Below are 227806 nucleotides of genomic sequence, written 5' to 3'. Positions count from 1 at the left end.
CATTGGCCGAGATCAGGAAGGTCTTGGAATCGACGGCGGTCTTCAGCGACGCCAGCAGCACGTTCGACCAGATGTAGCCGACGATGAAGTCGACCTTGTCGGACTGCACCAGCTTCTCGGTCTTCTGCTTGCCGACATCCGGCTTCTGCTGGTCGTCCTCGTAGATCACCTCGACTGGCTTGCCGTCAATCTTGCGGCCGAGATGGTCGAGCGCGAGCTCGAAGGAATTGCGCATGTCGTTGCCGATCACAGCGGTCGGACCACTGAAGGTCGAGACGAAGCCGATCTTGATGCTGTCAGCCGCCGTCGCGGGCTGCGCCAGCGCCACAGCCATGGCGCCTGCCAGCCAAAATGCCGTTTTCATATTCACTCCCCTCCTCAACCAAAGATCCCACGAGGCTCGATCACGAGGGCCCGGGGGTCACGCTTTGCGCGCGTCGTTCTGTGACGTATTTTGTGCGCGATATCGCAAGTCTGCAGCAAGCATGAACCGACGGCGCTGACTTAGAACCTTCGGCGCATACCCCAGCACCTTGCATCATAATTCGTCTAAATCGACCATGGCAAGAAATATAATGCCGGTTGCGTGGGCAACGATTGTCGCAGGCACCGGCCTTCCGCAACGACCCACGCCCGCACTGCAGCAGGCTTTAACGATCCGGTAAAGCACCCGGAAACCACAGGCCGGCAAGCGCCTGCGGGCTTCATGGTCCGGAAAGCATCCCTGGCCGACGCTGCCGCCAAAGGGGTGCGTCACATGCTGAATTACATCTTCGGCTTCAATGCCCGGATGGGCCGACTGGCTTTCTTCTTCTGCACCTTCGTGGTGGGCCTCGGCTTCATGATGCTGGTCTACGGCGTCACCGGCAACGCACCGGCGAGCGGCAGTATGGACGTGCTGCTGGCGCAGGCATCGAGCAACTCCGTGCTGGTCATTGCCTTCTACGGCATGCTCGTCATCTGCTTCATGCTGCAATCGATGCGGGTGCGCGACATGGGCTGGGATCCGGTCTGCGTGATGGCGGCATGGATCGCCCTCCTTGTGCTCGACAGGGCGATTGCCGGACGATTTCCCGAATATGCGCTGACCTATCAGCACACCGAAACGGTGGTCGGCGCCGCCGTCAATGGCGCAATGAACATCGTCCTGCTGGTCTGGCGGAGCGGCGGCTATTACGAAGAAGCCCCGCCATCGCCGCGCGAGACCGGCGGCGATGGCCCGTTCGAAAGACGCAGTACGCCGGCCGCAGGCGGCAGCCGCGTCGCGCGGATCGCCAACGGCGAGTTCGGCGGAAAGACGCGGTAGCAGCTGTCGTCCCTGCGAAAGCAGGGACCCATAACCACCGTCCTGCGTTGTCGAAGCGAGCTGTGGCCCCAGCATCGCACACCAATTGCCATTCGTGGTTATGGGTCCCGGATCGCGCGGAGCCTGTCATCGGGCGGCGCTTCGCGCCCACCCGTTGGCTTGTCCGGGACGGCGCGGAGTTTGTGGCGCGATCACTGAGCCAAAGGCTGGGGCGAAAGCCGATCACCCCTTGTCCACCGCCCATTCGGCGCCGTCGATCGCATAGGACGCGTGGCGGAAATCCCTGATCGTCGCGACCTTGTCGGCCGACCAGTCGAGCAGCATGAACGATCGCGGCGGCGCGCCCTGTGCGTTCGGATCGAACACCAAGATCGCGGGGAGTCCCTCGACCTGTCCGGTCACCAGGTGCCAGTCGTCGATCTTCGAATAATTGCCGAAGTAGCGCGACACCTCGGCCTTGCCGTTCAGCCGCGTGCGGTTGACGAGCTCGAGCCTGATGTCATCGGCGATCATGGCGCGGATGGCGTCGAAGTCGCGGGCGTTGAAATGGCTGACATAGGCGTTGAGCCTGACGCGATCGGCCGGCGACAGGCCGGGCCGCGGCGCGTCGTCCGGCTCGGCGGCAAACTCGCGCAGCTGCGTGCGTCCACGGTGCAGCGCGGCTTTCACCGCGGGCAGGCTGAAATCCATGATGCCGCAGATCTCCTGCAGGGAGCAGCCGAGCACATCCATCAGGATCACGCTGGAACGCTGCGCCACCGGCAGGCGCATGAAGGTGCGCAGGCTGGTCGCGGCGATCTCGCGGCGGCCGACGTCATCAAGCTCTCCGGCCATCATGTCCACCTCCTCCGGCGCGTGGAGCGCTTCCTGGCGGTTGCGCCGCCTGAGGAAATCGAGCGCGGTGTTGTGCGCGATCCGGAACAGCCAGGCTTGCGGATTCTGGATCGGCGCGGCGGACCCGAAGGCTTCCACCGCCTTGATCAGCGCGTCCTGCAGCACATCCTCGCCGTCGATGACAGATCCGACCATTCGGGCGCAGTAGCGATGCAGCCTTGGCCGCATCGCCGCCAACAGCGCGTCGACGTCGGTCGCGGCCGGCGCTTGGTGTGGTGACGTCATGATGGCTCCGCCAGATCGGTGCACTGCCCGCCGGTTCACGGCTCATCCAGCATACGATAATTCCCGACAATCACCGCACTGCGAACCAGCGGCGGCTCGGCGCAACGATCGCGGATGCCGTCCTGGAACGCCTGGAACGCGGCCAGTTTCGGGATCGGGCTCGAACCGTCCTCGGCCGTGGTCTCGACCATGTGGATGAAGGTATCGTCCTCCAGCCGCAGGGTCAGATAGCGCACGCCGTCGGGCCTCGCCGCCTTCAGCTCAGCGAACACGGCCGACACCAGCGCGGCATTCTTCTCCGCCATCTCCGGCTTCGCCTTGTACCTGATCAGGGTCCGTCTCATCGCAGCCTCCTTGGCCTGGTTCTGCGGCCTGAACCGGCCGCCTCAGACCCAAGGACGTTTGCGAACCGCCAAAGGATGCGGTCCGGCAAAAATAAACTTCGGCCGCATCCTTTGCCTGTTCCGGTTCGTCCTTGCCGGCGAAGCGCGCCGCAATCTCGCGGCGCGGCAACGGAGAACGACCATGCAGACCCCTCGAGAGCGCGCCGAACAGCGCTGGGTGCTCGGCCTCACCGCGCTGGCATCCTTCATGATGGCGCTCGACGCCATGATCATGACCACGGCCTTCGCCACCATCCGCGCCGATTTCGGAAGCGCCGTGGAGACGCTGCAGTGGACCGTCAACGCCTTCAACCTGACCTTCGCGGTGCTGCTTCTGACCGGCGCGGCGCTCGGCGACCGGTTCGGGCGGCGCAGGATGTTCGCGGCCGGGATCGGCCTGTTCGTCGTGGCGTCGGCGGCCTGCGCGCTGGCCGGCAACGCCGCGGCCCTGATCGCCGCGCGCGCCCTGCAGGGCGCGGGCGCGGCGCTGGTGATGCCGCTGGCGATGGCGATCCTGAGCGGCGCGTTCGGCCGGGAGGAGCGCGCCCGCGCGCTCGGCATTTTCAGCGGCATCACCGGATGCGCGTTGATCATCGGTCCCGCGGTCGGCGGCTTCATCACCGAACATCTCGGCTGGCGCTGGATTTTCTGGATCAACTTGCCGGTCGGCCTGGTCGCGATCGCCCTCGTGATCGCCCGCCTGCGCGAAAGCTTCGGGCCGCCAGCACCGCTCGACATTGCCGGCCTCACGCTGGTCGCGCTCGCGGCGCTGGCGCTGGTCTGGGGCCTGCTGCGCGGCAACGGCGTCGGCTGGGCCAGCGCGGAAGTGACGGGCGCGCTGATCGCCGGCGTCGCGCTGGCCGTGACGTTCGTGCTGTGGGAGCTGCGCGCCATCAGCCCGATGGTGCCGATGCGGTTGTTCGCGGCGAGGCCGTTTGCATCGGGCATGGCCGCAAGCGTGCTGTTCTACGCCGCGATGTATGGCGTGCTGTTCCTGCTGCCGCAGTTCCTGCAGATCGCGCTCGGCTTCGACGCCTTCGGCGCCGGGCTGCGTTTGCTTCCGTGGACGGCGACGCTGTTCGTCACCGCGCCGATCGCCGGCGCCGCGGTCAACCGGTTCGGCGAGCGCACACTGGTCGTCACCGGCCTGCTGATGCAGGCGATCGGGCTCGGATGGATCAGCGAGATCGTGAGCCCCGCAGTGCCCTATTCGGCGCTGGTCGCGCCGCTGGTGCTTGCCGGCGTCGGCGTGTCGATGGCAATGCCGGCCGCGCAGAACGCGGTGCTGGGTGCGGTCGCCGTCAGCGAGATGGGCAAGGCGTCGGGCGTCTTCAACATGGGCCGCTTCCTCGGCGGCATGTTCGGTATCGCGGCGCTGGTAGCGAGCTTCTCCGCCAATGGCGCAGCCGATTCATCCGGTCATTTCACAAGTGGATTCGCGTCGGCGATGAGCCTTGCCGCAACGCTGTCATTCGCCGGCGCGGTCGCGGGACTGTTCCTGCCGATGCGGCGGCGGGCCGTGGCCGCGGCCGCGCCGCAGGATGCGTGAAGCTTGCGGCGATTGGGTTTTGCTATCGGGCGATCGGGCATTTCGTGTTGGAATGGGGCTGCGAATGAATACATAATCAAACGACGAAGCCGTTCGAAACCGGGAGCGACATCAGATGACGCAAGCGCCGGCCAAACCTCATCGCGTGGTGATCGTCGGCGCCGGCTTCGGCGGCCTGGAAGCCGCTTTCGGTCTCAGAGGGGCGCCGGTCGAGATCACGCTGATCGACCGTCGCAACCACCATCTGTTCCAGCCGCTGCTCTATCAGGTCGCGACTGCTTCGCTTGCCACCAGCGAGATCGCCTGGCCGATCCGATATCTCTTGCGCGACCGGCCCGAGGTGACGACGCTGTTCGCCAATGTCTGCGGCGTCGATGCCGCGGCGAAGCAGGTGCAACTCGACGACGGCGGCGGCATTCCCTACGACACGCTGGTCCTCGCCACCGGCGCCCGCCACGCCTATTTCGGCCACGACGAATGGGAGCCGTTCGCGCCGGGCCTCAAGACGCTGGAGGACGCCACGACGCTGCGGCGGCGCATCCTGGTCGCCTTCGAGCGCGCCGAGCGCGAGACCGATCCGGACAAGCGCGCGGCGCTGCTGACCTTCGTCATCATCGGCGCCGGCCCGACCGGCGTCGAGATGGCCGGCACCATCGCCGACCTCGCCAAGGACACGCTGCCGCAAGACTTCCGTCACATCGACACGCGCAAGGCGCGCGTGGTGCTGATCGAGGCCGGCCCGCGCGTGCTGGCCGGCTTCCCCGACGATCTCTCGGCCTATGCGCAAGCGTCGCTGGAAAGGCTCGGCGTCGAGGTGATGCTGGGCGAGCCGGTCACCGAATGCTCGGCCGACGGCGTCGTGTTCGGCGGCAAGAGGCTGGAGGCGCGCACCATCGTCTGGGCCGCCGGCGTGCGCGCCTCGCGCGCCGCCGAATGGCTGAACGCGCCGGCCGATCGCGCCCATCGGCTGCAGGTCGAGCCGGATCTGACCGTGCCGGGCCATCCCGATGTCTTCGCCGTCGGCGACACCGTCACGATCAAGGACCCCGACGGCAATCCGGTGCCCGGCATCGCGCCGGCCGCCAAGCAGGAGGGGCGCTATGTCGCCGCACTGATCAAGGCCCGGCTCGACGGCAAGACACTGCCGCCGTTCCGCTACAAGCATGCCGGCAGCCTCGCCCAGATCGGCAAGAAGAAGGCGGTGATCGATTTCGGCTGGCTCAAGCTGCGCGGCTCTCTGGCATGGTGGATTTGGGGCCTCGCCCACATCTACTTCCTGATCGGCGTGCGGCATCGGATTGCGGTGGCGATGAACTGGCTCTGGATCCACACCCGCGACCAGCGCGCCGCACGGCTGATCACGCAAGGCAGCAGCAAGGTCGCGCAGTAGGTACTCGGCACTACGCTAACCTGTTATCCGTCATCCCCGCGCAAAGGCTCCGCCTTTGTCGCTGGAGGAGCGCGGCACGCGCGTCTCGAAGGATCGACGGCCCCGCTAGTGGCCGTACATCCTTCGAGGCTCGCCCAGCGCCGCAATTGCGCCGCAAGGCTCGCACCTCAGGATGACGGATAACAAGCTGTCTTAGCCTCTCAGCGCTGTACGCATTCTCACCCCATCACCTGATGCGGCGAGCGGCCGAAGGCGGCCTTGAAGGCTCGGCTGAAATGCGAGACGTCGCTGAAGCCGAAGCTCAGCGCGACATCGGTGACATGGCTGAAGCGCCGTTCGGCCAGCGCCTGATAGGCGCCGGCAAGGCGCTGCTGCCACAGCCAGCGGATCGGCGTCGTGCCTTCGCGCGCGAACAGGCGATTGAGCGTGCGCGGCGCCATGTTCTGCGCGGTGGCGATCGCATCGAGATCGAGCCCGGGATCGTCGAGATTGGCCAGCATGTAGGCCTTGACCCGCGCCAGCCTTTCGTCGCCGCGCTGGAGCCCGTCGTCCGTCAGCTCGGTCTGCAGCGTCGTTGCGAAAATATCGAGCGCCGCCGCGCCAAGCCGTATCGCCGCAGGTCCGGCCGCGTCATCGAGCCGCGTCAGCCGGCGGATCAGCGATCCCGCCAGCGCTCCCACTTTCGACGCGTTGCCGACCCGCCGCGCCGTCAGGCGCTGCGCATCCGGCAGGCGTGCGAGCAGCAGCGGCCGCGGGATCGACACCATGATCGCGCGCGCGCTCGGGGCGAATTCGAGCGTGAACGGCTGCGCCTGGTCATGCAGCATCAGATCGCCCCGGCGCATGCGCACGTCGCGGCCGCCCTGGGCGAAGCTGACCTCGCCGCGCAGCGTGAGCCACAGCATGAAATAGTCGCGCGGATCCCTGCGGACGTCGCTCGCGCTGCGCATCACCCGGATGCGGTCGGCGGCCGGCGTCGACGACCAGATGTCGTTGATGGCAAGCGGGCCGAGATGGCGAATCGAGATCGACGCCTGGAACGCCTCGTCGGCGACGCGGCGGCATTCGGTCAGCGAGAATTCGCGGCAGGTGACGTGATGCCAGCGGTCGAAACTGTCACCCGGCGCGACAAGCGTTTGCGCGACGATTGTGTGATCTGGGGTCTGCATCGGACCTTGCTCCCGCCCAACCCGGCAGCGGGACATTCTGCGTCCAGCCCTCCCTTCTGGCAAGCAGAGACCAGCGACTGGCCGGCGTAGCCAAGAACGATCGCGGGAACCGGCGTAGAAATTGTCTCTCACCAGGAGGAGACACCACATGGGCTACCAATGCGAAATCATCGATCCGGCGCGAACCGTCATGATCGTCGTCGACATGCAGAACGATTTCGTGGCCGAGGGCGCCAAGCTGCGTTCGGCGCAGGCCGCCGCCATGGTGCCGCGGCTGGCGCAGACCCTGAAGGCCTGCCGGGACAAGGGCATCCGCGTCATCTACACCGCGCATGTGCATCGCCGCGACGGCAGCGACATGGGACTCTATGACGATCTCTATTCGCCGATCGCCGACCGGTCGTCGCTGGTCGACGGCACCGAGGGCGTCGAGATCTTCAACGACCTCGCCCCCGCCCCCGGCGAGCACGTCATCAAGAAGCACCGCTACAGCGCGTTCTTCGCCACCGATCTCGATCTCATCCTGCGTGAATGGGGCATCACCACGGTGATCATTTCGGGGACCACGACCGAGAACTGCTGCCACGCCACCGCGCGCGACGCCATGTTCCACAATTGCAAGGTGGTCTTCCTGTCGGACGCGACCGGCACGTTCGACTATCCCGATGTCGGCCAGGGCGCGCTGTCCGCCGACGAAGTACACCGCGCCACGCTGACGATCCTCGCATTCTCAACGGCACATGTGATGACGGCGGCCGAGATGCTGGCGCGGGTGAAGGTGGCGGGTTCGAAGGCGGCGTAGGTTCTCCTCCCTCTCCCCGTTCTTACGGGGTCGAGACGAGCGAAGCTCGCTCTTAGAGGGTCGTGGTGAGGGGCTGCGTCCACGAGCGCAATTCGCGGAGGGTCCCCCTCACCCGCCGCGCTCCGGCGCGCAAGTGCGCTGCCGAGCGCGTCGGCCTCTCCCCGCAAGCGGGGCGAGGCTAACTGAGACCGCGGCAGCAACCTCACTTCACCAGTGAGCAGCCGCCATCGGCCAGCGGGCGGAACGCCTGGTCGGCCGGGATGGTCGCGATCAACTTGTAGTAGTCGTAGGGGTACTTCGACTCCTCGGGCTTCTTCACCTCGAACAGATACATCGGGTGGATGACGCGGCCGTCCTGGCGGATCGTGGTGTCGCCGAACAGTTTGTCCTTGCCCTTGAAGGTCTTCATCTGCGGCACCACCGCCTTGGCGTCGTCGCTGCCGGTGGCGGCAACCGCGTTGAGGTAGGCGAGCGTCGAGGCATAGACGCCGGCCTGGTTGCCGCTCGGCATCTTGCCGTTCATACCGGGACGGGCGGCGAAGCGCTTTGCGAACGCGCGGGTGTCGTCGTTCATGTCCCAGTAGAAGGCTTCCAGCAGCTGCAGGCCCTGCGCGACCTTCAGGCCCATGCCGTGGATGTCGTTCACGAACAGCAGGAACGCCACCATGGTCTGGCCGCCCTGCTGGATGCCGAACTCGGCCGCCTGCTTCACCGCATTGATGGTGTCGCCGCCGGCATTGGCGAGCCCGATCACTTTTGCTTTCGAGCTCTGCGCCTGCAGCAGGAACGACGCGAAGTCCGACGTGCCGAGCGGATGCTTGCTCGAGCCCAAAACCTTGCCGCCGTGCTTCTCGATGTAGTTCGTCGCCTCGGCCTCAATGCCTTTGCCGAGCGCATAATCGACGGTCACGAAATACCAGTCCTTGCCGCCGCGCTGCATCATCGCGGCCGCGGTGGTGTTGCCGGTTGCCCAGGCGTCGTTGACCCATTGAATGGTGTTCGGCGAGCAGGCCTTGCCGGTGAGATCGGAGCTTGCGGTCGACGACGCCAGGAACGTCATCCGGCTATCGCGCAGGATGGTGTTGATGGCGAGCCCGACCGCCGAGTTCGGCACGTCGACGATGGCATCGACGCCTTCGACATCGAGCCATTTGCGCGCGATCGCAGAGCCCACATCGGCCTTGTTCTGGTGATCGGCATAGACGATCTCGACCTTGATGCCCTTGCCGCCGCCGCCAAAATCTTCCGCGGCCATGCGCGCGGCTTCCACCGAACCCATGCCGTTGGTGTCCTGGAAGATGCCCGAAATGTCGTTGAGCACGCCGACGCGGACCACGTCGCCGGAAATCTCCGCCCGTGCGCTGCCCGCGGCACAGGCCAATGCCAGCGCAAGTCCAATCCTAAATCGCCCAACCCCGAAGCCCCTCATAGTCTCCTCCCTTGCCTCGCTCCTCAGCCAGCTCCGATGTCTCGTCAGGCCGGCGTGATCTCGACCGGCAGGCTGCTGAGCCCGCGCAGCGTGTTGTTGAAAAGGCACTTCGGCTCGCCGGTGATGTCGATCCTGGCGACACGACGCGCCAGCGCCGCCATCATCACCTCGCCTTCGAGACGGGCGACGAGCTGGCCGACACACATATGGATGCCCGAACCGTAGCCGACGTGGCCCGACGTACGACGGGTGATGTCGTAGCTGTCGGGCTGCTCCCAGCGGCGCGGATCACGATTGGCCGCAGCCAGGAACATCAGCACCTTCTCGCCTTCAGGAATGCTGGCCCCACCGAGCCCGACGTCGCGCGTCGTGGTGCGGAAGAAAGTCTGGACCGGACTTTCGAACCGCACGGCTTCCTCGAAGGCGTTGCGCGCCAGCGTCGGATCGGCGCGTAGTTTCTGGAATTGGTCGGGGAAGCGGGCGAGGCAGTAGACGGCGGCGCCGATGCCGTTGACGGTGGTGTCGAGACCGGCCGACAGCAACGAGCGCACCAGCAGCGGCGCTTCGGTCGCGGTAATGGCGCCGGTATCGACATGGGCGTGAATGCAGGCGCCGATGCCGCCCGGGGTGAGATTGTCGCGCTGGCATTGCTCGGCAACATAGGCCTGATGCGGCGCCGAGCGCTCGATCGCCTCCTTGCGGAGCTCGTTCGGCGGGCCGAAGGCATTGAACACCAGACTGGCGTAGGGCAGCAGATGCTCGCGGCCCTCCGGCCTCAGGCCGAGCGCATCCGGGAAGATCGACAACGGATAGGCTTCCGCAAGGTCCGTGATCGCGTCGAACCTGCGCTTCTCCAGCAGCGCGTCGAGACGGGCCTCCGCGGCGGCGGCAAATTGCCCGCGAAGCTGCTTCATCACGGTCGCCGACAACACCGTGCTCAGCACGGCGCGGGTCCGGGTATGGGCGGGCGGGTCGGCCTCCAGGATCAGGCTCGCCGGCCGCCACGGCTTCTCCTTGGAAAAGTCGCTGAGGCCGACGCCGCGGCTGGAGCAGAAGGTCGCGGGGTCGTTCAGCACCGCATGGACCTCGGCGTAGCGCGCCACGCCATAGACATTCCACTTGTCGAGATAGACCACCGGCCCGGCCTCGCGCAGCCGCTCATGGGTCGGGAATGGATCGGCGAAGAACTCGAGCGCGAACGGATCGACGTCGAGATGCGGGACGGACGCAGCTTCTGTTGCAGTCATCGGGACCTCCCGAGGTTTGATCTTGTCAACACGGGCCGCATATCTATTGCTCCCGGACAGTTTCGCAGCGATGATTTGAGAGATGAGCAGCCAGCCCCTCCCCCGAAAGCCCCGCCGGCCGAGACCGGCCGATCCCGCAGACGCCAGTGACGGCCCGCTGCTGGACCTTGATCGCTATGTGCCGGCGTTCATCACCTTCATCGGCAACAAGCTGTCGAACAGCGCCACCGCGTTTTACCAGAAGAATTTCGGCGTCAACGTCACCGAGTGGCGGATTATCTCGCAACTGGCGATCGAGCCGGGGATTCCCGCCTCCCGGATCTGCCAGGTGATCGGCTTCGACAAGGGGCCGGTCAGCCGCAACCTCGCGGCATTGCAGAAGCGCGGCCTGCTGACCATCCGTACCGCACCCGATGACGGCCGTACCCATTCGATCACGCTGACCGCGCGCGGCCGCGCCGTCCACGACAAGGTCATCGTCGCGGCGCTGGAGCGCGAGCGGCGGCTGCTGGCGTGCCTGAAAAAGGACGAGCGCGAGGTGCTGATCGAGCTGCTGCGCCGGCTGCACGAGAATCTCGGCGCCGTCACCGGGCAAAGCACGACCTGACGGCGCGGCGGGACCACGGGCGGCGCGCTGCGCCCCCACGGTCTTCGCCCGATTGTCCATGCGTGCCGTTGGCGCCGTGCTGCGCAACATTCTCCTCCCAAACGCGTGGCCGTTGACCGGCCCTGTCCCTATGGGTCCGGAAACTCGCACAGCTTAGTTGCTCTGGCAACTAAAAAGGCAACCGCGTGCAGCGCGGCAAGTGGAAGCAGCGGGGACCTGGCGGGTTGGACGGCTGAAACTTGGATGATCCGTGCCACAAACGCGGTGTCGTCCCGGCCTCCGAGCCGGGACCCATAACCGCAAATGCTGATTATCGCATGTCCGCGGAACAACGAACTTTGTTCACAATATCGGCCGCGGAGTATGGGTCCCCTGCTCCCGTGCGCAATTGCGCACTAGGCAGGGACGACGGCAGTCTACGCGGCGCGCTGCTGGCGCGTCAGATGCACAAATCGCCTCACACGCCCCCGCAGGCAATCGCCTCACCCGACCCGTCGTCCTCCAATACCGCCACTGCTGCGGCGCGGCGCGTCAGCACGGCGCGCTGGTTGATGTAGCCCTTGTCGGTGATCTCCCCGCCGTCGACCGAGGCAGGCTCGGCCAGCAGCAGCGCGCGGGCGGCATGACCGGAGGAATGGCCCCCTTGCGCCTTGAGCCGTGCCAGCCCCTGCCCGATCGCGGAACGGACCGCCGGATGGCCGATCACCTCCCGCGCATCGGCGCTCTCGGGCAGTCCTGCCAGCGAACGGCAGGCGGCGAGGTTCGGGAACACCAGGAAGCGCACCTCGTCGCGGCCATGGCCGGTGACGACGATGTCCTGCGCGAGCGGCGCCAGCGCGGTGATGCCGGCGACGCGCAACGTGCCGACGCTGACCCAGGTGCCGGAATTGAGCTTGAAATCCTCCGCCACGCGGCCGTCGAAGAACAGGCCGAGATCGGGCCGTGCGGGGTCGGCGAAGGTGACGGCGTCGCCGATCTTGTAAAAACCCTCGGCATCGAAGGCCTCAGCGGTCAGCTCGGGCGCCTTCCAGTAGCCCGGCGTGACGTTGGGCCCGCGCACGCGCACCTCCAGCTTGTCGCCCGACGGCACCAGCTTGAGCTCGGTGCCGGGGATCGGCACGCCGATATTGCCGGAGCGTTTGGCCAGGAAGTGGCAATCGGTCGCCAGCGGCGAGGTCTCGGTCGAGCCCCAGGCCGACACCATCGGCAGCCGGCGACCGACCGTCCGCAGCGACAAGTCCTCCAGCGCGTCCCACAGATTCTGCGGCAGCGCCGCGCCGGCATAGAAGGCGAATTTGGTGTCCTCGAAGAATTTTCTGCGCAGTTCCTCGTCGGTGCGCAGCGCCGCGATCAGCATGTCGAAGCCGCGCGGCACGTTGAAATAGACCGTCGGCACCACGCTGCGCAGGTTGGCCAGCGAGGTCGCGAACAGCCCGGGCGCCGGCTTGCCGCCGTCGATATAGAGCGTGCCGCCGTTGCGCAGCACCAGATTGAAATTGTGGTTGGCGCCGAAGGTGTGGCTCCAGGGCAGCCAGTCCAGGATCACCAGATCATCGCGCGACTGCTCCAGGAACGTCCAGGTCTGCGCCTTGGCCTGCTGGCTCGAGGTCAGCATGCGCTGGGTGTTGATCACGGCCTTCGGCGTCCCTGTCGAGCCCGAGGTGAACAGGAATTTTGCGATCGTGTCCGCCGTCACCGCCGCGAACGCCTTCGCGACCCCGGGCGCTTCCGGCGTGGCAGCGACGGTACGGAACGGTAATGCGTCGGCATCGTCGGGATTGCCGCTGACGATGGTTGCGCGATGCAGCGGCTTGATTGCGGCAAGCGCCGCCGCGAACGGCCTTGTGCTCGTGACGTAGATCGCGCCGGGGTCGAGAAGGCTGATCATGCTCTTCAGCTTGTCGAAATCCCGGGACATCAGCGAATAGGCCGGCGAGATCGCGGCCGAGGGCACGCCGACATGCTGCGCGGCGAGCGCGAACAACGCATGATCGATGCCGTTGTCGGAGAGGATGACGAGCGGACGTTCCGTGCTCAGCCCTTGCGCTAGCACCCACGATGCGGCCCGCCGCACGACGCCGAGCGCGTCGCGATAGCTGACGGTGCTCCAGGGCGCCTCGGCGTTGGCGCGCTCGCCGAGAAAGATGCGATCCGGCGCCTGCCGCGCCCAATGCTCCAGCCAGTCGCCGACACAGCGGGCGCCCTGCTTCAGCGGCGTGGTGGAGCGGACCAGGATGCTGCCGTCGTTGCGGCTGACCGCAACGATCGCGGGCGTCGCGAACAGGCTGCCCGGATTGTCTCCGCCGGCGGCGGCCATCGTCATGGTTTCCTCCTCGCCCAAGTCTTGTCACCCAAGTCTTGTCACCCGTGTCTTATCGAGATCGCGCTGCAACATGGTGCGGCGCCGCGGTCCCGGCCGGGCTCTTTAGCCATAATGTTGCGGACATCAATTGTTGTCGTCAACAACAATCTTTCCATCCCGCCTTGGGCGCGCTAGCCTGGGCTCATGGCAGGCCAGCAAAAGACATCGCGCAAGGCGGCAGGAACGGTAGCAGCAATCCGCCGCCCCCGGTCGCACAGAGCAAGTGGCGGGGCGCCCGGCGGCGAGGCCGGCGACGACATCGGCCTCGACGCGCTGGTCGGTCACGCCGGCTATGCGGTGCGGCGCTTCCAGCTCTGGATCTTTCAGGACTTCATCAAGACGCTGGCGGCGGTCGATATCCGTCCAACCCAGTATTCGGTGATGACCGTGATCGGGGCCAATCCGGGCCTCAGCCAGATGGCGGTGGCAAAACGGCTCGGGATCGAGCGCGCGCGGCTGGTGCATCTGCTCGACAGCCTGGAAGACCGCGACTTCGTCAGCCGCGTCCCCTCCGCGACCGACCGCCGCTCCCACGCGCTGCATCTGACCGCGCGCGGCAAGACCGCGCTGGCGCAGTTCAAGCGGCTCGCCGCCGAGCATGAGCGGCATGTCGCCGAGAAGATCGGCAAGGAAAATCGCAAACAGCTGCTGCAGATCCTCGCCTGTTTCACCTGACCTCGCGACGAGATTTCGGCTTGACCGGATTTGCCTTTAAATTGGGCAGATACTCTCTCATAGCGGCCTGCGTCCCTTCCCGACGAGTATTTCAAGCAACTGATATTGTGCAATAATCCGTCTCGCGACGGACGCGGGTGAATTGTACACAATGGCACATTGCTTGCTTCGGTCAGGCTGCGATTCCCTTGCGGATGGCGTCCGACGCCTTCCCGCACACGAGATGAGGCCAAGCACGTGACTGAAACTGTCGCCGCGATCGTCGCCGCGCACCGCGCCGGGACCATGACGCCGACCCAAACCGTGGCGCGCAGCTACCAGCGCATCCGCGAGCACAACGATCCCGCCATCTTCATCAGCCTGCGCGACGAGAAGGATGCGCTTGCCGAGGCCGGGCGGCTCGCCGATCCGACGTTGCCGCTTTACGGCGTGCCGGTCGCGGTGAAGGACAATATCGATGTCACGGGCCTGCCGACCACCGCCGCCTGCCCGGCGTTCTCGTATCTGCCTGAGCAGGATTCCACCGTGGTCGCGAAACTGCGCGCGGCCGGCGCCGTCATCATCGGCAAGACCAATCTCGACCAGTTCGCCACCGGCCTGGTCGGCGTGCGCTCGCCCTACGGCATTCCCAGGAACCCGGTGCGCGGCGATCTGGTGCCGGGCGGATCGAGCTCGGGCTCCGCCGTCGCGGTATCCGCAGGCCTGGTGCCGCTGTCGCTTGGCACCGACACCGCGGGCAGCGGCCGCGTCCCGGCGATGCTCAACAACATCGTCGGGCTCAAGCCGAGCCTCGGGCTGATCTCGACCACCGGCGTCGTGCCGGCCTGCCGCACGCTCGACTGCGTCTCGATCTTCTCGCTCACCGTCGACGACGCGCTGGCCGCGCTCGCCGTGATGTCCGGGCCGGATGACGCCGATCCGTACTCGCGCGACCGGCCGCTGGCCCCGCTGGCGAGCTTTCCGGCCAAACTGAAGCTCGGCATTCCCCAAAGCGGCCAGCTGAAATTCTTCGGCGATCATGAGGCCGAGAAGGCCTATGGCAAGGCGTGCAAGCGCTGGCAGGCGCTCGGCGCCGATCTCGTCGAGTTCGACCTCGCGCCGTTCTACGAGACCGCGCGGCTGCTCTATGAGGGACCGTGGGTTGCGGAGCGCTATCTCGTGATCCGCGACCTGCTCGCGTCGTCGCCCGAGGCGGTCCATCCGGTGACGCGCGAGATCACCGTCGGCGGATCGCGTCCGACTGCCGCCGATACTTTTTCTGCGCTGTACCGCCTCGAGGCGCTGCGCCGCATTGCAGAGCGCAGCCTTGCGCAACTCGATGCCATCGTGTTGCCGACCGCCCCGACCGTCTATTCCACCGCTGACGTGCTCGCCAATCCGATCGAGCTGAACTCGCGGCTCGGCACCTACACCAATTTCGTCAACCTGCTCGACATGTGCGGCCTGGCGCTGCCGGCAGCGATGCGGCCCGACGGCGCGCCGTTCGGCATCACGCTGCTGGCGCCCGCCGGGCGCGACGCCCAGCTTGCCGGCATCGGCCGTATCTTCCATGCCGACACCGAACTTACCCTCGGCGCCAATTCACTTCCGCAGCCGCCGCTCACCGCCACACCGACGCAGGCCGGCTCCGACGACATCACCATCGCGGTGGTCGGCGCACACCTCTCCGGCATGGCACTGAACCACGAGTTCACGACGCTCGATGCGCACCTGCTGGAAGAGGCGGTCACCGCACCGGACTACAGGCTCTACGCACTCGACACCACGCCGCCGAAGCCCGGCATGCTGCGCATCGAGGCCGGTGCCGGCGCATCGATCAAGCTCGAACTGTGGGCGATGTCACCGGCAGCATTCGGAAAGTTCGTCGCCGCGATCCCGCCGCCGCTGTCGATCGGCACGATCAGGCTCGCCGACGGCCGGCAGGCCAAGGGCTTCATCGTCGAGCCGGCCGCGATCCAGGGCGCGACCGATATTTCTGCCTATGGCGGCTGGCGGGCGTTCATGGCGGAGAGGGCGAAAGCCTAGCCGTTCCGGCGGCGCACTCCCTCGCCCCGCTCTCTCGCAGGGGTGTCCGGGGAAATTCAGGCATAGCGGAGCTCCATCTGGTCAGGTGAGATGGTTGATTTCCGACGGCTGGGGTTGATGGGCGGAGGTTTGTCGATGGCAGCGAGGGATCGACGCGTGAGCAGGAGCTGGCCGACGAGTTCGGCGAACCTGAGCGGGAGCATTTTGATGCAGTTGGTGTGAGCGGCGATGCGCAGCAGCAGGTAGGCAATCATCGCAGCGAGCACCTGAAGGCGGATCGCGTTGTCGTTGGCGCCGAGGAACTTGCGAATATCGAGATGCTGCTTGATCCAGCGGAACAGCAGCTCGATTTGCCATCGGCTCTTGTAGAGGGCGGCGATCTCGACGGCGCTACGGGCAAGGTCGTTGGTCAGGAGTGTGATCTTGCCGCCTTTCTCGCGTCTGATCTTGATGCGGCGGAGCGGGATTGGAAGGCGCGAATCGCCCTTGCTGGTGAGCTTCACCTCGTCATCGGCAAGGATTTCGAAGCCATCCCCGTTACGCTTGCGGATGGCGCGATGCCTGAGCGAGCGAAGACGGATGCTCGTCTTCGCCCGGGTAACGAAGAAAGCCTTGCTATCATTGATCTTCTGCCACCAGTCGAAACGGCAATAGCCCTTGTCAAACACATAGGTGGTGGCGGGCTGGATTGGGGTCTGTCGGCCGATCTCGATGTCATTGACGTTCGCGGCCGTCATCTCGACGCAGGTCGGGACATCGCTCCTTGGGTCGTAGACGACATGCAGCTTCATGCCGCGGATGCGGCCGTTCCACGTCGCCCAACTGCAGACCTTGCCGAGCGGGATCGGACTGGCGTCGATCAGACGCACCATCTCCATGCCTTCACTCCGCAGCTGGCGACGCGCCATCGCCGACAGCGCCGCAAAGGTTTGCGCGAAAATGCCGATCGGACGGCGGGCATTGGCATCGGACAACGTCGAGCGCGACAGCTTGCCGGTTCCCAAGTGATAGTGATGCTGCGAATTGGCGTTGAAGCCAGTCACCACCCCGCGCAGACTGCTGTTGCCGCTAAGCTGGGCATAGATCAGCGCCACCAGATGATCCCAGCTCCTGAACGACTTGTCGTAGGCATCCCCGTCCAGACGATCCACAACCGTCTGAAACTGCCGTCGATTGATCGGTTCAAGCAGCCTTCCAAAAATGCTACCGCGATATCGCATGCTCGGCCCTCTGTGTCTCGACAACCAGAAAAGACCGATTTGCCTCGGTCCTGCCGAGCATGCACCGCGACACAGTGAATCATTCCCCGGACACCCCTGCGCTCTCTCGGGGGAGAGCTAAGGAGAAGCTACACCGACACCGCGTAGGTCTCGTACTCCCCGCGCACCTGCTCGATATGGGCGCGCATCGCCGCGGCGGCGCCTGTCTTGTCGCCGCGCATGATGGCGACGACGACGCGGTCGTGCTCGGCGTGGGATTTTGCCAGACGGCCGAGGTTGCGGAACTGGGCGCGGCGGAACGGCTGCACGCGCACCCGCGTCGCCAAGGTGATCTCGGCGATGTAGGCGTTCTGCGAGCCTGCATAGATCGCGTTGTGGAAGCGCTCATTGACCTCATGGAAGCGCTCGGGATTGCCGGTGTAGCTCAGCACCCGCAACTCCTCGTGGATCGCTTCCAGCGCGTGGCGCTCCGCCGCCGTCATCCGCTCGGCGGCGAGGCCGGCACAGATCGCCTCCAGCTCGGCCATCGCCTCGAACATGCCGGTGAGCCGTTCAAGCGAGGGCCGCGCCACCACGGCGCCGCGATGCGCTCGGGCATCGATCAGGCCGCTGGCGGCAAGCTGCCGCAGCGCTTCGCGCACCGGGGTGCGCGAGACGTTGAAGCGCCGCGCAAGGTCGGTTTCATCGAGCCCGGCCCCCGGCGGCAGCGTGCCACGCACGATCTCGTCGGCGAGTTGCAGCCGCAGCTCTTCGGCACGGGTGACCTTGTCGACCAGCGACGACGGCCGATCGATGCGGCGCACCGTCATCTCGGATTCTGCGCCCTGCGGCAGATCTTCCAGGCTCATCCTCAAGCGCCCTTCAAGCACCTTTGGGTTCGTCGATGACGCTGACATGGGCGGCGACGATTCTCCAGCCCTCGGGGAAGCGAATCCACGTCTGCATCTGCCGCCCCACTCTACCCGGCGCGCTGTCCCGGTAGAACAGCGTCGAGGCGATCGCGGTGTCGCGGCCATAGGTCGTGATCACGGTCCGCTCGATCTTGCGCATCAGCCCGACCGGCGAGCGTCCTGCGCGAAACGCCATGATCTCGGCATAGCCATAGAGGTTCTCGCCAATGCCGTAACGCAGCGTCCGGCGGTCGTCGCGGAACAGCTCGTCGAGCACCGCAACATCGTTCGAGACCAGCGCTTTCTCATATCGCTGGAACTGCGCGGTGACCTCGGCGACGACGTCGGGAATATCGATATCCATGTTAGATCCCTCTCGGCGCCGGCGCGGCCGCAACGCCCATCTGTTCCAGCGCGTAGGCGACCCGCAGTGCGACGTCCTCGCGCCAGGGCGCCGCGATGATCTGCACGCCGATCGGCATCGGTTCAAGCGGTACCGGCACGGCGACCACCGGCAGGCCGATGAAGGAGATCGGCTGGGTGTGGATACCGATATTGGCGCGCACCGGAAGCTCGACGCCGTCGAGCGTGAAATTGGCCTGGCCGATCTTCGGCGCGGTGCACGGCGTCGCCGGCGCCAGGATCACGTCGACCGACTGGAACAGCTCCAGCACCCTGGCGCGATACCAGCGGCGGAATTTCTGCGCCTTGTCGACATAGACCGCCGGGATCATCGCGCCCGCAATGAGACGGTCGCGCACCGCCGGATCGAAATCGTTGGGACGCTTGCGCAGGTGATCGAGATGCAGCGCGGCACCCTCGGTCGTGGTGATGATGTAGGCCGCGGCACGGGCGCGCGCCGCTTCGGGAAGCTCCACGGTCCGCGTGGCACCGAGCGCCTTCGCGACGCGCGCGACCGCCTCTGCCGCCTCCGGAAACAGGTTCTGCTGGAAATAGCCGCCGGCGATCGCAACCCGCAGCCCGCCAATATCATTGGCAAGCAACGGCACGGTCGGCTCGACCGACTGCACGATGCAGGCCGGATCATCGGCGTCAGGTCCCTGCATGGCGTCATAGGCGAGCGCGAGATCCTTCACGCTGCGCGCCAGCGGGCCGAGATGATCGAGGCTGGCGACGAACGGATAGGACCGCGCGCGCGACAGCCTGCCGTAGGTCGGCTTCAAGCCGAACGTGCCGCAGAACGACGACGGCACGCGGATCGAGCCGTTGGTATCGGAGCCGAGCGCTATCGGCACCAGCGCGCCGCCGACGGCGCTGCCGGAGCCGCCGGAGGAGCCGCCGGTCATCCGCGCCGGATCATGCGGATTGCGCGACGGGCCGTCATGCACGTTCTCGCCGGTGAAGTCGTAGGCGTATTCGCCCATGTTGAGCGCGCCGACCAGCACCGCACCGGCCGCTTCCATCCGCTCGATCAGCGTCGCGTCGCGCGGCGACGCCGGCAGGTCGCGGTTGATCTTCGAGCCGGCGCGGGTCGGAAGACCCTGCACATCGAACAGGTTCTTCACCGCGAAGGGCACGCCGGCGAGCGGGCCGACCGGCTGACCGGCCGCGATCGCGGCATCGACCGCGCTGGCCCTGGCACGCGCGCGATCGGCGGTGACGTCGGTGAAGGCATTGAGGACCTTGTCATGCGCCGCGATCCGCGCGAGCGCAGCCTCGGTCGCCGAAAGAGCCGTGATCTTGCGGCTCGATACGGCCTGCGCGATCTCGGCGGCCGACATGGAAGCGGGAGTTTCGGACATCGCGATCTCAGGTCGAATAGACGGCGGCCGACACGACGTCGTCCGGCAGCGGGAAGTCATCGACCAGCCGCGCCAGCCGCAGCGAGACGTCGAGATTGGCGCGCACCGCGGGACGCCAGGCGTCCTCCAGCGGCAACGCCATCGCGCGGGCGACGGCGTTCATATAGTCGTCGAGATGATCGGTCATTTCGCTCCCAATAACGATTTTGCGCATGATCTCCGCGCAAACGCATTCTGCGTTTGTCGCGAGGAAAACCGGTCCCCACTTTTCCGGATCATGCGTCAAGACACCGGCAGCGGCGGATGCGGGATCGCCGTCAGCAGCTCCCTTGTATAGGCATCCTGCGGATTGCCCAAGACGTGTTCGGATGTGCCCTGCTCCACGATGCGACCGGCGCGCATCACGATGACGCGATCACACAGCAGGCGCACGACGTTGAGGTCGTGCGACACGAACAAATAGCTCATGCCCATCGACTGCTTGAGGTCCTGCAGCAAATTGAGCACCACCGCCTGCACCGAAACATCAAGTGCCGCGGTCGGCTCGTCGAGGATGACGAGCTTCGGGTGCAGCGCGATGGCACGCGCGATGCCGACGCGGGCCTTCTGGCCGCCGGAGAGCTGGTGCGGGAAGCGGTCCAACAGATTGACCGGCAGGCCGACCAGCAGCGCGAGCTCCTCACAGCGGGCGCGGAGCGCGTCGCGCCCGCTGATGTCACCCAGCTGCATGATCGGATCCGCGATGGCGCGCGCCGCGGTGAAGCGCGGATTGAGGCTGTCGGTCGGATCCTGAAACACCATCTGGATCTGGCTGCGCCGCGGCAGACGCGCGAAGGACTGCGGCGCGATGCCGCCGATGTCCTCGCCATCGAACATGATGCGGCCGGAGGTCTGGTCCAGCAGCCGCATCACCATCATCGACGTCGTCGACTTGCCGCAGCCGGATTCGCCGACCAGCCCGACGCTCTCGCCATCGTCGATCGAGAAGCTGATGCCGTCGACCGCACGGAAGGTCTCCTCCTCGACCGGCGGCTTGCGCCCGAACAGCTTTGCCAGCATCCCGCCCGCGCCCTGGCGCGGGTATTCCTTGACGAGCTTTTCGACTGATAGGAGAGGCTCCATCCGCCCCCTCTCCCCGTTCTTTACGGGGAGAGGGTTGGGGTGAGGGGCCGCATCCGCAGGCACGGCCCGTGGAGGGTCCCCCTCACCCGCCACGCTCTGGCGCGCGAGTGCGCTGCCGAGCGTGTCGGCCTCTCCCCGCACGCGGGGAGAGGCAAGCGAATCCTCCTCCGGCAACAGATTCCGAAGCGACACCCCGAGCCGCGGCGTCGCGCGCATCAGCTTCCGTGTGTAGGCATGCCGGGGCGCGGCGAAGATGTCGGCCGAGACAGCGGTCTCGACCACGCGGCCCTTCTCCATCACCACGACGCGGTCGCAATAGGCGGCGGCGAGGCCGAGATCATGCGTGATCAGGATCGTCGACATCGCCCGGCGCCGGGTCAGCTCGACGATCAGGTCCATCACTGCCTTCTGGGTGGTGACGTCGAGCCCGGTGGTCGGCTCGTCGGCGATCAGAAGCTGCGGATTGCAGGCCAGCGCCAGCGCGATGACGACGCGCTGGCACATGCCGCCGGACAGCTCGAACGGATAGGCATGATAGCGCTCGCGTGCGCGCGCGATCTTGACCTGCTCCAGCGCCTCGATCGCCTTCTCGCCGCGATCAGTGACCTGCGCCTGCTGCACATGCTGGCGCAGCACGTCCTCGATCTGGTGCCCGACCTTGCGGATCGGATTGAGCGCCGCGCGCGGATTCTGGAAGATCATCGAGACTTCGCGGCCGCGCAGATCGCGCATCTGGCTCTCCGAGGCCGACTTGACGTCGATGCCGGAGAACATCACCGAGCCCTCGGCGATCCGGCCGGCGCGATCGAGGATGCGCATCACGGCATAGGAGGTTACCGACTTGCCGGAGCCGGACTCGCCGACGATGCCGACAGTCTCACCCTTGCCGACCGATATGTTGACGTGCTGCACCGCCTTGACGATGCCGCGGCGGGTGGTGAACTCGACCGTGAGGTCGCTGACGTCGAGCAGCGGCTGGGCGGTCATGCGCACCTCTCCTCACAGGGTGCGTCATCCAAAAATCCGCAAAACAACCCCATGCAAAGCAGCAAAGCGGTAGCATGACACCGCATCGGGATCATCATCACGTCCTCCGCTGCGGATCGACGATGTCGCGCAGGCCGTCGCCGAGCAGGTTGAAGCAGAACACCGCGATCATCAGCGCCAGGCCCGGGAACAGCGCGATCCACCACTCGCCCGACACCATGAAGCCTGCGCCCTCGGCGACCATGATGCCCCACTCCGCGGTCGGCGGCCGGACGCCGAGCCCGATGAAGGACAGGCCCGCGGCGTTGAGGATCGCATAGCCCATGGTCAGCGACATCTGCACGATCATGATCGGCATGATGTTGGGCAGGATGTGCCCGAGCAGAATGCGGTACTCGCCGTTGCCGGAGAGCCGCGCCGCCTGCACGAAGCCGGCATTGCGGCGCACATTGGCCTCGGCGCGTGCGACACGGGCATAGAGCGGGAAGTTCACGATCGCGGTGGCGATGATGATGTTCTGCACGGTGTTGCCGAGCGCCGCGACGATGCCCATCGCCAGCACGAACAGCGGAAACGCCATGATGGTGTCGGCGATGCGGCCGACGATGCGGTCGGTCCAGCCGCCGAAATAGCCGGCGGCGATGCCGGCCAGCCCGCCCATCAGGAACACCAGCACGACGGAGGCGACCGCGATGAAGGTGTCGAGCCGCGTCGCGACGATGACGCGGCTGAAGATGTCGCGGCCGAGCTGATCGGTGCCGAACCAGTGCGCGGCCGACGGCGGCTTCAATGCAGCCGCGGTGTCGGAGGCGAGCGGGTCGTACGGCACCACGTAGGGCCCGAACAGCGCGGCAAACAGGATCAGGACCAGCAGCGCGAAGGCAAAGCCGGTGACCTTGTTTTCGCTCAAGACGTAGCGGGTCTGCTCAAAAGCAGCGGCAAGCCCCGACGTGCGGGCGGGTCCTGCGGGTTCGACGGTTGGAGCTACGGTGCTCATGCTCTAGCCCTCCAGCCTGACGCGGGGATCGATCACGCCGTAGAGGATGTCGATCACCAGATTGAGCAGCACGTACATGACCGCCATGGTCAGCACGAAGCCCTGCACCGGCGCGAAGTCGGATGCGATCAGCGCCTCGACCGCGTAGGAGCCGATGCCGGGCCAGGCGAACACCTTTTCCACCAGCACATTGGCGCCCAACAGGAACGAGAACACCATGCTGAGCGTGGTGATGACCGGCAGCATCGCGTTGCGGAAGGCGTAAGTGACGATCACCTTGCCGGGCGACAAGCCGCTGGCGCGCGCGGTACGGACGAAGTCGGACGCCAGCACCGCCAGCATCGAGGCGCGCGTCATCCGCGCGATCGGCGCCAGCGAGAAGATCGCGAGCGTCACCGCCGGCAGGATCAATTGGCTGAGCGCAGAACGAAACGCCTCGAAGTCCCGCGCGATCAGCGTGTCGATGAGATAGAAGCCCGTGACCGTCGGCGGCGCGCTAGCGAACACGTCGAGCCGGCCGAGCGGCGCCGGCGACCAGCCGAGCCGGAAATAGAACAGATAGACCAGCACGAGCCCGGTGAAGAACACCGGCAGAGACACGCCGGCCGTGGTGGTGACGCGGCAGAGATGGTCGATCCAGGAGCCCGGCCGCGTCGCCGCCAGCACGCCGAGCGGGATCGCGATCACGATGGAGACGACAAGGCCGAGCAAGGTAAGCTCGGCCGACGCCGGCAGACGGTTGCGCAGCTCGGCCGCCACCGGCTGGCCGGTGGTGAGCGACGTGCCGAGATCGCCACGGGCGAGATCGTTGGTGTAGCGGACGAACTGCTCGATCAGCGGCTTGTCGAAGCCGAGCTTCTTCCGGATCTGGTCGACCGCCTCCTTGGTGGCCGCGGGGCCAGCAAAATACGCCGCGGGATCGCCCGGCAGCGCGCGCGTCAAAAGGAACGTCACGATCACGACCCCGATCAGCGACGGGATCGCGAACAGCAGCCGCTTGCCGATCATCGCAAGCATGAGCGCCTCACCCCTTCGCCATCGCGCGATAATCGAGGCGGCGGTGGAACCAGTATTGGTAGCCCGTCACGTTCTTCTGCATCGCGACGTTGACGAAGGGCTGATAGAGCGGGATGCGCGGGATGTCGGCGAAGGCGAGATCGACGAAACCCTTGACGTCGGCGTCGTAGGCCGCGGTGTCACCATTCGCGGCGGCAATGCGTGCGCCGTCGATGAGCTTGTCCATCTCGGGCGATTTGTAGCTCATCGTGTTGAAGATCGAATTGTTGCCGTGGTAGCACCAGTAGAAGAAGTACTCGGGGTAATCGAGCCAGCCCGAGAACACGTTGGTGAACAGCGGCATTTCCTTCTTGGTGAGCTCGGTGCGCCAATTGGCGCCGGGCACCTTGTTGATCGTGGTCTTGATGCCGAGCTGCGCCAGACTCTCCTGCACCAGCACGCAAAGCGGCTCGTTGACACCTGCGAAATTCAGGTCGAACGAGATCGTGGTCTCGAAACCGTTGGCGTAGCCGGCCTCCGCGAGCAGCGCCTTGGCCTTCTCCATGTCGGTGAAATACTTGGTCGGCTGCGGCCAGGCGACCTCGGTCGGCTTGTCCTTGGCCGCGCCGAACATCGGGTTGGCGAGACCGAACAGCACCGCATCCATGATCTTCTGATACGGCATCGCGTAGGCCATCGCCTGCCGCACCTTGGGATTGTCGAACGGCGGCTTGGTCACGTTCATGCCGATATACTGGATGCCGTTGGAGAACGGCAGCGACACCACGTTGAGCTTGCCGTTCGCCTTCATCTCCTGGAAATCCTTGAACGGCAGCTCGTAGGAGATGTCGGCGTCACCGCGCTCGAGCAGCGCACGGCGGTTGCCGGCCTGCGGCACCATGCGCCAGATCACGCGCTTGATCTTCGGCAACGGGCCGCAGACCCACTCGTCGTTGCGCTCCATGACGACTTCGGTGCCGGCGGTCCACTTGGTCACCTTGTAGGCGCCGGAGCCCGCGGTCTGCTGCTTGGTGAATTCGAGGCCCCACGGATCCTTCTCGCTGGCGTTCTTCTTCACGAGCTCGGAATTGACGACGCAGGGCACGATCACAGCGAGGTCGGGGATCGTCAGCTTGTCCTTCTTCAGGAAGTCGACGCGCACCGTATAATCATCGACGACCACGAACTGCTCGGGCTTGGTCAGCGAGCCCGCGCTCATCTGGAAGGTCGGAAAGCCGCCGACAGAGACGGCACGATCGAGCGACCATTTGACGTCCTTCGCCGTGACAGGCGTGCCGTCATGGAATTTGGCGTTCTTGCGCAGCTTGAAAGTGACCGACATGTCGCCGATCTTGAAGTCCTCGGCGAGCTCGGGCTTGAACTTGTCGCGGTCGTAATAAGGCACGCCGCCCGGACCGCTCTTCATCTCGTGGCTGATCAGCCGGTCGTAGCAATTCCACGACACCTCGTAGCCCGGCACGTTGGTGCCGACGCCGTGGATATCGAGATTGTTGGGGCCGCCTTCGGAGACGATCAGCAGCGTCTCGGAGCGCACATCGGCTTTGGCCGACGACCAGATCGCGGGCGCGGTCGGCGCCAAGGCGCCCGCTGCCAGTCCGGACACCGATTTGAGGAAGTCGCGACGCTTCATGTGATGCTCCAACGCCTTGGGAAACGGCCCTGGAACTCAGATCGCAAGGATTGTGCCAACCCTTAACGAAATCTTATGTCCTGCTAATGCCTTGCCGGAGCGAGGTAAAACGTCGGCCGGTATCCCGGTCGGGCAAAATCTCAGATCGCCAATTGCATACAAAGACAGGCCGTATGCTCAATAGATGAGCATGAAACGGCTTCTGCTTGCTTTGTGGCCGGCAATAGAGGCCGCGCGCTGAAGCGCGCTAATCCGGCCAGATCAGCTCCTGCAATTGCACGAAGTCGTCGACCCGGTCCGGCCAGCCGTCGATGCAGATGTGCCGGAGCGGATCGCTGGCAGAGTGCAGCATCAAGAGCGCCATCAGCCGCCGCTTCAGGGGGAACGTCACCTCAGTGCGCGAGATGCCGAAGCCGTCGAACAGGTTGCGCACCCGGCGCGGATGCCCGGCGGCCATGAAGGCGCTGGGACCGAGCAGGTCATACTCGCCCCACCCCGTCCGGACGTCGCCGAAGTCGAACAGGCCGGCGACGTGCCAGCCGTCGGCCCGGCGCCCGAGCAGAAAGTTCTCCGGAATGTATTCGCCGGTCAGGATCACCGGCGGCGCGTTCATCGGGATCAACTCAGTGGCGTCACGCAGGAGATCGTTGAGCGAGGTGAGCAATTTCGCCGGCAAGCCGAGCCGCTGGTGCCGCGCCCGGCACTGCGCGATCTGCCCGCGCATGAAGGCCTCCCAGCGCGGCTCGATCGCGCGCAGGCTGCCGGGCGGCACGCGCTGCACCTCGGCGATCACGGCCCCGATCTCGGCGAGCACGCGCTCGCGCTCGGCTTCCGACAGCGATGGCCACACCTCCGAGCCGACGGTGCCGGACAGGCGGGTGATGACGAGATAGGGCCAGCCGTCACGCTCGCCCTGCACGACAAGATCGGGAATCGGAATGCCGAGCCGTCCGCGCAACTCGGCAAGCGCGCCGCGCTCGGACACGAATTGCGGGCGCAGAAACGGCGGGAAGAGTTTGAGGATCAGGCCATCGTCCAGCCCGACAACCAGATTAGTGCCGGTCGAGAACACATGCGGCGCGACGCACGACAGCCCGTGGCCATCAGCAATATCGCGCGCGACCGGCAACCAGCGCGACGTGTCGCTGCGCCAGGCGCGGTAGCTGTCGTAGTTGGTGAGGAGTGGAAGGGATATCATTTCAAGGAATCTCGTAGCCCAATCTATCCTCGTCACCCCGCGCAAGGCTTGTTCAACTGTCGTCCCTGCCTGGTGCGCAATTGCGCACGGGAGCAGGGACCCATACTCCGCGGCGGATGTTGTGAAAGGGACCCGTCGTTGCAGTGGCGCGCAACTAAGAGCTTCGGTGGTTATGGGTCCCTGCTTTCGCAGGGACGACACTGAATCTGTTGCGCAGTCACGGAGTCTTGTAGCCCGGATGAAGCGCAGCGCAATCCTGGATTCTGTGCCGCCTGAAAGACCGGCCCCGGATTTCGCTTCGCTTCATCCGGGCTACACAGCCGTCTTCTCCTTCCCCCTGAAAGGGGGAAGGTCGGGATGGGGGTCTGCCACAGGCGATGGTGTTTGCGGTGAGAGAAGATCCCCACCCGCTTTGCTCTAGCGAGCAAAGCGACCTCCCCCTTTTCAAGGGGAGGTAAGACAACGCATAACCCCTCACCGGTCCGGATTGGCGCGCTCGAACTGGCGCAAGAGGCGGTTGCCGCGCTCGACGGCGTTGTCCATCGCGGCTTGCGCCGATCGCTTGCCGGCGAACACCTGCTCGAGCTCCTCCTCGATCACGTCGCGGATCAGGACGAACGAGCCGAGGCGGATGCCCTTCGAATTGTCGGTCGGCGGCTTCAGCGTCACCTCCTCGATCGAGATCGAGGCGCCGGGATTGCGATCGTAGAAACCCTGCGCGCGAGTCAGATCGAATGCGGCGCGGGTGATCGGCAGGTAGCCCGTGTTCTGGTGCCAGGTGGCCTGCACCTCCGGCCGCGACAGATAGGCGAAGAACTTCGCCACGCCGGCATATTCGGCGCGCGGCCGGTCGCGCAGCACCCACAGCGTCGCGCCGCCGATGATCGAGTTCTGCGGCGCGCCCTGCACGTCTGGTTCGTACGGCATCATGCCGTAGCCGACCTCGAATTTGGAATTGGCCTTGATGTCGGCGCGCGTGCCCGACGAGCCGATGAAGATGCCGCACTCCCCTTTCTGGAAGCGCGGCTCGGCCGCCTGCCCGCGGCCGCTGTAGTCGAAGGTCTTGTCGGCCTGCCACTGCGCGAGCTGCGCGATGTGGCGAACCACCAGCGGATTGTTGAAGATCAGCTGGGCGTCGAGCCCGGAAAACCCGTTGGCCTTGGTCGCGATCGGCAGATTGTGGAAGGCGGAGAAATTCTCGACATTGATCCAGGACGGCCACGACGTGGTTAGGCCGCACATCGCGCCCGCCGCGCGCAGCCGCTTGGCCGCGACGCCGAGCTCCGGCCAGGTCCTCGGCGGCACACTCGGATCGAGCCCGGCGGACCGGAACATATCCTTGTTGTAGTAGAGGATCGGCGTCGAGGCATTGAACGGGAACGACAGCATGTTGCCGTCGACATCGGCATAGTAGCCGGCCACCGCGGGCAGATAGGCCGACGGCGCGAACGCCTCGGACTGATCGCGCATCAGCTCGAACACCGGATAAATCGCGCCGCGGGCCGCCATCATGGTTGCGGTCGCGATCTCGTTGACCTGAACGATCGCCGGCTGGCTGCGCGATCGGAAGGCGAAGATCGCCGCGGTGACGGTCTCGGTATAGTTGCCCTTGTAGGCGGGCACGATCCGGTAGTCGGATTGCGAGGCGTTGAAATCGGCGGCAAGCTTCTCGAGCTGCTTGCCGAGCTCGCCCGACATCGCGTGCCACCACATGATCTCGGTGGCCGCCCGCGCCGGCGACACAAGCAGAAGAGCCGCGACGACGAGGTACAGGAGCTTCAAAGCGAACTTCACGACGAGCCGTTCCCGGATGCCAACACGCCCTCATAAGGCGCTACAACCGCAGATTCAACCGACACCGCAGGTTGCACCGCGGATTTAACGTTTGGCCGATGGCGAACCAGCGCCATTCTGCTAAAAATGCGTTGAACCTTTTCTTCCCGCCCAGGACACAATTCACAAGGGGAATAGTAGCCTGTGTACCGCCGCGCCGGCCTTTCGCGGATAACGATGCTTGCCGTCGCGCTGTCATGGGCAGCGGTCCCGGCGAGCGCTTTCGCGCGCGAATTCCGGACCGCCGATACCCAGAATGAGGACTATCCGACCGCCCAGGCGCTGAATTACATGGACCGCCTGATCGCTGAACGCACCGCCGGCCGGCACCGCATCGTGGTCTTCCATTCCCGCCAGCTCGGTGAGGAGAAGGAGACGCTGGAGCAGACCCGGGCCGGCGCCATCGATTTGAACCGGACCAATGTCGCGCTGATCGGGACAATGGTGCCGTCGGCCAACGTGCTGGCAATGCCGTTCCTGTTTCGATCGCCCGAACACCTGCAAACCGTGCTGGATGGACCGATCGGCAGCGAGATCCTGAACAGTCTCGGGGATCACGGCTTCGTCGGGCTGGCCTTCTACGATTCCGGCGCCCGCTCGATCTATAACAGCGTGCGCCCGGTGCGTTCGCTCGACGACCTCAAGGGACTGCGGGTGCGCGTGCAGCAATCCGAACGGATGTCGGACATGGTGCGCGCGCTCGGCGCCCAGCCGGTCCAGATGCCCTACGGCCAGGTGCTGACCGGATTCGCCACCGGGCTGATCGACGGCGCCGAGAACAACTGGGCGTCCTTCGTCACCACCGGTCACTACAAATATGCCGGCTACTACACGCTGACCCGGCACACTTTCAGTCCGGACGTGCTGCTGATGTCGCAAAAGGCCTGGGCCAGCCTTTCGCCGGAGGAGCAGACGATCTTCCGCGAGGCCGCGCAACGCTCCAGCGCCTACATGCGCGAGAGATGGCGCGAGCTCGAGGAGCGTTCGCGCAAGCAGGCGGAGCTGGCCGGCGTCAAGATCGTGACCGACATCGACCGCAAGCCGTTCGAAGCCGCAATGGCCGGCATCTACGCCAGGGCCGAGCGCGATCCTGCGATATCAGCGCTGATCGAACGCATCCGCAACATGGAGTAACCGGATCTTGGACGCACCAGAGCAGGACGGGACTGTGAGACGGCGGGCGGCCTTCGGGCCGCAGGGCCGTTTCCGCATCGTCCAGTTGCTGCGTGCGGTCCCGATCCGCTGGCGCATCCTTTCGATCGCCCTGCTCAACTCGGCGGTCGTGATCGTGCTGGCGGTGCTGATCTGGAACGGCGCGAAGGTGCTCGGCTCGGCCTGGGAGGATGTCCGCCAGGTGCGGGAATCCGACAAGATCCTGGCCAAGCTCGAAAGCGAGACCAGCCGTCTGCAGAACCTGATCCATCGCTACATCAATCAGCCGAGCCCGGACCTGTTCGCGGAAATCCTGCTGCTCCGCGAGGCCGTGCTCGGCACGCTGACCAACCGGGCCTCGACCGACCCGATGCTGTCAGGCTCGGTCGAGCAGCTGGAGCGGGTCACCAGCCGTTTCCTCGACGGCTTCGGCGAACTGCGCACCGTGCAGACCAGGATCGCCAAGACCTATGACGAGCAGGTGCTGTCGCCGACCAAGGACATGGCCGGGCTCTATTCGATCATCGAGGGCGCGACCGGCCATCGCGATGCGCTGATCTGGCCCGCGCTCGGCAAGTCGCGCGAGGCGTTCACCTCGCTGCTGGTCGCCGCCAACGCCTACTACCTCTCGCTTGCCTCCTCGTCGGCCGAGGAAGCCCGCCGCAACATCGATACGATCGAGCGGACGATTCCGGTCATGACCGATCTGGCCGAGAACGATCTGCAGCGCATGGCGCTGGCGCGGCTCAAGGTCAAGACCGCCGAGCTGCGCGACGGGCTCGGCAAGCTCAGCGAGCAGCTCACCAACCGCACCGATCTGCTGCGCAACTCGATCGACGCCAGCCAGGCCGATGCGATCGGCGCGATCGACGATCTCTCGGTGAAGATGCGCCAGCGCGAGCAGAAGGCGCAGGAGACGTTCGACAAGACGCTGACCTCGATCTCGCGCCGGGTGCTGTCGATTGCCGTGATCTTCCTCGGCGTCATCATGTCGGCCGGCGTCATGATCGCGCTGTCGATCCGGCTGCCGCTGGCGCAGATCATGGCCGCGATGCGCACCATCACCTCGGGTGACCTCGACCGGCCGGTGCAGGGCACGTCGGCCAAGGACGAGGTCGGCGCCATGGCGCGCGCGGTCGAAGTGTTCCGCGAAAACGCGATCGCCAAGCGCAAGACCGAGGACGAGCTGCGCACCGCCAAGGAGGAGGCCGAAAGCGCGCTGCTCGAGCTCAATACCGCGCAGCAGAACCTGATCGATGCCGAACGTCTCGCCGCGCTCGGCGGCCTCGTTGCCGGCGTCGCCCACGAGGTCAACAACCCGATCGGCATCAGCCTGACGGTGGCCTCGAGCTTTGCCCGCCGCAGCGAGATGTTCGAGAACGATTTGAAGACCGAGCCGCTGCGCCGCTCCAGGCTCGACGAGTTCGTCCGCGCCTCGCGTGACGCATCGCAGCAACTGGTCTCGAACCTGACGCGCGCCGGCGAGCTGATCCAGTCGTTCAAGCAGGTTGCCGTCGACCGCTCGCATGCCGAACGCCGCCAGTTCGCCTTGAGCGAATCCACCGACCAGATCGTGGCGAGCCTGCGGCCGGTGCTGAAGAAGGCCGCGATCGCGCTCTCGGTCGATGTGCCCGAGGGGCTCTTGATCGACGGCTATCCCGGCGCCTATGGGCAGATCTTAACCAATCTTTTCCTCAACGCCGTCAATCATGCCTTCGCCGATGGCCGCTCCGGCACCATCACCATCTCGGCGCGCGGGCGCGGCGCTGACGATGTGGAGATCATCTTCGCAGACGACGGGGCGGGCATGACGCCGGACGTGCAGCGGCAGGCGTTCGACCCGTTCTTTACGACGCGCCGCAACGAAGGTGGTACGGGCCTTGGCCTCCACATCGTCTATAACCTCGTCACCCAGCAGCTCGGTGGACGCATGATGCTGGAGTCAAGGGTAGGACAAGGCACCACTTTTCGCATTATCATGCCCAGGATCGCCAAGGGGGCTGCCAAGGGCGAGCCCACGATCGCTGACGCAGCAGCCGACGGAACCAGTCAATGGCCGAACAGGACGATGTCCTCCAACTGATCGACGATACCGAGAGCCCCCAGGAGGACTCGTCGGCCCGCAAATGGAAGATCGCCGTTATCGACGACGATCACGCCGTCCATGAAGGCACCCGCTTCGCGCTGAGCGACTACAACCTGAACGGTTCGACGCTGGAGATCCTCTCGGCCTACTCTGCGGCCGAAGGCCGCACGCTGATGCGGGACAACCCCGACATCGCAGCCGTGCTGCTCGACGTCATCATGGAGACCGACGTCGCCGGCCTCGAGCTCGTCGAGTTCATCCGCAACGAGATCAAGAACGAGACCGTGCGCATCATCCTGCGCACCGGCCAGCCCGGCCAGGCGCCGGAACGGCGCGTCATCGTGCAATACGACATCAACGACTACAAGGCGAAAACCGAGCTCACCGCCGACAAGCTGTTCACGTCGCTGACCGCCGCGCTGCGCAGCTACCAGCAGCTCGAGCGCATGGTGCAGACGCGGCGCGGGCTCGAGATCATCATCGACGCGGCCTCGACGCTGTACGACTTCAAGTCGATGCAGCGGCTGGCCGAGGGCGTGCTGACCCAGCTCGCCTCGCTGCTCAACGTCGACTGCGCCGGCATTCTGGTGCTGCGCGACGACGGCAATTCGGCGGCGGCCGATTTCTCGGTGCTGGCCTGCTCGGGCTGCTACAGCCGCTTCATCGGCACCACCTCGTCAAAGGCGCTCGATCCGGACCTGCGGCACATGGTGGAGGAAGCATTCCAGCGCCGCAAGAACGAGTTCGCCGACCACCGCAGCGTGCTCTATTCGCGCACCGGCAGCGGCCGCGAGGTCGTGGTGCTGCTGCAGGCCGAGCGCCAGCTCTCCGACACCGACCGTGCGCTGGTCGAGATCTTCTCGAGCCGGCTGTCGATCGCGTTCGACAATGTGATCCTCTACCAGCAGCTGCACGAGGCCAACACCCAGCTCGAGGACCGCGTTGCGCAGCGCACCCGCGCGCTGATGCAGGCCAACCGGCGGCTCTCGGCGCAATGGCTGCGGCTGCAGCGCGCCAACGGCTTCAAGAACGAAATCCTCGGCACCGTCGCTCACGATCTGAAGAACCCGCTCGGCGTCATCCTCGGCCGCACCGAGATGCTGACCGAGCTGATCGGCGCCGGCTCGCCGAAGGAAAACGTCACATCGCAGGTCGAGCACATCCGCGACGCGACCAAGCGGCTGACCTCGATGGTCGACCATCTGATCTCGGACGCGATGGCCGATGCCTTCGACATCACCATCCGCCGCGAGCCGGTCGACGTCGCGGCCCTGGTCAACGAGGTCACCGAGGCCAATCTGCCCTCGGCGGTCAACAAGCAGCAGAGCATCTCGGTCTCGGGGCCGCAGCAATTCGTCACGATGTGCGACGCCGACCGCATCCGCGAGGCGATCGACAACCTCGTCAGCAACGCCATCAAGTACTCGCCGATCGGCGGCAAGATCACGGTCACGGTCAGCCATGAGGGCGACGACACCGTGATCCGGATCGCCGACCAGGGCCCCGGCCTCAGCCCGGAGGATCTCGGCCGGCTGTTCGGCCGGTTCCAGCGGCTGTCGGCCAAGCCGACCGCGGGCGAGAGTTCGACCGGGCTCGGCCTTTCCATCGTCAAGCGCATCATCGACATGCATGGCGGCCATGTGACCGCGCAGAGCCCGGGCCCCGGACAGGGGTCGACCTTTACGGTTACACTGCCGGCGACAGAGACATCATGAGCCAGAACCCGCATATCTTCATCGTGGACGATGAGGCACCGGCCCGCGAAATGGTCGGCGATTACCTCAAGATGCACGGCTTCGGCGTGACGCTGTGCGATGGCGGCAAGAGCCTGCGCAAGGAGATCGAGGGCTGCACGCCCGATCTCGTGGTGCTGGACCTCAACATGCCCGAGGAAGACGGGCTGTCGATCATTCGCGACCTCAAGAGCAAGATCAACGTCCCCGTCATCATGCTGACAGCTACTGCCAGCCCGATCGACCGGGTGGTCGGGCTGGAGCTCGGCGCGGACGACTACGTGGCCAAGCCCTGCGAATTGCGCGAGCTGATGGCGCGCATCCGCTCGGTGCTGCGGCGGAGCGGGCCGGCGAAAGCGGCCGCGCCGGAACCGGCGAGCGCGAAGGCCGAAAAGGAGCAGCTGGTTCGGTTCGGCACCAAATGGCTCGATCTCGAGGCCCAGGCGCTGCGCGACGACGAGGGCAACGAGCATCCGTTGACGGCGTCCGAATTCGGCCTGCTGAAGGTGTTCGCGGCCAACCCGAAGCGGGTGCTGTCGCGCGAGCGGCTGCTGGAACTCGCCAATGCGCGCGACGCGGAGGCCTTCGACCGCGCCGTCGACCTGCGCATCATGCGCATCCGCCGCAAGATCGAATTCGACCCGACCAAGCCGTCGGTGATCCGCACCATCCGCGGCGGCGGCTACCTGTTCTCGCCGACCGGCGACAAGGCTTAGCGCTGCGAAAGCCGTCCCGCCTCTCAATGTCGTCCTGGCGAAAGCCAGGACCCATAACCACGACTGCCCGGGTTGGGTAGGCTGGACCCACAGCGGGCTCAAACAACGATCATTTGGGGGTATGGGTCCTGGCTTTCGCCAGGACGACAAATCGTTGTGCGGCACCGGCGGATTCAGCGACACAAAGGCTGTCAATCCGCGCAAAAATCCCTAAGTTTCGGCCATGCCGAAAACAGCCTCCAAAGCCCCCGCCAAGCCCGCATCGAAGACCGCCGCCAAGCCCGTTGCCGCCAAGGCCACGGCGAAGGGCGACCATGTCTTCCTGGTCGACGGTTCGTCCTACATCTTCCGCGCCTACCACGCGCTGCCGCCGCTGAACCGCAAATCCGACGGGCTGCAGGTCAATGCCGTGCTCGGCTTCTGCAACATGCTGTGGAAGCTGTTGCGCGACATGCCCGAGGACAACCGGCCGACGCATCTGGCGATCGTGTTCGACAAGTCGGAGATCACGTTCCGCAACAAGCTCTATCCCGACTATAAGGCGCACCGGCCGCCGGCGCCCGACGATTTGATTCCGCAATTCGCGCTGATCCGCGAGGCGGTGCGCGCCTTCGAACTGCCCTGCCTCGAGCAGGTCGGCTTCGAGGCCGACGATCTGATCGCGACCTATGCGCGGCTCGCCAGCGAGCGCGGCGCGACCACGACGATCGTGTCATCGGACAAGGATCTGATGCAGCTCGTCAACGACAAGGTCGTGATGTACGACACGATGAAGGATCGCCGCATCGGCCGCGACGAGGTGATCGAGAAATTCGGCGTGCCGCCGGAGAAGGTGGTCGAGGTGCAGGCGCTGGCCGGCGATTCCACCGACAACGTGCCCGGCGTGCCCGGCATCGGCATCAAGACCGCCGCGCAGCTGATCATCGAATATGGCGATCTCGATCAGCTACTGTTCCGCGCCGGCGAGATCAAGCAGCCGAAGCGGCGCGAGGCGCTGCTCGAGAATGCCGAGAAGGCGCGCATCTCGCGCCAGCTGGTGCTGCTCGACGACAAGGTCGAGCTCGAAGTGCCGCTCGACGACCTCGCCGTGAACGAGCCCGACTCGCGCCGGCTGATCGCCTTCCTCAAGGCGATGGAGTTCACCACCCTCACCCGGCGCGTCGCCGACTACGCGCAGATCGACCCGGCCAATGTCGATGCCGATCCCGGCAACAAGAGCGGCGCGAGCGTGTTCTCGCCATTGCCGCCATCGGATGTGACGCCTGTGCCCGGAGACGATCCGACATCGGCCGCGGCGCCGCTGCCGAAAGCCAAGCCGACCGGTGCGCGCGACGACAAGAATTCGAACCGCAAGGGCACGCCGGCAGCGCTGGCCGAGGCCCGCGGCGAGGCGATCCGGAAAATTGGCTTCGACCGCAAGGCGTATCAGGCAATCGGCAGCCTCGATCAGCTCCACGCCTTCATCGCCCGCGTGCCCGACACCGGCTATGTCGCGATCGAGGCGATGTCGGAATCGATCGACCCGATGCAGGGCGAGCTCGCGGGCCTTGCGCTGGCGCTGGCGCCAAATGATGCGTGTTACGTCCCGCTCGGCCACCGGCAGGCCGGCGGCGGCGCGGGCCTGTTCGATGCCGGCCTCGCACCGGGCCAGATCAAGACCGCCGAGGCGCTGGCGGCGCTGAGGCCGCTGCTGGAGTCCGTTGGAATCCAGAAGGTCGGCTTTGACGTCAAGTTCACCTCGGTGACGCTGGCGCAGCACGGAATCACCCTGCGCAACATCGACGATGCGCAGCTCATGAGCTACGCGCTCGATGCCGGCCGCGGCTCGCATGCGCTGGAGGCGCTCGCCGAGCGCTGGTTCGGCCACGCCGTCGTCAATTACGGCGGCCTCGTCGGCAGCGGCAAGGGCAAGCTGACCTTCGATCAGGTCACGATCGACAAGGCCAGCGAATATGCGGCCGAAAGTGCCGACGTGATCCTGCGGCTGTGGCGGGTGCTGAAGCCGCGTCTCGTCGCCGAGCGGATGACGACGGTGTACGAGACGCTGGAGCGGCCGCTGGTCTCGGTGCTGGCGCGGATGGAGCGCCGCGGCATCTCGATCGATCGCCAGGTGCTGTCGCGGCTGTCGGGCGATTTCGCCCAGACCGCTGCGCGCGTCGAGGCCGAGATCCAGGAGATCGCCGGCGAGCCGGTCAATGTCGGCAGCCCGAAGCAGATCGGCGACATCATCTTCGGCAAGATGGGATTGCCCGGCGGCAGCAAGACCAAGACCGGCGCGTGGTCGACCACCGCGCAGGTGCTCGACGAGCTCGCCGAGCAAGGCCACGAATTCCCGAAGAAGATCCTGGAGTGGCGCCAGGTCTCGAAGCTGAAATCGACCTACACCGACGCGCTGCCGACCTATGTCAATCCGCAGACCCATCGCGTCCACACCACCTACGCGCTGGCCGCGACCACCACGGGCCGGCTGTCGTCGAACGAGCCGAACCTGCAGAACATCCCTGTTCGTACCGAGGACGGCCGCAAGATCCGCCGCGCGTTCATCGCGACGCCGGGCCACAAGCTGGTGTCGGCCGACTATTCCCAGATCGAGTTGCGGCTGCTCGCCGAGATCGCCGACGTGCCGGTGCTGCGCCAGGCCTTCCGCGACGGGCTCGACATTCACGCCATGACCGCATCCGAAATGTTCGGCGTGCCGATCAAGGACATGCCGAGCGAGGTGCGCCGCCGTGCCAAGGCGATCAACTTCGGCATCATCTACGGCATCTCGGCGTTCGGCCTCGCCAACCAGCTCGGCATCGCGCGCGAGGAGGCCTCGGCCTACATCAAGAAATACTTCGAGCGCTTCCCGGGCATCCGCGCCTATATGGACGAGACCAAGGACTTCTGCCGCCGCAACGGCTATGTGACGACACTGTTCGGGCGCAAGTGCTACTACCCCGACATCAAGGCCTCCAACGCCTCGGTGCGCGCCTTCAACGAACGCGCCGCGATCAATGCGCGTTTGCAGGGCACCGCGGCCGACATCATCCGCCGCGCCATGATCCGCGTCGAGGACGCGCTCACCGAGAAAAAACTCTCGGCGCAGATGCTGCTCCAGGTGCATGACGAACTGATCTTCGAGGTGCCCGACGACGAGGTCGCGGCGACGCTGCCGGTGGTGCAGAAGGTGATGCAGGACGCGCCTTTCCCTGCGGTGATCCTGTCGCTGCCGCTGCAGGTCGACGCCCGCGCCGCGAACAATTGGGACGAGGCGCATTAGAATCCGCCTCGCCCCGCTTGCGGGGAGAGGTCGGATCGCTCTTGCGATCCGGGTGAGGGGGGACAGGTCTCACCTCGGTCCTTGCACGTTGAGAGAACCCCTCACCCCAACCCTCTCAGAGCGAGCTTCGCTCGTCTCGACCCCGCATCCGCCTTCGCCCGAAGGCGGGCTTCGGCGGACAAGAGAGCGGGGCGAGGGAGCGCACCACCGCCCCGCCACATTGCTCCGAGAGCAATTCCGCGATGGCCGCGCGGCGGACGGCACGCTAGAAGCGTGCGCATCCCTCGCGAGACCCGTCATGCCCCACACATCCGCTTTGCTCGGCTTTGCGCTCATCTGCCTTGGCATGGTGCTGACGCCGGGGCCGAACATGATCTACCTGATCTCGCGTTCGATCACGCAGGGGCCGGCGGCCGGCATCGTCTCGCTCGGCGGCGTGGCGCTCGGCTTCGTGTTCTACATGCTGTGCGCGGCGTTCGGCATCACCGCACTGCTGTTTGCGATTCCCTACGCCTATGACGCGCTGCGCTTTGCCGGCGCGGGCTATTTGCTGTGGCTGGCATGGCAGGCCGTGAGGCCCGGCGGCCGCTCGCCGTTCCAGGTCAAGGCGCTGAAGGTCGACGGCCCGCGCAAGCTGTTCGCGATGGGCTTCGTCACCAATCTGCTCAACCCGAAGATCGCGATGCTCTATCTGGCGCTGCTGCCGCAGTTCATCGATCCCGCCGGCGGCAGCGTGCTGACGCAGTCGCTCGCGCTCGGCTCGATCCAGATCGTGATCAGCGTCAGCGTCAACGCGATGATCGCGCTCGCCGCCGGTTCGATCGCGGTGTTCCTCGGCACCCGCCCGACCTGGCTCCTGGTGCAGCGCTGGCTGATGGGCACGGTGCTCGCAGGGCTGGCGATGAAGATGGCGCTCGAGGCGCGGCGGGCCTAGCTTTCTTCACCTCGCCCCGCTCTTGCGGGGAGAGGTCGGCGCGTAGCGCCGGGTGAGGGGCGCATCCGCAAATTCAATTCCCACCGTTATCGGGGAGATAGCCCCTCACCCCACCCCTCTCCCCGCAAGGGCGGGGCGAGGGAGAAGATCAATCCAGCTTCGCCTCCATTCCCCGCTTCGTCGCCGGGCGAGCCATCAGCGTCTCGTACCAGCGCTTGACGTTGGGGAAGTCTGATAGCTCGACCTTGTGGCGCGGATGGCGCCAGGCCCAGCCGAGGATGGCGAAATCGGCGACCGAGAGATCGCCGGCGACGAATTCGCGCCCCTGAAGCCGGCGGTCGAGCACGCCGTAGAGCCGCCGCGTCTCGGCCATGTAGCGCTTCAGGCCGTAGGCGCGGTCCTGCTCGTTCTCCAGCGCGATGAAATGGTGTACCTGGCCCGGCATCGGGCCGAAGCCGCCCATCTGCCACATCAGCCACTCATAGACCGGGATCCGCTCGGAGAGCGGCTTCGGCAGGAACTTGCCGGTCTTCTCGCCGAGATAGAGCAGGATCGCGCCGGACTCGAAAATGCTGACCGGCTTGCCGCCCGGCCCATCCGGATCGACGATCGCCGGGATCTTGTTGTTCGGGCTGATCGCGAGGAAGGCGGGCGCCATCTGCTCGCCCTTGCTGATGTTCACCGGGATCACCTGGTAGGGCAGCCCCATTTCCTCCAGCGCCACGGAGATCTTGCGGCCGTTGGGAGTGTTCCAGGTGTGCAGCTCGATGGTCATTTCCGCTTCCCGTGCAAGTGTTTGGGCAAGTGTTTGGCCGAGTGTTTGGCGCCTGCTTACGGGGAACGGAACGGCCGCACAACCGCGCTTTCCGGAAAGCACGCCCGCGGAAATCGCGGCTTGGGCACTGTTGACGGCCCGATTTCCACGCTGGAATGTGCCGGTAAGCGTGGATAGATTGCCGCCCGCCTCAAACCCTCAAGGGAAAAAGTCTTTGTCCAAATCAGCCTCCCGCGCCCGCCTCGCCGAGATCATCCGCAAGCGCTCGTTCGGCCGCGGCGAGATCACGCTGGCGTCGGGCCGCAAGAGCGACTTCTATTTCAACCTGAAGCCGACGATGCTCGATCCCGAGGGCGCGGCGCTGCTCGCCGAGCTCACCTATGAAGCGCTGAAGGACGACAAGCTTGATTTCGTCGGCGGGCTCGAGATGGGCGCGGTGCCGCTCGCCGGCGCCATCGCGCAACTGTCCTGGCTGAAGGGCCACCCGATCGCGGCGTTCTTCGTGCGCAAGAAGCCGAAGGAGCACGGCGCGAAGCTGTCCGTCGAAGGGCTGGCGAAGGGCGAGAGCCTTGCGGGCAAGCGCATCGTCATCGTCGAGGACGTCACCACGACGGGCGGCTCGGCGCTGAAGGCGGTGGAAGCCGTGCGCGAGGCCGGCGGCGAGATCGCCCTGGTCTTCACCATGGTCGACCGCGAGGAAGGCGCCACCGAGACGTTCGCCGAAGCCGGGCTCCAATTCCGCGCGCTGTACAAGGCGGGCGAGTTCCTCAAGGACTGACGGTCTCTCTTCTCCCTCGCCCCGTTCTTACCGGGGCCTCTCTCCGCGCTTGCAATTGTCGAGAGACCTGTACCCCCTCACCCGGATCGCATCTTACGATGCGACATAGCCGAAGCCTTGCTTCGGCGTTCTTGAGGACGGCCGCCGAAGGCGGCCTATGCCTCTCCCCGCAAGCGGGGCGAGGTAAGCGAGATTCGCTTTCCTGTGACGCAGTCACGCTCAATCAATCGCTCGTTTACCATCACGCCTTAAGGTGAAGCCGCCGGGGCAGCTTGTCGCCGCGGCGTGGCGCGTCGGGTGGAGTTGGCGTTGCGTACAGAGTTGAGTGATCGGCGCATGCGGCGCCGCGTGATGCTTGCCGCCGCGGCCTTTGCGGGTTCCATCCTGGTGGTGCCCGCGCCTGTGTCGGCCGAAGGGCTGTTCGACTTCTTCTTCGGCGGTTCCCAGAAGCAGCAGAGCCGGCAGGCGCCGCCGCAAGCCAATTTCTTCGCCGACCCGTTCGGCCTCAACCAGCAGGCTGAACGGCAGCCGTCCGCCCCCATCTCGGCGCCGCGCGTGGCCGGCTCCGGACCGGCGTATTGCGTGCGCAGCTGCGACGGCAAATATTTTCCGCTGACGATGCGCGGCAACGCCACGCCGGCGCAGCTTTGCCAGGCCTTCTGTCCGGCCAGCGCGACCAAGGTCTATTACGGCAGCCATATCGACAGCGCCGCATCGACCGCCGGCGAACGCTACGCCGACAGCGAGAACGCCTTCGCCTATCGCAAGGCGTTGCGCGCCGACTGCACCTGCAACGGCCGCGACCCGGCAGGGCTCGCGCCGGTCGACCTCGCGCTCGATGCCTCGCTGCGCGCCGGCGACGTGATCGCGACCACCGACGGCCTCGTCGCCTATACCGGCATCCGTGTCGGCAACGAGCAGTCGTTCGACTTCACGCCGGTTGCCTCCTATCCCGGACTGACTTCGGCGGTCCGCGCGCGGCTCGGCGAAATGAAGGTCGCCCCCGTCAGCGCCGAGATCGCCGGCGACGCGCCGCTGCCGGAAACCAGAAGCGATGTCGCGCCGTCGCCGCCGTCGTCTGTTGCGCCGAAAGGCAACGCCGCAAAGCCCGCCAAGCGGGCCGAAGCGAACTGACGGGCGTAAGCCCGTCATTGCGGGATGGTGCGTAAGCACCAGACCCGGAATCTCGAGATTCCGGGTTCGATGCGTCGCATCGCCCCGGAATGACATCGCGACAACTATCAGCGCGCCACGATCACGCCGATCACGTTCGGCGCGGCCATGTATTTCTCCTCGATCGCGGCCCGCGCGGCCGCGCGGTTCTCCGGATTGAGGATGCCGCGCTTCTCGGCGAGGATCATCCAGCAATAGCCCCACCAGTCCGTCAGCATGCCGTGGTCGTCGACGAGATCATAACCCTGCTCGCCGGCGAAGATCCGCGCATGCGCTTCATCGAGCGTGTCGAGCCAGGCGTGATCCTCGTCCGAGAACAGCTCGTCGCTGAAATCATCCGTGGTGTAGCCCCAGATCGACATGCAGACCGCGTTGAACTCGCGATCGAGCTGGTCGTCGTCGATCGGCTGGCGGCGCGAGGCCCGGTGCAGCCGCGACAGCGACCGCGCGAAATCGGCAATCCGGGTCAGGGCGAATTGATCGAAGGCGATGGTGGACATGTAGTCCTCGCAGAGACTGAAAGACCATAGATATTGTGTCGGCGCAGGCACCGAATCACAATGATATATCAAAGACTTGCTAAAGTGTTCTTAATTCGTTCTGATGCTATCAGTAGACGTCGCCCCGGCGAAGGCCGGGGCCCATAACCACCGCTATCGGACATCTCACGTGATCGGTGCCCCGAAATGAATGCCGCAGTCTATTACGTCTACATTCTCGCGAGCCGCCGCCATGGGACACTCTACGTCGGCGTCAGCAACGATCTTTGCAATCGGCTTACGCTTCACCGCTCTGGACACGGCTCACAGTTCGTCAAGAAATACGGCGTCACGCGACTGGTTTACGTGGAGGTCTACGCCACACCGCAGGAAGCGATCGCACGGGAAAAAGCGCTGAAGGAATGGCGCCGCGACTGGAAGATTCGCCTGATCGAGAAAGACAATCCGGAGTGGGGCGACCTGTCCCATCTTCTCTGACGGCTGTGGTTATGGGCCCCGGCCTTCGCCGGGGCGACGAATTGCGGTGACTGCCCTCGCCTCATGAAAAAGCTGACACAGCGCCCCCAAAAGCAATTCGGGCCGCTGACCAGGTCAGCGGCCCGTTGAAAATGGCTTCGGAATGAAATGCGTCGGAGCTGAAAAACGTGCCCGCCCCACGAGCGACAGCTGTGTTTGTAAAGGCTCCGTTAAGGCTTGGAAATCCGTATCACCACGGTGTTTCGGATCGCGCGTGAAAGCGCGTTGAGCGGCCGCTCAATTCGCTGCCGAGAGCAGCTTGTCGCCGCAGGCATTCGCGTAGAACTTGCCGCCGCATTGCCGCTTGATGGCGGCGCAGCGCGCGGCGGGCGATGCGTTCTGCGCCGCGCTGAAGCCGCAACTCAGGCCGTCGGCGCTGCGGGCCGGTCTGCCCGCGGCATCGGCTGCGCTGGTCGCCGTGATGCACACCACGAGCAACGCCGCGGCCGCGATTTCGATCAAGAGTCTCATCACGCATCCTCCGGTCAATTGTCGCGAAATCCCGGCTTCTGCAGCGCCATCGTAGCACCCATGACGGCTGGTCCGGAAGGTTCCCGAAGCGGCCCGGTGCTTGCATAAAATCACGGCAGCGCTGTGTATGGCATCGTCCCTGACGGTTTCGATTGCCATGCAAGGCGGGTATCATTGCGCTGGAGCGTGATCGGAAGGCCGCGGAACCGGGATTTCCGGGGGAACCATGCTCCACCAATGAGATGGGGTCATGATGCCGGTCATCGCATCATGTTCCGGTTTGAACGGCAGGGATTGGGCGCGTTGCAGGAACAGACAAACTACCCGGCATTGAACCAGCCGATCGACGAGCTGGCGCTGACCGAGATCAAGAGCGCGATCCTGGCCAAGCTCCGGCTTGCGATCGGCAAGGACGCCACCGTTGCGACCAGACGCGACTGGTACAAGGCCGCGGCGCTGACGCTGCGCGACCGCATCGTGCACCACTGGCTGACGGCCGAGAAGCAGAGCTACGACGCCGGCGCCAAGCGCGTCTATTATCTCTCGCTCGAGTTCCTGATCGGGCGCCTGTTCACCGACGCGCTCAACAATATGGGACTACTGCCGCTGTTCGAGGCGGCGCTCGGCGACCTCGGCGTCGATCTCTCGGACCTGCGCAAATGCGAGCCGGATGCGGCGCTCGGCAATGGCGGCCTCGGGCGGCTTGCGGCCTGCTTCATGGAGAGCATGGCGACGCTGGCGATCCCCGCGACCGGCTACGGCATCCGCTACGATTTCGGCCTGTTCCGCCAGATCATGAACCATGGCTGGCAGCAGGAATATCCCGATGAATGGCTCGCCTTCGGCAACCCCTGGGAATTCCAGCGGCCGGAGGTGGTCTACAACGTTCACTTCGGCGGCCACGTCGAGCACATCGACGAGCGCGGCCGCGACCGCGCCACCTGGCATCCGGCGGAAACCGTCGAGGCCATGGCCTATGACACGCCGATCGTCGGCTGGCGCGGCCAGCACGTCAACGCGCTTCGCCTGTGGTCGGCGCATGCACCCGATCCGCTCGAGCTCGACGTCTTCAACACCGGCGACTACGTCTCGGCCAGCGCCGAGCAGGCGCGCGCGGAAGCAATCTGCAAATTCCTCTATCCGAACGACGAGAGCGCGGCAGGCCGCGAGCTCCGGCTGCGCCAGGAATATTTCTTCGTCTCGGCCTCGTTGCAGGATCTCGTCAAGCGGCATCTCGCCTCCGACGGCGGCCTGCGCAACCTTGCGCAGAAGGCGGCCGTGCAGCTCAACGATACCCATCCGAGCCTTGCGGTCACCGAGTTGATGCGCATCCTGGTCGACCTGCACAATTTCCGCTGGGACGAGGCCTGGAAGATCACGGTCGCGACCCTGTCCTACACCAACCACACGCTGCTGCCGGAGGCGCTCGAGACCTGGCCGGTCGAATTGTTCGAGCGGCTGCTGCCGCGGCATCTCGAGATCATCTACCGCATCAATGTGGCCCATCTCGCGCTCGCCGAGGAACGCTTCCCCGGCGACATCGAATATCGCGCCTCGGTCTCGCTGATCGACGAGCGCAGCGGCCGCCGCGTGCGGATGGGCCAGCTCGCCTTCGTCGGCTCGCACCGCATCAACGGCGTCTCCGCGATGCATTCCGACCTGATGAAGGAGACCGTGTTCCACGACCTGCATCATCTCTATCCGTCACGCATCACCAACAAGACCAACGGCATCACCTTCCGCCGCTGGCTGATGCTGGCCAACCCGCGGCTGACCGCGCTGCTGCGCGAAACCTGCGGCGAGGCCGTGCTCGACGACTTCTCGCTGCTCGAGCGCCTCGAGACCCATTCGAGCGACCTGGAATTCCAGAAGCGCTTCCGCGACGTCAAGCATCACAACAAGCTGGCGCTGGCGCGGTTGATCCGCGAGCGCAACGGCATCCAGGTCGATCCCTCGGCGCTGTTCGACGTGCAGATCAAGCGCATCCACGAATACAAGCGGCAGCTGCTCAACATCCTGGAGACGATCGCGCTGTATCACGCGATGAAGGACGATCCGCGGCGCGACTGGGTGCCGCGCGTGAAAATCTTCGCCGGCAAGGCGGCGGCGAGCTACCGCTACGCCAAGCTGATCATCAAGCTGATCAACGACGTCGCCGAAATCGTCAACAACGACGCTTCGCTCGGCGGCAGGCTGAAGGTCGCCTTTCTCGCCGACTACAATGTCAGCCTCGCCGAGGTGATCATTCCGGCCGCCGATCTCTCCGAGCAGATCTCGACCGCCGGCATGGAGGCGTCCGGCACCGGCAACATGAAGCTCGCGCTGAACGGCGCACTGACGATCGGCACGCTCGACGGCGCCAATATCGAGATCCGCGACAATGTCGGCGAGGAGAACATCGCGATCTTCGGCCTCGAGGCCGGCGACGTCATGGTCCGCCGCAAGCAGGGATTGGATGCCAGCGACGCGATCCGCAAATCGCCACGGCTGGAGCGCGCGATCCGCGCCATCGAGAGCGGCGAGTTCTCGCCCGGCGATCCCGCACGCTTCGCCTCGATCGGGCACGCGTTGCGCTACCTCGATCACTACATGGTCTCGGCCGATTTCGATTCCTATTACGACGCGCAGCGCGGCATCGACGCCCGCTGGATGGTAGCGCCGGCCTGGACCCGCGCCTCGATCCTCAATGTGGCGCGCATGGCCTGGTTCTCCTCCGACCGCACCATCCGCGAATATGCCGAGGACATCTGGCACGTGCCGATGCATCCGGGTGCCTCGCCGCAGCTCGGCAACCAGCGCGAGGCGAAGGGATAATCCCGGGACGCGGAAATCGATTACGCCCGACGTCATTGAAATCAGCGCAATGCTCGCGATATTGCATGACGAACGTCATTGCTCGTCATTGCGTATGGCGATACGGAAGCGCCAGTCGATATTGAAAGACCTGCATGCTCACCAAGACCCCGCACCTTTTCGATGAAGCCACCGCCGTGACCGCCGGCGACAGCCGCTGGCAGGGACGGACCAGTCCCGATTACTGGGCGTTCGTCGGCCCGTTCGGCGGCTGCACGGCCGCGACCATCCTGCGCGCGCTGATGCAGCATCCGCAGCGCGCGGGCGATCCGCTGGCGCTGACGGTCAACTACTGCGCGCCGGTCGCCGAGGGCGCGTTCGATCTCGATGTCCGCCTGGTCAAGGCCAACCGCTCGAGCCAGCACTGGTCGGTCGACATGACGCAGGGCGGCGGCGAGGTCGCGACACTGGCGACCGCCGTGTTCGCCGAGCGCCGCCCGTCCTGGTCGCACCAGCCGGCCGGGTTTCCGGGCGCCGTGCCGTTCGACGAGCTGCGGTCCTTTCCGAAACTCAAGATGACCTGGGCCAACCAGTACGATTTCCGTTTCGCCGAGGGCGAGCCGAAGTTCGCCGGCGGCGGCGGCGCGAAACAGCCGTCGAGCCCGTATTCAAAGCTCTGGATCGCCGACCGTGTGCCGCGCAAGCTCGATGCGCTGTCGCTGATGTCGATGTCGGACGCGTTCTTCGGCCGCGTCTTCCACGCAAGGCACGAACTGGTGCCGTTCGGCACCGTGTCGCTGACGACCTATTTCCACGCCGACGCGGCCGACCTGGATGCGGAGGATACCACCCGCGTGCTCGCCACCGCCGACGCCAAGAGCTTCCACAAGAGCTACGGCGACCAGCACGGCGAATTGTGGTCGCCGTCCGGCCGGCTGCTCGCGACCACGACGCAGATCGCTTATTTCAAGGCGTAGCCAAATATCCACATTGGTCTGTTACGACCGCATTGCCTATTTCAAGGGTTGAGGGAACATTGGCACGTCGCTTCTGTTCCACACCTTTGGGAGCACTGCTGCATGTCCGAAGCCGACACGTCAAAGCCCTCGCGCATCGCCCTGCTTGGCGTTCCCATCGAGATCGGTGCATCGCAGGCCGGCCCGCTGATGGGACCGGATGCGCTGCGCACCGCGGGCATCGCACGCCTGCTCGAGCAGCTCGACTTCCAGGTCGATGATCACGGCAACCTTGCGATCCCCGCCGTCGTCGCCGACGGCCCGGTGCCGGCCAACACCAGGTTCTACGATGAAGTGAAGACCTGGACCCGCGCGCTCTCCGAACGCGCCTATTGGCTGGCGCATTCCGGCGCGATCCCGATCTTCATGGGCGGCGATCATTCATTGTCGATGGGGTCGATCAACGGCGTCGCGCGCTACTGGCAGGAAAAGGGCCGGCCGCTGTTTGCGTTGTGGGTCGACGCGCATGCTGACTACAACACGCCGGCCACCACCATCACCGGCAACATGCACGGCATGTCGGCCGCGTTCCTGTGCGGCGAGCCCGGTCTCGACGATCTGCTCGGCGGACTGCCGCGCGCCTCGATCCCGCCTGATCAGCTCGACCTGATCGGCACGCGCTCGGTCGATCCGCTGGAGCGCAAGCTGCTGCGGCAGCGTAATGTGTCGATCGCGGACATGCGCCAGATCGACGAGTTCGGCGTCGCCGTGCTCACGCGCCGCGTCATCGAACGCGTCAGGGCGAAGAACGGCGTGCTGCATGTCTCGTTCGATGTCGACTTCCTCGATCCGACGGTGGCGCCCGGCGTCGGCACCACGGTGCCCGGCGGCGCGACCTATCGGGAAGCCCATCTCATCATGGAGCTGCTGCACGATTCCGGGCTGGTGCGCTCGCTCGACATCGTTGAGCTCAATCCCTTCCTCGACCAGCGCGGCCGCACCGCGCGTGTCGCGGTCGAATTGATCGGCAGCCTGTTCGGCCTGCAGATCACCGACCGGCAGACGCCGAGCAACGCGGTGCTGCCGGAGATGGGGGAGTAGTGGAGCGTGCTCTACTCTAACCCGTCATCCTGAGAGCCTGACTGAAAAATGGGTGAGTGATCTCAGTGGGGTGTGATTCCATCGGATTTGCAAAGATTCGAGGGAGAGCACGATGCCCTGGACCAAGATCACTCGGGAGCAATATCGGCGGGACGATCTGCGTTATGCAAGCGATATGACCGATGCGGAGTGGGCGGTGATCAGACGCCTGTTGCCGCGAGCGAACCGGCGCGGCCGGCCGCGTAAGACGGAGCTGCGTCGTGTGATCGAAGCGATCCTCTATATCGTTTCGACCGGCTGCCAGTGGCGGGCGTTGCCGCAGGAGTTCCCGCCCTATTCGACGGTGCAGGGCTATTTTTATAGATGGCGGGATACAGGCCGGTGGCAGAGGATTGTCAGCGTGCTTGTCCGACGGGCGCGAAAAAAGCTTGGACGGACACCGAAGCCGACGGCAGCCGTGATCGACAGTCAAAGTGCGCCGACCACGCAAGCTGGCGGACCGCGCGGCTACGATGCAGGCAAGCGCATCTACGGCCGCAAGCGGCATATCGTGACGGATACCAATGGCCTCCTCCTCGGGGTTCATGTTCATCCGGCCAACGTTCAGGACTGCCATGGCGCCGTACCGCTGCTGAAGAACGTGCGGATGAACTTCCCCCGGCTGCGCCACGTCTTTGCCGACCGGATCTACCGCGGAAATCAACTCCTCGACGCGCTCTCAGACTGCGGTCCATGGACTGTCGAGATCGTCGAGCGGCCTCAAGGCGTCAAAGGCTTCCAGCTTCTGCCGAGGCGGTGGGTGGTTGAACGCACATTCGCTTGGTTCGGCAGATGCCGCCGCCTCGCCAAGGACTTCGAGGCGACGGTGGCAACCGAAGCTGCCTGGCTGCTGATTGCACACATCAGGCTCCTGACCCGCAGACTCGCGGCTGCAGCTAAGGTTGGGTGATTTATGAGTCAGACTCTGAGGAGCGCGAAGCGCGTCTCGAAGGATGGACGGCCGCAGGCGGGCCGTCGACCCTTCGAGACGTGCGCGCTGCGCGCTCCTCAGGGTGACGGAATTAGCAGGCGCGCGCGCTCGCCAGGCATCAAAACAAAAAGGCGGCCACGCGGGCCGCCTTTTCAAATCGCGTATCGCTTGCGCGGCTTACTCCGCCGCCAGCTTCACTTCCGGTGCGGCGGCGCGGACTTCGGCGTCGACCTGCGCTTCGAACTTGGCGAAGTTCTTCTGGAACATGCCGACCAGCGCACGCGCGGTCTTGTCGAACTCGACCTTGTCGGCCCAGGTCTTGATCGGATCGAGGATGTGCGGCTCGACGCCCGGCAGCGAGGTCGGCACCGCGAAGCCGAAATACTTGTCGGTGCGGAAGTCGGCGTTGCGGAGCGAGCCGTTCAGCGCCGCGGTGAGCAGCGCGCGGGTCACCTTGATCGGCATGCGGCGGCCGGTGCCGTACTTGCCGCCGGTCCAGCCGGTGTTAACCAGCCAGCAATCGACATTGTGCTTGGCGATCAGCTCGCGCAGCATGTTGCCGTAGACCGACGGATCGCGCGGCAGGAACGGCGAACCGAAGCAGGTGGAGAATTCCGGCTGCGGCTCGTTGCCGAGGCCGCGCTCGGTGCCGGCGACCTTCGCGGTGTAGCCGGACAGGAAGTGATACATCGCCTGCGCGGGCGTCAGCTTGGCGATCGGCGGCATCACGCCGAAGGCGTCGGCGGCGAGCATCACAACGTTCTTCGGATGCGGCGCGCAGCCGGTGCGCGAAGCGTTCGGGATGAAATCGAGCGGATAGGCCGAGCGGGTGTTCTCGGTCTTCGAGCCGTCGTCGAAATCGGGCACGCGATCATTGGCGCCGAGCACGACGTTTTCCAGCACCGCGCCGAAGCGCTTGCTGGCGGCGTAGATTTCCGGCTCGGCTTCGCCGGACAGCTTGATGCACTTGGCGTAGCAGCCGCCTTCGAAATTGAAGACGCCGTCCTCGCTCCAGCCATGCTCGTCATCGCCGATCAGCGTGCGCTTGGGATCGGCCGAGAGCGTGGTCTTGCCGGTGCCGGACAGGCCGAAGAAGATCGCGGTGTCGCCGTCGGCGCCGACATTGGCCGAGCAGTGCATCGGCATCACGCCCTTCTCGGGCAGGTAATAGTTCAGCGTGGTGAACACGCTCTTCTTCATCTCGCCGGCATATTGCGAGCCGCCGATCAGGACGATCTTGCGGGCGAAATCGATCGCGACGACGTTCTCCGACTTGCAGCCGTGACGCTTCGGATCGGCGCGGAAGCTCGGCAGGTCGATGATCGTCAGTTCGGGCACGAAGCTCGCGAGCTCCGACGCCTCGGGACGAATGAGCAGCGTGCGGATGAACAGCGAGTGCCAGGCAAGCTCGGTGAAGACGCGGGTCTTGATGCGATGCTTCGGATCGGCGCCGCCATAGAGATCTTGCGCGAACAGCGTCATGCCTTCGGCATGCTTGAGGAAGTCGGCATGGAGCGTGGCGAACTGCTCCGAGGTGATCGACTGGTTGCCGGCCCACCACATGTTCTTGTCGGTGAGATCGTCGCGGACCGTGAACTTGTCCTTCGGACTGCGCCCGGTGAACACACCGGTGTCCGCGCAAAGCGCGCCATCGGCCGACAGCACCGCTTCGCCGCTACGCAGCGAATGCTCGTAAAGCTGAGGTGCGCCATAATTCCAATGCACGCCCTTGAGATTTTTTAAGCCGAATTTGTCGGCGCCGAAGGCACCGTTATGTACGCCCGTCTCTTGCACGAAGAACCTCCTCGAACCCGCGTATCCTTGTTCGCGCGAATGTCGCAATCGCGCCCCGCCGCGGTGACCGTGATCAGAATATAGCCTCTCGGCTTCGGTCCGGCGACCTAATAGTGGGGATCGCCAAGCTTGCCAAGCCAATCGAACGGCTTTTGGCTGATTCCAAGGCAGGCCCATCATCTGGCGCAAATACCGCAGCGCGAAACCCTTTCGTCTTGCTTTCGTTTTCTCGTTGTTCTGCCGGCAGTCGGGCGACGTTTCGTCGCCTTTCCCGCCGCGCACGGAGCTTTGCGATGCACAAAAAGTGCCAGCCGGCGGGCGGCGCGTTCGCCGATCGAGGCGAACGGCGCGGAGAATGCCGGGTATGCATTTCGCGCTGAGGGTGTGTCGTTGAGATGAGCCGCCGCGCGTTGATGCGGCGCTGCAGAGCCGAGCATGACCACCATCGTGTTGCACGCGGCACCACCTGATCGGCATTGAGCTGCAAGTGAGAAGCTGCTGATGAGCAGTTTCGCTTGCGCTCAACACGCCTTCGTCGAAGCCCGATTGGTTCAACGCTCAACTGCGGTGAACGTTCCGCAACGGCGGCGAGGCGATCGCTGCCCCTGGCGATCGATGATAACGCAATCAGCGCGTCATCGGTCGACATCGCGATCCGGATGATTTTCCGATGCAGCAGCGCCAGATATTCTTGCACGCGGATCGAGCCAACAAGGCGATGACGAGACACGCCGGCGCGAAATGATCGCGCTGTCAAACCTTACGCAAGCAGGAAGCGACGCGCGGCTGAAGGACACTTCGCCTCGGCGATCGCGCAATCGCGCCGCCGCAGCCATGCGACACCATGCCTCGCCACGGCCGCAGCGCCGCCGTGCGGACAGGTCTTTCTCCTATCCTTGCTATCCGTTGGCGCGCGCCTCGCCGGCGAGCCGCACCAGCATCTTGCGCAGCTCGGTGCCGGTGGTGACGCGCTCAGGGAAATCCAGCCGCAGCGTGTCGCGGCCGGCCTGCATGTCCATGCCATCCGGATCACAGCCGGTGCAGAGCCATTCGGCACTTTCCGCACCGAGCAGCCGCGTCGCGTAAAGATTCATGGCCTCGCGGTGATCCTCGTTCATATGCGCCACCGCGCCGGGCTCGGCTTCCAGTAGCGCTTCGGCACCCCCGAGATCGGTCAGGAATTGCGCGGGTTTGAGGTCCACGATGCGGCCGAACCCGGCGACCAGATGGGCACCGCTTGGCTTGATCCGGAAAAACGAAAAATCCTTAAACTCCACAAAGGCTTCCGCTGACGGGTGGGCGCCGAGATAGCGCCGGCGGACGAGCTCCCGCCCGGCCTCCACAACCTCCTCCGCCTGACCGGCCAGCATGATCCGGGCGCCCTCCAGCGGATCGCCCTCGGCGCGCTCGTCCAGCATCAGCGACACCCGGCTGTCGGCCAGGATGTTCTTGGTATGCAGCGCCAGTCGGGAAATCAGCAGGATCGGCGAGCCGTCGGGATGGCTGGCCAGATTGACCAGCGAGCAATAGGGATCGCCGGTGCCGGCCATCAACGTGGCGAGGGCGCCCTGGCGACTGCGGCGGAGCAGCGAGCGGGCAAGGTGGGCAGGATCGAAGTCGGCGGTCGGTTGCATGGGCCTATCGGGTCATTTTATGGGCGAATCGGGTGGGTTCCCTATGAAAAAAGGGCCTTTTCTCATGGTCTAAGGGTGCTATATGGGGACCCATCGCGTGGGTCGCAGAAGCGGATTTTTGCGGAACTCGGTCACACTTCAGCCCAGCTTGCATTGCTCGTTGACCGCGTTCGAAGCCCAATTCTACGGCGCGTCGCCAGAGTGCCCGCCGTCTAAGCCACTCTCATTGTGAAAGCAGCACATGCCCACAATCGCCCTGGTCGACGACGACCGCAACATTCTCACTTCGGTTTCGATCGCGCTCGAAGCCGAAGGCTATCGCATCATGACCTACACGGACGGTGCGTCGGCGCTGGATGGGTTTCGCACGTCGCCGCCCGATCTCGCGATCCTCGATATCAAGATGCCGCGCATGGACGGCATGGAAACGCTGCGCCGGCTGCGCCAGAAGTCCGACCTGCCGGTGATCTTCCTCACCTCGAAGGATGAGGAGATCGACGAATTGTTCGGCCTGAAAATGGGCGCCGACGATTTCATCCGCAAGCCGTTCTCGCAGCGCCTGCTGGTCGAACGGGTCAAGGCCGTACTCCGCCGCGGTCAGCCGAAGGATCCGACCGCCGCGCCGAAGGAGCCGGACGCCCGCGCGCTGGACCGCGGCCTGCTGCGGATGGATCCGGAGCGTCACACCTGCACCTGGAAGAACGAGCCGGTGACCCTCACCGTGACCGAATTCCTGATCCTGCAGGCGCTCGCCACCCGCCCCGGCGTCGTGAAGAGCCGCAATGCGCTGATGGACGCGGCCTATGACGACCAGGTCTATGTCGACGACCGCACCATCGACAGCCACATCAAGCGGCTGCGCAAGAAATTCAAGGTGGTCGACGACGACTTCGAGATGATCGAGACGCTGTACGGCGTCGGCTATCGCTTCAAGGAAGCCTGATCTGCGCTTCCCGGGCGGCTTGTTAACTGACAGGCTCCGCACGGCTGGGGTAAGCTCGGGCGAACGATTGCTTCGCGGGACGACATCCATACCAACCGGCAGCTTTGCCAGTGCTTGATCGAACGCAGCTCGAGCAAGGCCTGAATACCGAGGACGCGTCACAGCTCCTCGATCAGGACGCCGTTGCCGAAGACGTCGCGCAGGACAAGGGCTGGCGCCGTCCGCTCGGCTGGCTGCGCCGCGCCGGTCAGTTCTTCTTCGCGCTGTCGTTCTCGAGCCTGACGCGCCGCATCGTCTCGCTCAACCTTGCCGGCCTCGTCGCGCTGGTCGCCAGCATCCTCTATCTCTCGCAATTCCGTGCCGGCCTGATCGAGGCCCGCACCCAGAGCCTCCTTGTCTATGCCGAGATCATCTCGGAGGCGATCGCGGCCTCGGCCACCGTCGAAGGCAATACCGTCACGATCGATCCCGATCGCCTGCTCGACCTCAAGCCCGGCGAAAGTTATGGCCAGCCGGATGAATCGGCGGATTTCCCGATCAATCCCGAGCGGGTCGCGCCGGTCCTGCGCCGCCTGATCGCGCCGACCAAGACGCGGGCCCGCATCTTCGACCGCGACGGCGGCCTGATCCTCGACAGCCGCAATCTGTTCGCACGCGGCGACGTGCTGCGCATGGAGCTGCCGCCGCCGTCGGAGAAGCCGTCGCTCTATGAGAAGACCAAGGCGACAATCAAGACCTGGCTCAACCGCGGAGACCTGCCGATCTATCGCGAGCTCGGTCCCGAAGGCGGCAAGGGTTATTCCGAAGTCGCGCAATCGCTCGAGGGCATGAAGGGCAGCGCCGTGCGCGTCACCGAGCGCGGCGCGATCATCGTGTCGGTCGCCGTCCCGGTGCAGCATTTCCGCGCCGTGCGCGGCGCGTTGATGCTGACCACCCAGGGCGACGACATCGACCAGCTGGTGATGTCCGAGCGCCTCGCCATCCTCAAGATCGGCGGCGTCGCCTCTGCCGTCATGATCATGCTGTCGCTGCTGCTGGCGAGCACGATCGCGGGCCCGGTGCGACGGCTCGCCGACGGCGCCGAGCGCGTCCGCCACCGCATCCAGACCCGCGTCGAGATTCCCGACTTCACCGGGCGCCGCGACGAGATCGGCCACCTCTCCGGCGCGCTGCGCGACATGACCAACGCGCTGTACAGCCGCATCGAGGCGATCGAGATGTTCGCCGCCGACGTCGCCCATGAGCTGAAGAACCCGCTGACCTCGCTGCGCTCCGCGGTCGAGACGCTGCCTTTGGCGCGCAACGACAACAGCCGCGCGCGGCTGCTCGCCGTGATCGAGCATGACGTCAGGCGGCTCGACCGCCTGATCTCCGACATCTCCGATGCCAGCCGGCTCGATGCCGAATTGCAGCGCCAGGACATGGCGCCGGTCGATCTGCGGCGGCTGCTGACGACGCTGACCGGCGTCGCCAACGAGACCAGGCTCGGCCACGACGTCGCCGTCGAAGCCCGCTTCGAGGGCCGCGGTCCGACCGATACGCTCTCTGTGCCCGGCCATGATTCACGGCTCGGCCAGGTGATCTCGAACCTGCTGTCGAACGCGCAATCATTCTCCAAGCCGGGCGACAAGGTGCGCATCGTCTGCCGCCGCAGCCGCGGTGAGGTCGAGATCGTGGTCGACGATGACGGGCCCGGCATCGGCGAAGACGCGCTGGAGCGGATCTTCGAGCGCTTCTACACCGACCGGCCGCACCAGGGGTTTGGCCAGAACTCCGGCCTTGGGCTTTCGATCTCCAAGCAGATCATCGAAGCACATGGCGGACGCATCTGGGCCGAGAACCGCATTGGCGCTGCGGACGCAGACGGCAAACCCACCATCGCCGGCGCACGCTTCGTGGTCAGGCTGCCGACACTATGAGCGACAATTCAAGCGTGCACGCATCCGCCGTTCTGGTCGGCGAGCGTGCGGTGCTGATCCGCGGCCCATCGGGCGCCGGCAAGTCGCGTCTCGCCTTCGACCTGATTCTCGCCGGGCGCACCGGAGCGCTTCCGCCGGCCATTTTGGTGGGGGATGACCGTGTCCATCTCGACACAGCCGGCGAACAATTGTGGGTTCGTCCGGTCCAGCAATTGGCTGGCCTGATCGAGATCCGAGGCCTCGGAATCCGCCATTGTCCGTTCGCAAGTGAAGCCGTGGTCGGCTTGATCGTCGACCTCGCCGCTAACGACGCCGAGCGGCTGCCGCCACCGGATGCGCTCATGGTTCGCCTTAATGGTGTTTTGTTACCGCGAATTCCCGTCGGCACTGGCTTCCAACCCCTGCCGCTGGTTGTCGCTGCGCTGACGACAACCTGAAAGTTCATGTTCCCGTAACCTTGCGGCCAATTGTGGGAAGGGAATTGGTAACCATATCACATCCACTATCGCGTCGGATTTTGCCGGCGCAGCCTCCCCTCTACCGCCAGGAACCGGGAGACTAGCCAAGATGCCCTCTTGCGCAGGGCCTCTGGATGGTCAAAGTGGCGCGTTCGTGCGGTGCACCAAAGGGCGCCCGCGAGGAGTTTCCGATGATTGGTCTAGTGCTGGTGACCCATGGGCGCCTTGCCGACGAGTTCAGAGCGGCGCTCGAACACGTCATGGGTCCGCAGAAACAAATTGAAGCGATTACGATCGGGGCCGAGGACGATTCCGATCTCTGTCGAAGCGACATCATCGAGGCGGTGAACCGCGTCGATAGCGGCGACGGCGTTGCGATCCTCACCGACATGTTTGGCGGCACACCGTCCAACCTTGCGATCTCCTGCATGAGCCGCCCGAAGGTGGAAGTGCTCGCAGGCATCAACCTTCCCATGCTGGTCAAGCTTGCCAAGGTTCGCGAGGAGCGTTCGCTGCCCGACGCGATCGCGATGGCCCAGGAAGCCGGCCGCAAATACGTCACCATCGCCAGCCGCGTTCTCGCAGGCAAATGAGCGACGAGGCCCCGGGCGGAAATCAGGTCGGCCCGGGCGTGCCAGCGGGCGCCATTTCCCGTGAACTCCTGATCGTCAACAAGCGCGGCCTGCATGCGCGGGCATCGGCCAAGTTCGTCCAGCTGGTCGAGCGCTTCAACGCCGAGATCTGGGTCACCCGCGGCACCGAGACCGTCGGCGGCACCTCGATCATGGGCTTGATGATGCTCGCCGCCGGGCCCGGCACCACGGTCGTGGTCTCGGCAAAGGGCGACGAAGCGCAGCAGGCGCTCGACGCCATCGCCGAACTCGTCGCCAGCAAGTTCAACGAGGAAGGCACGTAAGGCAGTCACCTCTCACCTCGCCCCGCTTGCGGGGAGAGGTCGGATCGCATCGAACGATGCGATCCGGGTGAGGGGGTACAGGTCTATCGATAGATCGCCATCGCGGCGAGAGCCCCTCACCCCAACCCTCTCCCCGCAAGCGCGGGGCGAGGGAGCGACAGCTACTTCGCCGGCGGCACCAGATAGACCTTCCAGACCGTCGACGGACCGGGATGGCCGTTGAAGAAGCGCATGGTGGTCATCACCAGCGGCTCGGCATCCTTGGCGTGCTCCGCCATCCACGCCTCGCAGGGCTTCAGGAACACCGGATCGGTAGTGTCGCAGACGCCGATGAAGCCGAGACGCTTGGCTTCGTCGAGCGACGTCAGCCCCGACGACCAGGCTTCGCCCGGCACCAGCGAGGCCGGATGATCCGGACTGTAGAACGTCATCGGCTCGCCGATATCGGAGCGCGCGACGACCACGGCCCAGCGCGAATGGAATCTGTCCTGCCAGGTCTGGGTGAGTTCGCGCGCGAGCTCGGAGCGCGCAGCGTAGGTCGAGCCGCCGATATGGTTGGACGCGATCTCCTGCGTCGCGATGCTGGGGGCGGCGATCAGCGTGGCGACCGTGGCCACGAACCAGATCGCGGTGATCGAGAACAGCGCCATGCGCGGGAAGCGAAGCGAGGGGATCGCGACCAGCGCCAGCGGCACCAGGAAGAACAGCGGGATGCCCCAATCGGTCTTGATATAGACGGTGAACGCCAGCGCGCCGAGCGGCGGTCCGATCGCGACGATCAGCTGGATGATCCAGACGTTGAGCGCCTGCGGAAGATTGACGGCCGGATTGGGTCCGCGCGACCAGATCCGCGCCAGCACGTCCGACGGCCGCCACGGCACCGAGCCCAGCAGCAGCGCCACGAGGCCCAGCACGACGGGAATCGCGAGCAAGCCGACATTGTGCACGACATAGCCGATCACGAGCTGGACGTTGAGTGCGCGGCTCGACAGCGCATAGACGTCACCTGCATAGGTGAACGGCACGAAGTCCACCTCCTCCAGCCACACCAGATGCGGGATCATCGCCACAGCCATCGTGCCGATCGCAACCCATGGTGCCGGCGAGCGCAGGAATTGCGTCCGTTGCGGATGGATCAGCGCGGCCAGCCCGACGGCGCCGATCATCGTCACCACCCAGTACTTGGTCATCAGCGCCAGCATGCCGGCAAAGCCGAGCCAGAGACCCGATTTGAAGCTGCGCTTCTCGAACGCGTTCAGATAGGCCAGCACCAGCAGCGGCAGCGGCACCAGCTGCGCGAGATCGGCGTTGTATTTGAAGCCCTTGAAATTGAAGATCGGGTAGAGCGCGAGCATCACCACCATGAAGAACGCGCGACGGCGATCGACGACGCGCAGCGCGATCAGCCAGCACACCACCAGCGCGAAGCTGACCGTCGTCATCGCAAGCGCATAGGTCGACCAGTTGGTGACGGGAAAAATCCTGAACCAGACCCCGGCGATCCAGCCCGACAGCGGCGGGTGCTTGCCATAGCCAAGCAGGAAGCGCTGGCCCCAGGCATAGGCTTCCGCAACATCCATATGGATGTCCTGTGCGGCCTTGAGCTTGACCAGGATCAGCGTCCACAGCACCGCATGAACCAGCGCGAAGCCGATCACGAACCACAGGCTGGTCCTCGGATCGGTGGCGCGCGAGGCGATCCAGGCGGCGATCCGCCGGATCGTCAGCTTGCGGTTGGTGCGCCGGGCGGCGGGGAGCGTGGAGGCGGTCGACATGGCCTGTGCCTGAGGCATGCCCCGGAAAAGTGGAAAGCGGTTTCCCGGAAGGATCATGCCCGAATGGAAGCGGAAGCGCGATGAGTGCTCATCCGCATTTCAGCGCGCTTTAGCGCGTTTTTGTGGCCAGTGAAATCAGCTTGGCGTGAGAACGCCTCCAGCCAGCGGATTCACTTTCGGGGAAATCCGGCCGGTGCTCGAAATGCATGGTATCGTAGTGACGCCGCTTGCCGCCCCGGATGAATCCGTGGCGCTCGAAGATGCCGACGATCTCCCGCCGCATCCAGTTGTTGCAGGGCATGGTCTTGCCCTTGCCGGCCCACGGCCAGTCATCCAAAACTTTCAGGTTGAGGTCGATGGCGGCGGCGTAGCCGTGCATGCTCATCCGCCCGTGTCGGCAACGCGAAAGACGATTTTCGGGCCGCCGGACCTGGCAGGAACATGCCCGGAAATCGGTCACGGCAACCCTGCCGGAAACGCCGCCGTGATTCGCCGTCACACCGCTGCAAAATACCGCAATTTGGTTGCCCGCGCGGGGGTGCGGATGCTATCCCGCGCCCATGACAACTGCCCCGATTTCGAACATCCGCAACTTCTCCATCGTCGCCCATATCGACCATGGCAAATCGACCCTTGCTGACCGCCTGATCCAGATGACCGGCGGCCTGTCGGATCGTGAAATGGCGGGCAAGGAGCAGGTGCTCGATTCGATGGATATCGAGCGCGAGCGCGGCATCACCATCAAGGCGCAGACCGTCCGGCTGAACTACCGCGCCAAGGACGGCAAGGATTACATCTTCAACCTGATGGACACGCCCGGCCATGTCGACTTCGCCTACGAGGTCTCGCGGTCGCTGGCGGCCTGCGAGGGTTCCCTGCTCGTGGTCGACGCCAGCCAGGGCGTCGAGGCGCAGACGCTCGCCAATGTCTATCAGGCGCTCGACAACAATCACGAGATCGTGCCGGTCCTGAACAAGGTCGACCTGCCGGCAGCCGAGCCCGAGAAGGTCAAGCAGCAGATCGAGGACGTGATCGGTATCGATGCGTCCGACGCGGTGATGATCTCGGCCAAGACCGGCGTCGGCGTGCCTGACGTGCTGGAAGCGATCGTCACCCGCCTGCCGCCGCCGAAGGGCGACCGCGACGCGACCCTGAAGGCGTTGCTGGTCGACAGCTGGTACGACGTCTATCTCGGCGTGGTCGTCTTGATCCGCGTCGTCGACGGCGTGATGAAGAAGGGGAGCCGCATCCGCATGATGGGCACCGGCGCGGCCTACGATATCGAACGCGTCGGCTTCTTCACGCCGAAGATGGAGCAGGTCGAGGAGCTCGGCCCCGGCGAGATCGGCTTCATCACCGCGGCGATCAAGGAAGTTGCCGACACCCGCGTCGGCGACACCATCACCGATGACAAGAAGCCGATCAGCGAGATGCTGCCGGGCTTCAAGCCGGCGATTCCGGTCGTGTTCTGCGGCCTGTTCCCGGTCGATGCCAACGACTTCGAAACGCTCCGCGCGGCGATGGGCAAGCTGCGGCTCAACGACGCAAGCTTCTCCTACGAGATGGAAACCTCCGCCGCGCTCGGCTTCGGCTTCCGCTGCGGTTTCCTCGGCCTGCTGCATCTGGAAATCATCCAGGAGCGGCTGTCGCGCGAATTCGACCTCAATCTGATCGCGACCGCGCCGAGCGTGATCTACAAGATGAAGCTGACCGACGGCACCGAGCTCGAGATCCACAACCCGGTCGACATGCCCGACGTGGTCAAGATCGCCGAGATCGAGGAGCCGTGGATCGAGGCGACGATCCTCACGCCCGACGAATATCTCGGCAGCGTCTTGAAGCTGTGCCAGGACCGCCGCGGCTCGCAGAAGGAGCTCACTTATGTCGGCTCCCGCGCGATGGTGAAATACGACCTGCCGCTCAACGAAGTGGTGTTCGACTTCTACGATCGCCTGAAGTCGGTCTCCAAGGGCTACGCCTCGTTCGACTATCATCTGACCGACTACAAGCCGGCCGATCTGGTCAAGATGCAGATCCTGGTCAACGCCGAGCCGGTCGACGCGCTGTCGATGCTGGTGCATCGCACCCGCGCCGAGGGCCGCGGCCGCGCCATGGTCGAGAAGATGAAGGAGCTGATTCCACCGCACATGTTCCAGATCCCGATCCAGGCGGCGATCGGCGGCAAGGTGATCGCGCGCGAAACCGTCCGCGCGCTGCGCAAGGACGTCACCGCGAAATGCTACGGCGGCGACATCACGCGCAAGCGCAAGCTTCTGGAGAAGCAGAAGGAAGGCAAGAAGAAGATGCGGCAGTTCGGCAAGGTCGACATACCGCAGGAAGCCTTCATCGCCGCACTCAAGGTGGACAGCTGAGGCGGCGCCGCCGGCGCGTCTGTTGCGCAATCTTGTCCCAGCAACAAAACGCACCATGATTTGAATCGCCACTGCATCGCGCTCCGACTAGACTGCGATCATGTTGCGCATCCTTTCCTTCTCGATCGTCATCCTCGCACTGCTGCAGCCGGACCTGAGCTCGGCCGCCTCCTCGAAGAAGCGGCACGGCAGCACGCGCTGGCATGGCTATGGCTTCCTGCCCGGCTACCGGCAGCCGCCGAACCAAACCATTCCGGTGCTCGGCCCGCGCGGCGCCGCCCGCGGCTACCCGGACTATTCGCCGCAATATTGGTATGGCGGGGATTGGTACTATTTCGGCCGTCCCGGATTTTACCGCGGCCGCTACAATGGCGGCAGTTTTGGCCCGTGCTGGACCTGGACGCCGATCGGACGCGCCTGGCAGTGCGGCTAGAGCGTTTTCGAGCGAAGTGGCTCCCGGTTCGCGTGAAGAAAACGCGTCTAAGCAAGAATCTAGAGCCCCGTTCCGATTCTATCGGAACGGAAAAGGCTCTAGCCGCACCTCGCTGCGACATCTTGCGCATGCAACGCACAATCCGCTGATCCCGGAATGAGAGGCATGTTGCCCGTCATGTTGCCCCTGGACCTCAGATAGGCCAGCATCCTCCCTGCGCGCACCACAACAAACAACAGCGCCGGGGAAACGCATGAGCAAGGCCGCTCGGTTGGATTATGGCTGGGTCGTCGTCGGCGCGGGCGCGCTGATGACCTGCGTCGGCTTCGGCACAATGCTGTCGCTCGCGGTGTTCCTGCAGCCGATCTCGGATGCGATGGGCTGGTCGCGCGCCGGCGTCTCGGCGGCGGCGACGCTGGATTTCCTCTGCATGGGTTTTGCGGCGTTCGCCTGGGGCGCGCTGTCCGACCGCTTCGGTACCCGCATCGTGGTGCTGGCGGGCAGCCTGTTGCTCGGGCTTGGCCTCGTGACGGCAAGCCAGGCGCAGAGCCTGTGGCAATTCCAGCTCTGCTTCGGCGTGCTGATCGGGATCGCCGCCGGCAGCTTCTATGCGCCGATGATGGCGCTCGCCAGCGCCTGGATCGACAAGCATCGCAGCCTCGCGGTCGCGCTGGTGTCGGCCGGCATGGGCGTATCGCCGCTGACCGTCGCGCCGTCCGCGAGCTGGCTGATCACGGCCTATGACTGGCGCTTTGCGATGTTCGTGATCGGCATCGCCGCATGGGCGTTGCTGATCCCCGCATCGTTCCTGGTGCGCCCGGCGCCGCAGGGAACGGACGTCGCAATCCCGACCGCCGCGAACGTGCCGCAAACCGAATGGACCGCGGCGCAGGCGCTGCGCACGCCGCAATTCATCACGCTGGCACTGGCGCATTTCGCCTGCTGCGCGGCGCATTCGGGACCGATCTTCCACATGGTGTCCTACGCCATGGTGTGCGGCATCGCGCCGCTCACCGCGGTCACAGTCTACAGCCTCGCCGGCTTCTCCGGGCTCGGCGGCCGGCTGCTGCTCGGCGTGCTCGCCGACCGGCTCGGCGCCAAGCCGGTCCTGGTCGGCGGCCTCCTGGTGCAGGCGCTGTCGATCGCGACCTATCTCGCGGTGGCGCAGCTCGGCGAGTTCTACGCGCTGTCTGTCGTGTTCGGGCTGGCCTATGGCGGAGTGATGCCGCTCTACGCCGTGCTGGTGCGCGAGTTCTTCGGCGCGCGCATCATGGGCACGGTGTTCGGCGCGGTGTCGGCCTTCGCGAGCCTCGGCATGGCGCTCGGGCCGTGGGCCGGCGGTTACGTGTTCGACACGTTCCACGGCTATACGTGGCTGCACGCCGGTTCCTTTGCGATCGGCCTCGCCGCGGTCGCCGTGGCGCTGAGTTTCTCGACCAAGCGCCAGCCGTCGCTCGATCTCGGCCGCGCCGCCGCCTGAGCGCGGCTGCATTCGTCACACTCGCGCGCACCGGCACAGCGGATGGATAGCTGATCTGCATCGGCGCCGTCCCGCCTTGCCTTCCCTTGCCCTCTCCTGCCGGATGAGCCACCATCGCCCGGCCTGCCCAACAAGAATGACAGAAGGCGCCGAGGACACGCATGAACAAGCCGCAGGGATTCGACCTTGTCGAGCGGGCGCGCGCGCTGGCGCCGCTGATCACGAGTGAAGCCGACGAGATCGAACGGACACGGCGACTGACGCCATCCGTCACCGCGGCACTGGTCGAGAACGGGCTGTACCGCGCGCTGCTGCCGAAGCGTTTTGGCGGCGCCGAGGCGACACTGGACGCCTTCATGCAGATGCAGGAGGAGATCGCCAAGGCCGATGCATCGACCGCCTGGTGCCTCGGCCAGTGCAGCGTCTGCGCCATGACCGCGGCCTATCTCGAGCCCGACGCGGCCCACGAGATCTTCAACACCGCGCCCGGCATCCTGGCCTGGGGCGCGATCGCCCATGAGGTCCGTGCGGAGCCCGGAGGCTATCGCGCCAGCGCGCGCTGGGATTTCGCCTCGGGCTCGCGGCAGGCGAGCTGGCTCGGCGCCCATGTCCGCGTCGTCGAGGCCGACGGCTCACCGCGCAAGAAGGCCGACGGTTCGCCGGAGATCCGCACCATCCTGTTCCCGATGTCGTCAGCGACAATGTATGACGTCTGGGACGTGATCGGTCTGAAAGGCACCGGCACCGATTCCTACTCGGTCGACAACCTCTTCATTCCGGAGCAGTTCGCCGCGCTGCGCGACGATCCCGCCGCGTGCCGCGAGCCGGGGCCGCTCTACAAGCTCTCCACCAACATGGTGTTCAGTATGGGCTTTGCCGCCACCTCGCTCGGCGTCGCGCGCGCCATGCTGGACGCGGCGACCGAGCTTGCCCGCGGCAAGACCCCGCAAGGCCTCAAGGCGATGCGCGACAACAACGCCGTGCAGGGCCAGATCGGCCGCACCGAGGCGAGCCTGCGCGCCGCGCGCGCCTATCTGTACACGACGGCCCGCGACGTCTGGAGCGATCTCGTCCGCGGCGATCCGATCACCGAGGCGCATCGCGTCGCGATCCGCATCGCCTCGACCTGGACCATCCACCAGTCGGCCGCGGTGGTCGACATCGCCTATCACATGGCGGGGGCAACCGCGGTGTTCGCCAAGAATCCGTTCGAGCGACGGTTTCGTGACATGCATGCGATCGCGCAGCAGATCCAGGCCCGCGACACCCAGTACGAGGACGCCGGCAAGGCGATTTTGGCAGGCAATCTCGGCGCTCCGCCGACCGCGCGCTAAAGCATGATCCGGAAAAGTGCGAAGCGGTTTTCCGAAAAGATCATGCTTAATCAAACTAAGGCGCGATGAAGCCAGATTGAACCGGGGCGTGTACTCAAAAATCCGCGATGTCGGCTCTACCCCTAAAACCGACATGGTTGACCACGGCATGTCGGTTTTGGGCCCAACAGTTGGCATGACGCCTGGCGGCCCTCGCAATCTGAATTTCTATCCCCGACTGTGCAAAAGGATTCTGTCGACTGCTCGAATTTTTCAGCGGTGCGATAGCGCATTGAGCTCGCAGGGGGCAGCCGTCGCGCTTGGTACAGCCAAAATTCGCAATCTTGGTGCTGTTTTATGAGCAGGCGCAGCGCATCTATTCGTTCGTACCAAGCAACCGAACTGCCTTGGCAGTTCTTGGTTAGTCGGCGCGTCCGCGCGCTCTGCAGCAGTTCCACCAAGAGACAAGGAGTATTCCCATGAAGGCCATCGTTGTAACGGACCAAGCCGCGGGAACGGCCGGGATGAAGCTGGTGGACCGGCCCGAGCCGCAGGCAGCGATAAACGACGTCGTCGTTCAGGTTTATGCGTCGAGATTTGTCCCGACTGAGCTGGCGTGGCCCTCGACCTGGACCGATCGCCTCGATCGTGACCGAACACCGTCGATCCCGGGGCACGAGCTGGCCGGAGTGGTCACCGCTCTCGGATATGGCACTACAGGGCTATCGGTGGGACAGCGGGTGTTCGGTCTAGCGGACTGGTATCGCGACGGCACGCTGGCCGAGTATGTGGCGATCGAGGCGCGCAACCTCGCGCCGCTACCGGGCGACGTCGACTTCACAATGGGCGCAAGCCTTCCGGTCTCGGGCCTGACGGCATGGCAAGGACTATTTCAGCACGGCCGCCTCCAGGCGGGGCAGAGCGTCCTCGCACACGGCGCGGCCGGCGCAGTCGGGTCGATGGTGACGCAACTCGCGCGAGAGGCCGGCGCGTATGTGATCGGCTCCGGGCGGTCCGCCGACCGTCAGACTGTGCTCGACTTCGGCGCGCAGGAGTTTGTCGATCTCGACAACGACGCCCTTGAGGACGTCGGCAAAGTCGATCTGGTGTTCGACGTCATTGGCGGTGAAATCCAGAAGCGGTCGGCAAAACTGATTCGAGGCGGAGGAACGCTGGTGACGGTCGTTGGGCCGGCCGAGGCGCGACCTTCCGACGGCCTGGCGGTCGACTTCGTCGTCGAGTCCGATCGTTCCCAACTGAGTGAGATCGTCCGGCGGGTGCGGGACGGACGCCTGCGGACGAACATCGGCAACGTCACGACTCTCGACGAGGCCGTCGCTGCCTTGAATCCGACCGGTCGACGCAAAGGGAGTACGATCATCCGCGTTCGCCCCTGAGTGACACATGCCTATTGATGCGCGCAGCCGGCCGGCCCTGTCAGGCCAGACGTTGAACAGTACGAAAGTAGCACCGGCGGCCATGGTCGCGGCACGAATACCGGCGGCGCAACATCCGGTTGTTAAGCTTTTTCTGCGACTTTGCGGACGGCGCTAATGCCTGGAGTTTCGCTGGTCCCATGTTCACGCTTCGATCGATTGCCGCCCGCCTGATTCTGGCGATTTCGCTGACTGTCGCGGTCGCCTGCGCCATCCTCGGCGGCTTCTCCATCAGCCAGCAGCGGGCGCTGACGCGGCTCGCGCTCGATCAGCAGCTCAAGCTGCAATATGACAGCGTGATTGCGGCGATCGACTACGAGGGGCGCGCCGCGCTTGCGGTCTCGGCTGTCATCGCCGCCCTGCCGCCGGTCGAAGATGCTATCGCCAAGGGCGACCGTGACGGCCTCGGAAGGCTGCTCGGCGCCTCCTGGGCAGCGATGAAGGCGCAGGGCATCCCGCTGATCTCGTTCTGGCAGCCCCCGGCAACTGGCTTCTACCGGGTCCACGCGCCGAAGGCATTCGGCGACGACGCCTCGACGCGGCGCACCACGGTGGTGGAATCGAACAGGAGCGGCAAGCCGATCGTCGGCGTCGAGCCCGGCCGCGAAGCGCTTTCGATCTTCGGCATGACCCCGATCATGCACGAGGGCAAGACGCTGGCCAATGTCGACGTCGGCGCCGCCTTCGGCAAGGAATTCGTCGACCGCGCCAAGAAGCGCTTCGGCATCGACCTCGCGGTGCACTCCTTCGACGGCCAGAGCTTCAAGCGGCTGTCCTCGACCTTCGGCGACACCGTGGTCGCGACCCAGGACGAGCTCAAGCGTGTGATGAACGGTGCGGCCCTGCTGCGCGACGCCGTTCTCGACGGCCATGCGGTCGAGCTCTATCTCGGCCAGATCAAGAACTACGCCGGCGAGCCGGTCGCCGTGCTCGAGATCGTCAAGGACACCAGCGACTATGAAGCCGCCGCGGCGAGCGCGCAGCGCAATCTGATCCTCGGCGTGGTCGCGATCATGGCCGCCGCCGTGCTGCTCGCGTTCCTGCTCGGCCGCGGCCTGTCGCGGCCGCTCACCGCGATCACCGCGGTCATGAACCGCCTGTCCAGCGGCGACACCAGCGTCACCATACCCGGCAGCGAGCGCCGCGACGAGCTCGGCACGATGGCGAAGGCGGTCGATGTGTTCCGCCGCAGCATGGTCGAAACCTCCTCGCTGCGCGAGGCGCAGGAGGCCGACAAGGTGAAGGCGGAGGCCGACAAGCAGGCCTTGCAGCGGCAGATGGCCGATCGTTTCGAAGCCGACGTCAAGGGCATGGTCGCCGCCGTCGCGCGGTCCTCGGGCGACATGCAGCGCGTCGCCAACGAGATCACCGCCAGCGTCAACGGCGCCTCCGAACGGACCTCGGCGGCAGCCGCCGCGTCCGAGGAAGCCTCGGCCAGCGTCAATGCGGTCGCCGCCGCAACCGAGGAGCTGGCGTCCTCGATCACCGAGATCGGCCGCCAGGTCACCCATTCCAGCCGTGTCGCCGACAGCGCCGTGACCAAGGCCATGGAGACCACCGAGATGGTGACGAGCCTCGCCGCATCGGCAGAGAAGATCGGCGACGTGCTGCGCCTGATCAGCGCGATCGCCAGCCAGACCAATCTGCTGGCCCTCAATGCCACCATCGAAGCGGCGCGCGCCGGCGAGGCCGGTCGCGGCTTTGCCGTGGTCGCCGCCGAGGTGAAGGACCTGGCGAGCCAGACCGCGAAGGCGACCGAGGAGATCGCCGGCCAGGTCGGCGCGATCCAGTCCGCCACCGGCAACTGCGTCAGCGCGATCGGCGACATCAGCGGCACCATCCGCGAGATCTCGGGTATCGCCACCGCGATCGCGGCGGCCGTCGAGCAGCAGGACTCGGCGACGCGCGAGATTGCCCGCAGCGTGCAGCAGGCGTCCACCGGGACCGTCGAGGTCTCCGCCAATATCGCGGGCGCGAGCGAGGCCGCCGGCCAGTCGCGGGCCCTCACCGGCAATGTGCTGGATACGTCCGGCCAGCTCGGCGATCACGCCGCCGCGCTGTCGCACAGCGTCGACACCTTCCTCGCCGGACTGCGCAACGCCGCCTGAGCGGCGGCGCCGGGCTTCAAGTCATGGCCAGGGCAGCACGGGCGGCGGAGCGGACCGGTCGGACTTGTCGTCCGGCCGAGCGTCGACCCGCCCCCAATCGCGCATGAACGGCATCTTCAGCAATCCGCGCAGCGACTGCTTCTCGGGATCATCGAAGCCATCGAGACCGTAGCGCAGCTCCGCGAAGCGCGGACCACGATTATAGGTGCCGCCGAGCCGGTCCCAGATCGAGAGCAGGTTCGAATAATTGCTGTCGGTCTCCGGCTGATGACGCGAATGATGCATCTTGTGCATGTTCGGCGTCACGAACATGAGCCGCAGCCAGCGGTCGAGCCGCTCGGGCAGGCGGATATTGGCGTGCTCGAACTGGGCGTTCAGCGCCGACAGCGTCAGATAGCTGACCAGCACCCAGGCCGGCGTTCCGAACACGACCACGCCGGCGATGTGCCAGCCGATCCGCCACAGCGTCTCGCCGGGATGCTCGCGGAAGGCCGTGGTGACGTCGACGAAGCGGTCGGCATGGTGCATGCGGTGGAAGCGCCACATCCAGCCGAGCTTGTGCATGGAGACGTGGGCGAAATAGGCGAACAGGTCGAGCCCGATGATGCCGAGCAGGAGCTGGTTCAGAGGTGACAGGCCGAGCCAGTGCGACAGGCCGAATTTCGCGTCCAGCGTCCATTGCGCGGCCAGCGGCGACAGCGGGCTGAGCAAAAGGTTCACGCCGACGAAAATCACGGTGATAGCGGCGTTGCGGCCGATATTGCGCAGCCGGTCGCTGCGGCCATAGCTGAATAGCGGAAACGCGGCCTCGAACAGCAGCACGATCGCGAACGACGCAAGCAGGAACGCGATCCGCGCACCGGTCGACGGCAGCTCGACGTGAGCCATCTCACCCGCGCCCGGATGCCACAGAAGCTTTGCAAAGCCGATCATGCTGGCCGCTCCTCTTTACAAAACGAATATTCGTTCTTTATAGTGGCGACAGATGATCGTCAAGCCGGCCTTGCCGCCGGGCACCGCTTGACGACGAACAAGGACCCGACAATGCCGAAGGTGAAACCCGAGACCCTGGCGATCCGCCGCGAGGAGATTTTGCAGGCCGCGGAGATCTGCTTTGCCCGCCAGGGATTTCACCAGACCACGATCCAGGACGTGATCAAGCAGTCCGGGCTCAGCGCCGGCTGCATCTATGGGCATTTCACCGGCAAGGAAGAGCTGATCCAGGCGATCGGCGAAAGCCGCCATGGCCGCGACAGCGCGCTGCTGGCGCTCGAGGGTCCACCGGACGATGTGTTGCAGAGCCTGCGGTCGATCGCCCGCGGCTTTCTCGGCGACCTGCAGAAGGAAGAAGGCCTGCGCGCCCGCCGCGTCGCGTTGCAGCTCTGGGCGGAGGCGCTGCGCGACGACGTGGTCCGCGACCAGGTGACGAGCGGAATTCGCCAGCCGATCGCCCTGATCGTGGACCTGCTGCGGCGCGGCCAGAAGAGCGGCGCGATCGACCGCGGCGTGCAGCCGCGCGGCGCGGCGCGGGCAATGGTCGCGATGTTCCAGGGCATCGTGCTGCAACGGCTGTGGGGCGAAACCGTCTCGACCGCGGAGGCGATGCACGCCTTCGACATCTTCCTTGCCGGCCTTGCCGCCAGGCGCTGACGGGGGATGCGGTGATCGTCCACGACCTCCTCGCCGGCATCGGCACGGGCCTCGCCGGCGGTCTGACCGCCGGGCTGCTCGGCGTCAGCCCCGGCGGCGGACTGGTCGTGTTCTCGGTGCTACTGCTCGGCGCCGGCCAGCATGTCGCGCAAGGCATCTCGCTGGTCGCGCAGGTGCCGCCGACCAGCCTCACCGGGATCCGGCGCTATTGGCAGAGCGGCAACCGCACGCCATTGCGCTGGATCGCGCTGCTGACAGTCGGCTTTGTCGCCGGCGGCGCGGCCGGCGCACTCGCCGCCAACCATGTCGCCGAGCCCGCGCTGCGCTGGACCTATGTGGCCTATCTCGTCGTGCTCGACGCGATGCTGATCCTGCGCGGCGGACGCGACGAGGCGAAGCACGACGACAAAGTCACCGCGCGCGAAATATCCTGGCCGGCGCTGCTCATTGTCGGGCTGCTGGCGGGCCTGTCGTCGGGCTTTCTCGGCATCGGCGGCGGACTGGCGACCGTGGTGGGCTTAAGCGCCGTGCTCGGGGTGCCGCAGCATCAGGCGCAGATGGCAAGCCTCGTGATGTCGCTGATCCCGACCACGATCCCCTCGGCCTGGATCTATTGGAGCGAGGGCTCGCTGGCGTCCTGGCCCGTGCTGGCAGGCGTGATCGTCGGCCTGCTAGCCGGCACCGATCTCGGCGCCCGCGCCGCCAACCGCATCAACCGCGCGCGGTTGCACAGCGCGATGATCGTCTTCGTGTCGCTGATGGCGGTCTATATGACCTTCAAGGCGCTGTGGTAGATAGACGTGGGTACGTCGTCCTCGCGGAGCCCATTATGCGCAAGCCGGCAACATCGACCAGCAAGGCGGCGCGACGGCCGCAATCGAAACCGGCAACTGCGCTGTTCGACGCTTACCCTGCCCCGGTCAGAGCCAAGCTGCTGGCGTTGCGGCGCCTAATCTTCGAGACCGCGAAGGCGACTAAGGGCGTCGGCGGGCTGGAAGAGACGCTGAAATGGGGCCAGCCGAGCTACCTCACGCCGGAGACCGGCAGCGGCAGCACGGTCCGGATCGATCAGGTGAAGCCGGCCGCCGACCGGGTCGCGATCTACTTCCACTGCCAGACCAATCTGGTCGAGACCTTCCGCGAGCTCTATCCCGAGCTCAGCTACAGCGGCAACCGCGCCATCCTGCTCGATGTCGCGGGCAAGCTGCCGGAGCCCGCGCTGCGCCACTGCGTGGCGCTGGCGCTAACTTATCATCTCAACAAGAAAGAATCGTAGGGCGTGAAGGCGACGGCGGTGCGCTCCCTCTCCCCGTTCTTACGGCGAGAGGGTTGGGGTGAGGGGCCGTCTCCGCACATTCGGTAATAGCTGCGTTCGCGGAGAATCCCTCTCACCCGGAACGCATCTAACGATGCGTTCCGACCTCTCCCCGCACGCGGGGCGAGGTAAGGGGAGCCCGACGCTCGATCGAGGTAACATCTCTGCCTCTAGGCTCCACTACGCCACCAGCGCCGTCGCGACGCGCTGCGCCTTCAGCAGGCTGATGACCTCGGCGTTCGGCCGCGCGCGGCTGAACAGAAAGCCCTGGCCCTCGTGGCAGCCTTCGGCGCGCAGGCGGCTCAACTCCGCTTCGGTCTCGACGCCCTCGGCGGTGATGGTGACGCCGAGCCCGATGCCGAGGCTGACGATCGAGCGCACGATCGCCTGCGCGTCCGGGTTCGCACCAAGGTCGCGTACGAACGACTGGTCGATCTTGATCTTGTCGAACGGGAAGCTGCGCAGATAGCTGAGGCTGGAATAGCCGGTGCCGAAATCGTCCATCGACATCCGCACCCCGAGCGCACGCAGCGCATGCAGCGTCGCCAAAACCTGGCTGCTCTTTTCGAGCAGCAGCGTCTCGGTGATCTCAAGCTCGAGCCGCCGCGCCGGCAGGCCGGATTGCCTCAGCGCGTCGGTGACCAGCGCCAGCAGATTGCCGGTACGGAATTGCAGCGGCGACAGATTGACCGCGACGCGCACGTCATCCGGCCATTGCGCCGCGTCCATGCAGGCGCGATGCAGCATCAGCGCGCCCAGCGGATTGATCAGCCCGGTCTCCTCGGCCACCGGGATGAACTCGCCCGGCGAGATCATGCCGCGCTCCGGATGCGGCCAGCGCACCAGCGCCTCGAAGCCGGTGATGCGCCCGGTCGCAAGATCGACCAGCGGCTGGTAATAGGGCCGCAGGCCTTCGTTCTGGATCGCATCGCGCAGGTCGATCTCGATCTTGCGGCGGCTCTGGGCACGCGCGTCCATCTCCGCCTCGAAGAAGGAGAAGGTGCCGCGGAATTCGCTCTTGGCGCGCGACAAGGCCATGTCGGCGCTCTTCAGGAGCTTTTCGGAATCCTCGCCGTCGCCGGGCGACATCGCGATCCCGATGCTGGCGCCGATCACCACCGAGTGCCCCTCGAGCAGATAGGGCTCGCCGATCGCGTCCAAAATCCGCCGCGCCAGCAACACCGCGTCCTCGGGCCGCATCACGCCGCCCTGCACGATGGTGAACTCATCGGAGTTGAGACGGGCCAGCGCATCTTCCTCGCGCAGCGTCGAACGCAGGCGCTTGGCGACCGCGCGCAGCAGCTTGTCGCCGATGCCGTGACCGAGCGTCTCGTTGACCGCCTTGAAATTGTCGAGGCCCAGCATCAGCACCGCGACCTTGTCGGTCGAGCGGCGGGTGTGCTGCAGCATCTCGTCCATCTGCTGGCGCAGCAGATTGCGGTTGGGCAGGCCGGTCAGGCTGTCGTGCTGGGCCATGAAGGCGAGCCGCGCCTCGGCGCGCTTGCGTTCCGTGATGTCCATCAGCGCGAGCAGCATCGCCGGCTGGTCGCCATGCATCAGCTGACGCGAATAGATCGCAAGGTCGATCAGCGTGCCGTCGGCGCGCACATGCTTCCAGGTCCGCGCCGCCTGCTCGTCGCTGCTGCGGCCTGCCGCCCAAGGCAACTCGGCATCGAACGCCTGCAGGCTCCTGATCGTCATCCGCTCGAATTCGGCGCGGACATAGCCGTAATGCGCGATCGCGGCGTCGTTGACCGCGAGGATCCGCTCGCCGTCGAGCGCGCACAGGATCATCGGCACCGGATTGCCGTCGAACAGCAGGCGGAACGACGCCTCGCGCTGCTTCAGTTCAGTGATGTCGACGCGCAGGCCGACGATGCCGCCATCCGAGGTCAGCCGCTCCTCGATCAACACCACGCGGCCGTCGGCCAGCACCTGCTCGTGCCGCTCGCCGGGCTGGTACATCTTCCTGAGCCGTTCGGCGATCCACTCTTCCTCGCGGCCGGCAGCCTCGGGATAGTCGCCGCGCGCGACGCCGATGCGGATGGTGTCTTCCAGGCGCGCACCGTGCTCGAACAGATCGGAGCTGCGCTTGTAGATTTCCGAGTATTTCTTGTTCCAGAGTGTGTAGCGGCCTTCCGGATCCAGGAACACGATGCCCTGCGGCAGGATGTCGATCGCCTCACGCAGCCGCGCGTTGGATTTGCGCGCCTCGGCGATCGCGGCTTCGGCCTGCGCGCGCTGGCGCACCAGTTCGCCGATCTCGACCGCGGGGCGGCGCGATCTGCCCGACACTTTCGGCATCGGTGTGGGACGACGGCCCCGAGGACGGGACAGTTTGGCCTGGTTCGGTTTCTTGGTGTTTTTCTTCGGCCGCATCATCGGTATCGCACGCCCCACGCGCATTCCAGTTCGGCGATATATCTGCGATAAGTCTCTGAAAAATTGGTATCTCTTGGCGAGTAGCTGCGCTGCCTGAGAAGCCCTTGCATGCCTGCTTTGCAGGCGAATTCACGCCGGGCGCGAGTTTGCTCCCGGCGCGCCGGCGGCGCACGGCACAGATTCGCAGCGTGGAAGCGCCGGCGCTTGGTGAAGGAAGCGTAAACCGGCGCGCGATTGCACAATGAATGCGCCGAAGACGCTTCAAGCGCATCAATGTTCGTCAGCGTGCCGCAGGGTTATCGCGCGGTTAAAGCGCGGTGCGCCTCAGCCTTCGGATTTTGCCGGATCATACCTTAGTTGGTGATTTCGATGCGCGTGCCGCCTCGGCCGTTGCGCTCGACCAGCCCATAGAGCATTGCGGCGTGCGAGGGATGCAGGCGCACGCAGCCATGCGAGGCCGCCCCGCCAAGGCGCGTGAGTTCGTATGTTCCATGGATGGCAAAGCCGCGGTGGAAGAAGATCGAGTGCGGCATCGGCGAGTTATAGTACTTCTTCGAGTACCAGCGGCGCGCCAGCATCTGCGGACGGAACACCCCACTCGGCGTGCCATAGCCGCGGCGGCCGGTCGACACCGGCCAGTTGTAGCGTCTCGCGCCATCGACGCTGACCGCCATGCGCTGCGATGATTTATCGATGTGAACGACGACGTCGGCCCGCGCCGGCGAGAGCGCCAAAATCGGCGCGGCAATCGCGGCGGCAAACGCCAGCCGTACGCACGATACGCTCGTCACAATAACGCCTACCCTGAAATTATTGCGGACATGATGTCGCCCACAACGTGCGCTTGTAAAGTGGCGTGGCTCACATCGGAGCCTGGAAGCCGCAGGTAATCTTAATCCACCCTGTGGGCGATCAAGCGAATGGGATGAAAGCGCGGTCCGCCTGCTCCGAATCCATGCTAGCCTTGCGCCGACAGAGTGATCCGAATGACACCCCGCCTGCGTCTGTTCCCACTCCTGATCTTAGCCCTCGTCGCCTGCACCATCTCCGCGCGGGCGCAGGACAGGGGCTCGCTCAATCCACAGCCGCTGCCGCCGCTCGCCAACCCCAACGATCCAAAGATCGGGGCGAAGCAGCTGTTCGCGCGCAAGGTGCTGCCGGCGGCGTTGCCGACCCGGTCGATCGGCGGCTACACTAAGGGTTGTCTCGCCGGCGCCGCGCAGATGCCGCTCAACGGCGAGACCTGGCAGGTGATGCGCTTGTCGCGCAACCGCTACTGGGGTCACCCCAACATGATCGCGCTGCTGAAGCGGCTTGCGGCCAACGCGCACAAGGACGCCGGCTGGCCGGGCATCCTGGTCGGCGATATCGGCCAGCCGCGCGGCGGCCCCGCGCTCTCCGGTCATGCCAGCCACCAGATCGGACTTGACGCCGACATCTGGCTGACGCCGATGCCCGATCGCAAATTGTCGCGCGAGGACCGCGAGGAGATGTCGGCGGTGATGATGGTGCGCGACGACCGGCTCGACATCGATCCGCGCGTGTTCACGCCGGGCCACGTACTCGTTATCCGCGACGCGGCGCGGGAGCCGGCGGTGCAGCGCATCTTCGTCAACCCCGCGATCAAGAAGGCGCTGTGCCGCGAGGCCACGGGCGATCGCGGCTGGCTGTCGAAGATCCGGCCGTGGTGGGGCCACGACTACCACTTCCACATTCGCATGCGATGTCCGTCCGGCAGCCCGACCTGCGAGAGCCAGAAGGCGCAGGCGGAGGGCGAAGGCTGCAAGCCGTCCGATCTCGCCTTCTGGTTCAAGGATTCGGTGCTGCATCCGAAGCCTCCGCCGAAGCCGCCGAAACCCCGCCCGCCGATGACGCTGGCGCAGATGCCGGCTGATTGCAGGACGGTGCTGAACGCCCCCGACGCCAAACAGCAGCTGCCAGGGCAATAACATCTTCGTCAGGCGGCTATGCCGGCCGGCTCGAACTGCGATATGATCTCGTGCCGTCGCGCCGTAAGCGCGTTCGGGCGATGGATCGGGGCGGCTGATCTGTTTATCCGTCATCATGAATGGACCAGACATGCGCAAATCGCTCCTCGCCGCATCGCTCGTGCTCGTCTCGACTTCCGCTGTCGCGGCGGAGGAGCCGAGCGGCTGTGACAAGTTCAAATGGTCGATCGAGCGCGCACGCGCCGCGCTGACCGCGTCCGATCGTGCCAGGGTCGTATCGGGAAGCGAGCAGACGGCGCTGCCGGCGACCGCGATCACGCTGGCGCTGGTGGCCCCCGGCGACGCCAAATTGCCGACCCCGCCGGAGCGCGCGCCGAAGGAAGGCACCTTCGCCGGCTTCACCAGCTTCAAGGCCGCGCCGAAGGCCGGGCTCTATACCGTCAGCCTGTCGGCCGGGGCCTGGGTCGACCTGGTGCAGGACGGGCATTTCCTGAAGCCAAAGGCGTTCAGCGGCGCGACCGATTGCGACGGTATCCGCAAGACCGTGAAATATGACCTCGCCGCCAGCCCCTTCGTGCTGCAGGTCAGCGGCTCAAAAGAGAACTCGCTGTCGATCGCTATCCAGCCGGCGGATGAATAGGACGGGCGGTTAGACAAACGGTCGCCTTTACCGTAAGCCCCAGCCTGCTATGTTTGCAGTGCGATATCCCTGAGGACCGTAAGTCCGTCGGGGACCAGCGGAACAGCGCTTCCGTTCGTCGCAGGCCAGACCCCAACCCAACGCCTGATTTGCGCGCGATCGTTCGCGCGCGAACTCGCACGGAGCGCTTTCCATGCCACGACTTTCAATTTCACGGCTTGCCGGACTTTTCACCGCTTTCGTCATCCTGCTCGGCGCGCTGCATTCGCCCGCGAGAGCGGAGGACAAGACGCTCACCGTGTTTGCCGCCGCCTCGATGAAGAACGCGCTCGACGACATCGATGCAGCCTATACCGCCAAGACCGGCGTCAAGATCACCGCCAGCTATGCCGCGAGCTCGGCGCTTGCCAAGCAGATCGAGCAGGGTGCGCCGGCCGACGTCTTCGTCTCCGCCGACACCGACTGGATGGACTATGCGATCAAGCAGAAGAACATCAATGAAGCGACGCGGATGAACCTGCTCGGCAACTCGATCGTGCTGATCGCGCCGAAGGATTCCAAGATCGACAACGTCAACATCGGACCGGGCTTCGATCTCGCCAAGCTCGCCGGCGACGGCAGGATCGCGACCGGCGACGTCAAGGCGGTGCCGGTCGGCAAATACGCCAAGGCCGCGCTGGAGAAGCTCGGCGCCTGGCAGTCGGCGGAGCCGAAATTCGCGATGGCCGAGAGCGTGCGCGCCGCGCTGACGCTGGTGGCACGCGGCGAAGCCGTGCTCGGCATCGTCTATTCGACCGACGCCAAGGTCGAGCCGGGCGTCAAGATCGTCGGCACCTTCCCGGCCGACACCCATCCGGCCATCATCTATCCGGTCGCGGCGACCACGACCGCGAAGCCGGAGACCGCCGAGTACCTGGCCTTCCTGCGCTCGTCCGCGGCGAAGACGATCCTCGAGAAATATGGCTTCAAGTTCCTGATCAGCCCGACGACTTAAGCACGTGTTCGAGATCTCGCCGGCCGAATGGACGGCGATCCTGCTGTCGCTGCGGGTCGCCGTCATCGCAACACTGGTGGCGACCCCGTTCGGGGTAGCGCTCGCCTGGCTGCTGGCGCGGCGCGATTTCTGGGGCAAGTCGCTGCTCGACGCCGCCGTGCATTTGCCGCTGGTGCTGCCGCCCGTCGTCACCGGCTATTTGCTGCTGCTGACCTTCGGCAAGCGCGGCCTGGTCGGCGGCTGGCTGGCCGACCATCTCGGCATCGTGTTCGCTTTCCGCTGGACCGGCGCGGCGCTCGCCTGTGGCGTGATGTCGTTTCCGCTTCTGGTGCGCCCGATCCGTCTCTCGATCGAAGCCGTCGACCGCCGCCTCGAGCAGGCGGCCGAGACACTCGGCGCCGCACCGTGGCGGGTGTTCGCAACGGTGACGCTGCCGCTGGCGCTGCCCGGCGTGCTGGCCGGCATGGTACTCGGTTTTGCCAAGGCGATCGGCGAGTTCGGCGCGACCATCACCTTCGTCTCCAACATTCCCGGCGAGACCCAGACCATTTCGTCGGCGATCTATTCGCTGATCCAGACGCCGGATGGCGACCCCGCCGCCGCGCGGCTCGTGATCATCTCGATCGTGCTCGCGATCGGCGCACTGGTCGCGGCTGAAGTGTTCGCGCGTCGCGCCACCGCGCGCCTGCATGGGCAATAGAGCATGATCCGGAAAAGTGTGAAGCGGTTTTCCGAAGAGGCCATGCTCAAACAAGGAGCTAAAGCGCGATGACGATTCAACTCAATCTCATCGCGCTTTAGCCATGCTGCGCGTCGACATCACCAAGCTGCTCGGCGAGTTCTCGCTTGCAGCCTCGTTCACCAGCGAGGGCCGCGTCACCGGTCTGTTCGGCGCGTCCGGCTCCGGCAAGACCTCGCTGATCAACACCATCGCGGGACTGTTGCGTCCCGACCGCGGCACCATCGTGATCGACGGCGAGACCGTCGACGATACCGCGACCGGCATCCACGTCCCGAGCTGGCGCCGCCGCATTGGTTACGTGTTCCAGGACGCGCGGCTGTTTCCGCATCTCGATGTCCGCCAGAACCTCGACTACGGCCGCCGCATGAACGGCCTCACCGAAGATCCCGCCCAACACCGGCGCGTCGTCGACCTGCTCGACATCGGCGCCCTGCTCGACCGCCGTCCCGGAAAGCTCTCCGGCGGCGAGCGCCAGCGCGTCGCGCTCGGCCGGGCGCTGCTGTCCAAGCCGCGGCTGCTGCTGCTCGACGAGCCGCTGGGGGCGCTCGACGAAAGCCGCAAGCTCGAGATCCTGCCCTATCTGGTGCGGCTGCGCGACGAAGCCGGCATCCCGATGGTCTATGTCAGCCACGACGCGGCCGAGCTGCGCCAGCTCGCCACCCAGATCGTGATGCTGCGCGGCGGCCAGGTGACCGCGTTCGGCGGTGTCAAGGTGCTGACGGCGGGCGCCTAGCTGGCCGTTTTTCCGAAAGTCGGCATAAGATAGCCTATCTTGTCTGCCAGGCCCGCGTCGGGACGTCCGATCGGGCATAGGGAAGGGTGAATTTGTGCGACTGACTGGCTGGGTGTTGCTGCTGATCGGCGGGCTGCTGTGCACCACGATTTCGTGGGCCGCGCTCGGCTTCCTGCTGATGGGCGTCGGCCTGATCGCGCTGCAGGTCGACGAGCGGCGCCGGCGTCCGGCCGATGCTGCCGTGCCGGCCGGCGCCTCGGGATTTACACCGCCGCGCCTCAGCGACGGGCTGCAGCCGCCGACCCTCGACCCGATCGCAGGCCAGGATACCGGGCAGCGTCAGCCGCGCCGGGTGGCCTGGCCCGACAAGAAGGGGGACGCGGCTTACGACCGGGAGACTTACGACCGGGAGGCCTGGCGCCGGCTGGTCGACAGCGATCCTGATCTCGCCCAGATCGCCAATGTGCTCGCCGATTACGGCCCGCAATATGTCGACGAGCTGGCAGCGAGCTATCTGGCCGCCCCCGACAAGGGCCGCCTGGCGGCGATTGTCGACGGCATCATCGCGCGCGCCGGGGACGGTCAGCCGATCCCGTCGCCGCCGGCACCAGTCGAAGCATCTCGGCCGCCACCGCTGCCGCCCCCGCCGCAGCCAAAGCCGGTGATCATCCCTGCCGCCAAGCCGGCGGCTTCGCCAAGCAATCGCGCAAACGCTCTCGAAGCGTCCCTGCTAGCCACGGTCGAGGAGGCGTCCGCCAAGATGGCCGCCGAACGCGCGGGTCTCTTCAAGCCTGCCAAGGAGCCTGGAAAGGAGCCGGGCAAGGCCACCGACGGCCGGCCGCAGGCGGCGATCCAGCGGGAACCGCTGTTCGGTCGCGCAACCCGGGACGCGAAGCCCGCCGGGCCGCCGCCGGTGCCGGTCACACCGCCGCCGATGCCGGCTACACCGCCGCCCATGCCGGCCGACACGCCCGCCGCCCTCGAAGCATCGTTGATCGCCGCCGTCAGCGAGGCCGCCGCCCGGCGCGCGGACGCCCCCAAGGATGCGTCGAAGGACGCGTCCAAGGATGTGTCCAAGCCGGCACCGGAGTCAGCGCCGCCGGCGAGGCGCGAGCCCGAAATCCGCGCGGTCGCGCCCACCCAACCGACGCCACCTCCGCCGGCTCCCGCTGCGCCCGCCACGACGCCAGCTGCGACGACACCACCTGCGAAGACAGCGGCCGATAATCTCGACGAGACGCTGCTCGCGGCGCTGGCCGAGATTTCCGGCCAGAAGATCAAGGGCGAAACCAAGCCGGACGCGGTGTCCAAGGGCTCATCCGGTCCGCCGGCCGACGACGGGCTGTCCGACATGATCAGGAAGTTCGCACCGGATTCGAACTTCCTGCGCAAGACCTAACGGCGCGGCTCAGACCCCCGCCACCGACGCCCAGATGTCGGCGAGCTTGCGCTTGACGATCTGCATCCGCGTTTGCGGCGCGACCTTCTCCTCTTCCTCCGGCAGGCGCAGGCCGACCACGTTGACGCGGCCGCCGCTGATGCTGCGCGCCACCAGCACGATCTCGTCGAGCGCCAGTTCGGCCCCTTCCTTCGGCGCGCGGTCGAGATTGACGTCGAAATAGTCGGCGAGCGTCAGCTTGGCCTGGTGCTCGTCGACCTTGACGCCGTAGATCTCGGCGAGCTCGCCGAGCGTATGCTCGGCCGACACCATGAAGTCGCCGAGCAGATGCGGATCGGGCGCGCTCGACGGCGCCATGTCGACGAAGAAGCGGTCGAGCGCCTCGGCGCGCTCCGGCGGCGCCAGCAGGTAGATGTAGTCGCCAGGCGCGACCGGATCGGCCTCGGTCGGCGTCAGGATCCGCTCGTCGCGGATCACCAGCGTCGGCTTCGACCAGGACGGGATCAGCCCGCGGCGGAAGTACAGGCTCTTCGGCCGCACCGGATAGCCGACCAGCTGCTGCTCGAGCTGGCCGGGCAAATCGAGCTCGACGCGGCGCGGGCCGCGTTCGGCGCGCGGCAGCGCGACGTGCAGCCGCCGCGCCGCCGGCGCCAGTGTCCAGCCCTGCAACAGCAGCGAGATGATGACGACGACGAAGGCGACGTCGAAATAGAGATAGGCCTTCGACAGGCCGACCAGCATCGGGATCGAGGCGAGGAAGATCGCGACCGCGCCGCGCAGGCCGGTCCAGGCGATGAAGACCTTCTCCCGCCAGTTGAACTTGAACGGTGCGAGGCAGATCAGCACCGCCAGCGGCCGCGCCACCAGCATCAGCGCGAACGCCACCAGCACCGCGCCGCCGGCGCTGGAGAGCAGGCGATGCGGCGAGACCAGGAGGCCGAGCAGCACGAACATCACGATCTGCGCCAGCCAGGTCGCGGCGTCGAGGAACGTCACCACCGAATTATGCGCGCGGGTCGGCCGGTTGCCGATGATGATACCGGCGAGATACACCGCGAGAAATCCCGAGGCATGCACGATCTGCGAGCCGCCGAAGATCACCAGTGCCGCCGTGGTGACGAACGGCGCATGCAGGCCCTGCGGCAGCGCTACATAGTTCAGCGCGATCACCACCAGCCGGCCGCCGATCACCCCGATGATGGCGCCGAACACCGCCTCCTGGATGAACTCCAGCGCGATGTGCGAGGCCGAGCTCTGGCCGATCGAGATGAACTCGACCAGCATCAAGGTGAGGAAGATCGCGAACGGATCGTTGGTGCCGGATTCCGCCTCCAGCGTCGCGCCGACGCGCGGCCGCAGCCGCAGACCCTGGGTGTGCACCAGCAGGAACACGGCAGCCGCGTCGGTCGAGGCCACGACGGCGCCGACCAGCAATGACTCGGTCCAGTTGAGGTCGAGCACGAAACGGGCGACCGGCGCTGTGATCAGCGCGGTCAACAGCACGCCGGCGGTCGCCAGCACCATCGAGGGCACCAGCACGGTGCGGATGCTGGCAAACCGCGTCTTCAATCCGCCGTCGAACAGGATCAGCGCCAGCGCCACCGAGCCGACCAGATAGGTGGTGCGGACGTCGTCGAACTGCAGCCGGCCGGGGCCGGAATCGCCCGCCAGCATGCCGACCAGCAAGAACACCAGCAGCAAGGGAGCGCCGAACCGCAAGGCCAGCAGGCTCGACAGGATGCCGGCCATCACCAGCACCGCACCGAGCAGGATCGCTATACTGACGGAGTCGAGGGATGCCATGCGCCTTCGGAGGTCTCAAATACTTGCAATTGCATCCTTATCGTCGCCACACTGGGACGCCAACCGATTTCTGCCATAAGCGGCAATGTGCCCGGTCTCATCAGCCCTAGGTCGCCCCGACACTGTGTTGTATCGATGGTCGCGTGCGCGCCTTTGTGGGATTCTGCCTGCGCATTCGAATCACATTTGGCTGACCCGCGCTTCGAGTTGAGATTTTGCCGATGGACATGAACTGGAAGGACGTCCTCGAATCGATCCAAATGGCTGCGCGCTCGGTCGGCGCCGAGGTCGCCTCGCCCTGGTTCTATCTGCAATTCGGCATCATCCTCGCCGCCGCGGGCCTCGCCTACGCCGCCGACACCGCCATTCATGCGCGGGTCGACATGTCGTCGCTGGCGATGCGCTGGCCGCTGCCGCTCCGGCACTTCGCCCGCGTGATGGTGAAGAGCGCTTCCACCGCCGTGTTCGCGGTTCTGATGATCATCTCCCGCATCGTGATGTGGCACGCGACCTGGCCGAGCCGCAGCTATCTGATCGCGGTCTCCGCCAAGCTGGCGCTGGCCTGGCTGGTGATCCGCCTCGTCACCTCGGTGATCGACAACGCCTTCATCGTGAAAACAGTCTCGATCGCGGCCTGGGTGGTCGCCGCCCTCAGCATCATCGGCCAGCTCGATTGGGCGGCCGACACGCTGGATGCATATGCGGTCGTGGTCGGCGGCCTCCGCCTTTCGCCGCTGCTGCTGATCAAGGCCGGCGCGCTCCTGATCGTGGCGCTGTGGCTGACCAACCTCGCCGGCAATTTCGCCGAGAGCCGGATCAACCGCGCCACCGATCTGACGCCGTCGATCCAGGTGCTGCTGGTCAAGATCATCCGCATCGGATTGATGGTGACGGCGATCGTGATCGCGCTCGGCGCGGTCGGCATCAACCTCTCCGCGCTCGCGGTGTTCACCGGCGCGGCCGGCGTCGGCATCGGTCTCGGCCTGCAGAAGATCGTCGCCAATTTCATCAGCGGCCTGATCCTGTTGGTCGACAAATCGGTGAAGCCCGGCGACCTCGTCACGATCGGCGACAATTCGGGCCGGATCAGCGCGATGAAGACCCGCTACATCTCGGTCGCCGCCGGCGACGGCCGCGAGTTCCTGATCCCGAACGAGGACCTGGTGACGCAGAAGGTCACCAACTGGACCTATACCGACAAGAACACGCTGGTGAAGATCGCCTTCTCCACCAATTACGACGCCAATCCGCGGCAGGTCTGCAAGCTCGCGATCACGACCGCGGCGGCCCATCCGCGCGCCACCAAGGGCCGGACGCCGAACTGCATCCTGACCGAGTTCGCCGAGGCCGGGATGAAATTCTCCCTGACCTTCTGGATTGCCGACCCCGACGGCATGGACAATGTGAAGAGCGACGTCATGCTGTCGCTGTGGGACGCCTTCAAGCAGGAGGGCATCCGGGTGCCCTACCCGGTGCGGGAACTCCGCATCCGCGGCGGCGCGCTGCCGGTCGAGAGCGTGGTCGAGGTCTCCAATTAGCGCTTGCGCGCGGTCTTTTCGGAGCAGCGGTGGCCGCTGTTCCGGATATGGCCTGAAAATCAAGCCGTTTGGACATGTCCCCATGCCCAAGCTTGGCTTGCGCCGGGCGCGCCGATCATTAAATTAGGGCCAGAAATCAGCCCCTTGCCCGCAGAAACAGCCCGCCCATGAGCTATATCGACGCCACCGACACCTCGCTTCGCAAGACCGGCCAGATCAAGCTGCACGGACCGAGCGGCTTTGCCGGCATGCGCAAGGCGGGCGCCCTGGTGTCGAAATGCCTCGATGCGCTCACCGACCTCGTCAAGCCCGGCATCCCGACTTCGGTCATCGACGAGTTCGTTCGCAAGTTCGCCTTCGACCACGGCGCCTATCCGGCGACGCTGATGTATCGCGGCTATCGCTACTCGACCTGCACCTCGATCAATCACGTGGTCTGCCACGGCATGCCGGGCGACCGGCCGCTGAAGGAAGGCGACATCGTCAATGTCGACGTCACCTTCATCGTCGACGGCTGGTACGGCGACTCCAGCCGCATGTATGCGATCGGCGCCATCGCGCGGAAGGCCGAGCGGCTGATCGAGGTGACCTATGAGGCGATGATGCGCGGCATCGCCTCGGTGAAGCCCGGCGCCACCACCGGCGATATCGGCCATGCCATCCAGAGCTATGTCGAGCCGCAGGGCATGAGCGTGGTGCGCGACTTCTGCGGCCACGGCCTCGGCCGCCTGTTCCACGACGAACCGAACATCATCCATATCGGCCGCCCCGGCGAAGGCGCGCCCTTGAAGCCCGGCATGTTCTTCACCATCGAGCCGATGATCAATCTCGGCAAGCCGCATGTGAAGATCCTGTCCGACGGCTGGACCGCGGTGACCCGCGACCGTTCGCTGTCGGCGCAGTTCGAGCACTCGGTCGGCGTCACCGCGGACGGCGTCGAGATCTTCACGCTGTCCGAACGCCATGGCGAGAAGCCGTGGGTTCAGGTCTAATCGGGTTGAGCTGTAACCGTCCTCGTCAATAATCGCTCCGCGTGCGCTCGATGATCTCCTCGGGCGTGTGGTTCTCTCCGATCGACATCGCGCAGATCCGCGACAGATGCAGATAGGACAGTCCGGTCTCCTCCGCCCAGGCGTTGAACTGCGCCTGCACCTTGGCGAGATCGCGCTTCGACTTGACCTCCTCGGCGATATCGAGGCCGGCATCGCGCAGGCAGGCGACGACGTCGCGCGAGGTGACGAATCCGTCCCAACCGAGGAAGCGCAGCAGCATCTGTCCGGTGTTGCCGCCGAGCCGGCTGCCGCGCTTAGCCAATAGCTCCAGCAGTCCGACCTCATCCGATGACGGCCAGGCGCTAAGGAATTTGCCGAAGCTGCCGTGCTCGCGCGCGATCTCCTGCACGAAGCGGCCGTTGTCGCGCACCGACATGATCTTGGCGCCGTTGCGCACGATCCTGGCGTCGCTGACAAGCTTTTCCCAGAATTCGTCGGGCTTGAAGGCGAGCTTGGCGGGCTGAAAGCCGAGGAACGCCTCCTCGAAGCCCGGCCATTTGGCGTCGATCACGCTCCAGGCAAAGCCCGCGCAGAACACGCGCCTGGTCATCTCGGCCAGCACGCGGTCGTCGCCGAGCTTTGCCAGCGCCTTGGCGCCCGCCGGCGGCCGCAGCAGCTTCTCCAGCGCCTTCGGCCCGCCCTTGCGCTTCTCGGCGCGCGAGCGGATCACCTTGAATGATGTCACGCGGCCCTCCCCCTCTTTTCTCTCGAACCGTTGCCGCCGACGGTAATTCGCCCGAAGCATCGTGGCAAACCCGGCAGTTGCATCGGCTCTTGCAAATCGCCGCGAGCACGGCATGGTTGTGGCCGATGCCCGCCAAAGCCAGTGACAGCCCCGATCAGCCCGACGAGACGCCACATTATCACGGCCATCGCGAACGGCTGCGCGAGCGGTTCTATGCGGCGGGGCCGGACGCGCTGACCGACTACGAGCTCTTGGAGATAGCGCTGTTCGCCGCGATCCCGCGCCGCGACACCAAGCCGTTGGCCAAGGCGCTGCTGAAGAAGTTCGGCTCGTTCGCCGAGGTGGTGCATGCGCCGGTGGCGCGGCTGCGCGAGGTCGAGGGCGTCAAGGATGCCTCGATCAACCAGATCAAGCTGCTCGCCGCCGCCGCCGGCCGGATCGCCAAGGGCGAGATCAGGCGCAACATCGCGCTGTCGTCCTGGAACGACGTCATCGACTATTGCCGCACCGGCATGGCGTTCGCCGACAAGGAGCAGTTCCGCCTCCTGTTCCTCGACAAGCGCAACCAGCTGATCGCCGACGAGGTGCAGCAGACCGGCACCGTCGATCACACCCCGGTCTATCCGCGCGAGGTGATCAAGCGCGCGCTGGAATTGTCCGCCACCGCGCTGATCCTGGTGCACAACCATCCGTCCGGCGACCCGACGCCGTCGCAGGCCGACATCCAGATGACGAAAGCCATCGTCGACATCGCAAAGCCGCTCGGGATTGCCGTGCACGATCACATCATCGTCGGCAAGAACGGGCATACCAGCTTCAAGGGCATGCGGCTGATTTAGCATTGCACTCAACAAGCCCTCCGCTGTCGTCCCGGCCTAGTGCGCAATTGCACACGGGGGCCGGGACCCATAACCACGGGGTTGCGTTGTCGAAGCACGCTGTGGCTCCAGCTTTGCAAGCCAATTTGCTTTCGTGGTTATGGGTCCCGGGTCGCGCAGCGCTTGCCCGGGACGACATCGAGATTGTGGCAGAGAGTCATACGACCGCATTTCTCGCGACATCTCTTGCCGAGCCTTGCATCTCGTTCCGCCCGCGTCATACGAACCAAGCGTAACTGCCGCTAAACTAGCCCGATGCAACGTTTTCCGCGCGGCGGCGTTTGTTGCAGGTTGATCTCATGGCTGGGGGACCGATGTCCGATTTCGTCATTGAGGAAGGGCTGCCCTATCCGCTGGGCGCCCACTGGAGCGGCCACGGCACCAATTTCGCGGTGTTTTCCGCCAACGCCACCAAGGTCGAGGTCTGCCTGTTCGACGGCGAGCGCGAGACGCACCGCTTCGAGCTGCCCGAATATACCGACCAGGTGTTTCACGGCTACATCAACGGCGTGCAGCCGGGGACGTTCTACGGCTATCGCGTTTACGGCCCCTACCAGCCGGACGGCGGCCACCGCTTCAACCCGAACAAGCTGCTGCTCGATCCCTACGCCTGCGCCCATGCCGGCAGCCTGACCTGGAATCCGGCGGTGTTCGGCTACAAGATGGAGAGCGGCGACGACCTCACCTTCGACGAGCGCGACAGCGCGCCGTTCATGCCGAAATGCGTGGTGGTCGATCCCAATTTCGACTGGGTCCAGGAGGCGCAGCGGCAGGACGTGCATTGGGACGAGACCGTGGTCTACGAGACCCACGTCAAGGGGTTCACCAAGCAGCACCCGAGCGTCAACGAACATTTGCGCGGCACCTATGCCGGCTTCGGCTCGAACGCCGCGATCGACCATCTCAAGGCGCTCGGCATCACCTCGGTCGAGCTGCTGCCGGTGCATTCCTTCATCAACGACAGCAACCTTCTGGACAAGCACCTGACCAATTACTGGGGCTACAACACCATCGGCTTCTTCGCGCCGGATCCGCGCTACGCCGCCGACGTGCCGAACAGCCTGCGCGAATTCAAGGAGATGGTGTCGCGGCTGCATGGCGCCGGCCTCGAAGTCATTCTCGATGTCGTCTACAACCACACCGCCGAAGGCAACGAGCGCGGCCCGACGCTGTCGTTCAAGGGCATCGACAATGCGAGCTATTACCGGCTGCTGCCGGACAAGCGACGCTACTACATCAACGACACCGGCACCGGCAACACGGTGAACCTGTCGCATCCGCGGGTGATCCAGATGGTGATGGACAGCCTGCGCTACTGGGCCGGCCACATGCATGTCGACGGCTTCCGCTTCGATCTCGGCACCATCCTGGCACGTGAGGTCTACGGCTTCGACGAGCAGTCCGGCTTCCTCAAGGCGATGAACCAGGACCCGCTGCTCGCGACCGCCAAGCTGATCGCCGAACCCTGGGATTGCGGCCCCGGCGGTTACCAGGTCGGCGGCTTCCCGGCGGGCTGGGCGGAGTGGAACGACAAATACCGCAACGTTGTGCGCGATTTCTGGCGCGGCGAGGCGGCGCCAGGCAGCCTGGCACCGCGGCTGCTCGGCTCGCACGACGTGTTCAACCGCGAGGGCCGCCGCACCTGGGCCAGCGTCAACTTCATCACCGCCCATGACGGCTTCACGCTGAACGACTGGGCGAGCTACAACAACAAGCACAACGAGGCCAACGGCGAGCACAACAATGACGGCTCGTCCGACAACCATTCCTGGAATTGCGGCGCCGAGGGCCCGACCGACAATCCGGATATCCGCACTTTGCGCGAACGGCAGAAGCGCAACATGCTGGCGACGCTGCTCGCCTCGCAGGGCACGCCGATGCTGCTCGGCGGCGACGAGTTCGGCCGCACCCAGCGCGGCAACAACAATGCGTACTGCCAGGACAACGACATCTCCTGGTTCGACTGGAATTTTTCCGACGATGCCGGGAAGCTGCTCGCCTTCACCAAGCGGATGATCAAGCTGCGGCGCGACTATCCGATCCTGCGCCGCAGCCGCTTCCTCTCCGGCGATCGCGATCCCCAGCTCGAGATCCGCGACGTGGTCTGGATCAGCACGACAGGCGTGGAGATGACGCAGGCCGACTGGAGCACCGGCTGGATCAAATGCTTCGGCGTCGTGCTCGACGGCCGCGCGCGCAAGACCGCGATCGCGCGCGAGGGCGAGGACGACACGGTGCTCGTTATCCTCAACAGCTTTGAGGGCGAGGTGGACTTCAAGCTACCGCGGACGTCAGCCGGACCACGCTGGTCGTTGCTGCTGGATACCAACGCGCCGGAACAGCCGGCAGGCGCGCAGTTTGCGTTCGACGGCACGTACAGGGCAGTGGGGCGTTCGTTCGTGCTGCTCACGACCGGCGAGATGAAGTCATCCCCGTAGCCCGGATGCAGCGCAGCGAAATCCGGGAATGCCCTCGCCCGTTGCACGACCGCCCCGGATTACGCGGAGCTCCATCCGGGCTACGCCTTCTCCTTCCCCCTGAAAGGGGGAAGGTCGGGATGGGGGTCAGCCGCAGGCGATGCTGCAAGCCGAGAGAGCAGATCCCCACCCGCTTTGCTCTCACGAGCAAAGCGACCTCCCCTTTGCAAGGGGAGGTAAGAGTCCCGCGACCCCGTCGGCCAATTGACATTCGGCCGCGGACTGCCAGACTTCGCGGAAAATTAGGGGTGGAGACCTCTGGATGGCCAATCTTTCGGCCTCAAATCACGTCGCCCGTGTTCTGTCGGCGGCCAACCAGGTGGCCGGCGTCGACACCGAGACGCGGATCGCCGCGTCCTGGCGGCGCTGCCTGGTCAATCACAACCTCGATCCGGCCCGGCGCGGGCCGCCGCAGACCCTGACCGAGGCCGAGATCCGGCACATCGCCGAGCCGATGGAGGATTTGATCCAGGTCGCGATCCCCGAGCTCGAGGACCTCGCCCGCGTGCTCCACGACTCCGGCTACTGCGTCAATCTCGCCGATCCCAACGCCACCATGCTGGTGAGCCGGTTGCCCGGGGGCGACTACGCGCGGATGTTCCTTGAGTGGAAGATCTACACCGGCTCGAACTTCGCCGAGACGTTCGAGGGCACCAACGGGCTTGGCACCGCGCTCGCCGAGCAGCGGCCGATCCTGGTGCATGGCGACGAACATTTCCGCGAGCAGTGGCACATGTTCACCTGCGCGGTGTCGCCGCTGTTCGATCATGCCGGCCGCCTCGCCGGCGCCGTCAACATCACCTCGTGCCGCAGCGACCTCGGCCGCAGCGCGCATGAGCTGGCGCTCGCCGTCACCACGGAGGCGACGCGGCGGATCGAGCAGTCGTTCTTCCGCCGGCGCTACCGCGCTTCCTGGATCGCGATGCTGCCCGGCGACGGGCACGGCATGCTGGCCTATGACGACGATCGCCGTGTCGTCGGCGCCTGCCGCACCGCGCGCGCCGCGTTCGGGCTGACCGATGCGATGATCGACGACGGCATCGACCTGTCGCATCTCATTCAACTCGACGATCGCGCGACGCGCGCCGCGGACGAGCAGGTCGCGCTGCGCCGCGCCGACGGCACGCCGTGGGGACGCGGCCGTCTGGCGCCGCCGGTGCGGGCGCGATCGCCGCGTCCACCATCCACGCCGCCGCGCGAGAAGCCGGCCGGACAGTTTTCCGGCCTGCACCGGCTGGCGGGCCGCGATCCCGTGCTGATCAAGGGCGTGAAGCGGCTGATGACGGTCGGCAATCTCGACCTGCCGATCCTGCTGCATGGCGAGACCGGCGCCGGCAAGGACGTGTTCGCGCGCGCCATCCATGCCGCGAGCAACCGCGCCGGGCGCAACTATGTCGCGCTGAACTGCGCGGCGATGCCGGAGAGCCTGATCGACGCCGAGCTGTTCGGCTACGAGGCCGGCGCCTTCACCGGCGCGCGGCGCGAGGGATCGAAGGGGCTGATCGTGCAAGCCAGCGGCGGCACGTTGTTCCTCGACGAGATCGGCGACATGCCGCTTTCGCTGCAAACCAGGCTGCTGCGCGTGCTGGAAAACCGCGAGGTCTGGCCACTCGGCGCGCTGAAGCCTGTCGCCGTCGACATCCGCCTGATCAGCGCCACGCACCGCGACCTGGCGCGGATGGCTGAGGACGGCAGCTTCCGCTCCGATCTGTATTACCGGCTGCGCGGCATGGAGATCCGCCTGCCCGCGTTGCGCGAGCGTGCCGACCGCAAGGACGTCATCGCACAGATCGCCGACGAGGAAGCGCCGCACTGCCGCATCGCGGCCGACGCCTGGGCGCAGCTGATGGCCTATCCGTTTCCGGGCAACATGCGCCAGCTTCGCCACGTGCTGCGGCTCGCCGGCGCCACCGCGGAGCACGGCGTCATCACCGAGGCCGATCTCGATCTGCCGCCGTTCAGCGCACGCGGCGCGGAGGCCGATCACACAGCGACCGAGCGCACCGCGATCGTCGATGCATTGCGCGCCAATGACGGAAGAGTGACGGACGCGGCCAAGGCGCTCGGGCTCAGCCGCGCGACGTTGTACCGGAAGATCAAGGCGTTAGGGATCGCGCTGGACAGCTAGACCAGAACGCCCCTGCTGTTCCGGCGGTGCGGGAAAGGTGATATCCTACGGTTTTCGCCTTCAACGCCACGGAGCGGGTCCCATGACACGGTTTCCCCTCGCTGTGGTCGTTGGCCTCATTGCCGCGACCATTTCGCAGCCTGCCGCCTCGGATTCTACCGAGCAACGATTGGGCAAAGTCCATTTTGTAACATCCTGCAAGCCTGAAGCGCAGGAGCTGTTCGATCGCGCCATGCTGTATCAGCATTCGTTCTGGTACAGCGCGTCGCGACGCACCTTCGAGGAGGTGCTGGAGGCCGACCCGCAATGCGCCATCGCCTATTGGGGCATCGCGCTCAGCTATCTCTACAATCCGCACGCGCCGCCGCCGCCGGAAAACCTTCCGCTCGGCCTTGAAGCAGCGAAAAAAGGCCAGGCGCTGAATGCCGGCACCCCGCGCGAGCGCGAATACATCGATGCGATCGCGGCGATGTATGTCGACTACGACAAGGTCGATCACCGCACCCGCGTGCAGCGATTCCTCGCCGCCGAAGAGCAGGTCGCGATGCACTATGCCGACGATGACGAGGCGCAGATCGCCTATGCGATCACGCTCAACGTCGCGGCCTCGCCGGGCGACAAGACCTACGCCAACCAGCTGAAGGGCGCGGCGCTGCTCGAACCGATCTTCAAGCGCCAGCCCGAGCACCCCGGCATCGCCCACTATCTGATCCATCTCTACGACTACCCGGCGCTCGCGGAGAAGGGCCTCCCCGCGGCGATGCGCTATGCCAAGATCGCCGAACACGCGCCGCATGCCCAGCACATGCCGTCGCACATCTTCACGCGCGTCGGCTATTGGAAGGAGTCGATCGCCTCGAACAAGGAATCCGCACGCATCGCCAGGGAAGACGGCGAGCAGCAGGACCAGGCGCACGCGATGGACTATCTGGTGTATGCCTATCTCCAGCTCGGCCAGGACAAGGAAGCGCGTGCGGTGATCGACGAGCTCGGCAAGCTCCAGTTCAAGCTCGACCGGTTCGCAGGCCCCTTCGCGGTGGCGGCAAGCCAGGCCCGCTATGTCTTCGAACGCGGCGACTGGAAGGGTGCCGCCGCGCTTGAAGTGCATCCCACCAAATACGCCTATGCGGATGCCATCACCTATTTCGCCCGCGCGGTCGGCGCCGCGCGCTCGGGTGACCCCGCCGCCGCCAAGGCCGATGTCGCCAAGCTCGTCGAGTTGCGCGACAAGCTCAGGGACGCCAAGGACGCCTACTGGTCCAACATCGTCGACATCCAGCAGCAGATCGCGAGCGCCTGGGTGCTGTACGCGGAAGGTAAATACGACGATGCGCTCAGCGCGATGAATGCCGCCGCGGAGGCGGAAGACAAGACCGAGAAACATCCCGTCACCCCGGGACCGCTGGCGCCGGCGCGCGAGCTCTACGCGGCGATGCTGCTCGATCGCGGCATGGCCAGGGAGGCGCTCGCCGCCTATGAAGCCGTGCTCAAGAAGGAGCCCAACCGGCTGGCGACTTATCTCGGCATGATCAAGAGCGCCAAGGCGGCCGGCGATCAGGCCAAGATCCGGGAATGCGCCGATCAGATTGCCCGGCTCACCGCGGATGCCGATCTGTCGCGGCCGGAGCTGATCGAATTGCGCCAGACGACCGGAAGCAAGCTGTGATGCCACGGGCGACATGCCGCAACGGTGGAGCGGCGCTGCTCGGCGCCGTTGCGCTATCGCTTTGCCATACCCTGCCGCTTGGCGCGATGGAGATCCTCGGCCAGGCCGGCGTGCTCGGCGAATGGGAGCTGACCGGACATCTCACCGAGAGCGCGCCGGGCGCGCCGAGGCAGTTCTCCGGACCGCTCAAGATGAAGCATGTGGGCATCTGCACGCAGGACGGGCCGGACGAACGCGCCGGAGAAATCAAGCTGCAAATCACGGGTGCGGATTCGCAGGTCACCGCCGAGCTGGTGCTGGACGGCGCGCCCTGCACCTACAGCGCGCGCAAGACGCGCAATTACGAGGGCACGCTGTCCTGCGAAGGACGCGCGCCCGTCCCGCTGCTGGTGTGGCTCAAATAGCCGATACCGTCACGCCGCCGGCCGCGCGCGGCGCAGCCATTCGTTCAAATTGATGCGGCCGAGGCGCGCCTCGCCGAGCGGCACCAGCGAGTGCTGCTCGACCCGGCCGCCCCAGTAAAGCGCGTCAGGGTCTTTCACCACCTCGCGCGGGTCGCCCTTTGCCTTCAGGTAGCGGGCCACGATCTCGTTGAACGGCGCGCGGTCGGGACCTGCGATCTCGACGATGCCGTTGCGCGGCGGCTCTAGCGCGATATCGGCGACGAGCGCGGACACGTCCTCCGCCGCGATCGGCTGGAACAGGCCGGGCGAGAGCCTCACCGTGTTTCCAACCGCGCCCGCATCGGCGATCGCGCCGATGAATTCCATGAACTGGGTCGCGCGGATGATGGTGTAGGGAATCCCTGGCGCCTCGATCAGCTTCTCCTGCGCCACCTTGGCGCGGAAGTAGCCGTTCTCGGGCGTGCGGTCGGTGCCGACGATCGACAGCGCGACATGATGCCTGACGCCGGCCGGCTTCTCCGCCGCCAGCAGGTTGCGGCCGGAGGTCTCGAAGAATTCCATCACCGCCTTGTCTTCGAATGACGGCGAATTGGCGAGGTCGATCACGACGGCCGCGCCGGCCAGCGCCTCCTTCAGCCCCTCGCCGGTGATGGCGTTGATGCCGTTCTTCGGCGAGGCGGCGACGACGTCATGGCCGCGCTGGCGCAGAATGGCAACGGTCTTTGAGCCGATCAGTCCGGTACCGCCGATCACAACGATCTTCATGGTGATACTCCTTGTCGGTGACGAGGTTTCTTGAGACATGCTTGCCGGATCGTCATGGGTACGTCGATCCGCAGCAACTTCGATAGTTGCCGCGCGCGGTCGCCCACGGCAGCGGGGAGAAGGATTGGTGAGTTGGCGCTACCTCCTCGATCGCTCTCCCGCACGCAACCATACTATAGCATGCCACGGCTGTTCTGATGTCGCGGAACCTGTCATCCGATGCGTCGTCTGACGAGCATGAGACGTTGGTGGCTACGCTTGCTGAACCTCTTACCGTCACGTAGACTAATGCGTGCGTTCCAGCCAGCGTGCTGGGGTACCGAAAGCTTCGGCCGCTGCCGGGATATCACCGCGGGCTCTCTTTCGTGCTGCAACGCAAATGCTGGGCATGACGTATAGCCCGCTGTGCACTCCTTGATTTGATTTCAGCAAACGCAGGAGGAGTCTATGCGGAATTTTATCACCTTTTTCGTTTCCAGCGCGGCAATCGTCGTTGCGGCATCGACCGCCGTAGCGGGTGAGAAAGTGCTCGAGTTCAAGCTCGTCACCAAGCCTGTCGACGTCAAGGTCGTCGAGGCAGCAAACGTCGAGGGGCAGACGGTCGTTTCCGGCAAGTTCTTTGGTGTCGCCGTCTTCAGTGATGGCCATATCGGGGTGAAGGAGTTCGTCCATTCAGGAGACATGCTGAAGGGCTCGGGCTCCTATTACGGTTACAGCACCTACACATTCGAGGAAGGCGCGATCACCGCGCGTTACACCGGCGCGATCAAGGACGGAAAATCAAACGGCGAATATACGATCCTTTCGGGCACGGGCGCCTATGCGAATGCAACGGGCACAGGAACGATCGAAAGCGCGCCGAACCCCTTCAAGGGGGTCAATCTTCTGAACATCAAACTGGTCGTGAGAACGCCGGGGTCATAGCAGCGCAGCGTCCGCGGGACCACGGCAAGGACAGCGACGCCTCACATGAGCGTTGGCCCGGCCAGCGGTCGCACGGCCGCGCCGGGCCCACGCCATCAAACGCGGCGCCGCGGTAAGCCGTGTTCAGGCTCTGCCACGGCCGGTTCACCATGACAGTGGCAGCGGTTTGCCCTTTTCAAGCCGGGTCAGACGGGCCGCCAGATTGAACTTGGCGAAGACGTCCAAAAGCTGGTCCTGGCTTTCGCGCAGATGGCCCCAACCTTCGTTGTGGACCGCGACAAGTGCTGCGTCGGGAAAGGCATGCGCAGCCTCCAGCGCATCCTCGCTGCCCATCGTCATATGGAAACGGCCACGGGGCTCCGCGGCGCCCGTGAACAGCACGACGAGCTTGGGCGAAAGCCGCCTCGCGACCTCGGCGGTGCCTTCGAACCAAAGCGTATCGCCGGTGACGTAAAGCAGGTCTCCCGGCTGCTCGGCGCCGAGCGCAAATCCAACCACGTCGCCGGCGTCGACCCCGATGGGTCCATGGCGGGCCGGCGTGGCGGTCACAAACAACTTCTTGCGTTCGCTCTCGAGGACGCGGGTCTCGAATGGAGCAAGGCCCAATGCGTTCCCGCCGAGACGCTGCGCGCCGGAATTCGTCGTGTAGGCTGTGCCGGCGTGCGGAAGAAGCGCGCGGCCGGCATTGTCGAGATTGTCGAAGTGGTGGTCGTGACTGAGCAAGACTGCGTCGAGCTTGCCGATCCGTTCGACTGAAAGGGCCGGCCCATCCGTCTTCCTGTGCCGCACCGGGCTGTACGCTCCCTGATACTCGCCAGGAGGATCGAAGGTGGGGTCCGTCAGCAGACGAAACCCGTCGTACTCGATGAGCACGGTCGGACCGCCGACCAGGGTCAAGGTGAGATTCGGTGCCGCCATGAACTGCTCCCGCGCAATTGTCAGCCCAAATAACCAGCTCCCCGTCCTGAGCGGAATTCGCTATTCTTTCTCAATGGCTGATCAAAATCGCACAGCGATCGATTGGGAGGATGTCCGGCTATTCGCCGCGCTTGCCCGCCACGGCAGCCTGTCGGGAGCCGCGCGTGCACTCTCGGTGAACCATGCGACCGTCGCCCGCCGCGTGAAGTCGCTGGAGACCGCGATCGGCGAACGGCTGGTCGAACGGCGTCCCGACGGTTACGTCCTCACCCGGAGAGGCGCGCGCATCCTCGATGCCGCCAACGATATGGAGGCCGCGGCAGCAAGGCTTGGCCACAGAGGGACGTCGGGCGCGCCGACCGGGCTTGTCCGCATCAACGCGCCCCCGAGCCTCTCACAGAACTTCCTCGTCCATCGCCTCGCCAGACTGTCCAGGCAGCAGCCGGGACTCGACATCGATCTGGCAACCGACTTTCGAACCGTCAGCCTCGAAAGGCGCGAGGCAGACATCGCCCTGCGATTTGGCCGTCCGGAGGACGGCGATGTCATCGCCAGGCGACTCGTGTCGATGGGTTTCGGCTTCTACGCGACCGCCGATTGCCGCCGCAGGATCGACGCCGGCGACGAGCCCGTGTTCGTCGGTTTCGACGAGGCCAATGCCCATCTTCCCGAAGCGCTGTGGTTGTTCCGGAAATTTCCCCATGCGCGCATGTCCTTCCGGACCAGCAACCAGGCCGCGCAGGCCGCGGCCGCACAGGCCGGCGCGGGCATAGCCCTGCTTCCGCATTTCATCGGCCGAGCCGAACGGAAGCTGTGTGTCTGCAAACTCGCGCACGCCCCGCCGCCACGCGAACTTTGGCTCGTCACCCGGCGCCGCGACCGAAATGACCCTCTCGTCGGCACCGTTGCCCGGCATCTCGCGGACATCTTCGCAAATGAGCGCGCGCTGTTCGAGGATTAGGCTCGCTGCGGAGCAGCAGGTCTCAGGTAACCGAATTGCCGTCAGGCGAGATGGCCGGCGCGCAGATCATCAAGAGATGCGGGGGAAGGCCTTAAGCGCAAGCCTTACGAGAACTCGTTCCAGCTGACACGCCGTGCGTCGAGGTCGCCGAGCTCGACCGGATCATGGATGTTGCGCACGCTCTGGAAGCCGGAGCGCAGATAGATCAGCGGGTCGACTGTGGTCGCGGCGCGGACGTGCTGGACCTCGCCGATGAAGATCGAATGGGTCTTGGTCTCGAGCTCCTGCGCCAGCACGCAGTCGAACGCCGCGACGGCATCCTCCAGCACCGGGGCGCCGGTGGCGCCGGTGGTCCAGCGCCCAAACGCAAAACGGTCGTCGCCGTTGACGCCCTTCTGGCCGGAGAAGGTCAGGGCCAGCAGCGCGTGGTCCTCGTTCAGGAAGTTGATGACGAAATGGCGCTCCTCGCGGATGCGCTGATGCGCGCTGGCGTTACGGTTAACGCAGACCAGCACCGAGGGCGGATTGTCCGACAGCGAGCAGGCCGAGGTCACGGTCAGGCCGGTGCGCTGCCCGGTCTCGGAGCCGACCGTCACCAGCGCGACGGCGCCCGCGCAATGGCGCATCGCCTGCTTGAAACTCTGTGCGTCGACCGTCATGCCGCAAACCCTGTTTGAGCATGATCCTCCGGATCATGCTTCGGTAAAAACACTTCGTTCAAGATATGCGAGGCGGGGTGCGAGGCAAGCCCCGCACCCCGCGCAGCTGTCATGCAGCCTTCTCGAACTCGGCTCCGAGATGCTTGAGCCGCGGCATCACCTCGTTCTTGAGCAGGTCCAGCGAGTGCCGCCAGGCTTCCGGCTTGTGCTTGTAATCGAAGCCGAACACACAGAGGACGCCGAAGCCGCCGACCTCCCGGTAGATCTTCTCGATCTTCTCGGTGACCGTCGCGGGCGAGCCGACGATCCAATTCCGGCGCGCGCAATATTCGACGGTGACGTCGCTGTCGGGCACGTCGGGCGCGTGCTTCAGATAGTCCTTGAAGCCGAAATGGCCGAGCAGCGGCAGGAAGTACTCGCTCATCATCCGGCCCATCATGTCGCCGGTCGACAGCTTCCACGCCTCCTCGTCGGTATCAGCCACGAACACCTCGCGCACCAGCCGCCAGTCCTTGCGGCTCGGCTTGCGGCCGGTCTTGGCCGCGCCGGCCTCGACCGAATCCCAGTGGCTGCCGACATAGGCCGGGTTGAGGTTGAGGCTCATCGGGATGAAGCCGCGCTCGCCGGCGAGCTTCAAGGTGTCCGAATTCTTCGACAGGCCGGCGACGCCGATCGGCGGGTGCGGCCCCTGCAACGGCTTGATGTGCGGCTTGAGGAAGTCGAACATCGTGTCCGGCTTGCTCACCGTCCAGTACTTGCCCTTGTGCGTCCAGGGTCCCGGCTCGGACCACATCTTCAGGATGATCTCGAGCGCCTCGCGGGTCATGTCGCGGTTCTGGCCCGACATGCCGTCGACATTGAACATCGCCCAGTCGCTCGGCAGGCCGGAGGCCGCGACGCCGAAGTTGAGGCGCCCGTTCGAGAGGTGATCGAGCATCGCAACGCGGTTCGCGAGCTCGGCGGGATGATGATACGGCAGCAGGAAGCCGCCGGGCCCGATGCGCAGATTCTTGGTCTGCAGCAGCGCCTGCGCCACCAGCAGATCAGGCGACGGGTGCGGCTCCCAGGGTGCGGTATGGTGCTCGCCGATCCAGGCTTCCTGATAGCCGAGCTCGTCGAGCCAGCGCAGCGTCTGCAGGTCCCAGTCGTGGCCCTCCTTCAATCCGCACTCCGGCGGGTGCGAGGGCATGGTGAAGTAGCCAAGCTCCATGTGCGTTTCCTTCCTTCGCGTTGGGTTCAGTTGTGCAATGCGTCTTGCCGCGCATTGCACGACGATCAGCAAGCGCTGTGCCAGCGGAGGAAGTCGCAGGGAATGGATGGGAACGGCCGGATTTCGGCCGGCTGCGGCCGGTCGGCGGGTGCGGCAAGGCTGGCGGCGTCTCACCGTCGCGAGACGCGTCGCAACCATGAGACGCCGCAATATGCGTGGCAGCGGTGGAAGGAGATTAGATCGGGTAGCGGCCGCGACGGGATTGCACTCCCTCTCCCGCTTGCGGGGGAGGGCCGGGGTGGGGGTATCTCAGCGAGTCACATTGTGGAAAGAGCCCCCACCCGGATCGCATCTGCGATGCGATCCGACCTAAGAGCGAGCTTCGCTCGTCTCGACCCCGTAAGCGGGAGAGGTGCAAGCAAGTCCGAGGATCAGCCCGCCGCGCGGCGCGGCTGGGCGTTGGTATCGGGCTCGGAGGGTGGAGGAAGCTGCATCAGGATGGTCTGGCCCATCGAGGCGATCTCGATGCCCTCCTCCTGGAAGCGCCGTTTCATGCGGCGGTTGAACTCGCGTTGCACCGCCCAGCGTCCGCTATCGGTGCAGCGGATCTGGCCGACGATGGTCACGACCGAGCCGTCGACCTTGTCGACGCCCCACAATTCGAGGTCGCCTCGAATGAATGCGCGATACGCCGTCTCCTGGCGCATCTGGGCGACGATGTCCTTCAGCACCTCGCCGGCGCGGTCGGTGTCCTCCTTGTAGGACACGTTGACGCTGACCGCGGCATTGCCGGCGCCGCGGCTGGAGTTGGTGATCGTCGTCACCGCGCTGAACGGCACGACGTGCACCGAGCCGTCGCCGGCGCGCAGCCGCATGGTGCGTATCGAGACGTTCTCGACCACGCCCGAGAGGCCCGACACCGTGACGTTGTCACCGACCTGCACGGTGTTCTCGATCAAGAGGAACAGCCCGGTAATGAGGTCCTGCACCAGCTTCTGCGAGCCGAAGCCGATCGCGATGCCGACGATGCCGGCGCCGGCGAGCAGCGGCGCGACATTGACGCCGATCTCGCTGAGCGCCGTGAGGCCGACCACCGCGACGATCATGCAGAACAGCGCGGTTCGCAGCATCGGCTGGAAGGTGCGCAAGCGCGCGGCGCGGGCGTAATGCCCGTCGCGCGACAGGGTGTCGATCTGCCGGTCCATCAGCGCATTGGCGACTTCCCAGATTACGGCCGCGGCAAGCGCGGCAATGCCGATCGTCACCAGCGCCGAGATCAGGCGGCTTCCGATCTGGCCGCCATAGAACCAGACGATGGCATCGACGCCCCAGACCTCGAGCAGCGCGACGAAGCCAATGAAGGCGATCACTGCCGTGACCACCTTGCGCAGCAGCGGCAGATAGCGGTTGGCGCGGGTCTCGAGTCCTGGGAAGCGCTGGATCAACTCCGGGCTGATGCGGAAGCCGCGATCGATCAGGCTCAGCACCACCATGGTGACGAGGCGGGTAACCAGCAGCACCGCGACAGTGCCGACGAAATATTGCAGCAGCAGCGAATAGCCGTTGCGGATGTTGAGCGCCCACACTGCCCACAGCGCGAGGTCGAGCGCGATCGCCAGCACATGCCAGAGCGCCGCGAGCCGGTTGCGCGTCCGCGCCGCAAGCCCGGTGCGATCGGCCGGCGCGCGGATGGCGTCGGCGACCTGGCGGCGGCACTGCAGGATGATGACGACGACGAACAGATGCACGACCAACATCACGAGCCGGATCAGCGCGGCATAGCCGGCGCGATGCAGCCCGAGCAGCAGCGCGACATTGGCAAAGGCGATGCCGGAGACGCCGACGGCGACGATGCGCCGGGCCCAGATCTCGATATAGGCCGCAGTCTCGGCACGGACGCGGAACAGGCCGAACGGCCCTGCCAGCGCGCGCACCGCGCAGATCAAGACGCGCGAGAACACATAGGCGTTGACGACGGCAAGGATCACGAGCCGCGTGGTCGATTGATCGCCGATCTCGGTGCCGAGCAGCGCGGTGGCGATGCCGCCGAACACGACGACCGGCAGCAATTCGAGCAAAAGGCGCCCAAGCACGAAGGGCAGCCGGACCAGCGACTGCCAGGCCCGCGCCAGGCTGAGCCGGCGCCGCTGCAACTCGGGCGCCGGCGTGACGTCGGCAACCGACGACGGCGGATCGACGATGGCGAGCGTCTGCACCGGCATGCGCGCGGTCTGCGGCAGCCGCGCTTCCAGGAACGCGACCGGCCGCTTGATCAGGCGGAACACCACCCATTCGGCGGCCAGCGCGCAGCCGAACACCAGCGCCAGCTTCCAGGCGATATCGATCAAGAGGCCATAGGCGACCGGATCGTTGGCGGTACGCACGAACCAGTAGTAGAACGCCGGGAAATGCGTCAGCGTGCGCGCGACGTCGGCGACCTCGCGCGACATCTCGCCGACCTGCTCGGACACCATCAGCAACAGCTGTGCGCCGAGGCTGTCGGCAGTGAGCGGGATCGGCGAATGCTGCTCCGGCGCCGGCTCCGCGGCGGCCGCCTGCGGCGAGACATTGGCGATGGCGCGCAGCGTGTTGATGATCTCGCCGCGCTTCTTGTCGTCCTGCAGCGTGTCGAGCGCACGTTTCGCCTGCTCGGGCGTCAGCGCGTTGCCGGTAACGGGTTGCGGCGGCGCCGGCTTGGCGGCCGGCTGCGCAAGCGCGGGAGAGACGAACAAGGTGAAGACGAGAAGCAGCGCAAGGCGAAGTTTGTGCGACACGAGGGCCTCATAAAATAACTGCGCGACCGCAAACCCTTGGGAGGAATCTGCTCTCGCGCTCGCGCCATGTCGGATACTCCTTTTCGCCCCGATGGTGTGTCGGAAGTTTGCCGCTGTGACGGCCATCTCTTGGCATTTGCCGCAACACAATCGTCACAGGCGTTGAGCCGCGTTTACACTTCCAGTGCGGGTTCCCGGCCGGTCGGCTCACTACACGTCAGGGGTGAGACCGCAAAATCTTTCGCTTGACGCGCGGGAGCCGCCATGATGTTCTTATTTTGTTCTTTTGTTCCCAATTGCGTTTCGGGGGTTTCATGCACGACGTGTTTAGCGACGACGGTCCGGTGCGGCTCTTCATTCACGACGACGATGAAACCCCGCTGGAATTCGTGCAGGATTTGTTGCGTACGGTGTTTGGGAAATCCGAGCAGGAAGCCATCGCCTCCGCTGCCTTGATCGAGGCCAAGGGCGCCATTCCGTGCGGCCCCTTTCCGGGACCGGTCGCGCGAGCCATCTTCAACTCGGCGAAGTGGCTGATCCGCTCCAACGGCCAGCCGTTGATGATCACCACCGAGTCGGCCGACGCCAGCCGCCCCTGCGATCTCTGCGAAGCCCCGAGGGCCGTGACGGAGATTCTGATCTCCGGTACGACTGCGTCGCTGTGCAGCGACTGCCTGCTCGCTGCACGGCGCAGCTCGGAAGAATTGCCGGGCGAGACGTTTCGGTCCGCTTACGTTGCGCTCGACTGGCATTTCGCCGGCGTTCCGCGCAACCTGATCGTGACACGGGCGCGACAGTTTCCGGGCCACATGCGCGCCGACGTTCAGGTCGCGATCGACAAGCTGCTCACCGATCCAATCCATTTCTTCGGCATCCATGAAGAATATCGCTACGAGACGCTCGACTTCGCGGCGCTGATGAAGGCCGGCCGCAACGCGCCGGCGATCGCGCCGCCGCAATATCGCGACGTCGATATCGGCGAGGCCGAGCCGGTGAAATGCCTCGCCAATGGACTATGGCTGTGCCGAACCGGCGAACTGCGCTACGCCGTGCTGCTGACCTTCCATCGCGAATATAATCACGAACCGTCGCTGCGAATCGAGCTAGCGTTGCCCGCCGGGGCGACCGGCAACGCTTTCGTGCAGCGCACTTTCGCCGAACTGGAAGCCGCCGTGCATGCAGCGCGATCCTATCGCGGCAAGATCCTGTCGCTGGAGGATGGCGCCAATTATCGCGGACGTTCGCGTGGCTTGACCGTGCAACGCCTGCCGACGGTCGCTCGCGATGACGTGATCCTGCCGGACCGGACGCTGGGGCTGCTCGATCGCAATGTGCTCGGCTTTGTCGAAAGCCGCGATCTGCTGCGCGAGCTCGGCCAGTCGACCCGCAAGGGCATCCTGCTGTACGGCCCGCCCGGCACCGGCAAGACCCACACCATCCGCTATCTCGCCACCAACCTGCCCGATCACACCACGCTGATCATCACCGCCGAGCAGGTCGGGCTGCTCGGCGCCTATATGAACCTCGCACGGCTGCTGCAGCCGACCATGGTCGTGATCGAGGACGTCGACCTGATCGCGCGCGACCGCGAGGACATGGGCGGACCGTGCGAGGAATCCCTGCTCAACAAGCTGCTCAACGAGATGGACGGCCTGAAGGAGGATTGCGACATCCTGTTCGTGCTGACCTCCAACCGGCCGGAAGAGCTGGAAAGCGCGCTGGCCGGCCGGCCCGGCCGCATTGACCAGGCGATCGAGGTGCCGCTACCCGACGAGACCGGACGCGGCAAGCTGATCGGGCTCTACGGCAAGGGCCTGCCGCTCGCGCAGCCCGTCATCGACGACGCCGTGCGACGCACCGAAGGCGTCAGCGCTGCCTTCATCAAGGAGCTGATGCGCCGTCTCGCCCAGGCCAGCATCGTCAGGGACGGTGGCCGCGAGGTCACCTCCTCCGACGTCGACGGCGCGGTGAATGAAATGCTGTTCGACGGCGGCCGGCTCAACGCCAAGCTGCTCGGCGGCGCGCAGGGGATGAGTGCGGGGTGATGGCCGATCACTTCGCCGCTGCCGGCAGCAGCAGTGCACGCTCGCCGGCCGCAACGCGCGCAAGCTCTTCCGACACGCGGGCCAACACGCGGTCCCAGGCCTGCGGCTTGTCCTGGCGGAACAGCCGCATGGTCGGATACCAGGGCGTGTCGGCGCGGTCGCGCAGCCAGCGCCAGTCGAGCGCATAGGGACACAACATCCAGACCGGGCGGCCAAGGGCGCCGGCGAGATGCGCCACCGAGGTGTCGACGGCGATCACGAGATCGAGCGCGCAGACGGCCGCCGCGGTGTCGGCGAAATCGCCGAGCGTCGGCGCGAGGTCGACGATACCTGCGCCAAGGCCCCGCAGCACCGGAGCATCGTCCGGCCGCGGCTCCTTCTGCAGGCTGTAGAGCTGCACGCCTGATGTGACCAGCCGCGGCAGCACCGCGTCCGCCGGCAGCGAGCGTTGGCGGTCACCCTTGTGCCTGGGATTGCCGGCCCAAACCACGCCGACCTTCAGCGCGGTCACGCCGGCGAGCGCCTCGCGCCAGCGCGCAAGCTTGCCGGCATCCGCCCGCAGATAGGATGTCGCTGCGGGAATGGTCTCGACGGTGGTGCGGAAGATCCGCGGCAGATTGAGCAGCGGCAGTTGCAGATCGAACGGCGGCAACGGCTCGCCGCGCGCGAACACCGCGACATCAGGCAGCATCGGCCGCAGCAGCGCGACCAGCGCCGGCTGCACCTGCAGAATGATCCGGCCGCCTCTGCCCGTCAGCATCGGCACATAGCGGACGAAATTGATGGCGTCGCCGAGTCCATATTCGGCAAACAGCAGCAGCGTACGTCCGGCGAGCGGCTCGCCCTGCCATTCCGGCTCGTCGAACACGGGATCGCCGTCGCTGAGCATCTTGGTCTTGCGGCGCCACCGATACTCCTCAAAGCCCTCCTCGAACTCGCCGTTCATCAGGAGGAAATGCGCGTGGTTGTAGTGCGCGAGCGGCTGCTTGGGATCGAGCGTAATCGCCCGGCGCGAGGCCACCAGCGCCGCATCGATCTCGCCGGCATTGCGCAGCGCGACCGCGAGGTTGGCGTGGCCCTTGGCATAGAGCGGCTCGAGCTCGATGGCGCGCCGATGCGCGGCGACCGCAGCCTCGACCAGGTTCTGCGCCTCGAAGATGATCCCGAGATTGGTGTGCGCGGCGGCGTAGTCCGGCTTCAGCGCCAGTGTGAGCTCCGCGCAGGCGATGGCGTCGTCGACCTGTCCGAGCTCGAACAGGCAGGCGCCGAGATTGTTGAGGATGACGTGATCGGACGGGTCGCGGGCCGAGACCTGCCGATAGATGCGGACAGCCTCCTCGCGCTCGCCCGCCTCGTGCAGCACCATCGCCAGCAGGCGCTGCGGCGCGATGTTGCCGGGCTCGAGTGCGATCGCGCGGCGGTAGTGCAGGATTGCGTCCGCCAGCAAGCCCTGGCGATAGAGCGCCGCGCCAAGGCCGCAATGCAGTCCGGCATTGTCAGGATCCGCGGCAAGTCCGCGGCGATAGGCCGTGGCGGCCGCTTCGTGCCTTTTCTGATCGCTCAGCACATTGCCGAGGTTGAGCCAAACGCCGCGGTAGACCGGATCGCGCGCGATCACCTCGCGATAGGCCTGTTCCGCCTCGACCGGTCGCTGCTGCCCGGCCAGCGCGACAGCGAGGTTGAACCGCGCCCGCGTCAGCCCACCATCGAGCCCAATCGCGCGCCGGAACGCGGTCTCGGCCTCGTCGAAGCGCGACAGATCGCACAATGCGACGCCGAGCTTGATGTACAGGCCGGCATCCTGCGGCCGCAGCATCACGCCGCGCTCGAACGCCGCCACCGCACCTTCGTGCTCGCCCTTCACGGCGAGCGCGTCGCCGAGCGTGGCGAACGCCGGTGCATGATCCGGATCGAGGTTGAAGACCCGGTTGAGCAATACCGCGCCTTCCGCGGCACGATCGGTCACGAAGGCGATGACGGCGGACAGATGCAGCGCCGGAACATGGTCGGGATCGGCGGTGAGGATGTCGCCGCACAGCGTGCCGGCCTCCGCCGCGCGGCCCGCGCCATAATGCGCCACCGCATCCCGCAACATCCGATCGACCGCCACGCTGCCCACGATACCGCCCCTGCCAAAGTCCCCGATGCGGATTAAACGGGCGCCGCCGCGAAATCCGGCACGCGAATCCCGGTTAAACAACCAAAGCCAACGTGCAGGTCCTTGATCACTTCCCCTTCCCCCTGAAAGGGGGAAGGTCGGGATGGGGGTCAGCCGCAGACGACGCTGCAAGTGGAGCGAGCTGATCCCCACCCGCTTTGCTCTGACGAGCAAAGCGACCTCCCCTTTTCAAGGGGAGGTAGGAGGGCGACCAGGAGCCCGCCATCGCCCCCTTGACGGCCGCCGCTTCATGTAACATATGACGTTACATGACCCGCGATAGCCGCCTGTCCAGTGTCCTGCATGGCCTGCTCCACATGATCGGGGCAGGCGAGCCGGTGACGTCGGAGCAACTTGCGCAGGCGATGGCCACCAACCCGGTGGTGGTACGCCGCGTGATGGCGGGGCTGCGCGAGCAGGGTCTGGTGCATTCGGAGAAGGGCCATGGCGGCGGCTGGACGCTGGCGCGCGATCCGGCCGACATCACGCTCGCGGACATCTATCGCGCGGTCGGCGCGCCCACGATCGTTGCGATGGGCCATCGCTCGGAAAATCCCGGCTGCCTGGTCGAACAGGCCGTCAACGACGCGCTCGGAGACACGTTTCGCGAGGTCGAGGCGCTGTTCCTGAAGCGGCTCGGCGCGGTGACGCTCGATGCGCTCGCGAAGGATTTCAAGCGCCGGCTCGCCAAACACAAACAAAGTCTCGATGATCAGATTCATGCAGTCAAGTGAGCAGGCGAAACCTCTGCCGTACAACGATCCCGCGCACTGGGACAAAATGGTCGCCGCCTATGAGGCGCAGTCGCAGCCGTTCACGACATTGTTCGCCGACGCCGCGGTCGCAACGCTTCCGATCGACCCGTCATCCAGGGTGATCGACGTCGCCACCGGCACGGGCGCCGCGGCGCTGGCCGCCGCCCGCACCGGAGCCGAGGTCACCGCGATCGATTTCTCCGCCGGCATGGTGGCGCGTGTCCGCGCGCATGGTGTGGCGAATATCGAGGCGCGGCAGATGGACGGCCAGGCGCTCGATCTGCCGGATGCCGCCTTCGACGCGGCAGTGTCGGTGTTCGGCGTGATGCTGTTTCCGGACTGGCGCGCCGGCCTCTGCGAGATGGCACGGGTGACGCGACCGGGCGGATCGGCGGCGATTGCGGTCTGGAAGAGCGCCGACGGTGCCGCCGTGCATCTCTTGCTCTCGCAGATCATCCGGCGGCTCTATCCCGACAATGTCACGCCGATGCCCTGCACGGGCCTCGCCGAGCTCGCCGACCCCGGCCGCCTCGCCGCTGCGCTCATCGCCGCCGGCTTCTCCGATCCGGCGATTGCCGAGGTCACCCACGACTTCAAACTCAATGTCGCCAATCCCGGAGACGTCGACAAATTGTTCGAGTTCATGCCGCATTGGAGCGGGCTCGATGCAGACCAGAGCGCCGCAGTCGCGCGCGCCTTCCGCGCCGAGATTGAGCGCAGGCGGGTCGGCGACAGCTTCGCGATTCCGTCGACCGCGCTGATCGCGACGGCCCGGCGGGCTTGACCGAAACGGCCACGATCCGGCCATGCGAGGTCATGGCCGCCTAGCGCTTGTCGTCGTCCGGTTTTTCTTCATCGCTCGGCGGCTGCAGCCCGGGACTGTTGGCCCAGCGATCGAGTTCCTCGATGACCCGCCGGTGGCTCGGCCGTAGCGGCTCTGCACCGCCGGGCTCTTGCGACAATTTTCGGGGCAGCTTGACCTGATCTGGCATGGTGAGGCTCCAGAGCTGGGGGCTGTACGCAGGGACACAAGCGCCACTCGTTACGCGCGGGACTTGAGGAGATCGCGGATCTCGGTGAGCAGCTCCTGATCTTTGGTCGGCTTCGGCGGTTCGGCCGGCGCCGCGGGCGCTTCGCGCTTGAGCTGGTTCATGAGGCGGACCACGATGAACAGCACGAAGGCGACGATCAAGAAGTTGAGCGTCAGCGTCAGGAAGCTGCCCCAGGCCAGCACCGCGCCCTGCTTCTTGGCATCGGCCAGGTTGGTCGCGGTCACCGACTTCGAAAGCGCGGTGAAATAGTTGGAGAAGTCGAGCCCACCGCTGACCGCGCCGATGATCGGCATGATGATATCGGCCACCATCGACGAGACGATCGCGCCGAATGCCGCGCCGATGATCACGCCGACGGCGAGATCGACGACGTTGCCCTTCATGGCGAATTCCCTGAATTCCTTCAGCATGTGATCTCCTGTCTTCCAAATCAATGCCGTGGTACGGCCCGGCGACCCGGTGGCCGACCGCTCCAAGGGGGCGAAAGATTATTTGCGATCGGCCGGCTTCGCGGGTGCCGCGACCGGCTGCGCGGGCGCGGCCTGCTCCCACGGGGCCGGCAGGATGACCCGCGCCCGCGGCGGGTTCTGCGCGGCGCGTTGCACATTCGCATTTTCTGGCCGCGGTTCGTCGCGGGCGTTATCCGCGCGGGCGATGGCGACATGGATGCCGAGCGCCAGTGCGATAAATCCGAGTGCCGCGCCGACCGACGCGGCGGACCGCACCACACCAGCGCGCGGCCTGTTCAGGATGGCAGGATGAGATGAGGTCATCGCAACTGCTCCTCACGCAATACACATCGTTCGGAGCCGCGCGGGCGCGAGCGCCGCGCATGGCTCGAGGCGGGACGTCAGGTCTTGATGTCGTCCGGCAGCTTGCCGCCATTGGCGGCGAGCTTCGCCATCACCTGCTGATGCAGCCAGACATTCATGGTGGCGGTGTTGCTGGTGTCGCCGGTGTAGTGCAGCTCCTTCGCGAGCTCCTTGCGCGCCGCGAGGCTGCTGTCGAGGCCGAGTGCCTTCATCAGGTCGACGATCGAGCTGCGCCAGTCGAGCTTCTCGCCGGTCGCCGCGGCCGCCTTGTCGACGATCGCGGCGACGTCGACGGTTTGTGCCGCCGCCGTGCCGGGCGCAGCAGATGCAGACGTCGACGTCGATGGCGCTGCGCCGGGCGCAGCCGTCGTTGTGCTCTCAGCGGTTTTGGCCTGGGCGCCGTGGCCGAAGATTGCACCCATGATGCTTCCAAAAATGCTCATGATCTCTCGCTCCGTGCGCCCGAGAACACCGTTCGTCCCGTGGCTGTTTCCAGTGACGGGGCGGACGATAGGCAGGCCATTGGTCGAGCGGAAGATGACCATCGTCACTATCGGAGTGTGGGACGGCGTGGTGCTGTCGGCGGGAAAAGCGTGCGGCTTTCTGCGGCCGCGCGAGAGCTTTCATCGTACGCCCCACGTGCGATGAAGTCAGCCGTCCCGGCCCGATTCGCCAGCCCCGAGAAGTCGGGACGGCTGACACAGACGTGTGCGCGTTGTCGCTAACTAGAGCTGGCGGCGGCGGATGGTCTGGGCGAGTTCGACAAAGCTCTCGGCAATGCCGACGCCGGTCTTGGCGCTGACCGATTTGACGCTCGACTTCGCAAGCCCGGCAATCGCGCCCGCGCTACCCGCGGCTTCCGGCAGGTCGATCTTGTTCAGCAGCGCCCGGTAGGGCCGGCCCGGGAAGCGCTCCTCGAAGCCGCGGACCAGTTCGACCATGCGGGTCACCGTCTGCGGCCGCGTGACGTCGGACACGATGATGGCGGCGGATGCGCCGGTGACATAGACCGTGTCGAAGATCTGCGTGCCGAAATCGCCGTCGGTGTCCCACAGCACGAGGCGCATCGGATCGCTGCCATCCGCCGACGCCACGTCGTGGCTCAGGATCTCGACGCCCAGCGTCGATTTGTACTGGCCCTCGAACCGGTTGTAGATCAGCCGATAGAGGATCGACGTCTTGCCGACCCCCATATCGCCGAGCAGCATGACTTTCGCGGTGAGCATCAGCGGGCCACTTCGCCTCGATAGACCGTCTCGAACGCCACGCGGCGATTACCGCCGACGGTGGCGTCGACCCGGTCGGTGATCGGCATCGTCGCCGCGCGCGAAACCAAAATCAGCCGCGACGGATCGACCCCGAGCGCAGTCAGCCTGCGCTGGACCTGCTCGGACCGCTTGCGCGCCAGCGTCCGGTTGGTGCCTTCCGTGCCGCTCTGATCGGCATAGCCGACGATCCGCAGCCTGAGATCGTTGTTCGCCATTAGTCCCGCGAGCTCGCGCAGCTGCTGCTCGGCCTGGTCGCTGTCGAGGACTTCGTCTGAATTGTTCGCGAAGAAGATCGCGGTGGTGGCGATGAAGCGGTCGAGCCGCGCCGCCGGACCGTCGGCGACGGCTTGCAGCTTCGAATATTGCTCGGCCAATTTGGCATACTGCTCGCCGAGCCTGTCATATTGCTCGGTCAGGGCGGCATATTTCTGGTCGCCCGACTTCGCCTGCGCACCGATCACCTCGCGCATCTGGTCGAGGCTCGCCTGCAGGCGCGTCAGGCTCTGCTGCAGGCCCGCGATGCCGGCCTCCGATGCCGCGATTTGCTCCGGTGCGGACACCAGACCGATGTGGTTGACGATCTTGTACGGTGCCGCGGCCGCGGCGAGCGCATCGATCAACGGCGCGGTTTCCAGCTGGCTCGGCTCGATGCCTGAAACGGCCACGCTTCGGCTGCCGTGATCGAAGTCGAGCCGCAGCGGGAACGAGGCCAGCAACGGCTGCTTTGCGGCGAGCTGTTCCAGCGCCGCATGGGTCCGCCGCTCCAACAGGCCGCGCGTCACCGATGTCGCGGCAAGCCAGAGCAACAGCGCGGCCAATGCCGCGAGCAAGGCGAAAAGGATCACCTTGCCGCGCCGGCTCGCGATCCGCCGTGGCGTATCGTCGGTCTCGATCGCGGCTGCCAGCGACGCCAGCATCGGCCCGTCGCAATCCGCGCCGCGGTCGATGCGCTCGATCGCATCGAAGAACAACGAGTTGATCCTGGCGTTGTCGGCGGGCCGCAGCGGTCCCAGGCACTCCGCCGCCAGGATGAAGCGGGGCGAGGCGCGCAGCGCGAGCTGCCGTCCGCCGAAATCGAGCGTCTGCAGATTGCCTTCGCCGGCCAGCGCCTGCACGGAGAATTCCAGAATCGCCGCGACCATCGCGCTGAGCAGATCGGCGCGTTCGTCGGCGGTCGCATCGCGTTTCCAGTCCGCGATCAGGCGGCCATTGCCGCGTTCGATGATCAGGAGCCGGTTGATCTGCGGCGGCTGATCGGCGAGCACGAATTCGCTGATCGGGCGTCCCGTCACCAGCGACTTGACGCGGCCGACCCACAATTGCGCCGAGGTCAACGCATTGATGCGCTGCTCGAGCGAGGCAACCAGCTCCCTGAACGAATTTGCCACCGCGGCGCTGACCAGACGGCCGACGATCGGATAGAGCGCCTCGATCATCTGCTCGCGCGAGTTCTTGATCTCGCTGCGGATCGCCGAGACCACGACCGGCGCAATCGCGCTGGCGAGCTCGCGCGGCCGGTTGACCTCGGCGCGCTCCAGCGCCTCGACCAGGATGCCCGCGGTTGCCGTCTCCAGGCGGTCGGCGTTTCCGACATAGCGCTGCAGCGAGTCGAGGTCGGCCTCCAGCGACGTCAGGCGCGTCGCCTCGGGCTGAAACAGCAATGTCTTGAGCTGCTCGATCTCGCGGTTCTGGCCGGCAGCAGCTGCCATGCTATTTGCCCGTGCGGCCGGATCCCAATCCGCTGATGACCGAGCCGAGCTGGGTGATCGCCGCGCCGACATCCTTCAGCGAGTCGAGCCGCTTCTGCTCGGTATCCCGCTCGAGGTCGGAGAGCCGCGCAGAAAGCGCGGTGAGCTCGTTAGTGAAGTCCGCCTGCATCTGCTTGAGCGATGCCTGCATCTCCTCGCGCAGACCCGAGAGGTTGGTCTCGAGCGAACGTTGCGCGCCGCCGAACAGCAGGTCGCGAACCTGATCGATCGCCGCCATGCCATACGCCGCCGGATCCACGCCGTTGCCGGCCGCCGCAGCGTCCGCCGGTCCGTCCGTACCTTTGGTCTGGCGCTCGATACCCTTCATGGTCATTTCTCGCTTACTCATAGCCGCGCAATCCGGATCTGCGGTGTCAAAAAGCAAATCCGAAACAACCGTATAGCCAATTTTGCGGGCGCGGCCCAGAGAAAGGCGAGCAATCTCAGCCGGATCAACCACGTGGTTGTGCGATCACGGCCAATTATTTCTAGTAAGTTATTGCCTTTATTGCGAGTTCTGTACGGTTCTTGACCTGGCATTTCTCCAGAATCGTGCTGACATAGTTCTTCACGGTTCCTTCGGCCAAATGCAGCTGCTCGCCGATCTCGGTGTTGCTCTTGCCCTCGACGATCAGCGTAAGAATTTCATTCTCCCGCGCCGTCAGCCCGTCGCGAACCGGCAGCTTCGCCGAGACGCGCGGGCCGCGCAGCCGCTTGAACTCGTCGAGGATGCGCGCGGCGACGCCGGGCGAAAGCCCGGACTGGCCGTTGATGACCGCGCGGATCGTCGAGGCGATCTCCTCCATCCTGGCGTCCTTCAAGAGATACGCCTTGGCGCCTGCGCTCACCGCCTCGAAGATCAGGTCGTTGGTCTCGAACGTCGTCAGCACCACGATATGGGTCTGCGGCAATTCGCGGAGAATCCGCTGGGTCGCGGCGATGCCGTCGACCCGCGGCATCTGCAGATCCATCAGGATGACATCCGGCCGATAGCGCCGCGCGAATTCGATGGCCTGCTCGCCATCGGCCGCGCCGGGAAGGATCTCGAAATCGTCGTTCTGCTGGGCAAGCAGCGTGGCGATACCTTCCCTGATCAGGGTCTGATCCTCGGCGATCAGCACCCGTATCTTCTCAATTCTGCTCACGGGGTTTCCGTCATCCTCTCGAAAACGCGTTGCATGCGCGGCAACGAATCAATCGGCCAGCACGCCGGCGGACGCTGCCGGCGGCACCGCCACGGGGAGCGAGATCCGGACCAGCGTTCCCTGCCCGGGCGCGCTCTCCACCGTGCAGTTGCCGCCGACAAGTTCAGCAAATTCGGCCATGCCAATCAATCCGAAATGTCCTGGCGTCGGGACCGCGGGATCGAAGCCGCGGCCGTCATCGCGGATCTCGACAATCAGCTTGCGGCCGACCGCGGCCGGCTCGTCGAAGGCGTGAAAGGAGACGCGGCGCGCCTGCGCATGCGTCTGAACATTGCGCAGTGCCTCGCTGAGGATGCGCTGAACCGTCAAGCCGCAATCGCGCAGGCCGGGGCGCGCCGCTTCGTCGATCTGGATCGACACCCTGACACCGCTGCGCGCGGCGAAGTCGCTGAGCAGCCCCTCGACGTCGGGATCAAGCTTCAGATCGTCGGGCGTGCGCAGGCGATCGATGGCTTCGCGGGCGCGCGAAAGTCCGCTCGCGGCCGCATCTTCAGCGGTCGCAAGGCTGTCCGCCACACGGGCGGGATCGGCCGACAAATAATGCCGGATCAGCCGGATCTGGGTCAGCAGCGCCACGATCGAGTGCACCAGCGTATCGTGCAGATCGCGCGCCAGCCGCAGCCGCGTCCGCGCCAGCGAGGCAAAGCGCACCTCCGCGCTCGCCGCCTCAAGTTGCTGCTCCATCAGGCGCCGGGCGCGGCGCTCGCTGCCGAGCAGCGTTTCGACCTGACGGCCGGCAAAATCCGGCATGGCGATGACGAAGTAATGCGACTGCGCGCCGTTCCACAGCACGACCGCCGTCATCGGCTGCGTGATGTCAGGCGACGCGCCACGCACACCGGCCAGCGCGATCATGTCCCGCTGGCCGCTGGCAAGCGCCGCCAGCTCGGCTTCCATGCCGACCAGCAACACACACTCGCAGCAATCGACGCCGGTTGCGGGAAGCCACTCGACCAGCCGGCCGATCTTCCGCTGCATGCTTCGATCGGCGCCGATGACGGCGAGACCGATGACGTCGGCTTCTGCGGCCGCAAGCAAATCCGCGCTCAGATCGATCATGCGTTGCCCATCAGCTCAGCGAGCAGCCCACTCTGGCGTAAGCCGGCAGCGGTCGCAAACGAATATGACTTTCGTCACAACCGGTCCTGACCTTCGTCAGATGCCGCGGCTGCTCGAAATACGGTTCTGTCTCACGAATGAGCAACAGCGCAAGCCATGATGTGCCACATGCCGGCGTCCATGGCGATGCCGGCCGGGCGCCGGGCCTCGCGAAAGGTCGCGCCAGTCGGCCGGAATGTGAGCTGACAATGAAGGGCGCACCACGAAAACCGTCGGGCATCGAGCTGCGCATGCTGGCGGAAGCAAGCAAGCCCGCGCGGCGCCGGCGCCTGAGCGCGACCCAAAAGATGGCGTTGCAGGAAGCGCTCGCCGGTCGCCTGCAGCTCTATCCGCGCGGATATGCCGCGAGCAAGACCGGACCGTTCCACTCCCGACGCGCCATTCTCGGACTGGTGCGCGCCGGCCTGATGAGCCTCAGCGCGACGGCGCGCTATGCGGCCGTGACCAGGCGCGCGCGCGAGATGTACGAGGCCGCGGCAAGCAGCGACGCTGCGCCCGAGTAAGCGCGCGCCATTGCGCTGAGGCGCTCGAAGCCCTCACCATCCATTTCATTCCGCGCTGAGGCCGGCGTCACACGCGCGGACGCCCCGCGTGCCGCGCCGATCCGGCCGCGAGCAGCGTCAGACCGGTCGGCTGGCTGCAGCAGGACACGTATGCAGATAAACTGCGAAGATAATCTTTACAGTTAACCTTCATATATGCTATCCGATCCGGCATGAGCAATGTACCGGCCCGTCCCGGCTCGGCGCGCACATCCGCGCTGGCCGAAGATCTTCGCCTGTTGATTGGAACGCTGAAGCGGCGGCTTCGCGAGCAGGGTCAGCGCGAGGACCTCCCGCCTTCCCAGGTCGCGGTGCTGCTTCGCCTCGAAAAGGACGGCCCCGCGACCGTGTCCAGCCTGGCGCGATCGGAGGGCATGCGTCCGCAGTCGATGAGTTCGGCGATATCGGCGCTCGAGGCCGCCGGCCTGGTCCGCGGCGTGCCGGATCCGGACGACGGCCGGCAGACCATCATGTCGCTCACCGATAGCTGCCGCGAGCGGCTGCGCACCGGCCGCGCCGCACGGCAGGACTGGCTGTCGCGCACCATCGCCGCGCGGCTGTCGGCGCGGGAGCAGGACGAACTCGCCGCCGCCGTCGGCTTGCTGAAGCGGCTGGTCGAGGATTGAGCCGGCTGCACTGCGACAGCTTGCGAGAAAGGTAACGACCATGGCCCTGACGACGCTCGATCCGATCACCGCATTGATCGTCATCGATCTACAAAGCGGCCTCATGGGCTGGCCCTTCGCCCACCCGATCGGCGACATCGTGGCTCGCGCCGCCGCGCTTGGCGCTGCGTTCCGACGGCACGGTCTGCCGGTCGCGCTGGTCAATGTCGACGGCAGCTCGCCGGGACGAACCGAGCAGGCGCCGCGCCATGGAAATCTAATTGGAAATCCAATTGGAAATCCATTTGGCGGCCCGCTTCCCGACGGATGGACCGATCTCATTCCGGAGCTCGACCGACAGCCCGGCGACATCGTCGTGACCAAGCGAACGCGAGGCGCATTTGCCAGCACCGACCTCGAAAGCCTGCTGAGAGCGCGTGGCGTCACGCAAGTCGTGATCGTCGGCGTCGCCACCGCGGGCGGCGTCGAATCGACGGCGAGACAGGCCTATGAAGCGGGCTTCAACGTCACGCTCGCGATCGACGCCATGACCGATGCGCGGCCGCACGCACATGCCTACAGCATCGAGCACGTGTTCCCGCGACTCGGCGAAACCGGCTCGACGCAGGCGATCATCGATCTCGTTGAAAGGACCAACGCGCATGAACTGGCTTGATCTTGTCGCCTATTTCTTCGGCGGCGCCTTCCTCACCAATGCGATCCCCCACGTCGTCGCCGGCATGATGGGCGAAGCGTTCCAGAGCCCGTTCGCCAAGCCGCCCGGCGAAGGCCTGTCCTCGTCGACCGTCAACATCGTGTGGGGCTTCTTCAACCTCGCGGTCGGATATCTCCTGGTCTGCCGCGTCGGCGACTTCGGCTTGCGAACCACCAGCGACGTCGCAGCGCTCGGTCTCGGCGGTCTTCTGATCGGCCTGTTCCTGGCGCGGCGGTTCGGGCGATTTCACGGCGGGAATGAACCACAGAGAACATGAGACGCGTCTTTCGATCGCTTGCGAGCTTCAACTACCGGGTCTGGGCGGCCGGCGCGCGCTGGTATCCAACATCGGCACCTGGATGCAGCGCGCGGCGCAGGACTGGCTGGTTCTCACCCAGCTGACAAATCACAGCGCGTCCGCCGTCGGCATCGTGATGGCGCTGCAATTCGGGCCACAACTATTATTGATGCCGTGGACCGGCTTTGCCGCCGATCACTTCAACCAGCGCAAACTGCTGATGGCGACCCAGGCGACGATGGGCGCGCTCGCACTCATCCTCGGCATTCTCACCGTCATCGGGCTGGTGCAGCTCTGGCACGTCTACACCTTCGCGTTCCTGTTCGGCTGCGCGGCGGCGCTCGATGCCCCGGTGCGGCAGACCTTCGTCGCCGAGCTGGTCAGCGATACCAATCTGTCGAATGCGATCGCGCTGAACTCGACCTCGTTCAACGCGGCGCGCATGATCGGCCCGGCCGTCGCCGGCCTGATTATCGCCTCCGTCGGCACCGGCTGGGCATTCCTGTTCAACGGCGCATCGTTTCTGGCGGTGCTGACCTCGCTGACCCTGCTGCGCACTTCCGAGCTGCGCCCGAACGCGCGCGCCCATCGCACCAAGGGCAGCGTGATGCAGGGCTTCCACTATGTCTGGTCGCGGCCCGATCTCAGGGCGACGCTGATCATGCTGTTTCTGATCGGGACCTTCGGACTGAACTTTCCGATCTTCATTTCCACCATGGCGGTTGGCGTGTTCCACACCGATGCGCGCGGCTTCGGCCTGCTGTCGTCGATAATGGCGCTCGGAACGATGTCGGGCGCGCTGCTTGCAGCGAGCCGCGAGGAGCCCCGCTTGGGCTCGCTGATGCTGGGCGCCGCGATCTTCGGGCTGGGCTGCACGCTCGCCGCATTGGCGCCGAGCTATTGGCTGTTCGCCGCGGCGCTGGTCGTGATCGGCGTCGCCGCGCTGACCGTCACCAACACCTCGAACGCGCTGATGCAGCTCTCGACTGAGCCCGCGATGCGCGGACGGGTGATGGCGCTGCGGCTCGGCGTTGCGCTCGGCGGCACGCCGATCGGCGCGCCGATCGTCGGCTGGGTCGCCGATCACCTCGGCCCGCGCTGGGCACTCGGCGTCGGCGCCGCGGCCGGCTTTGCCGCAGCGATCGTGGCGCTCGGCATGCTGTCCCGATCGGACGGCGAAGCCGAGCGCCGCAGCCAGGAGGCGCGAAGGAGCGAGGTCAACCTGCCGCAGCAGCGTTGATCATGGCGCCACCGACCGGCGCTGCTACCCTGTGTTTGAGCACGTGTCCTTCACGCGAACCGAAAGCTCTAGTAGGCGTAGGACGTCTTGCCCGGCTGCACGGTCAGCCGAAAGGCGACATCGGTCGAGCCATCCATCAGCTCGATGATGTGGTCGCACACCAGGCAGCGAAACTCACCCGCGACGCCGCCCTTCGACGTCAGTTCGATCCGGCGATAGCCGGCCTGGCAGTGGGGGCACGTCACGTCAGATTTTCGCATCGAATCAGCAAGCCGTTGCGCTCTTGAGCTTCCCACACGCCCATCATCGGAATGTGACGCCCGTCTAACCGGCGTGCTGGTCGACCAGACTACCTGGAATTTGTGCTGTGCTTTCAGCGCGAAAAGTTCCCGACGATAGCCAGAGCGCCGCCGCGCCCAGGCTCGGCAAACACGGCCGCGGACCAAAAAACGAGCGAGCGCTCTCTCAGAAAATTTCATCATCCCCCTTTTCCGGGCGCCATTTCGTGGGCTAGGAATTAGGCAAGGGCGTAATGCCCGGCCTGGACCAGCAACAAAATGAAATGGTCCGGGAGCATAGCCAGGGAGGCAACGTGGGTCTCGCGCGTCAGCGACCGGGGACGGCGAATGCGTTCGCGATGGACGTGCTTTGCGCACGCATCCTCGAACGTCATCGGGATTCCATCCGGGTCCAGAAAACCCATCTCGCCGTTCCGAATCTCACGCGCATCATCGGCGCCACGCTCACGCTTTCCAACAAGCACGGCTTTCACGCCACCACGCTGCGCCAGCTCGCGGAGGCCTCCGGCCTCAGCATGGGCGGCCTTTATACGTATTTCGACAGCAAGCCGACGCTGCTGTCGATGATCCTCGGCGAGGTCGCCGAAACAGTGGCGGAGGTCCTCAACTCGCCGCCCGCGGACGTGAAGCATGATGCGCGCAAGCATCTGCACTGGATCATCGCGACCCATGTCCGGATGAGCGAGGCGATGCAGCCCTGGTTCGTGTTCTGCTTCATGGAAGCGAAATCGTTTCCGCCGGCGGAGCGCCAGCGCGCCATCGAGATGGAGGTGATGACCGAGAAGATCATCGCCGGCGTCCTCAAGCAGGGCGTCGCCAGCGGCGTCTTCACGATCGATCAGGTCACGCTGACGGCCTCGCTGATCAAGCCGCTGCTGCAGGACTGGTACGTCAAACGCGCCAAGTACCGCAGACGCGGCACCTCGATCGAAACCTACATCAACGTCGTCGGCGCGTTCGTCGATGCCGCGGTCGCAGCCAGGACGCGGCCCGGCCGTGTCGCGACCGGCTCCCGCACCAGATCCAGGCAGACGGCGCACCTATAGACGCAAGGAAGGACGAGGCAATGAAGCGATTGCGGTTCAATCAACAGGAGATCGTCTTCGCCGTCTTTGCCGTGCTGTTCCTGGCGTTCTCGATCTTCCTGCGCGGCTTCCTGACGCCGGAGAACATGCTGACGCTGCTGCAGAACGTCGCGGTGCTCGGCATCCTCGGGCTTGCGATGGCGATTGTCGTGATCGGGCGCGGCATCGACATCTCCCTGATCGCAGCGCTCGCGGTGCCGCCGGGGCTTGTGCTGCAGATGGTGCAGAACGGCCACTCGCTGCCGGCCGCGCTGGTGACGGCCGTGCTGCTCACGATCGCGTTCGGCCTGGTCAATGGCTGGCTGATCGCCTACGCCGAGGTCCCTTCGCTGTTTGCGACGCTGGCGACCGGCCTGCTGCTCGCCGGCCTCGGGCAGGCCGCACTGTTTCAGCTCGACGTCGTGCAGTGGAGCGACGGCATGAAGGGCTTCGAGCGGCTCGGACAAGGCACCATTTCAGGCATTCCGACCTCGATCGTGATGTTCGCGATCGCCTGCGTCGTGGTCGCGTTCCTGCTGCGCCAGACGCGCTGGGGCGCCTATATCTACGCGATCGGCGATAATCCCTACGCCGCCCGCGTCACCGGCATCCCCTCGCGCCCGATCATCGTGCTGCAATACGTCGTCGCGGCGCTGATCGGCTGCTTCGCCGGCCTCGTGATGGCGGCATCGGTCAACTCGATGCCGACCCGCATCTTCAATTCGACCCTGATCTACGACGTCATCCTCGTCGTCGTGCTCGGCGGCATCGGCCTGTCGGGCGGCCGCGGCGGCGTGCTCAACGTCATCATCGGCACGCTGCTGATCGGCACCATGCTGAACGGCATGACCATCATGGACATTTCCTACGCCGGACAAAATCTCGTCAAGGGTGTCGTCCTGCTGCTCGCCGTCATCACGGATTCATTCCTGAATCCGCGCAACGAAGAAACGGCACAGCAGGGCGACATCTGAACCAAGCCACAAGAACATTCAATCACGACCAAGGAGGAAGCAATGAAATACGCTGTCAGGACTGCAAAGGTGATCGCCGCGGCGCTTGGGCTTGCCGCCATCGCCGCCCCGGCTCTGGCCCAGCAGGGCCTGGACGAGCCGTTCCAGAAGCCGTTCAGGGAAGCCCTCGCCGGCAAGACGGTGGCCTACGTTCCGGTCGCCATGAACTTCGACCTCACCGAAGGCTGGTACGCCGGCATGAAGAAGGAGCTCGAGCCCTTCGGCGTGAAGTTCGAGATCCGCGATCCCAACTGGAACACCAATGCCGGCGCGCAGGCAGTGACCTCGCTGATCTCGGAGAAGCCGGCCGTGATGGTGATCCACAATCCGGACGTCCAGACCTACGCCAAGTTGCTGCAGCGCGCCGAGAACGAAGGCATCTACGTTATCCAGATCAACATGGGATCGGCCTATCGCTCGTCGGCTTTCGTCGGCGCCAACTGGATCGAGATCGGCGAGCGGGACACCGAGGCGGTTGTGAAGGCTTGCCAGGGCAAGTCGAACAAGATCGCGATCGTGCAGGGCGCGCTCTCGGCGGCCGCCAGCGCCTACACGCTCAAGGGCGTCGAGAACGTGCTCGCCAAGCATCCGGAGATCAAGGTGGTCTCGAGCCAGGCGGCCGACTGGGATGCCGCGAAGGCCAAGGCGATCACCCAAACGGTGCTGAAGCAGAATCCTGATCTTTGCGGCATCGTCGGCTTCTGGGACGGTATGGACATCGGCACCGCCGCCGCGGTGAAGGAAGCCGGCCTGACCGGCAAGGTATTCGTTGCGACCTCCGGCGGCGGCGAGCGCAAGGGCGCCTGCGAACTGGTGAAGTCCGGCGCGTTCGATCTCAACATGAGCTACGACGTGCCGACCCAGGCCGCGCAGATGGCCGGCACGATCAAATGGCTGCTGTCGTCGGGCGCCAAGGCCGGCTCGATCAAGGGTTCGGAATACACGACGCTGATTCCGATCACCAAGGAGAACGCGGACAGCCAGACCGCGTGCTGGAATCTCAGTGACCTGAAAAAATAGTCGAACCATTCCCGCTCGACGTCCCGGGCGGCCCCGCCCGGGACGTCGATCTTCCCAAATCGAACGCCTTGCTGGAATGCCGATGCGCGACACCCTGACGAGCCTGCGTTACCGCTACTGGCCGGATCATCTCCTCGGCGAGATCCTGTCCAAGCGTTGGACCGAGACCGCAATACCGGTGATCCTGCTTTTGATCGTCGGCTTCGCGCTCAGCCGTTCCATCGATCACTTCCTGTCGCCGTCGAGCCTTGCCGACACCGCGCGGCAGGCCGGCGAGATCGGCTTCATCGGCCTCGGCATGGCGCTGGTCGTCATTGTCGGCGGCATCGATCTGTCGGTCGGCTCGATCTTCGCGCTGACGGATTTCTGCGCGCTCTATCTGCTCGACGTGCTGAACTGGCCGGTTCCCGCGGTAGTGGTCGCCACCCTCGCCTGCGGTGCACTGCTCGGCGCCGTCAACGGCGTCCTGATCGGCTACTTGCGGCTACGCGCCTTCATCACCACGCTGATCACCCTGATCATCTACCGCTCGGCGTTCGATCTCTTGATCCAGCGCTATTCCAATTCGATCGCCGCGGCCTTCCCCGACATTCCGTCCTGGAATTTCATCGGCGGCGGCGACGTGTTCGGCATTCCGAGCGTCGCAATCGTCTACATCGCGATCGCCATCTTCGGCCATATCTTCATGACGCGGCTGCGCCCGGGCTGGCACATCACCGCGATCGGCGGCTCGCGCCGTTCCGCCTACAACTCCGGCATTCCGGTCCGCCGCACCATCGCGCTCTGCTATGTCGCAAGCGGCGTGCTGACCAGCATCGCCGCGCTGTTCTTCGCGGCCCGGCTCGGCACCGTCGGCGGCGATATCGGCGTCGGCCTCGAGGTGATCGTGCTGACCGCGACCGTGCTGGGCGGCATCACGCTCGGCGGCGGCAAGGGCTCGGTCGCAAAATCGCTGGTCGGCGTGCTGATCGTGCTCTTGATCACCAACGGCCTGACCACGCTCAATGCGCGTGGCGGCATCAACCGCATGGCGCTGGCGGGCATCCTGCTGGTTGCGGCGATGGTCGACATCCGCTGGCAGAAGAACCGCACCCGCATCATCAGCAAGGTCTATGTCGCGCCGACCTATCATGCGCTGCCGCCGCCGCCGGCCACCGAGATCGGCCAGGGCGGCCCGTTCGAGCAAAACGACAAGCTGCGCGACGTCGAACTGATCGGCCTCGGCCGCATCGAGGCGCCGGAGGACGTGATCCTCGATCGCAACAACAATCTCTACGCCGGCTCGCGCCACGGCGACATCATCCGCTTCCATGCGCCCGATTATCAGCGGATGGAGGTGTTCGCCCATATCGGCGGTCAGCCGCTCGGCATGGCGTTCGACCGGCAGGACAATCTCTATGTCTGCATCGGCGGCATGGGCCTTTACCGCATCACGCCCGACGGCACCGTGGAGAAGGCGACCGACGAGACCAACCGCAGCATGCATTCGGTGAACGACGACAGCCGCCTGCGGCTGGCCGACGACCTCGACATCACCGACGACGGCCTGATCTTCTTCTCGGAAGCCACCGTGCGCTACGAGATGGACGAATGGCCGATCGACGGCCTCGAGGCGCGCGGCAACGGCCGCATCATCTGCTACGACACCAAGACCGGCGCCACGCATACGGCGCTGCGCGGCCTCAAATTCCCCAACGGCATCTGCGTCGCCAGCGACGGCCAGTCGATCCTGTTCGCCGAGACCTTCGGCTGCTCGATCAAGCGGCTGTGGTTCGCGGGGCCGAAGAAGGGTCAGGTCGAGGTGGTGATGGACAATCTGCCGGGCTATCCCGACAACATCAATCTCGCCTCCGACGGCAATTACTGGCTGGCGCTGGTCGGCATGCGCAGCCCCTCGCTCGACCTCGCCTGGAAGATGCCGGGCTTCCGCCGCCGCATGGCCAAGCGCGTCCCGGTCGACGAATGGCTGTTCCCGAACATCAACACCGGTTGCGTGGTCAAGTTCAACGAGCAGGGCAAGATCCTCGAATCGTTCTGGGACCTGCACGGCGAGAACCATCCGATGATCACCTCGATGCGCGAGCATCGCGGCTATCTCTATCTCGGCGGCATCATGAACAACCGGATCGGCCGCTACAAGCTGGAGAACGCGGACCCGAACTTCGTGCAGTATGACAAGCGCTGGGGGAAGCTGTCGTGATCGCGGCCGTCAGGGAATTCGCCAACCGCTTTCTCGGCCGTGGCGAGGCCACCATCACCGTGCCGTCGTTCGACGGCGCGCTCAAGCCGAATCAAAAGCTGGAGACGGCGACGACCTTGCTGGAATGCGAGGCGCTAGAGGATCTCGCAACCGACGGCCGCAACCTCTATGTCGCCGACGGCCGGCGCCTGCTGCGCCTCGACGGCGGCGGCGCGGCCGAGCTGCGCAGCTTCGAGCAGCCGATTTCGGCGCTCTGCGCGCTCACCGGCGGCGGCATCGCGGTCGCGCTCGGCGGCCGCGAGGTGCGGCTCTACGCCGATCCCTCGTCGGGCGAGCCGAGCGTGACGTTCAACGACGCCGCCTTCAACGCGATCAACGCGCTGACGCAGGCCGGCGACGGCACCCTGATCGCAACCGACGGCTCGGCGACCTGCGGCATCGATGATTGGGCGCGCGACCTGATGGAGCTCAACCGGAGCGGCCGCGTGTTCCGGCTCGACCCCAAGACCAAATCGGCGCAGCCGCTGGCCTCGAAGCTCGGCTACGCCTTCGGCGCCTGCGCACACGGCGACGGCGTGCTGGTCAGCGAGAGCTGGCGGCATCGCCTCGTCCTCGTCTCGAACGGACGGCCGCTGCAGGTCGTGCTCGGCCATTTACCCGTCTATCCGTCGCGGCTGTCGAAGGCCGCGGGCGGCGGCTATTGGCTCACCGCATTCACCGCACGCACCCAGCTGATCGAGTTCGTGCTGCGCGAGCCGGCCTACCGGCGCCGCATGATGGCCGAGATCGACCCGGCCTATTGGGTGACGCCGCGGCTGCGCTCGGGGTTCTCGTTCAAGGAACCGATGCAGGGCGCCCACATCAAGACGATGGGCGTCATCAAGCCGTGGGCGCCGCCGCGCTCCTATGGCCTCGTCATCCGGCTGAGCGAGGACGGCAAGCCGCTGTATTCGCTGCACAGCCGGGTCGACGGCGTCAATCACGGCGTCGTCGCCGCGCTCGAGCTGGGCGGCGATCTTGTGCTGATCGCCAAGGGACCGAGCCGCGTGCTGAAACTGCCCCTCGCCGGGCTCGCCGAGGAGACAGGCTCATGAGCGACACCGTGTTGTCCCTGCGCAAGGCCACCAAGCTCTACGCCGGCGTGCCCGCCATCGAGGGCGTCGATTTCGATCTGCGCCGCGGCGAGATTCACGCGCTGGTCGGCGAGAACGGCGCCGGCAAGTCGACGCTGACCAAGGTGATGGCCGGCGTCGTGACATTGACCTCGGGCGGCATGAGTGTCGATGGCGCGGAGGTCGCGCCGCGGACGCCTCTGGAGGCGCGCAATCTCGGCATCGCCATGGTGTTCCAGGAGAACAGCCTGGTGCCGACCATGACCGTCGCGCAAAACCTGTTCCTCGGGCAGGAGAAATTCTACAACCGGCTGCGCGGCATCTACATCGCCGCCCAGCAGTTCCTGCAATCGCTGAATTTCGACGTGACGCCGACCGCCACCGTGAGCGGGCTCGGCGCCGCCAAGAAGCAGATGGTGGAGATCGCGCGTGCGGTTCTGCACAAGGCCAAGGTCATCATCTTCGACGAGCCGACCGCGTCGCTGACGCCGGAAGAGAAGAAATACTTCTTCGACCTGGTCCGTGACCTCAAGAAGCGCGGCGTCTCGATCATCTTCATCTCGCACGCGCTGGAAGAGGCGCTACTGCTCGCCGACCGCATCACCGTGCTGCGCGACGGCAAGCATGTCATCACCGACGACACGGCGAAATTCGACCGCGCGGCGATCGTGCAGGCGATGGTCGGCCGCGATCTCTCCAACACGCTGTATGGCGCGCGGAAGACCAGCGTCCGGCCGGCCGGTGCGCGCGTGCTCACGGTGCAGAACCTCAAGATGGCGCCGATGGTGAAGAACAATTCGCTGTCGGTGTTTGCCGGGCAGATCACCGGCGTGTTCGGCCTGGTCGGCGCGGGCCGCACCGAGACCTTCAAGATCGTCTCCGGCGTGTTGAAGCGCGACTTCTTCCACGGCGGCGAAATCATGCTGCACGACAAGCCGGTGCGCTACCGCGTTCCGGCGCCGGCGGTCAAAGCCGGCATCGCCTATGTGACCGAGGATCGCAAGGTCGAGGGCTTCTTCGAAACCGCCTCGATCGCCCGCAACATCTATCTCGGCCTGCTTTCGAAGTTTCCCGGGGGCCGCATGATGTTGTCGCGGCGCGAGACCAATTCGGTCGGCAAGACCTGGACCCAGCGCCTCAAGGTTCGCGCCATCGGCGACGAGGCCAAGGTGGTCGAGCTGTCAGGCGGCAACCAGCAGAAGGTGGTGATCGCCAAATCGCTGGTGCAGGAGCCCGAGCTGATCATCTTCGACGAACCGACCCGCGGCGTCGACGTCGGCGCCATCGTCGAAATCCACGAGCTGATCAACCAGCTCGCCGACGAGGGCAAGGCGGTGGTGGTGATCTCGTCCTATCTGCCCGAGATCATGGCGCTGTCCGACCGCATCCTGGTCTCGCGCCAGGGCAAGGTGGTGGAGGAATTCTCCGCGCTCGAAGCCACCGAGGAGAAGATCATGTACGCGGCGATCCATTGACGCCCTGAAGCGCGATGCGATTTTGGTTGAAGCGTCAGGTGCGGTACGGGAAACCGCGACTGCTGCGATCCTGGTTGCACGCTACTTCGGTCCGACGGTTCCGGTCACCTTCAGCCTCGCCGACCTCACCCAACCCGAGACGTCGTTGCCCGTCCCCTGATTGAGGTACATCACCGACGACCAGCCATCCCTGGTTTGCGCATACGCGATCAGTGCGTCATTTGGAATGACGAACACGCCGCGGATCGGACAGTGCAGATTCGGCGCCGAGTAGAATTGCAGCCGACCCGTGCCCGTCACCACATTGGCCAGCGGCGGCGACAGCATCGGGACGCGGCTGGTGCCGGTCTTCGGCTCCTTGCAGTTCGACGGAGTCTGCGCGTGCGCGGTCGCCCCCGGAGCCCCCAGGATCAGGACACAGCAGACCATGCAGGCGACGACAAACCTGTCCGACATCACTGATCTTCCTGACGTCGCCGGTTACGGCAACCGGCGAAGGGATTGCTTCAGTTCGTGCCCGCGATGATGACGAGATTGTTCAGAACAGGCGTGGAGCAGAACGCGACGACGAGAGCGATGTTGTAAACGTTGTTGCTCCGCCAAAGCAGCCACGTGACCACGAACGTCAAGCCAAGCTTGGGCACCAGCCACCAGACGCCGAACCACGTTTGCGCCAGATGCATGAACGGGTTCAACTCACCCAATCCGAGACTCAGGATCACATTCGTCGACTCAAGGTCGGCGTAACCCAGCAGCAGGGCGAGGAGCACCAAAAGACCCTTAACCCAATTCATTCCGAGACTCCCGATGCCAGTAATGCCGAAGATGCCGGATTGGCCAGATCACACTGTTGATGATGTCCACGCGCTCAGCCGGCACGAGGCCCGTTGCAGGATATTCGTCCGGCTTCGGTATCCAGGCCGTGCCGAACAGGATGTCGAGAAACGGAAAGCAGGCTGCGAAGTTCTTGTCCCTGTGCTCGGGAAGGACCGAATGATGGATCCGGTGCCATTGCGGATTGTTGATCCATGTCACATACCGACCGAGCGGAATGCGGACGTTGAGATGGGCACACGCATCGGGCATGAAGAAGATAAATCCCACCGCGATCACCATGTCCGGCGGGATGCGGAACAGGATCGCCATGATCGGAAGAAAGGCGTCGGACAACACCCTCTCCAGCCAGAAATGCCGGCCGCCGGTAATGAACGTGACGCCGTTCGCGCTGTGATGGAAGGAGTGCATCGCCCATAGAAAGGGGATCGCATGTTGGAGGCGATGGTATGTGTACTTGTAGAGATCGAATGCAACCACGATGATTGCGAGTGAGACGTACCACCAGTAACCGTCGGTCGGCAGCTTGATCCAACCGAGACCGGTATAGCTCGCAATTTTGCCCGCGGTGATCGCCGCGATCGGAGCGAGCATGGACGACAACCCGAGGCTCACGATCACCGCGAGCCAATCGTCACGAAACTCGGCGTAGGGAACGTCCGCAATCGGCCATCTTTTTTCCAGGATGCGACTGGTGTAGACGATGCCCAGAAACACGGCCGCATAAAATACGGCGTTTGCGATGTCACTCTGCATGAGGGATGACTCGCCGGTTCAAAAGGACAGACAATAAGAATAAAAACATTTGTGTGCCTATAAGCTAAAAAAGCTTATTTTTTCTCAACGCTCCGGCGGGGGCAAGCAGGGTTTTTACGGGGCGGCCCTCGCCTTCAGCCCGATTTTGACCCGCGCGGGCGCATTTTTCCGGGCCGGTCCCCGATCCGGTGCGGCGACAGCGGGCTGAAGCGAACCCCGCGCCCGCCCGCAGGACATTGTGCGCACCGTGAAGGCGCGTGGTGCATCCCTGAGGGGCTATACAGAGCAACCCATCGACACCAGCACAGCAGCGGGCAAGCGCTTCCTGGACATGCTCGGTGTGTTCACCGAGTTCGAGACCAACCTCCGCAAAGAGCGGCAGCTTGAGAGTATCGCGGAGGCCAAGGCACGCGGGGTCTACCAAGACCACAAAGCGTCCATCGACACCGCCAAAGTGAAGGCGCTCAAAGCTGAAGGCATGGGAGCGTCCGCTATCGCGAAGGCGCTCAAGATTGGCCGCGCGTCGGTTTACCGGGCTCTTGAGGATTGAGGAGGGAAGCCAATGACACCCACAGCGCCCTCCAACTGCGACCACGGCTGTGTGAGTGCAGTGGAACGCAATCGATCCAGAAGTGTCTGGGGATGTTCTACTGAAGACGAGCACGCATCAGCTGCCCGAACCAATGGGAACTTGCGCGAATGGCGCGCCGTGGGCGATGAAAATGGGCACTACGTGTTTCGCCGTGGCGCTATGATGCAACGGTTCAATTTTGCCGACCGCCTTGCGACGGGAAGGAGGTGCCATGCCGAAAACGATCGCGGCATTGGGCTCTGCCCTCTTCGTTGCGGTTGCGCCCAGCTCGGTGGCGGGGCTCGTTCCCTGGTGGATTACGCGTTGGGAGTTTCGGCCGCCCTTCTTCGATCTCGACGCGACGCGCGCCGTCGGGATCCTGTTGATCGTCGCCGGTCTACCCGGGCTTGTCGACTCGTTTGCACGCTTTGCGCTGCAAGGATTGGGCACGCCGGCGCCGGTCGCACCGACGCAGAACCTCGTGGTGACGGGTCTCTATCGCCATGTGCGCAATCCTATTTACGTTGCCCTTGTCGCCGTCATTCTGGGCCAAGCGGTCTTGTTCGGCGACCAGCGCCTTCTTGGGTACGGTGTGTTGGTGTGGCTCGCCTTCCACGCGTTTGTCGTGGGGTACGAGGAGCCGGCGCTCGTTCGTATGTTCGGAACGGAGTACGAGGATTTCCGGGCCAATGTCCCGCGCTGGATTCCGCGGCTCACGGCCTGGCGAGCCGCACGACGCCGGAATCATTCGTGACGCGGGCGCCACCGCGGGAAGGGCGTGGTACCGCGCCCTGTCGTAAAATGGCGCGCCCGGAACGATTCGAACGTCCGACCCTCAGATTCGTAGTCTGATGCTCTATCCAGCTGAGCTACGGGCGCATTTTCGCGGGTGGGCTTGAGCCCGCATGGTCCCGGGAGGCCCGGAACGTCGCGAAAGAGCGCTCTAGCTACAGGCTCCGGGTCCGGTTGGCAAGGTCTGGAAACGCCAATTTCGGCCGCAGTTTTGGCCGCCCCGGAATACCGGAACGGCCTCAGGCCCTCGCCCGCTCGCTGCGGACCGACAGCAGTTCCACCGGACGATCCGGGATCGAAATCCGGAAGGTGGCGCCGATCGTGCCCTCGACCAGGTGGATGTGGCCGCCGTGGGCCCGGATCAGTTCGGCGGCAATGGCAAGGCCAAGCCCGCTGCCGCCGGGGCGACCGGAGGTCTGGAATGCCTCGAACAAATGCTCGCGCGCCTTGGTCGGGACGCCCGGACCGGTGTCGGAGACCTCGATGATCGCAACCGTCCCCTCGCGGCGGCCGGTGATGCGGATCTGCTGCGCGCCGCCGTCGCCTGCGGGCCGGGTTTCCAGCGCCTGCGCCGCGTTGCGCACCAGATTGAGCAGCACGCGGAACAGCTGGTCCGGGTCGGCGTCGATGGTCAGGCCGCGCTCGATCGCGCTGATCCAGGTGATCGAGACATCGGTGGCAAGCCCGGCCGACTCCCGCACCTCGGCGACCGCGGGCTCCACCATGATGACGCGGCGATCAGGCGCCGCCTCCTGCGCGCGGCCATAAGACAGTGTCGACTGGCAGAAGGCGATGGCGCGCTCCAGCGAGCGCAACAATTTCGGCGCAAAGCGTTGCACCCGCGGGTCGGGCACGCTGGCGAGCTGGTCCGACAGCAATTGCGAGGACGCCAGCAGATTGCGCAAATCGTGGTTGATCTTGGAGACGGCGAGCCCAAGCGCGGCAAGCCGGCTCTTCTGATGCAGCATCGAGACGAGGTCGCGCTGCATGTCCGACAGCTCGCGCTCGGCAACGCCGATCTCGTCGCCGCGCTGGCTCGGCACGATGATTCGCGCCGAACTCTCCGGATTCTCGTGGAAGCCGACCAGGCTCGCGGTCAGCCGCCGCATCGGGCGCACGAACAGATAATGCAGCGCCAGATAGACCAGGCCGGCGGTCAGGCCGGCAATCAACAGCGCGACGACCAAAACGTTGCGCGAGAAGCGGTACATCGCCTGCCGCAGCGGCTTCTCGTCGATCACGACCTCGATGAATTGGGCCTGGCCCGGCGCGGGTCCGACCACGCGGATGGTCTGGTCGCCATGCTCCAGCATGATCTCGAAGGCATCGACGATCGCCGACCACACCGTCATGGTCCGCATGTCGACGTCATGGTCGATCGCGGCCGGCAGGTCGGCGCTGGCGAGCAGCCGGCGCTGCTGTCCCAATTTGATGGCGACGGCACGGGCGCCGATGCTGGTCAGGATCTGCCGCGCCAGCGAATCCGGCACCAGGCCGGACGGGGCGGCATCGAGCACCAGCGCCGCGGTATTGGCGGCGGCCAGGCGGTCATTGAGCCGGTTCATCCGGAAGTTGGCGATCGCCGGGACGTAGATCAGGAGCCCGGCGATCATCACCAGGGGAATCGTCAGCAGCAGAAGCTTGCCCGACAGCCCGAGCCGGGGGGACGGCTTGGGCCGCTGCTTCTGCGCGGTCGCCTGATCGTCAGTTAGAGCCACAAGATAAGGCCTTGTTTGGCTTAGGGGTCGGAAGATGGGGCCCGGCCCCCAAGCCGGTCAAATTACGGATCGCTAATGTGGGCGGTTCCCCGAACGCCCCAAAGCGTCTCCATACCGTCAAATACCCCGCGAAATCAGATATATTCGCCCCAATTGCGACGTTTCGAAGAAGCCTTTTTGCGACGGCCTGTGACATTGACGAAAACAGGGCGCTCCCTTATAAGCCGCGCCAACTGTCCGCGATGGCCCGGTTCTTGACCCGGGGGCGGCTCTTTGGGGCCGTCAACGGCTCGTTTGGGCCCGCCAGCATCACCGGACTCCATCTCAATACAACGGCAAATTGCCCGGTCAGCGGAGAATTACCCGTGAAGCGGACTTATCAACCCAGCAAACTGGTGCGCAAGCGCCGTCACGGCTTCCGCGCCCGTCTCGCCACGGCCGGCGGCCGCAAGGTCCTCGCTGCGCGCCGCGCGCGTGGCCGCAAGCGCCTGAGCGCCTGAGCCCGGACGTCTCCTCTCCGGAGATACCCATTATGGATCGGCTGAGGCAGCGGGCGGATTTCCTCGCCGTTGCCAATGGCGCACGGGCGAATACCACAGCTTTTGTGCTGCAGGGCCGCCGCCGCGACGATCAGGGCCCGATCCGCGTCGGCTATACCGTCACCAAGAAGAACGGCACCGCGACCGAGCGCAACCGCATCCGCCGCCGGCTTCGCGAAGTGATGAGACAGGTCGACGCCGTATTCATGCGGCCGCACCATGATTATGTGCTAGTGGGCCGTCGTGACGCGCTGACCCGCGACTTTGCGACCATGCTTGACGACCTGCGGTCGGCGCTGCGCCGCCTCGACCGGCCTGCGCCCAACACGGGTAATAACAAGACGGGTACCAACAAGGCGGGTAACAAGAGCGCGCCCAATCCGAATGGAATGACGAGACCCTAAGAGATGTCCGACAACCGCAACACGATCCTTGCCGTCATTCTGTCCGGCCTCGTCCTGATCGCCTGGCAATATTTCTACAATGTGCCGCAGATGGAGAAGCAGCGCGAGGCGCAGCGCCAGGCGGAGTTGCAGAAGCCGGCGCCGCAGGCGACTCCGGGTGCTGCTCCCGGCACCGCTCCGGGTACCTCGGCGACTCCCTCTCCGGCTCCCGGCGCGCCTACTGCTGACGCTCCGGTCGCGAGCCGCGAGACGGTGCTTGCCTCCGGCCCGCGCATCAAGATCGAGACCCCGCGCGTCACCGGCAGCATCGCGCTGAAGGGCGCCCGGATCGACGACCTGGCGCTGGTTCAGTTCCGCGAGACGGTCGATCCCAAATCGCCGGCTGTCGTGCTGCTTTCCCCGTCGGGCACGGCCGAGCCTTATTACGCCGAGTTCCTGTGGCTGACCGCCAACGGCTCATCGGTGAAGACGCCGAACGCCGAAACCGTCTGGCAGCAGGAGGGATCGAACACCCTGTCGCCGAGCACCCCGGTGATTCTGAAATACGAGAACGGCCAGGGCCTGACCTTCCGCCGCACCATCTCGATCGACGATCGCTACCTCTTCAGCATCAAGGACGAGGTCATCAATCAAGGCAGCGCGCCGGTGACGCTGTATCCGTTCGGTCTGATCTCGCGCGGCGGCAAGCCGCCGGTCTCCGGCTACGCGATTCTGCATGAAGGCCCGATCGGCTATCTCGGCGAACACGGCCTGCAGGAATTCAGCTACAAGAACATCGACGAGGCCAAGACCTCGACCGGCGGAAATTCGCGCGGCATCGTGTTCACGAAGGTCACCGACGGCTGGCTCGGCATCACCGACAAATACTGGGCCACGGCACTGCTGCCGGAGACCACCGCAACGCTCGAAAGCGCCCGCTTCACCACCGGCGACAAGCGCTACCAGACCGACTACATGCTCGGCGCGCAGACCATTCCGATCGGCGGCACCGGCGTTGCCAACGGGCGGCTGTTCGCCGGCGCGAAGGAGGCCGCCACGGTCGGCCTCAACTTCCCGCTGGTCGGCTTCGGCGGCTACAACAAGCAGCTCGGCCTCAATCATTTCGATCTCCTGATCGACTGGGGCCATTTCTACTTCATCACCAAGCCGATGTTCCTGGCGCTCGACTGGTTCTATCGCCTGGTCGGCAATTTCGGCATCGCGATCCTCTTGGTGACCGTGATCGTGAAGCTGTTGTTCTTCCCGCTCGCCAACAAGTCCTACGCCTCGATGGCGAAGATGAAGTCGGTGCAGCCGCAGCTGCAGGCGCTGAAGGAACGTTATCCTGATGACCGCGTGAAGCAGCAGCAGGAGATGATGGAGATCTACAAGAAGGAGAAGATCAACCCGATCGCGGGCTGTCTTCCCGTCGCCTTGCAGATCCCGGTGTTCTTCTCGCTCTACAAGGTGCTGTTCATCACCATCGAAATGCGGCACGCGCCGTTCTTCGGCTGGATCAAGGACCTCTCGGCGCCTGATCCGACCAATCTGTTCACGCTGTTCGGCCTCATTCCGTTCGATCCGATCGCGCTGCTCGGACCGCATTTCGGCGCCTATCTGGTGATGGGTATCTGGCCGATCATCATGGGCATCACGATGTGGGTCCAGATGAAGCTCAATCCGGCGCCGCCGGATCCGACCCAGAAGATGATCTTCGACTGGATGCCGCTGATCTTCACCTTCATGCTGGCCGGCTTCCCGGCGGGTCTCGTGATCTACTGGGCCTGGAACAACCTGCTGTCGGTGCTGCAGCAGAGCTTCATTATGCGCAAGAATGGCGTGAAGGTGGAGCTGTTCGACAATCTGAAGGCGACGTTCGCCAAGAAGACGACCTAGGTAGCACCGTCATTGCGAGCGAAGCGAAGCAATCCACGCCTCAACACGAGGAGAAATGGATTGCTTCGTCGCTTCGCTCCTCGCAATGACGGAACGAGAGTGGGGCGCCGCGCATGAGCACCGAACCCGATGCGGCGCTGATCGAGCAAGGCCGAAAGCTGTTCGCCGGCGACTGGCGCTTCATCTGGGCCTCGCCCTCGATCGAGACGCTGCCGCCGATGGCCGGCCTCGAGGTCGCCTTCGCCGGCCGCTCCAATGTCGGCAAGTCGAGCCTGATCAACGCGCTGACCGGCCGCAGCGCTCTGGCGCGAACATCGCACACGCCCGGCCGCACCCAGGAACTGATCTTCTTCGAGGGGCCTGAGAAGGCCGCCTTCCGCCTGGTCGACATGCCCGGCTACGGCTACGCCTCGGCGCCGAAGACCAAGGTGGCGTCGTGGACGGCGCTGATCCACAAATTCCTGCTCGGGCGCGCGACGCTGGCACGGGTCTACGTGCTGATCGACGCGCGCCACGGCATCAAGGACGTCGATCTCGACGTGCTGAAGACGCTGGACAAGTCCGCGGTGAGCTATCAGGTCGTGCTGACCAAGGCCGATCAGGTGAAGGCCGGCGAACTCAAGACCGTCATCGCCGACACGTCAGCAACGCTCGCAAAACATCCCGCCGCCTTCCCCGAAGTGCTGGTGACCTCGTCGCGCACCGGCGACGGCATGCCGGAGCTGCGTGCCGCCATGGTGCGCCTGATCGAGGAACGGCGCCGATGAGCGGGGCATCCCGCTTCCTGATCGGCCTTGCCGCCATCATGGGCGCTTGCGGCGTGATGCTGGCGGCGGCCGCAGCCCATCTGCCTGACGCCACGCGGCTGGCGGCGGCATCCTCGATGCTGCTGTTCCATGCACCCGCCGTAGTCGCGACCATCGCGGTCGCGGATCGCACGATCATCCATGCGAAGCTCGCAGTCGCGGCGGCGGCCGGCTTCGTCATCGCGGCGTCATTGTTCGCGGGCGACCTCGTGCTGCGCCAATATGCCGGCCATGGATTGTTTCCGATGGCTGCGCCGACCGGCGGAACGCTCTTGATCCTGAGCTGGCTGGTACTGGCGGTCGCGGCGATGTGGCCGAAGCGGTGATGACCGCCATACTTCCTTCTCCCCTTGTGGGAGAAGGTGGCGCGGATGCAATCCGCGCCGGATGAGGGGTCTCTATCCGCGGAGACAAACGCCTCACCCGGCTTCAATGCCGTCGCATCGAAGCCACCCTCTCCCACAAGGGGAGAGGGTCAAGACCGCTTTGCGCCCTGCCCGCCAATCAGATAGAACCGCGCCACCCCTCCGCTGACGACGAGACCAGCCCCATGACCGACCAGCACATCAGCCCGCTCGATCAGGCCCGCATCCTGTCCGAGGCGCTGCCGCACATGCAGGAATATGACGAGGAAACCATCGTCATTAAATATGGCGGCCATGCCATGGGCGCCGAGGACACCGCGAAGGCGTTCGCGCGCGACATCGTGCTGCTCGAGCAGACCGCGATCAATCCGGTGGTCGTGCATGGCGGTGGGCCGCAGATCGCGACCATGCTGAAGCGCCTCGGCATCCAGTCGGAATTCGCCGCGGGCCTGCGCATCACCGACGCCGCGACCATCGAGATCGTCGAGATGGTACTGGCGGGCTCGGTCAACAAGCAGATCGTCGGCTACATCAACGAGGCGGGCGGCAAGGCCGTGGGCCTCTCCGGCAAGGACGGCAACATGGTGAAGGCGTCGAAGACGACGCGCACCATGGTCGATCCGGATTCCAACATCGAGAAGGCCATCGATCTCGGCTTCGTCGGCGACCCCGAAAAGGTCGACCTCACGCTGCTCAATCAGCTGATCGGCTATGAGCTGATCCCGGTGCTGGCGCCGCTGGCGACCTCGCAGGACGGCCAGACCCTGAACATCAACGCCGACACCTTCGCCGGCGCGATCGCGGGCGCGCTCAAGGCCAAGCGCCTGTTGCTGCTGACGGACGTGCCGGGCGTGCTCGACAAGTCCAAGAAGCTGATTCCGGACCTGTCGATCAAGGAAGCCCGCAAGCTGATCGCCGACGGCACGATTTCCGGCGGCATGATCCCGAAGGTCGAGACCTGCATTTACGCGCTCGAACAGGGCGTGCAGGGCGTCGTGATCATCGACGGCAAGACGCAGCACGCGGTGCTGCTCGAGCTCTTCACCAACCAGGGCACCGGCACGCTGATCCACAAGTAATGGCAGACGCGGGACACACGGCGAGGATTCATCGCCGGTCGCTGCCGGCGCGGCTCGCGATGGCGCTGCCGGCCGCGCTGGTGTCGTTCCTGTTCTCGTCGGCGCCGGCGCATGCCGACCTCAAGCTCTGCAACCGCATGAGCTATGTGATCGAGGCCGCGATCGGCATCGACGACAAGGCCGCGACCGCGACACGCGGCTGGTTCCGCATCGATCCCGCGACCTGCCGGGTCGTGGTGCAGGGCGCGCTCACCGCCGACCGCGTGCTGCTCAATGCGCGGGCGCTTGGCGTCTATGGCGCTTCGCCGATCCCGCAGAACGGCACCGACACGCTCTGCGTGGCGCAGGACAATTTCGTGATCGCCGCCGCGCGACAATGCCGCTCCGGCCAGATGCCCGCGCAATTCACCCAGATCACGCCGACGAAGACCGACGACGGCCATCTGGTCGCCTATCTCGCCGAAGACAGCGAATATGACGACGAGCAGGCGCGCCTCGCCGGCATCCAGCGCCTGCTGGTGATCGCGGGCTACGATGCCGCGCCAATCGATGGCGTCGACGGGCCGAAGACCCAGAGTGCGCTGTCGGCGTTCCTCAAGAGTCGCGGGCTCGCCAGCGACATCGTGCAGTCGCCGAATTTCTTCGCCACCATGATCGATGCCGTGCAGAAGCCGTCGCCATCGGGGCTGACCTGGTGCAACGACACGCCGCACAAGGTGATGGCCGCGGTTGCAACCGACGACGGCAAGGTGGTGACCAGCCGCGGCTGGTATCGCATCGACCCCGGCAAGTGCCTGCATCCCGACGTATCAGGCGCGCCGAAGCAGATCTATTCGTTTGCCGAAGCGGTCGACAACGACAACCGGGCCATCCGCATCAAGGACAAGCCGCTGAACTGGGGCGGCGGGGTCCAGCTCTGCACCCGCGAAAGCAAGTTCGAGATCAACGAACAGGGCGACTGCAGCACCCGCGGCCTCGCCGCGCTCGGCTTCACCACCGTCGACATGACCAGCGGCGGCAAGACGCTGCGCTTTGCGATGCCGTGATGAAGATAATGAGGCCGCAAACATCGATGTCGTCCTGGCGAAGGCCAGGACCCATTACCACAAGACTGCGTTTGGCGAAGAACGACGAGCACCGTGCCACATTGATAGATTCCGCGGTATGGGTCCTGGCTTTCGCCCATAGGCGCTAAGATAGTTTGATCATAGTCTGATAGTGGCGCTTATGTCTGGGTGGCTCGCGTAGATGTCGCCGGAGAGCGTGACTGGCTCTGCAGAGTAGAGCGATTGCGGGCTGTGGAATGATCGCTTGCCGTAGCGAAGCTACGAGCTGGCGCAGCAGACGCCACGTCACTGGGTGGGTCAGGCGGCGTCGGCCAAGCGGGGAGAGTCTTCGAGTTCGTCGACGAGCGGCTCGAGCAATAGAATGATCAGCAGATGAGCGAGGATATGGGGTCTGGCGGACCGCTCGTCGGTTCCGGGAGGTCCCTTCAGGCCAATCAGGCTTTTCAGCCGCTTGAAGCCGAGCTCAATGCGCCATCGCAGCCGATAGAGGGCGAGGATATCTGCAGTCGTGAAGTCCTCTGGCCTGAGTGAGGTCACCAGGATCACCCAATCTGCGGCGTCAAGTGTTTGCCTGGAGAGCTGATGACCTCCCTTTTGTGCAGTCCGGCGCGCCTTGCGTCGCGCAGCCGCAGCAGCTTGCGCCGGCTTCTTCGCGGCAACCAGACGCACTGCGAGCGGCGGCGCACCTGACTTGCGCTTTATCCAAATCGGCCGATCGATCAGGCCACGCGCCGAGGCGTTGCGCAGTTCGGCAGTGAGGTCAACAAGATTACCTTCGGCATCGAGCCAGCGCGCGCTCTTCCAGCCGGCCCGGATCACGAAGTCCGCATCGGCATCGACGAGATGCGCCATGCGCTCCGGTTGCAGATAGGCGCGATCGGCAAGACGGATCTCACCGGCAACCGCCGGTATCCGATCCAGCGTCTCGCCCGCTCGCTGATCGGTCAGTTCGAAGTGACCAAAGCGCTCCTGCGGAAGATCGAACGCGCTATGGATACGCCACACTGCGTTCTTGTTCCTGCCGCTCGTCCCAGCCTTGGGGACCGTCGTGGCGTCAACAATACGGATCAGACGACCGCGGCTCGCCTTCGGCGCCGCGGCGGCAAGCGCCTGCTCGACCAAGATTGCCAGCCAATCTCCGCACTGACGTAAGCGATACAACAGAGCCACGTTGGAGATATCGACAAGCCCAACCGACGTGGCCCATGCCGCCGTCAACCGCAGCCCTTTCTCACCAAGGCAATAAGCCAAGATCAGGCGCAGCAAGTCGACCGCATTGCTGATCTCCCGCGGACGGACAAACGCCTTCGTCTTGCGCGCGCTAATGTTCAGAGCCTCGGCTCCGCCAAGTCGGGCGACAACGCGCGCCCAATCTTTGTTCACAAGCGATTCGTGTGCCATTCCATCTTGGAATCACAAGCGAATCCAAGGCGCAAATCCTATTTTAGCGCCTATGGGCTTTCGCCAGGACGACGGCGGAGGGCGGAACGACGTTCACGCTGACAAGTGGAGAGCCACAATGAATACTCCCCGCAGCTTCGGCCATGTCGAGACCTGGGTGTTCGACCTCGACAACACGCTGTACCCGCATCACGTCAACCTGTGGCAGCAGGTCGATGCGCGGATCGGCGAGTTCGTCAGCAACTGGCTGAAGATCTCTCCCGAGGAAGCACGGCGGCTGCAGAAGGACTATTACCTGCGCTACGGCACCACGATGCGCGGTATGATGACCGAGCACGGCGTGCAGGCCGACGACTATCTCGCTTATGTGCACAAGATCGACCACTCGCCGCTGCAGCCGAATCCGGCGATGGGGGCTGCGATCGCCAGGCTGCCGGGACGCAAGCTGATCCTGACGAACGGCTCGGTCGACCATGTCGATGCGGTGCTGGGCCGGCTCGGCATCGGCAACCATTTCGACGGCGTGTTCGACATCATCGCCGCCGATCTCGAGCCGAAGCCGGCGCCGCAGACCTACCAGAAGTTCCTCAGGCTCCACGATGTCGATCCGGCGAGGGCTGCGATGTTCGAGGACCTCGCGCGCAACCTGGTGGTGCCGCATGAGCTCGGCATGACCACCGTGCTGGTCGTGCCCGACGGCAGCCAGGAGGTGGTGCGCGAGGCCTGGGAGCTCGAAGGCCGCGACGCCGCCCATGTCGATCATGTCACTGATGATCTCACCGGCTTCCTGCAGCGGCTGAACGGAAAGCCCTGACCTCTCCCCACGTCGTCCCGGCGAAAGCCGGACCCATAACCACCAATCTCTGTGTGGCTACTCGCCGTGGCCCCAGCGTGCCGCAACGCTGGCATTCGTGGTTATGGGTCCCGGCTCGCGCTTCGCTTGGACGGGACGACGGGAGGAGAGAGTCGGCTTGGTAGGAAGGAGTTTGCCTTGACTCCGCGGCCCCAAATTCCGAAAAAGCCCTGCAAAATCCCGTCATAATCCCCGATACGCCAAGGATTGTCCCGATGTCGCTGTCCGCCCTCGAAACCACCGTCAACACCGCGTTCGACGCCCGCGAAGGCATTTCGACCTCGACCAAGGGCGAGGTCCGCGAGGCGGTCGACCACGCGCTGGAGCTGCTCGACAAGGGCGAGGCCCGTGTCGCCGAGCGCGAGACGAGCGGCAAGTGGAAGGTCAATCAGTGGCTGAAGAAGGCCGTGCTGCTGTCGTTCCGCCTCAACGACATGGGTCAGATCGCGGGTGGCCCGGGCAAGGCATCGTGGTGGGACAAGGTGCCGTCGAAGTTCGAGGGCTGGGGCGAGAACCGTTTCCGCGACGCCGGCTTCCGCGCCGTGCCGGGCGCGATCGTGCGCCGCTCGGCCTTCATCGCCCGCAACGTCGTGCTGATGCCCTCCTTCGTCAATCTCGGCGCCTATGTCGATGAAGCCACCATGATCGACACCTGGTCGACGGTCGGCTCCTGCGCCCAGATCGGCAAGCGCGTGCACATCTCCGGCGGCGTCGGCATCGGCGGCGTGCTCGAGCCGCTGCAGGCCGAGCCCGTGATCGTCGAGGACGACTGCTTCATCGGCGCGCGCTCGGAGGTCGCCGAGGGCGTGATCGTGCGCAAGGGCGCGGTGCTGTCGATGGGCGTGTTCCTCGGCGCCTCGACCAAGATCGTCGACCGCGAGACCGGCGAAATCTTCGTCGGCGAGGTCCCGGAATATGCCGTCGTGGTGCCCGGCACCCTGCCGGCCAAGCCGCTGAAGAACGGCCAGCCGGGACCTGCCACCGCCTGCGCCGTGATCGTCAAGCGGGTCGACGAGCGCACCCGCGCCAAGACCAGCATCAACGAGCTGCTGCGGGACTGATCTGCGCCGCGGAAATCGCGCCATCACCGTCACCCTGAGGTGGCCGCGTCTTCAGCGGCCCTCGAAGGGTCGACGGCCCCACCGTGGCCGTTCACCCTTCGAGACGCGCTACGCGCTCCTCAGGGTGACGGATCACATTTCGAACCAAGCACCTCTCGAAAACGACATATCTCCGGGCCGCGAAGAATTGCCGCAGCCCGGAGCTCATTTTCATGGACTGGGCCAACTACCTGTTCGGCTTCAAGGGCCGCGTCAACCGGGCCAAATTCTGGCTCGCAGGGCTGATCATCGTCTGCTGGATGATGTTCCTGGCTTTACTCGCGGTCTCGGCCGGCCTCGGCGGCAAGAACGGGTTCAGCTTCAATGTCGACGACATCTTCCGGGCCTTCGACCCCGACAGCTACGAATCGCTGAGCTGGGCCGGATTGCCGGCATTGCTGGTCAAGGCCTGCGGAACGTTCTTGTTCGTTTGGGTCTATGTCGCGGTCTCGATCAAGCGCCTGCACGACCGCGACAAGAGCGGCTGGTGGATGGTGCCGTTTTTCGCGATCCCGGGTCTCATGAGCCAGTTCTCGGATCGGCTCCCCGATGAATCCTATTGGGTGATGGCCGCGGGCCTGATCGTCTTCGTGCTCTATGTCTGGGGCTTCATCGAGCTCGCCTTTTTGCGCGGCACCAGCTACCCCAATCGCTATGGCCCCAATCCGCTTGGGAAAACCCATGTGCGGCAAGGCCGCGACAGCGGGTCGCGCTCCGCGCGCGGCTGGGATCAGCAGAGCGAGCTCGATATCGTGCCGCACAAAGCTGGTCCACCCGCCGTGTGACGTGTTAAGCGAGGCGCATGAGTGATGCCGTCTCGATTACCCGCGATCTCGTTCGCTGCCCCTCCGTCACCCCGGCCGACGCCGGCGCGCTTGGCGTTCTCGAAAACCTGCTGAAAGCCGCAGGCTTCGAAGTCCACCGCGTGACCTTCTCCGAGCCCGGCACCGCCGATATCGACAACCTCTATGCGCGCATCGGCACCTCGGCGCCGCATATCACCTTCGCCGGCCACACCGACGTGGTGCCGCCCGGCGATGAAGCGGCGTGGACGCTCGGCGCGTTCTCCGGCGAGGTGAAGGACGGTTATCTCTATGGCCGCGGCGCCGTCGACATGAAGGGCGGCATCGCCTGCAGCGTCGCCGCTGTGCTGCAATATCTCGGCGACCATGACGGCAAGCCACAAGAGAATGGCAACGGCTCGATCTCCTTCCTGATCACCGGCGATGAGGAAGACGTCTCGATCAACGGCACCGTCAAGCTGTTGAAATGGTGCGCCGAGCGCGGCGAGACATTCGATCATTGCGTGCTCGGCGAGCCCTCGAATGTCGAAGTGCTGGGCGACATGATCAAGATCGGCCGGCGCGGCTCGCAGTCCGGCACGCTGGTGGTCGACGGCGTGCAGGGCCATGTCGCCTATCCGCACCGCGCCTCCAACCCGGTGCCTGATATCTCGCGGCTGATCGTGGCGCTGAGCGACGAGCCGCTCGATCACGGCAGCGCGCAGTTCCAGGCCAGCAACCTCGAATTCACCACGGTCGATGTCGGCAACACCGCCAGCAACGTGATCCCCGGCCAGGCGCGCGCGAAGTTCAACATCCGCTACAACGACAACCACACCCAGGAGAGCCTGCGCCAGCTGGTCGACGAACGGCTGGCGAAAGCCTGCGGCAACCGGATCCGCGCCCACATCGATTGGCAACCGTCGAACTCGAACGTGTTCGTCACCCAGCCCGGCCCGTTCACCGACCTCGCGGTCGCCGCGATCGAGGAGATCACCGGCCGCAGGCCGGAGCTATCGACCTCCGGCGGCACCTCGGACGCGCGCTTCATCTCGAGCTATTGCCCGGTGATCGAGTTCGGCCTGGTCGGTCAGACCATGCACCAGGTCGACGAGCGCACGCCGGTGGCCGATCTGGAGAAGCTGACGCGGATCTATCGGGGCGTGCTGGACAGGTATCTTGCGTAATCCAGCCGATCGGCTGGATTAAACAGCGAAAACAACCCCATGCACAGTAGGGATTGGGGCTACGAGCCATCCACCCGCACCAGATACAGCGTGGTATTTCGGGTAGGCTCACATCCGTAGGATGGGTAGAGCGCAGCGAAACCCATCATTGGCGCCGCGGATTCGAAGTGATGGGTTTCGCTTCGCTCTACCCATCCTACGAGATCATTCACACCGCCTAGTAATCCACCCGCATCAGATAGAGCCCGTCCGGCGGCGCCACGGGGCCGCAGGCGGCGCGGTTGCGGGCTTTGAGCGCGGCGGCGAGATCGTCGGCGCTCCAGCGACCCTCGCCGACCCACACCAGCGAGCCCACCATCGAACGCACCTGGCTGTGCAGGAACGAGCGCGCCGACGTCACGATGTTGACGGTGGCGCCGTCACGGGTGACGTCGAGCTGATCGAGCGTCTTCTCCGGCGACTTGGCCTGGCACTCGGTGTCGCGGAAGGTGGTGAAATCATGCTTGCCGAGCAGGCGTTGCGCGGCGGCGTGCATCGCGTCAGCATCGAGCGCGCGCGGCACGCGCCAGACGCGGCCGATGTCAAGCGCGAGGTTCGCGCGCGTGTTGGTGATGCGATAGAGATAGTGCCGCCTTGTCGCGGAGAACCGCGCCTCGAAATCGTCGGGCACGATGTCAGCCGCGAGCACGCCGATCGGATTGGGCCGCAGATGCGCATTCAGCCCGTCGCGGAAGCGGCCGGGCGGGAAGTGCTTGGCGATGTCGCAATGCGCGACCTGGCCGCGCGCATGCACGCCGGCATCGGTACGCCCTGCGCCATGGACGCGCACGTCCTCGCCGCAGATCGCCTTGACCGCCGCCTCCAGCGCGCCCTGCACGGTCGGCGCGGTGTCCTGGATCTGCCAGCCGGAGAACGGCGTGCCGTCATATTCGATGGTGAGCTTGTAGCGGGGCATCATTCAATCTGGTTTGGCCGTCATTGCCGGGCTTGACCCGGCAATCCATCGTCTTCGGGACAAGCTTCTTTTCGAGATGGATGCGCGGGTCAAGCCCGCGCATGACAATCTCAGGACACCTTTGCGCCGGGCTTCAACGGCGTGCCGCGCAGAAAATCCGCTGCCTTCATCGGCGCCTTGCCGGCGCGCTGCAGTTCGAGGATCCGGATCGCGCCGTCGCCGCAGACGATCGCGAAGTTGTCGTCGAGCACATCGCCCGGTGCGCCCGAGCCTTTCGCCAGCTCGCAGCGCAGGATCTTCAGCCGCACCGGCTCGCCTTCGCCGGCAAGCTCGCACCAGGCGCCGGGAAACGGCGAGAGCCCGTGAATGTGCCGCAGCACCATATGCGCCGGCTGTGTCCAGTCGATCCGCGCCTCGGCCTTCTCGATCTTGGCCGCATAGGTGACGCTGTCCGCGCTCTGCTTCGTCAGTTGCAAGCCGCCGCGCCCGAGCGCCGCCATCGCGCGCACCATCAGGTCGGCACCGAGCGGCGCCAGCGCGTCGTGCAGATCGGATGCCGTCATGCTGTCCGTGATCGGCAACCGCTCGGCCATCGCGACGTCGCCGGTGTCGAGGCCGACATCCATCTTCATCACCATCACGCCGCTCTCGGCATCGCCCGCCATGATGGCGCGGTTGATCGGTGCGGCGCCGCGCCAGCGCGGCAAGAGCGACGCATGCAGGTTGAAGCAGCCGAGCTTCGGCGCGTCGAGAATGGCCTGCGGCAGGATCATGCCATAGGCGACGACGACGGCGGCGTCTGCGTCATGCGCGCGAAACTCCTCGAGTGCTTCCGGCGTTTTGAGGGTCTTCGGCGTCAGCACGGGAATGCCGAGGCGGCGCGCCTCCTGCTCGACCGGCGTCGGCTGCAGCTGCAGGCCGCGTCGCCCGCCCGGCTTCGGCGCGCGGGTGTAGACCGCCACGACCTCATGGCCATGGGCCACGAGCTCCAGCAGCGTCGGCACCGCGAAATCGGGCGTGCCCATGAAGATCAGGCGGAGAGGCATGCGGTCAGATTCTTCCGGGAGGATCCAATCTTCGTCATGGCCGGGCTTGTCCCGGCCATCCACGTCTTTGGTCTCCCAGAAGGAAGACGTGGATGCCCGGGTCAAGCCCGGGCATGACGGCGGAGTGCGCGCGCCTACTCCGCCGCGCGCTTGGCGGCCTTCTCGAATTTCTTGAAGACGCGGTCGCGCTTCAGTTTCGACAGATAGTCCACGAACAGCACGCCGTTGAGATGATCGATTTCGTGCTGGATGCAGGTGGCGTAGAGCCCTTCCGCATCCTCCTCATGCACCGTGCCGTCGAGATCGGTGAATCGCACGCGTACCCGCGCCGGCCGCTCGACCTCCTCGTAATATTCGGGGATCGACAGGCAGCCCTCTTCGTAAACCGACAGCTCCTCCGAACGCGCAATGATCTCCGGATTGATGAAGACGCGCGGCTTCGCCGTGGTCTCGCCGTTCTCGTCGCGCTTGGCGAGGTCCATGGTGATCAGCCGCAGCGGCTGCGCGACCTGGATCGCCGCCAGCCCAATGCCGGGCGCGTCATACATGGTCTCGAGCATGTCGTCGGCCAGCTTGCGGATCTCCGGCGTCACCTTCTCGATCGGTTTCGACACCAGCCGCAACTGCTTGTCCGGCAGGATGATAATTTCTCTTAATGCCATGGCGGCGATTTAAGCTGCTGACTTCATGGGGTCAATGCGCTCAGGAACCCGTTAGGACAACCTTAACCACGTTTCTTCACCCCGCATTAACCCGGAAAATCAGGAATGCATTTGCCATAAACGTTCCCTCTTCGTTCGCACCTGGCCGCGAATCGGCTACAACTGCCGGCATGAACGAGATTCTCCTCACGATTGGCGACCTTCCCGTCCGTGTCTCCGACGCATTGATCGGCCTTGGGGCGCTGGCGCTGATCCTGCTGTTCGCCATTGCGGTGGTGATCGCACGCGCCAGCCGGCGCGGCGCGGAACTCGCAATGGCCCAGGCCATCCGCGCCGAAGAGCTGGAGGAGCGCCTCGCCGACATGCTGCGGGCCCAGAGCGAATCCTCCGGGCGGGTCGATGCCAAGGTTGATACTATGGCGCAGGCGCTGGCCGGCCGCCAGGCCGAGATGGCCCGGGCCGTCAACGAGCGGCTCGATTCGGTGACCCACCGGGTCGGCCAGTCGATGGAGCAATCGACCCGCAACACGATGGATTCACTGCGCGTGCTGCATGAGCGGCTCGGCATCATCGACCACGCGCACAAGAACCTCAACGAACTCACCACCCAGGTGACGACGCTGCGCGACGTGCTCGCCAACAAGCAATCGCGCGGCGCCTTCGGCCAGGCGCGGATGGAGGCGATCGTCCAGGACGGCATGCCGAAGGGCTCGTTCGAGTTCCAGTACACGCTGACGTCGGGCAAGCGGCCGGACTGCGTGGTGTTCCTGCCCGACCAGCGCCCGCTCTGCATCGACGCGAAATTCCCGCTCGAGGCCATGACCGCGCTGCACGATGCGCGCAGCGACGAGGAGCGCAAATTCGCCAGCCAGCGGCTGCGCGCCGACGTGCTGAAGCATGTCAGCGACATCGCGGAGAAGTACCTGATCCCGGGCGAGACCCAGGACACCGCGCTGATGTTCGTGCCGTCGGAATCGGTCTATGCCGAGATCCATGACGGCTTCGACGACGTGATCCAGAAGGCCTACCGCGCCCGCGTCGTGCTGGTGTCGCCGTCGCTCTTGATGCTGGCGATCCAGGTGATGCAGCAGATCCTGAAGGACGCCCGCATTCGCGATGCCGCCGACCAGATCCGCAACGAGGTGATGCACCTCGGCGACGACCTCGGCCGCCTGCGCGATCGCGTGCTCAAGCTGCAGACCCATTTCGGCCAGGTAAACGAGGACGTCAGGCAGATCCTGATCTCCGCCGACAAGATCGAGAAGCGCGCCGGCCGCATCGAGGAACTCGACTTCAGCAAGTCCGAGACCCCGATCGAGGTCCCCCGTTTCGTCAAGCCCAGCACGTCCGACCTGTTCCCCGCCCCGCGCAAGCTGCAGGCGGGGGAGTAGCCTCGAAGTCACCTCGCCCCGCTTGCGGGGAGAGGTCGAAATTCGCGCTTCGCGCGAATTTCGGGTGAGGGGGAGCTTCCGCACATTGCACCCGTCATAATTCGCTGAGAAAGCCCCTCACCCCAACCCTCTCCCCGCGATAGAGCGGGGAGAGGGAGCCAAGGCAGCCGCGGTCGAATCTGCTAACAGAGGGGCATGACCGCGCCCGAAGTGACCGCGACCCAATCGGAAAAGAATCCCCCCGCCGCCACCTCGTGGCGCGACAGTTTTGCGGTGTACCTGCAGCCGCGGGTGCTGATCGTGCTGCTGCTCGGCTTCTCCTCGGGGCTGCCGCTGGCGCTGTCGGGCTCGACGCTGCAGGTCTGGATGAAGGAGGCCGGGGTCGATCTCGGCACCATCGGGCTGCTGGCGCTGATCGGCACGCCCTACACGCTGAAGTTCCTCTGGGCGCCGCTGGTCGACGCGCTGCATGTGCCGCTGTTCACGCAGATGTTCGGCCGCCGCCGCGGCTGGCTGCTGTTCTCGCAGCTGTTGCTGATCGCGGCGATCCTGGTGCTGGCGATGGCCGATCCGGCGCGCTCGCCATGGTTCGCGGCCTTCGCCGCGCTGCTGGTCGCAACCGCATCGTCGACGCAGGACATCGTGGTCGATGCCTTCCGCGTCGAAAGCCTGCCCGAAAGCGAGCAGGCCGCCGGCATGGCGTCCTATGTCGCGGCCTACCGCGTCGGCATGCTGGTCTCGACCGCCGGCGCGCTGTTCATCGTCAGCGGCTTCGAGTCCGCTGGCCTCGCGCGCCCCTCGGCCTGGATGTGGGGCTATGTGGTGATGGCCGCGCTGGTCGTGATCGGCATCGTCACCGCGCTTGCGGCGACCGAGCCGACGCAATCGAAGGGCGCGGAGGCGGCGACGCATGCGCAGAACGCGGCCGAACGCGTGCTACACGCCGCGCTCGGCGCGTTCTCCGAGTTCCTCAGCCGCAAGGACGCCTTCGCGGCGCTCGCCTTTGTGGTGCTGTTCAAGTTCACCGACGCGTTTTCGGGCACCATGACCGCGCCGTTCGTGATCGACATCGGCTTTTCCAAGGTCGATTACGCGGCGATCGTGAAAGGCGTCGGCCTTGCCGCGACCCTGATCGGCGGCTTTGCCGGCGGCTTCGTGGCGCGGCGCTATTCGCTCGCGACTAGCCTCTGGATCGGCGGCGTGCTGCAGGCGGTCGCCAATCTCTCATTCTCCTGGCTCGCCCATGTCGGCGTCGATCAATGGGCGCTCGCGCTTGCGATCACCGCGGAGAATTTCACCAGCGCGATCGGCACCGTGATCTTCGTCGCCTATCTGTCGGCGCTGTGCCGCAATCCGCTGCACACCGCGACCCAGTATGCGCTGCTCACGGCGCTCGCGGCGGTCGGCCGGACCTATCTGTCGTCGGGCGCGGGCTATGTGGCCAAGGCCGTCGGCTGGCAGATGTTCTTCGTGATCTGCGTGCTGGTCGCGATCCCGAGCCTGATCCTGCTCGCCTGGCTGCAGCGGCGCGGGCATTTCGACGAGCTGGGGCCGGTGCGGGTTTAGCCCAGCCGCCGTAGCCCGGCTTGACCGGGTGAATCCGCCCAGTATTCCAGAGGCGTTCGTAATTCAGCGGAGAAGCCGCGGAACCACTCTCTCCGCGCGTCGTCCTGGCGAAGGCCAGGACCCATTACCCCAAATGCGAATTGTTGCGCGATGTCTGGGCCACGATCCATCCGACAAGCAAGGCCGGTGGTTATGGGTCCTGGCCTTCGCCAGGACGACGATGAGGATGGGTCGCAACTCAAGAAACAGCGCGGTGTCATTACCGGCGCATCCGGACGATGACACCGCAATTGAGGCAGCTACTTCGCCACCACGCTCCACTTGGTGACGATGGCTTCGCTCATCTCGCCGGCGTCCTTGGCGCAGGCGACTTCGTCGACCTTCACCGAGATTTCCTTGCCGGAGAGGCTTTTGAGCTGCGCGGCCTGGGCGTCGTTGGTTGGAACGAGCTGGAAGGTTTCCGGCCCGGTCTCGAGATTGCACAGACCGTTCGGCGGCGGCAGGCGGCGCGGCTCGCTGGTGATCTGGTAGGTCGCGACGCGCTTGCCGCGGTTCTTGGCATCGCGCACCTTCATGACGCCGAGTTCCCCCGACAGCACGTCGCCGGCATGAATGATCTTGCCGGGCTTCTGCGGCGCGTCGCTCTGCTGCGCGATGGCGCAAGGCGCGGCGAACGTTGCCGCCAGAAGCGCAAAGCCCAAACGTACGCCGAACAAGCGTACGCCGAATCGGTGTGTCGTCATTTGCGGTGGTTCCGTACTTGATTCGTCAGAGCGTGGATGACCGTCCCCGAATCGTCACCCACCCTATCATTTTGTTTCAGTGCGATCTTTTCGACTTGTGACGGATCGCTCGGCAAACGCCGCCACGTCCGACTGTCGAGCGCGCGCTAGAACAGCGTGCGCTGCCGCATCGCAGCCGATAGCGTACCTTCATCGAGGTAATCAAGCTCTCCGCCGACCGGCACGCCATGCGCCAGCCGCGTCACCCGCACATTGGCCTCCGACAACAGGTCGGTGATGTAATGCGCGGTGGTCTGGCCATCGACGGTCGCATTCAGCGCCAAAATGATCTCGCTGACTTCGGGCGCATGCGCGCGCGCCACCAGTTGATCGATGGTGAGATCCTGCGGACCGACGCCGTCGAGCGGCGACAGCGTTGCGCCGAGCACGTGATAGCGGCCATTGGTCGCATTGGCGCGTTCCAGCGCCCAGAGATCGGCGACGTCTGCGACCACGACGATGATCGAGGGATCGCGCCGCGGATCGGTGCACACTGTGCAGGGGTTTTGTGTATCGATGTTTCCGCAGGTCTTGCAGACCTGGATTTTCTCGATAGCCACCTGCAGCGCCGCGGTCAGCGGCGTCATCAGGGCTTCGCGCTTCTTGATCAGATGCAGCGCCGCGCGCCGCGCCGAACGGGGCCCGAGGCCCGGCAGCCGCGCCAGCAACTGGATCAGGCGTTCAATCTCGGGGCCGGCGACGCTTGCAGCCATTTAAGTCGGACCAAATCCCGGCGGCAGGCTGAGCCCGCCGGTAAGAGCCATCATCTTCTCCTGCATCGCGGTCTCGGCCTTGCGGCGGGCATCGCCATGCGCGGTGACCAGGAGATCCTCGAGCACCTCGCGTTCCTCCGGCTTCATCAGCGACGGATCGATCTTGATGCCCTTCACTTCCATCTTGGCGGTCATGCGCACCGTGACCAGGCCGCCGCCGGAGATGCCTTCGACCTCGACATTGCCGAGCTGTTCCTGCATCTCCTGCATCTTGGATTGCAGCTGCGCTGCCTGCTTCATCATGCCGAGAAAATCAGCCATGCGTGCGTCCCTGTAGCCAAATATCAATCGTCGTCGCTGTCGGAAGTTTCAATCGGGTCTTCGCCGGTGGCATCCGAAACCGGAACCTCGGCGGCAAGGCGGCGAACCTCGACCACCTTGGTGCCGGGGAAGCGCGCCAGCACCTCCTGCACGCGCGGATCGGCCTCGGCGGCGCGCTGGTGCTCGCTGCGCGCCAGTTCGTTCTGCGAGCGCACCGTGGGCTGGCCGGCCTCGTTGGAGATGATCACGGTCCAGCGCCGCCCGGTCCATAGTTCGAGCTTGCGCGACAGATCGGTGACCAGCGCGCGCTGCGCCTTCGGCTCGAGGGCGATCTCGAGTTGGCCGTCCTCGATGCGCACCAGCCGCACATCGGCCTCCAGCGCACTCTTCATCATGATGTCGCGCTTCTCGCCGGCGAGCGCGATCAATTGCGGAAAGCTTGATATCCGCAGCGCCGGCGCGGCATCGGCGGCCGGCGCTGCCATCTGCGGACGCGCGGCGAAATCGGCGCGCGGCGCGGCCTGCGGCGCGCGCACCGGTGCGGATGACATCGCAGGCATTGCCGAGGATGGTGTGCCGCGCGACGGTTGCGAGGCGGCGGATCCCGACGTCGCCGGCGCAGCGCCGCCGCCATTCTGCTCGATCATCCGGATCGCCTCATCCGGCGTCGGCAAATCGGCGACATAGGCAATCCGCACCAGCACCATCTCGGCGGCAGCGGCCGGGCGCGTCGCGGTCTGCACCTCGGCGATGCCCTTGAGCAGCATCTGCCACATCCGCGACAGCACCCGCATCGACAGCTTGGCGGCGAACTCGCGCGCCCGCACCCGCTCGGTCTCGCCGAACGCGACATTGTCGGCCGTCCCCGGCACGAACTTCACGCGTGTGACGAAATTGACGAACTCGGCAAGGTCGGACAGCACCACGACCGGATCGGCGCCGACGTCATATTGCGCGCGGAATTCGGCGAAGGCGGCAGCGATATCGCCGCGCGCCAGCTGTTCGAACAGATCGATGACGCGGGTGCGGTCGGCGAGGCCGAGCATCTGCCTGACCGCATCGGCCTTCACGTTGCCCGCGGCATGCGCGATCGCCTGGTCGAACAGCGACAGCGAGTCGCGCACCGATCCCTCGGCCGCCCGCGCGATGATGCCGAGCGCCTCGGGCTCGACCTCGACGCCTTCCCTAACCGCGATGTTGCCGAGATGCTTCATCAGCACGTCGGCTTCGACCCGGCGCAGGTCGAAGCGCTGGCAGCGCGACAGCACCGTGATCGGAACCTTGCGGATTTCGGTGGTGGCGAACACGAACTTGGCGTGCTCCGGCGGCTCCTCCAGCGTCTTCAGGAAGGCGTTGAAGGCCGCCGTCGACAGCATGTGGACTTCGTCGATGATGTAGACCTTGTAGCGCGCGCTGGCCGGCGCATAGCGCACGCTGTCATTGATCTGGCGGACATCGTCGACGCCGGTGTGGGAGGCGGCGTCCATCTCCAGCACGTCCATGTGCCGGCTTTCCATGATCGCCTGGCAGTGGATGCCGAGGTCCGGCATGTGGATGGTCGGCCCCTGCACCGAGCCGTCCGGCTTGGCGTAGTTCAAGGCGCGGGCGAGGATGCGCGCGGTGGTGGTCTTGCCGACCCCGCGGACGCCGGTGAGGATCCAGGCCTGCGGAATCCGCCCGGTCTCGAACGCGTTCGAGACGGTGCGCACCATGGCCTCCTGGCCGATCAGATCCTCGAAGCTGGAGGGGCGGTATTTGCGGGCAAGAACGCGGTAGGGTTTTGCGGCGTCCGGCGCGCCGCCGAGATCGAAACCGCCGTCAAGGCTCCCTTTGCCTGCGCCGTCGGACGGATGGGAGGGGTCGCCAGCGTCATTCATGCATCGATCCGCAACTTGGGAATTGTCTCTTCAGCCGGCGTGCGGATAGGAGCCAAAATCGAGCGCCGGGCGCGGAGACCGCCATTCCAGCGCGATTCGCTCGGAAAAACAGGTAGGAGACTGACGAGCGACCCGATCCGGACCTCGTTAGGGCTGCTTCCTTCCGGACCTGACCCGGTTGGCGAGTGGCTCGTCCACCGCCAATCTCCCGGTCCCTATTTGGGGCCAAAATCGCCGGAAAGCAAGCGGCCTGACCCGGCTTTGTAAGGCTGGCTTTGTGGGACTTGTCTGGGAACACGGAAAGGCATTATTTGCCCCCCATGTCCGCCTCCAATTGGTCGCTGCATTCGCAGCTCAAGAAAGACACCATCGACATCGGCGACCTGCCGCTGTGCAAGGTGCTCGTCATCAAGGATGCGCATTATCCGTGGCTGCTGCTGGTGCCGCGGCGCGACGGCGCGGTCGAGATCATCGACCTCGACGAGGTCGAGCAGGCGCAACTGATGACGGAAATCACCCGCGTCTCCCGGGCCCTGAAAGAGGTCACCAAGTGCGACAAGCTGAATGTCGCAGCGCTCGGCAACCTCGTCCCGCAGCTGCACGTCCACGTCATCGCGCGCCGCACCAGCGACGCTGCATGGCCGCGTCCCGTTTGGGGCGTGATGCCGCCGCTGGCGCATGACGCCGAGGAAGTGCAGAATTTCATCAGCGCGCTTCGCCGCAAGATCTGGTTGGGTTGAACATTCAATGTCTGCATTCGATTCATTTCCGCTCGGCCAGCCGGCCTTCGTCACCCACGTGCTGGACCGCGCCGCGCATCTGCGCACTAACGACGAGAAGCTGTTCGCGCTGGAGGGCCACCGCGAAGCTAGAGCCTATGTGATCTATCGCGACTCGCTGGTCGTGAAGCAGGAGGATGGCGGGGCCCGCGCACTGCTTTCGCTGGAGGAAGCCCGCAGCTACGGCGCCAATCCCGGCACGATCTTCCTCGGGCTGCGCGACGCCGCGCCGATCTTCGGCATGGGGATCGCGCCGCAGGCGGCCGAGAAGCTGGTCGGACGCGCCGACGTCGCGATCACCGAATTGCGCGGCATGGCGATGCAGGGGGTGGTGCCGCCCGAGCAGCTCTCGGCCATCGCGATGGCGAAATCGATGGTGACCTGGCATCAGCGCCACGGCTTCTGCGCGAACTGCGGCACCCGCACGGCGATGAAGGACGGCGGCTGGAAGCGCGAATGCCCGAGCTGCAAGGCCGAGCACTTTCCGCGCACCGACCCGGTGGTGATCATGCTGGTCACGTATGGCGATAAGGTGCTGCTGGGACGGCAGAAGCAGTTCATGCCCGGCATGTATTCCTGCCTCGCCGGGTTCGTGGAAGCCGCGGAGACCATCGAGGACGCCGTGCGGCGCGAGATTTTCGAGGAGTCCGGCATCCGCTGCACCGACGTCAATTACTACATGACGCAGCCCTGGCCCTATCCGTCATCGCTGATGATCGGCTGCACCGCGCGCGCGACCAACGAGGACATCGTGGTCGACCGCACCGAGCTGGAAGATGCGCGCTGGTTCGACCATGCCGAGGCGTCGCTGATGCTGAAGCGCCAGCATCCCGAAGGGCTCGCCGGCCCGCATCCGTTCGCGATTGCCCATCATCTGCTCGGCCGCTGGGTGCATCACCAGAACCCGTTGGACAAATAGCGGGAACCGGACATCGTTCTGCCGATTAAAGCTGGACACAGTTCTGGCAGTAACGGAACCATTGCGACGGATCCCCGCATGAATTTTCAGAACGGCGCCCCGAAAGTCCCGCCCCGCATCCTCTGCATCGGCCTGCCGGTGCGCGACCTGACCTTTCGCGTCAGCGTCCCGGCGCGCGGCTCCAAGGAGAATGCGACGCATTTCGACGAGATCTGCGGCGGCAATGCGCTGAACGCCGCCATCGGCATCGTCCGACTGGGCGGGCGCGCTTCGATCTGCGGACCGATGGGCGATTCGCAGGAGACCTCGAGCCGCTACATCTTCGACAAGCTCGCCCAGGAAGGCATCGAGACCAATCATCTGATCCACATGCCGAACCTGGTCACCCCGATCTCGGCGATCATGATCGACGACAGCGGCGAACGCACCATCGTCACCTTCCGCGATCCGGAACTCTGGAAGGTCAAGCTGCCGCCGACCGAGCTGTTGCTGGAGGATTGCGCGGCGATCCTGACCGAGAGCCGCTGCGCGCCGTTCTGCACCGAGCTTTGCGCCGAGGCGGTCAAGCGCGGCATCCCCGTGGTGGTCGACGTCGACCGCGCGATGTCGATGCGGGAGGGGCTGCTCACCGCCTCCTCCCATCTGGTGTTCTCCAGCGAGCCGCTGCAGGAGACCGCCGACGTCACCGACGACGGCCAGGCGCTGCACAAACTCGCCAAGCTCACCCCCTCCTTCCTGGCCGGCACCCGCGGGCCGATGGGCACGATCTGGCTCAACGAGAACGGCGAGCTGGAGGAAACCCCGGCCTTCCCGGTCCATACCGTCGACACGCTCGGGGCCGGCGACGTCTTCCACGGGGCCTTCGCCCTCGCCATCACCGAGAAACAGCCGCTGCGCGACGCGCTCCGCTTCGCCTCGGCTGCTGCAGCGCTGAAATGCACCCGCTTCGGGGGTGCTTATGCCGCACCGCAACGTACTGAAGTTGAAGAGTTTTTGGGTCAGCACGCCGACGCCAAGCCGGCCTGAGCCGCCACGAATCGCTTGATTTAGAAGATTCTTCTCTATATGAGGAATATTGAACCTTCATATGGAACTTTCTTCTATGACCGATGTCGCCATTCAGCTTCATGACAACAGCCGCCGCCTCGACGCGATCGACCGCAAGATTCTGACCGTGTTGCAGGAGGATGCGTCGCTCTCCGTCGCCGAGATCGGCGACCGGGTCGGACTGTCGTCGACGCCGTGCTGGAAGCGCATCCAGCGGCTGGAGGCCGACGGCGTGATCCTGCGCCGCGTGGCGCTGGTCGACCAGAACAAGATCGGCCTCGGGATTTCGGTGTTCGTCTCGGTCGAGAGCGCCGACCATTCGGAAGCCTGGCTGCGCAAATTCGCCGACGCCGTCAGCGCCATGCCCGAGGTGATGGAGTTCTACCGGATGGCCGGCGACGTCGACTACATGCTGCGCGTCGTGGTCGCGGACATGCAGGCCTACGACGTCTTCTACAAGAAGCTGATCAGCGCCGTGCCGCTGAAGAACGTCACCTCGCGCTTCGCGATGGAGAAGATCAAGTCGGTGACGGCGCTGCCGGTGCCGGCGGCGTAAGCGCCGCCGCACAATCCTACACGATACGCTCCCAGGTAGTTGGCCGGTTCGGCATTTACCTGAAGTTAGCGCCGGCAGCGGTATTCTGCTGCGATGGAGTCGGGGGAGATCATCCCAGCGAGACGACGGCCTGCCTGGCTTGGCGCGGCCGCATTGCTGATCGCGAGCTGGATCGCGGTCGCAACGCTGTCGTTGCAGGTGCGTGCGGGCAGCGACGTGGTGGCCGTGGCCTTTCCGCCATGGTGGCGCGCCGAGCGCGCGCTGCTGGCCGCCGCGTCCGCCAATGCGTCGATCGTTCGGATGACCGCGATCCCGGCCCTGCTGGTGGTGCGGCCTGACCGCAATGGCGGGCTGGGCCGGCTGTACGAGGCCGGCGCCTTGCTGACCATGGATCCGCAGGCGATCGCCGGCTGCTTCAGGGCGGATGACGATCTGGGGGTTGGAGATGACCTTCGAAGGCGATGAAATGGCCGCCCTGCGCGAGACGGCCAGCAAGATCCTGCTCGTGGTGCTCTGGCTGCATGTTCCGATCGCGATCATCGTCGGCATGACGCTGCACACCGACTGGCTGATGCCGGCCGGCTTCATGGTCGCGATGGCGCTGGCCGCGACGTTGTCGTGGCGCGTCTCGGGGAACGGCGTTTCAACCCGCCTGATCGTTGCCGTGGCCCTGATGGCCGGCGTGTCGATGCTGGTCTACCAGTTTGCCGGCCACCGCTGGCAGGTCGACATGCACATGTATTTCTTCGCCGCGCTGGCGTGCCTCGTCGCCTATTGCGACTATCGGCCGATCGTCGCCGGCACTTTGGCGGTTGCCCTGCACCACCTGACGCTGAATTTCATCCTGCCGGCTGCGATCTATCCCGGCGGCGCCGATTTCGGTCGCGTCGTTCTCCACGCCGTGATCCTGCTGATCGAGGCCGGCGTGTTGATCTGGCTCGCGCACACGCTTGCCGAACTGTTCAGGACGTCGGCGCAGAAGGCGGCGGAGGCCGAGGCCGCCGGTGCCGCCGAGGCGCGCGCCAATGCCGAGCGCATCGAGGCCGAACGCGCCAAGCACGATCGCGATGCCGCGCGGCGCGAGCTCGCCGCCGGCTTCGAGCGCAAGATCGGCGAGGTCGTCGAGGCCGTCGCGGTGGCGGCGGGCGCGATGCAGGACCTGTCGGCAACGATGAACGGCAGCAACGCGGAAACCATCCGCCAGGCCACCGCCGCCGCCTCCGCATCGACGCTGGCCTCGAGCAATGTGGAAACCGTCGCGTCCGCGACCGAGGAGCTGACGGCCTCGATCAACAACATCGCCGAGCAGGTGACGCGCTCGGCGCGGATCGCCGCCAAGGCCGCCGACGAGGCACGCCGCACCAACAGCGTCGTCGAAGGCCTTGCCGCCGGCACACAGAAGATCGGCGAGGTGGTGACGTTGATCCAGAGCATCGCCAGCCAGACCAATCTGCTCGCCCTGAACGCCACCATCGAAGCGGCGCGCGCCGGCGAGCATGGCCGCGGTTTCGCCGTCGTCGCAAGCGAGGTCAAGGCACTGGCCAACCAGACCGCCAGGGCGACCGAGGAGATTTCGGCCCAGATCCAGGACATCCAGAGCGCGACGGGTGCTGCCGTCAGCGCGATCGGCAGCATCGGCACCACGATCGCGGAGATCGACCACGTCTCCGGCGAGATCGCGGCCGCCGTCGATCAGCAGGGCGCGGCGACCCGCGAGATCTCCAGCAATCTGCAGCAGGCCGCCGATCGCACGCGGGATGTCAACAAGGGCATCCTCAACGTCAACCGCGCCTCAGAGCAGGCCGGCAGCGCGACCGCACAACTGCTCGATGCGGCCAACGGCCTGTCGTCGCAATCGGAGTGGCTGAAGACCGAGCTGGACCGCTTCCTGGCCTCGCTGCGGGCGGCGTGAAGCTGCGGACACCGACCGTCGCACGCTGGCTTGACCCGCGTGCCCATCGATTTTCAAGAAAGCTTTTCCGAGATGGATTGCCGGGTCAAGCCCGGCAATGACGATCCAGGAGCCGCGTCCTCAGATCTTCTGATTGTACTCGCCGACCTCGGGATGCGTGCGCAGCACGGCATCCATCGCCTCGAACATGTCGTGCATGCGCCGCTCGCTGACCGGGCTTTCCACCACGACCACGAGTTCCGGCTTGTTCGAGGACGCGCGCACCAGGCCCCAGCTGCCGTCCTCGACCGTGACGCGCACGCCATTGACGGTGACGAGGTCGCGGATGTTCTGGCCCGCGACCTTCCCGCCCTGCTGCTGCAACGCCTCGAAGTGCTTCACGACAGCGTCGACGACGCCGTACTTCGCCTCGTCGGCGCAATGCGGCGACATGGTCGGCGACGACCAGGTCTTCGGCAGCGCGTTCTTCAGGTCGGCCATCGACTTGCGGGGGGCGCGGTCGAGCATTTCGCAGATAGCGATCGCCGACACCAGGCCGTCGTCATAACCGCGGCCGAACGGCTTGTTGAAGAAGAAGTGGCCCGACTTCTCGAAGCCGGCGAGCGCGCCCAGCTCATTGGTGCGCCGCTTCATGTAGGAATGGCCGGTCTTCCAGTAGACCGTCTTCGCGCCCTGCTTCCGCAAGACGGGATCGGTCACGAACAGCCCGGTCGACTTCACGTCGACGACGAACTGCGCGTTGGCGTTGATCGCCGACATGTCGCGCGCCAGCATGACGCCGACCTTGTCGGCAAAGATCTCCTCGCCGGTGTTGTCGACCACGCCGCAGCGGTCGCCGTCGCCGTCGAAGCCGAGGCCGACATCGGCCTTGTGCGCCAGCACCGCATCGCGGATCGCGTGCAGCATCTCCATGTCTTCGGGGTTCGGATTGTATTTCGGGAAGGTGTGATCGAGCTCGGTGTCGAGCGGGATCACATCGCAACCGATCGCCTCCAGCACCTGCGGCGCGAACGCGCCCGCGGTGCCGTTGCCGCAGGCCGCGACGACCTTCAGCCTGCGCTTCAGCTTCGGCCGGCTGGTGAGGTCGGCGATGTAGCGCGCCGGATAATTCTCGTGGAATTGATAGGAGCCGCCGGCCGTGTTGTTGAATTCGGCGTTGAGCACGATTGCCTTCAGCCGCGACATCTCGTCAGGACCGAAGGTGAGCGGACGGTTGGCGCCCATCTTGACGCCGGTCCAGCCATTGTCGTTGTGCGAGGCGGTGACCATGGCGACGCAGGGCACGTCGAGATCGAACTGCGCGAAATAGGCCATCGGCGTCACCGCGAGCCCGATGTCATGCACCTTGCAGCCCGCCGCCATCAGCCCCGAGATCAGCGCGTATTTGATCGAGGCGGAATAGCCGCGGAAATCGTGACCGGTGACGATCTCCTGGCGGACGCCGAGCTCCGCGATCAGCGCGCCGAGCCCCATGCCCAGCGCCTGCACGCCCATCAGGTTGATTTCCTTGTTGAACAGCCAGCGCGCGTCGTACTCGCGAAACCCGGTCGGCTTCACCATCGGCTCGGATTCGAAGGCATAGGTGTTCGGAACCAGCACGGGTTTCGGCTTGGGAAACATCAGAAATGGCCTCGTGGAAATGCGGAGGAGCGATGCCGCTGGCTTTAGCGAATGCATCGCCGCAGCGGAAGGCAGGATTGACGGCTTGTGGCCAATAATTAAGGCAGATTTGGCGTCGGCGAAATACTGTCGTCATCCACCCATCCTTGCACGGCGGCGCAACACGCCACGCCGTTGCGCCCTGCGAGCTGCTTGACCGCTAATCGCTCTGACCCAGCATGGTTTCTGCAGGGGCGGCGCTAGGCAAGGACAGGCATTGCCGTGCGGTTGTTATTTCAGCCGCTCCCGGCGCTCTGCAATCTGCGCGTCGAACAATTGACACGTCGGGCAACTCACCGATATATTTTCATCGTCGCAACAATTAAGCCCGCACCGGAAAATCCGCTGCGGGCTTTTTGAATTGGACAAGACGCTGTCGGCCAATCCCCTGCCGGGCGCGCCGCAATTGGCCACCGCAACGAACTGAGCTGGCCGATAGCCAGGGCCGACCTCGCCGACAGGCGGCGGTCCGGCGAACACGATGGACAAGCCGAGCCGGAAGCGACACTTCCGCGCCGCTGCGCAAGCTATCCTTCAAGCACTTGCCTTCAAGCACTTGCCTTCAAACACTCAAAGCCAACCCAGCACTCTCCGCGAGGCGCGCCGCACGCGCTCGCCCGAAGATGCCCGCAATATCTGTAGGTGATGATCAATGCTTGATTACTTTCTGGTGCCGGTGGACCATCAGCCGGATTTCGATGCCTACTCGCTCGTTCCCGTTGACCACGACCCGTTCGCCGCGGATGGCGTAACTCAACAGGCGCAGATTCAGCAGCCGCCGACACCGACTCAACCAGCGCAACCCCAGCCGCAGCAGCCCGCGACAGCAGCCGGTCAGCCCGGCGTCAACGGGCCGGCGACTGGCAACAGCCCCAGCGGATCGGGTGGCGTCGCTGGCATCAAGCGCTTTGGCGGCGCCGAAGGTGGCGACTTTCCGAGCCGCAATGCGGGGATCGGTTTCGAGAGCGCGGAGCGCGCATGGGACGCTGCCCGTAAGGAAATGATAGACCTTGGTGCCCAATATTACCCGGAAGAGACCAAGAGCAGGGGTTTTATCCCGGAACTGGGCGTGGAAATTCATAAGCGCGGCGGACTATATTACTACGATCAGATAGCGCGCGGATTCCAAGACGGAGCGCTGGGCGGTGGTGTGGGGTTTGGCGACAGCGGTGCGGTGGCACGTCGGCACATGCACTGGGATGATCAGCACGAGATTGATGGAGATCTAGACAATGCGAAGGCTTATTCGCAGAAAACTCCGGATTATCGAGCGTGGGTTGGATCTTGGGATGGGAGCTATTTGTATTGGCTTCACGGCAAGCCAACGGGGTCGAGAATGCCTGATTGGAATCGATACAAATATTGAGTCACGCCGATGAAAATGTTCGTGCTCGCCGGAGCCTTATGCCTTCTGCTCGCCAATTCAACGGTATGCAAGGCAAACTCGGGCCCCTGGTGTAAGCCGGATGTCGTGACTTTGACTTTCAAAAATCAACAAGGCGGGGATCTTGCGAAGATCGAACTTCGCACCCTCAAGGCAGTTTGCGACCGAAACCCGGAAAAGAAAGGGTTTGGGGTAGGCTTGGAACGGTCGATGCGCATTGAACACAATGGGCAATGGATTGATGTGCCGAAAGAGTGTTTATCCGTTTTTCCTTTTGGGGAAGATGAGGTGTCGCTATCGGGTGACGATGCCGGCCTAGGCATAGCTATTATCGGGAAACCGACGGAGAGAGGCGAGCGTTTAAAAGTCTCGATATTCAAACACGGTGATGAAGTCTTTTGCGTTCAGGTCGTGCGCTGCCCGAATGTCGACGACCCGCCCGGCTATATCAGAGAGTGCAGTAGGGATTTACAGTGAGCACGCCGGGAGATCGGCGCGACGCTCTGCGAAAGCGCCTCAGGTCTGACGTTGCCCGCGAACGTCTGGCGCAAATGCCGCGCCGTCGCGAAGATCGACTCGACTACGCTCTCATTCCCAAAATGTGAACAAGCAGCGCACTGAATTCCCTCGCGGCGACTCGTGTGTCCGCCTTCCTCAGTTTCGGCGGAATTTCTGCCGTTCTGAGGAGACGATGCGCATCACGGAGGAAGACATCCGGCGGAAGACTTGGATAGGCTTTGATGCCAATCGGCCTTACTGCTCCAGCAACAATTTGCCGTTGGCATATTCGAAGCGCTTCAGCTTCGACAGGAAGGACAGGCCGAGCAGGTTTTCCGACAGCGCCTCGTCGGGCAGCACCAGGGCATCGACGTCGCGCACGGTGAGGCCGCCGATCTCGATCATGGCGATGCGGGCGCGCGCGGCCTTGATGGTGCCGTTGGCAGTGGTGACGCGCGAGGTGTAATCGCCCGGCACCGGACGCAGGCCGAAGCGTGCCGCGGACGTTTCGTTCAGGGCTACCACCGAGGCGCCGGTGTCGACCATGAAGTTGATGCGCTGGCCGTCGATCCGGCCGTCGGTCGCGAAATGACCGCGAGGATCGGGCGCAATACTGAGCGTGCGGGCGCTGGCCTGCGCCACCGTGACGGCTGGGGCCATGATCTGCTTTGTGGTGGTCGCGGCGGCGGGCGACATCTTGCTGGCCATCTGAGCCATGAAGGTGCCCAGCCCGATCAGGATGGCCGCGAAAATCATCAGGTTACGCATGACACCATACTCGGAAAACCGAACACGTAATTTCACCACGCCGCCCGCCCCGCCGCGAGCGAGGGCGGCGGCACGAGCCTGCCATTTTGGCGAAAAGGATGAGCGAAGGGTTAATGCGAGCCCCAAGGGGCGGCCGAATGACGTCGGTCGCGCGCGAGGGCCGCAATTTCCGGCCCTCAGGCCGTCTCTCAGGCCGTCTCTCAGGCCGTCCTGGCGACCGGGCTCGGCATCGCAACGCGCAGCGCGTAATAGACCGCGCCCGCGATCCCGACACCGAAGAACCAGCCATAGACCGCCCACCACGCCGGCAGGATCGAGGTGAAGTTCGGTAGCACCGACGAGAACAGCGCGCCGATGCCGGCGGCGATCAGCGCGCTGACGTTCCAGCCGTTCTGAAAGCGATATTCGCCGTTCTCCTGATACAGCGCCGGCACGTTCACACGGCCTTTGGCGATCAGGTAATAGTCGACCATCATGACGCCGAAGATCGGTCCCATCGTCGCGCCGATCAGCCCGACGAACGAGGCGGCGCTGCCCTCCCAGGGCGCGAACGGATACAGCGCCAGCGCGATCGTTGCTGCGATATAGCCGCCCTTTTTGAAGTCGATATGCCGCGGAAACACGTTCGAGAAATCGAACGCCGGCGAGACGAAATTGGCGACGACGTTGATGCCGAGCGTCGCCACCGCGAAGGTGACCGCCGCGAGCAGCGCCAGGAACCAGCTGTCGAACTTCGCCGAAATCTGGTCGGGATGCAGCAGCACCTCGTGATAGACGTTGAACGCCGCGATCGTGGTGACGCCGGCGACCAGCGAGAACAGGATCAGATTGACCGGCAGGCCCCAGATATTGCCCTTGCGCAGCGCGGCTGCATCGGGCGCATAGCGCGAGAAGTCGCAGAAGTTGAGATAAAGCGCGGCGAAATAGGTGATCCAGGTCGCGGCGACGGCGCACAGCGCCGGGAACGAGCCGGGCACGCCGGGTACGCCAGCCTCCTTGGTCTTCTCCAGCAGCACGTCCTGCGGGATCGGCGCGGTGAGCGAGATGCCGCCGGCCGCGATGCACAGATAGATCGCAAGGATCAGCATCATCAACCACACCGCAGGTCCCGCCCAGTCCTGGAAGCGCCGCACCGTTTCCATGCCACGCTGGATGATCAGGAGCTGCAAAGCCCAGATCACGACGAAGCAGATCACCTCGAGCGTGGAATGGCCGAGCATATGGCTGGACTGGTGGAACGCCTTGAAGCTGTCGATGCGCGTCAGCAGCGCAACGATCGCGCCCGAGGCCGCCGCGGTCTGCGCCCCGTACCAGAAGCAGGCGACGACGGCGCGGACCAGCGCCGGAATGTTGGCGCCCCAGACCCCGAACGAGGCGCGCGCCAGCACCGGATAGGGCACGCCGGTCCTCACGCCGGCATTGCCGATCAGGCTCATCAGCACGAAGATCACCAGCGACCCGACGCCGATCGCGAGGATGAAATTGACGAAGCTGCCGCAGAGCAGGAACAGGCTGGCGGCGAGATAATAGCCCCACAGGCTATGCACGTCCGAGGTCCAGACGTTGAAGATGCTGAAGGCGCCCCAGTTGCGTTCCTTGGCCGGCGCCAGGTCTTCGTTGTACAGCGACGGCGATGCGTTCTTGATCTCCACGGTGACCTCCCCAAACTGCGAGCCCGTGATCCCCTCCCAGCGCGCAAATCTAACCACCGTTTGCGGACGCTCGCCAGCGTTACGTCCCGGATGGTGCGGGTCTATGCCCGTCATTGCGAGCGAAGCGAAGCAATCCATCGTGCGGCATGCGCGGAACGATGGATTGCTTCGTCGCTATCGCTCCTCGCAATGACGGCGATGCATGAGATTCGCGACCCGTCACGTGCCGCGCGGTTTCACGCGCCTGGTCGGCATCGCGCTGGCGGGATCTTCCGGCCAGGGATGGCGCGGATAGCGGCCGCGCAGGTCGGAACGCACCGCAGCGTAACTGCCGCGCCAGAAGCCGGGCAGATCGCGCGTCACCTGCACCGGCCGCTGTGCCGGCGACAGCAGTTCCAGCACCAGCGGCACCGCGCCCTTGGCGATCGAGGGATGGGTGTTGAGCCCGAACAGCTCCTGCAGCCGCACCGCGATGGTCGGGCCCTGCTCGGCCTCGTAATCGATCGCGAGCTGCGTTCCGGTCGGCGCCTCGAAATGCGTCGGCGCCTCGCGATCGAGCCGCGCGCGCAATTCCCACGGCAGCAACGCCATCAGCGCGTCCGACAGGTCGCCGGCGGACAGGTCCTTCAGCGCGGTCTTGTCGTAGAGCGCCGGCACCAGCCAGTCGTCGGCACGCGCGGCGAGCGCGGTGTCGGACAGATCGGGCCAGCTCTCGTCCTCGGCCTTGCGCAGGAACATGACACGGTCGCGCCATTGCTTGGAGTGCTTCGACCACGGCAACCGGTCGAGCCCGGCCGCGATGAGCCCGTCGGCGAAGACGCGCGCGGTCTCGGCCGAGGGCGACAGCGACATCGGTGCTTCCGACAGCGTGATCGCGTGCAGCGAACGCCGGCGCCGCGCGCGCAGCGCCATCGCGCCGCGGTCGAACGTCACCTCTTCCACGTTCTCGATCTGGTCGGCGAAACGCTGCTCGATCTCCTCCTGGGTGATCGGCGCCGCCAGCAGGATGCGGCCGCTCGCGGCCGTGCCGGTCAGTTCGGCGACCGCGATATAAGGCAGCCGCGCCAGCGCCGCGGTCTGCTCGACGGCGGCACCGCGGCCGTTGGCCAGCACGAAGCTGCCATTGCCGCGGTTCCTGGCGACCCGATCCGGGAATGCGAAGGCCAGCATGACGCCGGTGGAGAGATCCTTCGCTTCGCCGACAGCCGACTTCACCTGCGCGGCCCAGCGCGCCGCCATGCTGCGAGCGCTCGATGCGCGCTGCGAACGGTCGCGGCGGAACTGGTCGAGCCTGACGTCGAGATCGACACTGTCGCCGCCGAGCCCGCGCTCGGTCAGAACCGCGGCGATCTCGGCCGCCTCCTCGCCCATACCGAAGCGGGCGGAATCCACGATCATGCGCGCCAGCCGCGGCGGCAGCGCCAGCGCGCGCAGGCTCTGCCCTTCCTCTGTCATGCGGCCATCACCGTCGAGCGCCCCGAGCTCCGACAGCAGCGATCTGGCTTCCTTCAGCGCCGGTCCCGGCGGTGGATCGAGGAAGGCAAGGCCCGCGGGATCGCTGACGCCCCATTGCGCGAGGTCGAGCACCAGCGAGGACAGATCGGCGGAGAGGATTTCGGGCGCGGTGTAGGCCGGTAGCGACGCGGTCTGCGGCTCGTCCCAGAGCCGGTAGCAGACGCCGGGCTCGATGCGGCCGGCGCGGCCGCGCCGCTGATCCACCGCGGCGCGCGACGCCCGCACAGTCTCGAGCCGCGTCAATGCAATGTCTGGCTCGTAGCGCGGCACCCGCGCGAGGCCGGAATCGACCACAATGCGGACGCCCTCGATGGTCAGCGAGGTCTCGGCGATCGAGGTCGCCAGCACCACCTTGCGGGTGCCCTTCGGCGCCGGCGCGATGGCGCGATCCTGCACGCTGGCATCGAGCGCGGCGAACAGCGGCACGATCTCGACCGCGGCGTCGTGCACGCGCTCGGCCAAAAAAGTCTGGGTGCGGCGGATCTCGGCGGCGCCCGGCAGGAAGGCGAGCACCGAGCCGGCATCGGCGCGCAGCGCGGCCGCGATCGTCTCGGCCATCTGCCGCTCCAGCGGCGCGTCGACCTTGCGGCCGACGTAACGGGTCTCGACCGGAAAGGCGCGCCCCTCACTTTCGACCACCGGCGCGTCGCCGAGCAGTTTTCCGACGCGTGCGCCGTCGAGCGTTGCCGACATCACGAGGATCCGCAGGTCCTCGCGCAGGCCGGTCTGCGCGTCGCGCGCCAGCGCCAGCCCGAGATCGGCATCGAGCGAGCGCTCGTGGAATTCGTCGAACAGCACCGCGGCGACGCCGTTGAGCTCGGGATCGTCGAGGATCTGGCGCGAGAAGATGCCTTCGGTGACGACCTCGATCCGAGTCGCGCGCGACACCTTCGAGCCGAAGCGCACGCGATAGCCGACGGTCTCGCCGGCACGCTCGCCGAGCGTCTTCGCCATCCGCTCCGCGCTGGCGCGCGCGGCGATGCGGCGCGGCTCCAGCACGATGATCTTCTTGCCCCTCGCCCAGGGTGCATCGAGCAACGCCAACGGCACGCGCGTGGTCTTGCCGGCGCCCGGCGGCGCCACCAGCACCGCGGCGTTGTGGCCCTCGAGCGTGCGATCGAGCTCATCGAGCACGGCGTCGATCGGCAGCGGACTATCGAATTGGCGCGGCAAGGACTTTTCATCATCGCAGCGGCGCTCGGGCCGGGCTGCGTCCCATGGTTAACAATCCGTGTCGGATTCCCTCGCCTCTTAGACCATTCGCCGGTCACGGGAAACCCGCGGAAAGGTCCGGCTTGGTGGCACACCATTTGTATCAATAAAGGAGAAAGCAACCGATCGGGCCGATGATAGGCACGATCACGCCGGAACGAGACAAAGATGACCACGAACGGCACAGCCGCTGCGACAGATCGTTCCGCCCCAGGCGCGAGCGGACGCGTCGACTGGGTCGACTACGCCAAGGGCATCTGCATCATCATGGTCGTGATGATGCATTCGGTGCTGGGGGTCGAGAAGGCCGCGGACCAGACCGGCTTCATGCACTACGTCGTGATGTTCGCGAAGCCGTTCCGGATGCCGGACTTCTTCCTGATCTCGGGCCTGTTCCTGTCGGTCGTGATCGATCGCGACTGGCGCACCTATCTCGACCGCAAGGTGATGCACTTCGCCTATTTCTACGTGCTCTGGATGACGATCCAGTTCGGCTTCAAGGCGCCGTCGCTGGCCGCCGAGACCGGTTGGGCCCAGGTTGGACTGCAATACCTCGAATCCTTCATCGAGCCGTTCGGCACGCTGTGGTTCATCTATCTGCTGCCGATCTTCTTCGTCGTCACCAAGCTCGCGCGCAACGTCCACCCGCTCGTGATCTGGCTGATCGCAACAGCGCTGGAGACCGCGCATGTCGCGACCGGCTGGACCGTGATCGACGAGTTCTGCTCCCGCTTCGTCTACTTCTACACCGGCTATGTCCTCTCCGATTACGTGTTCGCGCTCTCGGACCGCGCGCGGGCACGGCCTGCGCTTGCCCTGCTCGGGCTTGGGCTCTGGGCGCTGATCAATGGCGGCCTGGTTGCGCTCGAGGTGAGCGAATGGCCGGTCGTCTCGCTGGCACTCGGCTTTGCCGGCGCCTGCGCGATCATCGTGACCGGCACGCTGCTGGCGCGCGCGCACTGGCTCGGCTTCCTGCGCTTCTGCGGCGAGCATTCGATCGTGATCTATCTCGCCTTCTTCCTGCCGATGGCTGCGTCACGCACCCTTCTGCTGCGCTTCGGCGTCATCCACGACATCGGCCTGATCTCGCTGATCGTGACCGCGGTCGGCGTCGCCGGCTCGCTCGTGATCTGGCGGCTGGCGCTGGCGGCGCGGGCCAATTTCCTGTTCGAACGGCCCGATGCGTTCTGGATTGCCCCGAAAAAGGCGGCGCCCTCGCTGCAGGCGGCCGAATAAGCCCCGACAGTGCCAGAAGTCATAACAGCCGGATTCGTTCCGACGGCGGGAATCCGGCCGTTCGAATTTTCCTCGCATTGAAATTATTGGCTTTTTGGTCCCGAATGTTTCGTCGTCGGGCCGGCGACGAAACAATTCTCCCGTTCACGAAACCATTTTCCGCTTTTCGCGCAGACATCCGGAAACGGGCCGTAACTAACAATTCTCCCAACGAACCGCCGCCCAACGGCGAACTGGGAGCCTGTCATGCCGAACGTCATCGCCATCAACTCTGCAGCCACGAAGCATATCGACGCTGCTCGCGCGACCTCGGATGAAACGCTGCTCGCGCGTATCGCCAAGAATAACCGCACCTCGATGCACACGCTCTATTCCCGTCATAACGTCCGGGTTTACCGCTTCGTGCTCCGCATGGTGCGCGACACCACGATGGCCGAGGACCTGGTGAGCCAGGTGTTCCTGGACGTCTGGCGCACCGCGGCCCAATTCGAGGGCCGCTCGCAGGTCTCGACCTGGCTGCTCTCGATCGCCCGCTTCAAGGCGCTGACCGCGCTGCGCCAGCGCAAGCATGAGGACATCGACCAGGACGACGTGCTGGAGATCGCCGACGGCGCCGACACGCCGGAAACCTCGCTCGATCGCGCCACCACCAGCGAGATCCTGCGCGCCTGTGTGGCCAAGCTGTCGCCGGCTCACCGCGAGATCATCAATCTGGTCTACTACCATGAGAAGTCGGTCGAGGAGGCCGGGCAGATCATCGGGATCCCGCAGAGCACGGTGAAGACCCGCATGTTCTATGCCCGCAAGCAGCTCGCCGACCTCCTGCGGGGTGCCGGCGTGGATAGCGTCGCCGCATAAAAGACTGCAAATTCAACACCTTAAAGGGAAATAACGCGACCTGGGCAATTGTCCACGAAGCCGAAAAATTCAGGCGACGAAACAATTGAAACAATCGACGACATCACCCGGAAAAACGCGACCTCTATACCTATATCCAACGACGCAACCCCAACCCCAATCCACTGAACCGATTTCGATACCTCTTCGTTCTAACCTCCCAAGTAGCCTCCAACGACCCGGCCGGGATGCCCCCCAGCCGGGTCGCTCTGTATTTGGCGCGACGTCGTGAAGCCGAGTGCGCCTCGCCTCACACAGACGTGACGCGGCCCGCGACCGGTCCGCCGTAACGGCCAAACCGTCCTTGCGAAGAACATCAGGCGTACCCGGCACGGCCCTCTGGCGCGCCGGGACTCTGATGGACGGATGACGATGCTCAGCCTTGCCCTTGCCCTGCTTGCCGGTGTCGCCACCGTCGCCGCCCCTTGCACCCTGCCGATGCTGCCGATCCTGCTCGGGGTATCGATAGGCCAGACCGGCAAGGCGCGGCCCGCGATGATCGCGCTCGGCTTCGTGATGTCATTCTCTGCGGTGGCATTGCTGCTGAGCGCGATCACGCGCGCCTTCGATTTCGATCCGAACGTGCTGCGGACCGGCGCGGCCGTGCTGCTCGCGGGCTTCGGCCTCCTGATGATCTGGCCGGCGCCGTTCGAATGGCTGTCGATCCGGCTCACCGGCGCTACCGGCAACGTCGGACAGGCGGCGCCGTCGCAAAGCCTGTTCGGCGGCTTCGTGCTCGGCTCTACGCTCGGCCTGGTGTGGACGCCGTGCGCCGGCCCCGTGCTCGGCTCGATCCTGACCATCGTCGCGACCTCGAAGGACACCGCGTGGGCGAGCCTGCAGCTCGTCACCTACGCGATCGGCGCCGCGATCCCGATGCTTGCGATTGCCTATGGCGGACAGGCCGTCACCACGCGCGTGCGCAGCATGGCGCGGATCGCGCCGCGCCTGCAGCAGGGCTTCGGCGTCGTGATCGTCGCATTCGCCGCGCTGTCCTACCTGCAATACGACACGCTGATCGTGGCATGGCTGACCCAGTTCTATCCCAACGGCCAGATCGGCCTGTAAGCCCAAAGGAGATATCGATGTCCCTGCGCTTGATTGCCGTATCCGCTCTGGTTACGGGCCTTGGCCTCGGCGGCGCCGTCATTCCCGGCCTCTGCACCGAGTCAGACGCGCCGGCGCAGCCGGTGCCGCGGGCGATCGCCATGACCGCCGAACAGAGCCAGACCGCGCCCGAATTCGTCGGCATCAGCAACTGGTTCAATTCGCAGCCGCTCAGGCTCGCCGACCTGCGCGGCAAGGTCGTGCTGGTGGATTTCTGGACCTATGGCTGCGTCAACTGCGTCAACACGCTGCCGCACGTGACCCAGCTCTATTCGAAGTACCGGGATCGCGGCCTCGTCGTGATCGGTGTCCACACGCCGGAATTCCCGTTCGAGCATTCGGCCTCCAACGTGCAGGCGGCGCTGAAGCGGCACGGCATCCTCTATCCGGTGGCGCAGGACAACAATTCGCAGACCTGGAACGCCTACCGCAACCAGTATTGGCCGGCGCAATACGTGATCGACCAGAACGGCAAGATCGTGTTCCAGCACGCCGGCGAGGGACAGTACGACGAGATCGACCGCACCGTCGCGCGGCTGCTCAACGCCAATAGCTAAAGCCTGATGAAAATCAGGTTGAGCTGGAACGGCGTCGAAAGCTCACCTCTCCCCGACGGGGAGAGGTGAACCGGGACCGCGCCAAGCCGATCCAGCCAAAACTCAACCCGCTCTAGTCGGACAATCGCCCTCTTTGTCGTCACAGCTGACGTGGTAAGGTCCACGCCAGGTCGACGACGGATGGTGCGTAATGTTCGAAGGCTGGGATGCGGTCGTACTCGCCCGCGCGCAATTCGCTTTCACGATGTCGTTCCACATCGTGCTTCCCGCATTCTCGATCGGGCTTGCGAGCTATCTCGCGGTGCTGGAAGCGCTGTGGCTTGCCACCAGGCGCGAGGTCTACATCAACCTGTTCAATTACTGGCTGAAGATCTTCGCGGTCGCGTTCGGCATGGGCGTGGTCTCGGGCATCGTGATGTCCTACCAGTTCGGCACCAACTGGTCGTCCTTTGCCGACAAGACCGGGCCGGTGATCGGCCCGATGATGGCCTATGAGGTGCTGACCGCATTCTTCCTGGAAGCCGGTTTCCTCGGCGTGATGCTGTTCGGGCTCGAGCGCGTCGGCCCCAGGCTGCACTTCGTGGCGACGCTGATGGTCGCGATCGGCACGCTGATCTCGGCGTTCTGGATTCTGTCGGCCAATTCCTGGATGCAGACACCGACCGGCCACGCCGTCAACGCCGACGGCCAGTTCGTCGCCGCCGACTGGCTCAAGGTGATCTTCAATCCGTCGTTCCCCTATCGCCTCGTGCACATGGTGCTGGCGGCGTACCTCACCACCTCGCTCGTGGTCGGCGCGGTCGGTGCCTGGCATCTGCTGCGCGACCAGCATCTGGCGGGAGCGCGCGTGATGTTCTCGATGGCGATGTGGATGGCCACCCTGGTGGCGCCGATCCAGATCCTCGCCGGCGACCAGCACGGCCTCAACACGCTGGAGCACCAGCCCGCCAAGGTGATGGCGATGGAAGGCCATTACCAGAGCCACAAGGACGGCGCGCCGCTGATCCTGTTCGGCTGGCCCGACCAGCGTGAGGCGAAGGTGAAGTATGCGATCGAGGTGCCGAAACTGTCGTCGCTGATCCTGAAGCATTCGCTCGACGCGCCGCTGGCCGGCCTCGACACCGTGCCGCGCGAGAACTGGCCGCCGGTGCCGATCACCTTCTGGTCGTTCCGCATCATGGTCGGCCTCGGCTTCCTGATCATGGGGCTCGGCCTGCTCAGCCTTTTGATGCGCTGGCGGGGGATGATGTACCAGTCGCCGCTGCTGCATCGCTTCGCCGTGCTGATGGGCCCCGCCGGCTTCATCGCGGTGCTCGCGGGCTGGATCACCACGGAGACCGGGCGGCAACCGTTCACGGTCTACGGGCTGCTGCGGACCGCCGATTCGGCGTCGCCGCTGGCGGCGCCCGCGGTGGGCTCGTCGCTGATCGCCTTCATCATCGTCTATTTCGCCGTGTTCACCGCGGGCGTGATCTACATCCTGCGGCTGATGGCGCAGCCGCCGCATCCCGGCGAGCAGGGCCCGACAAAGGATCTTCCCGCCCGCGCAGCCGGCATCACGCCGGCGGCGGGCGCAGCCGTGGAGGGCGCGCGATGATCGATCTCGCCACGATCTGGGCCTTCATCATCGCCTTTGCCGTGTTCGTCTATGTCGTGATGGACGGCTTCGATCTCGGCCTCGGCATCCTGTTCCCACTGTTTCCGCAAAAGACCGACCGCGACGTCATCATGAACACGGTGGCGCCGGTGTGGGACGGCAACGAGACCTGGCTGGTGCTCGGCGGCGGCGGCATGATGGCGGCGTTTCCGCTGGCCTATGCGGTGCTGATGCCGGCGCTCTACACGCCGATGATCGCGATGCTGCTCGGCCTCGTGTTCCGCGGCGTCGCCTTCGAATTCCGCTGGCGGACCCAGAAGGCGCGCAACAAATGGGATATCGCTTTCGCCGGCGGCTCGCTGCTTGCGACACTGGCGCAGGGGATCGCGCTCGGCGCCATCCTGCAGGGCATCCATGTCGAGGGCCGCCAGTACGCCGGCGGCTGGTGGGATTGGCTGACGCCGTTCAGCGTCCTGACCGGCGTCGCGCTGGTGATCGGCTACGCGCTGCTCGGCGCGACCTGGCTGGTGATGAAGACCGAGGGCGAGTTGCGCGACCGCGCCTATCATCTGAGCTGGATGTTGTTGGTCGCGATGCTCTGCGCGATCGGCGCCGTCAGCATCGCGACGCCGTTCCTCAGCGTGCAGTACACCCAGCGCTGGTTCGCCTGGCCCAACATCATCCTCACCGCGCCGGTGCCGATCGCGGTCGCCGCCGTCACCGCGCTGCTGCTGCGCGCGCTGAGCAACAAGAACGACCATCAGCCGTTCTTCCTGACGCTCGGGCTGTTCGCGCTGTCCTATGCCGGACTCGGCATCAGCATGTATCCGTACATCGTGCCGCAGAGCATCACGATCTGGCAGGCGGCGGCACCGACCAACAGCCAGGTCTTCATGCTGGTCGGTGTCTCGATCCTGGTGCCGCTGATCCTCGGCTACACCGCCTGGGCCTATTGGGTGTTCCGCGGCAAGGTGCGCCCCGGCCACGGATACCACTGATGCCCGAGAGCCCGAATCAGCGGCCGCTCGGCCAGCGCCTGCTGTGGTTCGCAGCGCTCTGGCTCGGCGGCGTCGGCACCGTGGCGCTGATCTCGTTCGCCTTGCGACTCTGGATCGCGCCGAAATGAGGCGGCCCGCGCAACGTGCCGCGACAATCAATGACAAAAAACAGAAGCATTACAGGGATATACCTGTGATGCCGCCCTAAGCTTGCCATCAAGCTGCCGCTGAGATTTGATGCTGCCTGATTTGCGGGTGGAGCAACCATTTGGCCGCGTGCCAACAAGGAGAGCTTTCAATGACGAAGTTTCGTCACCTGGTCTGGATGTTGATCGCGACGGGCGCGCTCGTGCTGTCGACGTCGCAGGGCTTCGCCCAGAACCGCCCGGACGCCGACGAGCCCGGCCTTGTTGCTGACGACGGCTACGAGCTCGACCCGGAATGGCAGAAGCAGGTCGTATATTACCGGACCAGTGAGGCGCCGGGCACCATCATCGTCGCGACCGCCGAGCGCCATCTTTATTTGGTGCAGGGTAATGGCCGCGCGCTCCGCTACGGTATCGGCGTCGGCCGCGAAGGCTTTCAATGGCAGGGCCTGGTGAGCATTACCCGCAAGGCCGAGTGGCCGGACTGGGTGCCGCCGCCGGAAATGATCGCGCGCCAGCCCTATCTGCCGCGCTTCATGGCGGGCGGCCCGGGCAATCCGCTCGGCGCACGCGCGATGTATCTCGGCACCACGGTCTACCGCATCCACGGCACCAACCGGCCCGACACCATCGGCACCGCCGTTTCCTCCGGCTGCTTCCGCCTGGTCAACAACGACGTCGCCGATCTCTACAACCGCGTTCCGGTCGGCACCAAGGTGATCATCCGGCAGAAGCCCGAACTCTGATCTCTACCCGCCTTCGATATCCGCCCCGCTTTTCCCCCCGATCCTTCGCGAGAGAGAACCCATGCGTACATTTCGAGGCGGCCTGACGATCGGGCTCGCGATCGCCGCACTGGTTGCGGCCGCCGCCATCACCTATGAGCGTTACGACACCCGCACGCTGAAGCGCACCGTCCGTCGCGGCGACGTGCTGTGCGGCGTCAACAAGGGCCTGCCGGGCTTCTCGATTCCGGACGACAAGGGTAACTGGAGCGGCTTCGACGTCGACTTCTGCCGCGCGGTCGCGTCGGCGATCTTCGACGACCCGTCGAAGGCGAAGTTCGTGCCGCTCGACGCCAGCGAGCGCTTCAAGGAGCTGCAGAATCGCAAGGTCGACATCCTCTCGCGCAACTCCACCTGGAGCATGTCGCGCGAGACCAACTACGACCTCTATTTCCCCGCGGTCGCCTATTATGACGGCCAGGGCTTCATGCTGCCACGCTCGCGCAACATCGATTCCGCGCTCGACCTGAACGGCAGCAAGGTCTGCGTGCAGGCCAACACCACGACGCAGCTCAATCTCGCCGACTATTTCCGTGCCAACAACATGAAGTACACGGAGATGAAGTTCGACAAGCTGGACGACGTCGTGAAGGCCTACAACTCCGGCCAGTGCGATACGCTGACATCGGACGCCTCGCAGCTCTATGCGCTGCGGCTCAACCTCGCCAAGCCGAGCGACCACACGATCCTCGCCGACATCATCTCCAAGGAGCCGCTGGCGCCGGTGGTGCGCTTGCGCGACGACGACTGGATGATGATCGTGAAGTGGACGCTGTACGCCATGATCAACGCCGAAGAGCTCGGCATCACCTCGAAGAACATCGACGAGGCGCTGAAGTCGAAGAAGCCGGAGGTGATGCGGCTGGTCGGCACCGAGGGCAGCTATGGCGAGGATCTCGGTCTGACCAAGGACTGGGCGGTGCGCATCATCCGCCATGTCGGCAATTACGGCGAGGTCTACGACCGCAACGTCGGCGCCGACTCCAAGCTGAAGATCCCGCGCGGCATGAACCAACTCTGGAACGCCGGCGGCGTCCAGTACGCGCCGCCGATCCGGTAGACTCTCCATCGTCATTGCGAGGAGCTCGCGACAGAATTGCAAAGCAATTTTGCGCTGAAGCGACGAAGCAATCCATTTCGCCACAAGTGGAGAGATGGATTGCTTCGCTTCGCTCGCAATGACGAGCCTATGCCAAGCCGCCCTCACCGCTGTCATCACCCGCGCGAAAGCGGGTGATCCAGTACGCCGCGGCTTCTCGGCTCAAGCGCCGACGTCTCTGGAATACTGGAACGCCCGGTCCCGTCTACGCCAAGGCTTCGACGAGGCTTTCGCTTTCAGGCGCGCCGAAGCTTGAGCGAAGGCGGCGAGCCGGGCGATGACAGCGTGTTGCGTAGCGACAATGACGCGGCGAAGATCAATACCCCTTGCCGCTCGCCAGCTGGTCGGTGTGGAAGTTGCTGTCGCCGAACAGCTCCTGACAGACGCGGGCGCGCTTCATGAAGAAGCCGATGTCGAACTGGTCGGTCATGCCCATGCCGCCATGCATCTGCACGCCCTCCTGCACGGCCAGCGTCGCAGTGGTGCCGGCGCGGGCCTTTGCCACCGCGACCGCGGTGGCCGCCTTGTCGATGTCCGTGTCGAGCGCCTGCAGCGCCTTCAACACAGCGGCGCGCGTAATCTCGATATCGATGTAGAGCTGCGCGGCACGGTGCTGCAGCGCCTGGAATTCGCCGATCGCCTTGCCGAACTGCTTGCGCTCCTTCAGATAGGCCACGGTGCGGCCGAACACCTCGTCGGAGAGGCCGACCATTTCGGACGCCACCGCGCCGCGGCCGATATTGAGCACGCCCTCGAGCAGCCCAAAGCCCTGATCGACTTCGCCGAGCACGCCGTCGGCGTTGACCTCGACATTGTCGAACACGATGCGCGCCGCGTTGTGCGAATCGACCATCGCGGTGCGCTCGACCGCGAGCCCCTTCGCCTTCGGATCGACCAGGAACAGCGTCAGCCCGTTCCTGTCGCCGGCGCTGCCCGCGCTGCGCGCGGCGACAATCAGGAGGTCGGCGGTGTGGCCGTCGACCACGAAGGCCTTGTCGCCCGACAGCTTGAAGCCGTTGCCGGAGCGCGTGGCCTGTAACTTCGTCTGCAGCGGGCGATGCTTGGCGCCCTCATCGATCGCGAGCGCCGCCAGCAGCGAGCCGTCGGCGATCTTCGGCAGATGCTGCGCCTTCTGCGCCTCGCTGCCGCCGCGCGACAGCGCCGAGGCGGCGAGCACCGAGGTCGCGAGGAACGGCGACGGCATCAAGGTGCGGCCGATTTCCTCCATGACGATGCCGGCCTCGACGCAGCCGAGCCCGCTGCCGCCGAACTGGTCCGGCACCAGCAGGCCGGAGAAGCCCATCTCCGCAAATGTCTTCCAGAGATCGCGCGAGAAGCCGGTGGCATCCTTGGCATCGCGCAGGCCGCGCAGATGCGCCACCGGCGCCTTGTCGCTGATGAGACCGCGCGCACTGTCGCGCAGCATGGATTGTTCTTCGGTGAGGACGAGGGCCATAGGAAATCCGATCTAACGTTCTAAGCAACGGTCTAAGTTCGTCATTCCGGGGCGATGCGACAGCATCGAACCCGGAATCTCGAGGTTCCACAATGCGCAACTGCGCATTAGGGTTCGCCGCTTCGCGACGCCCCGGAACGACGGTGCAGCGATCACGCGCCCGGCAAATCGAGGATGCGCTTGGCGACGATGCCGAGCATCACCTCCGAGGTGCCGCCCTCGATCGAATTGGCCTTGGTGCGTAGCCAGGCGCGCGGCCGGGCGCCGCCTTTGGAGCGGTCGCTCTCCCATTCCAGCGCGTCGATGCCGCCGGCCGACATCAGGATCTCGTAGCGGCGCTTGTTGAGCTCGGTGCCGTAATATTTCATCGCCGAGGAGAACGCCGGGTGCGACTGCCCGGCCTTGGCGAGATCGACCGCGCGCTCGGCGGCGGCCGCGAGCGCGGCCTCGTCGACCTCGAAGCTCGCGATCTGGCTGCGCAGCTGCGCGTCATCGAGCTTGCCTTGCGCGTCCGCGCCGACGGAGTCGGCGGCGATCTGGCCGAGCGGACGGCCGACGCCGCGCTCGCCCATGCCGGAGATCATCGCGCGCTCGTGCTGCAGCAGATATTTCGCGACATCCCAGCCGCGATTGACGGTGCCGACGACATGCGACTTCGGCACGCGGACATTGTCGAAGAAGGTTTCGCAGAACGGCGAATAGCCCGAGATCAGCAGGATCGGCTTGGTCGACACGCCCTTCGAGGTCATGTCGAACAGGATGAAGCTGATGCCGTCATGCTTCTTGGCCGCCGGATCGGTGCGCACCAGGCAGAAGATCCAGTCGGCGTAGTTGGCATAGGACGTCCAGATCTTCTGGCCGTTGATGATGTAGTCGTCGCCGTCGCCGACCGCGCGGGTCTGCAGCGAGGCGAGGTCGGAGCCGGCGTTCGGCTCGGAATAGCCCTGGCACCAGCGGATCAGGCCTGCGGTGATCTTCGGCAGATGCTCCTTCTTCTGCTCCTCGGTGCCGTATTTCAGCAGCGCCGGTCCGAGCATCGAGATGCCGAACGAGGTCAGCGGCTGACGCGCGCCGATCGCAGCCATCTCCTGGCGCACGATCTTGGCCTCCTCGCCGTCGAGGCCTCCGCCGCCATATTCCTTCGGCCAATGCGGCACGGTCCAGCCCTTGTCGCGCATCCGCTCGAACCAGACGCGCTGCGCTTCGGACGAGAATTTCGTGTTGCGGCCACCCCAGAAGGTATCGCCATCCGAGGTCATCGGCTTGCGCATCTCCGCCGGGCAATTCTGCTCCAGCCAGGCGCGGGTCTCCGCGCGGAATTTCTCGAGGTCAGCCATGGTGCGTTTCCAGTCAAATTCGACGAATTGGATTCGACCTTAGACCTACGCAGCCGCCGAATTCAATATGCCTCGCGGCCGCGCCATGCTCTGGCGTCGCTACTCACCTCGCGCGATCGGGTGTATCGCCGAGATGGGGTAACGCTTGAAAAACAAAAGGAAACGGACATGCGGCTGAAGCTGCTTTCGCCTAGCGAAATGAACGCCGCCCAGAAAGAAACCTACGACGAGTCGATCGCCGGCAAGCGCGGTGCGCCACCCGCGCCGATGATGGCCTGGCTGAACAGCCCGGAGATGGCACGGCATGCCACGCGGCTCGGCGAGGTGCTGCGCTTCGACACGATCTTTCCCCCAAAGCTGTCGGAGATCGCGATCCTCGTCACCGCGCGGCACTGGACCGCGCATTACGAGTGGTATGCCCACAAGCGCCTGGCGCTGAAGGGCGGCCTCGACCCGAAGATCATCGAGGACATTCGCGTGCGCCGGACGCCGAGCTTCGACGATCCCAAGGCCAGGGTGATCTACGACGTCGCCAAGGCGCTGCACGAAGGTCACGGCCTCCCGAAGGCACTGTATGACGAGGCGGTCGAGGTGCTGAGCCAGCGCGGCCTGGTCGAGGTGATCGGCCTCTGCGGCTACTACACGATGGTGTCGATGACGCTGAACACGTTCGAGTTCCAGCTGCCCGGCGGCGAGTTGTCGGAGCTCTGCTAGGCCCGGCGACCGTGGCGCCTTTCGGAAACGCTGCGTTTCCGGATCGAACGCTCCGGCGTCGGCAAATCCGGACTATATCAGGCGGCGAAAGCTCGCCCCTGATGGCGGGGGCATTGACGTCAACGGAGTCCGCTCATGCCAGAGAATCCCCCCATCATCGCGGGCACCCGGATCGGGCATGTCCACCTCAAGGTGGCCGATCTCGAGCGGGCGCTCGGCTTCTATTGCGGCGTGCTCGGGTTCGAGCTGCAGCAGCGGCTGGGCGCGGACGCGGCCTTCATCTCGGCCGGCGGCTATCACCACCACATCGGCCTCAACACCTGGGAAAGCAAGGGTGGCCATCCGCCGCCGCCGGGCACCACGGGCCTGTTCCACACCGCCATCCTCTATCCCACCCGCCCGGCGCTCGCCGACGCGCTGCACCGGGTGCTGTCGGCCGGCATCCAGCTCGACGGCGCCAGCGACCACGGCGTCAGCCAGGCGCTGTACCTGCGCGATCCCGATGAAAACGGCGTCGAGCTCTATTGGGATCGCCCCGAGGCCGAATGGCCGCGCAGCGCGGACGGCAAGCTCGCGATGTTCACGCGACGGCTGGACCTGGACGACCTGCTGAAACAGCGTGCGGCGTAATTCCGCAAGGCGATAATTTCGTAGCCCGGATGAAGCGCAGCGAAATCCGGGGTTCGCTCCATGAGGTAATACTGCTCCCGGATTACGCTTCGCTCCATCCGGGCTACGAGTGCTTTCCCCTTCCCCCTGAAAGGGGGAAGGTCGGGATGGAGGTTAGCCGCGGGCTCTGCTGCAAGTGGAGAGAGCAGATCCCCACCCGCTTTGCTCTGCGAGCAAAGCGACCTCCCCTTTCCAAGGGGAGGTGAAGAGGTAGCTCGGATGGAGCCAACGGGTCGCGCGAGCGCGCGCCCGATGACAGGCTCCGCGAAATCCGGGGTTGGCACCGTCGGGTGATACTGTTCCCGGATTGCGCTTCGCTCATCCGGGCTACGAGTTCAGGAACGGGTGCGCGAGCCAGCCGGCCGCATAAAGCCCAATCCCAAACACCGTGTGCGTCACGAGGCTCTGCAGCCGCGCCGCCCATGGATGGGGCGTACGGCTCGCGGCAATGCCGGCGCCCATCGCGGGCTGCATCACCAGGAACGGCGCGGCCACGCTGCCGATCCCGACCATCAGAGCCGGAGCGATGGTGGGCTGCCGCGCCCAATCGAGGCCGAAGATCGCAAGCAGCACGCCGGCAAAGCCGATCCCGATCAGATAATGCGCGGTCCATCCGATGACCCGTTCGCCCACGACCTGTGGTGACGCGGCGATGCGGTCGTGGCGCAGGCGAGCGGATACGAGATGGCCGAGCCAGCGACCGACCAGGGCATAGTCCAGCGACGGGATGCCAAGCAGGCGCTTTCGAACCATCCCCCAGATGTCCATCACGACGGTCGCACCGATCCCGGTCAGCACCGCGCTCGCCACAAATTCCGCGGCTTCAACCATGCGCGGCCTCCGCCGGCGCTCGTGCCGCGACCATCCAGCAGGCGGCGGTGAAGCGAATCTCGGTCCCGTGGATGTAGCGATCGAACGCACCGCGCACGGTCTCGATCACTCGCGTGCGGCGCGGCTCCTCCATCGCCTGCAGCATCGTCCCGACCGGGCCGAGCCAGCTCACATAGTGGGCCAGCTGTGATGCCGGAAAGCCGAGGGCGACATCGACCGGTTCGATCGCGATCGCGTCCCAGCCGCTATCCTCCAGGATAGTTTCGACCCGCTTCCGGTCGGCAAAGCCGAACTGCCCCGGCGCATCGGGACGCCGCGGCGGAAGATCCGGCAGCAACGGCTTCGCTGCCTGTTCCGCCGTCGTCATGAACGGGTTCTCGGCGGCGCCGCGCCAGGCGATGAAGCGGAGCGCAGCATCCGGCCGGGCCGCGCGGCGCAGATTGGCGAAAGCCTGCACCGGATCGGCAAAGAACATCACGCCGAGGCGCGAGATGATCATGTCGAAGCTCGCGGGCGCGAACGGATAGGTCTGCGCGTCGGCGCAGATGAAGCTGACCGGCCGCCCTTCCCGCTCCGCGCGGGCGCGCGCCGCCGCGATCATCGGCTCGGAAACGTCGATGCCGGTGCAATGCCCCTGCTGGCGGAGCAATTGGGCAACGGCGAACGTTGTGGCGCCCGTGCCGCAACCGATATCGAGCACGCGGCTTGCCGCGGCATCGGACACCGCCTGAACGAGCAGTTCTTCAAGCGGCCTGAACATCCCTTCCAGCACCTCGCGCGTCTCGACCCAGGCGCGGCCGGCGGCGCCGTTCCAGAGTTTGACCTGCTCGTCGTCGACTTGCGCTGCGACACCCATGATTCTCGTCCTTGTTGATGCTTGCCTTACGCAAGCGATAGGCTGGACACTGCCAGTTCAAGTGAACTTGAGGTCAAGGGCCATGCGGGACATCGATATCGCGGAGGTGGCGGAGCTATCGGGCGTGCGCGCCTCGACCTTGCGCTTCTACGAGGAGAAAGGTCTGATCGCCTCGCATGGCCGGCGCGGGTTGCGCCGCCTGTTCGATCCGGCGGTGCTGGACCGGCTGGCGCTGATCGCGCTCGGGCGCGCCTCCGGCTTCTCGCTCGACGAGATCGCAAGGATGTTCGCGCCCGATGGAAGACCGCGCATCGACCGGAAAATGCTTTCTGCCAAGGCCGACGAGCTCGACCGCACCATCCGCAGGCTCAACGCGATGCGCGACGGCCTGCGCCACGCCGCCGTCTGCCCGGCGCCGAGCCACATGGAATGCCCGACCTTCCGCCGCCTGCTGCGGGTCGCGGCGGCCGGCAAGATCAGCGAGCCGAAGAAGGCGCGGAAGTCACGCCGCAAGTCGTAGAACGTAGCCCGGATGAGCGAAGCGACATCCGGGGACAGGTCTTTATTCCCCTTCCCCCTGAAAGGCAGGGGTGTCCGGGGAAATTCAGGCATAGCGGAGCTCCATCTGGTCAGGTGAGATGGTTGATTTCCGACGGCTGGGGTTGATGGGCGGAGGTTTGTCGATGGCAGCGAGGGATCGACGCGTGAGCAGGAGCTGGCCGACGAGTTCGGCGAACCTGAGCGGGAGCATTTTGATGCAGTTGGTGTGAGCGGCGATGCGCAGCAGCAGGTAGGCAATCATCGCAGCGAGCACCTGAAGGCGGATCGCGTTGTCGTTGGCGCCGAGGAACTTGCGAATATCGAGATGCTGCTTGATCCAGCGGAACAGCAGCTCGATTTGCCATCGGCTCTTGTAGAGGGCGGCGATCTCGACGGCGCTACGGGCAAGGTCGTTGGTCAGGAGTGTGATCTTGCCGCCTTTCTCGCGTCTGATCTTGATGCGGCGGAGCGGGATTGGAAGGCGCGAATCGCCCTTGCTGGTGAGCTTCACCTCGTCATCGGCAAGGATTTCGAAGCCATCCCCGTTACGCTTGCGGATGGCGCGATGCCTGAGCGAGCGAAGACGGATGCTCGTCTTCGCCCGGGTAACGAAGAAAGCCTTGCTATCATTGATCTTCTGCCACCAGTCGAAACGGCAATAGCCCTTGTCAAACACATAGGTGGTGGCGGGCTGGATTGGGGTCTGTCGGCCGATCTCGATGTCATTGACGTTCGCGGCCGTCATCTCGACGCAGGTCGGGACATCGCTCCTTGGGTCGTAGACGACATGCAGCTTCATGCCGCGGATGCGGCCGTTCCACGTCGCCCAACTGCAGACCTTGCCGAGCGGGATCGGACTGGCGTCGATCAGACGCACCATCTCCATGCCTTCACTCCGCAGCTGGCGACGCGCCATCGCCGACAGCGCCGCAAAGGTTTGCGCGAAAATGCCGATCGGACGGCGGGCATTGGCATCGGACAACGTCGAGCGCGACAGCTTGCCGGTTCCCAAGTGATAGTGATGCTGCGAATTGGCGTTGAAGCCAGTCACCACCCCGCGCAGACTGCTGTTGCCGCTAAGCTGGGCATAGATCAGCGCCACCAGATGATCCCAGCTCCTGAACGACTTGTCGTAGGCATCCCCGTCCAGACGATCCACAACCGTCTGAAACTGCCGTCGATTGATCGGTTCAAGCAGCCTTCCAAAAATGCTACCGCGATATCGCATGCTCGGCCCTCTGTGTCTCGACAACCAGAAAAGACCGATTTGCCTCGGTCCTGCCGAGCATGCACCGCGACACAGTGAATCATTCCCCGGACACCCCTGCCTGAAAGGGGGGAAGGTCGGGATGGGGGTCAGCCGCAGGCGATGCTGCAAGCGGAGAGAGCAGATCCCCACCCGCTTTGCTCTGCGAGCAAAGCGACCTCCCCTCTTCAAGGGGAGGTGGAAAGCTACTTCCCTTTCGCCATGATCGTCGCCGCTGCGATCAGCTCCAGGCCAATGCAGCCGTAGAACGGCAGCGAATAGCTGCCGGAGAGATCGCGCAGCAACCCGACCACGCCGGGGCCGAAGGCGTAGGTGATCTGGTTGATGGCGGTGATCAGGCTGACCAGCACGCCGAACGCACGGGGATCGAACTCGCGCTGCACGATCAGCGCCGGCAGCGTGATCAGATTGCCGACCGAGAAGCCAAACAGCGCGCAGGCGGCGATCTGCGCCACGTCATTGTGCACATTGATGATGACGGCGAGCGCGACCGCCTGGCTGACAAAGGACAGCGCCGATGCCAGCCGCTGGTTGAGCCGGTCGATCACGAAGGAGAACGAGACGCGCCCGACCACGGCCATCGCGGTCAAGAGCGCCATCGCCACCGTCGCGCGCTCGCGGCCGATTACCTGATCGAGATAGGCGATCAGATGCACGATGAAGCCGACCTGGGCGAACAGCACCAGCGCGAAGGCAATCGAGACCGAGAGGAAGCGGATGTCGCGCAGCGCCCGGCTGCGCACCTGCGTCGCCGACGGCGCGTCGGCAGCGGCGGCCGTGACCGCGTGCAGATGCACCGGCGGTTGCCCGACGAAGATCAGGATGACAGGCACCATCACCACGATCAGCAGCCCCGCGGCCGCGATCATCGCGCCGGAGAAGCCGAACGTGCCGATCCCCGCCACCAGCAGCGGCACGCCGACGATGCCGCCGAAGCTCGCGCCGTTCAGCGCCAGGCTGATCGCCATGCCGCGTTTCTTGTCGAACCACAGGCCGAGTGTGTTGGTGATGATGCCGAGGCTGGTGCCGGCCCAGCCGAACGCCAGCAGCGCATCGGCAAGATAGAGCTGCCAGGGCTCGCGCACCTCGCCGATCGCAACGGCCGCGATCGCCATCGCGAAGGTGCCGGCGATCAGGCAGCTGCGCGCGCCGAACGCCTTGATCGCCTCGCTGACGAAGGCAACCAGCGCGGCGCCGAACAGATAGAAGAAGGTCGTGCCCGACGAAATCAGCGACGCCGGCCAACCGTGCAGCCGCTGCAGCTCGGCAACATAGACGCTCTGTCCGTAGAAGCCCAATCCCCAGCCGAAGGTCGCAAGCAGGAAGCAGACGACGACGATGCGCCAGCCTTCGTAGCCAAGCGAGGATTCATCAGGCAGCGTGGCTGAGGATGCGTCCATTTCTTGCTCTTGCTTCTCACATCGTCATGGCCGGACCAATCCGATCCCATGATGTGAACAGCGTTGCAAGCGGATCATTTCGAAGCTGATCGAAGTGTCAGCAATTGGCAGCAGGAATCAAATGCTGGGATCCGGGATTTCTTCCACCGCGCGCAATTTCGCGCGTCGCTTGGCGAATGAGGCGAACGAGAGCACGGCAAGGCCGAGCAGCACAGGCGGGAACACCACCCAGTTGACGGCATTCCAGCCGTAATGCGCGAGCAGTTGGCCCGACGAGAACGAACCGATCGCCATCATGCCGAACACGAGGAAATCGTTGAACGCCTGCACCTTGTTGCGCTCCTGCGGCCGGTGCGTTTCCAGCACCAGCGCGGAAGCGCCAACGAACGCAAAATTCCAGCCGATCCCGAGCACGAACAGCGTCGCCCAGAAGTGCGGCGCTGATATGCCCGACAGTCCGATCATCGCGGCCACCGCCTCGAGCGCCAGCCCGAGCGCGACGATAACGGGCGCGCCGAACCGCGCGATCAAGGAGCCCGTGAAGAAGCTCGGGCCGTACATCGCCACGATGTGCCACTGGATGCCGAAATTGGAATCGCTGACCGACAGCCCGCACATCTTCATGGCGAGCGGCGCCGAGGTCATCACCAGATTCATCATCGGATAGGCGATCACGCCGCACAGCGCCGCGGCGATGAAGCGCGGCTGCTTTGCGATCTCGAGCAGCGGGCGGCCGCCATGCAGGTCCGCAGCCGCAGGCTTCGGCGCGTCGACGCCTGAGAGCACCGCCATCGCCACCAGCGCGACCAGCGCCTGCATCACGAAGGAGAACGCGAACAGATAGGGCGGCCAGATGTCCATGGTCCATTGCACGAGCTGCGGCCCGAGCACGCCGGCGAACACGCCGCCGGCCATCACCCAGGACACCGCCTTGGGCCGGAACGCGACACTGGCGCCATCGGCCGCAGCAAATCGGTAGGACTGCGCGACGGCGCCGTAGAGCCCGCCGAGGAAGGTCGCGCCGCAGAACAGCCAGAACGATGAATGCAGGATCGCCCAGGCGCCGAGCGCGCCGGTGAGCGTGCCGCAGAAGGTGCCGATGATGAAGGCGACGCGTCGTCCGTAGGCGCGCGAGATCGCGCCGGTCGGCAGCGTGCCGGCGGCAAGCCCGAGCACATACATCGAGAGCGGCACCGTCGCGAGCGAGACGTCGGGTGCCAGCGTCGCGCCGACGATCGAGCCGGTGGCGAAGATCACGGCCGAATTGGCACCGGTCAGCGCCTGCGCCGCCGCAAGCCGCCACACATTGCTGCGCGCCCGCGCGTCGTCGCTCGCCTCATCCGCAGCTGTCACGTCAATCATCGGTGGTCCCGCCTCGAAGCCCCGGCGGGAGCCCCCAATCGGGCGCACTATGGAGAGCGGGTCGAAGCCGATCAACCGGCGCAAACGGACGTACGCCATGCAGGAGGCGCACGAGGGGATCGCTTGCTCTCACAGAGTGACGTCACAGCAGCCCGGCACTTCTATCAGTACCGTCATCCTGAGGAGCGCGTAGCGCGTCTCGAAGGATGCACGGCCAACAGCCGGACCGTCGACCCTTCGAGACGGCCGCTCTGCGGCCTCCTCAAGGGTGACGGTGAGAGAGCTGTCGCTCGATGATCGATCGCCTACCGCGCCGGCTTCTTGCCCATCCGCTTCTCGGCGCGCAGCGCGCCGGTCTTGTGCACCTTGGAGCGCGGCCCGACGAGGTGCGGCTTGTGAACGTGCCATTCAAGCGCAAGCGTCGCGGCGAAACCGAAAAAGCTCGAGCGGCTCATGCCGAGTCCGGCGGCATGCTTGTCGATCCGTGTGATCAGGCTCTTCGGCAAATAGACGTTGACGCGCTCGGACGGGTCGGGCGGATCGACGCCGACCATGAAGAAGGCGGCGACGTCGGAGCCCTTCGGCGGCACGATGCGCTCGATCGGGGTCGGCTCCGGCAATGGCTTGCCCTGCTCGACCCAGCCGTCGACGGTCTGCGCCAGCGTCTGCTCGGCGCGCTCGATCGCGTCTTCCTGCGATCGTCCCGCGGCGACGCAGCCGGGAAAGTCCGGAAACCACGCCCCGAACGCGCCGCGCGGACCGCGCTCCAGCACGGCCGGATAAAGCCGTCTCTTCATTCTGGCCTCCGTCGCCGCAGTATGCTATTTCACACACCTCGGTGTGTCAAATCACACAACACGCGACATCGTGGGAGCGCGCGGCAATGGACCCGCAAGCCGAACTCCGCATCGTCCGCGCGGCCTATGCCAAGCAGATCCTGGCCGCCGCCAACACCATCAATCCGCGGCTGACGGAGGCCTTCGCCGCCATTCGCCGCGAGGACTTCGTCGGCCCGGGACCATGGATGATGCTGCGCTGGTGGAGCCGCGACTATGCGCCGACGCCCGATGCCGACCCGGTCTATCTCTACACCAACGATCTCGTCGCCTTGCGACCCGAGCGACGTCTCAACAACGGCCAGCCGTCGCTGCATGCCTATCTCATGCACCAGGCCGCACCCGCCGCCGGCGGGCACGTGGTGCATATCGGCACGGGCACAGGGTACTACACCGCGATCCTCGCGCATCTGGTCGGACCGTCCGGCCGCGTGACCGGCATCGAATACGATCCGGACCTTGCGGCAGACGCTCGCGCCAATCTCGCCGCTTACGCAAATGTCGAGATCATCCAGGGCGACGGCACACAGGTCGCGTTCGAGTCCGCCGACGTGATCTATGTCAACGCCGGCTGCACCCGGCCTGCCACGCGATGGCTCGACGGGCTCGCCGGCGGCGGCCGCCTGATCCTGCCGCTGACCTCGGACGACGGATTCAAGGGTGGCGCGCCGGAGCAGGTGGCGCGATCCGGCGCCGTGTTCCGGATCCGGCGCGAGGAGGCAGCGTACCAGGCGGACTGGATATCACCGGTCGCGATCATTCCCTGCGACGGCGGCCGGGACGAGACGTCCGAAAAAACGCTCGCCGAAGCCTTCGCCCGCGGCGGCTGGCAGAAGGTGACGCGGCTCTATCGCGACGCCGGGATCCCCGATGAACGTTGCTGGCTGCGTGGGCCAGGCTGGTGCCTGGCTTACGATTGAGCGCGGCTACTTGCGGGCAAAGACCAAAATCATGTTGTTGGCCGGCGTCTCGAAGCTGCCGGCGAGCTTGAGCCCGACGCGCTCCGCAAGCGTCTCGAGATCGGCGATATCGCGCACCCCCCACTCGGCGTCGCGCTCGCGCAGCGACGTGTCGAACACGGCATTGCTGAGCGCGGTGTGCTTGCCGCCGCGCTTGAACGGGCCGTAGAGCAACAGCCGGCCGTCGGCGCGCAGGTGCCGCGCGGCGCCGGCGAACAGGCCCTCGGCCACGCGCCACGGCGCGATGTGGATCACATTGGCGCAGAAGATCGCGAGCAGTTTGTCCGGACCTTTGCCGTTCGGCGGCGCCGGCGACCAAGCCGGGTCGGACAGATCGATCGGCTGCGGCGGCCGGATGTTCGGAAGGGCGGCATGCGCGCGCCAGGCCTCGATGCTGCGCAGGTGCGCCGCATGGAGGTCGCTCGGCCACCAGGTGATGTCGGGCGTCTGACCGGCGAAATAGACGACATGCTGGCCGGTGCCGCTGCCGGCTTCCAGCACGTCGCCGGATTGGCCGGCGAGGTGATCTTTCAGAACTGCCCAGATCGGCTGGTGGTTGCGATGGAACGCCGGCGCATCGAGCCGCCCGTCCGCCTCGACCGGCCGGCCGTCCTTGCCAAACTCCGCCACGAATTCCGCCACCGCGCTTCTCCCTACGCCTCAGCCGCATCTCAACCGCACAAACATGACAGGCGGAAGGCGCAGGACATGCGCTCCAGTGCCGGACTGCCCCTGTGGCATTAACCCCGTCGCAACGCGCCTATTCTCCGTGTTGCCAGCCGATGGCCTTTGTGCTTTCCACTCTTTATATTTCGATGGGATCATCGAGATTGAAGCCCGGGGAACGTCCTTGATCGCCACTTTCTCCAAGCCAGCCTTCGTCCTGGCGCTGCTGGCAGGCACCGCCATGGCCGCGCCCGCGCAGGCCCAGTCCGCCGCCGAGGGACAGAAGCTCGCCTTCGACCGCGGCAAGGGCAATTGCCTGACCTGCCACGTCATCAAGGGCGGCGACCTGCCCGGCACGATCGGCCCCGAGCTGAGCGGCCTGAAGGCCAAATACAGCCGTGACGAGCTGATCGCGATCGTGACCGACGAAACCAAGCGCAATCCGCAGACGGTGATGCCGCCGTTCGGCCGAAACCGGATTTTGAGCGAGAAGGAAATCGACGCGGTGGTGGACTTCCTGCAGACGCTGTGACGCCGCGACCGTCGCTTGAGGAGATTTTTTTTCGATGAACATCACGACCAGCGAATTTTTCAAAGCGCGCCGCATGGTGCTGAAGGGCGCCGGCATCGCCGCGCTGATCGGCCTCGGGGGCATTCCGTTCGACGTGCCGCAGGCGCTCGCCGCCGCCAACGACAAATATCCCGAAGACGCATTCAAGCAGAAGAACGAGGCCGACGCGATCAAGGCGCTCTATGGCAAGACCGCCGAGCCGTCGGACAAGATCAAGATGGATGCGCCGGAGATCGCCGAGAACGGCGCGGTGGTGCCGATCTCCGCCACCACGACGCTGGCCGACGTCACCTCGATCTCGTTTCTGGTGAGCGAGAATCCGATCTCGCTGGTCGCCTCATACAGGATTCCGGCCGGCACGCTGCCGACCGTCTCCAACCGCATCAAGATGGCGAAGACCAGCAACGTCACCGCGATCGTCGAGGCCGGCGGCAAGCTCTACAGCGCCAAAAAGGAAATCAAGGTCACCGTCGGCGGCTGCGGCGGCTGAGTTCAATCAAGGGATAATCAGATGGCATCGAGCATTCGCGTGCGCGCCACGTCAAACGGCGACACCACCGAGGTGCAGGCGCTGATCCAGCATCCGATGGATTCCGGCTTCGTCAAGGACGCCAAGGGCGAGATCATTCCGCCGCATTTCATCCAGCAGCTCACCTTCGAATATGACGGCAAGCCGGTGTTCGTCGCCGACTGGGGCGGCGGCGTCTCCAAGGACCCCTATGTCAAGTTCGCCTTCAAGGGCGGCAAGAAGGGCGACGATCTGAAGGTCAGCTGGGTCGACAACAAGGGCGCGACCGACACCGCCACGGCGAAGATTCAATGACGCGGCGCCTCGCATTCCGCGCAGCACTCGCAACGTTCGCGCTCGGCGTGCTGACGCTCGCGCCGGCCGCGCGCGCGGCCGACACCGTCGATCCCGCCGCCGACAAGGCCGCGTTCCAGAAATTCTTCACCAGCAAATTCCCCAAGCTGAAGCTCGAGGATTTCGTCAACGGTCCCTATTCGATGAATGAGGACCTGCACAGGCAGTGGGAGGAGAAGGAGCAGTTTCCGCCCTACGAGTTCTCGCTCGAAGCCGGCAAGGAGATGTTCGCGACGCCGTTCAAGAACGGCAAGACCTACGCCGACTGCTTCCCGAACAAGGGCATCGGTATCCGCCAGAACTATCCCTATTTCGACGAGAAGGAAGGCAAGGTCGTCACGCTCGAGCTCGCGCTCAACCGCTGCCGCGAAGCTAATGGCGAGGCGCCGTTCTCCTATGTGAAGGACGACATGGCGGCGCTCACCGCCTACATGGCCTTCACCTCGCGCGGCAAGCCGATGGACATCAAGATCCCGAACGATCCGCGCGCGCTCGAGGCCTATCAGAAGGGCAAGGAGTATTTCTACACCCGCCGCGGCCAGCTCAATTTCTCCTGCGCCACCTGCCACATCCAGAGCCCGGGCGAGCGGATCCGCGCCGAGGTGCTGGCGCCGGCGCTCGGCATCCTGAACGCGATGCCGATCTACCGCTCGGAATGGAGCGGCATGGGGACGACCAGCCGCCGCTTCACCACCTGCAACAGCCAGATCCGCGGCGTGCCGCTCAATCCGCAGGACGACGAGTACCGCAACCTCGAATACTATCTGTCCTATGTCAGCAACGGGCTGCCGATTTCGGGTCCGGGAGCACGGCCATGAGCGCGGTCATCAAAACTGTCCTCGCAGCATCAGCCCTGCTGATCGCAGCGGCGACCGGCGCCCTCGCCGCCTCCGAAGCCGACTACAAAGCCGCCTACGCCGCCGCCGAAGCCGCCAACAAGGAAGCAGGCAACCTGCGCAACCAGTGGACCACCACCGCCTCGACACTATCTGCCGCAAAAAAGGCCGGTGAGGCTGGTGATTTCGACACCGCAGTCGCCAGGGCCAAGGAGGCCGAGGCGCTGGCAAAGGCCTCGATCTTCCAGGCCACCAGCGAAAAGGAACGCTGGAAGGACATGGAAGTTCGTTAAGAGCGCGCAGGCCAGGGGCCGCGCGGAGAGAATGATGATCATCCGCCGCCGGGAATTCCTGAAAGCTGCGGCCGCCGCAACGCTGACGGCCGGCCTGCCCCGCCTCGCGCGCAGCGCCGATACCGCCAGCGTCTACGACCTCGAGCGGTTCGGCAACGCCCGCATCCTGCACATGACCGACACGCATGCGCAGCTGAAGCCGGTGTTCTTCCGCGAGCCCGGCGTCAATCTCGGCGTCGGCGCGATGGCCGGCCAGCCGCCGCACCTCGTCGGCAAGGCGTTCCTCGACCGCTTCGGCATCCGGCCCGACAGCGCCGACGCCTACGCCTTCACCTGCGTCGAATTCGAGAAGGCCGCCGGCCGCTTCGGCCGGCTCGGCGGCTTCGCCCACCTGAAGACGCTGGTCGACAAGCTGCGCGCCGATGTCGGCGAAAAGCGTTCGATCCTGCTCGACGGCGGCGACCTCTGGCAGGGCTCGGCGCTCGCCAACGCCATGAACGGCGCGGACATGGTGGAAGCCGCCAATCTGCTCGGCATCGAGGCGATGACCGGGCACTGGGAATTCACCTATGGCGAGCAGGTGCTGCGCGACAACCTCTCCCGCTTCAAGGGCGAGTTCCTGGCGCAGAACGTGTTCCTGACCGAGGAAGCCGCGTTCAACGACGCCAAGGCGTTCGACCCGGCGTCGGGGCGGGTGTTCAAGCCGTCCGTCATCAAGGAGATCGGCGGCCATCGCGTCGCGATCATCGGCCAGGCCTTCCCCTACGTGCCGATCGCCCATCCGAAGCGCTTCACGCCGGACTGGAAGTTCGGCATCCGCGACGAGGAGCTGCAGAAGCTTGTCGACGGCCATCGCAACAACGACAAGGTCGAGGCGGTGATCCTGCTGTCGCATAACGGCATGGACGTCGACCTCAAGCTCGCCAGCCGCGTCACCGGCATCGACGTCATCCTCGGCGGCCACACCCACGACGCGATCCCGATCCCGATCACGGTGACCAATGCCGGCGGCGTCACGCTGGTGACCAATGCCGGCTCCAACGGCAAGTTCATCGGCGTGCTCGATCTCGATCTTGCCAAGGGCAAGGTCGCCAACGTCCGCTACCGGCTGCTGCCGGTGTTCGCCGAACTGCTGAAGCCCGATCCTGCGATGCAGACGCTGATCGACAAGATGCGCGATCCGCATGTCGACGAATGGAACAACAAGCTGGCCTCGGCCGACCGGCTGCTCTACCGCCGCGGCAATTTCTCCGGCACCGTCGACCAGTTGATCTGCGATGCGCTGCTGAACGAGCTCGACGCCGAGATCGCGCTGTCGCCGGGCTTCCGCTGGGGCATCACCACGCTCGCCGGCCAGCCGCTGACCATGGAAGACGTGCTGTCGGAAACCGCGATCACCTATCCGGAGACCTACGTCGCCAAGATGACGGGCAGCCAGATCAAGGATGTGCTGGAAGACGTCTGCGACAATCTGTTCAACGTCGATCCCTATTATCAGCAGGGCGGCGACATGGTTCGCGTCGGCGGCCTCGCCTACACCTGCACGCCGGCCGAGACTGTCGGCAAGCGCATTTCCGAGCTGAAGTTGGGCAACGGCAAGCATCTCGAAGCCGGCAAGCACTACAAGGTCGCAGGCTGGGCCTCGGTCAACCAGCAGAGCGGCGCGCCGATCTGGGATGTCGTCGCCACGCATCTGCGCTCCGGCCGGCCGCCGAACCGCGACGAACCCGGCGTGACGCTGAAAGGCGTCGAGGACAACCCGGGCATCGCGAGGCACGGATGACGCGCCGCGCGCTGATCGCGGCATTCGGCCTTGCTGCGCTCGCGCTGGCGACGCCGCTCGCGCGTGCCCAGCAGGCGCCGTTGCAGGACAAGCCGTTCGCCGAGCACAAGGTCGTGCTGCAGCTCTCCGACAACGATCCGAGGAAGCAAGGCCTCGTCATCAGCGTCGCCAACAATCTGATGAAGCATTACGACCCCGACAAGGTCGCGGTCGAGATCGTCGCCTTCGGCCCGGGCATCGACCTGCTCAAGCCCGACAACCCGAACCGCAAGCTGGTCGAGAGCCTGATCGCGCAGGGCGCGCGGGTCGACATCTGCCTCAACACCGTCGACACGATCGAACGCGACAGCGGCAAGCGGCCGGACTACATCGCCGCCGCCACCCCCGTGCAGGTCGGCGTCGCACAGATCTTGCTGCTCACCGAGAATGGATACACGCTGGTCCGGCCGTAACGGCCCCGTCGTCATTGCGAGCCAACGGGTCGCGCGAACGCGCGCCCGCGGGAGCAGGGCTGGAGTTACGTGCGGCCGTAACTTCGTCTCTTCCACGACCTCGATGCATATCCCGTCATCCTGAGGCGCGAGCGGAGCGAGCCTCGAAGGATGCGCGGCCCAGATGCCTTGTCCCATTCGCGGAAAGACCCGGGCCGTCCACCCTTCGAGACGCGCGCAAGAGCGCGCTCCTCAGGGTGACGGGATCCGGCTGGGGTGGGGATGGATTTGCTTTGAACGGACCCTATCTATGGAATAATATCCTCCATGTGACTCGGCCCGGAGAATAGGTAAGCCGTCATGATCTTTCGCCAGCTCTTCGACAGCGTATCCGGAACCTACAGCTATCTGCTCGCGAGCCGCGCCGGCGGCGAGGCACTGATCCTCGATCCGGTGCTGGAGAAGGCCGATCGCTACTGCAAGCTGCTGCAGGAACTCGATCTCAGGCTGGTGAAAGCCGTCGATACGCACCTGCACGCCGATCACGTCACCGGCCTCGGCGAGTTGCGCGACCGCACCCAGTGCATCACCATCATGGGCGAGCAGAGCAAGGCCGACGTGGTGTCGATGCGCGTCTCCGACGGCGACAAGGTGACGATCGAGGGCCTCTGCCTCGAGGCGTTGTACACGCCCGGCCACACCGACGATTCCTATAGTTATTTAATGGGCGACCGCGTCTTCACCGGCGACACCCTGCTGATCCGCGGCACCGGCCGCACCGACTTCCAGAACGGCAGCGCGCGGGCGCAGTACGATTCGATCTTCAACCGCCTGCTGAAGCTGCCGGAGGAAACCATGGTGTTCCCCGCGCATGACTACAAGGGCGACACCGTCTCCACCATCGGCGAGGAGAAGCGCTACAATCCGCGGCTGCAGGTCAAATCGATCGACGACTATGTCGAGCTGATGAACAACCTCAATTTGCCGAACCCGAAGCTGATGGACGTCGTGGTGCCCGCCAACATGCATGTCGGCCTGCACCAGGACGAACTCGCCAAGGAGGGCCTCTCCCTCAGCGCGCGCGACGCCATCGCGAGCCTCGGCCGGCCCGATATCCTTCTGGTCGATTTGCGCGAGAGCGCCGAGCGGGCCAAGCACGGCACGCTCGCGGGCGCGCTGCACGCGCCCTATCCGGGGATTTGCGCCACCCTGCAGCCCGGCGGCATGCTGCGCGAGGTCGCGGCCGCAACCGGCCGCCGCGTCGTGTTCTTCTGCGCCTTCGGCGAGCGCTCGGCGATGGCGGTGGCCGCCGCGAAGAAGGCGGGACTGGCCAACACCGCGCATATCGATGGCGGCATCGACGCCTGGAAGAAGGCCGGCGGGCCGGTCGTGATGGGATAGTCTCATAACCCTTTAGCCCGCTCGCAAATATCTCACCGTCACCCTGAGGTGCGAGCGAAGCGAGCCTCGAAGGGCGACGGCCACACTCCTTCCGCGAACTCCTGGAAGTATCCGGGCCGTGCATCCTTCGAGACGCGGCTTCGCCGCTCCTCAGGATGACGGGTTTGGAAGGTCACTGCGTCACTCGCTGCAACTCTTCCGTCAGGCGATCCAACGCATCCGCCAGCATCACGCCGCCGCACACCGTGAGCCGCTCCGGCAGCACGATGCGCTTGCTTTGCGGATAGAAGCGCTCCAGCGCCGGATGCAGCAGGAAGGCGCGACCGTCATCCTCGGCGCGGTCGCCGGCTTCCGACACCAGGATGAAATCCGGCCGCAGTTTTACGATCGCCTCCAGCGAAGCAAACCCGCCTGCGCCGACGCCAAGTTCGCCGGCGGCGTTGGAAAGCCCGGTTACGGCCAGCAGCGAGCTGACCAGGCTGCCGTCGCCGGGCACAAAGCCACGCCGCTCCAGCGGCAACACGCGGTAGTGATGCGCGCTCGCCGCAGCGCGCGCCCGGGCGGTGGCCGCATCGAGGCGCGCGATCTCGGCCTCTGCGCGATCGGGATGCTGCACCACATCGCCCATCGCGCGGATCTGGTTCTTCACCTCGTCCAGCGTGCGCGGCACCGCGAATTCGACGAGGTGCAGCCCGTGGGCCTTCAACAGATCACGGGTCGCGCGCTTGTCGAACAGGCTGACCACGACGAGGTCGGGCTTGAGCAGCAGCACGTCCTCGGCCTCGCCGGACAGGCGCGGAAAGTTTCGCGCCTTCTCCGCGGCCCAGGATTGCCAGTCATCGCGCGAGAAGCGGCTGAGGCCGATGATCTGGTCCGGGTCGGCCAGCGACAGCACGAGCTGGTCGCTGCAGACATTCATCGAGACGATGCGCGGTCCAGCGGCGAACGCGGCGCCGGCGGAAATAAGCCACAGCAGTATCGCGACCACCGCACCAAGATGAAGCGAAGCGAGATGGCTGCCACGCTGAAGGTGCGCCCCCTCTCCCGCTTGCGGCAGGGGTGTCCGGGGAAATTCAGGCATAGCGGAGCTCCATCTGGTCAGGTGAGATGGTTGATTTCCGACGGCTGGGGTTGATGGGCGGAGGTTTGTCGATGGCAGCGAGGGATCGACGCGTGAGCAGGAGCTGGCCGACGAGTTCGGCGAACCTGAGCGGGAGCATTTTGATGCAGTTGGTGTGAGCGGCGATGCGCAGCAGCAGGTAGGCAATCATCGCAGCGAGCACCTGAAGGCGGATCGCGTTGTCGTTGGCGCCGAGGAACTTGCGAATATCGAGATGCTGCTTGATCCAGCGGAACAGCAGCTCGATTTGCCATCGGCTCTTGTAGAGGGCGGCGATCTCGACGGCGCTACGGGCAAGGTCGTTGGTCAGGAGTGTGATCTTGCCGCCTTTCTCGCGTCTGATCTTGATGCGGCGGAGCGGGATTGGAAGGCGCGAATCGCCCTTGCTGGTGAGCTTCACCTCGTCATCGGCAAGGATTTCGAAGCCATCCCCGTTACGCTTGCGGATGGCGCGATGCCTGAGCGAGCGAAGACGGATGCTCGTCTTCGCCCGGGTAACGAAGAAAGCCTTGCTATCATTGATCTTCTGCCACCAGTCGAAACGGCAATAGCCCTTGTCAAACACATAGGTGGTGGCGGGCTGGATTGGGGTCTGTCGGCCGATCTCGATGTCATTGACGTTCGCGGCCGTCATCTCGACGCAGGTCGGGACATCGCTCCTTGGGTCGTAGACGACATGCAGCTTCATGCCGCGGATGCGGCCGTTCCACGTCGCCCAACTGCAGACCTTGCCGAGCGGGATCGGACTGGCGTCGATCAGACGCACCATCTCCATGCCTTCACTCCGCAGCTGGCGACGCGCCATCGCCGACAGCGCCGCAAAGGTTTGCGCGAAAATGCCGATCGGACGGCGGGCATTGGCATCGGACAACGTCGAGCGCGACAGCTTGCCGGTTCCCAAGTGATAGTGATGCTGCGAATTGGCGTTGAAGCCAGTCACCACCCCGCGCAGACTGCTGTTGCCGCTAAGCTGGGCATAGATCAGCGCCACCAGATGATCCCAGCTCCTGAACGACTTGTCGTAGGCATCCCCGTCCAGACGATCCACAACCGTCTGAAACTGCCGTCGATTGATCGGTTCAAGCAGCCTTCCAAAAATGCTACCGCGATATCGCATGCTCGGCCCTCTGTGTCTCGACAACCAGAAAAGACCGATTTGCCTCGGTCCTGCCGAGCATGCACCGCGACACAGTGAATCATTCCCCGGACACCCCTGCGCTTGCGGGGGAGGGTTGGGGTCGGGGTCGTGCCGCAATGAACGCTCTTTGAGTGGAGAGAGCCCCCACCCGCTGCGCTCTTCGAGCGCAGCGACCTCCCCCGCAAGCGGGAGAGGTGAACTGAGCTCGTGGAGACGCCGCATCCTCATCACACGTCCGCCCACGGCACGATGACGGCCTCGCGCTGAAATTCGGCGCGATAGGCGCTGACCCGGAACACGCTGGCGAGGACGCTCTCCGATAGTGCCTCGACAGGCGCGCCCTGCGCGGCCAGCCGCCCCTCCGCGAGCACCAGCACGTGATCGGCAAAGCGCGCGGCGAGTCCCAGGTCATGCGTCACCACGATGACCAGCACGCCGGTGTCGGCAACGTTGCGCAGCTTCTGCATCACGTCGATCTGGTGGCGCGGATCGAGCGAGGCCGTCGGCTCGTCGGCGAGGATCACGGGCGCCTCCACCGCGAGCACCCGGGCCAGTGCGACGCGGCTGCGCTCGCCGCCGGAGAGTTCGGTGACGCGGCGATCGCTGAACTCAGCGACGTCGACCGCCTGCATCGCGCGCAGCACCGCCTCCACATCCGTCTGCGACAGCCGCGCCGGATCGGTCGCACCGTGCGGATAGCGGCCGAGCGCGACGATATCGCGTGCCGGCAGCGGCCAGTGCACCATGTGGCCCTGCGGCAGATAGGCGAAACGTTTCGCGCGCTCGCGCAGCGGCAGCGACGCCAGCGCATCGCCGCCGATCCGGATCTCGCCGCCCGACGGGATCAGCCCGGCCAGCGCGCGCAGCAGCGTGGTCTTGCCGGCGCCGTTCGGCCCGACCAGCGCGACCAGATGGCCCGACGGCAGCGACAGGGAGACATCGTGCAGCACCTTGCGGCTGCCGAGCGAGGCATTGAGCGCGGCAGCCGAGAGCAGCGTCATGCCACGCCTCCGCCGAGCGCGCGGCGTTCGCGCATGATCAGACAGAGGAAGAACGGCACGCCGATGATCGAGGTCAGCACGCCGACCTTGATGTCTGAGGTCGAGGGAATGATGCGCACCGCGATGTCGGCGGCGAGCAGCAGCGCCGAGCCGGTGAGCGCGCTCGGCACCAAGAGCCGCGCCGGATCGTGACCGATCACGGGACGCATCAGATGCGGCGCGACGAGGCCGATGAAACCGATCGTGCCGGTGACTGCGACCGCGCCGCCGACGCCGAGCGCCACGCCCGTGATCACGAAGAGCCGCAACCGCCCGACGTCGACGCCGAGGCTCTGCGCCGCCTCCTCGCCAAGCGTCAGCGCGCGGAAGGCGCTCGCCTGGCTGAGCAGGATGGCGGCGCCTGCGATGATGAAGGGCAGCGCCAGCGCGACGTGCTGGAAGCTGCGGTCTTCCAGCGAGCCGAGCAGCCAGAACGCGATCTCCAGCACCACGAACGGATTGCTCGAGAGATTCATCACCAGCGCGGTCGCGGCTCCCGCAAAGCTCGAGATCGCGAGCCCGGCGAGGATCAGGATCAACAGCCCGGCATTGCGGCCGGCGATCGCAAGCAGCGCGAACACCGAGCCGAACGCGGCGATGATCGCCACCACCGGCAGCGCGTAGGAGCGCACATCGGCGAGGCCCAGCGCGATCACCAGCACCGCGCCGAAGGCGGCCGATTGCGGCGCGCCGAACAGCGACGGCGAGGCCAGCGGGTTGCGCAGCAACCCTTGCAGCGCCGCGCCTGACAGCCCAAGAATACCGCCGATCGCGAATGCCAGGATGGTGCGCGGCAGGCGGATCTCGCGCACGATCACCTGCGCCACATCGCTGCCGCCGCCGAACAGCGCCTCGATCACCGCGAGCGGCGACAGCCGCACCGGCCCGATGCCGAGCGAGATCACCAGCAGCAGCAGCACAAGCGCGAGCAGCGCCGCGGTGGCGCCCCACCGGCGCCGCGCCGCGACCTCGGCCGCCAAGGCAAAATCCTGCACGCTCATCGGATCCATGCTCTTACAACGATCGTCGTGGCAGACAAGCGACACTCGACAAAAACCGTGGCCGCACGGCCATTGCCCGACTTCCGCCGGATTGACTTTGCTACCCGGCCGAACCCTAGATGAACATGACGGTTCTTTCATGAGATGAAAAGGGAATGCGGTACGGGGAAACTTCCCCAACGCCGCGGCTGCCCCCGCAACTGTATGCGGTGAATCCTTCGTCACAGGCCACTGGGAATCTCGGTCCTGGGAAGGCGACGAAGGGTAACGACCCGCGAGCCAGGAGACCTGCCGTCAGCCGTGGTCACACGCGATGCTGCCGGTCGGGGAGTACAGGCATGAGCTTCACCTGATGCTGTGAGCACGATGGTGAGACTGGTTCGCGGTGACGTGCCACTGACGTTGCCGAGGCCTTGCTTATGTTCTCCTTCCCTTTCCATCGGCGGCGCCGCGCGCTTCTGCTCGCGTCGACGATGATCGCGCCGGCGACGATGCTCGCGCCGGCATTCCTTGTCTCCGCAGCGCGGGCGCAGCAGGCACCCGCTCCCGATCAGCTGCCGGCGATCGAAGTCACCAAGCCGGGCGACCAGAACGTCACGCGCGCCAGGCCGGCCGCTGACGAAGCGCCGGCGCCGCGACGCCCGGCGCCGGGCACCTCGCAAGGCAACAATACAGGCAGCGGAGCCGGATCGGGCACGACAGGGACCGGTGTGGCCACCGGAACGGGCGGCACCGGCGGCCGCCAGTTCGCCGGCATTGTCGGCACCTCCTCGGCCGTGATCACCGCCGACGACATCGCGCATTCGCCGGTGCAGTCGTTGCCCGAGATCCTCGCGCAGGTGCCGGGCGTGCAGCTGCAAACGCCCTATGGCGGACCGAACGGCGCCAAGACGTCGGTCGACCTGCGCGGCTTCGGCGCGTTCGCGACCGACAATACCCTCTTCCTGCTCAACGGCCGCCGCCTCAACGACGTCGACAAGGCCGGCTTCGACCTCACCACGATTCCGCTCGATTCGATCGAGCGCATCGAGATCACGCGCGGCAACAGCGGCGCGGTGCTCTACGGCGACAACGCGGTGGGCGGCGTCGTCAACATCATCACCAAGACCGGCGTCGGCGGCCCGCCGACGACGATGCGGGCCGAGGCCGGAGTTGGCTCGTTCAACACCCGCATGGCCGCGGTCTCCGCGGCACTCAATTCCGGCCCGTGGTCCACCTCGTTCTACGGCAACGGCATCAAGTCGGACGGCTACCGCGTCAACAATGCGCTCGACCAGCGCAACGCCGTCGGCAACATCAACTACACGACGCCGGATCTCACCGCCTTCCTGACCGTCACCGGCAGCGACCAGAAGCTCGGCCTACCCGGCGGACGGCTGGTCGATCCGTCGATCGGCGTGAACGAGCTGCTCACCGATCGCCGCGGCGCCGCGACGCCCTTCGACTATGCCAACCAGCAGACCGCCAGCGTCACCGCCGGCTTCACCAAGACGCTGATGAACGGCGTCGACCTCATCGTCGACGGCGGCTGGCGGCAGCGCGAGACGCAGAGCGGCTTCTTCGGCACGGTGCCGACCATCAGCTTCGCCTCGACCTACAATGACGCCGCGCTGCAGACCTGGTCGCTGACGCCGCGGCTCAGCGTCAAGAACGTGATGCTGGGCGTGCCGTCGACGATCCTGACCGGCATCGACTATTACGATTCGACCTTCCGCGAGGCGCGCGGCGCCTATCAGGGCGTCGACCCGTTCCACATCTACAATATCGAGCAGCAGAGCGTGGCCGGCTACTGGCAGCACACGATCGGCGTGCTGCCGACGACCGACTTCGCCTACGGCGCGCGCGTGCAGAACACCAGCATCTCGGCGCGCGATCGCTACGACCCGAATGCGCCATTCGCATTCGACACCCAGGCGGCACCGCTCGACAGCAACGAGACGCAATACGCGCTGCATGTCGGCATCGAGCATCGCCTGACCGACACTTTCTCGGTGTTCGGCCGCGCGGCACGCGCATTCCGCACGCCTGATGTCGACGAACGCGTCGCGTCGGGTCCGTCATTCGACCCACTGACCTTCGCCCCGATCCCGCAGAATTTCCAGCTCAAGACCCAGACCTCGCAGGATGTCGAGGGCGGCTTTCGCGTCAGGACCAACCGCTTCCAGGTCCAGTCCAGCGTCTATCTGATGGATCTCGAGAACGAGATCCATTTCAACCCGGTGCTGTTCTTCAACACCAACCTCGACCCCACCCGCCGCTACGGCTCGGAGACTAGCGCGGCGCTCAAGGTCAGCGACAGCGTCACCCTGCGCGGCGGCATGGCGATCACCCGCGCGGTGTTCCGCGAAGGCATCTGGGCCGGCAACGACGTGCCGCTGGTGTCGCGCTACACCGGCAATCTCGGCGTCACCTGGAATATCTGGCAGAACTATCTGGTGTTCGACGCCACGGTGCGGGCCTGGAGCTCGCGCATCATGGACAACGACCAGGCCAACACCCAGAGCCGGATTCCCGGCAACGCCACCGCCGATATCAAGCTGAGCGGGCAAGTTGACCGCTTCTTCTGGTCGCTGAGCGTGAACAACCTGTTCAACGCGCTCTATTACGACTACGCCATCGCGAGCACGTTCACCGAGGGCCGCTTCTCGGCCTACCCGCTGCCCGGCCGCACCTACATGGTAAAGGCCGGCGCGACGTTCTAGAGCATGATCCGGTGGGGCGGGTGTGCCCCGCCGCACCGTCTCCGAATATTACAAACGCACGGAAACTGGGGTAGAGTTCCGGCAGCTGATTTGACCCGCGCAGGGGAAACGCATGGCCAAGGCCGGGAAGCAGACCAAGGGCGGCACGAAGACCAAAGACAAGGCCGACGACAAGTCGAAGAAACCTCCGCCACCCGCAGCGCTACAGGACGACGAGTACTACGAGGACGGCGACATCGCCACGCCGAAGCTCGACCGCTACGGCAATGATGACGAGCCGTTGTGAGGCGCGGCGAAGATCGATCGACCGATCCCGCGCAGTCGCGCGCGGCGGCCTCGTAGGTTGCGAACTACCGAGCCCGGCTCATCCTCGCCAAGCAGACATTAGGTCGCAGCGAGGTCATGGGCCGGACCACCCTTCCGGATTGGTTGCCCACCCCCTGAATGCTAGGCTCGCATGGACGCTGGGTCCTTGCTGGGGGGCGGTGCCATGAGATTTGCGAAGGCAGTGCTCACGGTCTTCTGCATGATCGCGTCGATGTGCGACCCGTCCGATGCGCAACAAGCTCCCAGAAAAGTAGGAATCCTCGTCAACGGCGGCCCGTCGCCGCTCTTCGATTCCATCAAGAAAAATCTTCTGAGCGACTTCGCCGACCGCGGCTATCTCGAAGGACGCGACATCGTCATCGAACCGCGATTTGCCGAATCGAAGCTCGAGCGCCTTCCAGGCCTCGCCTCGGAGCTGGTCGGTGCGAATGTGGATGTCATCCTTGCACTCGGCGGCCCGGCGTCGGTGGCGTCGCAGAAGGCCACGTCGACGATCCCGGTGATCTTTGCGATCGTCACCGATCCGGTCGCGTTGAAGCTTGTCGCCTCGATGGACAAGCCAGGAGGCAATGTCACGGGCCTCACCAACCTTGATCAGCAGCAGGCCAGCGACCAGTTCAAGCTTCTGAAGGAGGCATTCCCCGGGATCACGCGCGTTGCGATTCTCAGTGATCAAACGATCCCCGGCGCGGATGAACGCGGGCTCGCCCCGATTGACCGCGCCAACGAGGCCGCAGCCAAGGCGCTGGGGCTGGAGCCGCAAATCGTGAAGGTCAAGGGTGCGGACGATCTGGAGGCCGCGATTGCCGGGATGGCAAAGGAGCGCGCGGAGGCGCTGCTGGTCCTTGAAGTGCCGGTGCCCTGGAGCAATCGAAAACGAGTCGGTGAACTGGCCATGAAGAACCGCTTGCCGGCAATGTTTCCCGGCGGCCAGGCGGACGCCGGCGGGGTGATTACCTATGGCGCCAACGTCGCCGATACATGGCGCGAGTTTGCGACATTCGCCGACAAGATTTTCAAGGGCGCGAAGCCGGGCGACCTGCCAGTCGGCGTCGTCACCAAGCGAGAGCTGATATTCAATCTCCAGGCGGCCCAGGCCGTGGGCGTCGAGATTCCACCGGAGCTCTTGAAGCGCGCAGACAAGATCGTGCGGTGAATTCGCGCTGGAGGGATACTAGCGGAAATCGCCGTTCTCGATCGCCTTGATGCTGCCGCGATCGAGCAGATGCGCGCCAAAGCCGCCGCGCGCCAGCGATGAGGCGATCTGCGGCGATGCCAGCAGCAGCACTGTCGTCATCGCCAGCGGCACGGCGCTGAGCCAGTCGAGCCGCACCGGCGTCAGCTCTTCGCTGCTTCCCCGATAGTGCCCTTCGCCCGCGGCGATGCGGCCGCATTCCCGGATCAGGTCACGCCGCGTACCATCGCGCGACGCACTGCCGAGCAGCGCCTGCATCGCCAGATGCGTCCGCACGCCGGCGCGGCCCTCGGGCAGCGGCGCCGGAGTCTCGCCGCGCGAGACGCGCAGCAGCAGATCGACCAGATCGACGCCCGACTGAAAGGCGTTCATCGGCTCGACCAGCCGCGGGTTGCAGTCGATCAACAGCGGCGTCGCGCTGTCGAGCGGCATGATGACGTCGACCGAGAGCGCACCGTGCCAACCAAGATGCGCGCCGATGGTCTCGAGGCCGGCGCGGATCGCCGGCCGGCTCACGCTCTCCTTGATCGCCTCGCCGCCGCCGACACCGGCCGCAATCTGGCGGTAGGCATGGAAGCCGACAAGCGTGCCGTGGCAGAACACCGACTGCGCCTTCTCGACCGTGCCGGTGACCAGATCCTGCGCCAGCACCTCGCCGGCAAATTCGCCTGAGGACTCGAGGTCGTAGAGCGCGCGATTGAGATCACCAGCGTCGCGCACGAACCAGACACCGCGGCTGGCGGTGCCGATCGACGTCTTGACCACGGATGGAAACCGCACCGCCTCGCGCAGCTCCTCGGGCGAATTCACGATCCGGGTCGGCGGCTGCGGCAGCCCGAGCCGGCCGAGCAGGCGGCTGAAGCCGGCCTTGCTGTGCACGGCGCGATAGCTGGCGAAATCCGGCAGCGCGAGGCCGGCACGTGATGCCAGCCCCGCCGCGGCGCGGGCGAACAGAAATCCCTGTTCATGGATCGGCAGCAGCACATCGAAATGCCGCGACGCCAAGAGGCGCTCGACGAAGCGCAGGAAGCCGGCCGGATCCGACCGCAGCGGCGGACAATGGTGGTATTTGCGGACAAAGCGCGAGTAGCGCGCCAGGCACCAGCGCGAGGGGTCGCAAACCTCGACGTGATGGCCGGCCAGTCCGAGGATCGTGATCGCCTCGCGGCCGGAGGTGCTGGAGCCCTCCGACACCAGCACGCGGAGCTGCTTTTTGGGATCGATCATGGCCGATCATCGCCGTGCCGCCGTGCTTTGTCGCCGCATTTAATGCCGCATGTGTCGATCCGGCACGCCCGCGTCGGGGGCAGCCATGCGCCTGCGTTCATGGACAATTAGCGGCCAATCTCTATTTTCGGCGGGCTTTCCGGAATTAGGGTTTTCAGGCACATGGTCGACGTTCTGGCCGCACCGCAGCAAGCGAAAGCCGACAGTGCGCTGCGCACGCTGACGGGGATTTCGGTCGCCCATTGGGTCAGCCATTTCCATATCTTCGTGCTGCCGATGCTGTTCCCGTTCCTGAAGCAGCAGCTCGGCGTCGGCTATGTCGAGCTCGGCCTCGCGCTGACGGTGTTCGCGGTGGTCTCCGGGCTGACCCAGGCGCCGATCGGTTACCTCGCCGACCATATCGGCGCGCGCAAGATCCTGTTGATCGGACTGACCGTCGGCGGTTGCGCGCTGATCGGGCTCGGCCTGCATCTCAGCTATACGTCGCTGATCGTCTGCGCGGTGCTGCTTGGCCTCGCCAACAGCGTCTATCATCCGGCCGACTACGCGATCCTCTCGGCCCATATGGACGAGGCGCGGATGGGCCGCGCCTTCTCGATCCACACCTTTGCCGGCTTCCTCGGCGGCGCGGTGGCGCCCGCGATCATGGCGGCACTGGTTGCCTCGATCGGCGGCCTCGGCGCGCTGATCGTCGCCGGTGCGGTCGGTCCGCTGGTGGCGCTGTTCCTGATCGTGCTCGGCATTCCCGATGCCGGCGCCAACAAGAATAAGTCAAAGGAGGGCGCCGCGCCGAAGGCGAGCGTGATCACGCCGGCGCTGATGGTGCTGACGGCCTTCTTCACGCTGCTCAGCCTGTCGACCTCGGGCATCAACAATTTCGGCGTGGTCGCACTGATGGGCGGCTACGGCGCGTCGTTCTCGACGGCCAATATCGCGCTGACTGCATTCCTCGGCGCCAGCGCGGCCGGCGTGCTCGCCGGCGGCTATCTCGCCGACTGGACCCACCGCCACAGCCAGGTCGCCGCGGCCTGCTTCGCGGTCAATGCCGCCCTCGTGCTGCTGATTGCGCTGCTCGACCTGCCGCCGGTGGCGCTCACGCTGGCGATGGGGCTCGCCGGATTCCTCGGCGGGGTGATCGCGCCGTCCCGCGACATGATGGTGCGCAACGCGGCGCCGCCCGGCGCCGCCGGCCGCGCCTTCGGCATCGTCTCCACCGGCTTCAACTTCGGCGGCATCGTGAGCCCGCTGCTGTTCGGCTGGATCATGGACCAGCACATGCCGCACTGGGTGTTCGGCGCCTCCGTGGTCTTCATGGTGCTGACCGTGCTGCTTGCCCTCGTCACCGAGCGCAAGCCGCGGGCTTCGGGATACGAGGCCGAGACCGCCAGCCCGCGCGGCTGAGAGGCTTTCACCGCCGTCATTGCGAGGAGCTCGCGACAAAATTGCGAAGCAATTTTGCGCTGAAGCGACGAAGCAATCCATCTCTCCTGCTGCCGAGCTATGGATTGCTTCGCTCCGCTCGCAATGACGTGGATAGAGTTTACGCGACGTGAATTCATTCCGACCGTCGCGACAGCACCTGCTTCAGGAGCGGCTCGATCCGCGACAGCTCATCGAGATGGACCGCCGACAATTCGGCGAGATGATCGGCCGCAAGGCCGGTTAATTTCAGCAGCACTCGCCGCTGGTCGGCGGGATCGAGCACGCGCTCGACCAGCCCGGCCTCGGACAGCCGGTCGACCAGTTCGACCGTGGTGTGGTGACGAAGCCGCAGCCGTTCGGCCAGATCACCGACCGCAACCGGTCCGCCGCCCGGATACCCCCGGATCGCCAGCAAGGCCTGATGCTGCCGCGGCGTCAGGCCCGAGGCCTTCGCGGCATCCTGGCTGAACTCCAGAAACCGGCGGATCAGATAGCGAAATTGCGACAGCGCCTCGTAATCGGCCTGGCTGGGAACCCGCTTCTGGTCCTGCCTCGGCGATTTCGACGGTCCTTTCAACGCTGCCATTCGATGTCTCCCGCTTGTAATTATATCGCAATGCGATATGACGCCGCGTCCACTTCACCCGAGCCTTACGCCACCAATGAGCGTCATTTCCACCAAATCGAGCGCCTCCGCCACGAACACCGCCCCAAACACCGCCAAAATCGGCGAGAAGGCCAGCCATCTCCTGAGCGACTTCACGACCGATCCGCGCGTCGTGGTGATCTCGGCGATCGCCGTGTCTGTCTCCGCCGCAGGCGTGCTGGCCGGGGCGGGACTGCTGCAGCTGATCAAGCTTGCCACCAACATCGCCTATTTCGGCCAGTTCAGCTTCGCCGACCTGAAATTGCAGGATTCGCCGCTCGGGCTCTGGACCGTGCTGGTGCCGGTCGCGGGCTCGCTGATCATCGGGCTGATGGCGCGTTTCGGCAGCGACAAGATCCGCGGCCACGGCATCCCGGAAGCCATCGAGGCCATCCTGCTCGGCCGTTCCCGGCTCGACCCCAAGGTGGCGATCCTGAAGCCGTTGTCGTCGGCGGTATCGATCGGCACCGGCGGCCCGTTCGGCGCCGAGGGCCCGATCATCATGACCGGCGGCGCGATCGGCTCGCTGATCGCGCAGATGCTCCCGGTCAGCGACAACGAGCGCAAGACCCTGCTGGTGGCGGGCGCCGCAGCCGGCATGACCACCGTGTTCGGAACGCCGATCGCCGCGATCATGCTCGCGGTCGAACTGTTGCTGTTCGAATGGACGCCGCGCAGCTTCATTCCCGTCACCGTCGCCGCCGTGGTGGCAGCGGTCGGGCGCACCTTCCTGCACATGCCCGCGCCGCTGTTTCCGTTCACCGGCGGCGTCGACATTTCGGTGCTGCAGCTCGGCGCCTGGATGCTGATCGGGATCCTCTCCGGCCTGCTGTCGGGCGTGCTCACCCAGCTGGTTTATGGCTGCGAGGACATCTTCCTCAAGCTGCCGATCCACTGGATGTGGTGGCCGCTGATCGGCGGCCTGGTGGTCGGCCTCGGCGGCTTGATCGAGCCGCAGGCGCTCGGCGTCGGCTACGACAACCTCGCGTCGATGTTGCAAGGCGATGTGGTGCTGAAGGCCGCGCTGCTGCTGCTCGTGGTGAAGGCCGTGATCTGGTCGGTCGCGCTCGGCTCGGGCACGTCGGGCGGCGTGCTGGCGCCGCTGCTCATCATGGGCGGCGCGATGGGAACGGCGCTGAGCGGCTATCTGCCGCCGGCGAGCCCCGGCTTCTGGGCGTTGCTGGCGATGGCGGCGACAATGGGCGGCACGATGCGCTCGCCGCTGACCGCGACCTTCTTCGCCGTCGAACTCACCGGCAACACCCATGTGCTGCTGCCGCTGATCGCAGCCTGCGGCACCGCGCACGGCGTCACGGTGCTTTTGATGCGGCGCTCGATCCTGACCGAGAAGGTGGCTCGGCGCGGCCATCATCTGGTGCGCGAGTACCGTGTCGATCCGTTCGCGCTGACCCGCGTGCGCGACGTCATGACCAAGGCGGTCGAGACCGTCGCCGACACCATGACGCTGCACGGCGCGGCCGCCTTCCTGACCAACCCGAAGACCGGTCACCCCAGCTTTCCCGTCGTCGACGCCAACCATCACGTGCTCGGCGTGATCGACCCGCCGTCCGTGCTGCGCTGGCGCCGCGCCGGCAAGCATCGCACCGCGACGCTCAAGCAGCTGCTGGCCGGCAGCAAGATCACCGTCGCCTATCCCGACGAATATCTCGACCGGCTCGCCGACCGCCTGATGCAGGTCAACGTCTCGCATCTGCCTGTGATCTCGCGCGAGGATCAGCGCCTCGTCGGCTATATCGGCTGGAAGGACCTGATGCGCGTCCGCGCCAGGCTGCAGGCCGAAGAGACCCAGAAGACAGCGTTCTTCGGCGCGCGCTAGGTTCGCGGCGATTTGCCCGGCGGAACAAATTTCCGCCGGGCGGCAACGTTCGATCCCAGCTGGCAAATCAGCATCAGCGCATCCCAGAGCTTCATCGGCGCTGGTTGACAGCATCAGGGGCTGACCCATGATGCCGTCAACCAAAAACAGCCTCGGGATGAAATGCCATGACCTCGACCCCAGACCTCGTGATCCGCGGCGGCACCATCGCCGACGGCAAGGGCGGCGACCTCTATGAAGCCGATGTCGCGATCACAGGCGGCAAGATCACCGAAGTCGGCAAGGTCTCGGCAAAGGGCAAGGAAGAGATCGACGCCCGCGGCAAGCTGGTGGCGCCCGGCTTCGTCGACGTCCACACCCATTACGACGGCCAGGTGACCTGGAGCCAGGACATCACGCCGTCGTCGCAGAACGGCGTCACCACGGCGATCATGGGCAATTGCGGCGTCGGCTTCGCGCCGTGCCGGCCGAGCGACCACACCAGGCTGATCCAGCTGATGGAAGGCGTCGAAGACATTCCGGAGCCGGTGCTCTCCGCCGGCATTCCCTGGGCGTGGGAGAGCTTCCCCGACTACATGGAGTGGCTGTCGAAGCGCAATTTCGACATGGACATCGGCGCGCAGCTGCCGCATGCGGCGCTGCGGGTCTATGTGATGGGCGAGCGCGGCGCGCGCCGCGATCCCGCAACGGCCGAGGACAACAAGGCGATGGCGGCGCTCGCCGGCGACGCGGTGCGGGCGGGCGCGCTGGGTTTCTCGACCTCGCGCACGCTCAATCACCGCACCTCGACCGGCGACTACACGCCGACGCTGAAAGCCGGCGAGGATGAACTGACCGCGATCGCCGGCGCGATGCACGGCGTCGGCCGCAGCGTGCTGCAATTCGTGCTCGACCAGAGCACCGTGCACGAGGACCTGCCGATGATGCTGCGGGTCGCCGAGAACACAAGGTGCCCGATCTCGTTTTCGGTCGCCCAGGCCGACAAGGCGCCGCGGCGCTGGCGGCAGACCATGGACACCATCAACGAAGCCGCCGTCCGCGGCCTCTCGATCACGACCCAGATCGCGGCACGGCCGGTCGGGCTGCTGCTCGGGCTCGAATTGTCGCGCAACCCGTTCCAGACCCATCCGAGCTATCGCGAGATCGCCAAATTGCCGCTGGCCGAGCGGCTCGCGCATCTGCGCCGACCCGAGGTGCGCGCGGCGATCCTGAGCGAGAGCGCGACGGCGACCGACGATCCGCTGTTCTTCCGGCCGAACTACGACAAGATGTATCTCTTGGGTAATCCGCCGAACTATGAGCAGCCGCCGGAAAACGCGCTCGGGCCGCAGGCGCGGCGCCAGGGCCGTCAGCCGGAAGAGCTTGCCTATGACGCGATGCTGACCGACGAGGGTCGCGGCATGCTCTATGTGCCGTTCCTGAATTACGCCGACGGCAATCTCGACGCCGTGCATGAGATGCTGCGCGAGCCCAGTGCCGTGCCCGGCCTGTCCGACGGCGGCGCGCATTGCGGCATCATCTGCGATGCCAGCTTCCCGACCTATCTCTTGACGCACTGGACGCGCGACCGCAGCCGCGGCGAGAAGCTCTCGATCCCGTTCGTGGTCGCGGCGCAGTCGCGCAAGACCGCGCTGTCGGTCGGTCTGTATGATCGCGGGGTGATCGCTCCTGGCTTCAAGGCCGACGTCAACGTGATCGATTACGACCGGCTGCATTTGCACCCTCCGAAGGTGCATTACGACCTGCCGGTCGGCGGCCGCCGCCTCCTGCAGCAGGTCGACGGCTATGACGCCACCATCGTGTCGGGCATCGTGACCCAGCGCGAGGGCAAGGCCACCGGCGCACGCCCGGGCAAGCTCGTCCGCGGCGCGCAGGGGATGAATTGAGAGACGCAGCGATCGGCGCGTAGCCCGGATGCAGCGAAGCGCAATCCGGGGCAGCTCTGTCCGCAGATGGCGCGGCCCCGGATTTCGTTGCGCTGCATCAGGGCTACAGAGAGCTCGACATTGATGCGAACTGCGGCCACCGCGTCACCCTCCCCTGGAGGGGGAGGGTCGCTGGGCATGTAGCAAAGCGGAATGCACAGCGGGGTGGGGTGACAGTCTGTCCACACGGATGCTGCCCGTGTTGAGAGATCACCCCACCCCGTCTCACATTTCGCTGCGCTCAATGTGATCCGACCCTCCCCCTCCAGGGGAGGGTGGAAGGCCACGCGCCCCCTTACGTCGGCGACATCGCGCCTTTGATCGTGCCTGCCGGCTGCGACGTGCCGGTCAGCCGCGCCCGCTCGCTGTTCGGCCACAGCAGCAGCAATCCGAGCAGGCCGGAGCCGGCCATGATCGCCGCGTTGATAGTGAAGCCGGACATGTAACCGGCCATCGGCGTTGCCGCGTGCTGGATCACATTGCCCATCACCATCGGCGCCAGGATGCCCGAGATCGTGTAGAGCGCGCCGTAGATCGCGATGATCGCGCCGCGCTGCGACACCGGCGTGAACTCGCCGAGCATCGGCGGGCACACCACGTAGATCGAGCCGCACAGGCCGGAGCCGATCACCAGCAGCGCGATCATGATCCCGCCGGGCGGCGCATAGGGCAGCATCGCAAGGATGGCGCCGCCGAAGATCAGCGGCACCGAGCCGAGCACGCCGCGCGCACCGCGGGTGGTGAAGCCGCGCGTCAGCATCAGCTGCGAGATCCAGCCGGTCAGCAGCACGATCGTCGCGCCGAAGATCCAGGGCAGGATCGAGACGAAGCCGGCCTGGTGCTGCGAGAAGCCGAGCCCCTCGATGATGAAGGACGTGAACCAGGTGAGCCCGAGCGACAGCGCCCAATAGGCGCCGAAGGTTGCCACCACGCAGCCGATGAAGGTGCGTGAGGTCAACAGCTTCCAATACGGAATCCGCGGCTCGTCGGCCGTCACGGCAGACGTCGACACCAGCGGCCCTTCCTTGCCGAGCGCGAACCAGGCGACCGCCCAGATCAGGCCGACGATGCCGAGCGCGCCGAAGGCGTGATGCCAGCTGTGATTGACGATGATCCAGTTCAGCGCGGGCACCGCGAGGATCACGCCGAACGCGGAGCCCTGCGACAGGATCGCGGTCGGCAGCGTGCGTTTCTCGTCCGGAAACCATTTGTAGATCGCGTGCGCCGCGACCGAGAACGCCGGCCCCTCGCCGGCGCCGAGGATGATGCGGCAGATCACCAGCGTCGTGAAGCTGACGGTGCCGACCATCGGAAACTGCGCCAGCGACCAGATCACCGCCAGGATCAGCAGCACCCAGCGAGTGGCGACGCGGTTGACGATGAAGCCGACCACGATCGCCGAGATCGAGAACAAGAGGAAGAATGACGAGCCGAGATCGCCGAACTGCTCCTGGGTGAGGCCCATTTCCTTCTTGATCGGCACGCCGGCGAGCCCGACCACGATCTTGTCGGCAAAGTTCACCACCATGAACAGGAATAGAAGGAAGGTGATTTGCCAGGCGCCCTTCGGCGTCCCCTTTGACAGCCCCTCTGACTTCCTCTTGGGCGTCGCTTGCGTCGTCATGTCCGGCTCCCCGTCGTTTCGTTTTGGCTTCGTAAATCGGCCCCGTCCGGCGATGCTAGCCACGCCTCGCCGTGCAACGCAACACCGCATTTCCTCGGGGTTGTGCGCCCCGGAGCGCTTCTAACGGCCCGATCACGATCGCGTCGGTCGCGCCAGTGGAGCGGTGAACTGTCATGTCCCGACTGCTATGTTCAGGGCCAACGAAAAGCCCGGGGTTATTTCATGAACAGATTGATCCTATGTGCCGCCACCTGCGCAGCACTTGTATCCGCCGCGCTGCTTGCCGCGCCTCAAGTTCGCGCGGAAGACGCCGCCAATCCCGACTACGCCGCGATCGTCGCCGCACCCGATCGCAGCGATGCGGATCGTCAGGTCGACCAGCGCCGGCAGCCGGCCAAGATGCTCGCCTTTGCCGGCGTCAAGCCCGGTATGACGATCCTCGACATGGCGGCGAGCGCGGGTTACAGCACCGAACTATTGGCGCGCACCGTAGCCCCGTCGGGCAAGGTCTACGCACAGGATTCCGCGACCGTGCTCGAGCGCTTCGTCAAGGACAAGTTCGACACCCGCGCCAAGGCGCCGGCGATGAAGAACGTGGTCCATGTGGTGCGGGACTATGACGACCCGATCCCGCCCGAGGTCAAGGACCTCGACATGATCACCTTCTTCTTTTTCTATCACGACATCACCTATCTGCCTGTCGACCGCGCCGCGATGAACAAGAAGATGTTCGCCGCGCTCAAGCCGGGCGGCTTGCTCGTGATCGCGGATCACTCGGCCAAGACGGGCGAAGGCACGGGTGTCGCCAAGACGCTGCACCGGATCGAGGAGAGCACCTTGAAGCAGGAGATCGAGGCGGCGGGCTTCAAGCTGGTGGCCGAGGGCGATTTCCTGCATCATGCGGAGGACCCCAAGGACATTCCCGTCTTCAAGGCACCGGTGCCGATCGACGAGTTCGTCCTGAAATACCAGAAGCCGCAATGAGGCCCAGCCATCGCTTCATCTGACCAGACCGCCGCGGTGCTTCGCGTCACCGGCCTGACCAAGAGTTACCGTTCTGCCGGCGAAGACGTCGCTGTGCTGCGCGGCGTCGACCTTGCCGTTGCGACCGGCGAGAGCGTGGCGCTATCGGGCGAATCCGGCAGCGGCAAGAGCACGCTGCTGCATCTGATCGCGGGGCTCGATGCCGCCGACAGCGGCGAGATCGCCCTCGCCGACACCGTCGTCTCCGACCTCAACGACGCTGGCCGCGCCGAATTACGCCGCGACCGGCTCGGCCTCGTCTTCCAGCAATTCAATTTGATCCCGAGCCTGACGGTCGCGGACAATCTCGTGTTTCAGTCGCGCATCGCCGGCCGGCATGACGCCGCCTGGCACGACGAACTGGTCGAGCGCCTCGGCCTGAGAAGCCTGCTCAGGCGCTATCCCGAGCAATTGTCCGGCGGTCAGCAGCAGCGCGTCGCGATCGGCCGCGCGCTGGCGCCAAAGCCGCTGTTGCTGCTCGCCGACGAGCCGACCGGCAATCTCGACGAGGACACCGCCGACGAGGTGCTGGCACTGGCACGCGATCTGGTGACCCGCACCGGCTGCGGCTTCCTGATGGTCACGCACAGCGCGCGGCTCGCCGCGACGCTCGACCGCCAGGTCACCCTGCATGCCGGGATCGTCGCATGAGGCGCGCGCTGTGGATCCTCGCGGTGCTGCTCAGCCACTGGCGGCGGCATCCGATGCAGCTCGCAACGCTCTTGATCGGACTGATCTCGGCCACCGCGCTGTGGAGCGGCGTGCAGGCGCTGAACCAGCAGGCTCGCATCGCTTATGACCGCGCCGCCGCGACCTTCGGCGGGTCGCGGACTGCAATGTTGGTCGCCAGGGACAGCGCGACCTTCCCGCAAGCATTGTTCGTCGATCTGCGCCGTGCCGGCTGGCCGGTGTCGCCGATGCTGGAGGGCCGGGTCCAGATCGACGGGCGCAGCTTCCGCCTGCTCGGTATCGAGCCGGTGACGCTGCCGTCCGAGGTCGGCAACGCGCCGACGGTCGGACGCGGCAGCCTGCAATCCTTCGTCACGCCGCCGGGCGAAATGCTGGTGGCGGGCGAAACGCTGCGCGACCTCGGCCTCAAGGAAGGCGAGCGGCCAGAGGCCAACGGCACGAGCTTGCCGCCGCTGCTCGTGCAGGCCGAGCTCGCGCCCGGCGCGCTGATCGTCGATATCGGCATCGCGCAGGACATCTTGAAGATGCCCGGCCAGGTCTCCCGCCTGCTGGTCGGCACGTCCAAAGCGCCGCACACAGCGCTGGAAAGCGTGGCGGGTGACAAGCTCCGCCTGGTCGAGCCGAGCGCGGAGAGCGACCTCGAACGCCTCACCGACAGCTTTCATCTCAACCTCACCGCGTTCGGCCTGCTGTCGTTCTTCGTCGGCCTGTTCATCGTCAACTCCGCGATCGGCCTCGCCTTCGAGCAGCGGCTGCCGATGCTGCGCACGCTGCGCGCCTGCGGCGTCTCCGCGCGAATGCTCAACACCGTGCTGGTGATCGAGCTGGTGTCGCTGGCGCTGGTCGCCGGCCTCATCGGCCTCGTCTGCGGCTACTTCATCGCGGCTGCCTTGCTGCCGGATGTCGCGGCCTCGCTGCGCGGGCTCTATGGCGCGCAGATTCCCGGACAGCTTTCGCTTAAACCCGCCTGGTGGTTCGCCGGCATCGCCATCAGCATTCTTGGCGCGCTCGCCGCGGCGGCTGCGAGCCTTGCCAAGGCGATCCGGATGCCGGTGCTGGCGACGGCGCAGCCGCAGGCTTGGCAGCAGGCGCAGCGGCGCTGGCTGATCATCCAGAGTGCGGCGGCGCTCGCGGTGTTCGCGGTCGCCGCGGGCCTGATCTGGTTCGGCGATTCCCTGATCGCGGGCTTCGCCGTGCTCGCCGCGCTGATGCTCGGCGCGGCGCTGATCCTGCCGATGGTCCTGCAGATTGCGCTGGCCTTCGGGCAGCGCAGCGCGCGGGCGCCGGTCGGCATCTGGTTCTGGGCCGACAGCCGCCAGCAATTGTCGGGACTGTCGCTGGCGCTGATGGCGCTGCTGCTTGCGCTCGCGGTCAATGTCGGCGTCGGCACCATGGTAGAAAGTTTCAACCGCACCTTCCTGGTCTGGCTCGACGGAAGGCTCGCCGCCGACGTTTACATCAGCGCCGCCAGCGATCAGCAGGCAAAGGAGATCAAGGCCTGGCTGCGCAATCGGCCCGAGGTTCAGGCCATCCTGCCCGGCGGCCGCGCCGACACCCAGCTCGACGGCGCGCCGATCGAGGTGCTCGGCCTGCCCGACCACGCCACCTATCGCGACAGCTGGCCGTTGCTCGAAAGCGTCGCAAATGCGTGGGTTCGGCTGCGGCCCGGCGACACCTGCCTCGTCAGCGAGCAGCTGTCGCGGCGGATGAAGCTGGCGATCGGCGATCATATCGAGGTACCCGCCCCCGGCGGCAACTGGCCGCTCGAGATCGTCGGCATCTATGCCGATTACGGCAACCCCAAGGGCCAGATCGCGGTCAACTTCGCCGCGCTGACCCGGCGCTTCCCGCAGACACCAATGACACGGATGGGCCTCCGCGTGGCACCGGATAAGATCGCACCGCTGATCACCGCGCTACAGGAGAAATTCGGTCTCGATGATCGCAACATCGCCGACCAGGCCAGGATGAAAACGGAATCGAAGCGGGTCTTCAACCGCACCTTCTCGGTGACCGCCGCGCTCAACGCCTTCACGCTCGGCGTCGCCGGCATTGCGCTTTTGACCAGCCTGCTCACGCTGGCCAATTCGCGGCTGCCGCAGCTGGCGCCGCTGTGGGCGATCGGCCTGACCCGGCGGCGGCTCGCCGCGCTCGAACTGTTGAAGACCATGGCGGTCGCGCTGATCACCGCGCTGTTTGCGCTGCCGCTCGGCCTGCTGGTGGCGTGGTGCCTGCTTGCGATCGTCAACGTCAAGGCGTTCGGCTGGCGGCTGCCGTTCCACATTTTCCCGCTGCAGCTGATCGAGCTGCTCGCGGTGGCGCTGGCCGCCGCATTCTGTGCCGCGGCGCTTCCGGTCGCCAGGCTGGCGCGCATGCAGCCCGCCAGCCTGATCAGGATCTTTGTCAATGAGCGCTAGCGGCACCATCACCCGTCGCGCCTTTGCCGGCGGTGCGCTGGGGCTGGCGCTCGGCGGCAAGACGTTCGCGCAGGGCTTCGCCGGGCTCGGCGAGACCGCGGAAGGATTTGCCGCCGTCACGCCGGGCAAGCCATTCACGTTCCCCGCGGACCACGGCCCGCATCCGGAATTCCGGATCGAATGGTGGTACGTGACCGCCAACCTGTCCGACACGAGCGGCGCGGCCTATGGCGCGCAATGGACGCTGTTCCGCCAGGCGATGAAAGCGGGCGGACCGGCCGAGGGCTGGGCCAATCAGCAGCTCTGGATGGGCCACGCCGCCGTGACCAGCGCCGGCACGCACCGCTTCAGCGAGACCTTTGCCCGCGGCGGCGTCGGGCAGGCCGCGGTCGAAGCCACGCCGTTCCGCGCCTGGATCGACGCCTGGGAGCTGCGCGGGCGCGATGCGTTCGATACCCAGCGCGTCGCACCGCTCGAGCTCAAGGCCTCCGCCGCCGACTTCAGCACCGCGCTGCGGCTCGACGCCGACCGCGCCCTGGTGCTGCAGGGCGACCACGGCTACAGCCGCAAGTCGGATCGCGGGCAGGCCTCCTATTATTACAGCCAGCCGTTCTACAAGGCGTCCGGCCGCATCGTGATCGACGACAGACCGATCGATGTCACGGGCATGGCCTGGATGGATCGCGAATGGAGCAGCCAGCCATTGGCGGCCGATCAGACCGGCTGGGACTGGTTCTCGCTGCATCTGCCCGGCGACGAGAAGCTGATGCTGTACCGGCTGCGCCAGAAGGACGGCCGCGAAAACCTGTTCGGCAACTGGATCACGCCGGACGGCCGCTCGGCCGAGATCGCCGCCGGCAGCAACAGCATCGCGCCGCTCGCGACCACCGAGATCGACGGCCGCAAGCTGCCGACATCATGGCGCGTCAGCCTGCCCGCACGCGGCCTTGCCATCGAGACCACGCCGCTCAATCCGAAGGCCTGGATGGGAACCAGCTTCCCCTATTGGGAAGGCCCGATCCGCTTTGCAGGCAGCCACGCCGGAATCGGCTATCTTGAGATGACGGGGTACTAGGACGTGACGGAATTGGTCCGAATGGGGCCGCGGCATAACTGTGCTCCCTCGCCCCGTTCTTACGGGGAGAGGGTTGGGGTGAGGGGCCGTCTCCGCGTACCCGGTGACAGCTGGTGTCGCCGAGGTCCCCCTCACCCGGAACGCATCTGACGATGCGTTCCGACCTCTCCCCGCGCGCGGGGAGAGGTAAAGCGAGGCCGCATGTCACACCGGGCCTCGCTGACCCGTCATGACATCGGGGCCATTGGAAAGAGGAAATGCCTGACATGTACCACTACACCGCCATCGTCACCTGCCTTGCGGTCGCGCTGCACTTCTTCTTCGCGCTGCAGGTCGCCCGCGCCCGCGCGGTCTACGGGGTCAAGCTGCAAGCTGCCGGCGATCACGGGAAATCCGGATTTCGAGCGCATCTACCGCATCCAGATGAACACGCTGGAATGGATGCCGATCTTCCTGCCGTCGCTCTGGCTGTTCGCGGTCTATGTCGGCGATGCCGCCGCGGCGGCGGTCGGCGCGATCTGGGTGATCGGCCGCATCGTCTATTTCATCGGCTATCGCGAAGCAGTGGCAAAACGCAGCCCCGGCTTCGCCATCCAGGCGCTGGCCTGCGTCATCCTCTGGGTTGGCGCGATCGGCGGCGCGGTGTGGCGGCTGGCGCATTGAAGGCGCGGTCGCGCCATAACCACTACCGTCGTCCTGGCGAAAGCCAGGACCCATAACCACAGAGCGTGGTTATGGGCAATCTGATGGCCACAGCGTGGTGCAACAACATCCAATCAGGGTAATGGGTCCTGGCTTTCGCCAGGACGACACCACCCGTGGATATTCGCCTCACTTGGTCAGCGGGCAGCCGCTTTCCTTGGCGGTGAAGAAGGCCTTGTCGCCGGGCACCACGGCGATCTGCTTGTAATAGTCCCACGGCTTCTTCGACTCCGAGGGCTTCTTGACCTCGAACAGATAGAGGTCGTGCACCATGCGGCCGTTCGCGAGCACCTTGCCCTTGGCGAAGGCGTCATCGACCGGCAGCTCCTTCAGCTTGGCCGCGACCGCCTCGCTGTCCTTGGTGCCGGCGGCCTTCACCGCCTTCAAATAGCTCAGCGTCGCCGAATAGGTGCCGGCATGGATCATGCTCGGCATCCGGCTGGTGCGCTTGAAGAAGCGCTCGCTAAAGGCGCGCGAGGCGTCGTCGTGGTCCCAGTAGAAGCCCTCGGTGAGCACGAGACCCTGCGCCGCCTCGAGCCCGAGACCGTGCACCTCCGACAGCGTCATCAACAGGCCGGCAAGCTTCTGGCCGCCGCGCACGATGCCGAACTCGGCCGCCTGCTTGATCGAGTTGGTGGTGTCGAGTCCGGCGTTGGCGAGCCCGATGATCTTGGCCTTCGAGCTCTGCGCCTGCAGCAAGAAGGACGAGAAGTCCGACGAATTGAGCGGCACGCGGACCGAGCCGACCACCTTGCCGCCCTTCGAGGTGACGATGTCGCTGGTGTCCTTCTCCAGCGCGTAGCCGAAGGCGTAGTCGGCGGTCAGGAAGAACCAGGTGTTGCCGCCGGCTTCCGTCAGCGCACCGCCGGTTCCGACGGCGAGCGCGCGGGTGTCATAGGCCCAGTGGAAGCTGTAGGGCGTGCAGGCATCGCCGGTGATACGGGAGGTCGCCGCGCCGACCACGATGTCGATCTTCTTCTTTTCCTTCGACAGCTCCTGCACCGCGAGCGCGACCGACGACGTCGTGAGCTCGGTGATCATGTCGACGTTCTCGACCTCGTACCAGCGCCGCGCGATCGCGGTCGCAAGGTCCGGCTTGTTCTGATGGTCGGCGGTAACGATCTCGATCTTCTGTCCCAGCACCTCGCCGCCGAAATCCTCGACCGCCATCCGCGCGGCTTCGAGCGAATATTTGCCGCCGTAGTCGGCATAGACGCCGGACTGATCGTTCAGGATGCCGATCTTGACGCCCTGGGCCATCGCCGGCGCCGCAAGCATCAGGCTGCAGGCCGCGACCGCGGCCAAAAATCCGGACTTCATTCTATGCTCTCCCAGCAGTTTCTATCAGGAAAATCGGCGCGACATTATTTTATAACCCCACGCCTGCCCATCTCTTTCCGCTCAGCCAAAAGTATGGGCTGCGTCGACAGCACTTGCTAACTTCCCGTCACCCTGAGGAGCGCGGAACGCGCGTCTCGAGGGGTCGACGGCCCGGCCGGTGGCCGTGCGTCCTTCGAGACGCCTGCTTCGCAGGCTCCTCAGGATGACGGGGAAGGACTTGCTGCTGCGGAACGTTGGGTGCCGCCCTCACCCCGCCACGGTTGCCTTGGGCTCGGCCGGCTTGCCCTCGTTCTTTCCTTCCGCGAGGTTGCGCACCACCATGTAGAAGATCGGCGTGAAGACCAGGCCGAACAGGGTGACGCCGAGCATGCCGAAGAACACGGCAACGCCGACCGCCTGCCGCATCTCCGAGCCCGAACCGGTCGACACCACCAGCGGCAGCACGCCGAGGATGAAGGCGAACGAGGTCATCAGGATCGGCCGCAGACGGAGCCGGCAAGCCTCGATCACCGCGTCCAGCCGCGACCTCCCCTCGAGCTCGATGTCGCGTGCGAACTCGACGATCAGGATCGCGTTCTTGGCGGCCAGCCCCACCAGCACCACGAAGCCGATCTGGGTCAGGATGTTGACGTCCTGGCCCATCAGGCGCACGCCGATCGTGGCCGCGAACAGGCACATCGGCACGATCAGGATCACCGCGAACGGCAATGTCCAGCTGCCATATTGCGCGGCCAGCACCAGATAGACGAACAGCACGCAGATCGGGAACACGTAGAGGCCGGCATTGGCGCCGGTCACCTGCTGATAGGACAGGTCGGTCCACTCGAACGAAAAGCCGCTCGGCAATGTCTGGTCGGCGAGCTGCTTGATGGTGTTGAGCGCCGTCGTCGAGCTCACGCCGGGTGCCGGCTCACCCTGCAGTTCGGACGCCGAGTACAGATTGTAGCGCGCGACGCGGTCGGGTCCCGAGACGTCCTTGAAGTCCACGATGCTGCCGAGCATCACCATGTCGCCGGCGACGTTGCGGGTGCGCAGCCTTGCGAGATCGGGGCTGTCTTTCCGGAACGGCAGATCGGCTTGCGCGGTAACGTGATAGGTGCGGCCGAACAGGTTGAAGTCGTTGACATAGGTCGAACCAAAATAGGTCTGGATCGTGTCGTTAATGTTGGCGATCGGCACCCCGAGCTTCTGCGCCTTGACGCGATCAATGTCGACGAACAGCTGCGGCGTGTTCGCGGTGAACGGCGAGAACACCGACGTGAGAGACGGCGATTTGCGCGCGGCTGTCACCAGTTCATCGGTCGCGGAAGCCAGCAGTTCGGGTCCGCGCCCCTGGCGATCCTGGACACGGATGGTGAAGCCGCCACCGGTGCCGATGCCGGGCACGGCCGGCGGCGGAATGACGATGATGAAGGCGCCCTGGATCACCGAGAGACGCTTGCGCAATTCGGCCGTGATCGCGTTCGCCGTCAGCCCCTTCTTCAGGCGCGCCTCCGGCTCGTCGAATACCGGGAACAGCGCCGCGGCGTTACCCTGCTGCGTGCGCGTCGCACCGGAGAAGCCGGCGAAAGCCGCGACGCGAACGATGCCCGGCGTATCCAGCGCAATCCGCTCGATCTCGCGCACAACAGCGGTGGTCCGCGCCAGCGACGCGGCGCCCGGCAGCTGCGCCGAGATGATGACGTAGCCGCGGTCCTGCGCCGGAATGAAGCCCTGCGAGGTGGTCGCGAGCAGCCAGCCGGCGCTGCCGATCAGTACGAGGTAGAGCGCAAGCATCACCACCGTATGCCGGATCACGAAGTCGGCCACCGATGCATAGCCGTGCGCGAGCCGGTCAAACACCCGGTTGAACAGCGCGGTGAAGCTGTCCCAGCCGCGCGCGATGATGTTCCAGCGCGCCGGCGGGCGTTTCTCCTCATGCGGCACCAGGATCTGCGAGGCCAGCGCCGGCGACAGGGTCAGCGAGCAGAAGCAGGAGATCGCGGTCGCGACCGCGATCGTCACCGCAAATTGCTGGAAGAACTGCCCGGAAATGCCGCCGAGGAAGGCGGTCGGCACGAACACCGCGCACAGCACGAGCGCGATCGAGACCAGCGCGCCGCCGACCTCCTCCATGGTCTTGAGCGCAGCGTCGCGCCTGCTCATGCCGTGCTCGAGATGCCGCTCGACATTTTCGACCACCACGATGGCGTCGTCGACCACGATGCCGACCGCCAGCACGAGGCCGAACAGCGTCAGATTGTTGATCGAGAAGCCGAGCGCCGCCATCACCGCGAAGGTGCCGACCAGCGACACCGGGATCGCGATGATCGGGATGATCGCAGGCCGCCATCCCTGCAGGAACACCAGCACCACGATGACGACGAGCGCCATGGCCTCGTAGATCGTCTTGATCAGCTCGTGGACCGATTGGGCGATGAATTCGGTCGGGTTGTAGCCGATATTGTAGTCGAGCCCCTTCGGGAAACTCGCCTTCATCCGCTCCATCGTGTCGGAGATGCTCTTGGCTGTGGCGAGCGCGTTCGATCCGGGCCGTTGCGTCACCAGCAGCGCGACGGCGGATTTGCGCAGCAGGAAGCTGTTGGTGGCGTAGGACAGCGCACCGAGCTCGACGCGGGCGACGTCGCGCAGACGTACCGTGCGGCCGTCGGAGCCGGCCTTCACCACGATGTCCTCGAACTGCCTGATGTCCTTGAGGCGGCCGGTGAAGACGAGGTTCGGCTGGAATGCGCGATCGGCGATCGGCGGCTCGGCGATCTGGCCGCCGGCGATCTGCAGGTTCTGCGCCCGGATCGCCGCCAGCACCTCGGTCGAGGTCAGGCCGAGATTGGCGATCCGGTCGGGATCGAGCCACAGCCGCATCGAATAGTCGCGCGCGCCGAACATCTGGATGTCGCCGACGCCATCGAGCCGCAACAGCTGGTCGCGGACCTGCAGCAGCGCGTAGTTGGAGATGTAGAGCTGGTCGAACGTGTCGTCGGGCGACAGCATGAACACGACCATCAGGATGTCGGGCGAGTTCTTGCGCGTGGTCACGCCGTTGCGCTGCACCTCTTCGGGCAGCCGCGGCTGCGCGATCGCGACGCGGTTCTGCACCAGCACCTGGGCCTTGTCGAGGTCGGTGCCGAGCTTGAAGGTCGCGGTGATGGTGAGCTGGCCGTTCGACGTCGCCTGGCTGTAGAGATACAGCATGTCCTCGACTCCGTTGATCTCCTGCTCGATCGGAGCGGCGACGGTGTCGGACACGGTCTGCGCCGAGGCGCCCGGATATTGCGTGGTGACGACGACGGTCGGCGGCACCACTTGCGGATATTCCGAGACCGGCAGCGTCGGATAGGCGATCGCGCCGACGATCAGCAGCACGATCGACAGCACCATCGCGAGGATGGGCTGGTTGATGGAAAGCCTGCCGAGATTCATGGTTTGGCACCTGCGGCGGGCTTGTCAGCGGCCGCGGGCTTGTCGCCTGCCGCGGGCTTGGAATCCGCCGGAGCCTGCGCCATCTTCGGCGTCACCTTGGCGCCGACGCGGGCGCGCTGCAGGCCGTCGACGATCACGTGATCCTCCGCCTTGAGGCCTTCGCGGACGACGCGCAGGCCATCGTCGAGCGGCCCGAGCGTGACCGCTCTTGCTTCCACCGTGTTGTCGTCCTTGACCACGAACACGATCTTACGCGACTGGTCGGTGGCAACCGCGCTGTCCGGGATCAACAGCGCCTCATAGGGCGACGAGCCGATGATGCGGACGCGGCCGAACTGGCCGGGCAGAACCGACAGATCCTTGTTCGGAACGACCGCGCGGCTGCGCAAGGTCGCGGTCGAGACGTCGAGCCGATTGTCGAGGAAGTCCATCTTGCCCTCATGCGAGGGCTTGGTTTCGCCGGTCAACGCGATCTGCACCGGGTTCGCCGTGTCGCGCGAGCTCGGCCGCCTGCCTTCGAACCACAGCTTGCTGTTGCGCTGATAGGTCGCCTCGTCGACGTCGAAATAGATGTAGATCGGATCGAGCGACACGATCGAGGTCAGCAGCGTCGCGCCGCCCTCGCTGCCCTGCACGAGATTGCCCGGAGTCACCAGATGCCGGCTGACGCGGCCGGTGATCGGCGCCAGCACATGGGTGAATTCGACATTGAGCTGCGCGGCCTTCAACGTGCCTTCGGCCTGGGTCTCGGCGGCGCGCGCCGCCTGCAATGCCTGACGGCGCTGATCGACGACCTGCTCCGAGACCGCGCTGGTCTGCACCAGGTTCAGCCCGCGCTCGAGATCGCGCTTGGCAAGCTCCCCCTTGGCCCGCGCGTCGGCGAGCTGGCCTTCGGCCTGCAGCACGACAGCCTCGAACGGCCGCGGGTCGATAATGTAGAGCAGATCGCCGGCGTGGACGATCGCACCATCCTTGAACTCGACGCTGTTGACGAAGCCGCCGACACGCGCGCGGACCTGAACCTCCTCGATCGCCTCGAAGCGGCCGGTGAACTCGTCCCAGTCGGTGACGGTGCGCTTGACCGGCTGCGCGACGGTCACAGGTGGCGGCGGAGGCGCGGCCTGCGATTGCGCGCTCTTGTTGTCGCAGCCGCCGAGCGCCAGCGCCGCCAGCAGCCCGATCGGCGCAAGGCCAAGCCAAGGCCTGAGCGACAGGCCGCGTGAGGCATGGCGGCGAAGCGAATGACGCTCGACGCCGGTCACCGGAGCCACACGCCCCGTTCTGTCAATCGAACTCAATTCCCTCTCCCCAAGGATCAGTGCAGGGCTACGAAAGTCGCAATTAAACTTGCGGTGATTCAACGCGGATGGACCACCGCAATGTCGCGGCAGCGGACGTCACAGATGTAGCCGCTCCCCAGTCTGTTCAAGATGGCCGCCGGATCAAGCAAATAGTTGCGCAATCTGAAAGCCTTACGACGTGATCGCGAAGCCGTGACGACAGGAAGGGACAGATTCACTGGCCTTTCGGGTGAGGAGAGATCACAGACGGCTTGCCGGGACTCAATCACAAGGCGAATCATCGACACATGTTCGTCACACAACGCCAATTCCGTCTGCGGCGCAGAAACTACCGGGGGTCGCACAAGATTAAAAATGGTGAGTTACCACACTCTACCTCCCGCTGCATGGCCGAATCGTGGTTAACGACGCGATGTCACGTGGACACACATTGACACTCGGAAGCATCGACAATACGGTCGTGGTTGCCAACCGGTAAATTTTCTTGGCCGCCGCGCTTTTCTCGAACATTCATTGGGCTTTTCTCGCGGCGTGAGTGAGTGGAAGCGATTACGTAATGGCAAGCGCATTTGAACTTGCTGATGTCGGGACTCCGCAACCGTCGCGGTGTCCGCATATTGCGAGCGGACCGGTGCGATCTCGGATCGCAAGTGATCAACCTCAACGTGTGAACTGCTTCACACCTCGTCGTCCCCAAAAATTGTAGTTAGTTGATCGGCTTTCACGCCGATCGCGGGAGTGCTCATGACGACCATACCTGCCTATACAATCGGTGGTTTAACCCGCCCCGAGCTTCATCTCGATCCGAGCGGCAATATCATTCTGGATCCGGCCGCGCAGGCGTTCGTCAATACGTATGGTCTGCAATATCTTTATCTGGGCTGTCCTCCCGGCACGCCGTGGCCGCCGGTGCTCGGCTTCCTGTCACCTCCGACCGACGCCAATTCCGGCGCCAACACGGTCGTTGAGGGCGCCGCAGCCAATACATCGGTCGGCATCACCGCGCAATCCACCAGCCTGATCGGTCTTCCGGTCACCTATTCGCTGGTGTCCGATTCCTCGCATGGCGGCTTCAAGGTCGATCCGAATACCGGCGTGGTGTCGATTGCCGATCCATCCAAGGTCGATTTCGAGAGCTCCGGCGGCAGCTACGTCGTCTATGTGCAGGCGACCGACGGAATCTTCGTCTCGTCGCAAAGCTTCACGATCGCGATCAGCAATGCGCCGCCCTCGACACCGACCGACGGCAACGCCACCGCCAACGCCGTCAACGAGGGCGCCGCGGTCAACACCTCGGTCGGCATTACCGCGTCGTCGGCCGACGTCAACGGCCCCGGCGTCACCTACTCGCTGACATCGGATTCCTCCAATGGCGGCTTCAAGATCGATCCCACCACCGGCATCGTCACCGTCGCCAATTCCGCCAAGATCGACTTCGAGACCGCGCCGGGTCACGCCTACACCATCACGATCCAGGCCAGCGACGGCCATGGCGGCGTCAGCTCGCAGAGCTTCACGATCAACGTCAACGACGTGGCGGTCAGCACCCCGGTCGACGTCAATGCCACCGCCAACAGCGTCGTCGAAGGCGCTGCCGTCAATACGCTGGTCGGCATCACCGCCTCCGCGGTCGATCCGAACGGCCCCGCAACCACCTATTCGCTGACCGGCGACACCTCCGGCGGCGGCTTCACCATCAATGCCACGACGGGTGTCGTCACCGTCGCCGATCCGAACAAGCTCGATTACGAGAGCGCGCCGGGCCACGCCTACACCATCACGGTGCAGGCGACGAGTGGCGCGACCACGACGACGCAAACCTTCACGATCGGCGTGACCGACGCCCCGCCGTCGGCTCCCACCGACTCTGACGCCGCGACCAACACAGTGGTCGAAGGCGCCGCCATCGGCACCGCCGTCGGCATCACCGCGCACGCCACCGACATCAATGGCGGCACCGTGACCTATTCGCTGGTCGGCGATGCCCACGGCCTCACCATCAACGCCGCGACCGGCGTCGTCACCGTCGCCGATCCCACCAAGGTCGATTTCGAAACCGCGCCCGGCCACGCCTACACGATCACCGCGCAGGCCAGCGACGGCACGCAGACCAGCACGCAGACCTTTACCGTCAACGTCACCGACGTTGCGCCGTCGGCCCCGGTCGACAGCAATGCTGCCGCGAATACCGTCGTCGAAGGCGCGGCCGTCGGCACCACGGTCGGCGTCACCGCATCCTCGACCGACATCAACGGCCCGGCGGTGACCTATTCGCTGACCGGCGACACTTCCGGCGGCGGCTTCACCATCAACGCGACAACGGGCGTCATCACCGTCGCCGACCCGAGCAAGCTCGATTACGAAAGCGCGCCCGGCCACGCCTATACCGTCACCGCGCAGGCCAGCGACGGCACCCTTGCGACCTCGCAGACCTTCACCATCGCCGTCACCGAAGCCCCGCCGTCGACCCCGGTCGACAGCGACACCAGCGCCAATGCGATCGCCGAAGGCGCGGCCAACGGCTCGACCGTCGGTGTCACGGCGTCGTCGATCGACGTCAACGGCCCGCCGGTGACCTATACGCTGATCGGCGACACCTCCGGCGGCGGCTTCACCATCGACGCGACAACCGGCGTCATCACCGTCGCGGATAGCACCAAGCTCGATTACGAGAGCAGCGGTCCGACCCATTCCTACACCGTCACCGCGCAGGCCAGCGACGGCACGACGGCGAGCTCGCAAACCTTTACGATCGCCGTCACCGACGTCGCGCCGTCGACCCCGGTCGACTCCGACGCCGGCGCCAACACCGTCATTGAAGGCGCAGCCAACGGCTCGACCGTCGGCATCACCGCGTCGGCGACCGACATCAACGGTCCGGCCGTGACCTATTCGCTGATCGGCGACAGCTCCGGCGGCGGCTTCACCATCAATGCCGCAACCGGCGTCGTCACGGTCGCCGATTCGAGCAAGCTCGATTTCGAAAGCTCGGGCGGCAGCTACACCGTCACCGCGCAAGCCAGCGACGGCACGCTGGCGAGTTCGCAGACCTTCACCATCAACATCGCGGATGTTGCGCCATCGACCCCGGTCGACGGCGACGCCGCCGCCAACAGCGTTGTCGAAGGCGCGGCTGCGGGCACTGCGGTCGGCATCACCGCGCACGCGACCGACGTCAACGGCCCGGCCGTGACCTGGTCGTTGATCGGCGACACCTCCGGCGGCGGCTTCACCATCGACCCGACGACCGGCGTCATCACCGTCGCCGACCCGACCAAGATCGATTATGAGGGCAGCGGCCCGACCCATTCCTACACGGTGACCGCGCAGGCCAGCGACGGCACGCTGGCGAGCTCGCAGAGCTTCACCATCGCCGTCAACGACGCCGCACCGTCGACCCCGGTCGATGCCGACGCCGGCACCAACACGATCGCCGAAGGCGCTGCCAACGGCTCGACCGTCGGCATCACCGCGGCGGCAACCGACGTCAACGGCCCGGCCGTGACCTGGTCGCTGATCGGCGACACCTCCGGCGGCGGCTTCACCATCAACGCGACGACGGGCGTCATCACCGTCGCGGACAGCTCCAAGATCGATTACGAAAGCCCGGCCGGGCACGCCTACACCGTCACCGCGCAGGCCAGCGACGGTTTGCTCACGAGCTCGCAGACCTTCACCATCGCCGTCACCGACGTCGCGCCGTCGACCCCGGTCGATGCCGACGCCGGCGCCAACCGCGTTGCGGTCAACGCACCGGTCGGCGCGGGAACCAGCGTCACGGCATCCTCGACGGACGTCAACGGCCCCGCCGTGACCTATTCGCTGGTCGGCGACACTTCCGGCGGCGGCTTCACCATCGATGCGACCACCGGCAAGATCACGGTCGCCGATCCCAGCAAGATCAACATTGCCGACCCGTCCTATGACGTCACGGTCGATGCGAGCGACGGTACGCTGCACAGCCAGCAGACCTTCACCATCGCCGTCGTGGTCGACCAGGCGCCGGTCGTCACCGCCGGCCACACGCTGAACTACACCGAGAACCAGGCCGCGACCGTGATCGATTCGGCGATCACCGTTACCGACGGCGATGACGCCAATCTGGTGTCCGCGACGGTGCAGATCACCGGCAACTATGCCAGCGGCCAGGATGTCCTCGGCTTCACCAACCAGAACGGCATCACCGGCTCGTTCAATGCCGCGACCGGAACGCTGACGCTGACCGGCTCCTCCAGCGTCGCGAACTACCAGGCCGCGCTGGCGTCGGTGACTTACATCAACAGCAGCGACAATCCGTCCGGGCTGGCGCGCACCGTCACCATCACGACCAATGACGGCACGCTCGACAGCTCGCCGGTCACCGACACCATCAACGTCACCCCGGTCAACGACCCGCCCGTCGTCACCGCCGGTCACACCCTCAATTACACCGAGAACCACGCCGCGACCGCGTTCGACCCGGCGATCATCGTGTCCGACGTCGACAACACTACGCTGACCGGCGCGACGGTGCAGATCACCGGCAACTACGCGAACGGTCAGGACGTCCTCGCGTTTACGTCCCAGAACGGCATCACCGGCTCGTTCAATGCGGGAACCGGCATGCTGACGCTGACAGGCACCGCCAGCGTCGCCGATTATCGGGCGGCGCTCGCCTCGGTGACCTATCAGAACACCAGCGACAATCCGTCGGGCCTGGCGCGCACCGTCACGATCATCGCAAACGACGGCACGGCGACCTCCACGCCGATCACCGGCACCATCAACGTCACGCCGGTCAACGATCCGCCGGTCACGACCGCCGGCGGCACGCTGAACTACACCGAAAACCAGGCCGCGACCGTGATCGATGCGTCGGTCAACGTGACCGACGTCGACAGCGCCAATCTGACCGGCGCGACGGTGCAGATCACCGGCGGCTTCGCCGCCGGCCAGGACGTGCTGGGCTTCGTCAACCAGAACGGCATCACCGGCTCGTACAATTCCGGGACCGGCGTTCTGACGCTATCCGGCTCCTCCAGCGTCGCCAACTACAAGGCCGCGCTCGATTCCATCACCTATTTCAACTCGAGCGACAACCCATCCGGGGCGGATCGCACCGTCAGCTTTACGGTCACCGACGGCACCGACAGCAGCAACACCTCGACCTCGACCATCCACGTCACGCCGGTCAACGATGCGCCGGTCGTGAGCTTCGGTGCCATCACCGGCTTCTCCGAGCCGCCGAACGGCACGCCGGCAGCGAACTCGACGCCGGTCACGATCACGCCGAACCTGACGATCACGGACGCCGAAGGCAATAACCTGACCGATGCGACCTTCGTTCTGAACAATCTGAAGCCGTCGGATGCGCTGTCGATCGCAGGCCACGCCGGCAACAGCGGCGATATCGGCGGCATCCACTTCGAGATCACCAGCACCGCCGGTACCGAAACGATCAGCTTCACCGGTACCGACACGCTTGCGCACTACAATGCGGCGCTGGACCTGATCCAGTTCAACAACACCAGCGAAAACCCGGACACCACCGCGCGTTCCTACAGCCTGACCGTGCACGACGACGGCGGTACCGCGAATGGCGGCAGCAACACCGGGACGGGATCGACGACGGGAAGCGTCACCGCCGTGGACGACGGACCCACCGCGTCGGTGCCGGCGGATAATTCGATCGGCACGGCATTCTCGCACACCGACTTCGCGATTTCAGGACTTTCGGTCGCCGACATCGATGCCGCCAGCGGCAATGTCACGGCGACGATTGCCTCAAGCCATGCGAACCTGACCTTCAATACCGCCGGGCTCGCCAGCTCCACCAACAACAGCAGCCACACGGTGACGCTGACCGGCACCGTCGCACAGGTCAACACCGCGCTGGCGACCTTGACATACAACAGCGACGACGGCTTCACCGGCTCGGATACCGTCACGCTGAACATCAACGACAACGGCAACACCGGCACCGGCGGGCCGCTCACGTCGGGCGCCCAGACCTTCCACGTCGGCGTCGTGCCGCAGGTGTTCTATATCGACAACTCGCCCACGGCGTTGGCCAACAGCGCCAATCTCGGCACCGCGGCCGATCCATACACCTCGATCGCCGCCTACAACGCGGCGAATCCGGCCGGCTCTGGCGACTATGTCGTGCTGAGGTCCGGCACCTATACCGAGGCCAACGGCATCAACCTCGCCAATGGCGTCAACCTGGTCGGCGGCAGTCACTCCCTGACGTTCACCAATCCGGTGACCGGCGCCGTGGTGACCGCCAATACCGCGACCGGCACCGATCCGGTGATCAAGGTGACCGGCGCCGACAACGGTATCGACCTGCTCGGCACCTCGGGCCACAGCATCAGCGGCGTCAGCATCGATACCTCGGCCTCGACCGGCATGGGCATCAGCGACGACAACAACAATGTCGGCACCGTCACGATGTCCGACATCACGGTCAAGACTGCCAGCGGCACCGGCATGAGCTTCACCCATGGCGGCACCATCACGCTGACCGGCACCAACAACTCCATCACGTCGGGCACCGGCACCGCGCTCGATGTCGAGAACACCCAGATCGGCTCGTCCAACCTCATCCTCAAGAGCATCACCTCGAGCGGCGGGTCCAACAACGGCATCATCCTGTCGAATACCGGCACGGCCGCCGGCAATGGCGGCCTGCACATCACCGGCGACGGTTCGACGGCGGGCAGCGGCGGCACCATCGCCAACAAGACCGGCGCCGACGGCAGCACCACGCAGGGCAGCGGCGTCTACCTGAACAACACCAAGGACGTTCAGCTGTCCTATCTGGCGATGCACGACTTCCAGAACTACGGCATCGTCGGCACCAGCGTCACCGGCTTTACCCTCGGCAACACCACGGTGACCGGCACCAACGGCACCAACGTCGGCGGCATCGGCGAGGGCGACGTCTACTTCACCGGCCTGTCCGGCACGGCGTCGGTAACGAATTCGACCTTCACGGGCGCAGCGCTCGATGCGTTCCACGTCTTCAACAACAGCGGTCAGACACTCAACCGCATCACCATTACCGGCTCGACCTTCGCGACCAATTCGGCGGCCGGAAACAGCTCGGGCGATGCCCTGGTGTTCCAGGCCACCGACGGAACATTCAACGCGACCGTCCAGAATTCGACATTCACGTCGGCGCGCGGCGACCTGTTCCAGCTCGATCTGCACGGCGGCGTCAACTCGGACCTCGTGCTGAACGGAAACAGTTTCTCGAACAACAACCAGAATATCGTCTCGGGCGGCGGCGGCATCACCATCAGCTCCGGCGGGACCGGCGACCACGCCAACCTGACCTTCAACATCGCTAACAATACCATGCGTGATGCCCTCGGCACCGCGCTCGGCATCAGCACGGGATCAGGAGCAAGCTCGTTCAACGGCACGATCGATTCCAACACGATCGGCGTCGCCGGCGTCGCCAACAGCGGCTCCGCCCAGGGCAGTGACATCGGCTTCGTCACGATGGGCGGGGCCAATTCCAGCGTCACGATCACCAACAATCATCTGTATCAGTACAACAACGACGGAATCGAACTGCAGACCGGTGACGCTGCGAACGGCGGCAACGCCCTATTGACCGCGATCGTCATGGGCAACACGGTGTCCAACCCGGGTGCGTTCGGCGCTCATGGCTTCGAACTTAATGCCGGCACGGTCGCGGGCGATGCGCAGAGCGTCTCGCTGACGCTGGGCGGCACCGGCGCCCAGGAAAATCAGTTCCTCGGTTCGGGCGCGACCGGCACCGACATCCGGCTGCGCGATCGGTTTGCCACCACCGTCGGCCTGCACGCGGGCGACGGCTCGTCCTATGGCGGCGGCGCGACCGATACCGCCGCAATCTCGAGCTACGTCCTGGCGCACAATACGGTCACCACGGCGCCGACCATCAGCGTCACGGCGGGCAGCACCAACGGCTTCGGCTCGTCGCCGCTGCTCGCCGCGGATGGCGGCGTGCAGGCCGCCGTCGCGACCCCGGGTGAAACCCACCTGACGCAAAGCCAGCTCGACTCGGTCGTCTCGGCGGCCATTACCCAATGGGCAAAGGCTGGCGTGGACGCGGATCAACTGGCCGCGCTGCATGCCGTCACCTTCAGCGTCGCTGATCTCGCCGGCCAGGTGGTCGGCCTGGAAAGCGCCGGCCACATTACGATCGATGCCGATGCCGCC

General features: G+C 65.5%; 198 protein-coding genes, 1 tRNA gene, 1 other RNA gene, 3 pseudogenes and 1 riboswitch (2 of these 204 running past the window's edge). Of the genes and pseudogenes, 119 read left to right on the top strand and 84 right to left on the bottom strand.

Annotation, left to right across the window (positions count from 1 at the left end):
- On the bottom strand, positions 1-364 hold the 5' end (the start) of the coding sequence (locus ACVIYL_RS12400; RefSeq protein WP_456778678.1) for an ABC transporter substrate-binding protein. It extends 809 nt beyond the left edge of the window; the window shows 364 of its 1173 coding nt (coding positions 1-364); it begins with the start codon at positions 362-364; its stop codon lies beyond the left edge, outside the window.
- Between the two features lie 393 nt (positions 365-757).
- Between ACVIYL_RS12400 and ACVIYL_RS12395 the strand changes: the two genes are divergently transcribed.
- Positions 758-1306 (top strand): DUF805 domain-containing protein, encoded by a 549-nt coding sequence (locus ACVIYL_RS12395; protein WP_456778677.1) that lies wholly within the window; start codon positions 758-760, stop codon positions 1304-1306.
- Positions 1307-1528: 222 nt separating this feature from the next.
- On the opposite strand, the gene ACVIYL_RS12390 is transcribed toward ACVIYL_RS12395, so the two are convergent.
- Together ACVIYL_RS12390 and ACVIYL_RS12385 are read right to left on the bottom strand one after the other, a co-directional pair.
- Positions 1529-2425, bottom strand: coding sequence for a sigma-70 family RNA polymerase sigma factor (locus ACVIYL_RS12390; RefSeq protein WP_456778676.1), 897 nt, complete (start codon positions 2423-2425; stop codon positions 1529-1531).
- Between the two features lie 35 nt (positions 2426-2460).
- Positions 2461-2769 carry a hypothetical protein gene (locus tag ACVIYL_RS12385; protein WP_057019474.1) on the bottom strand — a complete coding sequence of 103 codons (309 nt, stop codon included), beginning with the start codon at positions 2767-2769 and terminating at the stop codon, positions 2461-2463.
- A 181-nt stretch (positions 2770-2950) separates the two neighbouring features.
- On the opposite strand from ACVIYL_RS12385, the gene ACVIYL_RS12380 reads away from it, so the two are divergent.
- Entirely contained in the window at positions 2951-4357 is a 1407-nt protein-coding gene (locus ACVIYL_RS12380; RefSeq protein WP_456778675.1) for an MFS transporter, read from the top strand.
- 115 nt (positions 4358-4472) lie between these two features.
- Positions 4473-5747, top strand: coding sequence for an NAD(P)/FAD-dependent oxidoreductase (locus ACVIYL_RS12375; RefSeq protein WP_456778674.1), 1275 nt, complete (start codon positions 4473-4475; stop codon positions 5745-5747).
- A 218-nt stretch (positions 5748-5965) separates the two neighbouring features.
- Here the strand turns inward: ACVIYL_RS12375 and ACVIYL_RS12370 are convergent, their stop codons facing one another.
- Complete coding sequence (locus ACVIYL_RS12370) at positions 5966-6916, bottom strand: AraC-like ligand-binding domain-containing protein (RefSeq protein WP_456778673.1); 951 nt, start codon at positions 6914-6916, stop codon at positions 5966-5968.
- 148 nt (positions 6917-7064) lie between these two features.
- Here ACVIYL_RS12370 and ACVIYL_RS12365 point away from each other — a divergent pair, with 148 nt between their 5' ends.
- A complete protein-coding gene (locus ACVIYL_RS12365) occupies positions 7065-7718 on the top strand; it encodes an isochorismatase family protein (protein WP_456778672.1) in 654 nt (217 codons plus the stop codon).
- Positions 7719-7920: 202 nt separating this feature from the next.
- On the opposite strand, the gene ACVIYL_RS12360 is transcribed toward ACVIYL_RS12365, so the two are convergent.
- Positions 7921-9147, bottom strand: a complete 1227-nt coding sequence (locus ACVIYL_RS12360) for an ABC transporter substrate-binding protein (RefSeq protein ID WP_141339778.1) — start codon at positions 9145-9147, stop codon at positions 7921-7923.
- A 44-nt stretch (positions 9148-9191) separates the two neighbouring features.
- Positions 9192-10394 (bottom strand): cytochrome P450, encoded by a 1203-nt coding sequence (locus ACVIYL_RS12355; protein WP_456778671.1) that lies wholly within the window; start codon positions 10392-10394, stop codon positions 9192-9194.
- 82 nt (positions 10395-10476) lie between these two features.
- On the opposite strand from ACVIYL_RS12355, the gene ACVIYL_RS12350 reads away from it, so the two are divergent.
- On the top strand, positions 10477-11001 hold the full coding sequence (locus ACVIYL_RS12350; RefSeq protein WP_076831045.1) for a MarR family winged helix-turn-helix transcriptional regulator: 525 nt from the start codon (positions 10477-10479) through the stop codon (positions 10999-11001).
- Between the two features lie 457 nt (positions 11002-11458).
- Here the strand turns inward: ACVIYL_RS12350 and ACVIYL_RS12345 are convergent, their stop codons facing one another.
- Positions 11459-13324 (bottom strand): feruloyl-CoA synthase, encoded by a 1866-nt coding sequence (locus tag ACVIYL_RS12345; RefSeq protein ID WP_456778670.1) that lies wholly within the window; start codon positions 13322-13324, stop codon positions 11459-11461.
- A 183-nt stretch (positions 13325-13507) separates the two neighbouring features.
- Between ACVIYL_RS12345 and ACVIYL_RS12340 the strand changes: the two genes are divergently transcribed.
- On the top strand, positions 13508-14038 hold the full coding sequence (locus ACVIYL_RS12340) for a MarR family winged helix-turn-helix transcriptional regulator (RefSeq protein ID WP_456778669.1): 531 nt from the start codon (positions 13508-13510) through the stop codon (positions 14036-14038).
- Positions 14039-14275: 237 nt separating this feature from the next.
- Positions 14276-16063: an allophanate hydrolase gene (atzF, locus tag ACVIYL_RS12335; protein ID WP_456778668.1), complete on the top strand. Its 1788-nt coding sequence runs from the start codon at positions 14276-14278 to the stop codon at positions 16061-16063.
- 56 nt (positions 16064-16119) lie between these two features.
- Here atzF and ACVIYL_RS12330 read toward each other — a convergent pair whose 3' ends face one another.
- From ACVIYL_RS12330 to ugpB, 11 genes are all read right to left on the bottom strand, one after another.
- Positions 16120-17283 (bottom strand): IS4 family transposase, encoded by a 1164-nt coding sequence (locus ACVIYL_RS12330; protein ID WP_057015126.1) that lies wholly within the window; start codon positions 17281-17283, stop codon positions 16120-16122.
- A gap of 128 nt (positions 17284-17411) precedes the next feature.
- Entirely contained in the window at positions 17412-18131 is a 720-nt protein-coding gene (locus tag ACVIYL_RS12325; protein WP_057019483.1) for a GntR family transcriptional regulator, read from the bottom strand.
- Positions 18132-18144: 13 nt separating this feature from the next.
- Positions 18145-18537 carry an oxalurate catabolism protein HpxZ gene (gene hpxZ / locus ACVIYL_RS12320; RefSeq protein WP_411784487.1) on the bottom strand — a complete coding sequence of 131 codons (393 nt, stop codon included), beginning with the start codon at positions 18535-18537 and terminating at the stop codon, positions 18145-18147.
- 1 nt (position 18538) lies between these two features.
- On the bottom strand, positions 18539-19936 hold the full coding sequence (locus ACVIYL_RS12315) for an AtzE family amidohydrolase (protein ID WP_456778667.1): 1398 nt from the start codon (positions 19934-19936) through the stop codon (positions 18539-18541).
- A 7-nt stretch (positions 19937-19943) separates the two neighbouring features.
- On the bottom strand, positions 19944-20123 hold the full coding sequence (locus ACVIYL_RS12310; protein WP_018269566.1) for a DUF4089 domain-containing protein: 180 nt from the start codon (positions 20121-20123) through the stop codon (positions 19944-19946).
- A gap of 95 nt (positions 20124-20218) precedes the next feature.
- Positions 20219-22045, bottom strand: a complete 1827-nt coding sequence (locus ACVIYL_RS12305; RefSeq protein WP_456778666.1) for a dipeptide ABC transporter ATP-binding protein — start codon at positions 22043-22045, stop codon at positions 20219-20221.
- A gap of 97 nt (positions 22046-22142) precedes the next feature.
- Entirely contained in the window at positions 22143-23042 is a 900-nt protein-coding gene (locus tag ACVIYL_RS12300) for an ABC transporter permease (RefSeq protein WP_253588692.1), read from the bottom strand.
- A 3-nt stretch (positions 23043-23045) separates the two neighbouring features.
- On the bottom strand, positions 23046-24059 hold the full coding sequence (locus tag ACVIYL_RS12295; protein WP_456778665.1) for an ABC transporter permease: 1014 nt from the start codon (positions 24057-24059) through the stop codon (positions 23046-23048).
- 7 nt (positions 24060-24066) lie between these two features.
- Positions 24067-25689: an ABC transporter substrate-binding protein gene (locus tag ACVIYL_RS12290; RefSeq protein WP_456778664.1), complete on the bottom strand. Its 1623-nt coding sequence runs from the start codon at positions 25687-25689 to the stop codon at positions 24067-24069.
- A gap of 247 nt (positions 25690-25936) precedes the next feature.
- Positions 25937-26887, bottom strand: coding sequence for an aminoglycoside phosphotransferase family protein (locus ACVIYL_RS12285; RefSeq protein WP_456778663.1), 951 nt, complete (start codon positions 26885-26887; stop codon positions 25937-25939).
- Between the two features lie 474 nt (positions 26888-27361).
- Positions 27362-28681, bottom strand: a complete 1320-nt coding sequence (ugpB, locus tag ACVIYL_RS12280; RefSeq protein WP_309145007.1) for a sn-glycerol-3-phosphate ABC transporter substrate-binding protein UgpB — start codon at positions 28679-28681, stop codon at positions 27362-27364.
- A gap of 216 nt (positions 28682-28897) precedes the next feature.
- Here ugpB and ACVIYL_RS12275 point away from each other — a divergent pair, with 216 nt between their 5' ends.
- The 6 genes from ACVIYL_RS12275 to ACVIYL_RS12250 all read left to right on the top strand — a co-directional run bounded on the left by ACVIYL_RS12275 (position 28898) and on the right by ACVIYL_RS12250 (position 38603).
- A complete protein-coding gene (locus ACVIYL_RS12275; protein ID WP_456778662.1) occupies positions 28898-29854 on the top strand; it encodes a TRAP transporter substrate-binding protein in 957 nt (318 codons plus the stop codon).
- 34 nt (positions 29855-29888) lie between these two features.
- Complete coding sequence (locus tag ACVIYL_RS12270; protein WP_456778661.1) at positions 29889-31955, top strand: ATP-binding protein; 2067 nt, start codon at positions 29889-29891, stop codon at positions 31953-31955.
- The gene (locus ACVIYL_RS12265; protein ID WP_092078609.1) at positions 31925-33673 is read left to right on the top strand and encodes an ATP-binding response regulator; all 1749 of its coding nucleotides are present in this window, start codon (positions 31925-31927) and stop codon (positions 33671-33673) included. The genes ACVIYL_RS12270 and ACVIYL_RS12265 overlap by 31 nt, the downstream gene beginning before the upstream one ends.
- Positions 33670-34407: a response regulator gene (locus ACVIYL_RS12260; protein WP_028333805.1), complete on the top strand. Its 738-nt coding sequence runs from the start codon at positions 33670-33672 to the stop codon at positions 34405-34407. The genes ACVIYL_RS12265 and ACVIYL_RS12260 overlap by 4 nt, the downstream gene beginning before the upstream one ends.
- 223 nt (positions 34408-34630) lie before the next feature.
- Positions 34631-37669 (top strand): DNA polymerase I, encoded by a 3039-nt coding sequence (gene polA, locus ACVIYL_RS12255; protein WP_456778660.1) that lies wholly within the window; start codon positions 34631-34633, stop codon positions 37667-37669.
- Between the two features lie 298 nt (positions 37670-37967).
- Positions 37968-38603 carry a LysE family translocator gene (locus ACVIYL_RS12250; protein WP_028333807.1) on the top strand — a complete coding sequence of 212 codons (636 nt, stop codon included), beginning with the start codon at positions 37968-37970 and terminating at the stop codon, positions 38601-38603.
- 148 nt (positions 38604-38751) lie between these two features.
- Here the strand turns inward: ACVIYL_RS12250 and ACVIYL_RS12245 are convergent, their stop codons facing one another.
- Positions 38752-39378 (bottom strand): glutathione S-transferase family protein, encoded by a 627-nt coding sequence (locus ACVIYL_RS12245; protein ID WP_456778659.1) that lies wholly within the window; start codon positions 39376-39378, stop codon positions 38752-38754.
- A gap of 214 nt (positions 39379-39592) precedes the next feature.
- Between ACVIYL_RS12245 and pyrE the strand changes: the two genes are divergently transcribed.
- On the top strand, positions 39593-40156 hold the full coding sequence (gene pyrE / locus ACVIYL_RS12240; RefSeq protein WP_057019495.1) for an orotate phosphoribosyltransferase: 564 nt from the start codon (positions 39593-39595) through the stop codon (positions 40154-40156).
- A gap of 336 nt (positions 40157-40492) precedes the next feature.
- Entirely contained in the window at positions 40493-41290 is a 798-nt protein-coding gene (locus ACVIYL_RS12235; RefSeq protein WP_456778658.1) for a DUF2865 domain-containing protein, read from the top strand.
- A gap of 107 nt (positions 41291-41397) precedes the next feature.
- On the opposite strand, the gene ACVIYL_RS12230 is transcribed toward ACVIYL_RS12235, so the two are convergent.
- Entirely contained in the window at positions 41398-41829 is a 432-nt protein-coding gene (locus tag ACVIYL_RS12230; RefSeq protein ID WP_456778657.1) for a hypothetical protein, read from the bottom strand.
- Between the two features lie 186 nt (positions 41830-42015).
- Between ACVIYL_RS12230 and ACVIYL_RS12225 the strand changes: the two genes are divergently transcribed.
- Positions 42016-42306: a GIY-YIG nuclease family protein gene (locus ACVIYL_RS12225; RefSeq protein WP_028340469.1), complete on the top strand. Its 291-nt coding sequence runs from the start codon at positions 42016-42018 to the stop codon at positions 42304-42306.
- 276 nt (positions 42307-42582) lie between these two features.
- On the opposite strand, the gene ACVIYL_RS12220 is transcribed toward ACVIYL_RS12225, so the two are convergent.
- The gene (locus ACVIYL_RS12220) at positions 42583-42816 is read right to left on the bottom strand and encodes a hypothetical protein (RefSeq protein WP_456778656.1); all 234 of its coding nucleotides are present in this window, start codon (positions 42814-42816) and stop codon (positions 42583-42585) included.
- A 270-nt stretch (positions 42817-43086) separates the two neighbouring features.
- On the opposite strand from ACVIYL_RS12220, the gene ACVIYL_RS12215 reads away from it, so the two are divergent.
- The 4 genes from ACVIYL_RS12215 (at position 43087) to ACVIYL_RS12200 (ending at position 48615) form a co-directional block, all read left to right on the top strand.
- On the top strand, positions 43087-45630 hold the full coding sequence (locus tag ACVIYL_RS12215; protein ID WP_456778655.1) for a glycogen/starch/alpha-glucan phosphorylase: 2544 nt from the start codon (positions 43087-43089) through the stop codon (positions 45628-45630).
- A gap of 134 nt (positions 45631-45764) precedes the next feature.
- Positions 45765-46586: an acyl-CoA thioesterase gene (locus ACVIYL_RS12210; protein WP_456778654.1), complete on the top strand. Its 822-nt coding sequence runs from the start codon at positions 45765-45767 to the stop codon at positions 46584-46586.
- Positions 46587-46688: 102 nt separating this feature from the next.
- On the top strand, positions 46689-47666 hold the full coding sequence (gene rocF, locus ACVIYL_RS12205) for an arginase (RefSeq protein WP_456778653.1): 978 nt from the start codon (positions 46689-46691) through the stop codon (positions 47664-47666).
- 112 nt (positions 47667-47778) lie between these two features.
- On the top strand, positions 47779-48615 hold the full coding sequence (locus ACVIYL_RS12200; protein ID WP_076824982.1) for an IS5 family transposase: 837 nt from the start codon (positions 47779-47781) through the stop codon (positions 48613-48615).
- Positions 48616-48813: 198 nt separating this feature from the next.
- Here ACVIYL_RS12200 and ACVIYL_RS12195 read toward each other — a convergent pair whose 3' ends face one another.
- The 3 genes from ACVIYL_RS12195 to ACVIYL_RS12185 form a co-directional block, all read right to left on the bottom strand.
- The gene (locus ACVIYL_RS12195; RefSeq protein ID WP_310882368.1) at positions 48814-50430 is read right to left on the bottom strand and encodes a phosphoenolpyruvate carboxykinase; all 1617 of its coding nucleotides are present in this window, start codon (positions 50428-50430) and stop codon (positions 48814-48816) included.
- 73 nt (positions 50431-50503) lie between these two features.
- Entirely contained in the window at positions 50504-51127 is a 624-nt protein-coding gene (locus ACVIYL_RS12190; protein ID WP_456778652.1) for a hypothetical protein, read from the bottom strand.
- A gap of 202 nt (positions 51128-51329) precedes the next feature.
- Complete coding sequence (locus ACVIYL_RS12185; RefSeq protein ID WP_456778651.1) at positions 51330-52064, bottom strand: HugZ family pyridoxamine 5'-phosphate oxidase; 735 nt, start codon at positions 52062-52064, stop codon at positions 51330-51332.
- Between the two features lie 241 nt (positions 52065-52305).
- Here ACVIYL_RS12185 and ACVIYL_RS12180 point away from each other — a divergent pair, with 241 nt between their 5' ends.
- From ACVIYL_RS12180 to ACVIYL_RS12160, 5 genes are all read left to right on the top strand, one after another.
- On the top strand, positions 52306-53007 hold the full coding sequence (locus tag ACVIYL_RS12180; RefSeq protein WP_016843287.1) for a response regulator transcription factor: 702 nt from the start codon (positions 52306-52308) through the stop codon (positions 53005-53007).
- 110 nt (positions 53008-53117) lie between these two features.
- On the top strand, positions 53118-54926 hold the full coding sequence (locus ACVIYL_RS12175) for a stimulus-sensing domain-containing protein (RefSeq protein ID WP_456778650.1): 1809 nt from the start codon (positions 53118-53120) through the stop codon (positions 54924-54926).
- Complete coding sequence (locus tag ACVIYL_RS12170; protein ID WP_456778649.1) at positions 54923-55363, top strand: HPr kinase/phosphorylase; 441 nt, start codon at positions 54923-54925, stop codon at positions 55361-55363. Before ACVIYL_RS12175 ends, ACVIYL_RS12170 begins: the two co-directional genes overlap by 4 nt.
- A gap of 212 nt (positions 55364-55575) precedes the next feature.
- Positions 55576-55977 (top strand): PTS sugar transporter subunit IIA, encoded by a 402-nt coding sequence (locus ACVIYL_RS12165; protein WP_021076632.1) that lies wholly within the window; start codon positions 55576-55578, stop codon positions 55975-55977.
- Positions 55974-56300: an HPr family phosphocarrier protein gene (locus ACVIYL_RS12160; RefSeq protein WP_028335869.1), complete on the top strand. Its 327-nt coding sequence runs from the start codon at positions 55974-55976 to the stop codon at positions 56298-56300. The genes ACVIYL_RS12165 and ACVIYL_RS12160 overlap by 4 nt, the downstream gene beginning before the upstream one ends.
- A 161-nt stretch (positions 56301-56461) precedes the next feature.
- Here ACVIYL_RS12160 and ACVIYL_RS12155 read toward each other — a convergent pair whose 3' ends face one another.
- Both ACVIYL_RS12155 and ACVIYL_RS12150 read right to left on the bottom strand, forming a co-directional pair.
- Entirely contained in the window at positions 56462-58075 is a 1614-nt protein-coding gene (locus ACVIYL_RS12155) for a glycosyltransferase family 39 protein (RefSeq protein ID WP_456778648.1), read from the bottom strand.
- 109 nt (positions 58076-58184) lie between these two features.
- The gene (locus tag ACVIYL_RS12150) at positions 58185-58454 is read right to left on the bottom strand and encodes a M15 family metallopeptidase (protein ID WP_456778647.1); all 270 of its coding nucleotides are present in this window, start codon (positions 58452-58454) and stop codon (positions 58185-58187) included.
- Positions 58455-58635: 181 nt separating this feature from the next.
- Between ACVIYL_RS12150 and lepA the strand changes: the two genes are divergently transcribed.
- The 6 genes from lepA to ACVIYL_RS12120 all read left to right on the top strand — a co-directional run bounded on the left by lepA (position 58636) and on the right by ACVIYL_RS12120 (position 67217).
- On the top strand, positions 58636-60447 hold the full coding sequence (lepA, locus tag ACVIYL_RS12145) for a translation elongation factor 4 (RefSeq protein WP_057019506.1): 1812 nt from the start codon (positions 58636-58638) through the stop codon (positions 60445-60447).
- A gap of 100 nt (positions 60448-60547) precedes the next feature.
- Positions 60548-60880 (top strand): hypothetical protein, encoded by a 333-nt coding sequence (locus tag ACVIYL_RS12140; protein WP_456778646.1) that lies wholly within the window; start codon positions 60548-60550, stop codon positions 60878-60880.
- Between the two features lie 253 nt (positions 60881-61133).
- On the top strand, positions 61134-62360 hold the full coding sequence (locus ACVIYL_RS12135) for an MFS transporter (protein WP_076831136.1): 1227 nt from the start codon (positions 61134-61136) through the stop codon (positions 62358-62360).
- A 161-nt stretch (positions 62361-62521) separates the two neighbouring features.
- The gene (locus tag ACVIYL_RS12130; RefSeq protein WP_456778645.1) at positions 62522-63694 is read left to right on the top strand and encodes an acyl-CoA dehydrogenase family protein; all 1173 of its coding nucleotides are present in this window, start codon (positions 62522-62524) and stop codon (positions 63692-63694) included.
- Positions 63695-64152: 458 nt separating this feature from the next.
- A complete protein-coding gene (locus ACVIYL_RS12125) occupies positions 64153-65070 on the top strand; it encodes an NADP-dependent oxidoreductase (protein WP_456778644.1) in 918 nt (305 codons plus the stop codon).
- A gap of 179 nt (positions 65071-65249) precedes the next feature.
- Entirely contained in the window at positions 65250-67217 is a 1968-nt protein-coding gene (locus ACVIYL_RS12120; RefSeq protein WP_456778643.1) for a methyl-accepting chemotaxis protein, read from the top strand.
- A 21-nt stretch (positions 67218-67238) separates the two neighbouring features.
- On the opposite strand, the gene ACVIYL_RS12115 is transcribed toward ACVIYL_RS12120, so the two are convergent.
- Positions 67239-68150 (bottom strand): sterol desaturase family protein, encoded by a 912-nt coding sequence (locus ACVIYL_RS12115; RefSeq protein WP_456778642.1) that lies wholly within the window; start codon positions 68148-68150, stop codon positions 67239-67241.
- A 111-nt stretch (positions 68151-68261) separates the two neighbouring features.
- Here ACVIYL_RS12115 and ACVIYL_RS12110 point away from each other — a divergent pair, with 111 nt between their 5' ends.
- Genes ACVIYL_RS12110 through ACVIYL_RS12100 form a run of 3 tightly spaced genes read left to right on the top strand, consistent with a single transcriptional unit; the run spans position 68262 to position 70143 of the window.
- Positions 68262-68867 (top strand): TetR/AcrR family transcriptional regulator, encoded by a 606-nt coding sequence (locus tag ACVIYL_RS12110; protein ID WP_456778641.1) that lies wholly within the window; start codon positions 68262-68264, stop codon positions 68865-68867.
- A gap of 11 nt (positions 68868-68878) precedes the next feature.
- Positions 68879-69661 (top strand): sulfite exporter TauE/SafE family protein, encoded by a 783-nt coding sequence (locus ACVIYL_RS12105; RefSeq protein WP_456778640.1) that lies wholly within the window; start codon positions 68879-68881, stop codon positions 69659-69661.
- A gap of 35 nt (positions 69662-69696) precedes the next feature.
- The gene (locus tag ACVIYL_RS12100; protein WP_456778639.1) at positions 69697-70143 is read left to right on the top strand and encodes a DUF1801 domain-containing protein; all 447 of its coding nucleotides are present in this window, start codon (positions 69697-69699) and stop codon (positions 70141-70143) included.
- Positions 70144-70362: 219 nt separating this feature from the next.
- Here ACVIYL_RS12100 and ACVIYL_RS12095 read toward each other — a convergent pair whose 3' ends face one another.
- Complete coding sequence (locus ACVIYL_RS12095; RefSeq protein ID WP_456778638.1) at positions 70363-72561, bottom strand: putative bifunctional diguanylate cyclase/phosphodiesterase; 2199 nt, start codon at positions 72559-72561, stop codon at positions 70363-70365.
- A gap of 356 nt (positions 72562-72917) precedes the next feature.
- Positions 72918-73355, bottom strand: a complete 438-nt coding sequence (locus ACVIYL_RS12090; protein ID WP_456778637.1) for a L,D-transpeptidase — start codon at positions 73353-73355, stop codon at positions 72918-72920.
- 195 nt (positions 73356-73550) lie between these two features.
- Between ACVIYL_RS12090 and mepA the strand changes: the two genes are divergently transcribed.
- From mepA to ACVIYL_RS12060, 6 genes are all read left to right on the top strand, one after another.
- Positions 73551-74513: a penicillin-insensitive murein endopeptidase gene (gene mepA, locus ACVIYL_RS12085; RefSeq protein WP_310883152.1), complete on the top strand. Its 963-nt coding sequence runs from the start codon at positions 73551-73553 to the stop codon at positions 74511-74513.
- A 130-nt stretch (positions 74514-74643) separates the two neighbouring features.
- The gene (locus ACVIYL_RS12080) at positions 74644-75153 is read left to right on the top strand and encodes a hypothetical protein (protein WP_092078684.1); all 510 of its coding nucleotides are present in this window, start codon (positions 74644-74646) and stop codon (positions 75151-75153) included.
- 208 nt (positions 75154-75361) lie between these two features.
- Entirely contained in the window at positions 75362-76147 is a 786-nt protein-coding gene (gene modA / locus ACVIYL_RS12075; RefSeq protein WP_456781813.1) for a molybdate ABC transporter substrate-binding protein, read from the top strand.
- Positions 76148-76151: 4 nt separating this feature from the next.
- The gene (gene modB, locus ACVIYL_RS12070; RefSeq protein ID WP_456778636.1) at positions 76152-76847 is read left to right on the top strand and encodes a molybdate ABC transporter permease subunit; all 696 of its coding nucleotides are present in this window, start codon (positions 76152-76154) and stop codon (positions 76845-76847) included.
- A 103-nt stretch (positions 76848-76950) separates the two neighbouring features.
- Positions 76951-77622: a molybdenum ABC transporter ATP-binding protein gene (modC, locus tag ACVIYL_RS12065; protein ID WP_456778635.1), complete on the top strand. Its 672-nt coding sequence runs from the start codon at positions 76951-76953 to the stop codon at positions 77620-77622.
- Positions 77623-77734: 112 nt separating this feature from the next.
- Positions 77735-79021 (top strand): hypothetical protein, encoded by a 1287-nt coding sequence (locus ACVIYL_RS12060; protein WP_456778634.1) that lies wholly within the window; start codon positions 77735-77737, stop codon positions 79019-79021.
- Positions 79022-79030: 9 nt separating this feature from the next.
- Here the strand turns inward: ACVIYL_RS12060 and ACVIYL_RS12055 are convergent, their stop codons facing one another.
- Positions 79031-80824, bottom strand: a complete 1794-nt coding sequence (locus tag ACVIYL_RS12055; RefSeq protein WP_057019518.1) for a potassium/proton antiporter — start codon at positions 80822-80824, stop codon at positions 79031-79033.
- Positions 80825-81045: 221 nt separating this feature from the next.
- Here ACVIYL_RS12055 and ACVIYL_RS12050 point away from each other — a divergent pair, with 221 nt between their 5' ends.
- Both ACVIYL_RS12050 and map read left to right on the top strand, forming a co-directional pair.
- Positions 81046-82362 carry a mechanosensitive ion channel family protein gene (locus ACVIYL_RS12050; protein ID WP_057019519.1) on the top strand — a complete coding sequence of 439 codons (1317 nt, stop codon included), beginning with the start codon at positions 81046-81048 and terminating at the stop codon, positions 82360-82362.
- Positions 82363-82529: 167 nt separating this feature from the next.
- Positions 82530-83354 carry a type I methionyl aminopeptidase gene (gene map, locus ACVIYL_RS12045; RefSeq protein ID WP_456778633.1) on the top strand — a complete coding sequence of 275 codons (825 nt, stop codon included), beginning with the start codon at positions 82530-82532 and terminating at the stop codon, positions 83352-83354.
- A 25-nt stretch (positions 83355-83379) separates the two neighbouring features.
- On the opposite strand, the gene ACVIYL_RS12040 is transcribed toward map, so the two are convergent.
- Positions 83380-84099, bottom strand: a complete 720-nt coding sequence (locus ACVIYL_RS12040) for a DNA-3-methyladenine glycosylase I (protein ID WP_168858339.1) — start codon at positions 84097-84099, stop codon at positions 83380-83382.
- Between the two features lie 125 nt (positions 84100-84224).
- Here ACVIYL_RS12040 and radC point away from each other — a divergent pair, with 125 nt between their 5' ends.
- The 5 genes from radC to ACVIYL_RS12015 all read left to right on the top strand — a co-directional run bounded on the left by radC (position 84225) and on the right by ACVIYL_RS12015 (position 91652).
- On the top strand, positions 84225-84938 hold the full coding sequence (radC, locus tag ACVIYL_RS12035; RefSeq protein WP_456778632.1) for a RadC family protein: 714 nt from the start codon (positions 84225-84227) through the stop codon (positions 84936-84938).
- Positions 84939-85291: 353 nt separating this feature from the next.
- Positions 85292-87415 carry a glycogen debranching protein GlgX gene (glgX, locus tag ACVIYL_RS12030; RefSeq protein WP_456778631.1) on the top strand — a complete coding sequence of 708 codons (2124 nt, stop codon included), beginning with the start codon at positions 85292-85294 and terminating at the stop codon, positions 87413-87415.
- A gap of 301 nt (positions 87416-87716) precedes the next feature.
- Positions 87717-89582, top strand: a complete 1866-nt coding sequence (locus ACVIYL_RS12025) for a sigma-54-dependent Fis family transcriptional regulator (protein WP_456778630.1) — start codon at positions 87717-87719, stop codon at positions 89580-89582.
- Between the two features lie 82 nt (positions 89583-89664).
- Positions 89665-91248 (top strand): hypothetical protein, encoded by a 1584-nt coding sequence (locus ACVIYL_RS12020; RefSeq protein WP_456778629.1) that lies wholly within the window; start codon positions 89665-89667, stop codon positions 91246-91248.
- Positions 91248-91652, top strand: coding sequence for a hypothetical protein (locus tag ACVIYL_RS12015; RefSeq protein WP_438075529.1), 405 nt, complete (start codon positions 91248-91250; stop codon positions 91650-91652). Before ACVIYL_RS12020 ends, ACVIYL_RS12015 begins: the two co-directional genes overlap by 1 nt.
- A 9-nt stretch (positions 91653-91661) precedes the next feature.
- Here ACVIYL_RS12015 and ACVIYL_RS12010 read toward each other — a convergent pair whose 3' ends face one another.
- The gene (locus ACVIYL_RS12010; RefSeq protein WP_456778628.1) at positions 91662-92417 is read right to left on the bottom strand and encodes an SDR family oxidoreductase; all 756 of its coding nucleotides are present in this window, start codon (positions 92415-92417) and stop codon (positions 91662-91664) included.
- A gap of 447 nt (positions 92418-92864) precedes the next feature.
- Between ACVIYL_RS12010 and ACVIYL_RS12005 the strand changes: the two genes are divergently transcribed.
- Complete coding sequence (locus tag ACVIYL_RS12005; RefSeq protein WP_456778627.1) at positions 92865-93341, top strand: hypothetical protein; 477 nt, start codon at positions 92865-92867, stop codon at positions 93339-93341.
- A 144-nt stretch (positions 93342-93485) separates the two neighbouring features.
- Here ACVIYL_RS12005 and ACVIYL_RS12000 read toward each other — a convergent pair whose 3' ends face one another.
- Entirely contained in the window at positions 93486-94259 is a 774-nt protein-coding gene (locus ACVIYL_RS12000) for an MBL fold metallo-hydrolase (RefSeq protein WP_456778626.1), read from the bottom strand.
- Positions 94260-94332: 73 nt separating this feature from the next.
- Between ACVIYL_RS12000 and ACVIYL_RS11995 the strand changes: the two genes are divergently transcribed.
- The gene (locus tag ACVIYL_RS11995; protein WP_456778625.1) at positions 94333-95220 is read left to right on the top strand and encodes a LysR family transcriptional regulator; all 888 of its coding nucleotides are present in this window, start codon (positions 94333-94335) and stop codon (positions 95218-95220) included.
- Between the two features lie 104 nt (positions 95221-95324).
- Here ACVIYL_RS11995 and ACVIYL_RS11990 read toward each other — a convergent pair whose 3' ends face one another.
- The 3 genes from ACVIYL_RS11990 to ACVIYL_RS11980 form a co-directional block, all read right to left on the bottom strand.
- On the bottom strand, positions 95325-95879 hold the full coding sequence (locus ACVIYL_RS11990) for a flavin reductase family protein (RefSeq protein WP_016847112.1): 555 nt from the start codon (positions 95877-95879) through the stop codon (positions 95325-95327).
- A gap of 109 nt (positions 95880-95988) precedes the next feature.
- Positions 95989-97089, bottom strand: coding sequence for an LLM class flavin-dependent oxidoreductase (locus ACVIYL_RS11985; protein WP_018269514.1), 1101 nt, complete (start codon positions 97087-97089; stop codon positions 95989-95991).
- A gap of 431 nt (positions 97090-97520) precedes the next feature.
- Positions 97521-99863: a mechanosensitive ion channel family protein gene (locus tag ACVIYL_RS11980; RefSeq protein ID WP_253606309.1), complete on the bottom strand. Its 2343-nt coding sequence runs from the start codon at positions 99861-99863 to the stop codon at positions 97521-97523.
- A 314-nt stretch (positions 99864-100177) separates the two neighbouring features.
- On the opposite strand from ACVIYL_RS11980, the gene ACVIYL_RS11975 reads away from it, so the two are divergent.
- On the top strand, positions 100178-101908 hold the full coding sequence (locus tag ACVIYL_RS11975) for an ATP-dependent Clp protease adaptor ClpS (protein ID WP_456778624.1): 1731 nt from the start codon (positions 100178-100180) through the stop codon (positions 101906-101908).
- Positions 101909-101915: 7 nt separating this feature from the next.
- Here the strand turns inward: ACVIYL_RS11975 and ACVIYL_RS11970 are convergent, their stop codons facing one another.
- Positions 101916-104003 (bottom strand): tetratricopeptide repeat protein, encoded by a 2088-nt coding sequence (locus ACVIYL_RS11970; protein WP_456781812.1) that lies wholly within the window; start codon positions 104001-104003, stop codon positions 101916-101918.
- Between the two features lie 332 nt (positions 104004-104335).
- Between ACVIYL_RS11970 and ACVIYL_RS11965 the strand changes: the two genes are divergently transcribed.
- Both ACVIYL_RS11965 and ACVIYL_RS11960 read left to right on the top strand, forming a co-directional pair.
- A complete protein-coding gene (locus ACVIYL_RS11965; RefSeq protein WP_456778623.1) occupies positions 104336-104800 on the top strand; it encodes an Rrf2 family transcriptional regulator in 465 nt (154 codons plus the stop codon).
- Entirely contained in the window at positions 104787-105605 is an 819-nt protein-coding gene (locus tag ACVIYL_RS11960; RefSeq protein ID WP_229160902.1) for a class I SAM-dependent methyltransferase, read from the top strand. Before ACVIYL_RS11965 ends, ACVIYL_RS11960 begins: the two co-directional genes overlap by 14 nt.
- Positions 105606-105645: 40 nt before the next feature.
- On the opposite strand, the gene ACVIYL_RS11955 is transcribed toward ACVIYL_RS11960, so the two are convergent.
- From ACVIYL_RS11955 to ACVIYL_RS11915, 9 genes are all read right to left on the bottom strand, one after another.
- Positions 105646-105813, bottom strand: coding sequence for a hypothetical protein (locus ACVIYL_RS11955; protein ID WP_168857300.1), 168 nt, complete (start codon positions 105811-105813; stop codon positions 105646-105648).
- A gap of 50 nt (positions 105814-105863) precedes the next feature.
- Positions 105864-106283, bottom strand: coding sequence for a large conductance mechanosensitive channel protein MscL (gene mscL / locus ACVIYL_RS11950; protein ID WP_225647147.1), 420 nt, complete (start codon positions 106281-106283; stop codon positions 105864-105866).
- Positions 106284-106361: 78 nt separating this feature from the next.
- Positions 106362-106646 carry a hypothetical protein gene (locus tag ACVIYL_RS11945; RefSeq protein WP_456778622.1) on the bottom strand — a complete coding sequence of 95 codons (285 nt, stop codon included), beginning with the start codon at positions 106644-106646 and terminating at the stop codon, positions 106362-106364.
- A 77-nt stretch (positions 106647-106723) separates the two neighbouring features.
- Positions 106724-107128 carry a DUF3597 domain-containing protein gene (locus ACVIYL_RS11940; RefSeq protein WP_176936731.1) on the bottom strand — a complete coding sequence of 135 codons (405 nt, stop codon included), beginning with the start codon at positions 107126-107128 and terminating at the stop codon, positions 106724-106726.
- A 282-nt stretch (positions 107129-107410) separates the two neighbouring features.
- Positions 107411-107911: a GTP-binding protein gene (locus tag ACVIYL_RS11935; RefSeq protein ID WP_456778621.1), complete on the bottom strand. Its 501-nt coding sequence runs from the start codon at positions 107909-107911 to the stop codon at positions 107411-107413.
- Positions 107911-109662: an OmpA family protein gene (locus tag ACVIYL_RS11930; RefSeq protein WP_456778620.1), complete on the bottom strand. Its 1752-nt coding sequence runs from the start codon at positions 109660-109662 to the stop codon at positions 107911-107913. The genes ACVIYL_RS11935 and ACVIYL_RS11930 overlap by 1 nt, the downstream gene beginning before the upstream one ends.
- Position 109663: 1 nt before the next feature.
- Entirely contained in the window at positions 109664-110161 is a 498-nt protein-coding gene (locus ACVIYL_RS11925; protein ID WP_456778619.1) for a hypothetical protein, read from the bottom strand.
- Between the two features lie 28 nt (positions 110162-110189).
- Positions 110190-110846: a response regulator transcription factor gene (locus tag ACVIYL_RS11920; RefSeq protein WP_028335911.1), complete on the bottom strand. Its 657-nt coding sequence runs from the start codon at positions 110844-110846 to the stop codon at positions 110190-110192.
- A 48-nt stretch (positions 110847-110894) separates the two neighbouring features.
- On the bottom strand, positions 110895-111965 hold the full coding sequence (locus ACVIYL_RS11915; protein ID WP_225647153.1) for a sensor histidine kinase: 1071 nt from the start codon (positions 111963-111965) through the stop codon (positions 110895-110897).
- A gap of 248 nt (positions 111966-112213) precedes the next feature.
- Here ACVIYL_RS11915 and ACVIYL_RS11910 point away from each other — a divergent pair, with 248 nt between their 5' ends.
- From ACVIYL_RS11910 to ACVIYL_RS11890, 5 genes and pseudogenes are all read left to right on the top strand, one after another.
- On the top strand, positions 112214-112528 hold the full coding sequence (locus ACVIYL_RS11910) for a hypothetical protein (RefSeq protein WP_225161524.1): 315 nt from the start codon (positions 112214-112216) through the stop codon (positions 112526-112528).
- A 212-nt stretch (positions 112529-112740) separates the two neighbouring features.
- Positions 112741-113193, top strand: a complete 453-nt coding sequence (locus tag ACVIYL_RS11905) for a MarR family winged helix-turn-helix transcriptional regulator (protein WP_253606287.1) — start codon at positions 112741-112743, stop codon at positions 113191-113193.
- A gap of 40 nt (positions 113194-113233) precedes the next feature.
- Positions 113234-113848 carry an isochorismatase family protein gene (locus tag ACVIYL_RS11900; RefSeq protein ID WP_456778618.1) on the top strand — a complete coding sequence of 205 codons (615 nt, stop codon included), beginning with the start codon at positions 113234-113236 and terminating at the stop codon, positions 113846-113848.
- Positions 113835-114164: a hypothetical protein gene (locus tag ACVIYL_RS11895; protein ID WP_016848133.1), complete on the top strand. Its 330-nt coding sequence runs from the start codon at positions 113835-113837 to the stop codon at positions 114162-114164. Before ACVIYL_RS11900 ends, ACVIYL_RS11895 begins: the two co-directional genes overlap by 14 nt.
- Positions 114161-115425: pseudogene (locus ACVIYL_RS11890) on the top strand (MFS transporter). Before ACVIYL_RS11895 ends, ACVIYL_RS11890 begins: the two are co-directional and overlap by 4 nt.
- 68 nt (positions 115426-115493) lie before the next feature.
- Here ACVIYL_RS11890 and ACVIYL_RS11885 read toward each other — a convergent pair.
- Positions 115494-115670, bottom strand: coding sequence for an MJ0042-type zinc finger domain-containing protein (locus tag ACVIYL_RS11885; protein WP_310881097.1), 177 nt, complete (start codon positions 115668-115670; stop codon positions 115494-115496).
- Between the two features lie 392 nt (positions 115671-116062).
- On the opposite strand from ACVIYL_RS11885, the gene ACVIYL_RS11880 reads away from it, so the two are divergent.
- The 6 genes from ACVIYL_RS11880 to ACVIYL_RS11855 all read left to right on the top strand — a co-directional run bounded on the left by ACVIYL_RS11880 (position 116063) and on the right by ACVIYL_RS11855 (position 123608).
- Positions 116063-116770 (top strand): TetR/AcrR family transcriptional regulator, encoded by a 708-nt coding sequence (locus tag ACVIYL_RS11880; RefSeq protein ID WP_456781811.1) that lies wholly within the window; start codon positions 116063-116065, stop codon positions 116768-116770.
- Between the two features lie 20 nt (positions 116771-116790).
- Complete coding sequence (locus ACVIYL_RS11875) at positions 116791-117762, top strand: ABC transporter permease (RefSeq protein WP_456778617.1); 972 nt, start codon at positions 116791-116793, stop codon at positions 117760-117762.
- Between the two features lie 42 nt (positions 117763-117804).
- Complete coding sequence (locus ACVIYL_RS11870; protein ID WP_028340412.1) at positions 117805-118821, top strand: sugar ABC transporter substrate-binding protein; 1017 nt, start codon at positions 117805-117807, stop codon at positions 118819-118821.
- A 76-nt stretch (positions 118822-118897) separates the two neighbouring features.
- Positions 118898-121021: an ABC transporter permease gene (locus tag ACVIYL_RS11865; RefSeq protein WP_456778616.1), complete on the top strand. Its 2124-nt coding sequence runs from the start codon at positions 118898-118900 to the stop codon at positions 121019-121021.
- Positions 121018-122115, top strand: a complete 1098-nt coding sequence (locus ACVIYL_RS11860) for a hypothetical protein (protein WP_456778615.1) — start codon at positions 121018-121020, stop codon at positions 122113-122115. The genes ACVIYL_RS11865 and ACVIYL_RS11860 overlap by 4 nt, the downstream gene beginning before the upstream one ends.
- On the top strand, positions 122112-123608 hold the full coding sequence (locus tag ACVIYL_RS11855) for a sugar ABC transporter ATP-binding protein (protein ID WP_456778614.1): 1497 nt from the start codon (positions 122112-122114) through the stop codon (positions 123606-123608). Before ACVIYL_RS11860 ends, ACVIYL_RS11855 begins: the two co-directional genes overlap by 4 nt.
- Before the next feature lie 81 nt (positions 123609-123689).
- Here ACVIYL_RS11855 and ACVIYL_RS11850 read toward each other — a convergent pair whose 3' ends face one another.
- Genes ACVIYL_RS11850 through ACVIYL_RS11840 form a run of 3 tightly spaced genes read right to left on the bottom strand, consistent with a single transcriptional unit; the run spans position 123690 to position 125198 of the window.
- Positions 123690-124064 (bottom strand): hypothetical protein, encoded by a 375-nt coding sequence (locus tag ACVIYL_RS11850; RefSeq protein ID WP_456778613.1) that lies wholly within the window; start codon positions 124062-124064, stop codon positions 123690-123692.
- 50 nt (positions 124065-124114) lie between these two features.
- Entirely contained in the window at positions 124115-124402 is a 288-nt protein-coding gene (locus tag ACVIYL_RS11845; RefSeq protein WP_225161514.1) for a DUF5658 family protein, read from the bottom strand.
- A complete protein-coding gene (locus ACVIYL_RS11840; protein WP_057018950.1) occupies positions 124389-125198 on the bottom strand; it encodes a sterol desaturase family protein in 810 nt (269 codons plus the stop codon). Before ACVIYL_RS11840 ends, ACVIYL_RS11845 begins: the two co-directional genes overlap by 14 nt.
- 229 nt (positions 125199-125427) lie before the next feature.
- Here ACVIYL_RS11840 and ACVIYL_RS11835 point away from each other — a divergent pair.
- Both ACVIYL_RS11835 and ACVIYL_RS11830 read left to right on the top strand, forming a co-directional pair.
- Positions 125428-125748: pseudogene (locus ACVIYL_RS11835) on the top strand (recombinase family protein); the annotation flags it as partial.
- Positions 125749-126001: 253 nt separating this feature from the next.
- A complete protein-coding gene (locus ACVIYL_RS11830) occupies positions 126002-126523 on the top strand; it encodes a methyltransferase family protein (RefSeq protein WP_456778612.1) in 522 nt (173 codons plus the stop codon).
- A gap of 48 nt (positions 126524-126571) precedes the next feature.
- Here ACVIYL_RS11830 and ACVIYL_RS11825 read toward each other — a convergent pair.
- Both ACVIYL_RS11825 and ACVIYL_RS11820 read right to left on the bottom strand, forming a co-directional pair.
- Positions 126572-126648: transfer RNA gene (locus ACVIYL_RS11825), tRNA-Arg, on the bottom strand.
- A gap of 152 nt (positions 126649-126800) precedes the next feature.
- Positions 126801-128279, bottom strand: coding sequence for a sensor histidine kinase (locus ACVIYL_RS11820; protein ID WP_057018967.1), 1479 nt, complete (start codon positions 128277-128279; stop codon positions 126801-126803).
- Positions 128280-128644: 365 nt separating this feature from the next.
- Between ACVIYL_RS11820 and rpmH the strand changes: the two genes are divergently transcribed.
- From rpmH to ACVIYL_RS11785, 7 genes are all read left to right on the top strand, one after another.
- The gene (gene rpmH / locus ACVIYL_RS11815) at positions 128645-128779 is read left to right on the top strand and encodes a 50S ribosomal protein L34 (RefSeq protein WP_008542748.1); all 135 of its coding nucleotides are present in this window, start codon (positions 128645-128647) and stop codon (positions 128777-128779) included.
- Positions 128780-128811: 32 nt separating this feature from the next.
- The gene (gene rnpA / locus ACVIYL_RS11810) at positions 128812-129222 is read left to right on the top strand and encodes a ribonuclease P protein component (RefSeq protein WP_057018968.1); all 411 of its coding nucleotides are present in this window, start codon (positions 128812-128814) and stop codon (positions 129220-129222) included.
- Between the two features lie 3 nt (positions 129223-129225).
- The gene (gene yidC / locus ACVIYL_RS11805; RefSeq protein WP_456778611.1) at positions 129226-131097 is read left to right on the top strand and encodes a membrane protein insertase YidC; all 1872 of its coding nucleotides are present in this window, start codon (positions 129226-129228) and stop codon (positions 131095-131097) included.
- Between the two features lie 113 nt (positions 131098-131210).
- A complete protein-coding gene (yihA, locus tag ACVIYL_RS11800; protein ID WP_253606271.1) occupies positions 131211-131864 on the top strand; it encodes a ribosome biogenesis GTP-binding protein YihA/YsxC in 654 nt (217 codons plus the stop codon).
- Positions 131861-132229 carry a DUF423 domain-containing protein gene (locus ACVIYL_RS11795; protein WP_456778610.1) on the top strand — a complete coding sequence of 123 codons (369 nt, stop codon included), beginning with the start codon at positions 131861-131863 and terminating at the stop codon, positions 132227-132229. The genes yihA and ACVIYL_RS11795 overlap by 4 nt, the downstream gene beginning before the upstream one ends.
- A 224-nt stretch (positions 132230-132453) precedes the next feature.
- Positions 132454-133347 carry an acetylglutamate kinase gene (gene argB / locus ACVIYL_RS11790; protein WP_016848093.1) on the top strand — a complete coding sequence of 298 codons (894 nt, stop codon included), beginning with the start codon at positions 132454-132456 and terminating at the stop codon, positions 133345-133347.
- A gap of 59 nt (positions 133348-133406) precedes the next feature.
- On the top strand, positions 133407-134393 hold the full coding sequence (locus tag ACVIYL_RS11785) for a DUF1036 domain-containing protein (RefSeq protein WP_456781810.1): 987 nt from the start codon (positions 133407-133409) through the stop codon (positions 134391-134393).
- Between the two features lie 318 nt (positions 134394-134711).
- Here the strand turns inward: ACVIYL_RS11785 and ACVIYL_RS11780 are convergent, their stop codons facing one another.
- Positions 134712-135797, bottom strand: coding sequence for an IS4 family transposase (locus tag ACVIYL_RS11780; RefSeq protein WP_253604643.1), 1086 nt, complete (start codon positions 135795-135797; stop codon positions 134712-134714).
- 136 nt (positions 135798-135933) lie between these two features.
- Between ACVIYL_RS11780 and ACVIYL_RS11775 the strand changes: the two genes are divergently transcribed.
- The 4 genes from ACVIYL_RS11775 (at position 135934) to dapE (ending at position 139737) form a co-directional block, all read left to right on the top strand.
- Complete coding sequence (locus tag ACVIYL_RS11775) at positions 135934-136629, top strand: pyrimidine 5'-nucleotidase (protein WP_092078792.1); 696 nt, start codon at positions 135934-135936, stop codon at positions 136627-136629.
- A gap of 254 nt (positions 136630-136883) precedes the next feature.
- Complete coding sequence (dapD, locus tag ACVIYL_RS11770) at positions 136884-137729, top strand: 2,3,4,5-tetrahydropyridine-2,6-dicarboxylate N-succinyltransferase (RefSeq protein ID WP_028335932.1); 846 nt, start codon at positions 136884-136886, stop codon at positions 137727-137729.
- Between the two features lie 212 nt (positions 137730-137941).
- Positions 137942-138553: a DUF805 domain-containing protein gene (locus ACVIYL_RS11765; protein ID WP_456778609.1), complete on the top strand. Its 612-nt coding sequence runs from the start codon at positions 137942-137944 to the stop codon at positions 138551-138553.
- A gap of 17 nt (positions 138554-138570) precedes the next feature.
- Positions 138571-139737: a succinyl-diaminopimelate desuccinylase gene (dapE, locus tag ACVIYL_RS11760; protein WP_456778608.1), complete on the top strand. Its 1167-nt coding sequence runs from the start codon at positions 138571-138573 to the stop codon at positions 139735-139737.
- A 217-nt stretch (positions 139738-139954) separates the two neighbouring features.
- On the opposite strand, the gene truA is transcribed toward dapE, so the two are convergent.
- From truA to def, 3 genes are all read right to left on the bottom strand, one after another.
- On the bottom strand, positions 139955-140692 hold the full coding sequence (gene truA, locus ACVIYL_RS11755; protein ID WP_456778607.1) for a tRNA pseudouridine(38-40) synthase TruA: 738 nt from the start codon (positions 140690-140692) through the stop codon (positions 139955-139957).
- Positions 140693-140802: 110 nt separating this feature from the next.
- Positions 140803-141738 carry a methionyl-tRNA formyltransferase gene (gene fmt, locus ACVIYL_RS11750; RefSeq protein WP_456778606.1) on the bottom strand — a complete coding sequence of 312 codons (936 nt, stop codon included), beginning with the start codon at positions 141736-141738 and terminating at the stop codon, positions 140803-140805.
- Between the two features lie 134 nt (positions 141739-141872).
- Positions 141873-142400, bottom strand: a complete 528-nt coding sequence (gene def / locus ACVIYL_RS11745; protein ID WP_038385628.1) for a peptide deformylase — start codon at positions 142398-142400, stop codon at positions 141873-141875.
- Positions 142401-142570: 170 nt separating this feature from the next.
- Between def and ACVIYL_RS11740 the strand changes: the two genes are divergently transcribed.
- Positions 142571-143791, top strand: a complete 1221-nt coding sequence (locus ACVIYL_RS11740; protein ID WP_225649462.1) for a DNA recombination protein RmuC — start codon at positions 142571-142573, stop codon at positions 143789-143791.
- A gap of 195 nt (positions 143792-143986) precedes the next feature.
- On the top strand, positions 143987-145357 hold the full coding sequence (locus ACVIYL_RS11735; RefSeq protein WP_456778605.1) for an AmpG family muropeptide MFS transporter: 1371 nt from the start codon (positions 143987-143989) through the stop codon (positions 145355-145357).
- Positions 145358-145656: 299 nt separating this feature from the next.
- Here the strand turns inward: ACVIYL_RS11735 and ACVIYL_RS11730 are convergent, their stop codons facing one another.
- The 5 genes from ACVIYL_RS11730 to ffs all read right to left on the bottom strand — a co-directional run bounded on the left by ACVIYL_RS11730 (position 145657) and on the right by ffs (position 149259).
- The gene (locus tag ACVIYL_RS11730) at positions 145657-146100 is read right to left on the bottom strand and encodes a hypothetical protein (protein ID WP_456778604.1); all 444 of its coding nucleotides are present in this window, start codon (positions 146098-146100) and stop codon (positions 145657-145659) included.
- A gap of 146 nt (positions 146101-146246) precedes the next feature.
- Complete coding sequence (gene recR / locus ACVIYL_RS11725) at positions 146247-146852, bottom strand: recombination mediator RecR (RefSeq protein WP_016848081.1); 606 nt, start codon at positions 146850-146852, stop codon at positions 146247-146249.
- Positions 146853-147173 (bottom strand): YbaB/EbfC family nucleoid-associated protein, encoded by a 321-nt coding sequence (locus ACVIYL_RS11720; protein WP_225164138.1) that lies wholly within the window; start codon positions 147171-147173, stop codon positions 146853-146855.
- A gap of 23 nt (positions 147174-147196) precedes the next feature.
- Positions 147197-149050 carry a DNA polymerase III subunit gamma/tau gene (locus ACVIYL_RS11715; RefSeq protein WP_456778603.1) on the bottom strand — a complete coding sequence of 618 codons (1854 nt, stop codon included), beginning with the start codon at positions 149048-149050 and terminating at the stop codon, positions 147197-147199.
- 112 nt (positions 149051-149162) lie between these two features.
- Positions 149163-149259, bottom strand: an RNA gene (ffs, locus tag ACVIYL_RS11710) — signal recognition particle sRNA small type.
- 111 nt (positions 149260-149370) lie between these two features.
- Between ffs and ACVIYL_RS11705 the strand changes: the two genes are divergently transcribed.
- The 6 genes from ACVIYL_RS11705 to ACVIYL_RS11680 all read left to right on the top strand — a co-directional run bounded on the left by ACVIYL_RS11705 (position 149371) and on the right by ACVIYL_RS11680 (position 154263).
- Complete coding sequence (locus tag ACVIYL_RS11705; protein WP_225164140.1) at positions 149371-149790, top strand: HIT domain-containing protein; 420 nt, start codon at positions 149371-149373, stop codon at positions 149788-149790.
- 7 nt (positions 149791-149797) lie between these two features.
- Positions 149798-150748 carry an NAD(+) diphosphatase gene (gene nudC, locus ACVIYL_RS11700; RefSeq protein WP_076834914.1) on the top strand — a complete coding sequence of 317 codons (951 nt, stop codon included), beginning with the start codon at positions 149798-149800 and terminating at the stop codon, positions 150746-150748.
- 78 nt (positions 150749-150826) lie between these two features.
- On the top strand, positions 150827-151774 hold the full coding sequence (locus ACVIYL_RS11695; protein WP_038385636.1) for a sugar kinase: 948 nt from the start codon (positions 150827-150829) through the stop codon (positions 151772-151774).
- A gap of 76 nt (positions 151775-151850) precedes the next feature.
- On the top strand, positions 151851-152351 hold the full coding sequence (locus ACVIYL_RS11690; RefSeq protein WP_016848075.1) for an Lrp/AsnC family transcriptional regulator: 501 nt from the start codon (positions 151851-151853) through the stop codon (positions 152349-152351).
- Between the two features lie 153 nt (positions 152352-152504).
- Entirely contained in the window at positions 152505-152816 is a 312-nt protein-coding gene (locus ACVIYL_RS11685; RefSeq protein ID WP_456778602.1) for a hypothetical protein, read from the top strand.
- Entirely contained in the window at positions 152797-154263 is a 1467-nt protein-coding gene (locus tag ACVIYL_RS11680; RefSeq protein ID WP_456778601.1) for a methyl-accepting chemotaxis protein, read from the top strand. The genes ACVIYL_RS11685 and ACVIYL_RS11680 overlap by 20 nt, the downstream gene beginning before the upstream one ends.
- Before the next feature lie 120 nt (positions 154264-154383).
- Here the strand turns inward: ACVIYL_RS11680 and ACVIYL_RS11675 are convergent, their stop codons facing one another.
- Positions 154384-155883 carry a phosphomannomutase/phosphoglucomutase gene (locus tag ACVIYL_RS11675; protein ID WP_456778600.1) on the bottom strand — a complete coding sequence of 500 codons (1500 nt, stop codon included), beginning with the start codon at positions 155881-155883 and terminating at the stop codon, positions 154384-154386.
- Between the two features lie 691 nt (positions 155884-156574).
- Here ACVIYL_RS11675 and ACVIYL_RS11670 point away from each other — a divergent pair.
- Entirely contained in the window at positions 156575-157288 is a 714-nt protein-coding gene (locus tag ACVIYL_RS11670) for a hypothetical protein (protein WP_456778599.1), read from the top strand.
- 9 nt (positions 157289-157297) lie between these two features.
- Positions 157298-157783, top strand: coding sequence for a hypothetical protein (locus tag ACVIYL_RS11665; protein WP_143029463.1), 486 nt, complete (start codon positions 157298-157300; stop codon positions 157781-157783).
- Positions 157784-158059: 276 nt separating this feature from the next.
- Here ACVIYL_RS11665 and ACVIYL_RS11660 read toward each other — a convergent pair whose 3' ends face one another.
- The 3 genes from ACVIYL_RS11660 to hrpB all read right to left on the bottom strand — a co-directional run bounded on the left by ACVIYL_RS11660 (position 158060) and on the right by hrpB (position 162912).
- Positions 158060-158560, bottom strand: a complete 501-nt coding sequence (locus ACVIYL_RS11660; protein WP_316398627.1) for a TIGR02281 family clan AA aspartic protease — start codon at positions 158558-158560, stop codon at positions 158060-158062.
- Between the two features lie 212 nt (positions 158561-158772).
- Positions 158773-160224 (bottom strand): NCS1 family nucleobase:cation symporter-1, encoded by a 1452-nt coding sequence (locus ACVIYL_RS11655; protein WP_456778598.1) that lies wholly within the window; start codon positions 160222-160224, stop codon positions 158773-158775.
- A gap of 219 nt (positions 160225-160443) precedes the next feature.
- The gene (hrpB, locus tag ACVIYL_RS11650; protein ID WP_456778597.1) at positions 160444-162912 is read right to left on the bottom strand and encodes an ATP-dependent helicase HrpB; all 2469 of its coding nucleotides are present in this window, start codon (positions 162910-162912) and stop codon (positions 160444-160446) included.
- A 207-nt stretch (positions 162913-163119) separates the two neighbouring features.
- Here hrpB and ACVIYL_RS11645 point away from each other — a divergent pair, with 207 nt between their 5' ends.
- The 9 genes from ACVIYL_RS11645 to ACVIYL_RS11605 all read left to right on the top strand — a co-directional run bounded on the left by ACVIYL_RS11645 (position 163120) and on the right by ACVIYL_RS11605 (position 171334).
- A complete protein-coding gene (locus ACVIYL_RS11645) occupies positions 163120-164187 on the top strand; it encodes an acyltransferase family protein (protein WP_456778596.1) in 1068 nt (355 codons plus the stop codon).
- A 246-nt stretch (positions 164188-164433) separates the two neighbouring features.
- Positions 164434-165045 carry a sigma-70 family RNA polymerase sigma factor gene (locus ACVIYL_RS11640; RefSeq protein WP_057018990.1) on the top strand — a complete coding sequence of 204 codons (612 nt, stop codon included), beginning with the start codon at positions 164434-164436 and terminating at the stop codon, positions 165043-165045.
- A gap of 411 nt (positions 165046-165456) precedes the next feature.
- Positions 165457-166152: a cytochrome c biogenesis CcdA family protein gene (locus ACVIYL_RS11635; protein ID WP_310881131.1), complete on the top strand. Its 696-nt coding sequence runs from the start codon at positions 165457-165459 to the stop codon at positions 166150-166152.
- Between the two features lie 17 nt (positions 166153-166169).
- Complete coding sequence (locus ACVIYL_RS11630) at positions 166170-166748, top strand: redoxin domain-containing protein (protein WP_456778595.1); 579 nt, start codon at positions 166170-166172, stop codon at positions 166746-166748.
- 190 nt (positions 166749-166938) lie between these two features.
- Entirely contained in the window at positions 166939-168345 is a 1407-nt protein-coding gene (locus tag ACVIYL_RS11625; RefSeq protein ID WP_456778594.1) for a cytochrome ubiquinol oxidase subunit I, read from the top strand.
- The gene (gene cydB / locus ACVIYL_RS11620) at positions 168342-169343 is read left to right on the top strand and encodes a cytochrome d ubiquinol oxidase subunit II (protein WP_168858892.1); all 1002 of its coding nucleotides are present in this window, start codon (positions 168342-168344) and stop codon (positions 169341-169343) included. The genes ACVIYL_RS11625 and cydB overlap by 4 nt, the downstream gene beginning before the upstream one ends.
- Complete coding sequence (locus ACVIYL_RS11615; RefSeq protein WP_141339964.1) at positions 169343-169471, top strand: DUF2474 domain-containing protein; 129 nt, start codon at positions 169343-169345, stop codon at positions 169469-169471. Before cydB ends, ACVIYL_RS11615 begins: the two co-directional genes overlap by 1 nt.
- Positions 169472-169641: 170 nt before the next feature.
- The gene (locus ACVIYL_RS11610) at positions 169642-170235 is read left to right on the top strand and encodes a L,D-transpeptidase (RefSeq protein ID WP_057018994.1); all 594 of its coding nucleotides are present in this window, start codon (positions 169642-169644) and stop codon (positions 170233-170235) included.
- A gap of 61 nt (positions 170236-170296) precedes the next feature.
- Positions 170297-171334: an amino acid ABC transporter substrate-binding protein gene (locus ACVIYL_RS11605; protein ID WP_456778593.1), complete on the top strand. Its 1038-nt coding sequence runs from the start codon at positions 170297-170299 to the stop codon at positions 171332-171334.
- A 355-nt stretch (positions 171335-171689) separates the two neighbouring features.
- On the opposite strand, the gene ACVIYL_RS11600 is transcribed toward ACVIYL_RS11605, so the two are convergent.
- Entirely contained in the window at positions 171690-172829 is a 1140-nt protein-coding gene (locus ACVIYL_RS11600; RefSeq protein WP_456778592.1) for an acyl-CoA dehydrogenase family protein, read from the bottom strand.
- 152 nt (positions 172830-172981) lie between these two features.
- Complete coding sequence (locus tag ACVIYL_RS11595; RefSeq protein ID WP_225649429.1) at positions 172982-174166, bottom strand: acyl-CoA dehydrogenase family protein; 1185 nt, start codon at positions 174164-174166, stop codon at positions 172982-172984.
- Positions 174167-174334: 168 nt separating this feature from the next.
- Here ACVIYL_RS11595 and ACVIYL_RS11590 point away from each other — a divergent pair, with 168 nt between their 5' ends.
- Together ACVIYL_RS11590 and ACVIYL_RS11585 are read left to right on the top strand one after the other, a co-directional pair.
- On the top strand, positions 174335-174880 hold the full coding sequence (locus tag ACVIYL_RS11590; protein ID WP_028343517.1) for a carboxymuconolactone decarboxylase family protein: 546 nt from the start codon (positions 174335-174337) through the stop codon (positions 174878-174880).
- 135 nt (positions 174881-175015) lie between these two features.
- A complete protein-coding gene (locus ACVIYL_RS11585) occupies positions 175016-175510 on the top strand; it encodes a VOC family protein (protein ID WP_456778591.1) in 495 nt (164 codons plus the stop codon).
- Between the two features lie 366 nt (positions 175511-175876).
- Here the strand turns inward: ACVIYL_RS11585 and ACVIYL_RS11580 are convergent, their stop codons facing one another.
- Together ACVIYL_RS11580 and ACVIYL_RS11575 are read right to left on the bottom strand one after the other, a co-directional pair.
- On the bottom strand, positions 175877-176380 hold the full coding sequence (locus ACVIYL_RS11580; RefSeq protein ID WP_076834901.1) for a DUF2938 domain-containing protein: 504 nt from the start codon (positions 176378-176380) through the stop codon (positions 175877-175879).
- A complete protein-coding gene (locus tag ACVIYL_RS11575) occupies positions 176373-177236 on the bottom strand; it encodes a class I SAM-dependent methyltransferase (protein ID WP_456778590.1) in 864 nt (287 codons plus the stop codon). Before ACVIYL_RS11575 ends, ACVIYL_RS11580 begins: the two co-directional genes overlap by 8 nt.
- Before the next feature lie 82 nt (positions 177237-177318).
- Here ACVIYL_RS11575 and ACVIYL_RS11570 point away from each other — a divergent pair, with 82 nt between their 5' ends.
- Positions 177319-177756 carry a helix-turn-helix domain-containing protein gene (locus ACVIYL_RS11570; RefSeq protein WP_438075673.1) on the top strand — a complete coding sequence of 146 codons (438 nt, stop codon included), beginning with the start codon at positions 177319-177321 and terminating at the stop codon, positions 177754-177756.
- An 84-nt stretch (positions 177757-177840) separates the two neighbouring features.
- Here the strand turns inward: ACVIYL_RS11570 and ACVIYL_RS11565 are convergent, their stop codons facing one another.
- The 4 genes from ACVIYL_RS11565 to ACVIYL_RS11550 all read right to left on the bottom strand — a co-directional run bounded on the left by ACVIYL_RS11565 (position 177841) and on the right by ACVIYL_RS11550 (position 182602).
- Positions 177841-179004, bottom strand: a complete 1164-nt coding sequence (locus ACVIYL_RS11565) for an IS4 family transposase (RefSeq protein ID WP_057015126.1) — start codon at positions 179002-179004, stop codon at positions 177841-177843.
- Between the two features lie 224 nt (positions 179005-179228).
- Positions 179229-180443: an MFS transporter gene (locus tag ACVIYL_RS11560; RefSeq protein WP_456778589.1), complete on the bottom strand. Its 1215-nt coding sequence runs from the start codon at positions 180441-180443 to the stop codon at positions 179229-179231.
- 117 nt (positions 180444-180560) lie between these two features.
- A complete protein-coding gene (locus tag ACVIYL_RS11555; protein ID WP_456778588.1) occupies positions 180561-181805 on the bottom strand; it encodes an MFS transporter in 1245 nt (414 codons plus the stop codon).
- Between the two features lie 305 nt (positions 181806-182110).
- Positions 182111-182602 carry a type II toxin-antitoxin system HicB family antitoxin gene (locus ACVIYL_RS11550; RefSeq protein ID WP_253638385.1) on the bottom strand — a complete coding sequence of 164 codons (492 nt, stop codon included), beginning with the start codon at positions 182600-182602 and terminating at the stop codon, positions 182111-182113.
- Positions 182603-182688: 86 nt separating this feature from the next.
- On the opposite strand from ACVIYL_RS11550, the gene ACVIYL_RS11545 reads away from it, so the two are divergent.
- Positions 182689-183561, top strand: a complete 873-nt coding sequence (locus ACVIYL_RS11545; protein WP_456778587.1) for a protein-L-isoaspartate O-methyltransferase family protein — start codon at positions 182689-182691, stop codon at positions 183559-183561.
- Between the two features lie 6 nt (positions 183562-183567).
- Here ACVIYL_RS11545 and ACVIYL_RS11540 read toward each other — a convergent pair whose 3' ends face one another.
- Positions 183568-184242 carry a DUF938 domain-containing protein gene (locus tag ACVIYL_RS11540; protein ID WP_456778586.1) on the bottom strand — a complete coding sequence of 225 codons (675 nt, stop codon included), beginning with the start codon at positions 184240-184242 and terminating at the stop codon, positions 183568-183570.
- Positions 184243-184507: 265 nt separating this feature from the next.
- Between ACVIYL_RS11540 and soxX the strand changes: the two genes are divergently transcribed.
- From soxX to ACVIYL_RS11500, 8 genes are all read left to right on the top strand, one after another.
- Positions 184508-184798, top strand: coding sequence for a sulfur oxidation c-type cytochrome SoxX (soxX, locus tag ACVIYL_RS11535; protein WP_051448082.1), 291 nt, complete (start codon positions 184508-184510; stop codon positions 184796-184798).
- A 34-nt stretch (positions 184799-184832) separates the two neighbouring features.
- The gene (gene soxY / locus ACVIYL_RS11530) at positions 184833-185327 is read left to right on the top strand and encodes a thiosulfate oxidation carrier protein SoxY (protein WP_456778585.1); all 495 of its coding nucleotides are present in this window, start codon (positions 184833-184835) and stop codon (positions 185325-185327) included.
- 21 nt (positions 185328-185348) lie between these two features.
- Positions 185349-185660 (top strand): thiosulfate oxidation carrier complex protein SoxZ, encoded by a 312-nt coding sequence (gene soxZ / locus ACVIYL_RS11525; protein ID WP_057021236.1) that lies wholly within the window; start codon positions 185349-185351, stop codon positions 185658-185660.
- Positions 185657-186517 (top strand): sulfur oxidation c-type cytochrome SoxA, encoded by an 861-nt coding sequence (gene soxA, locus ACVIYL_RS11520; protein WP_456778584.1) that lies wholly within the window; start codon positions 185657-185659, stop codon positions 186515-186517. The genes soxZ and soxA overlap by 4 nt, the downstream gene beginning before the upstream one ends.
- Complete coding sequence (locus tag ACVIYL_RS11515; protein ID WP_456778583.1) at positions 186514-186828, top strand: hypothetical protein; 315 nt, start codon at positions 186514-186516, stop codon at positions 186826-186828. Before soxA ends, ACVIYL_RS11515 begins: the two co-directional genes overlap by 4 nt.
- A gap of 34 nt (positions 186829-186862) precedes the next feature.
- On the top strand, positions 186863-188611 hold the full coding sequence (gene soxB / locus ACVIYL_RS11510; protein ID WP_456778582.1) for a thiosulfohydrolase SoxB: 1749 nt from the start codon (positions 186863-186865) through the stop codon (positions 188609-188611).
- Positions 188608-189063, top strand: a complete 456-nt coding sequence (locus ACVIYL_RS11505) for a DsrE family protein (RefSeq protein WP_253606209.1) — start codon at positions 188608-188610, stop codon at positions 189061-189063. The genes soxB and ACVIYL_RS11505 overlap by 4 nt, the downstream gene beginning before the upstream one ends.
- A 339-nt stretch (positions 189064-189402) precedes the next feature.
- Positions 189403-190443, top strand: coding sequence for an MBL fold metallo-hydrolase (locus ACVIYL_RS11500; protein ID WP_253588628.1), 1041 nt, complete (start codon positions 189403-189405; stop codon positions 190441-190443).
- 172 nt (positions 190444-190615) lie between these two features.
- On the opposite strand, the gene ACVIYL_RS11495 is transcribed toward ACVIYL_RS11500, so the two are convergent.
- The 4 genes from ACVIYL_RS11495 to ACVIYL_RS11480 all read right to left on the bottom strand — a co-directional run bounded on the left by ACVIYL_RS11495 (position 190616) and on the right by ACVIYL_RS11480 (position 194742).
- Complete coding sequence (locus ACVIYL_RS11495) at positions 190616-191524, bottom strand: ABC transporter substrate-binding protein (protein ID WP_456778581.1); 909 nt, start codon at positions 191522-191524, stop codon at positions 190616-190618.
- Positions 191517-192680: an IS4 family transposase gene (locus ACVIYL_RS11490; RefSeq protein WP_057015126.1), complete on the bottom strand. Its 1164-nt coding sequence runs from the start codon at positions 192678-192680 to the stop codon at positions 191517-191519. Before ACVIYL_RS11490 ends, ACVIYL_RS11495 begins: the two co-directional genes overlap by 8 nt.
- 248 nt (positions 192681-192928) lie before the next feature.
- Complete coding sequence (locus ACVIYL_RS11485; RefSeq protein WP_456778580.1) at positions 192929-193702, bottom strand: ABC transporter ATP-binding protein; 774 nt, start codon at positions 193700-193702, stop codon at positions 192929-192931.
- Positions 193699-194742 carry a FecCD family ABC transporter permease gene (locus ACVIYL_RS11480; protein ID WP_456778579.1) on the bottom strand — a complete coding sequence of 348 codons (1044 nt, stop codon included), beginning with the start codon at positions 194740-194742 and terminating at the stop codon, positions 193699-193701. Before ACVIYL_RS11480 ends, ACVIYL_RS11485 begins: the two co-directional genes overlap by 4 nt.
- A 112-nt stretch (positions 194743-194854) precedes the next feature.
- Positions 194855-195052: riboswitch (cobalamin riboswitch) on the top strand.
- A gap of 109 nt (positions 195053-195161) precedes the next feature.
- Between ACVIYL_RS11480 and ACVIYL_RS11475 the strand changes: the two genes are divergently transcribed.
- From ACVIYL_RS11475 to ACVIYL_RS11465, 3 genes are all read left to right on the top strand, one after another.
- Positions 195162-197444 (top strand): TonB-dependent receptor, encoded by a 2283-nt coding sequence (locus ACVIYL_RS11475; protein ID WP_456778578.1) that lies wholly within the window; start codon positions 195162-195164, stop codon positions 197442-197444.
- A 112-nt stretch (positions 197445-197556) separates the two neighbouring features.
- Positions 197557-197730 (top strand): hypothetical protein, encoded by a 174-nt coding sequence (locus ACVIYL_RS11470; protein WP_253606198.1) that lies wholly within the window; start codon positions 197557-197559, stop codon positions 197728-197730.
- Positions 197731-197970: 240 nt separating this feature from the next.
- On the top strand, positions 197971-198927 hold the full coding sequence (locus tag ACVIYL_RS11465; RefSeq protein ID WP_456778577.1) for an ABC transporter substrate-binding protein: 957 nt from the start codon (positions 197971-197973) through the stop codon (positions 198925-198927).
- An 18-nt stretch (positions 198928-198945) separates the two neighbouring features.
- Here the strand turns inward: ACVIYL_RS11465 and ACVIYL_RS11460 are convergent, their stop codons facing one another.
- Complete coding sequence (locus tag ACVIYL_RS11460; protein WP_310881115.1) at positions 198946-200193, bottom strand: hypothetical protein; 1248 nt, start codon at positions 200191-200193, stop codon at positions 198946-198948.
- 162 nt (positions 200194-200355) lie between these two features.
- Between ACVIYL_RS11460 and ACVIYL_RS11455 the strand changes: the two genes are divergently transcribed.
- Entirely contained in the window at positions 200356-201594 is a 1239-nt protein-coding gene (locus tag ACVIYL_RS11455) for an MFS transporter (RefSeq protein ID WP_310881116.1), read from the top strand.
- A gap of 154 nt (positions 201595-201748) precedes the next feature.
- Here the strand turns inward: ACVIYL_RS11455 and ACVIYL_RS11450 are convergent, their stop codons facing one another.
- Positions 201749-202201: a MarR family winged helix-turn-helix transcriptional regulator gene (locus tag ACVIYL_RS11450; protein WP_310881117.1), complete on the bottom strand. Its 453-nt coding sequence runs from the start codon at positions 202199-202201 to the stop codon at positions 201749-201751.
- A gap of 76 nt (positions 202202-202277) precedes the next feature.
- Here ACVIYL_RS11450 and ACVIYL_RS11445 point away from each other — a divergent pair, with 76 nt between their 5' ends.
- Positions 202278-204098: a chloride channel protein gene (locus ACVIYL_RS11445; protein ID WP_310881118.1), complete on the top strand. Its 1821-nt coding sequence runs from the start codon at positions 202278-202280 to the stop codon at positions 204096-204098.
- 167 nt (positions 204099-204265) lie between these two features.
- Complete coding sequence (locus ACVIYL_RS11440; protein ID WP_310881119.1) at positions 204266-205984, top strand: N-acyl-D-amino-acid deacylase family protein; 1719 nt, start codon at positions 204266-204268, stop codon at positions 205982-205984.
- A gap of 334 nt (positions 205985-206318) precedes the next feature.
- Here ACVIYL_RS11440 and ACVIYL_RS11435 read toward each other — a convergent pair whose 3' ends face one another.
- A complete protein-coding gene (locus ACVIYL_RS11435) occupies positions 206319-207647 on the bottom strand; it encodes an MFS transporter (RefSeq protein ID WP_456778576.1) in 1329 nt (442 codons plus the stop codon).
- A 222-nt stretch (positions 207648-207869) separates the two neighbouring features.
- On the opposite strand from ACVIYL_RS11435, the gene ACVIYL_RS11430 reads away from it, so the two are divergent.
- The 5 genes and pseudogenes from ACVIYL_RS11430 to ACVIYL_RS11410 all read left to right on the top strand — a co-directional run bounded on the left by ACVIYL_RS11430 (position 207870) and on the right by ACVIYL_RS11410 (position 213515).
- On the top strand, positions 207870-208631 hold the full coding sequence (locus tag ACVIYL_RS11430; RefSeq protein WP_456778575.1) for a class I SAM-dependent methyltransferase: 762 nt from the start codon (positions 207870-207872) through the stop codon (positions 208629-208631).
- Between the two features lie 36 nt (positions 208632-208667).
- Positions 208668-209321, top strand: a complete 654-nt coding sequence (locus ACVIYL_RS11425) for an ABC transporter ATP-binding protein (protein ID WP_225162017.1) — start codon at positions 208668-208670, stop codon at positions 209319-209321.
- Positions 209318-211777 (top strand): FtsX-like permease family protein, encoded by a 2460-nt coding sequence (locus ACVIYL_RS11420; RefSeq protein ID WP_456778574.1) that lies wholly within the window; start codon positions 209318-209320, stop codon positions 211775-211777. The genes ACVIYL_RS11425 and ACVIYL_RS11420 overlap by 4 nt, the downstream gene beginning before the upstream one ends.
- Positions 211767-212852 carry a lipocalin-like domain-containing protein gene (locus tag ACVIYL_RS11415; protein WP_456778573.1) on the top strand — a complete coding sequence of 362 codons (1086 nt, stop codon included), beginning with the start codon at positions 211767-211769 and terminating at the stop codon, positions 212850-212852. The genes ACVIYL_RS11420 and ACVIYL_RS11415 overlap by 11 nt, the downstream gene beginning before the upstream one ends.
- 266 nt (positions 212853-213118) lie before the next feature.
- Positions 213119-213515, top strand: a pseudogene (locus ACVIYL_RS11410) (MAPEG family protein).
- 168 nt (positions 213516-213683) lie between these two features.
- Here ACVIYL_RS11410 and ACVIYL_RS11405 read toward each other — a convergent pair.
- The 3 genes from ACVIYL_RS11405 to ACVIYL_RS11395 form a co-directional block, all read right to left on the bottom strand.
- Entirely contained in the window at positions 213684-214874 is a 1191-nt protein-coding gene (locus ACVIYL_RS11405; protein ID WP_057021219.1) for an ABC transporter substrate-binding protein, read from the bottom strand.
- A 267-nt stretch (positions 214875-215141) separates the two neighbouring features.
- Positions 215142-218315 carry an efflux RND transporter permease subunit gene (locus ACVIYL_RS11400; protein ID WP_225642972.1) on the bottom strand — a complete coding sequence of 1058 codons (3174 nt, stop codon included), beginning with the start codon at positions 218313-218315 and terminating at the stop codon, positions 215142-215144.
- Positions 218312-219529 carry an efflux RND transporter periplasmic adaptor subunit gene (locus tag ACVIYL_RS11395; RefSeq protein WP_225643246.1) on the bottom strand — a complete coding sequence of 406 codons (1218 nt, stop codon included), beginning with the start codon at positions 219527-219529 and terminating at the stop codon, positions 218312-218314. Before ACVIYL_RS11395 ends, ACVIYL_RS11400 begins: the two co-directional genes overlap by 4 nt.
- Before the next feature lie 831 nt (positions 219530-220360).
- Between ACVIYL_RS11395 and ACVIYL_RS11390 the strand changes: the two genes are divergently transcribed.
- Positions 220361-227806, top strand: the 5' portion of a protein-coding gene (locus ACVIYL_RS11390; protein ID WP_456778572.1) for a cadherin domain-containing protein. It continues 540 nt past the right edge of the window; only the first 7446 of its 7986 coding nucleotides appear in the window; it begins with the start codon at positions 220361-220363; the stop codon falls past the right edge of the window.

The organism is Bradyrhizobium sp. USDA 3315 (assembly GCF_054056795.1).
The sequence above is the reverse complement of the archived record's forward strand: the minus strand, read 5'-3'. Positions and strand labels throughout refer to the sequence as shown.

Excerpts from the sequence above, each read along its gene's own strand:
- ACVIYL_RS12055 (WP_057019518.1), bottom strand. The coding sequence starts at position 80,824 with ATGGCATCCCTCGACTCCGTCAGTATAGCGATCCTGCTCGGTGCGGTG.
- ACVIYL_RS11630 (WP_456778595.1), top strand. The coding sequence starts at position 166,170 with ATGTCCCTGCGCTTGATTGCCGTATCCGCTCTGGTTACGGGCCTTGGC.
- ACVIYL_RS11440 (WP_310881119.1), top strand. The coding sequence starts at position 204,266 with ATGACCTCGACCCCAGACCTCGTGATCCGCGGCGGCACCATCGCCGAC.
- yihA (WP_253606271.1), top strand. The coding sequence starts at position 131,211 with ATGAGCACCGAACCCGATGCGGCGCTGATCGAGCAAGGCCGAAAGCTG.
- ACVIYL_RS11480 (WP_456778579.1), bottom strand. The coding sequence starts at position 194,742 with ATGAGCGTGCAGGATTTTGCCTTGGCGGCCGAGGTCGCGGCGCGGCGC.
- ACVIYL_RS12305 (WP_456778666.1), bottom strand. The coding sequence starts at position 22,045 with ATGACCGCCCAGCCGCTGCTCGACGTCAGCGACCTCACGGTCGAGTTC.
- ACVIYL_RS11615 (WP_141339964.1), top strand. The coding sequence starts at position 169,343 with ATGCCCGAGAGCCCGAATCAGCGGCCGCTCGGCCAGCGCCTGCTGTGG.
- ACVIYL_RS11775 (WP_092078792.1), top strand. The coding sequence starts at position 135,934 with ATGAATACTCCCCGCAGCTTCGGCCATGTCGAGACCTGGGTGTTCGAC.
- ACVIYL_RS12355 (WP_456778671.1), bottom strand. The coding sequence starts at position 10,394 with ATGACTGCAACAGAAGCTGCGTCCGTCCCGCATCTCGACGTCGATCCG.
- ACVIYL_RS12260 (WP_028333805.1), top strand. The coding sequence starts at position 33,670 with ATGAGCCAGAACCCGCATATCTTCATCGTGGACGATGAGGCACCGGCC.
- ACVIYL_RS12325 (WP_057019483.1), bottom strand. The coding sequence starts at position 18,131 with ATGAGCCTGGAAGATCTGCCGCAGGGCGCAGAATCCGAGATGACGGTG.
- ACVIYL_RS12290 (WP_456778664.1), bottom strand. The coding sequence starts at position 25,689 with ATGAAGCGTCGCGACTTCCTCAAATCGGTGTCCGGACTGGCAGCGGGC.
- ACVIYL_RS11955 (WP_168857300.1), bottom strand. The coding sequence starts at position 105,813 with ATGCCAGATCAGGTCAAGCTGCCCCGAAAATTGTCGCAAGAGCCCGGC.
- ACVIYL_RS11930 (WP_456778620.1), bottom strand. The coding sequence starts at position 109,662 with ATGGCAGCTGCTGCCGGCCAGAACCGCGAGATCGAGCAGCTCAAGACA.
- ACVIYL_RS11715 (WP_456778603.1), bottom strand. The coding sequence starts at position 149,050 with ATGAATGACGCTGGCGACCCCTCCCATCCGTCCGACGGCGCAGGCAAA.
- ACVIYL_RS12315 (WP_456778667.1), bottom strand. The coding sequence starts at position 19,936 with ATGTCCGAAACTCCCGCTTCCATGTCGGCCGCCGAGATCGCGCAGGCC.
- ACVIYL_RS11590 (WP_028343517.1), top strand. The coding sequence starts at position 174,335 with ATGCGGCTGAAGCTGCTTTCGCCTAGCGAAATGAACGCCGCCCAGAAA.
- ACVIYL_RS11600 (WP_456778592.1), bottom strand. The coding sequence starts at position 172,829 with ATGGCCCTCGTCCTCACCGAAGAACAATCCATGCTGCGCGACAGTGCG.
- ACVIYL_RS11695 (WP_038385636.1), top strand. The coding sequence starts at position 150,827 with ATGAATTTTCAGAACGGCGCCCCGAAAGTCCCGCCCCGCATCCTCTGC.
- ACVIYL_RS11865 (WP_456778616.1), top strand. The coding sequence starts at position 118,898 with ATGCCGATGCGCGACACCCTGACGAGCCTGCGTTACCGCTACTGGCCG.
- ACVIYL_RS12375 (WP_456778674.1), top strand. The coding sequence starts at position 4,473 with ATGACGCAAGCGCCGGCCAAACCTCATCGCGTGGTGATCGTCGGCGCC.
- hpxZ (WP_411784487.1), bottom strand. The coding sequence starts at position 18,537 with ATGGATATCGATATTCCCGACGTCGTCGCCGAGGTCACCGCGCAGTTC.
- ACVIYL_RS12230 (WP_456778657.1), bottom strand. The coding sequence starts at position 41,829 with ATGTCCACCATCGCCTTCGATCAATTCGCCCTGACCCGGATTGCCGAT.
- ACVIYL_RS11555 (WP_456778588.1), bottom strand. The coding sequence starts at position 181,805 with ATGATTGACGTGACAGCTGCGGATGAGGCGAGCGACGACGCGCGGGCG.
- ACVIYL_RS12125 (WP_456778644.1), top strand. The coding sequence starts at position 64,153 with ATGAAGGCCATCGTTGTAACGGACCAAGCCGCGGGAACGGCCGGGATG.
- ACVIYL_RS12095 (WP_456778638.1), bottom strand. The coding sequence starts at position 72,561 with ATGCGGCCGAAGAAAAACACCAAGAAACCGAACCAGGCCAAACTGTCC.
- ACVIYL_RS11905 (WP_253606287.1), top strand. The coding sequence starts at position 112,741 with ATGAGCAATGTACCGGCCCGTCCCGGCTCGGCGCGCACATCCGCGCTG.
- ACVIYL_RS11830 (WP_456778612.1), top strand. The coding sequence starts at position 126,002 with ATGCCGAAAACGATCGCGGCATTGGGCTCTGCCCTCTTCGTTGCGGTT.
- ACVIYL_RS12020 (WP_456778629.1), top strand. The coding sequence starts at position 89,665 with ATGACACGGTTTCCCCTCGCTGTGGTCGTTGGCCTCATTGCCGCGACC.
- ACVIYL_RS11405 (WP_057021219.1), bottom strand. The coding sequence starts at position 214,874 with ATGAAGTCCGGATTTTTGGCCGCGGTCGCGGCCTGCAGCCTGATGCTT.
- ACVIYL_RS11505 (WP_253606209.1), top strand. The coding sequence starts at position 188,608 with ATGACGCGCCGCGCGCTGATCGCGGCATTCGGCCTTGCTGCGCTCGCG.
- ACVIYL_RS12135 (WP_076831136.1), top strand. The coding sequence starts at position 61,134 with ATGAGCAAGGCCGCTCGGTTGGATTATGGCTGGGTCGTCGTCGGCGCG.
- ACVIYL_RS11985 (WP_018269514.1), bottom strand. The coding sequence starts at position 97,089 with ATGGAGCTTGGCTACTTCACCATGCCCTCGCACCCGCCGGAGTGCGGA.
- ACVIYL_RS12390 (WP_456778676.1), bottom strand. The coding sequence starts at position 2,425 with ATGACGTCACCACACCAAGCGCCGGCCGCGACCGACGTCGACGCGCTG.
- ACVIYL_RS11500 (WP_253588628.1), top strand. The coding sequence starts at position 189,403 with ATGATCTTTCGCCAGCTCTTCGACAGCGTATCCGGAACCTACAGCTAT.
- ACVIYL_RS12285 (WP_456778663.1), bottom strand. The coding sequence starts at position 26,887 with ATGATATCCCTTCCACTCCTCACCAACTACGACAGCTACCGCGCCTGG.
- ACVIYL_RS11495 (WP_456778581.1), bottom strand. The coding sequence starts at position 191,524 with ATGCCTGAATTTCCCCGGACACCCCTGCCGCAAGCGGGAGAGGGGGCG.
- ACVIYL_RS11945 (WP_456778622.1), bottom strand. The coding sequence starts at position 106,646 with ATGACCTCATCTCATCCTGCCATCCTGAACAGGCCGCGCGCTGGTGTG.
- ACVIYL_RS12360 (WP_141339778.1), bottom strand. The coding sequence starts at position 9,147 with ATGAGGGGCTTCGGGGTTGGGCGATTTAGGATTGGACTTGCGCTGGCA.
- modC (WP_456778635.1), top strand. The coding sequence starts at position 76,951 with ATGCTGCGCGTCGACATCACCAAGCTGCTCGGCGAGTTCTCGCTTGCA.
- ACVIYL_RS12120 (WP_456778643.1), top strand. The coding sequence starts at position 65,250 with ATGTTCACGCTTCGATCGATTGCCGCCCGCCTGATTCTGGCGATTTCG.
- ACVIYL_RS11550 (WP_253638385.1), bottom strand. The coding sequence starts at position 182,602 with ATGAAGAGACGGCTTTATCCGGCCGTGCTGGAGCGCGGTCCGCGCGGC.
- cydB (WP_168858892.1), top strand. The coding sequence starts at position 168,342 with ATGATCGATCTCGCCACGATCTGGGCCTTCATCATCGCCTTTGCCGTG.
- ACVIYL_RS12015 (WP_438075529.1), top strand. The coding sequence starts at position 91,248 with ATGCCACGGGCGACATGCCGCAACGGTGGAGCGGCGCTGCTCGGCGCC.
- ACVIYL_RS11735 (WP_456778605.1), top strand. The coding sequence starts at position 143,987 with ATGACCGCGCCCGAAGTGACCGCGACCCAATCGGAAAAGAATCCCCCC.
- ACVIYL_RS12225 (WP_028340469.1), top strand. The coding sequence starts at position 42,016 with ATGAATGCCGCAGTCTATTACGTCTACATTCTCGCGAGCCGCCGCCAT.
- ACVIYL_RS11690 (WP_016848075.1), top strand. The coding sequence starts at position 151,851 with ATGACCGATGTCGCCATTCAGCTTCATGACAACAGCCGCCGCCTCGAC.
- soxB (WP_456778582.1), top strand. The coding sequence starts at position 186,863 with ATGATCATCCGCCGCCGGGAATTCCTGAAAGCTGCGGCCGCCGCAACG.
- ACVIYL_RS11940 (WP_176936731.1), bottom strand. The coding sequence starts at position 107,128 with ATGAGCATTTTTGGAAGCATCATGGGTGCAATCTTCGGCCACGGCGCC.
- ACVIYL_RS12340 (WP_456778669.1), top strand. The coding sequence starts at position 13,508 with ATGGCAGGCCAGCAAAAGACATCGCGCAAGGCGGCAGGAACGGTAGCA.
- ACVIYL_RS12385 (WP_057019474.1), bottom strand. The coding sequence starts at position 2,769 with ATGAGACGGACCCTGATCAGGTACAAGGCGAAGCCGGAGATGGCGGAG.
- ACVIYL_RS12165 (WP_021076632.1), top strand. The coding sequence starts at position 55,576 with ATGATTGGTCTAGTGCTGGTGACCCATGGGCGCCTTGCCGACGAGTTC.
- ACVIYL_RS11470 (WP_253606198.1), top strand. The coding sequence starts at position 197,557 with ATGGCCAAGGCCGGGAAGCAGACCAAGGGCGGCACGAAGACCAAAGAC.
- ACVIYL_RS12265 (WP_092078609.1), top strand. The coding sequence starts at position 31,925 with ATGGCCGAACAGGACGATGTCCTCCAACTGATCGACGATACCGAGAGC.
- ACVIYL_RS12000 (WP_456778626.1), bottom strand. The coding sequence starts at position 94,259 with ATGGCGGCACCGAATCTCACCTTGACCCTGGTCGGCGGTCCGACCGTG.
- ACVIYL_RS11915 (WP_225647153.1), bottom strand. The coding sequence starts at position 111,965 with ATGATCGATCTGAGCGCGGATTTGCTTGCGGCCGCAGAAGCCGACGTC.
- ACVIYL_RS12245 (WP_456778659.1), bottom strand. The coding sequence starts at position 39,378 with ATGACCATCGAGCTGCACACCTGGAACACTCCCAACGGCCGCAAGATC.
- ACVIYL_RS12160 (WP_028335869.1), top strand. The coding sequence starts at position 55,974 with ATGAGCGACGAGGCCCCGGGCGGAAATCAGGTCGGCCCGGGCGTGCCA.
- ACVIYL_RS11585 (WP_456778591.1), top strand. The coding sequence starts at position 175,016 with ATGCCAGAGAATCCCCCCATCATCGCGGGCACCCGGATCGGGCATGTC.
- ACVIYL_RS12215 (WP_456778655.1), top strand. The coding sequence starts at position 43,087 with ATGTTCCGGTTTGAACGGCAGGGATTGGGCGCGTTGCAGGAACAGACA.
- ACVIYL_RS12110 (WP_456778641.1), top strand. The coding sequence starts at position 68,262 with ATGCCGAAGGTGAAACCCGAGACCCTGGCGATCCGCCGCGAGGAGATT.
- argB (WP_016848093.1), top strand. The coding sequence starts at position 132,454 with ATGACCGACCAGCACATCAGCCCGCTCGATCAGGCCCGCATCCTGTCC.
- mepA (WP_310883152.1), top strand. The coding sequence starts at position 73,551 with ATGACACCCCGCCTGCGTCTGTTCCCACTCCTGATCTTAGCCCTCGTC.
- ACVIYL_RS11850 (WP_456778613.1), bottom strand. The coding sequence starts at position 124,064 with ATGTCGGACAGGTTTGTCGTCGCCTGCATGGTCTGCTGTGTCCTGATC.
- ACVIYL_RS11765 (WP_456778609.1), top strand. The coding sequence starts at position 137,942 with ATGGACTGGGCCAACTACCTGTTCGGCTTCAAGGGCCGCGTCAACCGG.
- ACVIYL_RS11635 (WP_310881131.1), top strand. The coding sequence starts at position 165,457 with ATGCTCAGCCTTGCCCTTGCCCTGCTTGCCGGTGTCGCCACCGTCGCC.
- def (WP_038385628.1), bottom strand. The coding sequence starts at position 142,400 with ATGGCATTAAGAGAAATTATCATCCTGCCGGACAAGCAGTTGCGGCTG.
- ACVIYL_RS11450 (WP_310881117.1), bottom strand. The coding sequence starts at position 202,201 with ATGGCAGCGTTGAAAGGACCGTCGAAATCGCCGAGGCAGGACCAGAAG.
- fmt (WP_456778606.1), bottom strand. The coding sequence starts at position 141,738 with ATGCCTCTCCGCCTGATCTTCATGGGCACGCCCGATTTCGCGGTGCCG.
- ACVIYL_RS11975 (WP_456778624.1), top strand. The coding sequence starts at position 100,178 with ATGCACGACGTGTTTAGCGACGACGGTCCGGTGCGGCTCTTCATTCAC.
- ACVIYL_RS12380 (WP_456778675.1), top strand. The coding sequence starts at position 2,951 with ATGCAGACCCCTCGAGAGCGCGCCGAACAGCGCTGGGTGCTCGGCCTC.
- ACVIYL_RS11705 (WP_225164140.1), top strand. The coding sequence starts at position 149,371 with ATGTCCGCCTCCAATTGGTCGCTGCATTCGCAGCTCAAGAAAGACACC.
- ACVIYL_RS12200 (WP_076824982.1), top strand. The coding sequence starts at position 47,779 with ATGCCCTGGACCAAGATCACTCGGGAGCAATATCGGCGGGACGATCTG.
- ACVIYL_RS12310 (WP_018269566.1), bottom strand. The coding sequence starts at position 20,123 with ATGACCGATCATCTCGACGACTATATGAACGCCGTCGCCCGCGCGATG.
- rocF (WP_456778653.1), top strand. The coding sequence starts at position 46,689 with ATGTCCGAAGCCGACACGTCAAAGCCCTCGCGCATCGCCCTGCTTGGC.
- dapE (WP_456778608.1), top strand. The coding sequence starts at position 138,571 with ATGAGTGATGCCGTCTCGATTACCCGCGATCTCGTTCGCTGCCCCTCC.
- ACVIYL_RS12185 (WP_456778651.1), bottom strand. The coding sequence starts at position 52,064 with ATGCAACCGACCGCCGACTTCGATCCTGCCCACCTTGCCCGCTCGCTG.
- ACVIYL_RS11465 (WP_456778577.1), top strand. The coding sequence starts at position 197,971 with ATGATCGCGTCGATGTGCGACCCGTCCGATGCGCAACAAGCTCCCAGA.
- ACVIYL_RS12010 (WP_456778628.1), bottom strand. The coding sequence starts at position 92,417 with ATGAAGATCGTTGTGATCGGCGGTACCGGACTGATCGGCTCAAAGACC.
- polA (WP_456778660.1), top strand. The coding sequence starts at position 34,631 with ATGCCGAAAACAGCCTCCAAAGCCCCCGCCAAGCCCGCATCGAAGACC.
- dapD (WP_028335932.1), top strand. The coding sequence starts at position 136,884 with ATGTCGCTGTCCGCCCTCGAAACCACCGTCAACACCGCGTTCGACGCC.
- ACVIYL_RS12235 (WP_456778658.1), top strand. The coding sequence starts at position 40,493 with ATGCGGCGCCGCGTGATGCTTGCCGCCGCGGCCTTTGCGGGTTCCATC.
- ACVIYL_RS12220 (WP_456778656.1), bottom strand. The coding sequence starts at position 42,816 with ATGAGACTCTTGATCGAAATCGCGGCCGCGGCGTTGCTCGTGGTGTGC.
- yidC (WP_456778611.1), top strand. The coding sequence starts at position 129,226 with ATGTCCGACAACCGCAACACGATCCTTGCCGTCATTCTGTCCGGCCTC.
- nudC (WP_076834914.1), top strand. The coding sequence starts at position 149,798 with ATGTCTGCATTCGATTCATTTCCGCTCGGCCAGCCGGCCTTCGTCACC.
- ACVIYL_RS11880 (WP_456781811.1), top strand. The coding sequence starts at position 116,063 with ATGGACGTGCTTTGCGCACGCATCCTCGAACGTCATCGGGATTCCATC.
- ACVIYL_RS11900 (WP_456778618.1), top strand. The coding sequence starts at position 113,234 with ATGGCCCTGACGACGCTCGATCCGATCACCGCATTGATCGTCATCGAT.
- ACVIYL_RS11445 (WP_310881118.1), top strand. The coding sequence starts at position 202,278 with ATGAGCGTCATTTCCACCAAATCGAGCGCCTCCGCCACGAACACCGCC.
- ACVIYL_RS11455 (WP_310881116.1), top strand. The coding sequence starts at position 200,356 with ATGGTCGACGTTCTGGCCGCACCGCAGCAAGCGAAAGCCGACAGTGCG.
- ACVIYL_RS12170 (WP_456778649.1), top strand. The coding sequence starts at position 54,923 with ATGAGCGACAATTCAAGCGTGCACGCATCCGCCGTTCTGGTCGGCGAG.
- lepA (WP_057019506.1), top strand. The coding sequence starts at position 58,636 with ATGACAACTGCCCCGATTTCGAACATCCGCAACTTCTCCATCGTCGCC.
- ACVIYL_RS12395 (WP_456778677.1), top strand. The coding sequence starts at position 758 with ATGCTGAATTACATCTTCGGCTTCAATGCCCGGATGGGCCGACTGGCT.
- map (WP_456778633.1), top strand. The coding sequence starts at position 82,530 with ATGAGCTATATCGACGCCACCGACACCTCGCTTCGCAAGACCGGCCAG.
- ACVIYL_RS11870 (WP_028340412.1), top strand. The coding sequence starts at position 117,805 with ATGAAATACGCTGTCAGGACTGCAAAGGTGATCGCCGCGGCGCTTGGG.
- ACVIYL_RS12345 (WP_456778670.1), bottom strand. The coding sequence starts at position 13,324 with ATGACGATGGCCGCCGCCGGCGGAGACAATCCGGGCAGCCTGTTCGCG.
- ACVIYL_RS11640 (WP_057018990.1), top strand. The coding sequence starts at position 164,434 with ATGCCGAACGTCATCGCCATCAACTCTGCAGCCACGAAGCATATCGAC.
- soxX (WP_051448082.1), top strand. The coding sequence starts at position 184,508 with ATGGCCGCGCCCGCGCAGGCCCAGTCCGCCGCCGAGGGACAGAAGCTC.
- ACVIYL_RS11645 (WP_456778596.1), top strand. The coding sequence starts at position 163,120 with ATGACCACGAACGGCACAGCCGCTGCGACAGATCGTTCCGCCCCAGGC.
- ACVIYL_RS12025 (WP_456778630.1), top strand. The coding sequence starts at position 87,717 with ATGGCCAATCTTTCGGCCTCAAATCACGTCGCCCGTGTTCTGTCGGCG.
- ACVIYL_RS11895 (WP_016848133.1), top strand. The coding sequence starts at position 113,835 with ATGAACTGGCTTGATCTTGTCGCCTATTTCTTCGGCGGCGCCTTCCTC.
- ACVIYL_RS11435 (WP_456778576.1), bottom strand. The coding sequence starts at position 207,647 with ATGACGACGCAAGCGACGCCCAAGAGGAAGTCAGAGGGGCTGTCAAAG.
- soxA (WP_456778584.1), top strand. The coding sequence starts at position 185,657 with ATGACGCGGCGCCTCGCATTCCGCGCAGCACTCGCAACGTTCGCGCTC.
- ACVIYL_RS12080 (WP_092078684.1), top strand. The coding sequence starts at position 74,644 with ATGCGCAAATCGCTCCTCGCCGCATCGCTCGTGCTCGTCTCGACTTCC.
- recR (WP_016848081.1), bottom strand. The coding sequence starts at position 146,852 with ATGGCTGCAAGCGTCGCCGGCCCCGAGATTGAACGCCTGATCCAGTTG.
- ACVIYL_RS12150 (WP_456778647.1), bottom strand. The coding sequence starts at position 58,454 with ATGCACGGCTACGCCGCCGCCATCGACCTCAACCTGAAAGTTTTGGAT.
- glgX (WP_456778631.1), top strand. The coding sequence starts at position 85,292 with ATGTCCGATTTCGTCATTGAGGAAGGGCTGCCCTATCCGCTGGGCGCC.
- ACVIYL_RS11680 (WP_456778601.1), top strand. The coding sequence starts at position 152,797 with ATGACCTTCGAAGGCGATGAAATGGCCGCCCTGCGCGAGACGGCCAGC.
- ACVIYL_RS12180 (WP_016843287.1), top strand. The coding sequence starts at position 52,306 with ATGCCCACAATCGCCCTGGTCGACGACGACCGCAACATTCTCACTTCG.
- ACVIYL_RS11400 (WP_225642972.1), bottom strand. The coding sequence starts at position 218,315 with ATGAATCTCGGCAGGCTTTCCATCAACCAGCCCATCCTCGCGATGGTG.
- ACVIYL_RS11430 (WP_456778575.1), top strand. The coding sequence starts at position 207,870 with ATGAACAGATTGATCCTATGTGCCGCCACCTGCGCAGCACTTGTATCC.
- ACVIYL_RS11730 (WP_456778604.1), bottom strand. The coding sequence starts at position 146,100 with ATGACGACACACCGATTCGGCGTACGCTTGTTCGGCGTACGTTTGGGC.
- ACVIYL_RS11720 (WP_225164138.1), bottom strand. The coding sequence starts at position 147,173 with ATGGCTGATTTTCTCGGCATGATGAAGCAGGCAGCGCAGCTGCAATCC.
- ACVIYL_RS11485 (WP_456778580.1), bottom strand. The coding sequence starts at position 193,702 with ATGACGCTGCTCTCGGCTGCCGCGCTCAATGCCTCGCTCGGCAGCCGC.
- ACVIYL_RS11910 (WP_225161524.1), top strand. The coding sequence starts at position 112,214 with ATGAAGGGCGCACCACGAAAACCGTCGGGCATCGAGCTGCGCATGCTG.
- ACVIYL_RS11625 (WP_456778594.1), top strand. The coding sequence starts at position 166,939 with ATGTTCGAAGGCTGGGATGCGGTCGTACTCGCCCGCGCGCAATTCGCT.
- ACVIYL_RS11475 (WP_456778578.1), top strand. The coding sequence starts at position 195,162 with ATGTTCTCCTTCCCTTTCCATCGGCGGCGCCGCGCGCTTCTGCTCGCG.
- ACVIYL_RS11670 (WP_456778599.1), top strand. The coding sequence starts at position 156,575 with ATGCTTGATTACTTTCTGGTGCCGGTGGACCATCAGCCGGATTTCGAT.
- ACVIYL_RS12350 (WP_076831045.1), top strand. The coding sequence starts at position 10,477 with ATGAGCAGCCAGCCCCTCCCCCGAAAGCCCCGCCGGCCGAGACCGGCC.
- ACVIYL_RS11570 (WP_438075673.1), top strand. The coding sequence starts at position 177,319 with ATGCGGGACATCGATATCGCGGAGGTGGCGGAGCTATCGGGCGTGCGC.
- ACVIYL_RS11935 (WP_456778621.1), bottom strand. The coding sequence starts at position 107,911 with ATGCTCACCGCGAAAGTCATGCTGCTCGGCGATATGGGGGTCGGCAAG.
- soxZ (WP_057021236.1), top strand. The coding sequence starts at position 185,349 with ATGGCATCGAGCATTCGCGTGCGCGCCACGTCAAACGGCGACACCACC.
- ACVIYL_RS11515 (WP_456778583.1), top strand. The coding sequence starts at position 186,514 with ATGAGCGCGGTCATCAAAACTGTCCTCGCAGCATCAGCCCTGCTGATC.
- ACVIYL_RS12050 (WP_057019519.1), top strand. The coding sequence starts at position 81,046 with ATGGACATGAACTGGAAGGACGTCCTCGAATCGATCCAAATGGCTGCG.
- ACVIYL_RS11420 (WP_456778574.1), top strand. The coding sequence starts at position 209,318 with ATGAGGCGCGCGCTGTGGATCCTCGCGGTGCTGCTCAGCCACTGGCGG.
- ACVIYL_RS11960 (WP_229160902.1), top strand. The coding sequence starts at position 104,787 with ATGCAGTCAAGTGAGCAGGCGAAACCTCTGCCGTACAACGATCCCGCG.
- ACVIYL_RS11970 (WP_456781812.1), bottom strand. The coding sequence starts at position 104,003 with ATGTTGCGGGATGCGGTGGCGCATTATGGCGCGGGCCGCGCGGCGGAG.
- ACVIYL_RS11490 (WP_057015126.1), bottom strand. The coding sequence starts at position 192,680 with ATGCGATATCGCGGTAGCATTTTTGGAAGGCTGCTTGAACCGATCAAT.
- mscL (WP_225647147.1), bottom strand. The coding sequence starts at position 106,283 with ATGCTGAAGGAATTCAGGGAATTCGCCATGAAGGGCAACGTCGTCGAT.
- rnpA (WP_057018968.1), top strand. The coding sequence starts at position 128,812 with ATGGATCGGCTGAGGCAGCGGGCGGATTTCCTCGCCGTTGCCAATGGC.
- ACVIYL_RS12210 (WP_456778654.1), top strand. The coding sequence starts at position 45,765 with ATGCTCACCAAGACCCCGCACCTTTTCGATGAAGCCACCGCCGTGACC.
- ACVIYL_RS12295 (WP_456778665.1), bottom strand. The coding sequence starts at position 24,059 with ATGCTTGCGATGATCGGCAAGCGGCTGCTGTTCGCGATCCCGTCGCTG.
- ACVIYL_RS12100 (WP_456778639.1), top strand. The coding sequence starts at position 69,697 with ATGCGCAAGCCGGCAACATCGACCAGCAAGGCGGCGCGACGGCCGCAA.
- soxY (WP_456778585.1), top strand. The coding sequence starts at position 184,833 with ATGAACATCACGACCAGCGAATTTTTCAAAGCGCGCCGCATGGTGCTG.
- ACVIYL_RS11575 (WP_456778590.1), bottom strand. The coding sequence starts at position 177,236 with ATGGGTGTCGCAGCGCAAGTCGACGACGAGCAGGTCAAACTCTGGAAC.
- truA (WP_456778607.1), bottom strand. The coding sequence starts at position 140,692 with ATGCCCCGCTACAAGCTCACCATCGAATATGACGGCACGCCGTTCTCC.
- ACVIYL_RS12115 (WP_456778642.1), bottom strand. The coding sequence starts at position 68,150 with ATGATCGGCTTTGCAAAGCTTCTGTGGCATCCGGGCGCGGGTGAGATG.
- ACVIYL_RS11605 (WP_456778593.1), top strand. The coding sequence starts at position 170,297 with ATGCGTACATTTCGAGGCGGCCTGACGATCGGGCTCGCGATCGCCGCA.
- ACVIYL_RS11595 (WP_225649429.1), bottom strand. The coding sequence starts at position 174,166 with ATGGCTGACCTCGAGAAATTCCGCGCGGAGACCCGCGCCTGGCTGGAG.
- ACVIYL_RS11675 (WP_456778600.1), bottom strand. The coding sequence starts at position 155,883 with ATGTTTCCCAAGCCGAAACCCGTGCTGGTTCCGAACACCTATGCCTTC.
- ACVIYL_RS12275 (WP_456778662.1), top strand. The coding sequence starts at position 28,898 with ATGCTTGCCGTCGCGCTGTCATGGGCAGCGGTCCCGGCGAGCGCTTTC.
- ACVIYL_RS11660 (WP_316398627.1), bottom strand. The coding sequence starts at position 158,560 with ATGATTTTCGCGGCCATCCTGATCGGGCTGGGCACCTTCATGGCTCAG.
- ACVIYL_RS12370 (WP_456778673.1), bottom strand. The coding sequence starts at position 6,916 with ATGCAGACCCCAGATCACACAATCGTCGCGCAAACGCTTGTCGCGCCG.
- ACVIYL_RS12300 (WP_253588692.1), bottom strand. The coding sequence starts at position 23,042 with ATGAGCACCGTAGCTCCAACCGTCGAACCCGCAGGACCCGCCCGCACG.
- ACVIYL_RS12365 (WP_456778672.1), top strand. The coding sequence starts at position 7,065 with ATGGGCTACCAATGCGAAATCATCGATCCGGCGCGAACCGTCATGATC.
- ACVIYL_RS11855 (WP_456778614.1), top strand. The coding sequence starts at position 122,112 with ATGAGCGACACCGTGTTGTCCCTGCGCAAGGCCACCAAGCTCTACGCC.
- ACVIYL_RS11580 (WP_076834901.1), bottom strand. The coding sequence starts at position 176,380 with ATGGTTGAAGCCGCGGAATTTGTGGCGAGCGCGGTGCTGACCGGGATC.
- ACVIYL_RS11875 (WP_456778617.1), top strand. The coding sequence starts at position 116,791 with ATGAAGCGATTGCGGTTCAATCAACAGGAGATCGTCTTCGCCGTCTTT.
- ACVIYL_RS11965 (WP_456778623.1), top strand. The coding sequence starts at position 104,336 with ATGACCCGCGATAGCCGCCTGTCCAGTGTCCTGCATGGCCTGCTCCAC.
- ACVIYL_RS11845 (WP_225161514.1), bottom strand. The coding sequence starts at position 124,402 with ATGAATTGGGTTAAGGGTCTTTTGGTGCTCCTCGCCCTGCTGCTGGGT.
- ACVIYL_RS12250 (WP_028333807.1), top strand. The coding sequence starts at position 37,968 with ATGCCCCACACATCCGCTTTGCTCGGCTTTGCGCTCATCTGCCTTGGC.
- ACVIYL_RS11560 (WP_456778589.1), bottom strand. The coding sequence starts at position 180,443 with ATGGACGCATCCTCAGCCACGCTGCCTGATGAATCCTCGCTTGGCTAC.
- ACVIYL_RS11665 (WP_143029463.1), top strand. The coding sequence starts at position 157,298 with ATGAAAATGTTCGTGCTCGCCGGAGCCTTATGCCTTCTGCTCGCCAAT.
- ACVIYL_RS11565 (WP_057015126.1), bottom strand. The coding sequence starts at position 179,004 with ATGCGATATCGCGGTAGCATTTTTGGAAGGCTGCTTGAACCGATCAAT.
- ACVIYL_RS11610 (WP_057018994.1), top strand. The coding sequence starts at position 169,642 with ATGACGAAGTTTCGTCACCTGGTCTGGATGTTGATCGCGACGGGCGCG.
- ACVIYL_RS11460 (WP_310881115.1), bottom strand. The coding sequence starts at position 200,193 with ATGATCGATCCCAAAAAGCAGCTCCGCGTGCTGGTGTCGGAGGGCTCC.
- ACVIYL_RS11990 (WP_016847112.1), bottom strand. The coding sequence starts at position 95,879 with ATGACGGTCGACGCACAGAGTTTCAAGCAGGCGATGCGCCATTGCGCG.
- ACVIYL_RS11840 (WP_057018950.1), bottom strand. The coding sequence starts at position 125,198 with ATGCAGAGTGACATCGCAAACGCCGTATTTTATGCGGCCGTGTTTCTG.
- ACVIYL_RS11795 (WP_456778610.1), top strand. The coding sequence starts at position 131,861 with ATGAGCGGGGCATCCCGCTTCCTGATCGGCCTTGCCGCCATCATGGGC.
- ACVIYL_RS12330 (WP_057015126.1), bottom strand. The coding sequence starts at position 17,283 with ATGCGATATCGCGGTAGCATTTTTGGAAGGCTGCTTGAACCGATCAAT.
- ACVIYL_RS11740 (WP_225649462.1), top strand. The coding sequence starts at position 142,571 with ATGAACGAGATTCTCCTCACGATTGGCGACCTTCCCGTCCGTGTCTCC.
- ACVIYL_RS12140 (WP_456778646.1), top strand. The coding sequence starts at position 60,548 with ATGTTGCGCATCCTTTCCTTCTCGATCGTCATCCTCGCACTGCTGCAG.
- ACVIYL_RS12130 (WP_456778645.1), top strand. The coding sequence starts at position 62,522 with ATGAACAAGCCGCAGGGATTCGACCTTGTCGAGCGGGCGCGCGCGCTG.
- ACVIYL_RS11785 (WP_456781810.1), top strand. The coding sequence starts at position 133,407 with ATGGCGCTGCCGGCCGCGCTGGTGTCGTTCCTGTTCTCGTCGGCGCCG.
- ACVIYL_RS11415 (WP_456778573.1), top strand. The coding sequence starts at position 211,767 with ATGAGCGCTAGCGGCACCATCACCCGTCGCGCCTTTGCCGGCGGTGCG.
- radC (WP_456778632.1), top strand. The coding sequence starts at position 84,225 with ATGCCCGCCAAAGCCAGTGACAGCCCCGATCAGCCCGACGAGACGCCA.
- ACVIYL_RS11995 (WP_456778625.1), top strand. The coding sequence starts at position 94,333 with ATGGCTGATCAAAATCGCACAGCGATCGATTGGGAGGATGTCCGGCTA.
- ACVIYL_RS12005 (WP_456778627.1), top strand. The coding sequence starts at position 92,865 with ATGCGGAATTTTATCACCTTTTTCGTTTCCAGCGCGGCAATCGTCGTT.
- ACVIYL_RS11545 (WP_456778587.1), top strand. The coding sequence starts at position 182,689 with ATGGACCCGCAAGCCGAACTCCGCATCGTCCGCGCGGCCTATGCCAAG.
- ACVIYL_RS12155 (WP_456778648.1), bottom strand. The coding sequence starts at position 58,075 with ATGTCGACCGCCTCCACGCTCCCCGCCGCCCGGCGCACCAACCGCAAG.